The 230,686-nt window shown below is 71.0% G+C and carries 177 protein-coding genes, 2 tRNA genes and 5 pseudogenes (2 of these 184 only partly in view); 77 read left to right on the plus strand and 107 right to left on the minus strand.

Annotated elements, in window-relative coordinates; all coding sequences use genetic code 11:
- Positions 1-505 carry the final stretch of a trehalose-phosphatase gene (otsB, locus tag EDC02_RS19375; RefSeq protein WP_123603185.1) on the plus strand. 2,105 nt of this gene lie to the left of the window's left edge, so the window shows 505 of its 2,610 coding nt (coding positions 2,106-2,610); the start codon falls outside the window, past its left edge; the stop codon is at positions 503-505.
- Positions 506-550: 45 nt separating this feature from the next.
- Here the strand turns inward: otsB and cobA are convergent, their stop codons facing one another.
- The 3 genes and pseudogenes from cobA to cobC form a co-directional block, all read right to left on the minus strand.
- Positions 551-1,786, minus strand: coding sequence for a uroporphyrinogen-III C-methyltransferase (gene cobA / locus EDC02_RS19380; protein WP_123603186.1), 1,236 nt, complete (start codon positions 1,784-1,786; stop codon positions 551-553).
- A complete protein-coding gene (cobT, locus tag EDC02_RS19385; protein ID WP_123604952.1) occupies positions 1,783-2,832 on the minus strand; it encodes a nicotinate-nucleotide--dimethylbenzimidazole phosphoribosyltransferase in 1,050 nt (349 codons plus the stop codon). Before cobT ends, cobA begins: the two co-directional genes overlap by 4 nt.
- 71 nt (positions 2,833-2,903) lie before the next feature.
- Positions 2,904-3,995, minus strand: a pseudogene (gene cobC, locus EDC02_RS19390) (Rv2231c family pyridoxal phosphate-dependent protein CobC); the annotation flags it as partial.
- A gap of 182 nt (positions 3,996-4,177) precedes the next feature.
- Here cobC and EDC02_RS19395 point away from each other — a divergent pair.
- The gene (locus EDC02_RS19395; RefSeq protein WP_123604953.1) at positions 4,178-6,241 is read left to right on the plus strand and encodes a transglycosylase domain-containing protein; all 2,064 of its coding nucleotides are present in this window, start codon (positions 4,178-4,180) and stop codon (positions 6,239-6,241) included.
- Here the strand turns inward: EDC02_RS19395 and EDC02_RS19400 are convergent.
- The gene (locus tag EDC02_RS19400) at positions 6,221-7,801 is read right to left on the minus strand and encodes a cobyrinate a,c-diamide synthase (protein WP_123604954.1); all 1,581 of its coding nucleotides are present in this window, start codon (positions 7,799-7,801) and stop codon (positions 6,221-6,223) included. The two genes, EDC02_RS19395 and EDC02_RS19400, sit on opposite strands and share 21 nt — an antisense overlap.
- 129 nt (positions 7,802-7,930) lie before the next feature.
- On the opposite strand from EDC02_RS19400, the gene EDC02_RS19405 reads away from it, so the two are divergent.
- Positions 7,931-8,797 carry an SURF1 family protein gene (locus EDC02_RS19405; protein ID WP_123603188.1) on the plus strand — a complete coding sequence of 289 codons (867 nt, stop codon included), beginning with the start codon at positions 7,931-7,933 and terminating at the stop codon, positions 8,795-8,797.
- On the plus strand, positions 8,794-10,056 hold the full coding sequence (locus tag EDC02_RS19410) for an APC family permease (RefSeq protein WP_123603189.1): 1,263 nt from the start codon (positions 8,794-8,796) through the stop codon (positions 10,054-10,056). Before EDC02_RS19405 ends, EDC02_RS19410 begins: the two co-directional genes overlap by 4 nt.
- On the opposite strand, the gene EDC02_RS19415 is transcribed toward EDC02_RS19410, so the two are convergent.
- From EDC02_RS19415 to EDC02_RS19460, 11 genes are all read right to left on the minus strand, one after another.
- Positions 9,983-11,467 carry an MFS transporter gene (locus EDC02_RS19415; protein WP_158632232.1) on the minus strand — a complete coding sequence of 495 codons (1,485 nt, stop codon included), beginning with the start codon at positions 11,465-11,467 and terminating at the stop codon, positions 9,983-9,985. The two genes, EDC02_RS19410 and EDC02_RS19415, sit on opposite strands and share 74 nt — an antisense overlap.
- Entirely contained in the window at positions 11,464-12,609 is a 1,146-nt protein-coding gene (locus EDC02_RS19420) for an FAD-dependent monooxygenase (protein ID WP_370461470.1), read from the minus strand. Before EDC02_RS19420 ends, EDC02_RS19415 begins: the two co-directional genes overlap by 4 nt.
- The gene (locus tag EDC02_RS19425) at positions 12,606-14,021 is read right to left on the minus strand and encodes an FAD-binding oxidoreductase (protein WP_158632234.1); all 1,416 of its coding nucleotides are present in this window, start codon (positions 14,019-14,021) and stop codon (positions 12,606-12,608) included. The genes EDC02_RS19420 and EDC02_RS19425 overlap by 4 nt, the downstream gene beginning before the upstream one ends.
- A gap of 50 nt (positions 14,022-14,071) precedes the next feature.
- Entirely contained in the window at positions 14,072-14,212 is a 141-nt protein-coding gene (locus tag EDC02_RS40310) for a hypothetical protein (RefSeq protein WP_158632235.1), read from the minus strand.
- A gap of 84 nt (positions 14,213-14,296) precedes the next feature.
- Positions 14,297-15,793, minus strand: a complete 1,497-nt coding sequence (araA, locus tag EDC02_RS19430) for an L-arabinose isomerase (RefSeq protein ID WP_199757692.1) — start codon at positions 15,791-15,793, stop codon at positions 14,297-14,299.
- A 76-nt stretch (positions 15,794-15,869) separates the two neighbouring features.
- The gene (locus EDC02_RS19435) at positions 15,870-16,661 is read right to left on the minus strand and encodes an L-ribulose-5-phosphate 4-epimerase (protein WP_123603193.1); all 792 of its coding nucleotides are present in this window, start codon (positions 16,659-16,661) and stop codon (positions 15,870-15,872) included.
- Positions 16,661-18,343, minus strand: a complete 1,683-nt coding sequence (gene araB / locus EDC02_RS19440) for a ribulokinase (RefSeq protein ID WP_123603194.1) — start codon at positions 18,341-18,343, stop codon at positions 16,661-16,663. The genes EDC02_RS19435 and araB overlap by 1 nt, the downstream gene beginning before the upstream one ends.
- Positions 18,344-18,386: 43 nt before the next feature.
- Entirely contained in the window at positions 18,387-19,409 is a 1,023-nt protein-coding gene (yjfF, locus tag EDC02_RS19445; protein ID WP_123603195.1) for a galactofuranose ABC transporter, permease protein YjfF, read from the minus strand.
- Positions 19,406-20,551: an ABC transporter permease gene (locus EDC02_RS19450; RefSeq protein WP_123603196.1), complete on the minus strand. Its 1,146-nt coding sequence runs from the start codon at positions 20,549-20,551 to the stop codon at positions 19,406-19,408. Before EDC02_RS19450 ends, yjfF begins: the two co-directional genes overlap by 4 nt.
- Complete coding sequence (locus EDC02_RS19455; RefSeq protein ID WP_123603197.1) at positions 20,548-22,074, minus strand: sugar ABC transporter ATP-binding protein; 1,527 nt, start codon at positions 22,072-22,074, stop codon at positions 20,548-20,550. Before EDC02_RS19455 ends, EDC02_RS19450 begins: the two co-directional genes overlap by 4 nt.
- Before the next feature lie 87 nt (positions 22,075-22,161).
- Entirely contained in the window at positions 22,162-23,115 is a 954-nt protein-coding gene (locus tag EDC02_RS19460) for an ABC transporter substrate-binding protein (RefSeq protein WP_123603198.1), read from the minus strand.
- A 663-nt stretch (positions 23,116-23,778) separates the two neighbouring features.
- Between EDC02_RS19460 and EDC02_RS19465 the strand changes: the two genes are divergently transcribed.
- From EDC02_RS19465 to mmsB, 4 genes are all read left to right on the plus strand, one after another.
- Complete coding sequence (locus EDC02_RS19465) at positions 23,779-24,762, plus strand: LacI family DNA-binding transcriptional regulator (RefSeq protein WP_123604956.1); 984 nt, start codon at positions 23,779-23,781, stop codon at positions 24,760-24,762.
- A 383-nt stretch (positions 24,763-25,145) separates the two neighbouring features.
- Positions 25,146-26,267 (plus strand): multiple monosaccharide ABC transporter substrate-binding protein, encoded by a 1,122-nt coding sequence (gene chvE / locus EDC02_RS19470; RefSeq protein WP_123604957.1) that lies wholly within the window; start codon positions 25,146-25,148, stop codon positions 26,265-26,267.
- A gap of 10 nt (positions 26,268-26,277) precedes the next feature.
- Positions 26,278-27,828, plus strand: a complete 1,551-nt coding sequence (gene mmsA / locus EDC02_RS19475) for a multiple monosaccharide ABC transporter ATP-binding protein (RefSeq protein WP_123603199.1) — start codon at positions 26,278-26,280, stop codon at positions 27,826-27,828.
- A complete protein-coding gene (mmsB, locus tag EDC02_RS19480) occupies positions 27,825-29,006 on the plus strand; it encodes a multiple monosaccharide ABC transporter permease (protein ID WP_233606029.1) in 1,182 nt (393 codons plus the stop codon). Before mmsA ends, mmsB begins: the two co-directional genes overlap by 4 nt.
- Before the next feature lie 284 nt (positions 29,007-29,290).
- Here mmsB and EDC02_RS19485 read toward each other — a convergent pair whose 3' ends face one another.
- The gene (locus EDC02_RS19485; RefSeq protein WP_158632236.1) at positions 29,291-30,709 is read right to left on the minus strand and encodes a condensation domain-containing protein; all 1,419 of its coding nucleotides are present in this window, start codon (positions 30,707-30,709) and stop codon (positions 29,291-29,293) included.
- 183 nt (positions 30,710-30,892) lie between these two features.
- Here EDC02_RS19485 and EDC02_RS19490 point away from each other — a divergent pair, with 183 nt between their 5' ends.
- The 5 genes from EDC02_RS19490 to EDC02_RS19510 all read left to right on the plus strand — a co-directional run bounded on the left by EDC02_RS19490 (position 30,893) and on the right by EDC02_RS19510 (position 42,934).
- The gene (locus EDC02_RS19490) at positions 30,893-36,505 is read left to right on the plus strand and encodes a non-ribosomal peptide synthetase/MFS transporter (protein ID WP_233606030.1); all 5,613 of its coding nucleotides are present in this window, start codon (positions 30,893-30,895) and stop codon (positions 36,503-36,505) included.
- A complete protein-coding gene (locus EDC02_RS19495; protein ID WP_123603202.1) occupies positions 36,502-38,055 on the plus strand; it encodes a class I adenylate-forming enzyme family protein in 1,554 nt (517 codons plus the stop codon). Before EDC02_RS19490 ends, EDC02_RS19495 begins: the two co-directional genes overlap by 4 nt.
- 96 nt (positions 38,056-38,151) lie before the next feature.
- Positions 38,152-41,397 carry a non-ribosomal peptide synthetase gene (locus EDC02_RS19500; RefSeq protein WP_199757693.1) on the plus strand — a complete coding sequence of 1,082 codons (3,246 nt, stop codon included), beginning with the start codon at positions 38,152-38,154 and terminating at the stop codon, positions 41,395-41,397.
- A gap of 5 nt (positions 41,398-41,402) precedes the next feature.
- Positions 41,403-41,705, plus strand: coding sequence for an acyl carrier protein (locus EDC02_RS19505; protein ID WP_199757694.1), 303 nt, complete (start codon positions 41,403-41,405; stop codon positions 41,703-41,705).
- A gap of 26 nt (positions 41,706-41,731) precedes the next feature.
- On the plus strand, positions 41,732-42,934 hold the full coding sequence (locus EDC02_RS19510; protein WP_123603204.1) for a PP2C family protein-serine/threonine phosphatase: 1,203 nt from the start codon (positions 41,732-41,734) through the stop codon (positions 42,932-42,934).
- A 48-nt stretch (positions 42,935-42,982) separates the two neighbouring features.
- On the opposite strand, the gene EDC02_RS19515 is transcribed toward EDC02_RS19510, so the two are convergent.
- Both EDC02_RS19515 and EDC02_RS19520 read right to left on the minus strand, forming a co-directional pair.
- Positions 42,983-43,696, minus strand: a complete 714-nt coding sequence (locus tag EDC02_RS19515) for an iron transporter (protein ID WP_123603205.1) — start codon at positions 43,694-43,696, stop codon at positions 42,983-42,985.
- A 172-nt stretch (positions 43,697-43,868) separates the two neighbouring features.
- Positions 43,869-44,297: a hypothetical protein gene (locus tag EDC02_RS19520; RefSeq protein ID WP_148083521.1), complete on the minus strand. Its 429-nt coding sequence runs from the start codon at positions 44,295-44,297 to the stop codon at positions 43,869-43,871.
- 244 nt (positions 44,298-44,541) lie between these two features.
- Between EDC02_RS19520 and EDC02_RS19525 the strand changes: the two genes are divergently transcribed.
- A tRNA-Arg gene (locus tag EDC02_RS19525) sits at positions 44,542-44,614 on the plus strand.
- Between the two features lie 198 nt (positions 44,615-44,812).
- Here EDC02_RS19525 and EDC02_RS19530 read toward each other — a convergent pair.
- From EDC02_RS19530 to EDC02_RS19585, 12 genes and pseudogenes are all read right to left on the minus strand, one after another.
- Positions 44,813-46,198 carry a tyrosine-type recombinase/integrase gene (locus EDC02_RS19530; RefSeq protein ID WP_123603207.1) on the minus strand — a complete coding sequence of 462 codons (1,386 nt, stop codon included), beginning with the start codon at positions 46,196-46,198 and terminating at the stop codon, positions 44,813-44,815.
- A complete protein-coding gene (locus EDC02_RS19535; RefSeq protein ID WP_123603208.1) occupies positions 46,195-46,380 on the minus strand; it encodes an AlpA family transcriptional regulator in 186 nt (61 codons plus the stop codon). Before EDC02_RS19535 ends, EDC02_RS19530 begins: the two co-directional genes overlap by 4 nt.
- A 23-nt stretch (positions 46,381-46,403) precedes the next feature.
- Positions 46,404-47,153 (minus strand): replication initiator, encoded by a 750-nt coding sequence (locus EDC02_RS42810; RefSeq protein ID WP_370461553.1) that lies wholly within the window; start codon positions 47,151-47,153, stop codon positions 46,404-46,406.
- 17 nt (positions 47,154-47,170) lie between these two features.
- Positions 47,171-48,878 (minus strand): annotated as a pseudogene (locus EDC02_RS19545) (IS1182 family transposase).
- A 92-nt stretch (positions 48,879-48,970) separates the two neighbouring features.
- A pseudogene (locus tag EDC02_RS19550) lies at positions 48,971-49,978 on the minus strand (replication initiator); the annotation flags it as partial.
- Between the two features lie 80 nt (positions 49,979-50,058).
- Complete coding sequence (locus EDC02_RS19555; RefSeq protein WP_123603209.1) at positions 50,059-50,730, minus strand: DUF2637 domain-containing protein; 672 nt, start codon at positions 50,728-50,730, stop codon at positions 50,059-50,061.
- Complete coding sequence (locus tag EDC02_RS19560; RefSeq protein ID WP_123603020.1) at positions 50,727-52,187, minus strand: FtsK/SpoIIIE domain-containing protein; 1,461 nt, start codon at positions 52,185-52,187, stop codon at positions 50,727-50,729. The genes EDC02_RS19555 and EDC02_RS19560 overlap by 4 nt, the downstream gene beginning before the upstream one ends.
- Before the next feature lie 222 nt (positions 52,188-52,409).
- Positions 52,410-52,640 (minus strand): hypothetical protein, encoded by a 231-nt coding sequence (locus EDC02_RS19565; RefSeq protein ID WP_148083507.1) that lies wholly within the window; start codon positions 52,638-52,640, stop codon positions 52,410-52,412.
- Entirely contained in the window at positions 52,633-52,758 is a 126-nt protein-coding gene (locus EDC02_RS42395) for a hypothetical protein (protein ID WP_255500437.1), read from the minus strand. Before EDC02_RS42395 ends, EDC02_RS19565 begins: the two co-directional genes overlap by 8 nt.
- A gap of 100 nt (positions 52,759-52,858) precedes the next feature.
- Complete coding sequence (locus EDC02_RS19570; RefSeq protein ID WP_123603022.1) at positions 52,859-53,284, minus strand: hypothetical protein; 426 nt, start codon at positions 53,282-53,284, stop codon at positions 52,859-52,861.
- 126 nt (positions 53,285-53,410) lie between these two features.
- The gene (locus tag EDC02_RS19575) at positions 53,411-54,136 is read right to left on the minus strand and encodes a GntR family transcriptional regulator (protein ID WP_123603210.1); all 726 of its coding nucleotides are present in this window, start codon (positions 54,134-54,136) and stop codon (positions 53,411-53,413) included.
- 587 nt (positions 54,137-54,723) lie between these two features.
- On the minus strand, positions 54,724-55,020 hold the full coding sequence (locus EDC02_RS19585) for a hypothetical protein (RefSeq protein ID WP_123603212.1): 297 nt from the start codon (positions 55,018-55,020) through the stop codon (positions 54,724-54,726).
- A gap of 319 nt (positions 55,021-55,339) precedes the next feature.
- Between EDC02_RS19585 and EDC02_RS19590 the strand changes: the two genes are divergently transcribed.
- From EDC02_RS19590 to EDC02_RS19650, 14 genes are all read left to right on the plus strand, one after another.
- Positions 55,340-56,560 (plus strand): helix-turn-helix domain-containing protein, encoded by a 1,221-nt coding sequence (locus EDC02_RS19590; protein WP_123603213.1) that lies wholly within the window; start codon positions 55,340-55,342, stop codon positions 56,558-56,560.
- Positions 56,561-56,584: 24 nt separating this feature from the next.
- Positions 56,585-57,046, plus strand: a complete 462-nt coding sequence (locus EDC02_RS19595; protein WP_233606035.1) for an NUDIX hydrolase — start codon at positions 56,585-56,587, stop codon at positions 57,044-57,046.
- Between the two features lie 52 nt (positions 57,047-57,098).
- Positions 57,099-58,661 carry an ATP-dependent endonuclease gene (locus EDC02_RS19600; RefSeq protein WP_158632237.1) on the plus strand — a complete coding sequence of 521 codons (1,563 nt, stop codon included), beginning with the start codon at positions 57,099-57,101 and terminating at the stop codon, positions 58,659-58,661.
- 51 nt (positions 58,662-58,712) lie between these two features.
- Positions 58,713-59,702 carry an IS30 family transposase gene (locus EDC02_RS19605; protein ID WP_199757696.1) on the plus strand — a complete coding sequence of 330 codons (990 nt, stop codon included), beginning with the start codon at positions 58,713-58,715 and terminating at the stop codon, positions 59,700-59,702.
- A gap of 4 nt (positions 59,703-59,706) precedes the next feature.
- Complete coding sequence (locus tag EDC02_RS39620) at positions 59,707-60,303, plus strand: hypothetical protein (protein WP_148083522.1); 597 nt, start codon at positions 59,707-59,709, stop codon at positions 60,301-60,303.
- A gap of 123 nt (positions 60,304-60,426) precedes the next feature.
- Positions 60,427-61,587: a transposase gene (locus EDC02_RS19610; RefSeq protein ID WP_148083523.1), complete on the plus strand. Its 1,161-nt coding sequence runs from the start codon at positions 60,427-60,429 to the stop codon at positions 61,585-61,587.
- Positions 61,577-61,915: a transposase gene (locus tag EDC02_RS42400; RefSeq protein WP_158632008.1), complete on the plus strand. Its 339-nt coding sequence runs from the start codon at positions 61,577-61,579 to the stop codon at positions 61,913-61,915. The genes EDC02_RS19610 and EDC02_RS42400 overlap by 11 nt, the downstream gene beginning before the upstream one ends.
- Positions 61,916-62,012: 97 nt before the next feature.
- The gene (locus EDC02_RS19620; RefSeq protein WP_158632238.1) at positions 62,013-62,708 is read left to right on the plus strand and encodes an AvrD family protein; all 696 of its coding nucleotides are present in this window, start codon (positions 62,013-62,015) and stop codon (positions 62,706-62,708) included.
- A gap of 68 nt (positions 62,709-62,776) precedes the next feature.
- A complete protein-coding gene (locus tag EDC02_RS19625) occupies positions 62,777-63,493 on the plus strand; it encodes an AAA family ATPase (RefSeq protein ID WP_123603218.1) in 717 nt (238 codons plus the stop codon).
- Positions 63,494-63,570: 77 nt separating this feature from the next.
- Positions 63,571-64,020, plus strand: a complete 450-nt coding sequence (locus EDC02_RS19630) for an ester cyclase (RefSeq protein ID WP_123603219.1) — start codon at positions 63,571-63,573, stop codon at positions 64,018-64,020.
- Positions 64,021-64,084: 64 nt separating this feature from the next.
- Positions 64,085-64,990 carry a xanthine dehydrogenase family protein subunit M gene (locus EDC02_RS19635; protein ID WP_123603220.1) on the plus strand — a complete coding sequence of 302 codons (906 nt, stop codon included), beginning with the start codon at positions 64,085-64,087 and terminating at the stop codon, positions 64,988-64,990.
- Positions 64,987-65,475 (plus strand): (2Fe-2S)-binding protein, encoded by a 489-nt coding sequence (locus EDC02_RS19640; protein WP_123603221.1) that lies wholly within the window; start codon positions 64,987-64,989, stop codon positions 65,473-65,475. Before EDC02_RS19635 ends, EDC02_RS19640 begins: the two co-directional genes overlap by 4 nt.
- Before the next feature lie 3 nt (positions 65,476-65,478).
- Entirely contained in the window at positions 65,479-67,785 is a 2,307-nt protein-coding gene (locus tag EDC02_RS19645; RefSeq protein WP_123603222.1) for a xanthine dehydrogenase family protein molybdopterin-binding subunit, read from the plus strand.
- 14 nt (positions 67,786-67,799) lie between these two features.
- The gene (locus tag EDC02_RS19650; protein WP_123603223.1) at positions 67,800-68,969 is read left to right on the plus strand and encodes an XdhC family protein; all 1,170 of its coding nucleotides are present in this window, start codon (positions 67,800-67,802) and stop codon (positions 68,967-68,969) included.
- Here EDC02_RS19650 and EDC02_RS19655 read toward each other — a convergent pair.
- The gene (locus EDC02_RS19655) at positions 68,930-69,322 is read right to left on the minus strand and encodes an HAD family phosphatase (protein WP_123603224.1); all 393 of its coding nucleotides are present in this window, start codon (positions 69,320-69,322) and stop codon (positions 68,930-68,932) included. The two genes, EDC02_RS19650 and EDC02_RS19655, sit on opposite strands and share 40 nt — an antisense overlap.
- A gap of 38 nt (positions 69,323-69,360) precedes the next feature.
- Here EDC02_RS19655 and EDC02_RS19660 point away from each other — a divergent pair, with 38 nt between their 5' ends.
- A complete protein-coding gene (locus EDC02_RS19660; RefSeq protein WP_123601185.1) occupies positions 69,361-70,275 on the plus strand; it encodes an IS982 family transposase in 915 nt (304 codons plus the stop codon).
- On the opposite strand, the gene EDC02_RS42815 is transcribed toward EDC02_RS19660, so the two are convergent.
- Together EDC02_RS42815 and EDC02_RS19670 are read right to left on the minus strand one after the other, a co-directional pair.
- Positions 70,160-70,717, minus strand: coding sequence for a haloacid dehalogenase-like hydrolase (locus EDC02_RS42815; RefSeq protein WP_123603225.1), 558 nt, complete (start codon positions 70,715-70,717; stop codon positions 70,160-70,162). The genes EDC02_RS19660 and EDC02_RS42815 overlap by 116 nt on opposite strands.
- Positions 70,714-71,046, minus strand: coding sequence for a helix-turn-helix transcriptional regulator (locus EDC02_RS19670; RefSeq protein WP_233606038.1), 333 nt, complete (start codon positions 71,044-71,046; stop codon positions 70,714-70,716). Before EDC02_RS19670 ends, EDC02_RS42815 begins: the two co-directional genes overlap by 4 nt.
- A 168-nt stretch (positions 71,047-71,214) precedes the next feature.
- Here EDC02_RS19670 and EDC02_RS19675 point away from each other — a divergent pair, with 168 nt between their 5' ends.
- On the plus strand, positions 71,215-72,573 hold the full coding sequence (locus tag EDC02_RS19675; RefSeq protein WP_199757698.1) for an MFS transporter: 1,359 nt from the start codon (positions 71,215-71,217) through the stop codon (positions 72,571-72,573).
- Between the two features lie 159 nt (positions 72,574-72,732).
- Here EDC02_RS19675 and EDC02_RS19680 read toward each other — a convergent pair.
- The 3 genes and pseudogenes from EDC02_RS19680 to EDC02_RS42820 all read right to left on the minus strand — a co-directional run.
- A pseudogene (locus EDC02_RS19680) lies at positions 72,733-72,978 on the minus strand (carbohydrate-binding protein); the annotation flags it as partial.
- A gap of 404 nt (positions 72,979-73,382) precedes the next feature.
- On the minus strand, positions 73,383-73,529 hold the full coding sequence (locus EDC02_RS19685) for a hypothetical protein (RefSeq protein WP_233606040.1): 147 nt from the start codon (positions 73,527-73,529) through the stop codon (positions 73,383-73,385).
- Positions 73,530-73,607: 78 nt separating this feature from the next.
- Positions 73,608-73,796, minus strand: coding sequence for a DUF5615 family PIN-like protein (locus EDC02_RS42820; RefSeq protein ID WP_199757699.1), 189 nt, complete (start codon positions 73,794-73,796; stop codon positions 73,608-73,610).
- Positions 73,797-74,128: 332 nt separating this feature from the next.
- Between EDC02_RS42820 and EDC02_RS19695 the strand changes: the two genes are divergently transcribed.
- A complete protein-coding gene (locus tag EDC02_RS19695; protein ID WP_158632239.1) occupies positions 74,129-75,667 on the plus strand; it encodes a trypsin-like peptidase domain-containing protein in 1,539 nt (512 codons plus the stop codon).
- Here the strand turns inward: EDC02_RS19695 and EDC02_RS19700 are convergent, their stop codons facing one another.
- From EDC02_RS19700 to EDC02_RS19730, 8 genes are read right to left on the minus strand one after another with little or no spacing between them, the layout of a single operon-like run.
- The gene (locus tag EDC02_RS19700; RefSeq protein WP_123603228.1) at positions 75,668-76,909 is read right to left on the minus strand and encodes a DUF1501 domain-containing protein; all 1,242 of its coding nucleotides are present in this window, start codon (positions 76,907-76,909) and stop codon (positions 75,668-75,670) included.
- A gap of 1 nt (position 76,910) precedes the next feature.
- Positions 76,911-78,182, minus strand: coding sequence for a DUF1800 family protein (locus EDC02_RS19705; protein ID WP_123603229.1), 1,272 nt, complete (start codon positions 78,180-78,182; stop codon positions 76,911-76,913).
- Between the two features lie 41 nt (positions 78,183-78,223).
- The gene (locus EDC02_RS19710; protein ID WP_148083524.1) at positions 78,224-79,660 is read right to left on the minus strand and encodes a polysaccharide biosynthesis tyrosine autokinase; all 1,437 of its coding nucleotides are present in this window, start codon (positions 79,658-79,660) and stop codon (positions 78,224-78,226) included.
- A gap of 58 nt (positions 79,661-79,718) precedes the next feature.
- Entirely contained in the window at positions 79,719-81,104 is a 1,386-nt protein-coding gene (locus EDC02_RS19715) for an O-antigen ligase (protein ID WP_123603231.1), read from the minus strand.
- Entirely contained in the window at positions 81,104-82,288 is a 1,185-nt protein-coding gene (locus tag EDC02_RS19720) for a glycosyltransferase (protein WP_123603232.1), read from the minus strand. The genes EDC02_RS19715 and EDC02_RS19720 overlap by 1 nt, the downstream gene beginning before the upstream one ends.
- Before the next feature lies 1 nt (position 82,289).
- Positions 82,290-83,195, minus strand: a complete 906-nt coding sequence (locus tag EDC02_RS19725) for a glycosyltransferase family 2 protein (RefSeq protein ID WP_158632240.1) — start codon at positions 83,193-83,195, stop codon at positions 82,290-82,292.
- Entirely contained in the window at positions 83,188-84,438 is a 1,251-nt protein-coding gene (locus EDC02_RS40315; RefSeq protein WP_158632241.1) for a lipopolysaccharide biosynthesis protein, read from the minus strand. The genes EDC02_RS19725 and EDC02_RS40315 overlap by 8 nt, the downstream gene beginning before the upstream one ends.
- Positions 84,435-85,331, minus strand: a complete 897-nt coding sequence (locus EDC02_RS19730; RefSeq protein WP_158632242.1) for a glycosyltransferase — start codon at positions 85,329-85,331, stop codon at positions 84,435-84,437. The genes EDC02_RS40315 and EDC02_RS19730 overlap by 4 nt, the downstream gene beginning before the upstream one ends.
- Before the next feature lie 262 nt (positions 85,332-85,593).
- On the opposite strand from EDC02_RS19730, the gene EDC02_RS19735 reads away from it, so the two are divergent.
- Genes EDC02_RS19735 through EDC02_RS19745 form a run of 3 tightly spaced genes read left to right on the plus strand, consistent with a single transcriptional unit; the run spans position 85,594 to position 89,701 of the window.
- Positions 85,594-87,273, plus strand: coding sequence for a right-handed parallel beta-helix repeat-containing protein (locus tag EDC02_RS19735; protein WP_123603235.1), 1,680 nt, complete (start codon positions 85,594-85,596; stop codon positions 87,271-87,273).
- The gene (locus tag EDC02_RS19740) at positions 87,270-88,559 is read left to right on the plus strand and encodes a type VII secretion protein EccE (RefSeq protein ID WP_123603236.1); all 1,290 of its coding nucleotides are present in this window, start codon (positions 87,270-87,272) and stop codon (positions 88,557-88,559) included. The genes EDC02_RS19735 and EDC02_RS19740 overlap by 4 nt, the downstream gene beginning before the upstream one ends.
- The gene (locus tag EDC02_RS19745; protein WP_233606042.1) at positions 88,556-89,701 is read left to right on the plus strand and encodes a hypothetical protein; all 1,146 of its coding nucleotides are present in this window, start codon (positions 88,556-88,558) and stop codon (positions 89,699-89,701) included. Before EDC02_RS19740 ends, EDC02_RS19745 begins: the two co-directional genes overlap by 4 nt.
- 90 nt (positions 89,702-89,791) lie before the next feature.
- Here EDC02_RS19745 and eccCa read toward each other — a convergent pair whose 3' ends face one another.
- On the minus strand, positions 89,792-93,760 hold the full coding sequence (eccCa, locus tag EDC02_RS19750; RefSeq protein WP_123603237.1) for a type VII secretion protein EccCa: 3,969 nt from the start codon (positions 93,758-93,760) through the stop codon (positions 89,792-89,794).
- A 152-nt stretch (positions 93,761-93,912) separates the two neighbouring features.
- Between eccCa and eccD the strand changes: the two genes are divergently transcribed.
- Positions 93,913-95,319, plus strand: a complete 1,407-nt coding sequence (gene eccD, locus EDC02_RS19755; RefSeq protein WP_123604962.1) for a type VII secretion integral membrane protein EccD — start codon at positions 93,913-93,915, stop codon at positions 95,317-95,319.
- A 7-nt stretch (positions 95,320-95,326) separates the two neighbouring features.
- The gene (eccB, locus tag EDC02_RS19760) at positions 95,327-96,736 is read left to right on the plus strand and encodes a type VII secretion protein EccB (protein WP_123603238.1); all 1,410 of its coding nucleotides are present in this window, start codon (positions 95,327-95,329) and stop codon (positions 96,734-96,736) included.
- Between the two features lie 13 nt (positions 96,737-96,749).
- Here the strand turns inward: eccB and EDC02_RS19765 are convergent, their stop codons facing one another.
- Genes EDC02_RS19765 through EDC02_RS19780 form a run of 4 tightly spaced genes read right to left on the minus strand, consistent with a single transcriptional unit; the run spans position 96,750 to position 100,248 of the window.
- On the minus strand, positions 96,750-97,991 hold the full coding sequence (locus EDC02_RS19765) for a S8 family serine peptidase (protein ID WP_123603239.1): 1,242 nt from the start codon (positions 97,989-97,991) through the stop codon (positions 96,750-96,752).
- A 7-nt stretch (positions 97,992-97,998) separates the two neighbouring features.
- The gene (locus tag EDC02_RS19770) at positions 97,999-98,793 is read right to left on the minus strand and encodes an SseB family protein (protein ID WP_123603240.1); all 795 of its coding nucleotides are present in this window, start codon (positions 98,791-98,793) and stop codon (positions 97,999-98,001) included.
- Entirely contained in the window at positions 98,790-99,788 is a 999-nt protein-coding gene (locus tag EDC02_RS19775) for an SMI1/KNR4 family protein (protein ID WP_123604963.1), read from the minus strand. Before EDC02_RS19775 ends, EDC02_RS19770 begins: the two co-directional genes overlap by 4 nt.
- Positions 99,789-99,813: 25 nt before the next feature.
- Complete coding sequence (locus tag EDC02_RS19780; RefSeq protein ID WP_123603241.1) at positions 99,814-100,248, minus strand: hypothetical protein; 435 nt, start codon at positions 100,246-100,248, stop codon at positions 99,814-99,816.
- 121 nt (positions 100,249-100,369) lie between these two features.
- Here EDC02_RS19780 and EDC02_RS19785 point away from each other — a divergent pair, with 121 nt between their 5' ends.
- Positions 100,370-100,762: a hypothetical protein gene (locus EDC02_RS19785; protein WP_158632243.1), complete on the plus strand. Its 393-nt coding sequence runs from the start codon at positions 100,370-100,372 to the stop codon at positions 100,760-100,762.
- A gap of 34 nt (positions 100,763-100,796) precedes the next feature.
- Here the strand turns inward: EDC02_RS19785 and EDC02_RS19790 are convergent, their stop codons facing one another.
- From EDC02_RS19790 to EDC02_RS41710, 7 genes are all read right to left on the minus strand, one after another.
- The gene (locus EDC02_RS19790) at positions 100,797-101,465 is read right to left on the minus strand and encodes a hypothetical protein (RefSeq protein WP_123603243.1); all 669 of its coding nucleotides are present in this window, start codon (positions 101,463-101,465) and stop codon (positions 100,797-100,799) included.
- Positions 101,466-101,565: 100 nt separating this feature from the next.
- On the minus strand, positions 101,566-103,872 hold the full coding sequence (locus tag EDC02_RS19795; protein WP_123603244.1) for a WD40 repeat domain-containing protein: 2,307 nt from the start codon (positions 103,870-103,872) through the stop codon (positions 101,566-101,568).
- 63 nt (positions 103,873-103,935) lie between these two features.
- Entirely contained in the window at positions 103,936-113,673 is a 9,738-nt protein-coding gene (locus EDC02_RS42535) for a hypothetical protein (protein ID WP_123603245.1), read from the minus strand.
- A 60-nt stretch (positions 113,674-113,733) separates the two neighbouring features.
- Entirely contained in the window at positions 113,734-114,099 is a 366-nt protein-coding gene (locus EDC02_RS19805; RefSeq protein ID WP_123603246.1) for a hypothetical protein, read from the minus strand.
- Positions 114,092-114,496, minus strand: coding sequence for a YbaB/EbfC family nucleoid-associated protein (locus EDC02_RS19810; RefSeq protein ID WP_233606065.1), 405 nt, complete (start codon positions 114,494-114,496; stop codon positions 114,092-114,094). The genes EDC02_RS19805 and EDC02_RS19810 overlap by 8 nt, the downstream gene beginning before the upstream one ends.
- A 144-nt stretch (positions 114,497-114,640) precedes the next feature.
- Positions 114,641-114,931: a WXG100 family type VII secretion target gene (locus EDC02_RS19815; protein WP_123603248.1), complete on the minus strand. Its 291-nt coding sequence runs from the start codon at positions 114,929-114,931 to the stop codon at positions 114,641-114,643.
- Positions 114,932-114,976: 45 nt separating this feature from the next.
- Positions 114,977-115,336, minus strand: a complete 360-nt coding sequence (locus tag EDC02_RS41710; RefSeq protein WP_255500456.1) for a WXG100 family type VII secretion target — start codon at positions 115,334-115,336, stop codon at positions 114,977-114,979.
- A 286-nt stretch (positions 115,337-115,622) separates the two neighbouring features.
- On the opposite strand from EDC02_RS41710, the gene EDC02_RS19825 reads away from it, so the two are divergent.
- From EDC02_RS19825 to EDC02_RS19835, 3 genes are read left to right on the plus strand one after another with little or no spacing between them, the layout of a single operon-like run.
- On the plus strand, positions 115,623-116,660 hold the full coding sequence (locus tag EDC02_RS19825; RefSeq protein ID WP_199757921.1) for a hypothetical protein: 1,038 nt from the start codon (positions 115,623-115,625) through the stop codon (positions 116,658-116,660).
- 6 nt (positions 116,661-116,666) lie between these two features.
- Positions 116,667-118,580 (plus strand): hypothetical protein, encoded by a 1,914-nt coding sequence (locus tag EDC02_RS19830; RefSeq protein WP_123603251.1) that lies wholly within the window; start codon positions 116,667-116,669, stop codon positions 118,578-118,580.
- Between the two features lie 32 nt (positions 118,581-118,612).
- The gene (locus EDC02_RS19835; protein WP_123603252.1) at positions 118,613-119,155 is read left to right on the plus strand and encodes a hypothetical protein; all 543 of its coding nucleotides are present in this window, start codon (positions 118,613-118,615) and stop codon (positions 119,153-119,155) included.
- 63 nt (positions 119,156-119,218) lie between these two features.
- Here EDC02_RS19835 and EDC02_RS19840 read toward each other — a convergent pair whose 3' ends face one another.
- The 9 genes from EDC02_RS19840 to EDC02_RS19880 form a co-directional block, all read right to left on the minus strand.
- The gene (locus EDC02_RS19840; RefSeq protein ID WP_123603253.1) at positions 119,219-120,442 is read right to left on the minus strand and encodes an MFS transporter; all 1,224 of its coding nucleotides are present in this window, start codon (positions 120,440-120,442) and stop codon (positions 119,219-119,221) included.
- A 94-nt stretch (positions 120,443-120,536) separates the two neighbouring features.
- Positions 120,537-121,226 (minus strand): GntR family transcriptional regulator, encoded by a 690-nt coding sequence (locus tag EDC02_RS19845; protein WP_123603254.1) that lies wholly within the window; start codon positions 121,224-121,226, stop codon positions 120,537-120,539.
- Between the two features lie 116 nt (positions 121,227-121,342).
- On the minus strand, positions 121,343-122,674 hold the full coding sequence (locus tag EDC02_RS19850; RefSeq protein WP_123603255.1) for an MFS transporter: 1,332 nt from the start codon (positions 122,672-122,674) through the stop codon (positions 121,343-121,345).
- Positions 122,675-122,678: 4 nt separating this feature from the next.
- The gene (locus EDC02_RS19855; RefSeq protein WP_123603256.1) at positions 122,679-123,869 is read right to left on the minus strand and encodes a Xaa-Pro peptidase family protein; all 1,191 of its coding nucleotides are present in this window, start codon (positions 123,867-123,869) and stop codon (positions 122,679-122,681) included.
- A gap of 93 nt (positions 123,870-123,962) precedes the next feature.
- Positions 123,963-125,732 carry an iron ABC transporter permease gene (locus EDC02_RS19860; RefSeq protein WP_123603257.1) on the minus strand — a complete coding sequence of 590 codons (1,770 nt, stop codon included), beginning with the start codon at positions 125,730-125,732 and terminating at the stop codon, positions 123,963-123,965.
- Between the two features lie 5 nt (positions 125,733-125,737).
- Positions 125,738-126,859 carry an ABC transporter substrate-binding protein gene (locus tag EDC02_RS19865; RefSeq protein WP_123603258.1) on the minus strand — a complete coding sequence of 374 codons (1,122 nt, stop codon included), beginning with the start codon at positions 126,857-126,859 and terminating at the stop codon, positions 125,738-125,740.
- Entirely contained in the window at positions 126,856-127,587 is a 732-nt protein-coding gene (locus EDC02_RS19870; RefSeq protein ID WP_123603259.1) for a cysteine hydrolase family protein, read from the minus strand. Before EDC02_RS19870 ends, EDC02_RS19865 begins: the two co-directional genes overlap by 4 nt.
- A gap of 43 nt (positions 127,588-127,630) precedes the next feature.
- On the minus strand, positions 127,631-128,392 hold the full coding sequence (locus EDC02_RS19875) for an isochorismatase family cysteine hydrolase (protein ID WP_123603260.1): 762 nt from the start codon (positions 128,390-128,392) through the stop codon (positions 127,631-127,633).
- A gap of 49 nt (positions 128,393-128,441) precedes the next feature.
- Entirely contained in the window at positions 128,442-129,785 is a 1,344-nt protein-coding gene (locus EDC02_RS19880) for an ABC transporter ATP-binding protein (protein ID WP_148083526.1), read from the minus strand.
- 120 nt (positions 129,786-129,905) lie between these two features.
- Between EDC02_RS19880 and EDC02_RS19885 the strand changes: the two genes are divergently transcribed.
- Positions 129,906-130,736 (plus strand): siderophore-interacting protein, encoded by an 831-nt coding sequence (locus EDC02_RS19885; protein WP_123603262.1) that lies wholly within the window; start codon positions 129,906-129,908, stop codon positions 130,734-130,736.
- 61 nt (positions 130,737-130,797) lie between these two features.
- On the opposite strand, the pseudogene EDC02_RS19890 reads toward EDC02_RS19885, so the two are convergent.
- The 3 genes and pseudogenes from EDC02_RS19890 to EDC02_RS19905 all read right to left on the minus strand — a co-directional run.
- A pseudogene (locus tag EDC02_RS19890) lies at positions 130,798-131,201 on the minus strand (ATP-dependent DNA ligase); the annotation flags it as partial.
- Positions 131,202-132,031: 830 nt separating this feature from the next.
- On the minus strand, positions 132,032-132,391 hold the full coding sequence (locus EDC02_RS19900) for a hypothetical protein (RefSeq protein ID WP_123603265.1): 360 nt from the start codon (positions 132,389-132,391) through the stop codon (positions 132,032-132,034).
- Between the two features lie 79 nt (positions 132,392-132,470).
- Positions 132,471-133,172, minus strand: a complete 702-nt coding sequence (locus tag EDC02_RS19905) for a TetR/AcrR family transcriptional regulator (RefSeq protein ID WP_123603266.1) — start codon at positions 133,170-133,172, stop codon at positions 132,471-132,473.
- Positions 133,173-133,439: 267 nt separating this feature from the next.
- Here EDC02_RS19905 and EDC02_RS19910 point away from each other — a divergent pair, with 267 nt between their 5' ends.
- Positions 133,440-135,029 (plus strand): MFS transporter, encoded by a 1,590-nt coding sequence (locus EDC02_RS19910; protein ID WP_123603267.1) that lies wholly within the window; start codon positions 133,440-133,442, stop codon positions 135,027-135,029.
- Between the two features lie 147 nt (positions 135,030-135,176).
- A complete protein-coding gene (locus EDC02_RS19915; protein WP_123603268.1) occupies positions 135,177-136,202 on the plus strand; it encodes a ketoacyl-ACP synthase III family protein in 1,026 nt (341 codons plus the stop codon).
- Positions 136,203-136,298: 96 nt separating this feature from the next.
- On the opposite strand, the gene EDC02_RS19920 is transcribed toward EDC02_RS19915, so the two are convergent.
- From EDC02_RS19920 to EDC02_RS19935, 4 genes are all read right to left on the minus strand, one after another.
- A complete protein-coding gene (locus tag EDC02_RS19920) occupies positions 136,299-136,922 on the minus strand; it encodes a LuxR C-terminal-related transcriptional regulator (protein ID WP_123603269.1) in 624 nt (207 codons plus the stop codon).
- Positions 136,923-137,260: 338 nt separating this feature from the next.
- Positions 137,261-138,058 (minus strand): AfsR/SARP family transcriptional regulator, encoded by a 798-nt coding sequence (locus EDC02_RS19925; RefSeq protein ID WP_123603270.1) that lies wholly within the window; start codon positions 138,056-138,058, stop codon positions 137,261-137,263.
- An 84-nt stretch (positions 138,059-138,142) separates the two neighbouring features.
- On the minus strand, positions 138,143-138,937 hold the full coding sequence (locus EDC02_RS19930) for a thioesterase II family protein (protein WP_123603271.1): 795 nt from the start codon (positions 138,935-138,937) through the stop codon (positions 138,143-138,145).
- A complete protein-coding gene (locus tag EDC02_RS19935; RefSeq protein ID WP_123603272.1) occupies positions 138,934-141,396 on the minus strand; it encodes a type I polyketide synthase in 2,463 nt (820 codons plus the stop codon). The genes EDC02_RS19930 and EDC02_RS19935 overlap by 4 nt, the downstream gene beginning before the upstream one ends.
- Before the next feature lie 273 nt (positions 141,397-141,669).
- Between EDC02_RS19935 and sbnA the strand changes: the two genes are divergently transcribed.
- From sbnA to EDC02_RS20000, 13 genes are all read left to right on the plus strand, one after another.
- Positions 141,670-142,656, plus strand: a complete 987-nt coding sequence (gene sbnA / locus EDC02_RS19940) for a 2,3-diaminopropionate biosynthesis protein SbnA (RefSeq protein ID WP_199757881.1) — start codon at positions 141,670-141,672, stop codon at positions 142,654-142,656.
- A gap of 17 nt (positions 142,657-142,673) precedes the next feature.
- Positions 142,674-143,630, plus strand: coding sequence for a TauD/TfdA family dioxygenase (locus EDC02_RS19945; protein WP_123603273.1), 957 nt, complete (start codon positions 142,674-142,676; stop codon positions 143,628-143,630).
- A gap of 5 nt (positions 143,631-143,635) precedes the next feature.
- Positions 143,636-144,175, plus strand: a complete 540-nt coding sequence (locus EDC02_RS19950) for an N-acetyltransferase (protein ID WP_158632245.1) — start codon at positions 143,636-143,638, stop codon at positions 144,173-144,175.
- A gap of 2 nt (positions 144,176-144,177) precedes the next feature.
- Entirely contained in the window at positions 144,178-144,708 is a 531-nt protein-coding gene (locus EDC02_RS19955) for a nuclear transport factor 2 family protein (RefSeq protein WP_123603274.1), read from the plus strand.
- Positions 144,705-146,549, plus strand: coding sequence for a non-ribosomal peptide synthetase (locus tag EDC02_RS19960; RefSeq protein WP_123603275.1), 1,845 nt, complete (start codon positions 144,705-144,707; stop codon positions 146,547-146,549). The genes EDC02_RS19955 and EDC02_RS19960 overlap by 4 nt, the downstream gene beginning before the upstream one ends.
- The gene (locus tag EDC02_RS19965; RefSeq protein WP_123603276.1) at positions 146,546-146,758 is read left to right on the plus strand and encodes an MbtH family NRPS accessory protein; all 213 of its coding nucleotides are present in this window, start codon (positions 146,546-146,548) and stop codon (positions 146,756-146,758) included. Before EDC02_RS19960 ends, EDC02_RS19965 begins: the two co-directional genes overlap by 4 nt.
- A 98-nt stretch (positions 146,759-146,856) precedes the next feature.
- Entirely contained in the window at positions 146,857-147,882 is a 1,026-nt protein-coding gene (gene sbnB / locus EDC02_RS19970; RefSeq protein WP_123603277.1) for a 2,3-diaminopropionate biosynthesis protein SbnB, read from the plus strand.
- Positions 147,883-147,937: 55 nt separating this feature from the next.
- Positions 147,938-149,008 (plus strand): 3-oxoacyl-ACP synthase III family protein, encoded by a 1,071-nt coding sequence (locus EDC02_RS19975; RefSeq protein ID WP_123603278.1) that lies wholly within the window; start codon positions 147,938-147,940, stop codon positions 149,006-149,008.
- Positions 148,998-150,896 (plus strand): HAD family hydrolase, encoded by a 1,899-nt coding sequence (locus tag EDC02_RS19980; RefSeq protein ID WP_123603279.1) that lies wholly within the window; start codon positions 148,998-149,000, stop codon positions 150,894-150,896. The genes EDC02_RS19975 and EDC02_RS19980 overlap by 11 nt, the downstream gene beginning before the upstream one ends.
- Positions 150,886-151,155: an acyl carrier protein gene (locus tag EDC02_RS19985; RefSeq protein ID WP_123603280.1), complete on the plus strand. Its 270-nt coding sequence runs from the start codon at positions 150,886-150,888 to the stop codon at positions 151,153-151,155. Before EDC02_RS19980 ends, EDC02_RS19985 begins: the two co-directional genes overlap by 11 nt.
- A complete protein-coding gene (locus EDC02_RS19990) occupies positions 151,152-152,414 on the plus strand; it encodes an FAD-dependent monooxygenase (RefSeq protein ID WP_123603281.1) in 1,263 nt (420 codons plus the stop codon). Before EDC02_RS19985 ends, EDC02_RS19990 begins: the two co-directional genes overlap by 4 nt.
- A gap of 75 nt (positions 152,415-152,489) precedes the next feature.
- A complete protein-coding gene (locus EDC02_RS19995) occupies positions 152,490-158,879 on the plus strand; it encodes a type I polyketide synthase (protein ID WP_199757700.1) in 6,390 nt (2,129 codons plus the stop codon).
- 27 nt (positions 158,880-158,906) lie between these two features.
- Entirely contained in the window at positions 158,907-168,293 is a 9,387-nt protein-coding gene (locus EDC02_RS20000; protein ID WP_123603282.1) for a type I polyketide synthase, read from the plus strand.
- Positions 168,294-168,399: 106 nt separating this feature from the next.
- Here EDC02_RS20000 and EDC02_RS20005 read toward each other — a convergent pair whose 3' ends face one another.
- The gene (locus tag EDC02_RS20005; protein WP_123603283.1) at positions 168,400-169,323 is read right to left on the minus strand and encodes an alpha/beta fold hydrolase; all 924 of its coding nucleotides are present in this window, start codon (positions 169,321-169,323) and stop codon (positions 168,400-168,402) included.
- A 209-nt stretch (positions 169,324-169,532) separates the two neighbouring features.
- Here EDC02_RS20005 and EDC02_RS20010 point away from each other — a divergent pair, with 209 nt between their 5' ends.
- On the plus strand, positions 169,533-169,781 hold the full coding sequence (locus EDC02_RS20010) for a DUF5988 family protein (RefSeq protein ID WP_123604967.1): 249 nt from the start codon (positions 169,533-169,535) through the stop codon (positions 169,779-169,781).
- Between the two features lie 118 nt (positions 169,782-169,899).
- Here the strand turns inward: EDC02_RS20010 and EDC02_RS20015 are convergent, their stop codons facing one another.
- Positions 169,900-171,048 carry a sensor histidine kinase gene (locus tag EDC02_RS20015; RefSeq protein WP_158632246.1) on the minus strand — a complete coding sequence of 383 codons (1,149 nt, stop codon included), beginning with the start codon at positions 171,046-171,048 and terminating at the stop codon, positions 169,900-169,902.
- 179 nt (positions 171,049-171,227) lie between these two features.
- Entirely contained in the window at positions 171,228-172,403 is a 1,176-nt protein-coding gene (locus EDC02_RS20025) for an NAD(P)/FAD-dependent oxidoreductase (RefSeq protein WP_123603286.1), read from the minus strand.
- A 274-nt stretch (positions 172,404-172,677) separates the two neighbouring features.
- On the opposite strand from EDC02_RS20025, the gene EDC02_RS42825 reads away from it, so the two are divergent.
- Both EDC02_RS42825 and EDC02_RS20030 read left to right on the plus strand, forming a co-directional pair.
- On the plus strand, positions 172,678-172,824 hold the full coding sequence (locus tag EDC02_RS42825) for a hypothetical protein (RefSeq protein ID WP_370461471.1): 147 nt from the start codon (positions 172,678-172,680) through the stop codon (positions 172,822-172,824).
- A gap of 42 nt (positions 172,825-172,866) precedes the next feature.
- Positions 172,867-173,754, plus strand: coding sequence for a YihY/virulence factor BrkB family protein (locus tag EDC02_RS20030; RefSeq protein WP_370461472.1), 888 nt, complete (start codon positions 172,867-172,869; stop codon positions 173,752-173,754).
- Here EDC02_RS20030 and EDC02_RS20035 read toward each other — a convergent pair.
- From EDC02_RS20035 to EDC02_RS20045, 3 genes are all read right to left on the minus strand, one after another.
- A complete protein-coding gene (locus EDC02_RS20035) occupies positions 173,709-174,443 on the minus strand; it encodes a Clp protease N-terminal domain-containing protein (protein ID WP_123603287.1) in 735 nt (244 codons plus the stop codon). The genes EDC02_RS20030 and EDC02_RS20035 overlap by 46 nt on opposite strands.
- Before the next feature lie 53 nt (positions 174,444-174,496).
- The gene (locus EDC02_RS20040) at positions 174,497-174,916 is read right to left on the minus strand and encodes a roadblock/LC7 domain-containing protein (RefSeq protein WP_123603288.1); all 420 of its coding nucleotides are present in this window, start codon (positions 174,914-174,916) and stop codon (positions 174,497-174,499) included.
- Between the two features lie 119 nt (positions 174,917-175,035).
- Positions 175,036-175,407: a hypothetical protein gene (locus tag EDC02_RS20045; protein WP_123603289.1), complete on the minus strand. Its 372-nt coding sequence runs from the start codon at positions 175,405-175,407 to the stop codon at positions 175,036-175,038.
- 227 nt (positions 175,408-175,634) lie between these two features.
- Between EDC02_RS20045 and EDC02_RS20050 the strand changes: the two genes are divergently transcribed.
- A complete protein-coding gene (locus EDC02_RS20050; RefSeq protein ID WP_123603290.1) occupies positions 175,635-176,660 on the plus strand; it encodes a glutathione S-transferase family protein in 1,026 nt (341 codons plus the stop codon).
- A gap of 73 nt (positions 176,661-176,733) precedes the next feature.
- Complete coding sequence (locus EDC02_RS20055) at positions 176,734-177,018, plus strand: putative quinol monooxygenase (protein ID WP_123603291.1); 285 nt, start codon at positions 176,734-176,736, stop codon at positions 177,016-177,018.
- 51 nt (positions 177,019-177,069) lie between these two features.
- Here the strand turns inward: EDC02_RS20055 and EDC02_RS20060 are convergent, their stop codons facing one another.
- Entirely contained in the window at positions 177,070-177,294 is a 225-nt protein-coding gene (locus EDC02_RS20060) for a hypothetical protein (protein WP_123603292.1), read from the minus strand.
- 10 nt (positions 177,295-177,304) lie between these two features.
- A complete protein-coding gene (locus EDC02_RS20065) occupies positions 177,305-178,690 on the minus strand; it encodes a dipeptidase (protein WP_123603293.1) in 1,386 nt (461 codons plus the stop codon).
- Positions 178,691-178,781: 91 nt separating this feature from the next.
- Between EDC02_RS20065 and EDC02_RS41715 the strand changes: the two genes are divergently transcribed.
- Positions 178,782-180,260 carry a plasmid pRiA4b ORF-3 family protein gene (locus tag EDC02_RS41715; protein ID WP_123603294.1) on the plus strand — a complete coding sequence of 493 codons (1,479 nt, stop codon included), beginning with the start codon at positions 178,782-178,784 and terminating at the stop codon, positions 180,258-180,260.
- Positions 180,261-180,303: 43 nt separating this feature from the next.
- Here the strand turns inward: EDC02_RS41715 and EDC02_RS20075 are convergent, their stop codons facing one another.
- From EDC02_RS20075 to EDC02_RS20105, 6 genes are all read right to left on the minus strand, one after another.
- Positions 180,304-181,422, minus strand: coding sequence for a M48 family metallopeptidase (locus tag EDC02_RS20075; protein ID WP_123603295.1), 1,119 nt, complete (start codon positions 181,420-181,422; stop codon positions 180,304-180,306).
- Between the two features lie 29 nt (positions 181,423-181,451).
- Positions 181,452-182,189: a uridine kinase gene (locus EDC02_RS20080; RefSeq protein WP_123603296.1), complete on the minus strand. Its 738-nt coding sequence runs from the start codon at positions 182,187-182,189 to the stop codon at positions 181,452-181,454.
- On the minus strand, positions 182,186-183,811 hold the full coding sequence (locus tag EDC02_RS20085) for a cobyric acid synthase (RefSeq protein ID WP_123603297.1): 1,626 nt from the start codon (positions 183,809-183,811) through the stop codon (positions 182,186-182,188). The genes EDC02_RS20080 and EDC02_RS20085 overlap by 4 nt, the downstream gene beginning before the upstream one ends.
- Before the next feature lie 31 nt (positions 183,812-183,842).
- Complete coding sequence (locus tag EDC02_RS20090; RefSeq protein WP_123603298.1) at positions 183,843-184,871, minus strand: cobalamin biosynthesis protein; 1,029 nt, start codon at positions 184,869-184,871, stop codon at positions 183,843-183,845.
- Between the two features lie 136 nt (positions 184,872-185,007).
- Positions 185,008-185,892, minus strand: a complete 885-nt coding sequence (locus EDC02_RS20095; protein ID WP_123603299.1) for a single-stranded DNA-binding protein — start codon at positions 185,890-185,892, stop codon at positions 185,008-185,010.
- A gap of 245 nt (positions 185,893-186,137) precedes the next feature.
- Positions 186,138-186,575 carry an SRPBCC domain-containing protein gene (locus EDC02_RS20105; RefSeq protein ID WP_123603301.1) on the minus strand — a complete coding sequence of 146 codons (438 nt, stop codon included), beginning with the start codon at positions 186,573-186,575 and terminating at the stop codon, positions 186,138-186,140.
- 320 nt (positions 186,576-186,895) lie between these two features.
- Here EDC02_RS20105 and EDC02_RS20110 point away from each other — a divergent pair, with 320 nt between their 5' ends.
- Both EDC02_RS20110 and EDC02_RS20115 read left to right on the plus strand, forming a co-directional pair.
- Entirely contained in the window at positions 186,896-187,324 is a 429-nt protein-coding gene (locus tag EDC02_RS20110) for a nitroreductase/quinone reductase family protein (RefSeq protein WP_158632247.1), read from the plus strand.
- Positions 187,325-187,412: 88 nt separating this feature from the next.
- Positions 187,413-187,892: a helix-turn-helix domain-containing protein gene (locus EDC02_RS20115; protein WP_123603303.1), complete on the plus strand. Its 480-nt coding sequence runs from the start codon at positions 187,413-187,415 to the stop codon at positions 187,890-187,892.
- Positions 187,893-187,994: 102 nt separating this feature from the next.
- On the opposite strand, the gene EDC02_RS20120 is transcribed toward EDC02_RS20115, so the two are convergent.
- The 3 genes from EDC02_RS20120 to EDC02_RS20130 all read right to left on the minus strand — a co-directional run bounded on the left by EDC02_RS20120 (position 187,995) and on the right by EDC02_RS20130 (position 191,870).
- Complete coding sequence (locus EDC02_RS20120) at positions 187,995-189,179, minus strand: acyl-CoA dehydrogenase family protein (RefSeq protein ID WP_123603304.1); 1,185 nt, start codon at positions 189,177-189,179, stop codon at positions 187,995-187,997.
- Between the two features lie 280 nt (positions 189,180-189,459).
- Complete coding sequence (locus EDC02_RS20125) at positions 189,460-190,197, minus strand: SDR family NAD(P)-dependent oxidoreductase (protein WP_123603305.1); 738 nt, start codon at positions 190,195-190,197, stop codon at positions 189,460-189,462.
- Between the two features lie 44 nt (positions 190,198-190,241).
- Complete coding sequence (locus EDC02_RS20130; RefSeq protein WP_123603306.1) at positions 190,242-191,870, minus strand: FAD-binding oxidoreductase; 1,629 nt, start codon at positions 191,868-191,870, stop codon at positions 190,242-190,244.
- 585 nt (positions 191,871-192,455) lie between these two features.
- On the opposite strand from EDC02_RS20130, the gene EDC02_RS20135 reads away from it, so the two are divergent.
- Together EDC02_RS20135 and EDC02_RS20140 are read left to right on the plus strand one after the other, a co-directional pair.
- Positions 192,456-193,475: an alpha/beta fold hydrolase gene (locus tag EDC02_RS20135; RefSeq protein ID WP_123604968.1), complete on the plus strand. Its 1,020-nt coding sequence runs from the start codon at positions 192,456-192,458 to the stop codon at positions 193,473-193,475.
- Positions 193,476-193,828: 353 nt separating this feature from the next.
- Complete coding sequence (locus EDC02_RS20140; RefSeq protein ID WP_123604969.1) at positions 193,829-194,320, plus strand: SRPBCC domain-containing protein; 492 nt, start codon at positions 193,829-193,831, stop codon at positions 194,318-194,320.
- A gap of 103 nt (positions 194,321-194,423) precedes the next feature.
- On the opposite strand, the gene EDC02_RS20145 is transcribed toward EDC02_RS20140, so the two are convergent.
- Positions 194,424-194,834 carry a PPOX class F420-dependent oxidoreductase gene (locus tag EDC02_RS20145; protein WP_123603307.1) on the minus strand — a complete coding sequence of 137 codons (411 nt, stop codon included), beginning with the start codon at positions 194,832-194,834 and terminating at the stop codon, positions 194,424-194,426.
- Positions 194,835-194,950: 116 nt separating this feature from the next.
- Between EDC02_RS20145 and EDC02_RS20150 the strand changes: the two genes are divergently transcribed.
- From EDC02_RS20150 to EDC02_RS20160, 3 genes are all read left to right on the plus strand, one after another.
- Positions 194,951-195,976 (plus strand): alpha/beta hydrolase, encoded by a 1,026-nt coding sequence (locus EDC02_RS20150; protein WP_199757702.1) that lies wholly within the window; start codon positions 194,951-194,953, stop codon positions 195,974-195,976.
- 56 nt (positions 195,977-196,032) lie between these two features.
- Positions 196,033-196,108, plus strand: a tRNA-Arg gene (locus EDC02_RS20155).
- A gap of 385 nt (positions 196,109-196,493) precedes the next feature.
- Positions 196,494-196,817, plus strand: coding sequence for a YegP family protein (locus EDC02_RS20160; RefSeq protein WP_158632248.1), 324 nt, complete (start codon positions 196,494-196,496; stop codon positions 196,815-196,817).
- A gap of 69 nt (positions 196,818-196,886) precedes the next feature.
- Here EDC02_RS20160 and EDC02_RS20165 read toward each other — a convergent pair whose 3' ends face one another.
- Positions 196,887-199,226, minus strand: a complete 2,340-nt coding sequence (locus tag EDC02_RS20165) for an FtsX-like permease family protein (RefSeq protein ID WP_123603309.1) — start codon at positions 199,224-199,226, stop codon at positions 196,887-196,889.
- Between the two features lie 242 nt (positions 199,227-199,468).
- Here EDC02_RS20165 and EDC02_RS20170 point away from each other — a divergent pair, with 242 nt between their 5' ends.
- Positions 199,469-200,962 (plus strand): IS4 family transposase, encoded by a 1,494-nt coding sequence (locus EDC02_RS20170; protein WP_158632025.1) that lies wholly within the window; start codon positions 199,469-199,471, stop codon positions 200,960-200,962.
- Here the strand turns inward: EDC02_RS20170 and EDC02_RS20175 are convergent.
- The 6 genes from EDC02_RS20175 to EDC02_RS20200 all read right to left on the minus strand — a co-directional run bounded on the left by EDC02_RS20175 (position 200,930) and on the right by EDC02_RS20200 (position 204,999).
- Positions 200,930-201,121, minus strand: coding sequence for a hypothetical protein (locus EDC02_RS20175; RefSeq protein ID WP_123603310.1), 192 nt, complete (start codon positions 201,119-201,121; stop codon positions 200,930-200,932). The genes EDC02_RS20170 and EDC02_RS20175 overlap by 33 nt on opposite strands.
- Before the next feature lies 1 nt (position 201,122).
- Entirely contained in the window at positions 201,123-201,560 is a 438-nt protein-coding gene (locus tag EDC02_RS20180) for a hypothetical protein (protein WP_123603311.1), read from the minus strand.
- 174 nt (positions 201,561-201,734) lie between these two features.
- Positions 201,735-202,400 (minus strand): response regulator transcription factor, encoded by a 666-nt coding sequence (locus EDC02_RS20185; RefSeq protein ID WP_123603312.1) that lies wholly within the window; start codon positions 202,398-202,400, stop codon positions 201,735-201,737.
- Complete coding sequence (locus EDC02_RS20190; RefSeq protein ID WP_123603313.1) at positions 202,397-203,683, minus strand: sensor histidine kinase; 1,287 nt, start codon at positions 203,681-203,683, stop codon at positions 202,397-202,399. The genes EDC02_RS20185 and EDC02_RS20190 overlap by 4 nt, the downstream gene beginning before the upstream one ends.
- Positions 203,684-203,710: 27 nt before the next feature.
- Entirely contained in the window at positions 203,711-204,331 is a 621-nt protein-coding gene (locus EDC02_RS20195; RefSeq protein WP_233606069.1) for a SigE family RNA polymerase sigma factor, read from the minus strand.
- Positions 204,328-204,999: a permease-like cell division protein FtsX gene (locus EDC02_RS20200; protein ID WP_123603315.1), complete on the minus strand. Its 672-nt coding sequence runs from the start codon at positions 204,997-204,999 to the stop codon at positions 204,328-204,330. The genes EDC02_RS20195 and EDC02_RS20200 overlap by 4 nt, the downstream gene beginning before the upstream one ends.
- A gap of 137 nt (positions 205,000-205,136) precedes the next feature.
- Between EDC02_RS20200 and EDC02_RS20205 the strand changes: the two genes are divergently transcribed.
- Entirely contained in the window at positions 205,137-206,891 is a 1,755-nt protein-coding gene (locus EDC02_RS20205) for a sulfatase-like hydrolase/transferase (protein ID WP_123603316.1), read from the plus strand.
- A gap of 212 nt (positions 206,892-207,103) precedes the next feature.
- Complete coding sequence (locus tag EDC02_RS20210; protein WP_233606071.1) at positions 207,104-210,550, plus strand: M12 family metallo-peptidase; 3,447 nt, start codon at positions 207,104-207,106, stop codon at positions 210,548-210,550.
- Positions 210,551-210,627: 77 nt separating this feature from the next.
- Here EDC02_RS20210 and EDC02_RS20215 read toward each other — a convergent pair whose 3' ends face one another.
- Positions 210,628-212,280, minus strand: a complete 1,653-nt coding sequence (locus tag EDC02_RS20215; protein ID WP_123604971.1) for an SAM-dependent methyltransferase — start codon at positions 212,278-212,280, stop codon at positions 210,628-210,630.
- 100 nt (positions 212,281-212,380) lie between these two features.
- On the minus strand, positions 212,381-212,995 hold the full coding sequence (gene bluB / locus EDC02_RS20220) for a 5,6-dimethylbenzimidazole synthase (RefSeq protein WP_123604972.1): 615 nt from the start codon (positions 212,993-212,995) through the stop codon (positions 212,381-212,383).
- A gap of 78 nt (positions 212,996-213,073) precedes the next feature.
- Here bluB and EDC02_RS20225 point away from each other — a divergent pair, with 78 nt between their 5' ends.
- Entirely contained in the window at positions 213,074-213,622 is a 549-nt protein-coding gene (locus EDC02_RS20225; protein WP_123604973.1) for a GNAT family N-acetyltransferase, read from the plus strand.
- 4 nt (positions 213,623-213,626) lie between these two features.
- On the opposite strand, the gene EDC02_RS20230 is transcribed toward EDC02_RS20225, so the two are convergent.
- Positions 213,627-215,156 carry a class I SAM-dependent methyltransferase gene (locus tag EDC02_RS20230; protein ID WP_123603318.1) on the minus strand — a complete coding sequence of 510 codons (1,530 nt, stop codon included), beginning with the start codon at positions 215,154-215,156 and terminating at the stop codon, positions 213,627-213,629.
- A gap of 96 nt (positions 215,157-215,252) precedes the next feature.
- Here EDC02_RS20230 and EDC02_RS20235 point away from each other — a divergent pair, with 96 nt between their 5' ends.
- Both EDC02_RS20235 and EDC02_RS20240 read left to right on the plus strand, forming a co-directional pair.
- Positions 215,253-215,765 carry a DinB family protein gene (locus tag EDC02_RS20235; protein WP_123603319.1) on the plus strand — a complete coding sequence of 171 codons (513 nt, stop codon included), beginning with the start codon at positions 215,253-215,255 and terminating at the stop codon, positions 215,763-215,765.
- 115 nt (positions 215,766-215,880) lie between these two features.
- Entirely contained in the window at positions 215,881-216,534 is a 654-nt protein-coding gene (locus EDC02_RS20240; RefSeq protein ID WP_199757703.1) for a class I SAM-dependent methyltransferase, read from the plus strand.
- A 50-nt stretch (positions 216,535-216,584) separates the two neighbouring features.
- Here EDC02_RS20240 and EDC02_RS20245 read toward each other — a convergent pair whose 3' ends face one another.
- Positions 216,585-217,259 carry a TrkA family potassium uptake protein gene (locus EDC02_RS20245; RefSeq protein ID WP_199757704.1) on the minus strand — a complete coding sequence of 225 codons (675 nt, stop codon included), beginning with the start codon at positions 217,257-217,259 and terminating at the stop codon, positions 216,585-216,587.
- On the minus strand, positions 217,252-218,745 hold the full coding sequence (locus EDC02_RS20250) for a TrkH family potassium uptake protein (protein ID WP_233606073.1): 1,494 nt from the start codon (positions 218,743-218,745) through the stop codon (positions 217,252-217,254). The genes EDC02_RS20245 and EDC02_RS20250 overlap by 8 nt, the downstream gene beginning before the upstream one ends.
- Here EDC02_RS20250 and EDC02_RS20255 point away from each other — a divergent pair.
- Positions 218,744-219,559 carry a potassium channel family protein gene (locus tag EDC02_RS20255; protein WP_123603321.1) on the plus strand — a complete coding sequence of 272 codons (816 nt, stop codon included), beginning with the start codon at positions 218,744-218,746 and terminating at the stop codon, positions 219,557-219,559. The genes EDC02_RS20250 and EDC02_RS20255 overlap by 2 nt on opposite strands.
- Before the next feature lie 37 nt (positions 219,560-219,596).
- Here EDC02_RS20255 and EDC02_RS20260 read toward each other — a convergent pair whose 3' ends face one another.
- From EDC02_RS20260 to EDC02_RS20280, 5 genes are all read right to left on the minus strand, one after another.
- On the minus strand, positions 219,597-220,475 hold the full coding sequence (locus EDC02_RS20260; RefSeq protein WP_199757705.1) for an LLM class flavin-dependent oxidoreductase: 879 nt from the start codon (positions 220,473-220,475) through the stop codon (positions 219,597-219,599).
- Positions 220,476-220,558: 83 nt separating this feature from the next.
- On the minus strand, positions 220,559-222,628 hold the full coding sequence (locus tag EDC02_RS20265; protein ID WP_123603322.1) for a glycogen debranching N-terminal domain-containing protein: 2,070 nt from the start codon (positions 222,626-222,628) through the stop codon (positions 220,559-220,561).
- Complete coding sequence (locus tag EDC02_RS20270; RefSeq protein WP_158632249.1) at positions 222,625-223,059, minus strand: SCP2 sterol-binding domain-containing protein; 435 nt, start codon at positions 223,057-223,059, stop codon at positions 222,625-222,627. The genes EDC02_RS20265 and EDC02_RS20270 overlap by 4 nt, the downstream gene beginning before the upstream one ends.
- 96 nt (positions 223,060-223,155) lie before the next feature.
- Positions 223,156-223,818 carry a GNAT family N-acetyltransferase gene (locus tag EDC02_RS20275; RefSeq protein ID WP_123603324.1) on the minus strand — a complete coding sequence of 221 codons (663 nt, stop codon included), beginning with the start codon at positions 223,816-223,818 and terminating at the stop codon, positions 223,156-223,158.
- Between the two features lie 138 nt (positions 223,819-223,956).
- Complete coding sequence (locus tag EDC02_RS20280) at positions 223,957-229,023, minus strand: NAD-glutamate dehydrogenase (protein ID WP_123603325.1); 5,067 nt, start codon at positions 229,021-229,023, stop codon at positions 223,957-223,959.
- Positions 229,024-229,273: 250 nt separating this feature from the next.
- Here EDC02_RS20280 and EDC02_RS20285 point away from each other — a divergent pair, with 250 nt between their 5' ends.
- Positions 229,274-230,686: the 5' portion of a penicillin-binding transpeptidase domain-containing protein gene (locus EDC02_RS20285; protein ID WP_123603326.1), read on the plus strand. The gene runs 513 nt beyond the window's last position; only the first 1,413 of its 1,926 coding nucleotides appear in the window; the start codon lies at positions 229,274-229,276; the stop codon falls past the right edge of the window.

Raw genomic sequence — 230,686 nt, forward strand, 5'->3', positions numbered from 1 at the left:
CGGTGGCGGCGAACGGCCGGACTGGGTCGAGCTGCGCGACCGGATCGGCCGCAACGTGCTGGAACACGGCTGGCATGCCAAGGCCGGCGCGTACACCGTCGCCTACGGCGACGAGGAGATGGACGCCTCCTCGTTGTGGATCGGGCTGTCCGGGCTGCTGCCCGACGACGACCCGCGGTTCCTCGCCACGGTGCTCAAGGTGGAGGCGGACCTGCGCAGCGGCCCGGTGGTCTACCGCTACCGGTGGGACGACGGGTTGCCGGGCCGGGAGGGCGGGTTCCACATCTGCACCGCCTGGCTGATCGAGGCGTACCTGCGTACCGGGCGGCGTGGTGACGCCGAGGAGCTGTTCGAGCAGATGATCGACACCGCCGGCCCGACCGGCCTGCTGCCCGAGCAGTACGACCCGATGGCCGAGCGTGGGCTGGGCAACCATCCCCAGGCGTACAGCCATCTGGGGCTGATCCGGTGCGCCCTGCTGCTGGACGACATACTCAAGCTCTGAACCGGGGCTGGTCCGGCACGCCGCTCCCCCGGCGCGCCGGACCGCTCAGTCGGTCCGGTCCAGTGTGCCGACCACGTCGCCGACCACCACCACGGCCGGCGGCCGCAGCCCGGCGGCGGCGGCCTCGCCGGCCACCGCGCCCAGGGTCGACGTCAGCGCCCGCTGGGCACCGGTGGTCGCCTCCTGCACCACCGCCGCCGGGGTGTCCGCGCCACGGCCGTTGGCGAGCAGCGTCTCGGCGATCGCCGGCAGGTTCTTCAGCCCCATCAGCACCACCAGGGTGCCGCGCAGCCGGGCGAGCGCCGGCCAGTCCACGAGCGACAGTTGATGCCCCGGCGGCAGGTGGCCGGAGACCACGGTGAACTCGTGGGCCACCCCCCGGTGGGTGACCGGGATACCGGCGGCGGCCGGTGCCGCGACCGAACTGCTCACGCCGGGCACCACCGACACCGGTACGCCCGCCTCGACGCAGGCCAGCAACTCCTCGCCGCCCCGACCGAAGACGTACGGGTCACCGCCCTTGAGGCGGACCACGACGGACCCGGCCCGGGCCCGGTCCACCAGGATGCGGTTGATCTCCTCCTGGGCGGCAGCCGGCCCGTACGGGATCTTCGCGGCGTCGACCAGCTCGACCCGGGCGGGCAGTTCGTCAAGCAGCAGCCCGGGCACCAGCCGGTCGGCGACCACCACGTCGGCTTCGGCGAGCATGCGGCGGCCCTTAACGGTGATCAGTTCCGGGTCGCCGGGGCCGGCACCGACCAGGACCACCCGGCCGGTCGGGCCGGGGCCGGCGGTGGCCGGCGCCGTCCCGACGGTGCCGGCGACCGGGATGGTGCCGTCGGCCAGCCGCTGGTCGATCGCGTCCCGGACCCGGACCGCCCGCTGCGGGTCCCCGCCGCCGAGCACCGCCACGGTCACCGGGCCGTGCCGGGTCACCGCCGGGGTCCAGGCGGTCGCCTCGGTCCGGTCGTCGGCCCGTACGCAGAACACCCGCCGGGGCTCGGCGGCGGCGCTGACCTCGGCCGCCGCCGCCGGGTCGTCGACGGCGACCTGGACCAGCCAGGCCCCGTCGAGGTCGCCGGGCTGGAACCGCCGCTGCCGCCAGCCCAGCCGCCCGGCGGTGACCAGCCCGTGCAACGCCGGGGTCAGCTCGGGTGACACGACGAGCACGTCGGCTCCGGCATCCAGCAACGCCGGCACCCGCCGGGTGGCGACCGCGCCGCCGCCGACCACCAGCACCCGCCGGCCGTCCAGCCGCAGCCCCAGTGGGTAAAGGTTCACTTCTCGGAAACTCCCGCCGCGTCGAAGGTGGCCACCTCGTGCAGGACCCGGACCGCACTGACCACCATCGGCCAGGCGAGCAGGGCGCCGGTGCCCTCTCCCAGGCGCAGCTCCAGGTCGACCAGCGGGTGCAGGCCGAGCTGGCGCAGCCCAACGGTAGCCCCCGGCTCCACCGAACGGTGCCCGGCGACCATCGCGGCGGTGGCGTGTGGGGCCAGGGCCGCCGCGGCCAGGGCGGCGGCCACCGCGCTGACCCCGTCCAGGATCACCGGGATCCGCCGGGCGGCGGCGCCGAGCAGGAAGCCGCAGAGCGCGGCGTGTTCCAGCCCGCCGAGCGCGGCCAGCACACCGACCGGGTCGGCCGGGTCCGGCCGGTGCCGGCGCAGCGCCGCGTCCACCACCGACGTTTTCCGCTGGTACGTCTGCTCGTCGACCCCGGTGCCCCGACCGGTGACGTCGGCCGCCGCCGCACCGGTGAAGCCGGCGATCAGGGCCGCCGCCGCGGTGGTGTTGGCGATCCCCATGTCACCGGTGAGCAGGCTGGCGGCACCAGCGTCGTGCAGGTCGCCGGCGACCCGGATACCCACCTCGATGGCGGTACGGGCCTCGCCGACGGTCATCGCCGGGCCGCTGGACAGGTCGGCGGTGCCGGGGCGTACCCGGGCCGACACGAGCCCGTCGGCGGGCTCCAGCGGCGCGGCCACGCCCACGTCGACCACGGTGACGCTGGCCCCCATCTGCCGGGCGAAGGCGTTCACCACCGCGCCGCCGGCCAGGAAGTTCGCCACCATCTGCGCGGTGACCTCCTGCGGCCAGGGGGTGACCCGCTGCCGGTGCACCCCGTGGTCGGCGGCGAAGACGGCCACCGCGCCGGGCTCGGGCAGCGGTGGCGGGCAGGCAGCGGCGAGGCCGGCGAGCCGAACCGAGAGCTCCTCCAGCGCGCCGAGTGAGCCGGCCGGTTTGGTCAGCCGGGCATGCAGTGCCCGGGCCTGGGTCATCGCGTCGTCGTCCGGGGGTCGGATCAGCGCCAGGGTCGCCTCGATCAGCGAGCCGGTCGGGCCGTCGTGCACAGGTCCTCCACGGCCGTCGGGCACAGGTCCGTCAGGGCCGTCGGGCATCAGTCCTCCAGGGTGGTCGACAACACGGAGACGAAGGCGTCGGTGGTGGCAGTGTCCCGTACCGCGATCCGCAGCCAGTCGACACCCAGCCCGGGGAAGGTGTCACCGCGGCGTACCGCGTAACCCTGCGCACGCAACCGGTGCCGCACCCGCTGCGCACCCGCGACGTGGATCAGGACGAACGCGCTGGCCGGGGTGCCGGCCACGGTGACCCCGGGCAGTTCGGTGAGCCGTCGGACCAGGTGGGCGCGCTCGGCGGCGAGCGCGGCGGCGAACCGGCGTTCGGCGCCAACCGCACGGCGGCTGGCGCACACCTCGGCGGCGACCAGCGCCGGAGTGGCGACCGGCCACAGCGGCGCCGCGGTGGCGAGCCGGCGCAGCAGCGGCTCCGGGCCGAGCAGGTAGCCGATCCGCAACCCGGCCAGTCGCCAGGTCTTGGTCAGGCTGCGCACCACGACGAGTCCGGGCAGGTCGCGCCGGTCGGCCAGCGACTGCGGTTCGCCCGGTACGCCGGCGGCGCAGGTGGTGTCGGCGAACGCCTCGTCGACGACGACGACCCGGCCGGGTCGGGTGAGCGAGGCGACCGTCTCGGCGGGGTGCAGCACCGACGTCGGGTTGGTCGGGTTGCCGATGAGCACCAGGTCCGCGTCGGCCGGGACGAGGCCGGGGTCGAGGGTGAACCCGGTGTCGGCGGACAGCAGCACCCGGTCGACCCGGTGCCCGGCGTTGCGCAGGGCGGCCTCCGGCTCGGTGAACTGCGGGTGCACCACCACCGGACGGCGGGCGTCGCGCAGCGCCTGGGCGATCAGTACGAAGCCCTGGGCGGCGCCGGCGGTGAGCAGCACCTCGCTGGCGGGCCGCCGGTGCCGGGCGGCGACGGCCGTGACAGCGGCCCGCTGGTCGGGATAGCGGGCGAGATCGCGCAGGCTGGCCCGGACCGGTTCGGTCAGCCAGCGCGGCGGTTCGCCGACGCGGACGTTGACCGCCAGGTCGATCAGGCCGGGGGTGGCCTCGACGTCGCCGTGGTGCCCGAGATCGTACTCCTGCATGGGGGCGATCATGCCGGGCGGGCGAGATGAAATCGACGAAGGGTGACGCTTGTGACACGATTCGTCTTGTGGTTTTAATCCTTTTGGTCACTTTTTGTGGCTGTCCGGCTTAGCGTTGGGCCGTGAGAAAACGCACCCGCCACCCCGCTCGCCGTGGCCGCCTCGTCCAACTGCTCCGGGCCGGTCTGATCGCCGGTGTCGTGGTCGCCGCCGCCGCGTACCCGATGGCCGCCGTCGCCGGCCTCGGCATCATCGCCAGCACCAAGGCGATCGACCAGATCCCCAGCGAGCTACGCGACGCCCAGCCGGCCCAGACGTCGTACGTCTACGCCGCCGACGGCAAGACCCTGGTGACGATGTTCTACGAGGAACACCGCAAGTACGTGCCACTGACCGAGATGTCGCCGTTCATCCAGCAGGCCATCGTCGCCTCCGAGGACAACCGGTTCTACCAGCACTCCGGCGTCGACCCGAAGGGCGTCGCCCGGGCGTTCGTCGCCAACCAGCAGGCCGGCGGGGTGTCCCAGGGCGGCTCCACACTGACCATGCAGTACGTCCGGCTCGCCCTGCAGCAGACCGCGCAGAACCCGCTGGAGTTGCAGGCGGCCACGGCACAGACCCCCGGCCGCAAGATCCGGGAGATCCGGATCGCCATGGAGCTCGAAAAGCAGATGTCCAAACCGGAGATCCTGGAGCGGTACCTCAACGCCGCCTACTTCGGCCACCGGGCGTACGGCATCTACGCCGCCGCAGAGATCTTCTTCTCCAAGCATCCGAAGGCGCTGACCGCCAGCGAGGCCGCGCTGATCGCCGGACTGGTCAAGGCGCCGTCGGAGTACGACCCGGCGACGTCGGACCAGGCCGCGGCCACCGAGCGGCGCAACTACGTCATCGACCGAATGGCCGACCTGGGCTACCTCTCCCCGGTCGCGGCCGGGCAGGCCAAGGCCGAACCGATCCGGCTCAACCTGAGCACCCCGCCGAACGAGTGCGTGTCGGTGCCGCAGGAGCACAACGACTGGGGCTTCTTCTGCGACTACCTCAAGTCCTGGTGGATGAGCCAGAAGGCGTTCGGCGACAGCCCGTCGGAGCGGCTGGCCAACCTGCGCACCGGCGGGTACCGGATCGTCACCAGCCTCGACCCGGGCACCCAGAAGGTCGCTCAGGAACAGGTCACCTCCCGGGAGTCGATCGGCAGCCCGTTCGCGCACGGCCTGGTGGCGGTCGAACCCGGCACCGGACACGTCAAGGCGATGGCGGTCAACCGGGTCTACTCACTCGACCAGACCGACAACGGCCAGCACTCCAACCCCAACCTGCGGGAGAAGGTCAAAGGCAACTACCCGAACACGGTGACCCCGCTGCTCGGCGGCGGCGACCTGCCCGGATACCAGGCCGGCTCGACCTTCAAGATGTTCACCATGCTGGCCGCGCTGGACGCCGGGATGCCGTTGCGCTCCGGGTTCAACGCACCGCACCGGATCAACTCCATCTACGACGGCGGGGAGGGCACCAGCAGCTGCGGCGGACGCTGGTGCCCCAGCAACGCCGACGGATCGATGGCCGGCTTCCACTACATGTGGTCCGGCTTCGGCAAGTCGGTCAACACCTACTTCGTCTGGCTGTTGCAGCAGGTCGGCGCGGAGAAGGCGGTGCAGATGGCCGAGCGGCTCGGGCTGCGTTGGCGCACCGACGTCGACCGGCGCAACGCCTCACCGGAGCACGCCAGCAAATGGGGTGCGTTCACCCTCGGCGTCTCCGACGTGACCCCGCTGGAGATGGCGAACGCGTACGCCACCATCGCCGCCGACGGCAGCCACTGCGAGGACTCGCCGGTGCTGGCGGTGGAGAACCCGGACGGCGGCCCGGTCACCTACCGGGCGTTGACCGGGGTGGACGTCGAGGTGGCCACCCCGCGCTGCCGGGCGGCCTTCTCGCCGGACGTGGCCCGGGCCGCCACCGACGCCGCCCGCTGCCCGGTCGGTGACCGCCCGGCCACCGGCGGCTGCGGCGGCTGGGCCACCGCCGAAGGTGTCGCCAAGGCGGTCGGGCGACCGGTTGCCGGCAAGACCGGTACCACCGACAGCACCCGGTCCGCCTGGTTCACCGGCTACACCCCGGAACTCGCCGTGGCCAGCTTCATCGCCGACCCGGACAACCCGTTCAACGCGGTCGGCGACTGGCAGTCGCAGAAGCCGGTGGACTCGGCCGCCGGCACGTTGAAGAACGCTCTCAAGGACAAGCCGGTACGCCAGTTCACCCCGCCGTCAGCCGAGATCGTCGGCTGAGGCGACCAGCACCGGCTCGGTGTCCTCGTCGTCGCCGACCGACGCCGGCCGCGGCCCGGGCGGGTGCGGCGCGGACGCATGCGGCGCTGCCGGGTGCGGTGCAGGCGGATGCGGTGGCACCGGCGGATGCGGTGCGGGCTCCCCGGGCGGCGGGCCGGCCGGGGAGCCCGCACCGGGGCGGCCATCGGCGGCGGCGACCACCAGCCGCCGGGCGATCTCCGGTGCCCCCGCCCAGTGCAGCGTCAACTGGGAGGCGTGCACCCGACGCCAGACGAAGCCCTCCGGTACCCCGTTTCCCCAGGTCCACGCGGGGGTGTGGCCGGCACGCGGGGAAACCACCATCTGGTGCTGCTTGTAGCCGATCAGTCGACCGCCGAGCGGCGCGACGGGGGTGGCCGCCCGCGACGTCGCCTCCCGGTAGCCGACGATCATCCGGTCGGTGGTCGACGCCGCCGCGTCGAACACCTCACCCATCGGCCGCCCGTCACACTCCCGGACCAGCCAGAGCAGCCCGGTCCCCTCGGCCAGCACCGGCCGACCGGACCGGGCCAGGTCGGCCACCGCGAGGGTCAACGCCCGGTTCGCCGACAACTCCGGCAGGTAGGTCTCCGGCAGCCCGCCGGGCAGCACCAGCGCCGCCGTCGCCTCCGGCAACGACTCGTCCCGCAGCGGATCGACCGGCACCACCGCGGCACCGGCGGCGGTGAGTAGCTCGACCGTCTCCGCGTAGCCGTAGATCAGCTCCGCGGTGCCGGCGACCGCGATCACCGGACGCCGGGCCGGCGGCGGCGCCGACGGCACCCCGGCCGCCTCGGCCTCGGCGGCCAACGCGTCGCCGGCGGTCCACTCCGGCACCGGCAGCGGCGGCGCCGACCGGGCCATCGCCAACACCAGGTCCAGGTCGACGGCGGCGTCCACCGCCTCGCCGAGCCGGCGGATCAGCCGTACCGTGTCGATGCTGTGGTGGGCGACCGGCACCACCCCGGCCGGACGCGGAATCCCCGCCGGCAGTTCGCCCCGGTGCAGCGCGCCGAGCACCGGCACGCCGATCTCGTCCAACGCGGTACGGAGCACCTGTTCGTGCCGCGCCGAGCTGACCCGGTTGAGGATCACCCCGCCGAGCCAGAGCAGTTCGTCGTACGCTCGGAAGCCGTGTACCAGCGCGCCCACCGACTGGCCCATCGTCGCCGCGTCCACCACCAGCAGCACCGGCGCGCGCACGGCGGTGGCGACGGTGGCCGTGGACGGGCTGTCCGGTCGGCTGCCGAGACCGTCGAACAGCCCCATCGCCCCGGCGACCACGGCGATGTCGGCTCCGGCCGCGCCGTGCGCCAACAGCGGACCGATCCGCCCGGAGCCGACCAGCATCGGGTCCAGGTTGCGGCCCGGACGCCCGGCGGCGGCACCCAGGTACGCGGCGTCGGTGTGGTCCGGCCCGACCTTCAGCCCGGCGGTGCTCAGCCCTCGGTGCCGCAGCGCGGCCAGCAGGCCGATCGCCACCGACGACTTGCCGTGGCCGGACGCGGGGGCGCTCACCACCAGGCGGGGCAGGGACGGCATCTGCGACTCCTCTGTACGTACGGGTGGCGGGCGGTCCCGGGCCCGACGGACGCCCGGTGGGGTCGGCCGGACCGCCACCGGCGGCATCGGTGGAACAGCCGCAAGACGATACCCGGTAGTCTCCGCCATGTGTACCGGTTCCTGCTGACGCCCCGGTGGCTGGGCTACCTCGTGGTGGCCCTGGCCGCCGCAGCGGTGATGGTTCAGCTGGGAAACTGGCAGCTCGACCGCTACCACCAGCGCAGCGCGGTCAACGACCGGATCGACGCCGCCGGGCAGCAGACCCCGGTCGAGCTGACCCGGGCCGCCGGCCGCCCCGGTCCGGCACCCCGCCAGGCCGGCGACGCGCCGCCGGAGTCGGCCACCTGGACCAGGGTGACCGCCGTCGGGCGCTACGACAGCGACAACCACGTGCTGGTCCGCAGCCGTACGGTGAACAGCCGGGTCGGCTACGAGGTGCTCACCCCGCTGGTGCTGGCGGACGGCTCCGCGGTGCTGGTCGACCGGGGCTGGATCCCGCCGGACGACAGCGGGCTCGCCGTCGCGCCGCCGGTGCCGCCGGTACCGGCCGACGAGGTGACCGTGACCGGGCTGCTGCGCCAACCGGAGCCGATGTCCGGCTCGGTGACCCGCCAGGACGGCACGCTGCAGACCCGGCGGATAGCCACCCCGGTGCTCGCCGCCGAGTTGCCCTATCCGATCTACGGCGGCTACGTGCTGCTGCAGGAGCAGGACCCGCCGGCCGCCCCGGTCTTCGTCGCCGTACCGATCCGGCACGAGAACAGCTGGCAGAACGGCGGCTACGTGGCCCAGTGGTGGATCTTCGCGGCGATGACCCTGGTCGGCTTCGGCTGGCTGGCCCGGCGCGAGGCACACAACCGGCGGCGGCCGGCCGCCGGTGGCGGTGACCGGGCCGCAGACAGCGCCGGTGACCGGGCCGATGCCACCGGCGGCGGTGCGGGCCCGGTCGACCAGCGTCCGTCTGCCGTACGGTGAGCTCGACGGACCCGACGCCCGGTAGCCTGGCCCGCCGGCTCGGCACCGGCGACGCGGTGGTCGTCGGTCTCGGCGCGATGATCGGCGCCGGGGTGTTCGCGGCGTTCGCCCCGGCGGCGGCCGCCGCCGGCGGGTGGCTGCTCGCCGCCCTCGGTGTCGCCGCCGTGGTGGCCTACTGCAACGCGATGTCGTCGGCGCGGCTGGCCGCCCGCTACCCGGAGTCCGGCGGCACCTACGTGTACGGCCGGCAACGGCTCGGCGACTTCTGGGGCCACCTCGCCGGCTGGGGCTTCGTGGTCGGCAAGACCGCCTCGTGCGCGGCGATGGCGCTCACCGTCGGCAGCTACCTGGCACCGGAGTACGCCCGGCCGGTCGCGGTCGCGGCGGTGGTCGCGCTCACCGCGCTGAACCTGTTCGGCGTGCACCGGTCGGCGCTGGCCACCCGGATCATCGTCGGTTTCGTGCTGGTGGTGCTGGCGGCGGTGGTCGTGGCCGGGCTGGTCGGCGGCTCCGGGCCGGTCGTCGGCGCGGCGGGCGGCGGACCGGTCGATGGTTGGAGCGTGCTGCAGGGCGCCGGGCTGCTCTTCTTCGCCTTCGCCGGCTACGCCCGGATCGCCACCCTCGGCGAGGAGGTCCGCGACCCGCGGCGCACCATCCCGCGGGCGATCCCGATCGCGCTGGGCCTCACCCTGGCGGTGTACGCGCTGGTCGCGATCGCCGTGCTGCGGGCCCTGGGCCCGGCCGGGCTGGCCGACACGCCGGCGCCGCTGGCCGCCGCCGTGTCCCAGGCCGGTGCCGGCTGGTTGACCCCGGTGGTACGCATCGGCGCGGCCACGGCGGCGCTCGGCGCGCTGCTGGCGTTGATCCTCGGGGTGTCCCGGACCGTGTTCGCGATGTCCCGGGGCCGGCATCTGCCGGCCGGGCTGGACGCCGTACACCCGCGTCGGCAGGTGCCGCACCGGGCGGAGATCGCGGTCGGGGTCGCGGTGGTGGCCCTGGTCGGCGTCGCCGATCTGCGTGAGGCGATCGGCTTCTCGTCGTTCGGCGTACTGATCTACTACGCGGTGGCCAATGCCGCCGCGCTGACCTTGCGCCGCGACGAGGGCGCGCTGCCGAAGGCCGTGCCGGTCGTCGGGATCGGCGGCTGTCTGCTGCTGGCCGCCACCGTGCCCGGCACGGCGGTGCTCACCGGGCTGGCCGTGGTAGCTGTCGGCGTCGTCGTCTGGTGGGCCGGTCGCGGCGTTCGCGCCCGCCGCTGAGTCGAGACTCCCACCGGCCCACCAGCACGCTACCCACACAGGCGAGCGAGAACACGACGAACTCGTAGACCAACGTTCGGGAGAAGCCGGCGGTGTAGACGGTGCGGGTCATGTCGGCGCCGGCCGGCAACGATGACGGGACACCGGCGTAGAAGACCAGCCCGCCCAGGGTGAGCCCGACGGAGCCGGCCGCCTGCTGGACCGTGGCGAGCAGGCCCGACGCGGATCCGACCGCCGCCGGGGCGATGCCCGTTAGCAGTCGGTTGAAGGCAGCGGCGGTGAACACGCCGAAACAGAACCCGCCTACGACCATGGGCGCGCCGAGTTCCCACGGTCGCATCGCGTCTGCGCGGGTGGCGACGATCGCCGCCAGCGTCAGCATCGACAGGGCGAGCATGCCGGTCACCGTGGCGAGCGTCCGACGCCCCAACCGGTCCGCGACGCCGCTGGACCAGTGCGCACCGACCCCGGTCGCCACCGCGAACGGAAGCTGGCTGAGCCCGGCGACCAGGGCCGAGTGTCCGAACCCGATCTGCAGATAGGCCGACAGCAGGAAGAAGAACGGCGGGACTCCGGCGAAGAAGGCGGTGACGACGAGCAGACCGAGGCGGAACGGAGGATCGCGCAACAGCGAGAGCCGCAGCAGCGGGGTGCGGCCGGTACGTTCTCGGGCCCGCTGATGGAAGATGAGGACAGCGAGGACGGCGGGTGCGGCGAGGAGCATGAGTACGGTTGCGGCCGGCCAGCCGTGCTCGCGTCCCATGGCGAGCGGGTAGACCAGCAGCACCAGCCCGACCACCGACAGCACCATGCCCACCGGGTCCAGTGCCTCGACGGTGCCGCGTCGCGCCGCGGGCAGCAGCCGCAGGCCGCATAGCGCTACGACGCCGATGGGTAGGTTGATCGCGAAGACCAGCCGCCAGTCGAGACCCGGGACGTGCAGGCGGATGAGCAGCCCACCCAGCACCGGACCGCAGACCGTGGCCAGTCCGATCGTGGCACCGTAGGCGCCGAAGACGCGGGCGCGCCGCTCCGGTCCGACGGCGATCTGGATGATCGACAGGACCTGCGGCACCATCAGCCCCGCGCCCAGTCCCTGCGTCACGCGGGCGCCGATGAGCCAGGTGATGTCCGGTGCGAGGACGCACCACAACGACGAGAGGGTGAACACCGCCATCCCGAGTCCGTACAGACGGCGATAGCCGTATCGGTCACCGAGCCGCCCGGCGGCGATCAGGACGCAGGCGAACGCCAGCGTGTAGCCGGCGGCCACCAACTCCACGGCACCCGCCGAGGCCCGTAGGTCCTCCCGGATGGCCGGGGCGGCCACGTGCACGATCGAGACATCGAGGAACTGCACGAACGTGGCGCTCAGCAGCACCAGGGTGGAGACGGCCGGCCACCGGATCACAGTTCCCCTCCGTGTCGGCCCGCATGGTGCACCCGCTGGTACGCCTCCCGGTCGTGGTAGGAGCGAGCCAGGCGGTCGCCGTATGAGACCAGCTCCGCGTGGAGTGAGCGACGCGTCTCGTATCGCTCGCCCAGTGCGCGTGACAGGTTGCCGGAATCGTTTTCGGCAAGGATCCCGGCCAGAATCGTCGCGTCCTCCATGGTGTAGCTCATTCCCTGCCCGGTCATCGGATGGCAGGCGAACGCCCCGCCACCCATCAAGATCACGTTCCCTCGGTGATACTGCTCGCACGTGAACGCGGAGATAGGAGCCCGCAGAAACGCGCCGGCATCAATGAGCGGAAACACATCACGGCTGTCGGACACGAAGGATTCCAGGTGCGAAGTGAGATCGATATCGCGTGACTCAAAAACCGACGCATCCAGCTCGCGCGGCACGCCGACAAAAAGGCGGGCACTGTCGTACGTCAGCGGATAGAAGTACGCGAACCAGCCATCCGACGAGAAGTAGAGCCGGTTACGTTCGGCGACGCTGGAGGTAAGCTTCGTGGTCGCCATCCGCAGCACGTGGGGATAGGGCGCGAGGGCCTTCACCCGAGGGTCGACGAAGGCGTGCAACGGAGAGCGACCGGTCGAGTCGACAAATGTACGGGCGCGCAGCTTCGTTCCGTCGTCAAGCATGGCCTCGGTCACCGCCTCGTCCGTCGCGACGATGTCGACGACCCGACTGCCGAACCGAACATCCACGTTTGGCAGATCCTTGCAGCCCGACAGAATCGCGCCGACCGTCTCAACATATGGAACGATGACAAAATGCCCGGTCTCGGTGTGCTCGGTGAAATCGTACAAAAGGATCGGCGTGCCGTCGTGGTAGAAGTCGATGACACTCCGTTCGAGGGACCCCCGGCTCCGCAGGTCGGCCATCAGTCCGTGGTCGCGGATGAGGCGCAGCCCTCGTGGCTTGAGGAAGTCCGCGCCTCCCGTCCGCAGGCTCGGACTGGCCTCGACGACCACCACGCGCTGTCCTCGACGTCCCAGAAGCAGGCCCAGCAGCGCACCTCCGACCCCCGCTCCGACGACCAGGCAGTCGACGTCCACTATGTCCCCGCTCGAGCCGGCGCTGCCCACTGAAGCATCTCTCACTTGGAGCCCCTCCTGCCGTCTGCGCCATTGATGTAGCGTCCCGGTGCGATGACCCCCGCCGGATCGAATAGCCGCTTCAGGCCGTCGAGCGGACCGTCCAGATACCCGAACGCACGATCGGCGATCTCATCCGGCGCCTGATCGATGTTGGAGCGGTAGGGCGGAAACCCTGCGGCCAGGAACGCCTTGCGTGCCGCAGCACGCAAGGAATGGGCCCGATGCGTCGAATCGGGATCCCGCATGAATGGAATCTGCACGACCATGTTGGTGGAGTGGGGAGACGTCACATTGAACTCCAGCATGCCGGCCGTGCCGTGCCGTTCCGCCTCGGTCGAGAAAATGTCGATCGATCTGATCAGGATGTCATGATCGAGTGGCACGACCGGAAGGAACATCATCCATCCCACGGCGGCCCGGTCGGCCTGGTCACACGAGTTGACTCGGAGCCCTTGCCGCAGTGATCGGCAGTCCGGAATTCCCCGAGCGAACAACGTCCGCGCGTAGAGCGGATCGTCAGCGGGGGTGGTCGCCGTGTCCAGCGCCCGGTAAGACACCAACCCGTCGGCACCGGCGACGATGTCGCGTACTCCTTCTTCGGCGGCCTTGACGCCGGCCCGGGAGCCGAGCAGCGGCCCTTGAATCGTCAGGACTTCGGGATCGGCAGTCTCCGGAAGGGCTGGCGAGCCGCTTTCGGGTACGATGAACAACTCCTTCAGCCGAAAGAGCCCGGTGCCCGCAAACGCGGCACGGCCGATGCGGGTCAACGCATCGATGGCCGAGCCGAGCGCGGGGCGGGTGAACGTCGCGTTTATCAGCGTGATGGCCTCGGGGCGGGGTATCAGACCGACACCCATTGCGGTGACCACGCCGAGATTGGACTGGACGAAGGCCCGGGTCAGGTCCGGTCCGGCCACGGAGCCGGGCAGCCGACCGTGCCGGTCCAGGCCGCCCGTGGTCATCAACTCACCGGTGCCGAGGACCACCTCGAGACCGAGCAGGTCCTGCGAGCGGGCACGGATCGTGCCGTCACCGCGTTCCAGCGTGTTCCCCACGAAGCTGGCGTCGGCGCACCCGGCAGTCACGTTCAGCATCCAGGGGGTACCTTCGAGACGCTGCGCCAACTCCCGCTGTGACACGCCTGGTTCGATGACGGCGTAGCCCCTGTCCAGGTCGAGCGTCCGGATTCTGGTCATGTGGCGAAGATCGAGCACGGTGCAACCGTCGGTCACCGGAGTCCGGGAGCCCATACCCCAGTTCCGTCCGGTGCTGACCGGGTAGAGGGCTGTCCCGTGACGGTCCGCCGTGCGTACCGCGTCCTGGACGTCTGCGGTGCTGCCGGCGAAGAGGGTCCCACGAACGTGTCGGCGACGATGGTCGCCGAGGTCGGGATCTGCCAGCGCTTCTGTTTCCATGCCGACTCCACGGAGGTCCGACGGGCTGAGCAAGATCATCTGATCGAAGATCAACGAACGTCGTGTTGCCCGATGAGGTCACGCAAGTAAACAGTTTTCCGAAAAAAGGGGAAGTTCCGGCTGAAGAGATCGATGGCGCCCATGCCGGTCCAGGCATGGTTGCGGCGTAGCCGCACCGGTTGCTCGATCACGCTCGCAGCGATCGCTCAGCGGACCGTCGACCTGCCGGTCCCGCTGCCCGGGGCGCCAGCACCCGGGCAGCGGGACCGGCGGCGTCAGAAGCCGCGGGCCAGCCGGTGGTACGCCTGGCTCCAGCGCAGCTCGGCGGCGAACCGCCGGACCGTCGTGTCGGCGTCGATGACCGCCAGTTCGGTGCCGGTCATCTCGGCCAGATCGTGCAACTCGTCCACCCCGACGGACTGGGAGAGGACGGTGTGGTGCGGGCCGCCGGCGGTCAACCACGCCTCGGCCGACGTCGGCAGGTCCGGCTCGGGGCGCCACACCGCCCGGGCCACCGGCAACTTCGGCAGCGGCTGTGCCGGCGGCACGACCTCTATCTCGTTGGCCACCAGGCGGAACCGTTCGCCCAGGTCGACCATGCCGAGCACGACGGCCCGGCCGGGTGCGGCGTCAAAGACCAGCCGTACGGGGTCCTCCCGGCCGCCGATGCTCAGCGGATGGATCTCGCACGACGGGGTGTCGGCGGCGATGCTCGGGCAGACCTCCAGCATGTGCGCCCCGAGGATCCGCTCCTGCCCAAGGGTCAGGTCGTAGGTGTAGTCCTCCATGAACGACGTACCACCGGGGGTGCCGACGGACATGGCCTTGAGGGTGCGCACCAGTACGGCGGTCTTCCAGTCGCCCTCACCACCGAATCCGTAGCCGTCGGCCATCAGCCGCTGCACCGCCAGGCCGGGCAACTGCCGCAGCCCGCCGAGGTCCTCGAAGTTGGTGGTGAAGGCCCGGAAGCCACCCTCGGTGAGGAAGCCGCGCAGGCCCAGCTCGATGCGGGCGGCGTAGCGCAGCGAGTCGTGCCGGTCGCCGCCGGCCCGCAGCGCCGGGTCCACCCGGTACCGCTGCTCGTACTCGTCGACGAGGAGCTTGACGTCGGGGTCCGGCACCGCGTCGACCGCCTCGACCAGCTCGTTCACCCCGTACGTGTTGACCGAGACGCCGAACCGGACCTGCGCCTCCACCTTGTCACCTTCGGTGACCGCGACGTTGCGCATGTTGTCACCGAACCGGGCCAGCTTCAGTGACCGCAGCTCGGTGTGGCCGATCGCGGCCCGCGCCCAACCGGCTATCCGGCCGACCACCCGGGGGTCGCTGACGTGGCCGGCGACAGTCTTGCGGGCCACCCCGAGCCGGGTCTGCACGTAGCCGAACTCGCGGTCGCCGTGCGCGGCCTGGTTCAGGTTCATGAAGTCCATGTCGATCTCGGCCCACGGCAGCGTCACGTTCGCCTGGGTGTGCAGGTGCAGCAGCGGCTTGCGCAGCGCGTCCAGGCCGGAGATCCACATCTTCGCCGGGGAGAACGTGTGCATCCAGGCGACCACCCCGACCACGCCGGGTTCGGCATTGGCGGCGAGGCAGACCCGCAGGATCTCCTCCGGGCTGGTCAGCACCGGCTGCCAGACGATCTTGACCGGCAGCCCGTCGGCGTCGTCCAACCGCCGGGCGATCTCCTGGGACTGCTCAGCCACCTGCTGCAACGTCTCCGGACCGTACAGCCCCTGGCTGCCGGTCAGGAACCACACCTGCGCCGACCGCATCGATGCCTCCATCACCACGGATCCCCCCTGTGCCACACTTCTCGGTCCCATCTGGACAATCTTTGCCGGCTGCGGTTCATCGCTGGCCGTACACGTTCTGGTAACGCTCGTACAGCGCGTCGACCGCCGCCTGCGGCAGCGGCTCGACCGGACCGAGCTGGCGGGCCAGGTGGATGGTGCGGGCCACGTCCTCGCACATCACCGCCGCCTTCACCGCCGCCTTCGCGGTCGCGCCGATGGTGAACGGGCCGTGCTGGCGCATCAGCACCGCCGGTGACCGGTGTCCGGTGAGCGTCGCGACGATGCCCCGGCCGATCGCATCGGAGCCGATCAACGCGAACGGCCCGACCGGGATCTCGCCGCCGAACTCGTCGGCCATGGCGGTCACCGCGCACGGGATCGGTTCGCCGCGTGCCGACCAGGCGGTGGCGTACGGGCTGTGCGTGTGCACCACCCCGCCGACGGACGGCATGTGCCGGTATACGTACGCGTGCGCCTCGGTGTCGCTCGACGGCGCGTAGTCGCCCTCGACCAACGCGCCGTCGAGGTCGGTGACGACCATGTGTGCCGGGGTGAGTTCGTCGTAGCTGACCCCGGACGGCTTGATCACCAGCAGATCGGCGCCGGGCACCCGGGCCGAGACGTTGCCGCTGGTCCAGGTGACCAGCCCCCAGCGGGTCAGGTGCTCATGCAACCGGCACACCTCGGCACGCAGCCGGGTGACCTCGGCGGCCACGTCGGTGGCGGCCCCCTCGGTGGCGGGGCCGGCGGTCGTTGCGGGGCCGGCGGTCGTTGCGGGGCCGGCGGTCGTTGCGGGGCCGGCGGTCGTTGCGGGGCCGGCGGTCGTTGCGCGGGCGGTGGTGCTCATCAGGCGGAAACCTCCCGGTCGGAACGGGCGAGCGCGGCGTTGCGGATGTCCCGCAGCCGGTGCATCGCCTTGTCGGCACCGGTGCCGAAGTGGTCGTGCAGCAGCTGGTACTCGGCGTACAGCCGGTCGTAGCCGGCGGCTGAGTCGGGGTCGGGGCGGTAGACGGCGGTCTCCACCGCGCCCATCGCCCCGGCTGCGGTGACCACGTCCGGATACGCCCCGGCGGCGACCGCCGCGTGGATCGCCGAACCGAGCGCCGGTGCCTGGTCGGAACTGGCCACGCTGACCGGCCGGCGCAGCACGTCGGCGTAGATCTGCATGATCAGCTTGTTTCGTTTCAACCCGCCGGCGACGACGAACTCGGTCACCGGCAGCCCGGCCCGTTCGAACGTCTCCACGATGGTCCGGGTGCCGAACGCGGTCGCCTCGATCAGCGCACGGTAGATCTCGTCCGGCCGGGTGGCCAGGGTCAGCCCGACGATCAGCCCGGACAAATGATGGTCGACCAGGACCGACCGGTTGCCGCTGTGCCAGTCCAGCGCGACCAGCCCGTGCCCGCCGACCGGCTGCTCGGCGGCCTGCCGGGTGAGCAGGTCGTGCACGCTGAGTCCGAGGCGCGCGGCCTCGTCGTGCACCGCCGGCGGTACGCCGTTGTCGACCAGCCAGGCGAAGATGTCACCGACGCCGGACTGACCGGCCTCGTAGCCGTACGCCCCGGCGGTGATGCCGCCGTCGACGACGCCGCAGATGCCCGGGACCTCGACCAGGTCGGTGCCGTTCATCACGTGGCAGGTTGAGGTGCCCATCACGGCGAGCAGCTGCCCCGGCGCGACCGCGCCGGCCGCCGGCGGGGTGACGTGCGCGTCGACGTTGCCGACGGCCACCGCGATGCCGACCGGCAGCCCGGTCCAGCCGGCGGCCTCGGCGGTCAGCCCGCCGGCCCGGGCGCCCAGCGGCAGGATCGGGTGTTCCAGCCGGGTGGCCGCGAAGTCGGCGAAGTCGGGGTGCAGCGCGGCCAGGTACGCCGGGTCCGGGTACCGCCCGTCCTGGTGGATGCCCTTGTAGCCGGCGGTGCAGGCGTTACGGGTCTCGGCGCCGCACAGCTGCCAGACGATCCAGTCGGCGGCCTCGATCCACCGCTCGGTACGGGTGTAGACCTCCGGGTCCTCCTCCAGCACCTGCAACGCCTTGGCGAACTGCCACTCGGCGGAGATCTTGCCGCCGTACCGGCCGATCCACGGCTCGCCGCGCTGGTGGGCGAGGGCGTTGATCCGGTCTGCCTGTGGCTGCGCCGAGTGGTGCTTCCACAGCTTCGGCCAGGCGTGCGGGCGCTCGGCCAGCTCGGGCAGCTGGCACAGCGGGGTGCCGTCGGCCAGGGTCGGCAGCACGGTGCACGCGGTGAAGTCGGTGGCGATGCCGATCACCTGTGCCGGGTCCACGCCGGCGTCGGCGAGCGCCGCCGGCACGGCGCGGCGGAGCACGTCCCGGTAGTCCTCCGGGTCCTGCAGGGCCCAGTCCGGCGGCAGCGGTTTGCCGCTGGTGGGCAGGGCCCGGTCGATGACGGCGTTGCGGTACTCGTGCACCGCCGAGCCGGCTTCGGCGCCGTCGGCGACCCGGACCACGACCGCCCGCCCGGACAGGGTGCCGAAGTCGATGCCGATGGTGTACTGGTCGGTGTTCACCCGTTCTCCCTGTGGTGGATTCTGGCCTGGCCACTATGGTGAGTCATCCGCGCCGCCGGGTGACCAGGCGTTGCAGGATGATGAAGGCGAACAGCAGCACCCCGATGACGATCTTCGTCCACCAGGAACTCAGATCCGCCTGGAAGGCGATGATCGTCTGGATGAGACCGAGCACCCCGACGCCGAGGACGGTGCCGAGCAGGTACCCCGATCCGCCGGTCAGCAGCGTGCCGCCGATCACCACCGCAGCGATCGCGTCGAGTTCCATTCCCTGGGCGTGCAGGCTGTAGCCGGAGAGCATGTAGAAGCTGAGCAGCACGCCGCCGAGGGCCGCACAGAACCCGCTGATGGTGTAGACGGCGATCCGGGTCCGCCCGGCCGGCAGCCCCATCAGCAACGCCGACTGGGGGTTGCCGCCGATGGCGTACACGTTGCGGCCGAAGGGCGTGTACGCCAGCACGAAGGCGGCGATCAGTACGACGACGAGCGCGATGACCACGCTGATCGAGATGAAGTAGCCGTCGCCGAAGCGGATCCGGTGTTGCGCCGCCGCGGTCCAGAACGCGTCGGTGATCGGGATCGAGTCGCTGGTGATCAGGTGGCAGAGCCCACGGGCGAAGAACATCCCGGCCAGGGTCACGATGAACGGCTGGATGTCGAAGAAGTGGATGATCAGACCCATCAGCAGGCCGATCGTGGTGCCGATCAGCAGGACCAGCGGCAGCACCACACCGGCCGGCCAGCCCTCACGCAGCAGTACGGCTGCGCAGACGGTGGTCAGGGCGACCACCGCGCCGACCGACAGGTCGATGCCGCCGGTGAGGATCACGAAGGTCATCCCGACCGCGACGACCAGCAGGAAGGCGTTGTCGACGAAGACGTTCAGCAGGATCTGCGGCTGGGCGAACCCGGTGTAGTTGAGCGCGCCGAGGCCGTACATGGTGGCGAGCAGGGTGAGCGTGGCGAGCACCGGCAGATGCCGTTGCTGCGGCAGGTACCGCCGAGGACGGGCGGTCGGCGTCGGCGCGGTGGCCGTCGCCTGCCGGGGGTCGCTGACGTCGATCATGCCCGTACCTCCGCCTCTGCCGACACCGTCGGGCCGGCCTGCTGGGGCAGCCCGCCACCGGCGCCGTCCGGTCGCTTCCCGGGCGGCGAACCGGGCGGGGAGCCGGGTGGACGGGCGGGGCCGCCCCGGCGGGTGATCCCGGCCAGTCGGGCGCGGAACGCCGACGACTGGGCCAGGCACAGCACGATGACCACCACCGCCTTGAACAGCAGGTTCGCCTGGCTGGGGATGCCGATGGTGTAGATGGTGATGTCCAGCGCTTTGATGATCACCGCGCCGATGACGCTGCCGGCGAGGGAGAACCGGCCGCCGGTGAGCGCGGTACCGCCGATGACGACGGCGAGGATCGCGTCGAGCTCGATCAGGTTGCCGGCGTTGTTGCCGTCGGCGCTGGAGACGTTGGAGCTGAAGATAAGCCCGGCGATGCCGGCGCAGAGTCCGGCGAAGACGTACGCCAGGATGACGAGTTGCCGGGCGCGGATGCCGGCCAGTCGGCTGGCGGTCGGGTTGCCGCCGACCGACTCGACCAGCATGCCGAGCGCGCTGCGCCGGATCAGCAGCGCCGCGGCGGCGACCACCGCGACGACGATGAGCACCGACACCGGCAGGGTGAGCGCGTAGCCGGCTCCGATCACCTTGTACGGTGCCGAGTTGACGTTGATGATCTGCCCGTCGGTGATCAGCTGGGCCAGCCCTCGGCCGGCCACCATCAGGATCAGTGTGGCGATGATCGGCTGGATGCCGATCGCGGCGACCAGGGTGCCGTTCCAGAGGCCGAGCAGCACCGACAGCCCGAGCGCCAGGGCGACGGCGAACAGCACGCCGCCGACGCTGTTCTGGTCGGCCAGACCGCTGATGTGCAGGCAGGCGAGCGCACCGGAGATGGCCATCACCGAGCCGACGGACAGGTCGATGCCGCCGGTGGCGATGACCACGGTCATCCCGACGGCGACCAGGACCAGCGGGGTGCTGGCCCGCAGGATGTCGATCAACGACCCGTACAGGTGCCCGTCGCGAACCGTGATGGAGAAGAAGCTCGGGGTGAAGAACAGGTTGCTGACCAGCAGCACCACCAGGATCAGCACCGGCCAGAACAGCCGCTGCCGGACCAGGCCGGTCAGTCGTCGGTGCGTGTCGCTCATGCTGCCGCCTCCCCGGCGATGGTCCGCATGATCCGGTCCACGTCGACGCCCGCACCGTTGGCGAGCTGGTCGATCATCTGCCGGTCCCGCAGTACCGCGATCTTGTGGCTGAGCCGGAGGACCTCCTCCAGCTCGGCGCTGATGAACAGCACCGCCATGCCGCCGCCGGCCAGCTCGACCACCAGGCGCTGGATCTCCGCCTTGGCACCGACGTCGATCCCCCGGGTCGGTTCGTCGACGATGAGCAGCTTGGGCTCGGTGATCAGCCAGCGGGCCAGCAGCACCTTCTGCTGGTTGCCGCCGGACAGGTTGCGGATCGGCAGCTCCGGGTCGGCCGGGCGGATCTGCAGCGCGGCGATGTACTTGGCGACCAGCTCGTCCTGGCGGCGACGCGGGATCGGTCGGGCCCACCCCCGGGCGGCCTGCATGGCGAGGACCAGATTCTCCCGTACGGTCAGGTCCTCGACGACGCCCTCGGCCCGGCGGTTCTCCGAGCAGAACGCGATGCCGTTGGCCATCCCGGCGCGTGGGCCGCGCAGCGCGGTCGGCCGGCCGGCGATGCTCACCCTGCCCCGCTCGGCGCGGTCGGCGCCGAACAGCAGCCGGGCCGCCTCGGTACGTCCCGATCCGAGCAGCCCGGCGAAGCCGACCACCTCGCCGGCGTGGATGGTCAGGTCGAACGGGGCGATCGCCCCGGACCGGCCGAGTCCGGTCGCCTCCAGCACCGGCTGGCCGCCTTCCAGGGTGGCCAGGTCCGGCTTGGACTCACCGTCGAGCTGTTCCAGCACGCTGAGGTCCTTGCCGATCATCTTGGCCACCAGCTCCAGCTGGCTCAGCTGCGCGACCGGCCACTCACCGATCAACCGGCCGTTGCGCAGCACGGTCATCCGGTCGGCGATCTCGTAGACCTGGTCGAGAAAGTGCGAGACGAACAGGATCGCCACGCCGGACTCCTTGAGCTGGCGGATCACCGCGAACAGCTGTTCCACCTCGGAGGCGTCCAGGCTGGAGGTCGGCTCGTCGAGGATGAGCACCTTGGCCGAGATGTCCACCGCGCGGGCGATGGCGACCATCTGCTGTACGGCGAGCGAGTGGCTGGACAGCGGCGCCGTCACGTCGATGTCGAGGTGCAGCCGGTGCAGCAGCTCGGCCGAGCGCCGTCGCATCGTGGCCCATCTGATCGCGCCGAACCGACGGGGCTCCCGCCCGATGAAGATGTTCTCCGCCACCGACAGGTTGGGGCAGAGGTTCACCTCCTGGTAGACGGTGCTGACGCCGGCCTGCTGGGCCTGCAGCGGACCGGCGAACCGGACCTGCCGGCCAGCGAGCCGGATCTCGCCGCGGTCGATCCCGTAGACCCCGGTGAGAACCTTGATCAGGGTGGACTTGCCGGCACCGTTCTCGCCCATCAGGGCGTGCACCTCGCCGGGGAACATCCGGAAAGCGACGTCGTCGAGCGCGACGACGCCGGGGAAGGTCTTGCCGATCCCGGTCATCTCCAGGATCGGCGCCGCGTCGGTCATCCGTACCTCTCACTGCTGTCGCTGCGGCCGGCGCCTGCCCCCGTCGGCCCGCCCGGCGCGGTGGCCGGGCGGGCCGACGGCCCCGGCTCAGTACTCCCGGGTGGGCAGTGCTTCCTTGGCCTGCTCCTGGGTGAAGGTGGTCTCCTCGGTGACCACCCGCTTGGGCACCGACTCGCCGGCGTGCACCTGCTCGACCAGCTCCATCAGCTGTGGCCCGAGCAGCGGGCTGCACTCCGCGATGAAGTTGATCTTGCCGTCGGCGAGCGCCTGCATGCCGTCGCGGACCGCGTCGATCGTGATGATCGTGATGTCCTGGCCGGGCACCAGACCGGCGGCCTCGATCGCCTCGATCGCACCGAGACCCATGTCGTCGTTGTGCGCGAAGAGCACGTCGATGTCGTCGTGGGCCTGGAGGAAGGCCTCCATGACCTCCTTGCCCTTGGCCCGGGTGAACTCACCGGTCTGCGACGCGATGATCTCGAACTTCGGGTCGGCCGCGATCGCCTCACCGAAGCCCTGCTTGCGGTCGTTGGCCGGGGCCGAGCCGGTGGTGCCCTGCAGCTCGACGATCCGCACCGGTCCCGACTCGTCGGCGAACTCCTCGACCAGCCACTCCCCGGAGAGCCGACCCTCGAGGACGAAGTCGGAGCCGATGAAGGTCTCGTAGAGCGTCTCGTCCTGCGAGTCCACTGCCCGGTCGGTCAGGATCACCGGGATCTCGGCGTCCTGGGCCTCCTTGAGCACCGTGTCCCACCCGGACTCCACGACCGGGGAGAAGGCGATCACGTCGACCCGCTGGGCGATGAAGTTGCGGATCGCCTTGATCTGGTTCTCCTGCTTCTGCTGGGCGTCGGCGAACTTCAGCTCGATCCCGGCCTCGGCCGCGGACTCCTGGACCGACTTGGTGTTCGCGGTACGCCAGCCACTCTCGGCACCGACCTGGGAGAAGCCGAGGACGATCTGGTCGTCGCCCCCGCCACCCCCCTCCGCGCCCGAGTCACCACAGGCGGCGGTGGTCGCCACCATCATCGCCGCGATCATGACGGCGGAAAAACGTCTGAACACTGCCTACCTCCCGCTGAGGCTGATGTCGTCCGCCGGTTGGCCGGACGACCGGCGGTCGAAACGGTCCACGGATGCGGTGGACCGATTGTTAGCGTTAACTTTGTGGCCTGGTCAAACACCCGGCGTGCGCCGAGCTTCCGACCTGCCGACACCCTCCCCAGGTGGCCAGACTGGTCGGGATGCCATCGACGGCTGGGGCTCAACCGCCGCGTTTCAGGAGTGTTACCGTTCTCATCAAGCACGTCAAGGGGGTGGATCGCGGCCGTTACCGCTCTGTTGCGACAACTTTCCCTCGGCAGCGCCGAGTGGTGCTGGCCGATCAGATGAGCGATAACATCGACAACGGTCGCAGACAAGGATATCCGGTCCGGTGCCCGTAGTGGGCAACCGCTGCCGGATCGATGGAACCAGGTTCTCCCCTCGGCTCACCGCCGGCCGATGGCGGGTCGCGGCAGGTGACCGCTAACCTCGCTGTTGACGGAGCTGGCACGGGCACCGGAAGACAGCCCGGCCCACCCGGCCGGTCCAGCTCCGCGGCCCGGCAGCACGCCGGGTCTGAAGATCATCGGCAGTGCCGGCACGTCCCGGCCGGACTTGAGGTGGGCAGCGGTGAGCAGCAGAAGCGTCCGGGAACCGGCGATGACGGATGTGGCCAGGCTGGCCGGGGTGAGCCACCAGACGGTGTCCCGGGTGCTCAACGGTCACCCCAACGTGCGCGAACAGACCCGGCTGCGGGTCCGGGCCGCCATCGCCGAGCTGGGCTACCGGCCGAACCGCGCCGCCCGCGCCCTGGTCACCGGCAAGTCACAGGTGATCGGAGTGGTGGCACAGAACTCGACGCTCTACGGCCCGGCGTCCCTGCTCGCCGCGTTCGAGCAGGCCGCCGGGGCCGCCGGGTTCGCGGTCAACGTGGGCAGCGTCCGCAGCCTGGACCGGCAGTCCATCGCCGGCGTCGTCGACCGCCACCTCGACCAGCGGGTCGCCGGCCTGGTGGTGATCGCTCCGGTGGTCTCCGCCGGCGAGGCCGTGGAGCAGGTGCCGGCCGGGGTGCCGCTGGTCACCATCGACGGTGACCCGCAGCGCAACACCGCGCTGGTCACCGTCGATCAGGCGGCCGGGGCCCGGGCCGCCACCCGGTGCCTGCTGGACGCGGGTCACCCGACCGTCTGGCACGTCTCCGGTCCGGGCGACTGGTTCGACAGCGCCGGGCGGATCCACGGCTGGGAGCAGACCCTGCGGGACGCCGGTGCCGAGGTCCCGCCGCTGGTGCCGGCCGACTGGAGCGCGGCGTCCGGCTACCGGGCCGGACAGATGCTGGCCCGGATGCGCGACGTCACCGCCATCTTCGCCGCCAACGACCACCTCGCGCTGGGCATCCTGCGGGCACTGAGCGAGCGGGGTCGGCGGGTGCCGGACGAGGTCAGCATCGTCGGCTTCGACGACGTGCCGGAAGCCGCCTACTTCACCCCGCCACTGACCACCGTCCGGCCGGACTTCGACGCGGTGGCCAAGGCGAGTCTGGCGCTGCTGCTGCGACAGATCGAGTCGGGCGCGCGCAGCGACGAGCGGCACACCATCGAGCCCACCCTGGTGCACCGGCGCAGCGTCGCCGCACCCAGCTGAACCGGCCCCGGGCCTAGCTGGCGACACCCCAAGTCAAGCCGTTGAACTGCGGGAACGTGCTCCGACGGAGGAGTCGGGGTGGCTGCGGTTGAGTCGCCGACCAAGCCGGTCGGATGTTTCGCATCGGTTTCCCCAGGATCGCCTAGGGGCTCTTGACAGCGATCTTGTGAGCGATAACACTGCGACTCACATAGCCACCGATAGTTGCAGCAACCCGACAGTGTGACGGGGTCGCATGGCCAGCGGCCGTCCGCCGTGCCCGGGTCACCGCCCAGCGGCCCGGCACCTCATCGCCCGCGGCACCACAACCTCCCGCCTGCGGTGCCACAACCCGCAGCCCATCCCAGAAGAGGGAGACGTCCGTGCAACTGCGCACCAGCACCATGATTCGACGGCTGGCCACGATCGGCGCGGCCGCTGCCCTGGCGACCAGCCTGGCCGCCTGCGGTTCCAGCGAGAAGACCATCAACCAGGAGACCGGCGACGGCGACAACACGGGAGCCCTGGTCGGTGTCACCATGCCCACCCGGTCCTCCGAACGCTGGATCAGCGACGGCGACAACGTCCAGGCCGCGCTGGAGGAGCTCGGCTACAAGGTCGACCTGCAGTACGCGGAGAACGACATCCCGACCCAGGTCAACCAGATCGAGAACCAGATCACCCAGGGCGCCCGGCTGCTGATCGTCGCCTCGATCGACGGCAAGGCACTGACCACCCAGCTGCAGCAGGCAGCCGACCAGGGCATTCCGGTCATCTCCTACGACCGGCTGATCCTCGGCAGCCCCAACGTGGACTACTACGCCACCTTCGACAACTTCCAGGTCGGCGTACAGCAGGCGACGTCGCTGCTGGTCGGGCTCGGCGTGCTCAACGCGGACGGCTCCGCCGGCGAGGCCGACGGACCGTTCAACATCGAGCTGTTCGCCGGATCGCCGGACGACAACAACGCCACCTTCTTCTTCGACGGCGCGATGTCGGTGCTGCAGCCGCACATCGACTCGGGCAAGCTGGTGGTCCGCAGCGGCCAGACCGACTTCGACACCGTCGCGATCCTGCGCTGGGACCCGGCCACCGCGCAGCGGCGGATGGAGGACCTGCTCACCCGCACCTACCAGGGCGGCGTCACCGTAGACGGGGTGCTCTCGCCGTACGACGGGCTCTCCATCGGCATCCTGTCCGCGCTCAAGAGCAGCGGGTACGGCACCGCCGGTCAGCCCTACCCGGTGGTGACCGGGCAGGACGCCGAGGAGACCTCGGTCAAGTCCATCCTGGCCGACGAGCAGTACTCGACGATCTTCAAGGACACCCGCGAGTTGGCGCAGAAGACCGTCGAGATGGCGCACGCCATCCTCAGCGGCGACGAGCCGGAGGTCAACAACACCACCGACTACGACAACGGGGAGAAGGTCGTCCCGTCCTACCTGCTCGAACCGGTGATCATCGACAAGAGCAACTACGAGGTGCTGATCGACAGCGGCTACTACTCGGCCGAGCAGCTGGGCTGAGTCCACGACCATGACGACCGACGCCATTCTGCAGATGCGGGGCATCACCAAGACCTTCCCCGGCGTGCGTGCCCTGCACGACGTCAATCTGACCGTACGCCGGGGCGAGATCCACGCCATCTGCGGCGAGAACGGCGCCGGCAAGTCGACCCTGATGAAGGTGCTCTCCGGCGTCTACCCGCACGGGTCGTACGCCGGGGAGACCACCTTCGACGGCCGGCCGGCCCGGTTCGCCGGGATCCGGGACAGCGAGCACCGGGGCATCGTGATCATCCACCAGGAGTTGGCGCTCTGCCCGCAGCTGACCATCGCCGAGAACATCTTCCTCGGCAACGAACAGACCCGGCGCGGGCTCATCGACTGGAACCACACCAACCACCAGGCGGCCGAGCTGCTGCGCCGGGTCGGGTTGACGGAGAATCCGACCACCCTGGTCGCCGAGATCGGGGTGGGCAAGCAGCAGCTGGTCGAGATCGCCAAGGCGCTGTCCAAGCAGGTGCAGCTGCTGATCCTGGACGAGCCCACCGCCGCGCTCAACGACGAGGACTCCGCACACCTGCTCGACCTGCTCCGCGGGCTGCGGGACACCGGCATCACCTGCGTGATCATCTCGCACAAGCTGAACGAGATCCTCGCCGTCGCCGACACGATCAGCATCCTGCGCGACGGCGAGCTGATCGAGACGCTCGACGTGACGAACGACGACGTCACCGAGGACCGGCTGATCTCCGGCATGGTGGGCCGGTCGATGGAGCACCGGTTCCCGCCGCGCACCCCGAGGATCGGCGCCGAGGCGCTGCGGATCGAGGAGTGGACGGTGCGCTCCCCGGACGGCGACCGGGTGGTCGTCGCTGACGCCAACCTCACCCTGCACCGTGGGGAGGTCGTCGGGCTGGCCGGGCTGATGGGAGCCGGCCGCACCGAGCTCGCGATGAGCGTCTTCGGTCGGGCGTACGGCCGGGACATCAGCGGCCGGGTCTACAAGGACGGCCGGCAGATCCAGCTGCGCTCGGTCCGCGAGGCGATCGGCCACGGCATCGCGTACGCCACCGAGGACCGCAAGCGGTACGGGCTGAACCTGATCGAGGACATCCAGCGCAACGTGTCGGCGGCCGGGCTGACCCGGCTGGCCCGTCGCGGCTGGGTCGACGAGGGCGCCGAGCACCGGACGGCGCAGGAGTTCCGCCGAAGCATGAACATCAAGGCGCCGAGCGTGGCGAGCATCGTCGGCAAGCTCAGCGGCGGCAACCAGCAGAAGGTCGTGCTGTCCAAGTGGATCTTCACTGAGCCGGACGTGCTGATCCTGGACGAGCCGACCCGGGGCATCGACGTCGGCGCCAAGTACGAGATCTACTCGATCATCAACCAGATCGCCGACAACGGCACGGCGGTCCTGGTCATCTCCTCTGAACTGCCCGAGCTGATCGGGCTGTGCGACCGGATCTACACGTTGTCGGCCGGCCGGATCACCGGCGAGGTGCGGCGGGCCGACGCCACCCAGGAGCGACTCATGCAGCACATGGTGCAGGGACAGGAGCAGGGATCGGGGGCCGACCGGTGAGCGTCGCCCGGATCAACGTCCGCGAGAGCGGCATCTACATCGCGTTCGGGCTGATCGTCGTGCTGTTCACGGTGCTGACCGACGGGGCGCTGCTGCAGCCGCAGAACCTGTCCAACATCATCGTGCAGAACTCGTACGTGCTGATCCTGGCGATCGGCATGATCCTGGTCATCATCGCCGGGCACATCGACCTGTCGGTCGGCTCGGTGGTCGGCGCGACCGGGGCGATCGCCGCCGTACTGATGGTCGAGCACAATCTGCCCTGGCCGCTGGCCCTGCTGATCACCCTGATCGCCGGTGCCGCGATCGGCGCCTGGCAGGGCTTCTGGATCGCGTACTTCGGCATCCCGGCGTTCATCGTCACCCTCGCCGGGATGCTGCTGTTCCGGGCACTCACCCTGAGTGTGCTCGGCAACCAGGGCATCGGGCCGTTCCCGGATCCGGTGCGTACCCTCGCCAACGGCTTCACCGAGGGCTATCTGGGCAACATCGGGTTGGGCCCGCTCGGCGGCGCCGATCTGGTCAGCCTGCTGGTCGGTCTGGTCGCGGTCGGCGGAATCGCGGTCAGCCAATGGCGGGCCCGGGTCGCCCGGCTCGGCTACGACCAGGCGGTGGAGCCGATGCCGGTCTTCCTGTTCAAGATCGTCGGCGCCTCGGCGGCGGTGCTGTTCGTGATCGTGCAGCTGGCCCGGTTCAAGAACCTGCCGTGGGTGCTGGTGCTGCTGGCGGCCCTGGTGCTCGGCTACTCGCTGCTGACCAAACGGTCGGTGTTCGGTCGGCAGATCTACGCGGTCGGCGGCAACCTGCAGGCCGCGGTGCTGTCCGGGGTCAAGGTCAAGTCGGTCGTGTTCTGGATCTTCGTGAACATGGGGGTGCTCTCCGCGCTGGCCGGGATCATCTTCGCCGGCCGGCTCAACCTGGCCGGACCGACCGCCGGCAACACCTTCGAGCTGGACGCGATCGCCGCCGCGTTCATCGGCGGCGCGGCTGTGCAGGGCGGGGTCGGCAAGGTGGTCGGCGCGGTCACCGGCGGCCTGATCATGGGCGTGATCAACAACGGGATGTCGCTGATCGGCGCCCCCAGCGAGAACGTCATGCTGGTCAAGGGTGCGGTGCTGCTCGCCGCAGTCGCCTTCGACGTGTGGAGCAAGCGCCGCGCCGGCGTCGCCTCCCGCTGACCCCGCCGATCCACCCGTACCGCCTGGGCTGTCCACCGGGATGCGGCGCAGCTCACCATCGCCCGGCGCAGCGGGTCACCCGTAGCGGACACCGCTAACCTGCTGGGGCTCAGTGGCTCCGCCAGCGCCGGCCAACCCGGTGACGGTGGCCGATCCGGCCGCCTGCGGTGGCCACCCGTATCCGTAGGTAACCACGCCTACCGTGATCTGCCCTGCCCCCACACGACGGGGGCGGGGCAGATCTGTCCGCCGGCCCGTCCAGCGCCCCGGTGCCGTACGGCGGGTCAACCCCGCCCACCGGCGCGGCCGGGCTGCCAGGGCCACGGCACGTCCCGGTACGCGGCCTTGATGAGCAGCGCCTCCAGGTCACGCAGGTACGGCTCGATCGTCTCCGGCGCCAGGAACCGGGTGTCGACCGTGTAGGTGAGGCCGAGCGCCTCCGGCTCGTCCACCACGTGCAGCAGGCGGTGCCAGGAGGCGGCGTCCAGTCCGTCGGTCCGGGAGAAGCGACTGTCGTCGGCGGCCGCCCGCAACGGCTGCTCAGCGACCGGCGGCGCGTCGTCCACCAAGTCCCCGCCGGGCAGCCGGACGTCGTTGAAATAGTAGTGCGGCAGGAATGCGGTGGTGTAGTCGTAGCCGAGTTCCTCGAACGTCGTCCGCATCGCGACGGCGTCGTAGTAGGCGTGCAAATAGCCGTCTAGCGCGACCCGATAGATCCGTGGTAACAGCTCAAAGAATCCCGGCCGATCGGCGATGTCCAGCACGCAGAAGCCGATTTGACCGAGATTGGCGATCGCATTGACGTACTCGGGCCGGAAGCGGTTGTGCGACATGTTGAACAGTCCGCAGACCTGACGCCCGGTCGCCCCGGCGGACAGGGCGGTGGTGGCGGCGAGCAGCACCGTCGAGACGCTCACCCGGTGCCGGGCGGCGACCATCCGGGCGGCGGTGGCGGCGGCCGACGAGACCAGTGTGCCCCGGTGCAGCCGTGGGGTGGCCGGCGGCGCCGGCTCGTCGAGCGAGACGTCGGCGAGCCGCCGGTACTGCCGGAGCCAGTACGCCACGGTACGGCCCGAGCGCCGCTGGTCCGGCCCGTGCTGGCGGCGGGCCACGTCCACCGACTGCAGCCCGGCCGGGGTGCCCAGGTCACCACGGAGCAGGATCAGCCGCAGGTCCCGCAGCACCACCTCGGCGGCGTACGCGTCCACGGTCGAGTGGCTGAAGACCAGCACCAGCTGGCGTACCACGCCGTCCACCTGCACCACGGCGAAGCGCACCGGCCACTCCCGACCGTGGTCGAAGGCGACGTCACCCAGCCGGCGGGTAAGCTCGGCGGCCGCCGCGGCGCCGTCGCCGGTGCCCGCAACCACCAGGACCGGGACCTGCCCGGCCGCCGCGGTCTCCTGCCGCGACGTGCCGTCCGCCGTCGGGCATACCCGGGTACGCAGCCCGCCGTGCCGGCCGACCAACGTGCCGATCGCCCGCACCACGCTGGACAGGTCGGCCGGTGCCCGGCGCGGCACCGCCAGCACCCGGCGCAGGTTGAGGAACAGGTGCTGGGTCTTCGACAGGGTGGCGGCCCGCCACATGACCTGCTGCGCCCAGGTCATCGGGCCGGTCTCGGTCCGACCACCGTGGAATTCCACGTGGATCAACTCGTCCATGGCCCACTCGGCGGGCACGACGGCATCGGCGAATCGCATTCCCGACGGTACGACGGCACGACGTGCATCGAATCGATCGTTTGTCTGCACCACTGTGCACCAAAAGTTGATTCCGCTGTGCCGACGACGGGAGTCAGGCTGATGGTTCATGTAGACAAATCAAAGGCAATCTGGGTGACGAATCTCGACGTACCAGCGCAGGATGTCCCGATCCAATCACAAGTGATTCAGCACCGAAATGGGGAAAGTCCGGCACTGTCGTTCGGGCAGGAGCGGATCTGGTTCACCGAGCAGCTGACGCCGGGCACCGCCGGCTACGTCGTACACAGCACGGTACGGATGCGCGGCCCACTCGACGCCGACGTGCTGCGCGCCGCAGTGGACACCGTCGCGGCCCGCCACGACAGCCTGCGGATGCGGTTCACCGAGAACTCCGACGGCGAGCCGCGGGTCGAGGTGGTACCGCAGGCCACCGTACCGTTCACGGTGGTCGACGCCGACGACGAGACACACGCCCGGGAGCTGGTCGACGCCACCGTTCGGACCCCGTTCGACCTGGCCGTCGCACCGCTGCTGCGGGTGCTCCTGGTCCGGCTCGGCGACGACGACCAGGTGCTGCACGTCGGGATGCACCACATCGTCAGCGACGGCTGGTCGCTGAACCTGCTGCTGGCCGAGGTCGCCGCCCTCTACGGCGCGCTCACCGACGGTTTGCCGGTGCCGGCGGCGCCGGCCATCGACTACGCCGACTACGCCGCCTGGCAGCGGGCACGCGGCGACGGGCCCGTCGCCCAGCGCGAGCTCGCCTACTGGACCGGGGCGCTCGCCGGGGTGCCGCCGCTGGAGCTGCCGACCGACCGGCCCCGACCCGCCGTGCAGTCGTACGCCGGCGACGTGCACCGGTTCGGCTTCGACGCCGAGCTCACCGCCGCGCTGCGCCGGCTGGGCCGGGCCCACCGCAGCACCCTCTACATGACGCTGCTCGCCGGCTGGCAGGCGACGCTGTTCCGGTACAGCGGTCAGCGGGACTTCGCGGTCGGCTCGCCGGTCGCCGGCCGGGTGGTGCCGGAGGTGGAGAAGCTCGTCGGGCTGTTCGTCAACACGGTGGCGATCCGGGCCGACCTGTCCCGCGCCCCGGCCGAGGGTGCCGGCGGTGCCAGCGACGTCGAGGGTGCCGGCGGTGAGCCGAGCTTCGGCGAGGTGCTGCGCCGCACCCGGGGCCGGGTGCTGCGGGCGCTGAGCCACCAGGAGGTCCCGTTCGAACGTCTGGTCAAGGAGCTCAACGTCGCCCGCGACGTCAGCCGGCCACCGGTGTTCCAGGTGCTGTTCACCCTGCAGAACTACTCGCGGGCGCAGACCGGCTGGCCGCACGGGATCACCACCGGGGCGTTCGGCAGCGACGCGGCGGCGGCCCGGTTCGACCTGTCGCTCTACGTCAGCGAGACCGACGACGGGCTGCGGGCCATGCTGGTCTACAACACCGACCTGTTCGACGCCGCCACGGTGGCACGGCTCACCGGGCACTACCGGGCGCTGCTGCTCGCCGCAGTGGCCGACCCGGACCGGCCGGTGGTGGACCTGCCGCTGCTCGACGACTCGCAGCAGCGGCAGTTGGCCGAGTTCAGCACCGGCCCGGTGCCCGCCGCCGACCGGCCACGACCGGCCACCGTCGGCGCGGCCGCCCTCGGCGACCTGGTCACCCGGCATGCCACGGCCACCCCGCAGGCACCGGCCGTGGTCTGCGGCGACGACCTGATCAGCTACGCCGAACTGGACCGACGCGCCAACCAGCTGGCCCACCAGCTGCGGGAGCACGGCGTCGCGCCGGGCCACCTGGTCGGCGTCTGCCTGGACCAGTCGGTGCAGCTGGCGGTCGCGCTGCTCGCCGTGCTGCGGGCCGGCGGGGCCTACCTGCCGCTCGACCCCGAGCAGCCGCCCGCCCGGCTGCGGCTGATGCTCGCCGACGCCGCCCCGACGGTGGTGCTGACCAGCAGCGCGATCCGCGCCGAGCTGGGCGGCGACGCGGCCCCGCCGGCCCTTGCCGGGGCGACCTGCCTGGACCGGATCGCCGTAGCCGTCGCGCAGCGGCCGACCGGACCGCCGGCCGGTGCGGCGAGCGGCGACGACCTGGCCTACGTCATCTACACGTCCGGCTCGACCGGCGTACCCAAGGGCGTCGCGGTCGCCCACCGGCAGGTGCTGAACTATCTGGACGGGGTCGCCGAACGGTTCGACGTCGTGCCGGCCGGCCGGTACGCGCTGCTGCAGTCGCTGTCGTTCGACTTCAGCGTCACCGTGTTCTACCTGGCGCTGGCGACCGGCGGCTGCGTCCATCTGGTGCCGAGGCGGTGCACCGGCGAGGAGCTCGCCGACGCGCTGCACACCGGGCGGATCGACTACCTGAAGATGACGCCGTCGCATCTGCGGGCGCTGGCCGCCGAGGTGGACACCGCGCGGCTGCTGCCCCGGCGGGCGCTGATCCTCGGCGGCGAGGCGGCCGACCTGGACTGGGCGGCGGACCTGGCCGGACACGGCGTACCGGTGTTCAACCACTACGGGCCGACCGAGGCCACCGTCGGCGTGACCACGTACCGGGTGCCGGCCCACGAGCGGGGGCCGGGCAGCGTGCCGATCGGCCGCCCACTGCCGTACGCCCGGGTGCACGTGCTCGACGCCCGGCTGCGGCCGGTGCCGGTCGGCGTACCGGGTGAGGTGTACCTGGGCGGCGACCGGCTGGCCCGGGGCTACCTGAACCGGCCGGGGCTGACCGGGCAGCGGTTCGTCCCGGACCCGTTCGGTCCGCCCGGCTCCCGGCTGTACCGCACCGGTGACCTCGGCGTGTGGCGTGCCGACGGCGAGTTGCTCTTCCTGGGCCGCACCGACCACCAGGTCAAGATCCGCGGCTACCGGGTGGAGCTGGGCGAGGTGGAGGCGGCACTGCGCGAGATTCCCGGGGTACGGCAGGCCGCCGTACTGCTGCGCGACGACCGGTTGGTCGGCTACCTGGAACGCGCCCCGCAGGGCCCGGCACCGGAAACGGCACCCGGGCCGGCAGCCACGTCGGCATCCGAGCCGGAGCCGGCCGAGCTGCGCCGGCTGCTCGCCGACCGGCTGCCGGACCACATGATCCCCGGTCGGTACTGCTGGCTGGACCGGCTGCCGCTGCAGGAGCACGGCAAGATCGACCGCCGGGCGCTGCCGGATCCGGGCGAAGATCAACCCGCCCGGGAGTACGTCGAGCCGACCGGTCCGGTGCAGACGCTGATCGCCGCCGTCTGGCAGGCGGTGCTGCAGGTGCCCCGGGTCGGCACCGACGACGACTTCTTCGACCTGGGCGGACATTCGCTGCTGGCCACCCAGGTGGTCGCCCGGCTACGCCGGGAACTACCGGCGGTCCACGCCGGTGACGGCGCGCCCCCGGCGGTCAGCGTGATGGACCTGTTCCGGCACCGGACGGTACGCGAACTCGCCGCCCTGCTGACCGACGGTGACGCCGAGCGGGGTCGGCTGCTGCACGAGCTGACCGCACCGGCCTCCACCGCAGAGCGGGTCGCCACCCTGGTCTGCGTCCCGTACGGCGGCGGCAGCGCGGTCGTCTACCAGCCGCTCGCCGACGCGCTACCGGCCGGCTGGCGGCTGCTGTCGGTGGCGATGCCCGGGCACGACATCGGTCTGGCCGACGAACCGGCGCCGATCGACGAGGTCGCCGAGGGCGTGGTCGCGGAGATCCTGGACCGGGTCGACGGACCGCTGATCCTCTACGGCCACTGTGGGCCGGGCGGGGCGCTCGCCGTCGAGGTGGCCCGCCGGCTGGAGGCGGCCGGGCGGGAACTGACCGCGGTCTACCTCGGTGCGATCTTCCCGTTCGGCCGGCCGACCGGCGGGCTGCTCGGCCCGCTGCTGCGGCTGCGGCTGGTGGAACGGGTCCGCAGCGACCGGATCTACCGCACCTGGCTGCAGGCGCAGGGCACGTCGATCAGCTCCCTCGACCCGGACGAGGCGGCGTTCCTGATCCGGGCGATGCGCCACGACGCCCGAGTCTCCGAGGACTACTTCACCGCGCTGATGCGCGACCAGGTGACCCCGCTGCGCGCCCCGGTGGTCTCGGTGGTCGGGGAACGCGACCGGGGCACCGACTTCCATGAGGAACGTTTTCAGGAGTGGCACTTCCTGTCCGACCGCACCGCATTGGCGGTGATCGATGAGGCGGGGCACTACTTCCTCAAGTACCGGGCCGGCGAGTTGGCGGAGATCGTCACCGGCGTCCACCTCCGGCTCGCCGTACCGGTCGAATCCGACGTGCCACCCACCGACGGCGCGGGGGTGGACGATCCGGCGTGGCGGCTGCACGCGGTCTCCGACCGAGGCCCGACAGCCGACCCGCCGGGGGCCCGGTCCGGACCGTCGGCATCGGACCGGGCGGCGACCGGACCGGACCGGGCAGGCGGGCCACCGCCCAGCCTGCGCCGGTTCGGTCTGGTCGCGGCCGGCCAGATCATCACCACCACCGGCACCGCGCTGACCAACTTCGCCGTACCACTGTGGATCTACCTGGAGACCGGTTCGCTGGCCCGGTTCGCCCTGTTCTCCATCGTCAGTCTGCTTCCCGGACTGCTGATCGCACCGCTGGCCGGCGCGTTGATCGACCGGACGAGTCGCCGCCGGGTGCTGCTGGCGGCCAGCGTCGCCGCCGGCGGCGCCAAGGCGGTGATGGCCGGGCTGCTGATCGCCGACCGGGCCGAGATCTGGCACTTCTACCTGCTCGTCGGCTGGCTGTCGGTGGCGTTGGCGTTCCAACGGCTGTCGTTCGTGTCGGCGGTGCCGCAGCTGGTGCCGAAACGCTTCCTCGGCCACGCTAACGGCCTGACCCAGACCGCGGTCGGGTTGACCCAGTTCATGGTGCCGCTGCTGGCGGTCGCGCTGCTGGAGGCGGTCGGACTGCGCGGCATCATGATCATCGACGTGGTGGCGTACGTCTTCGCCGTCGCGGTGCTGATCGCCATCCGGTTCCCCCGCACGCTGGCGCTGCAGCGGCGGGAGAGCCTGGGGCAGGAGATCCTCGGAGGGTTGCGCTACTCGCTGCGCCGCCGGGAGTTCCGCGGCATGCTCGCCTTCTTCGCCGCCCTCAACCTGTTCCTGTTCCCGGTGCTGTTCCTGCTCCCCCCGCTGGTGCTGGGCTTCGCCGAGCTGGCCGAGGTCGCCCAGATCGCGCTGACCGGCGGGGTCGGCGCGGCCGTCGGCGGCCTGATCATGCTGGTCTGGGGCGGACCGCGCCGCTACCGGATGCGGGCCGTGCTGATCGGCACGCTGGGCATCGCGGTGACCTGCGCGGTGACCGGGCTACGCCCCAGCCTGCTGGTCATCGGTGCCGGAGCGTTCGGCATGTACTGCGCGCTCGGCCTGGTCAACGGCATCTACAACACGATCATCCAGATCAAGGTGCCGCCCCGGTTCCACGGTCGGGTGTTCGCGCTCAACCAGATGGTCGCCTGGTCGACGATGCCACTCGGCTGGGGGGTGATCGCCCCGCTGGCCACCAGCCTGATGGAGCCGCTGCTGATGCCGGACGGGGCGCTGGCCGGCACGGTCGGGCAGGTGATCGGGGTCGGTCCGGGCCGGGGCATCGCCCTGCTCTACATCGCCTTCGGCGTCTGCATCGCGCTGACCGCGATCGTCTCGATGCGCACCCGGGTGCTGTCCCGGTTCGACGACGAGGTGCCGGACGCCCCGCCGGACGACCTGGTCGGCATCGAGGCCCGGCAGGCCCGGGTGGCGGCGACCCCCGGCGGCGGACAGCGAGCCCAGCAACCGGTGTCCCCCGGCGGTGGCCGATGAGTCGGGCCACCGGTGTCCCCCGGCGGGCGGTCGCCGCGCCGGCCGCCCGGACCGTACCCGAGCTGCTCGACTGGCGCTGCGCCCTGCACCCCGACCGGGTCGCCATCGAGGTCCACGGCGTGGACCAGCTCACCTTTGCCAGCTGGCGGGCCGGGGCGCTGGCAGTGGCCGCCGCGCTGCGGCGGGCCGGTGTGGGCCCGGGTGACCGGGTCGCGCTGGTGTTCGCGGCGCGGGAGTGGACCGGGTACGCCGTGGCGTACTTCGGGGTGTTGCGGGCCGGCGCGGTCGCGGTGCCGCTGTCCGACCGCCTCGCCCCGGCCCAACTGGAGTATGCGGTACGGCACTGCGCCGCCCGGCTGGTCCTGCACGGACCGCTGACCGGCCCGGCCGGACCGCTGCCGGCCGTACCCACCGGGGTCGCGCCGTTGGCGGTGGCCGACCTGGTCGCCGACGATCTGGCCGCCGACGACACCGGCGCGCCCACTCCCCCGGCGCGGCCCGGTGACCTGGCCCAGATCCTCTATACCTCGGGCACCACGGGCCGGCCCAAGGGCGTCGGCGCCAGCCACGCCAACCTGGTGGCCGGGGCCCCGAACCACCCGCGCCGGCTGGCCCTGGCCCACTCGGAACGCTTCCTGCACGCCTTCCCGATCGGCACCAACGCCGGGCAGACCATGCTGTTCAACGCGTTGACCGCGAAGCCGGCAGCGCTGACCCTGCCCCGGTTCACCCCGGCTCGGTTCGCCCGCCTGGTGACCGCGCCCGGCACCGGCACCGTCTTCCTGGTCCCGTCGATGGCGATCGAACTGCTCGACTCCGGTGCCCTGCGGGGCCGGGACACCTCCGGCGTGATGCTGATCGGGTCGACGGCGGCGGCGCTCGCGCCGGCGGTGGCCACCCGGCTGGCCACGACGTTCCCGGCCGCGACGATCGTCAACTACTACTCGTCGACCGAGGCCGCCCCCGCCCAGACCGTGATGATCTTCGACCCGGCGCGGCGGGCCGCCGTGGGGCGTCCGGCCGACGGTCAGCTGATGATCGCCGACGAACAGGGCCGGCCGCTGCCGCCGGGCAGCGTCGGCGAGGTCTGGCTGCGCTGCCCGCACCCGCGCTCGTACTACCGCGACGGCCCGGCCACCGAGGCGACCTTCCGTCAGGGCTGGGTCCGGATGGGTGACCTCGGTCGGCTGGACGCCGACGGCTACCTGTACCTCGCCGACCGGCACCAGGACATGATCAAGTCCGGTGCCTTCAAGATCTCCTCGCTGGAGGTGGAGGCCGCGCTGCACGAGCATCCGGCCGTCGGCGAGGCGGCGGTGGTCGCCGTCCCGCACCCCGTGCTCGGGTCGGCGGTCGGGGTGGTGCTGGTGCCCCGCGCCGGGCATCCGCCGCACGAACTCACCCTGCCCACGGTGCGCGCCTTCCTGGCCGACCGGCTCGCCGACTACCAACTGCCGGCCCGGGTGCTGGTCGCCGAAACCCTGCCCCGCAACGAGGCCGGCAAGGTCCTCAAACGGACGCTGGCCGCGCTGTTCGACCCGCCCGACTGAGCGGTCCCGGTCCGGCTCCACCGGCTGGGCCCGCGACCCCTGTCCCCACCCGCACCGTCCGACATCGACAAACTTCAGCAGTACCAGGAGGATCCCGTGGGCACCGCCGAAGCGACGTACGCGCAGCACGCCGTCTGGTTCACCGAACAGGCCGGGGCGGCGGGTACGGCGTACCACATGGCTCTCGGAGTGTGGTTCGCCGCCGGCCTGGACCAGGCGGCGCTGGCCACCGCGTGCGCCGCCGTCGTCGACCGGCACCCGGTCCTGGCCGCCCGGGTCGACGACAGCGACGGCGTACCGCGACTCGCCCCGGCCGCCGACCGCCCGACGCTGCGGCGGCTGACGCCGCCCGCCGGTGGCGCGGACACCGACCGGCTACTCGCGGCGGAGATCGCCCGCCGCCACGACCTGCGTGCCGGTCCGCTGGCCAGGTTCAGCCTGATCCCCGCCGCCGACGGTGACCGGCACCTGCTGCTGATCACCGCCCACCACCTGGTCTTCGACGGTACGTCCAAGGACGTGCTGGTCCGGGACCTGGCGGCGGCGTACGGTGCCGCCCGCGCCGGTCGCCCGGCCGATCGCGCGGCACCGACCGGCGGGTACGCGGGACGGGCCGGCGCCGAACGGGACCGGGTCGCGGCCGAGTCGGCGGCGGCCGCAGAGCACTGGGCCACCCGCTGGTCCGGCCCGGGTGGGCTGGTGCTGCCCGGTCTCGCCCGGGTGCCGACCGGCGCCGAACCCGGCACCGCCGTACCGGTGGTCCTGGAACCGGGTCTGGTCGCCGGGCTCGACCAGGCCCGGCGCAAGCTCGGGGTCACCCGGTTCGAGCTGCTGCTGGCCGCGGTGCACGCGCTGCTGCACCGGTACGGCAACCAGCAGGTCCCGGTCGGCGTCGGGTTGTCGACCCGTACCGCCGACGACGCCGACGAGATCGGACTGTTCGTCAACGAACTGCCGGTGACCGTTCCGGTGCCCGACGACGCGGGTTTCCGCGACCTCGCGCACGCCGTCCGGGACGAGACGCGGGCGCTGAACCGGTTCCGGGCCGTCCCGCTGGCGCATGTGGCCACCGGGCTGCGGCCAGCACCCGCGCTCACCCCGGTGTCGATCGGCTACCGCCGCCGCGCGGCGGAACCTGTGTTCGACGCGGTGCCGACCACCGTCGACTGGGCGATGTTCAGCGGCGCGGCCCGCAACGCCCTGCACATCCAGGTCGTCGACGGGCCGGCTACGGACAGCGGCCAGGAACACCTGGAGATCAACCTGCAGTTCAGCCCGACGGCCGTACCCGCCGCCGCCGGCACCCGGATCGGCGACCACCTGCGGACCCTGCTGGCCGCCGTGGCCGCCGACCCGGAACAGCCGGTCGCCGACCTGCCGGTGCTGCCCACCGCCGAGTCCGAGCTGGTCCGCCGGGGCTGGAACGCCACGGGCCGCGACTACCCGGCCGACGCGACCGTGCCGCTGCTGTTCGCGGCGGCGGTACGGCGGGCACCGGACGCCGTCGCGGTCGTCGATGGTGGACGTACGTTGAGCTACGCCGAACTCGATGCGGCAAGCGCCCGGCTCGCCGGGCTGCTGCGGACCCGTGGCGTCGGGGCGGAATCGCTGGTCGCGGTGCTGCTGGACCGCTCCTGGCAGGCGGTCGTCGCGCTACTCGCCGTGCTGCGCAGTCGGGCCGCGTACGTGCCCGTCGACCCCAACTATCCGCCGGCCCGGCAGGCAATGATCCTCGACGACGCCGCGCCGACGCTGGTGCTGACCACCACCGGTACGGCGGCCGCCCTGCCCGCCGAGTCACCGGTGCTCGCCCTCGACCAGCTCGACCTGACCGCGCCTGACCCGACCGCGCCTGACCTGGCTGCTGCCGGCCTGGAGACGCCTGACCCGGGGACCGCTGACCTGCCCGGCCCAGACGAGCTGGCGTACGTGCTCTACACCTCGGGTTCCACCGGGCGGCCCAAGGGGGTGCGTGTCCCGCACGGTGCGCTGGCCAACCTGCTGCTCGGGATGCGGGACATGTTCGACAGTGGGCCGGCTGACCGGTGGCTCAACCTGACCTCGCCGTCGTTCGACATCTCGGGAGTCGAGGTCTACCTGCCGCTGACCACCGGTGGACAGGTGGTGGTGGCGTCCGGGGTGAGCGCGCTCGACGGTGCCGGGGTGCTGCGGCTGGTTCGCGAGACCGCAGTGACGCACGTGCAGGCGACCCCGTCGGGTTGGCGGGTGCTGCTGGAGGCCGGGCTCGACGACCCGGTGGTGGCGGTCACCGGCGGCGAGGCGCTGGCGGTCCCGCTGGCCCGCCAGTTGCGCTCGCGGGTGGCCCGGCTGGTCAACGGGTACGGCCCGACCGAGGCGACGATCTACGCGACGATGGCGGAGATCCCGCCGGAGCCGGACGAGGTCACCATCGGCGGGCCGGTGCCGAACACCACGGCGTACCTGCTGGACGGGCGGCGGCGGCCGGTGCCGGTCGGGGTGCCCGGCGAGCTGTACCTGGGCGGGCGGGGCATCGCCGACGGCTACCTGAACCGCCCCGAGCTGACCGCCGAGCGGTTCGTCCCCGACCCGTACGCTACCGATGCCGGCCGCCTGTACCGCACCGGCGACCTGTGTCGCTGGCTGCCCGACGGACGGTTGGAATTCCTCGGCCGGGCCGACGACCAGGTGAAGATCCGCGGCCACCGGGTGGAGCTGGGTGAGATCACCGGCCGGCTGCTGGAGCATCCGGCTCTCGCCGAGGCCGCCGTACTGCTGAACGGTACGGACCAGGCGTCGCCGCAGCTCGTCGCCTACCTGGTGCCTCGCGGTGCCGCGCCGACCGTCGCCGTGCTGCGCCGGCACCTGACCGAGACGCTGCCCACGGCGATGGTGCCCACCGACTGGGTGCTGCTCGACCGGCTACCGGTGAGCCCGAACGGAAAATTGGACCGGGCCGCGCTGCCGGACCGGGCCGCCCTGCCAGCACCGACGACCGGCGGTACGGACCCGACCGCCACGGCGGACCCGGTCGGCGCCCCAGACCCGGTCGGCGCCCCAGACCCGGTCGGCGCCCCAGACCCGGTCGGCGCCCCAGACCCGGTCCACGGACCGGACCCGGCTGTCGAGGCGGACCCGGTCGTCGAGGAGATCCGGTCGATCTGGCAGGACGTGTTGCAGATCGACGAGATCGGCATTGACGAGGACCTGTTCGACCTGGGCGGGCACTCGTTGACGATCACCCGGATCAGTAGCCGGATCCACCGTCGGCTCGGCGTCGAGGTGCCGTTGGACGCGTTCTTCGACACTCCGACGATCGCCGAGATCGCCGATCTGGTCCGCGAGGCCGGCGGCCGATGCTGAACAACGTGGAGACGAAGGAGGACTCGGTGGACACGACGACGCTGCGGCAGCGGGTGACGGAGCTGGTCGACGAGGCGACCGGCGGTACGGTGCCGGCCGACCAGCTGACCGGCGGCGGATCGTTGATCGCGCTGGGAGTCGACTCGCTGGGCCTGCTCCGACTGGTCGACGCCGTCGAGGCCGAGTTCGGCGTCGAGGTGGAGTTCGACGGCCCCGGCCAGCGGATGGACACGCTGGACGACCTGGTGGCCGCGATCGTCGACGCTCGCGACGAGGCGAAGCCGGACCGGGTCGCCACCGCCGGGTGAGCCGGCCGCTCGACTAGGCTGCGTTCGTGTCGGTCGAGGGTGGGAACGCGGACGAGCGCCTCAAACGCATCGAGGCGATCACCGACCCTGCCCTGTCCCGGCTGGGTTTCGACGCGCTGCTGGTCGAGTCACTGGCCCGCACCGGCGGGCTGCTCGGCGTAGACTCCGCCGCCGTCTGCCTGCTCGACGCACACTCCCAGCAGCTGGTCACCGCCGCGGCATGGGGCATCGAGGCCGGCCACGAACCGCCAGCCCGGCTGCCGCTGGGGCGCGGGTACGCCGGCAAGGTGCTGACCACCGGCGACACGGTCATGCTGACCGATCCTGACGACGAAACGCTGGCGCATCCGGCGTTGCAGGGACAGGGCATCCGGTCGCTGCTGGCGGTGCCGGTGACGATCGGCGGCTCGGTAGGCGGGGTGCTGCACGTGGCAACCCGACGACGCGGGCCGGCCTGCGACGACGAACAAATGCTGCGGCTGCTGGCCGACCGGATCGCCCTGGCCGACCAGGCCCGCGAACGCCAGGTCGACCGCGCCACCACCCTGGCGCTGCAGTACGACCTGCTGCCCACCGAACTACCGGCGGTCGCCGGGCTGGAGTTCGCCGCCCGGTACGTCGCCGGCCACGACGCCGGGGTCGGCGGCGACTGGTACGACGTACTGCCGCTGCCCGACGGGTGGGCCGGCGTGGCGATCGGCGACGTCACCGGACGCGGGCTGCACGCGGCCACCGTGATGGGCCGGCTGCGCAGCGCGCTGCGCGCGTACGCTCTGGAAACCACCGACCCGGCCGACGTGCTCGCCCGGCTGGACCGCAAGGTGCAGCACTTCGAGCCGGGCATGATGGCGACGGTGTGCTACGCGACGATCGACCCCGCCCGGACGGTCGTATCGCTGTCGACGGCCGGCCATCCGCCGCCGGTGACGATCGGCGGTGGCCACGCCGCACACAGCTTGCCGGTGCCGGCCGACCTTCCGCTCGGCACCCGCATCCACCGGCCACGCCGGGTGCACAGGTACGCCCTCCAGCCCGGCGCGCTGCTGTTCTTCTTCACCGACGGCCTGGTGGAGCGGTGGGGGCCGACCATCGACAACGGCCTGCGTCAGCTGTGCGACTCGTTGGTCGCCACCAGCGCCGAGACGGCCTGCGCCGAGACAATGGGCGCGCTGGTGGACGGCCGGCCGCTGGTCGACGACATCGCCATGTTGGCGCTCCGCCGCCGGTAGCCATAGTTGGCGCTCCGCCGCCGATAGCCGCAGTCGATGTCGCGGGTGCTACCAGCGGCCGATCGACGGCACCCCGGCGGCATCGTGCGGGGTACGGGCACCGGCGGCGTCCGAGGTACGGGACGCGGCGGCGGTGTCCGCCCAGTCGCGTGGGCCGGTGCCGTCCCCGCCGATCGTCGGGGCGTCGGCGCCACGGGGCTGCGCGTCCGGGCTGGTTTTACGCCCGTTTGCGAACATCACCTGGTCGAAGCGCACCTCGACCGGAGTCGCGTACCGCTTGCCGTTGACCGGGTCGTGCCGCATGAACTGCGGCGGTGCGATCCGGACCGTCACGTCGTACGGGCCGGGACCGGGCACCGAGGCGTTGCCGCCGTAGTGGTACAGAAACGGGTGCCAGAGGAACGGCAGGCCGGCGGTGGCGACCGTGTGACCGTCCCGGTTGACCGTGATCCGCACGTCCAGACCGGGGATGAAGCGGCCGTCGGCGGCGTCCGCGACCGCGACCTCCAGATGCACGTTTGCATCCGGGGCAGCTTCCCGCCAGACCAGCTGACCGCCGGAGAGCTCGTACATGCCCTCCGCCTCCTCGTTGACGAACGCCACGAGGTAATCGCCGGCCAGCTGGCTCAGCGCCCCGTCCTCCTCGGCCATGGCGCGCAGCGCACCCCCGTACGCCTGACCCTGCCGCCGGGCGACGGCAAGCTGCTCCTCGGTGGCCTCGTTGCTGGTCCGCATAGGCGGCTGCGCGGCTGGTGTCGTCATGGTGACCCTCCGGGTCGATCTGCTTGCGTCCCCTGGCTGGGGTCTACCCCGCAACGGCCGTGCTATTACTCACCCCACCGACAGATCGGTGACCCGGTGGGCGGCACCAGTGACCCGCCGGTCGGTGGGCTGGCGCACTGGAGTGTCTTGCCACTGTGCTGTCGCTGCCGAGTCAGCCGTTACCCGGCGGCAGGTCGTAGCCGGTCGCGACGCACTGCGCGTTGAGCGTGCCGTCCGAGACGGTCCAGTACAGGTGCGCCGTGCCGCGGCTGCCACTCGTACGGGTGAAGATCAGAACGTCGTCGTTGGTGGTCGCGGCGGTGCCGTTGTCGGAGATCACCACCGACCCGAGGGGCGCACCGCCGAACACCCCTACCAGGGAGATCGGGGTCAGGTCAGGATCGGCGGCGTGGTCGGTGACCGGGATGGTGACCGTCCCGCCGACCGTGGCTGGCAGGTTGAAGCCCACGCTGTTGCAGATTGGGCGACGGTTGGCTGTCGTGGATCCCGTGGCGCTGGCAGAGCTGGCTGCGGTGAGCGAGACGGCGGCCAGACCGACAACCGTCGCCGTTGCCACCCGAGCCGCGTAAGGCATTCTCACGTGTTCTCCTCTGGATCGGTCCGCACGGCGGAAGGGACAGCAGAATGCTACGGCCGTCGATATCCATCGGCCACCTACAGTGATGGGACGTCACCTTTCCGTAAGAACTTGACCCGGGTGCGGGCCGCGTCGCGACCGGGCCGGACAACCGGCCACGACGCGCGCCAACCAGGCAGGGCCGCCACCGCCCGGTCGCTCCCCGCAGACACCAGGCACACCTGTGGCCGGTAGACTCGGCGTTCGCGCCCTCGTAGCTCAGGGGATAGAGCAACGGTTTCCTAAACCGTGTGTCGCAGGTTCGAATCCTGCCGGGGGCACCCCAGAGATCAGCGAAAACGCCAGCTGACCAGCGCGTACGCAGATCCGTCGATGATCCACAACATGCAGCCGGATGCCACCGGAAGCCGCCGTTTGTCGCCAGCCACGGACTATTCACGGATTGATCTTGAAGGCGTTTCCCCAGGTCACACCCGGTGCCCGGAGCAAGATCCGGACTGGCGGCCGACACCGCGAGCCTACCCACCGAAGCCCTGCAACGCGTCGCCGATCCGCTGGTTGACCGTCGCCTCCTGGCCGTCGATGCACTTCGCGTACACCTTCAACAGCACGTCGACCGAATGCCCGGCCCGCTCAGCGACCTCTGTTGCCGGAGCACCGGCGTTGAGCCAGAGCGACACCGCCGCGTGCCGCAGGTCGTACGGCCGGCCCGCCAACGGCGACGCCGCCTGATGCGGAGTCAGCGCGAACGCCCGCGCCTCCTCCCACACCCGCGAGTACGTAGACGCCGCCACGACGTTGCCCCGCTCGCTGCGGAACAACCGGCCGTCGTCCGCCACGCCGTACCGGTCGATGTGCTCCCGCAGAATCGTCACCAGCTCCGGCGGGATCGGCACGCTGCGTGACTCGGCGTCGGCCCGATGCTTGAGCCCGCGCCGGTCGTGCGCCTCGCCGCTGTCGGTCCACCGCTTGCCGGACTGCGGCCGGTTGTCGACCAGCGTCAGCCGACCCCACCCCGTTGCCGGAAGGTGGCAGTCCTGTTCACGCAGGCCCAGCGCCTCACCCGGTCGCAACGCCGCAAGGTAGAGGCAGGCGAAGAACGCCACCAGGCGCTCACCTTTGCGGACCCGGCCCCGCCGCCCGACATACGTCAGCGCGGTCAGCAGCTCCGCCGCCTGACGCGGGTTGACCACCACGCGCCGGTCGACCGTCACCGCGACCTTCTTGCGGGTCGACCGCACCCGGAGCTTGTCGACCGGGTTGAAGTCGAGCAGTTCCAATTCCACGGCGTACTGCAGCACGTTGTAGAACACCGACCGCTTCCGCCGGGTTGTCGTCACCGCAGCCGCCCGCCCGTCGAGCGTCAACGCCAGGACGTCGAGCGCGGCCCGGACCGTCGCCGCCTGCCCCAGCTCGACGAGGGGCAGCGAAGCACGGCGCAGCCAACGCGCGGCAGGCGCCAACTCCGGCGGGACGTCGGATTGCCGAACAGCCGGCGGCAGCAGGTGATCCACCAGCAGGCGCCGCAGCTGCCCCGGCCCCGGCCGGCCCGACAGGTCCCGGACCAGGGCCGGAGTGACGGTGGCCAACGCGTCGACCAGGCTGGCCCGCGACTTGGCAGCCGCGCCGGGCCACTTCATGTCGACGTAGGACTGAACGAACTCAAGCCAGGTCTGCGCCTCCTTGGCCGCCATCATCGAATCAGGCAGGCCGGTCACCGAGTCGAACGCCTCGCCCCGGTTGATGGCCTGCATCAGGTCCGACCGGAAATTGTCGGCAAGGGCACGGGTGGCGAAGTTCCGCGACTTCTCCCGGCCGCCGACGATCCACCGGACGGTGTACGTCTTCTTCCTGCCGCCCTTGTTGACGCGGATGTCCCACACCCGCACAGCGCGGGACTTCACGCCGCCTCCCGGTGCCGTTCGAGCCAGGCACGCAGGTCACGCCGGCCGATGCGCAGCTCACCGTTCGGGAGCTTGATGCACTCCGGGGCGATGCCCAGCTCACGCCAGCGGTAGAAGGTCCGCCGAGAAACGCCGTTGAGTGCGCTGAGTACCTGAGGGACGGTCAACAGCTCGTCGTCCATTGGGGTGGTTTCCTCCGAGGGGTTCAGGCTGCGAGGGTCAGGGGTCGAGTCGTTGCCGGAACAGCGCCGGAGGCGCGTTGTCGGGCGTTGGTGAGGGTGGTGCGCCAGCGGATGCGTTCGGAGACGGCGCGCAGGATGCGGTGTTGCAGGGGTGGGACGTCGGGGTCGTCGGGTCGGGCGAGTTCGAACCGGTAGCGGTCCGGGTTGTCGACCTGCCCGTCCGCCTGCCCGCCCGGCTGCCCGCTGTCGTTGTCGTTGTCGTTGTCGTTGTCGGCGAGGTTCCCGGCGAGGATGGCGCGGACCCAGGCCCGGTTGTCGGCGCGGTGGTCGGCCAGGGTCTTGCCGGACCACTGCCGGGAGACCAGCACCCGCCGGCCGGTGAAGCCCAGCGTCGCCCGTTGGTGGACCTTGCCGGTGCAGCGGCCGGGGGTGAGGCCGGGTTTGGCCTTGTCGGGTTGGACGCCGTAGAGCAGCCAGTTGGCGCAGGTCGGCGAGCACGGCAGGACGGACAGTTCGGCGTGGAGTCGGTCGAAGTGCGCCCGTTGGGGGTCGGAGCGTGGTCGGGCCTGGTCGGTCAGGTCCTTGGTGACGTACTTCGTGACGTAGCGGATGGAGCGTTCCGCATCCTTGGTGCCCTGGTCGATGCCGCGTGCGTCGATCCGGCCCAGCCGGGCGACGTACGCGGGTGGGGTGCCGGGTTCCTCCAGTTCGTCGAGCGCTTCACCCCAGGTGGGTAGCGGCTGGCGGGTTTTGGGGTCGACGTAGACCCTGATGGCTTATTCGGTGTAGGTCAGGCGGCGAGGGTGAAGTCGAGGCGTTGGAGGTGTGTTGTCCGGGTGCGGTCGAGGGGGTGTCCGGTCCAGTAGCTGTCGAGGCGGATGATGTTGATCGCGGTGGCCGTGAGGGTGTGTTCGAGTCTGGTCTTGGGCAGGCCTCGGTAACGGGCGGTACGGATCCCGGTGACATGGGTGCTTTGGCGCATGGTGCCCTCGACTCCGGCGCGGACGGCGTAGCGGGCCTTCCACTCGGAGGTGTTCTGCTGGATGCGGGCAGCGGTGAGGGCTTCGTGTAGGTCACGGGGGTGGATGGTGATCTGGCGGCGGGTGCCTCGGGTGCATTCCTGGCGGGTGGGGCAGGGCTGGCAGACGCTCTTCGGCCAGGACACCACGATGGTGTCGGTGTCGCGTTGTCGGCAGGGTGACCAGCTTGTGCTGGTGTTGCCCTGGGGACAGACGCCGTGGCGGGTGTCGAAGTCGAAGGTGAACGCCGCTTTGTCGTAGCCTCGCCCGGCGCGGGCCTGCGCGGACGGGTCGATCAGCATCGGGGAGGTCAGGGTGATCCCGTGCCGGCGGGCGGCGGGCGGCGGTGATCTCGGCGGACGGGTATCCGGAGTCGACGAGGTGCTCGGCGGGAGTCAGTGCCTTGTCGGCCAGTCGCTGGTGGATGATGGCGGTCATGGCCGAGTCCGGGACGGTCGCGGTGGTGGTGGCCACGTTCGTGATCAGGTTCGGGTGTTCTCCGCGTCCGGTTTCCCGGCCGGTGGTGCCGGTCGGTGGGTCGCAGGTCTCGGTGAAGTGGACCTTGTAGCCGCCCCAGCCGGTGTCGCGTTTGACGCTGTATCGGGCGTCCGGGTCGTATGGGGAGATGAGGCGGTCTCTGCCGGGCGGGACACCGTCCCCGTCCGGGGCGTGTTCCCGCCGTCGCGCCTCCTGCCCGGCGCCGTCGGTGTCGCGGTAGAACTGCTGGATCCAGATCAGGCGTAACGTCTGTATCGCTGGGATCTGTGCCAGCCATTCCGGTGCGTCCGGGTGGTGCGCCGCGTCGAGCAGGTGGTAGCCGTCGATGCCGTAGCGGACCGTCAACTCGTCACGTCTGGTCTGGCTCTCGGGCAGGCGTAGGTTGTCGACGCGGGTGCCGTAGACGCCGGTCCAGGAATCGTCGATGACCGAGGTGAGCCAGTGCGGTGCCGCCGCGGCGAGGGCTTCCAACGCCGCCCGTAGTGTCTCTCCGGCCAGTTCGAGGCGGTTGAGGTCGCGGATCGCGCCGAGTACGTGGGTGGAATCGGTGCGTTGGCGGCCCCGGGCCTTGACCAGTCCGAGCCCGGCCAGGCGTCGCAGCAGGGCGTCCAGGGCCAGGCTGGTCAGGTCACCGGCGACCAGCCGGTCCCGGAACTCCGACAGGACGGTGGGGTCGAAACCCGGATCGTCGAGTTCCAGACCGAGGGCGTATTTCCAGGTGATTCGGTCCCGGACCGCGTCGGCGGCCTGACGGTCGGTCAGGTTCTCCGAGAACTGCAACACGCTGGCGGTCATCAACTGTGCCGGGGAGATCCCCGGCCGTCCCCGGAGCCCGAACGCCGCCGAGAACCGGGCGTCCTCGTACACCTGGCCGAGTTCGTCACGGATCCGCGTCGCCAGGTTCCCTTTCCGGAACGCCGCCCGCGCCATCCGCGCGGTCTGCTCCGGAACGTCTGGCCACGGCCTCGGTTGCATCGACATGACCACAACAACCCTACTGACCCACCGAAGGAGACGGGTACACGGCCGAATAAGCCATCAGGGTCGACGTACGCCTGTTGGTCGACGTCCCACAGCGGTGGTGTGTCGACGCGGTAGACGGGTTGGTCGTAGCGTGGCCACCACACCTGGTGGTAGGTGGCGGCGGCGATCTGCTTGAGCAGCTTGCGTGGCAGGGTGCCCCGGATGGCGAAGTGTGCGTGTGGGGCGAGTCGGCGTTGCAGCTCGACTGCTCCGGCGTACTGGACGTTCCAGCCCGCTGCCCGGCGCAGGTTCTGCCACCACCGATCGAGGACCCGTGCGAAGTGGATCGAGTCGAGAGCGGCGCGTCGGTAGTCGTAGCTGGCCGGGTCCACCGGGGTGCTGAGTACCGGGTCGTGTGGTTGGTGGCGTTGCCCGCATTCGCACGGCACGACGTAGCCGCCGCGCCGGAAGTGTGAGTGCACCGGGCCGTGGCTGTCGAGGGTGAGTGTGAGCAGCATCGACGGCCGATACGTTTTGCCCTGCCGGCCGGTGTAGGCGCGGCCGACCGTGCGCGGGTCGACGGGCAGCCGGGGCAGGTCGGGGGTGTCCTGGCGGCGGCGGGTCGACCGGCGACGTCGAGGCCGCTCGTCCCGCTCGGTCGGGGTGAGCTTGCCGCGTAGGTTCGATTCCGCCAACGCCTCATCAACCTCGACGATCGCCGCGTCCAGGTCCGCGACCTGCGCCGCCCGCGCATCCGGGTGCATCGGCTCGTAGGCCAGGGCGTGACGTTCGAATTCGAGGTGCGCCCGCAGCCGGACCAGCGACAGGACGTCCTCACCCGGCTTGTCCGGGCGGACGGCCGGTTCGTCGGCCAGGTGCCAGCCTTCCCGGATCTGCTGAATGCGTAGCCGTCGGCCGCGTTCCGCGCACGGCTTGCACTTCGCGGCCAGGGTCGCCCCGCAGGGCACTTCGACGACATCGGTACGGCCGGTCACGGTGTCGGTGCGGCGCAGCACCACCGGCCGCACGCACACCTGATGCTGCTCGGCCAGCTGCCGTAGCGCGTCTTTGGCCAGGGGTTGACGCATCCGGGCCGCCCGCGACCCCGGACGCGGCATTACCGACAGCGGCGATGACGCGTTGTCCGGGATCGGAGCGCCCACACCCGCCGCCGGCCGGGTCGCGGGCTCGGGGTGAGTCACTGGTCAGCCTCCACACCAGTCATCGCAGAGCCGTTACGGGTCGGGAACCCCGCCACCGGTACCGGCACCACACCCCGCCGCACACCGGCGGCAACCGGCCGGACTGGTTCGACCATCGGCACCTGGTCGACGCCCGCGACCTGGTCGACGGGCCGGGACAGCTGGTCGGGAACGACCGGGGCAGCGTGGTCGGTGTCGACCTGGTCGACGGCAGCAGCCGGCCGCTGGTTGCCCGGCTGGTCGACACCGGCCGGGGCGGGGGTGGCGGGTTTGGTGGACAGGACGAGCTTTGACAGGCCGAGGAACGCCAGCGCCGGCACCGCCGACAGCAGCCAGCCCGAGATACCCGGCTTGGCCACCGCGAGTTGTGCTGCCAGGGACAGGCAGACCGCGCAGACGAGCAGGAACATCGGATAGCCGACCGGCCCACCGGTACGACGCCGCCGCCGGATCGTCAGCAACGCAGCGAGGGGGATCAGTTCGCTGATCGCGGCGTTGGCCCAGCCGAACCACTCCCCCGTACCCGCCGGGGAGTTGTCCATCGTCCAGTCGTGGACGTGGGTGAACGACGCCGCCCCGGCCAGGCCACCGACGACGAGCAGGATCAGCACCAGGACGACGCCTTCCGCCCGCTCCGCGCGGGTCGGACCACCAGTCGACGGCGTCATGCGATCACCCCCGGCACGCCACCAGCGCCGTTGTCCGTGCCGTTGTCGGTGTCGGTGTCGTCGAGATGCCGGTACGCCTGGCCCAGGCCGCGAATGTCGTCGTCGGACAGGTAGGCGAACCGGACCCGGACGGGTTCCCGGACACCGTCGAGGACGACATAGCCGACCCCCGGCAGCGTCTCCGGAACCCGGTCACACACCGCACCCCGGTCACGGGCACCGTCGCCCAGGACCATGTCAGCCTGCTCCGGCTCGGTCATCCGCAACGCGATCCGGGTCGGGAACAAATCCCGGAACGGCAGCACGTCCTTACGCGGGTCCTGCAACGCCGCCACCACATGCACACCCACCGCCCGGCCCTGCGACAACAACAGACCCAGCGCCTCTTTGATGCGGTCGCGGACCTTGCGGTCAGTCAGATAGGCGGTCAACGCCGCCAACTCGTCGACCACCACCACGATCAACGGCTCATCCCGACTCGGCGTGTGCTGACGGGTCACCCCACGAAGCCGGTCCGCCCGCACCCGCATGCGTTTCACGGCCTCTTCCAGGACACCGGCCATGGTGTCCGGGTCCTGGTAGCAGAACCCGGCGAACAACGGCAGCCCCGCCGCCAACTCCATGCCGCCCTTCGGGTCGAACACCCACAGCTCCACCAACCCGGAACGGACGCCGCCGGCCAACGCGGAGATCAGCGACCAAATCACCGAGCCTTTGCCGGAGTTCGTAGCCCCCGCCACCAGCACATGCGACCCCGTCAGCCGCAGCCGATACGGCTCCCCGCCCTCCTGAACGCCCAGCGGCAGGCCGGCAAGATCAGGCACGGCCGGGACCGGCAGCGGCGCCACCACGCCGGCGAGCGGATCCCGGCGGGTGAACCGCACCGCCACCAGATCCGGCCGCACACACGCCGACGCCCGCGCTTCGCGCTGGTGGAAACCGTGCGCCAACCGGTCCGCGATACGCGCCCAGTCATCCGGCACCTGACCCGGCAGCATCCGCACCGTCACCGTGTCCCCGAACCGATCCGAGACGACCCGGACCAGACGCGGCACGTAGCGGACCCCGTCGAAGATGACTGCCAGTCCGCAGGTGGCGGTGACCGCGACCCAGCGACGCCGGTACACCCACAACCGACGCCACCGGGCCACGAACGGGTACCAGCCGAACCGCCACCACGACCCCGGATGCAGCCGCCACCACACCACACCCGCTGTGGCGAGGCCTGCGACGACGGCGGCCAGGACCAGCGGACCGTACTCCAGATGCACCCACGCCACAGCGACGGCCGGGCCGGAGATCCACCAGTAGCGGACCGCCAACACCGTCAGCCGGACCAGGCCACGGGCCAGCCACCACAGCAGGAGCAGCCAGCCCGGCAACCGCCACGACGGCAGCCGCACATTCATCGGCGCGACCGGGACCTTCTCCCCCGGAATGATGTTGATCAACGGCATGACGTCGTCACCGCCCCGACCAACGGACCGGACGACCCAGCGTCGCCATACAGGTCCGGCACGCCATATGCAGCGAATCGAACCGACGCGGACGCACCCACCGCCCACAACGCGGACACCGGATCTCATCCACCAACGCCGGCAGATCCCGCAGCCCCATCACCCGGCGGGCCACCGCCAGCCAGGACCACAACACACCAGCGAGCAGACGACGACGGAACCTCACGCCGACCACCCCCGCCGGATGCGGTTGGCCTGCTCACGGGCGATCTCCGCCAGATCCGACGCCTCACCGGCGACATCCGGCGACGACGACTCAGCCGCAGCCCGGTTGAACAGGTCCGCCTTGCGGTCGTACCAGGCGGCCCGCTCCTCGTCGGACGCCTGCCAGGTCGGCCGGCTGTTCAGCAGCTCCGCCAGCTCAGCGGCGAACGATCGCGTTCCGTCAGCCACGGTCGTCACCGCCCGCCGGCTGGTCGAGGAAGACGACGAGCGCGCAGGCGTCGCAATACCGCCGTGGCTCGCGGCGGTCCGGCCTGATCAGGGCAAGGTTCATTAGCATGGGCGTCACAGCCCTGCCCCCTTTCACGAGGGGTTGAAGGGATGGGAGCGCGGGACGGGCCGGGACTCTTGGCGGGGAATCGGCCCGCCCCGCGTGAGAGATGGAGCGGTCAGGCAGCGGCGGGAGCGTGGGCCGAGGCCGGCTGCATGCCGGTGGCCCGCAGGGAGTACGCCATCCGCGCCCGGCACTGACCCGAGGCCCGGCACCGGTGCGAATCCACGTACGGGGTCAGGGTCAGCCCGTCGAACTCCACCGCCGGCGGATACCCCGGCACCGTCGACGACGGCGGCACCGGACGCTGCCCGGCAACGATCTTCACCTTGACCTCAGTGGACCGACCGAACTTGCCCGCCTCAGCGTCCAGATCCAACACACGGACCACCCAGACCCGCTCACCGGTCTCCTTGTCCCGCGCCTGGTTGTCCGCCTCGCCACGCCGGTCGAAGTCGACCTGAGCATCGACACCGAGGAACAGCGCACCGGCGGGGAACACGTACTCGAACGGGACCGGGACCTTGATCGACGCAGGAACCACGACGTAAGCCTCCTAGCTGGACCAGATGTCCGCCTGACATCCGGTTGAGCTTACAAGTTACGTCAGCCTGTCAACACAAGCCAAGGTCGAAGTCTGATCATGCAGATGGTGAGAACGTTCGCCCAGTCAGGACAGCGGGTAGGTGTCCTCGATCTCGTGACGGCTACCGGGAAGCACCAGCACAGACGCCATGATCGGCTCACCCGACGCCCGATGCGCGGTGATGACGACGCTGAACACCGACTCGTCCGCCGACACGTCAAGGGCGTCCGCCTCGTCCGCGCTGACCCGCCGCGTGGTCATCCGCTCGGTGGCGTAGTCCGCGCGCAGTCCCTTGTGTCGGGTGATGTGCTCGATCAAGCTACCGGCGATCGGCTCCGGCTTGACGATCTCTGTGCCCACGGCGATGTCGACCGGTACGAACGTCGAAATCAGGTCCACCGGGCCGAACTGTGACACCGTCCGGCGGCGCCGCTCGTAGACGGGTGTTCCGTCCGGGATGTTCAACGCCGCAGCGACACGCGGCGACGCCAGCACCGGCCCGACATGCAGGATCTCTGTTTCGGCGCTCTCATCCAGCTCGACCGCGTCCCGTGCGTACTGCGGCGAGGTGCGACCCGACGGCGGTCGGCCACGAACGAAGCTGCCCTTGCCCTGCTGCGACTCGATCCAGCCGTCCTGCTTCAGGATGCCGAGAGCTTTGAGGACGGTAGGACGGGAAACCCCGAACTCCGAGCACAACTGGTTCTCTGACGGCAGCACCGCGCCCGGCGCGTACGAGCCATTCTCGATGCGCTCCCGCAGCGTGTTCAACACGCGCAGGTATTTCGGCGTCGGCACTTCGTACGCCATCGCGGGCCACCCCACCATCAAAGATCACATGTCAAGACAGGAGCCTAGAGGCACGCAGCATGACGGGACAAGTACAGTCAGCCGTTCGGCGTGCCCGGCCGGGACGACCCGCGCCACCAGCCGGACCAGGACCCCATTCGCTCGCCGATCAGTTCGGGGAACGTGGCACCCGGCCGCCGTCGAGGCAGCCGCCGGTAGCGGCCGAAGATTCGCAAGGCCGCCCGCCGCGCCGGACACGGACCTTCATGCCCGCATTCCAGACAGCGATCGTCGTTGACCGACGGAACGTGCAGATCGAGCAGAGCTTGCGCCGCCGCAAGCGCCTTCCGCGCGTCAGCAGACAGGTACGTTGTCACGACTGCCCGCCGTCAGCGGTGAACATCGACGCCCGTACGAGGACCAAGGCGTGATCCCCGGACCGGCCGTCGTGCATCATCTTGACGCCTTCCAACCAAATCCACTCGTGACCCTCCGGACGGTTGGTCACCAGCCGCACCCCGGTCACCCAGATCGAAACCGGGCCGTCAGTCGGCCGAAACCGGTCTCGTGCAGTCAACCGGACCACGTCTCCCAGTCGCACCCGAAGATCAAACGCCACGGTTCCTCCTCACGACGTTCGCCGGCCGCACCGACACCGGCCTCAGCCCAGCCACCTGGACGAACACCTCACGCCTGTCCAGGGCTTGACCGGCACCGTCCAACACATATCCGGTGACCCATGCCCAGCCGTGGTATGTCGGGCGCTCGGACACCGAGATCACCCGCAGCACCAGCGCACGATCTCCGCCGAACTGCACCGACGCCCGGCCATCGATCAGCAGGACCGTCCCCGGCTTGATCCCGTCCGCCGTCACGGCTGGACGGGCACCGAGGCGAGCGGGCATTCACGCGGCTGTCGTCGTCCCGTACAACCAGGCGCCAGCACTCGCCCCGGTGCCCAGCTCACGCGGCCGACCTCCCCGAGCCGGCGCAGTCCACACACGACCGACGCGCCAACGCGTGACCGCGACCCGCACCCCTGGCGACCGTCTGAAGGTCGGACCGTCGGGTGACGTACTTCCACCCGGAGCCGACGCAGGAGGGGCAGTTGCTCGCGTTGTGCTCGATCATGAATACAGGTTGTGGCACAACCGGCCCATCAACCCGGAAAATCGTTCCGGGGTACCACAGCCACAGCGCGGGAGGATCATCACCATGCGCGGGATGAACACTTCACTCACCATCGGCGAACGCGTGGCCTGGTACCGGCGACGCCGTGGCCTCTCCCAAGAGGTCCTGGCCGGACTTGTCGGCCGTACGGCCGACTGGCTTGGCAAGGTCGAGAACAACCGGATCGACCTCGACCGCCTGTCAGTGATCAAGGCCCTCGCTGACGTCCTTGACGTCGGACTCGGTGACCTCCTGGCCGAACCGACCCTGCTGGACTGGACAGGCGACAGCGGTACCAGCACCGTTCCCGCCCTACGGGCAGCGCTCACCGACTACCGCGCGGTCACCCAGCTCGTCGGGATCGGCAGCCGTGACGAGGCGCCCAACACGGCAGACCTCCGGACCGAGGTCGACGATCTGTGGAGCGCCTACCAGGGCTCCCGGTTCGGCTACGTCACCAGCGGCCTACCCGCGCTGATCAACAACGCACACGCGGCAGTCGACGAAAGCGACGGCGCCGACCAGGACCAAGCCCGCCAACTGCTCGGCCTCACCTACCAACTCGCCGCCACGCAACTCACCAAACTTGGAGAAGCCGACCTCGCGTGGATCGCCGCCGACCGCGGACTCACCGCCGTACGGCCCACCGGCGACCCCGTCATCATGGGTTCCCTGTTCCGCTCGGTGTCCCATGCACTGCACTCCACCGGCCGATACCGCGAAGCAGTCCGCCTCACCGAGGACGCAGCCGCCTACCTCGCCCCGCACGTTGGCACCACCGCAAGCCCGGCCCTGCTCTCCGTCTACGGCACGCTGCTTCTCGCCGGATCGATGGCCGCAGCCCGGTCCGATGACGCGAGCACCACCAGGACCTTCCTGACTGCCGCCGAGGAAGCCGCCGCCAGACTCGGAAACGACGCCAACCACCTCTGGACAGCCTTCGGCCCCACCAACGTCGCCATCCACCGGGTAGCCACCGCCGCTGAACTCGGAGACATCCAGGTAGCCGTTGACCTCGGACCACGCATCGACACCAGCGCACTACCAATGGAACGCCGGATACGCCACGCCCTGGAAGTCGCCCGCGCCCTCAGCTCCTGGAACCGCACCGACGAGGCGCAAGCCATCCTCCTCGATGCCGAGCAGATGGCACCCGAACAGGTCCGCCACCACTACCTCAGCCGGCAACTCGCCCTCACCTGGGTACGCCGGCAGCGCGGCAAGCCCTCGACCCAACTCGTCGGCCTCGCCCGACGGTTGAACGTGCTCGACTGACCCACCCCGTCTACCCTGCCAAGGGTGACCGAGCCAGAGACACCGCCCATGGCGACCCCACGCGTCGCCGCTGGCGCACTCTTCTTCGACGACGCCGGCCGTATCCTCCTCGTACGGCCCACCTACAAGAACCACTGGGACATCCCCGGCGGCTACGTCGAACCCGGCGAGTCACCCCGCGCCGCATGCGTGCGCGAGATACACGAGGAACTCGGCCTAGTGGTTGACGTGGGGCCACTCCTAGTCGTCGACTGGGCCCCAGCACCGACCGAAGGCGACAAAATCCTATTCGTATTTCACGGAAGCCGGAACTACAAGCTGAAGCCGGAGGACATACACTTTAACGATGGCGAAATTTCTGACCTATCCTGGGTTTCAGATGCAGACCTAGACTCACATGTCCCAGACCGACTCGCGAGACGAATACGAACCTCATTCAAGGCACACGCCGCCAACACTGCGATATACGCGGAGAACGGCGAGTAGGAAAGCCACATCAACCCCATCACAAACAAACAGAGAAGCCAAGAAGACGCAGATGCGATTCAGGTCAATAAAGATCCAGAACTTTCGAAGCATTGAGAATTTCGAGATTGACAAACTCGGAGACCTTGTAGTAATCGCAGGACCCAACGGCTGCGGGAAGTCTTCAGTCCTAGACGCAATTCGCCTACTCAAGTCATCATACGGTGGCTACAAACCGAACGAATGGAAGAGCTGGTTTCAAGAATTCAACCTCGACATCAATAAGCCATGGTTCGCAGACCGCCTCCTACGTGATAGATCCAAGCCGCTACACATTTCAGCCTCTATCGAGCTTGCCAAAGCGGAGATCGACTTCATCCGGGCGAATCTAGTTGATCTAATCGCAGAGAAACTCTGGCGGGAAAGCCCTGGTCACCATATATCGGCAGCAACCGGGCGCTCGCTACCACAGGACCTCCGAGAGCAGCCGCGGATCATTCGTAGAGCGGAATCTCTTGCCGCTGACATGATGAACCAACTCTCCAGGCAGTCTCACGAGTTGGCACTAGAGGTCTCACCCAAGGGAAGCCTTATCCCCCTAGAGTCGCCAATCTTAGAGCTCGCCTTCGGGACCTACCTGCCGGCAAGTCTAGGAATATTCGAGTTTCAAAGCGCCTCCCGGACCTACATACGCGAGAAACTAAACAACATCAGCCTTGATCTGCAATCAAATATTGATCGACAAAGAGATCAGACCCTTTACGATTCGCAAGCAAAATATCGGTCGATCAAAAGCCACCTCGTAACAGATTTCCTACACCGACTACTTTCGAAGGGTGGCGCGCAGGCAGACCGAAGCCCGAGTCTTAACGCCACCGTCACCGAGCTATTCCAGCAATTCTTCCCAAACAAGGTATACCTTGGCCCCGAGGTCGATCTCCATGGGTCGATTCAGTTTCCGGTACGACTTACCAACGGAGATTCGCACGATATCGACGAACTAAGTTCCGGCGAAAAAGAGATCGTGTACGGATACCTCCGACTGAAGTCGGCAGGACTAAAGAACTCCGTAATACTCGTCGATGAGCCGGAGCTCCACCTGAACCCCGCGCTTCTCCGCCATCTCCCCGACTTCTATCACAAACACCTAGGCGTCGCAGAGAATAACCAGATATGGCTTATCACACACTCAGACGTCATGCTCCGCCACTGCGCCGGGCATCCTAAGTACAGCGTCTTCTACATGTCAGATTCTTCACAGCCAAAGCCAACGCAAAATCAAGCAACGCCGGTGCTTCAAGATAGCGAGCTGGCAGAGGCGACGCGGGCGCTAGTCGGAGATCTTACAACTTATCGCCCCTACAGCAAGGTGGTAATTGTTGAGGGCGAGGGATTCGATACAGACGTCATATCGAGATTGTTCCCAGAGTTTGCACAGCAAGTGAACATCGGCGCCGCCGGAGACAAGAAGAAGGTAAGGGACCTAGCCTCGCACTTGCGGCGAGTCGCCCGGAGGCTTGGCCTTGGCGACCAGGTCTTCTCAATTTGCGACAAAGACTTCGACATAGGAATCAGCACCGGAGCCACCAAAGAGTACCACTGGGCGGAGTCAAACGGTCATGGCGACACCCGGTAAAATGATCTTGGGTGTCGAGTGATTGGGTGGTAGATGAGCGGGTCTTCTCCGTTGACGGTTGAGGAGCGAGAAACGATCTCGCGGGAGTTGATCCGGGGCGGTGATTCGACGTCAGCTCGGGCCATCGGAAGGCTGCTCGAGCGGCACCATTCGACGATCGCTCGGGAGATCGCGCGGAACGGCGGATCGTTGGATTACCGTGCGGTCGAGGCGCAGGCGCGTTGCGACGAGAATCGGCTACGGCCGAAGCCACGTAAGCTGGAATCTTCGCAGCGGTTGCATGACGCGGTCAACGACGGTTTCGCGGAGAAGTGGTCACCGCGGCAGATCGGCGAGAGGTTGCGTGTGGATCATCCTGATGACCCGGAGATGTGGGTGTCGCACGAGACCATCTACGAGTGCCTGTACCTCCAGGCGCGTGGGGAGCTGCGGACGCAGCTGAAGCTGGCTCTGCGGCGTGGTCGTACGCAGCGGGTGAACCGGTCGCGTCCTGCGGTGGCCAGGGGTTCTATCAAGGACATGGTGAACATCAGCGAGCGGCCGGTGGAGGCTGAGGACCGGGCCGTTCCCGGCTTCTGGGAGGGCGATCTGATTATCGGGAAGGGCAACAAGTCCCAGATCGCCACGCTGGTCGAGCGGACCACCCGTTTCGTCATGCTGGTGCGGATTCCGTTCGACCGTACCGCTGACCGGGTCGCTTTTCTGCTCGCGGCGAAGATGGAGACGTTGCCGGAGTTCATGCGTGGGAGTGTGACCTGGGATCAGGGGAAGGAGATGGCTCGGCACGCTGATTTCACGGTTCGCACGGGGATGCCGGTGTATTTCTGTGACCCGCACTCGCCGTGGCAGCGTGGGAGCAACGAGAACACGAATGGTCTGCTCCGGCAGTATTTCCCGAAGGGTACGGATCTTTCCTTGCACACTCAGGAGGATCTTGATAGAGTCGCCGCAGAGTTGAATGGCAGACCGCGTCAGACGTTGAACTGGCTGAAGCCGATCGAGGTTTTCAACGATCTGGTTAAGAATGCAGTGTCGCCATGATTACTTGACTCCGCCCTGGGACGTCTATCACATTGAAAACTACTTGCTTGAACCAAGGTATATCCCGGCCGCCCACCGAGCGCTACTCGGCACCCAGAGTAAGTACTCCAGCGAGGAGGAAGTGTTCGACGATCTTCTCAGGTGCGCCAAACAGAGCGTTGGAGTGATCACAGCAAAGAAGCTTCAAAGTCTCGTTAACAACCAAATCGTCGATCAGATCAATATTGGAACCGACCCGCAAGCAGAGAATCCAGTACCTGCCTTACTGAGGTCGATTGAAGCATCAAGGTATCGCCTGTCAAGTAAGCTCGACGTCATCGGCCAATCTGCTTACCTCGAGCAAACCAGGGACTCAATTAGAGAAGACCTACTATCCAAAATCCGGGAGGGGAGTTGGATTTCAGAGTTTCCGGGAAGGAGCATTCTAACTCTTTTCACAAGAGACCGCGTTCCCCGCATTGCATATGAAGGATTCCGAAATGTAATTATCGACAAGATGGCCGAATCTGGACACCGACCACGGGGGATACAAATTGTCATCGAGCGAATCCTTGAAGAACCATCGGATATCCCCGATGACATTCCTAGGAAGTGGGCGTGACAGGCTGGAAGGTAAACATTCACGTGGTTCTCGAAGCGTGATGGTCAGTGCGGGCTGAGTGACGGGGCTTGGCTGGTTCGGCGGGGCCCTGTCCGATGTGGTTTCATCTTGGGTGTGCCGGCGTTGGGTGATCTTTCTCGTGAAGAGCTGATCTCGCTCGCTCGGACGCAGGCGGAGCGGATCGCTGCTCAGGACGTTCGGATCGCGGAGTTGACGGCGGCGAACGAAGCTCTTGCGGCGCGGTTGGCACGGTTGGAGCATCTGCTGTCGCGGAACTCGTCGAACTCGTCGTCTCCGCCGTCGAAGGACGACGATCCGGGTCGAACGCCACCGGCGGTCAGGAAGAAGCGGGACACTCCGGCGGGTACGCGGGGTAAACAGCGGGGTGCGCCGGGGTCGAACCTGGCCTGGTCGGATGCCCCTGATCAGCGGCGGGACCGGTTCCCCGAAGGCGTGTGCGGGTGCGGAGCGCAGTTGACGCACGCGCGGGATCTGGGTGTGGTGGACCGGTATCAGCAGGTCGAGGTCCCGTTGATGACCGCGACGCTGACCCAGTACGACCAGCACGCGGTGCGGTGCGGGTGCGGGACGTTGCACACCGCGGCCCGCCCGCAAGGCGCGGGAGCCGGTCCGGTGGGGTACGGCCCGAACCCGCAGGCGTGGGCTGTCTATCTGATGGTCGTGCATTTCATTCCGGTGCAGCGGTGTGTGCGGATGCTCCAGTCGTTGACGGGGGCGACACCGTCGCCGGGGTTCGTGCACGGCATGCTGAGCCGGGCCGCCGCGTTGACCAGTGAGGTCGACAAACGGATCCGAACGCTGATCACCTTGGCGTACGCGGTGTGCTGTGACGAGACGCCGCTGCGGGTCGGGCCGAAGGAGCCGAAGCCGGGCCGCAAGAAAGCGGACAAGTACCTGCTCGTGGCCTGTACCCAGTGGTGGACTCACTACCAGGTCGGTGATCGGGACCTGGCCACGTTCACCGCGTTCGTGGTCAAGGACCTGACCGCCTCGGTGGTCGTGCACGACCGCTACCAGAACTACGACTCGGCCGGGTTGGGCACCCTGGTACACCAGTTGTGTTGTGCCCACCTCCTCCGTGATCTCGACGGTGCGGCCGAGGTGTACCCCGACGCGGTCTGGCCGAAGCGGATCTCCGACGCCCCGCGTGCTCTGATCCACGAGACGAACGTGGCCCGGGAACAGAACCGGCCCGGCATCGACCCGCAGGTCAAGGCCAAACTGCTGTACAACCTGCACCACGGTGTCCTGGTTGGCCTGTGACACCACCACCACCACCGGCAACCGTCCCGGTGAGCGTAAAGCCCGCCTGCTGCTGGAAGTCTTCCGGGACCGTCGCGCCGACGTGCTGCGCTTCGTCGACGACCTACAGGTTCCGCCGACCTCGAACCAGGCCGAACGGGACCTACGACCAGCGAAGATCCAGCAGAAGATCTCCGGGCGGCTCACCAGCGAGCAACGCACGAAAGACCGCTACAGAATTCTCGGCTATGTGTCCAGCGCGGCGAAGAACGGCCTCGACAAGATGCAGGTCCTCCGCGACGCCATCCTCGGACGGCCCTGGATGCCGGACCTACCCGTACCCACCTGACCCCGACCCACCCAGGTAAACATCAGCCGGCGGCCACCAGCCAACCGGCCATCACGCTATGCCACCGCACGGAACCCTACGCCCACCACCTGAATGTTTGCTCACCGCAGGCACCACTCCGCAGGAGGAGCTGATCGGGCTGACCGGCACCGCGGTGCCGCGTGCTACCCGGCCCGCCCCGGGCTCTCCCGATGCCCAGGTCTCGGTCTATGACTGCGCCGTGGGAGCGATGCGGGCCCGGGTGGAGATCGAACACCCGAGTGGACGCGTGCGCAGCGAGCAGGGCGCCACCTACCCCTCGCTCGGGGACATTCTCGGCGCACCGGCGCTCCGTTACTACGGTGACGGCTTCAAGCTGCGGCGCCAGTACGTCGAGGACGTCCTGCTCGACATGGCGCAACTGCGGTCGTCGGCGACGGTACGGCTCGACCCTGCGGGCAGCGAACTGGCCACGCAGGGCACCGACGGTCGGTACCAGCCGTCCGTGTCACTGGTCGACTGCTTCGTGGCGAACCTGCAGTTGGCCCAGGTGCTGATGTACGAGCTGGATGGGGTGACGCGGCGAGAGAGCAACACGCTGTGGATGCTCCGGACCGTACTCGAGGCCCCGCAGCCGATGCGTTCCCTCGCGGCACCACTGCCGACGGTCACCGCCATCACCGGCAAGCACCTGGTACCGCTGCGCGGAGGCCGGTGGCGCAACGTCGAGATTCGCGGCGGCTGCGGTGGCGTGGACCTGCGTGCCTCGTTTGCCCATGAACTTCCGCCCAGCGCGGCGGCGACCGCCCGCTGATCCCCCGATCCGTTGGCAACGGACATCGTCTCTCCCCCGCCCCCGGGCCCTAGCGACAAGGACATCAGATGAGGCTCGCAATCTCCGGCACCTACTCCTCGGGCAAGACCCGGACCGTGATGGCGCTGTCGCACTACACCGGTATCCCACGCACGCTCGCGCTGACGATTCGCGAAATCATGCCGCAGGCTGTCCCCGGAAAGCGGCTGGCGGAGGTCACGCCGGCTGAGTTCGTGCAGCTGATGATGCGCCGCCACGTCGGGCGGGCCGTCCACGAGGCTCTCCTCGGCGCCAGCTTCATTTCCGACGGCTCGTCCCTGCAGGAGTGGCTGTACGGCAAGGCCCGGGTCCTGCACGGCATGAACCCGAACGAGACGGCGGACGCTGATGACACCGCACCCGTCGTCGGCCGCCAGGAGATGGCCTTCTTCGAGCAGGTCGTCGACCAGTTCGGGCACGCGATGAAACAGCACGTCAAGGGCGCCTTCGACGCCTTCGTCCACCTGCGGCACGAGTTGCCCATCGCAGAGGACGGTCACCGGCCGATGAACGCACAATTCCGGGACACCATCGACCGGATGCTGCTGGCCACGCTCGACGAGCTACGGATCCCGTACCACGAGGTGAGCGGCCCGTTCGCCGACCGCCTCGACGCCATCGTGGACCTGTTTGGACTGCCCAGGGTACGGGCGATCGAAGAGTCCATCGCACTGGCCGACGCGGACTACGCGCAGATCGACAAGCGGCTGGAAACCGAGCGGAGCAAGGTGCCGGTCGCCGGGTGACGAGTGCCGCTGCGTCCGTACCCCGCGATCATCCCCAGACCGCATACGACGGTCCCCGACCGGAAAGGAAGAAGTCGATGCACATCCCCACTGGATCGTCGCCTCAGGCGCGCAAACAGCGCATCGCGCTGCTGTTCGAGGAGATCATCACCAACGGAAGGCTGGAGCTGGCCGACGAGATCTTCGCCGAGGATTTCTACTGGCCCCAGTTCGGCCTACGCGGCCCAGACGGAGTGCGTAGCTGGGTTGTCGCGTTCCGCACCGCGTTTCCCGACATCAGCGACATGGTCCAGGAACAGGTCGCCGAAGGCGACATCGTCGTCACCCGGGTCGAGTGCATCGGCACCCAGCTCGGTCCATTCCGTGGGCTGCCCCCCAGCGGCAAGCGCGCCACCTTCACGGCGGTCGGAATCGACCGATTCCGCAGCGACAAGGTGGTGGAGCGCTCGGCACACTTCGACATCGTCGACCTGATGCGCCAGCTCGGTCATCAAACGCTCGAGGTGCCCCCGGTCAACCGTCCCTGAGCCACATTCGGTGTGGTCGGCCCAGCCCGGGCCGACCACACCGATCCGCACGAGGAGGTGACATGTGAAGCCGGCACCGTTCGCGTACTACCGGCCCGACACCGTGCAGGAGGCGGTCGCCTGTCTATCGGCCCAGCCAGGCGACGCGCGCGTCCTGGCCGGTGGACAGAGTCTTCTTCCGCTGATGCACCAACGTTCCGCCCGGCAGGCGGCGTTGGTGGATCTGGGTGGGATAGCCGGCCTCTGCCATATCAGCATCGACACCGACGGACTCCGCATCGGCGCGATGGCCCGCCACGTCGACATCGAACGGGTACGGGATCCGCAGGTACGCGCGAATTTCGGGGTGCTACCCGAGTCCGCTGGCCTGATCGGGCACCTGCCCATCCGTACCCGGGGAACCTTCGGCGGGTCGCTCGCCCACGCCGACCCGCGAGCCGAGTGGTGTCTGCTCGCCGTCCTGCTCGATGCCGAGGTCGTCGTGCACGGCAGTGTCGGGGAACGCGTGCTCGACGCACCGACGTTCTTCACCGGTCCGCACCGCACCCGACTGGGTCCGGACGAGATCGTCGTGGCGGCCCGGTTCCGGCACCCCGCCCCGACCGCCGTGCTAACCGAGTTCGCGGTGCAACACGGCGCCTTCCCGGAGGTTGCCGTGGCGGCGGCGATCGGCCTCGGCGTGCAAGGACGCATCGCCGCCGCGCGGGTGGCCCTCGGCGGCGTCGCCGGCCGTCCGATCCGGGTGCCGGACGTCGAGGTGGCGCTGCTCGGGGAACTCCCCCGCGCCAAGCTGTTCGACCATGCCGGGCTGCTGGCGGCCGATGCCGTCGCTCCGCTCGTCGAAGGCGATCAGTCGTACCGCCTGGAACTGACCGCGGCACTGACGGCGAAGGCGGTCCGGGACTCCGTCTCGCGCACCGGCCGGCAGCCCGGCGACGCCAAGAGCGAAGAGGAAGGAGGGCGGTCATGACCGGTCCCGCCACAATCACCGTGCCGGTACGGTTCACCGCCAACGGCACCCGCCACGAGATCACCGTCGACCCGCGGCGCAGCCTCGCCGACGTGCTACGGCGTGAGTGCGGACTGACCGGCACGCAGGTCGGCTGCGAGATCGGCGTCTGTGGCACGTGCACGGTGCTCGTCGACGGCGACCCGGTGCGGGCCTGTCTGATGCTCGCGGTGCAGGCCGAGGGCACGACGGTGGAGACCGTCGAATCGCTGCAGCAGGATGGCAGGCTGAACGCCCTGCAGGAGGCGTTCCGGGACGCGCACGCCCTGCAATGCGGCTTCTGCACGCCGGGGTTCCTGATGCTCGGCACCGCGCTCCTGCGCGAGGACCCCGCGCCGAGCAGAGGCCGGATCCGGCAGTGCGTCGCGGCGAACCTGTGCCGTTGCACCGGTTACACCCCGATCATCGACGCCGTCGAGGCGGCGGCGCGCTCAGGACAGGAGTGAGCGGTGAACACGATCGGACAGTCGATCCGACGCCTTGAGGACGAGCGGCTACTGCGGGGACGCGGGCGCTTCCACGACGAAGTGGTCCGCCCCGGGCAACTCTGGCTGCGGGTGGTGCGCTCTCCGGTGGCCCACGCCCGCATCCGTGGTATCGACACCACCGCCGCCGCGAGCGGTCCAGGTGTGGTGGACGTGATCACCGCAGCCGCGCTGGGCGACATGCCCCCCATCCCGGTCCGGCAGCCCGCACCAGGCATCGACTTCACGCCGTACCTGCAGACGCCGCTCGCCCGGGCATTCGTCCGATACGTCGGCGATCCGGTGGCGGCGATTGTGGCGGAAGACCCCTATCTCGCCGAGGACGCCGCCGAGCGGGTGGTGCTCGACCTTGAGGAGCTGCCCGTCGCACTGGACGCGCGGAACGCGGCGGGCACCCGCCCGGAGTCCTGGCGCGGGGCGAGCGCCGAGGTCGGCGTCGTCGAGTTCGGCTACGGCGGCATCGACGCCGTCATGGCCACCGCGCCCCACGTCGTCTCGCTCGACCTGCGCATAGGCCGGCACACCGGTACTCCGCTAGAGCCGCGCGGTCTCGTGGCGGAATACGACGAACGCACTGGTCGGCTCACCGTCTGGGGCGCGGTGAAGGTGCCGCACTTCAACCGGCGGGTGATGGCCCGCATGCTCCGCTTCGCCGAGCACCGCATCCACATGGTGGAGGCGGACGCGGGCGGCAGCTTCGGCATCCGCGGCGAGTTCTACCCGGAGGATCTGCTCGTGCCGTTCCTCGCCTTACGCACCGGACGGCCGGTCAAGTGGAGCGAGGACCGTCGCGAACACCTCACGGCCGCGAACCACGCCCGTGAGCAGGAGCACCGCATCGAGTTGGCGTTCGACGCCGACTGCCGCCTGCTCGGCCTGCGTAACGAGGGCTGGCTTGACACCGGCGGCTACATCCGGACGCACGGCGCCGTCGTCGCCACACTGGCCGCAGGGATGATGGGAGGCCCGTACCGGCTGCCGGCCTTCCGCTCGCGGATCCACATCGTCACCACCAACAAGACCCCGGTCGGTACGTTCCGTGCGCCGGGCCGGTTCCAGAACAACTTCGTCCGGGAGCATGCCCTCGACGTCGCCGCGACGCGGCTCGGAATCGATCCGGTGGAACTCCGCCGCCGCAACCTGCTGGACGCGACCGAGCTTCCGCACCGGCGCCCGATGCGCATCTTCGGGGCGCCCATGCTCCTCGACGGCACCGACCACCTCGGCCACTTCGACAAATCGATGGTGGCGGTCGACTACGAGTCCTGGCGGAAGGAGGCGCGGCAGGCGCGCGCCGCGGGCCGGCTCGTGGGCACCGGCTGCGCGGTCATCCTGGAAAAGGCGGGTCTCGGCCACGACAGCGCGTTCGTGGATGTGGATGTCACGGGAGCGGTACGGGTCGCGATGGGCGGGTCAAACGTCGGCCAAGGCATCGAGACCGTGATGGCCCAGATCGTCGCCGAGGTATTCGACGTCGACCCGTCGACGGTGACGGTGGTGCTCTCCGACACCGATATCCTCCGCGACGGCGCCGGGACGTTCGGAAGCCGGTCGACCGTGGTCGGCGGCATGGCGGTCAGGATGGCGGCCGAGGAGGTGCTGCGCAAGGCCCGGCAGATCGCGGCCGACCTGCTCAAGGCGGAGCTGGACGAGTTGGTGGTGCGCGACGGCACGCTGGGGTCGACCCGCGATCCGCATGCGGGGGTGACACTCGCCGAGATCGCGATGGCCAGCCAGACGCCTCGGTACCTGCGTACCGGCGAGGAGCCCGGGCTCGTCGGCCGCGGCACCTACGTTGCCGACGGCATGACGTACCCGTACGGGGCACACTACGCACAGACAGAGGTCGATCCGGACACCGGCGCGGTCCGGGTACTGCGCTACGCCGTCACGTACGAGATCGGCCGCGCCGTCAACCCCGCCATGGTGCGTGGTCAACTGGCTGGCGGTGCGGCGCAGGGCATCGGGGGCGCCCTGTTCGAGGAGTTCCGCTACGACGAACGCGGTGTGCCGCAGGTGGTCAACTTCGACGCGTACCGGATGCCACGAGCGACCGATGTCCCGGAGGTCCAGGTCGAGCTCTTCGAGGATTCACCGGCCCCGGGTAACCTGCTCGGGCTGCGCGGCGCCGGCGAAGGTGGCACCGCCGGGCCGGGGGCGGCCATCGCCAACGCTGTACGGGACGCGCTGCAGATCGAGGGGGACCTGGCCGCCCTGCCGTTGCACCCGGCCCGCGTGAAGGCCCTGCTGCGGCGACGTGACACGGACTGACGGGGAGGATAGGCATGCGGAATCTGGTCGACGGTCTGCTCCGGTGGCAGGCCGCGGGTGAGGCGTTCGCGCTCGCCTCGGTGGTGGAGGTCCATGGGAGCGCGCCCCGGCGACCCGGTGCGGCACTGGCGGTACGTCGTGACGGCGTGGTGATTGGCAGCGTCTCCGGGGGGTGTGTGGAAAGCGAGGTGTACGAGCTGGCTCGCGCCGTGCTGTCCAGCGGGGAGGCGGCCACGGCACGCTTCGGTTACCGTGACGACGATGCGTTAGCGGTCGGGTTGACCTGCGGCGGCGAGATCGAGGTCTTCGTGCAGGCCGTGCCGGCGCAGCTGCGGACCCCGGTGGCGAGGGTGCTGCGGGCGGTCGGGTCCCAGCGCCCGGTGGCGCTGGTGCGCGTACTGACCGGGGAGGAAAGGCGATCCGGGGCGTCGATCGCCGTGTTTGCTGACGGCCACCACGGCAGTACCGGGGATGCTGGGCTGGACGCGGCGTTGGTCAGCGAGGCAAGAGCCAGGCTCGACACCGGCGTCACCGGCACGGTGTGGTGTGGCCGGCACGGCGAGCGCGACCGCGCCGAGGTTCGGGCGTTCGTCGAGGCGTACCCGCAGCAGCCGCGGCTGCTGCTGTTTGGTGCGACGGACTACGCGGCGGCGCTCGCCGAGGTCGGTCGGTTCCTGGGCTACCGGGTGACGGTATGTGATCCGCGGCCCGCGTTCGCCACTCCGCAGCGCTGCCCGGCGGCGGACGAGGTGGTGGTGCAGTGGCCACATCGCTACCTCACCTCGACCGTCACCGATGCGCGAACCGCGATGTGTCTGCTGACCCACGACCAGCGGTACGACGTGCCGCTGCTGGTGGAGGCACTGCGGCGGCCGTTGGGCTACGTCGGCGCGCTCGGTTCGCGCCGGACGCACGCCGAGCGAATCCACCGCCTGCGCGAGGCAGAGCTCACCGCATCGGAGTTGTCCCGACTGCGGTCTCCGATCGGCCTCGATCTGGGGGCCAGCACGCCCGAGGAGACGGCGGTCTCGATCGCCGCCGAACTGGTCGCGCTCAGGTACGGGGGCAGTTGTCTGCCGCTGTCCGGGACGGACACGCCGATCCACAAGAGTGTGGCCGCCGGTGTGGGAGAGGATTCGGCCAGCTATTCAGCGGACCGGGGGATGGCGGTGCCGATCGGCTGAGCGAGTGTTCGGCGACTCTCGTCTGGCCTGACATCGACCGCGGGCGCCGGTCCGGCGTCCGCAGGCAGTACCCGCCACCCCCGCCGGTTGGCGTGATCGAGCAGCACCGGGTCGGTGCCCACGACGACCGGGTGGCCGACCTGTAGCAGCATCTCCAGGTCACTCGCGTGGTCACCGTAGGCATAGCAGTCCGCCGCGACGAGGTCGAGCGAGGCGATCACGTGCACAACGGCAGCCGCCTTCGCCGCCCCGATCATCGGCTGCCGAACCTCGCCGGTGAGCCGGCCGTCGGGCCCGACTAGATGATCGATTCCAAGGGATACGGGGTAGCAAGCGGACGCGAGGGCATCCATGATCAACGTTGCCTAGGCAGCGAAACCATGGAGGCCACGTGCACGTCGATCTGGACACCCTCGCGACCGCACTGTACGTCAGGATCGACGACGAACTGAAGGCGTCCCCGCACCTCAACCGGTGGCGTCCAGCGGTCGGCATCACCGCCCGGATCACCGACGCCGAACTCATCACGGTGTCAGTGATGCAGGCACTACTCGGCTACCACAACGAGACCCGCTGGATCCGCTACGCCCGCAAATCCATCATCCACCTGTTCCCCCACCTGCCCAAACAGCCCGGCTACAACAAACGGCTGCGAGCGCTGACCACCCAACTGGCCCACTTCATCACGGTGCTCGCCACCGACACCGACCCGTGGCGGCACCCGATCCGGATCGCCGACTCCACACCCGTGCCCTGCGGCACATCCCGCGAGACGGTGCAGCGTTCCGACCTGGCCGGCTGGGCCGGCTACGGCTACTGCGCCTCCCACTCCCGGCTGTTCTGGGGACTACGCCTGCACCTGGTCACCACGGTCCACGGACTGCCGGTCGCGTTCGCCCTCACCAACGCCAAGACCGACGAACGTGAAGTCCTCATCGACCTGGTCACCCTGCAACCCGGCATGTTCCACCACCCCGACGGGGTGATCCTGGTCGTGGACAAGGGCTACCGCGACCGCGACACCGAAATCTGGCTCAACGACAACGATGTCACCGTCGTACGCCCCGCGTACCGCACCGAACCCGCACGACCCGGCCGGGGCCTGCTCCGCGCCGTCCGGCAGACCATCGAATCAGTCAACCAGACCTTCAAAAGCCAACTCGACCTCGAACAGCACGGCGGCCGGACCATCACCGGCGTCGCCGTCCGGGTCCTGCAACGCGTCCTCGCCCTGACCGCCGCGATCTGGCACAACTGGCACACCGGCCAACCGACCCTGCGCTCCCTGACCGCATTCGACCACTGACCCCTTGGAATCGATCATCTAGGGGTTCCGTGCACAGCGCCAGGTCGGCGTGCAGTTCCTCGGCGAGCGGCTGGACGCATATCGGGAACGAGCCGGAGACCAGGACGATCGCGGTTCGTTGTGAACGGTGGCGACGCAGCTCGCTCAGCGTCGCGGTGATGAACGCGTCGGGTCGCTGGCGGTACCTGGCGTACCAGTCAGCCCCGGCGGCCTGCAGGTCCGTGAGGGGAACCCCGTGGAAGTGCCGGTAGTACTCGCGGTTGGTGACCGTGCGATGCACCCCGCGCTGCACCATCTGCCGGATTCGGCTCACCATTCGCTCGTAGCCGGCGCCGTCGCCACACTTCGCTGTCCAGAAACGCAGGAAGTCGAACATGCTCTTGGCCGCGATCACCGTTTCGTCGATGTCGAAGAACGCGGCGTTGGATGGCCGCACGCTCATCGTTTGGCGGGGGTCGGGGCAGCGGACACCGCGTCGAGCAACCCGGGAAAACGCGCGTCGAGGTCGTCGCGGCGCAGCGACACGAAACGGCGTGTCCCCTCGACCCGTGTCGTGGTGAGGCCAGCCTCGCGAAGCACCCGCAGGTGATGCGAGAGGGTCGACCTGCCCACGGTGATATCGGAACCCTTGAGGACTTCGCCGCACGGCACCCATGATCGGGCGTTGGCGATCGCCTGGACGTATGCCAGCCGGACAGGGTCGGCGAGGGCGCTCAGCACCGTGACGAGATCTAGTTGCTCGGTCTCTGGTCCGGTAATCGCCTCGATCACCACACCATGCTAGCGCCACCCTTGCTGTTGCACGATGGACATCGTATTGTTCGTCACATGTCGAATATACCGACGGACGTCAAACAAGGTGAGCGCAGCGGACCGGCGGCGGAGCCGCCGGCTCCCGATCCGCGCCGGTGGCTTATGCTTCCGGTCCTCCTGGCCGCCATGTTCATGGCCCAGTTCGACCTCTACGTCGTCAATGTCGCGGCGCCCTCACTGCGTGCCAGCCTGAACGCGGGTCCTGCGGCGTTGGAACTCATCGTCGGCGGATACGCCTTCATGTACGCCACCGGTCTGATCACCGGCGGCAGACTCGGAGACCTCTACGGACACCGAAAAGTGTTCCTGTCGGGTACGTTCCTCTTCACCATCGCCTCGCTGCTGTGCGGCCTCGCGGACACCTCCGGCCAGCTGGTCGGGTATCGACTTCTGCAGGGACTGACCGCGGCCGTGATGGTGCCGCAGGTGCTTGCGGCGATCAGTGCCGTGTTTCCCCCGCAGGAGCGTCCGCGCGCTCTGGCCTGGTTCGGCGTCGTCATGGGTGTCGGAGCCGTGGCCGGGCAGGTGCTCGGTGGTGCCATGCTCGCCGCCGGCCTATTCGGCCTCGGTTGGCGGATCATCTTCCTGGTGAATGTCCCCATCGGACTCGCCGTGATCGTCGGCGCAGCGCTCCTGCTGCCGAGGACTTCGTCACCGAACCGTCCGAAGCTGGATCCGCTCGGCACCATCCTGGTGTCCGGGAGCCTGGCGCTTGCCCTCGTCCCGCTGGTGCTGGGACGGACGGAGGGGTGGCCAACTTGGGCCTGGATCAGTCTGGCCCTCTCTGTGCCCACGATGATCGCCGCGTTGCTGTGGGAGCGGGCACTGGCGAGCCGCGGCGGGCAACCGCTGCTGGAGTTGGCCCTGTTCCGCGACCGGGTGTTCAACTACGGCCTCGCGGTGAACATCGGCGCGTTCGCCTCCTTCCACAGCTTCATGTTCACCCTGACGCTCGTGCTCCAGGGTGGGTTCGCGCTCACCCCGCTCCAGGCGGGCCTCATGTTCTGCCCGCTTGGCATCGCGTTCTCGGTGGCCTCCATCCTCGCGCCGCGCATCATCGCCCAGCACGGAGCTCGCGTGATCACCACCGGTACCGCCGTCGCCGCCGTCGGACTGTTCCTCATGTTGACCACGCTGTGGATGTCCACCGAAACGACAAACCCGCTGCTGCTGATCGTGCCGATGACGATCATCGGCTTCGGCAACGGGTTGGCCGTACCAGCCCTGATCGGCGCCGTGCTGAGCGGGGTCCGCTCCCGGCAGGCTGGCGCCGGTGCCGGCGTCCTCACCACGTCGCAGCAGTTCGCCAGCGCGATCGGCATCGCCGTGTTCGGCGGAGTCTTCTTCGCCGCGCTCGGCAGCGGCATCGACCTGCTCGCCTACACGTCGGCCTTCCAATGGGAGGTCGTGCTCTCCCTGGGCCTCGCCGCGCTTGCGGCGATCGTGAGCTTGCGGCTGCCCCGTCCGTCACCGCCGGCACGGTGACATTCGGTCACCAGATGGGAACATCAAGTGCCCCGGCTGGCGAGCCGGGGCACTCGCGTCGGATCAGCCGAACGCGGCCAACCCGGGCCGCCCCCACATCGTTGACCATGACATTCCGACAATTTTGTGGCTTTTGCCACCGCAAACGCCATGATCAACTCAGCGATCGGCGGCGTCAGGTACGGAAGTGAACCAGTTGACGTCGACGAACTCGTTCGGCTGGCCGCTGGTGAAGGTCAGATAGGCAGTCTGCACGCCGGTGACCGCCCACACATTGCCGGACACCGATCGCCAGCTCTGCCAGCCGCCCATGTTGGCGATGGCGAAACTGCCGATCGACGCGCTGGTCGGACCGCCCATGCGTACCTCCACCAGGCCGCTCACCCCGCCGACCGTGTCGGAGGCACCCACGCCTGGTCCAGCCGCTGAGCCGTCGTCGGATCCGCCTCGGGGAACCTGCCGTCTACATCGGAGCTTGTCGTTGTCGACAGCAACGGCCTGCTTGGGAGAGAGCTGCTCCGGCGGCAGGCTGTACCGGCAGACGATCTTCACCGGCGCACGTTTTCCAGGTCAGGTATTGACGCGGATGCTCTGGGCCCCCGCCGGGGGCACCCCAGAGATCAGCCAAAACGCCCACTGAACAGTGCGTACGCAAATCCGTCGATGATCCACAACATGCAGCCGGATGCCACCGGAAGCCGCCGTCGGTCGCCAGCCACAGACTATGCACGGATTGATCTTGAAAGCGTTTCCCCAGGTCACGCCCGATGCCAGGAGCAAGATCCGGACTGGCGGCCGGCACCACGAGCCTACCCACCGAAGCCCTGCAACCCGTCGCCGATCCGCTGGTTGACCGTCGCCTCCTGGCCACCGATGCACTTCGCGTACACCTTCAACAGCACGTCGACGAACGCCTGGCCCGATCCGCGATCGACCAGCAGCGGCGAGAAGGTCACTTGCTGGGCAGGATGGGCAACGGTCGGACTCGCAGCCAGTCCTCACCAACCACCACGACCGCTCCGCTGGCCAGGTCGTCAGCGATCGCGTCGAGGTTCGCCACCAGGATCGCGACGATCTGCGGAGATCAGGACCCGCTGTTCCTGGCGTGACCGCTCCAGTACGACCTCATCCGGCGCCGCAGCCAAGCCGTAGTCCCCTCGCCCGTGAGAGCGCAGACCTGTCGCCACCGTTGGCGACAGGTTGTTGTCGACCAGGAACCTCATGCCGCGTGATGCAACGGGAGTTCCCGATTCCGGACAGCCTCGGCTGCGAAGCGCAGTGCCTCCCAGACGTCATCAACGGCCAGGTCCGGCAACTCCGAAACGATCTCGTCTGGCCCGCGCCGATCCGCCTAGACACAGCGCAAGAGGGCAGGTGCTCGCGTTGTGATCGATCACGAGTACACATTGTGACCTAGTCGGCCCATCAGCCCGAGAATCGTTCCGGGGTACCACAGCCGCAGTGTCGGAGGCTCATCACCATGCGCGGGATGTGTCGCGACCGGTGCGTAGGGTGGAAGACGCTACCAGCACCAGCCCAACCTGTGAGTCCAAAAATGACTGTTAGGCGAGTTTCATCCCGTACGCTCGGCGCGGGCGCGTCGTGGCTGACCGGCGTTGTCGCGTACGCGGCGGCGGTCGCCATGGCGCTGGCGGCCCTTGTAACGCCAACTTCGGCGACCGCAGCTCCGCCGTACACGCTGGATGAGCGCGCCCTGGCGATCGCCTCGCCGTCACTGGTCTACGTCGAGGTGGTCTACACCGGATACCTGCGCGACAAGCAGTCCAGCGCACCACTGCGCGCGTCGCCGATCACCTTCACCCGGCGGTGCAGCGGCTTCGTCGTCGGCGCCGGCGGTGAGGTGATCACCAACGGGCTCTGCGTACGGCCGGCGAAGGACACCGCGGCGCAGAACGCCCTCTACTCGCTCGGACGCATCCTCGTCGCGGAGAAGACTCTCGAGGCCGACGCACTCGACCGCTACGTCGCCGACAACCTCCACCAGAGCATCTTCACCGGTCTCGAGGCCGCAGACGAGCCGGACCATCAGGTGTACGGGCAGTTCGGCGTGGCACCCACGGGCGGTCTGACGGAGAGTCCGGCGATCCCCGGTGAGGTGGTCGAAGTGTTGGACGCCGGCGCCGGCAACATCGCCCTGGTCAAGCTGGAACAGCAGAACCTGCCCGCGGTCGAGCTGGCCTCGTCGGGCACCCTCGACCCGGGGGCTTCGCTGGTCGTGGTCGGCTACGCCACCGACGAGGTCGATCCCCGCACGGCGACGTACTCGCTGCGCTCCAAGCCGGTGAAGGTCATCGGTACGGGCGCCCGCGGCTCCGCGTCGCTGTACCGGATCAACGAGGACGTCGGCATCCACTCGCTTGGCGGGATGGCTATCGACACGAACGGTCACGTCGTCGGTGTGCTCGACAACGACCTGGAACTGCCCGACCGGGCGAACCGTGCGCTGGTGCCGATGACGACCGTCACCGCGCTGCTCACCGAGGCGGGCGTCGACAACGCGTTGGGCGAGACCGACCAGCTGTTCCGCAGCGGGCTCGACGCCTACTTCGCCGGTGACTACGAGACCGCCATCAGCCAGCTCGGCACCGTCGTAGAGAACTCGCCGGTGAACTCGGTCGCCCAGACGTACCGGCAGAACGCCACCGAGCTGCAGAAGATCGAAGACAGCTTCTCCGGCGGAGCCGGCTGGCTGATCTGGGCCAGCGGCGCGGCCGGTGGCGCGCTGGTGATCGGGCTGATCGTGCTCGTGGTGCTGCTTCTGCAGCGCCGCGCCCGCCGCCGGGCCGCGTCGGCCGAGCTGGTGTCCCCGGCCGCGACGTACCCGTTCTCGCCGGTGTCCGGGTACCCGGGCCAGCCCACGCCCGGGTACCCATCGGCACCCGCCTATCCGACACAACAACCAGCGCAGGAATACCCGCCCGCGCCCATCTACCAGCCGCCAGCGCCCGTCTACCAGCCGCCCGGACCCACCTACCAGGCGCCCGCCGCGCGACAGGGAGCAGCGCCCGACGACGAGACGTGGCCCGACGACGAGACTCTGCCCGACGAAATCGGCCCCGACCGCCGCCACTAGCTACGGCGCGAGCAGGGACAGCGGCTTCGGCTGGTACCCCTCCAGGTAGCGGGCCGGATCGGCGTGCAGTACGGAGGTGAGTAGCGTGCCGAAGACGTCCCGAAAGTCGGTGGTCGCCTTCAGGTCGCCGTCGTCGAGGTCGGTGAGGCTGGGCTGTTCGCCATGGAAGCCCCCGGCTACCCGGGAGCCGAGTACGAAGACCGGCCCGGCGGTGCCGTGGTCGGTGCCATCGGAGGCATTGGCGCGCACCCGGCGGCCGAACTCACTGTAGACAACGACCGTGACGTTGCGCCCGGCCGGACTCGTCGCCAGCCGGTCCATGAACATGGTCAGCGCCCCGTCGACCTCCTTGAGCAGCCGCTCCTGCGCGGGCCGCTCGTCGGCGTGCGTGTCGAAGCCGCCCAGGCTGACCGAGTAGACCTGGGTGGGCACACCTGCCTCGATGCACCGTCGCACGAGCGCGAGTTGGGTGGCCAGTGACGTCTCACCGCCCGTGCCGGTGGCTGGGAGGTGGCCGGCCGCACCGGCCTCGAACGGCTGATCGGACTCCCGTACCCGTCGGATCAGACCGTCGACCCGCAGGAAGTCGTGCAGCGCGGTCGCCGCCCGCGCCTGCAGAACGTCCTCGCCCCGCTGTTCGCGTCCGAGCGCGCGGACCATCTCCGCGCTGATCCCGGAGGGCAGTTGGGGTGCGCCGAGCGTGACACTCGCTCCCGCCCGCGTCTCGCCGGCCAGCAGTGGCGGAAGCACCGGCTCGAAGCTGACGGCCGCTTCCGGCGATGCCTGGATCCCGTCGAGCCAGCGCCCCACCCAGCCGGTCCGGATCGGCGTGTCGGGCGACGCTGTCTGCCAGATGTCCATCGACCGGAAGTGGCTGCGGTCCGGCCGGGGGTATCCGACGCCGAGGACGACTGCCAGCCGCTTGTCGTCCCAGAGCCGCTTCAGCCCGCCCAGCGCGGGGTTGAGGCCGAGCGCGCTGTCGAGGTGCAGCACCTCCTCGGGGGCGTAGGCCAGCTCCGGCCGGGCGGAGTGGTAGGCCGGGTCGGCGTACGGGATGACGGTGTTCAGCCCATCGTTGCCCCCGTACAGCGTCACGATCACCAGCGTGTCGGCCGGTCCGGGCTCGCCGTCCTTGTCGCCCTTGGCGAGCAGCTCAGCGATGCCCAGGCCGGCTGCGGCGAGCGCACCGCCGCCGACCGCGCCGGAGGCCAGCAGGAACGTGCGTCGGGTCAACGGATCCATGCTAGTTCACCAGGTATTCCGGGCTGACCAGGCCGAGCGTGATCAGCTCTCTCGGTGTCGTCGCCTGTTTCAAAGCCGCGTACGTACGGTTGGTCCAGGTCGGAACCACGAGTACGTCGGCCAACCGCTCCACCGTGATCCACGGGCCGCCGGCCAACTCGGCGAGTACGCCGGCGAGGGCCAGCCTTACCTGGGCTGCCGAGGAGGTCAGCCAGGCGGTCCCGCTCGGCCAGCCGGCCACACTCGGCGGCGCGAACGGCACCTGCCCGAGACCTTTGAGCCCAGTGACGACAGCGTGGAAGGCCTCGCCGGAGAGTCGCGCCGGGCGGATGTCGAGCTGCCGCATCGCCCCGACCAGCCACTCCATCGGCTGCTTCACCATCCGGTAGCGCCCCGAGCGGAACTGCTCGTCTTCGACCATTGCGCGCAGCATCGAGATGCCCACCGGGAACGCCGCGACCATCTTCCCCCGGGTGGACTCCGGGATCGGCTCGGTGGCGGACGCGTACCGGGACCACAGCCGGTCCGCGATGAACCGGGGGCAGGCCGGCCGGGCGGCGAGGTGGTCCACCAGCGAAAGCGCGTCGAACTTGGCGGTGGCACCGAGAATGGTCTTGGGACCGGCGTCGTGGTCCTCGGGCACGAAGATCGCCGTCGCCGGCACGCTGAGGTCGGTCTTCCATCCGGTCAGGGCTTGGCCGGCCGCTTTGACGTCACGTTCGCTGTATTGCCCGATACCGAGCATGAACAGTTCCATCAGCTCTCGGGCGAGGTTCTCGTTGGGGGCCCGCCTGGTGTTCGTGTGCCCGTCGAGCCAGTAGACCAGCGCCGGGTCGGTGACCAGTTTGCGGGCCATTGTGGTAAACGTCGGCGAGCTTCGCATCTTCTGGTGTTGCGCGAGCATGAACTGCGGACTTCCGACCTTCCGTATCGAGGTCGCCCAGTGCCCGTGCCAGAAGAACAGCAGTTTCTCGGTGGCCTGGTGGTCGGCGACGGTCAGCCGGTCGAGCCACCACCGGATGATCGTGTCGGTCTGCTGGCGGCGGAGCGCCTCCGCGGTGGCGCGCCGCTCGGCGCCCGGGTCGGGCAGATCGTCGAACGCGTCGGGGCCAAGCTCCGGCATCGGCGCCGCCGCAGCGCCCCGGTCCCGCTCTCCAGGATCCATCAGGCGTGCCACGGTGGCCGCGTATCCGGCCTTCGACGCGGCAGCCAACTCGGACGCGGTCGGGCCGAACCCCGCACGTCGCAGGAGCAGCGCGACGCTATCGCTCATGTGGACCAACGTACGCGACTGTGCCGGCGACCGGGTAGCGCCTAGCGTCCGCGCCGCGTCGCAGCCCCGCGCCGTGTCGCCACCAGGCCCAACAGGCTGACAGGTAAGGCACGCAGCACGTCGGCGGCGGCGGCCAGCCGATCAGCGCGGGTGAAGCCGACCCGGGCCACCAGCATCGTCGCGTCGGTCACGCTGGCCAGCTGCAGCGTCTCCGCATCGGACAGTAGCGACGGCGCGTCGACCACAACGAACCGGCCGCCGAGCCGCAACGACTCCAGCGCCGGGGCCAGCGCGTCCGAGGCCAGCAGTTGCTCGCTCGGCCCAGGCTCGGCCGGACCGGCCGGCAGGACGTACAGCGGCAGGTCCGGGTGCCGGTGCGTGGCCTGCTCGGCCGCGACCTCGCCGCGCAGCACGCTGGTCAGGCCGACCGTGTTCGGCACGTCGAAGAGCCGGTGTACGCCGGGGTCGCGTACGTCCGCGTCGATCAGCACGACCGTCTCGCCGGCCCGGGCGAACGCGATGGCGAGGTTCGCCGCAGTAGCGGTTTTTCCCTCCCCCGGCACCGAGCCGGTGACCGTGAGGCTGGCGAACCGGCGCCCGGCCGCGCGCAGCCGCAGGTTGGCCCGGATCTGTCGGAACGTCTCGACGCGCGGCTCCGGGTCGTCGCCGCTCGCCAGCGGCAACCTCCCCCCGCCGGCCGCGACGGCACCGAGCAGGACGGTGCCCGCGACCTCGGCCGCGTGGTTCTCGTCGCGTACGGTGCGGTCGCGCGCGTAGCCGACCACCGCGACGAGGACTCCGATCGCAAGGCCCCCGGCAGCGCCGAGCCCGGTGTCGGCCGCGATCTGTGGCGTGGCCGGGGCCGAGGGCGTCGTCGCCGGCCGGGTCACCGAGACCTTGACCGGTGACTCGTCGATGCCGGTCGGCTTCTCCAGGCGCGCGACGTATGCGGGAAACTCCGCCGCGATCGCGTTGGCGATGTCGCGGGCGCGTACCGGATCCGGGTCACGGACCTCGACGGTGAGCACCGCCGTGCCGGCCGCGCCGGTCACCGTGACCCGCTCCGTCAACTCCGAAGGCTGGTACGGCAGCCCGAGTCGCCGTACGACGGCTTCGGCCACCTCGGGGCTGTTGCCCACCTCGGCATACGAGCGCACTCGCTGCAGGATGTAGTTGCCGCCCTCGTTGAGTTGGCCGATGTCGCGGGTGGTGAAGTTCGGCGCGAAGAACAGTTGGGCGTCCGCCCGGTACACGGGTTCCTGCTGGGCGGACGCGAGACCCGCGCCCGCGCCGCCGAGCAGCACCAGCGCCAGCACCAGCCACCGCTGCGACCACACCGCCAGCAGATGACGTCCGAGCGTGAGCTGCCGCCACTGCTGGTGCCACTGCTGCTGTACGGATGGCGCGCCGTCGCCCGGCCCGTCGGAGGCGGGCCGGCTGAGCAGCCGAGCCGGGACGAACCGTTCGGAAAGCTTCACGCTGAACCTCACACCCCGCCGGAATAGCGGCGCTATGTTAGCAGCAGGTCCGCTCCGCTCATCGTCGCAAGGCCGTCAGCGCCGGGTCGGGGAGCCTACAGTCGACGGGTCGCAGCGACTCGGCGGCGCCGATGCCGACGGCGAGGAGCAGCGCCCCTGCGGCGGCCGGCCACAGGTAGAAATCGAAGAACCAGATCTGTACGGCGAACCCGACGATGAGCATCCGTGCCGTCAGCGACCTGAGCTTGACCAGCACGACCGCCAGGATGGACACGAACACCAGCAGCGCGACCACACCGAAGTCGTACCAGAGGGTGAGGTAACTGTTGTCGAACGCCTGTGCCTGTCCGTCGGAGATGCCGATCTGCTGGAAGAACCGCACGTGCGCCTCCGGGCCCAGGCCGAACAGCGCACTGCCGGCACCGTCCATGATGCCGGACCACGCCTCTTCCGTACGGCGGTAGCGCGCCGTCGCCGAACTCGACCCGCTGACGTTGGTGAGGCGGGCCCGGACGAGGTCCGTCAGGTCCCGCACCGGCTTGGGACCGACGGCCACCAGCACGGTGCCGGCGGCGGCGAACGCCGCGACCAGACCGACGCCGCGGCGGGTGAGCTTGCGCGGCTGGGCCAGGTACCAGATGCCGAGCGCGCAGGCCGTACCGATCCACGCGCTGCGTGACCCGGACAGCAGCAGGCCCACCGCGCCCGCGGCGAACGGCACCTGCCAGAGCCGGCCGCGCAGGCCGACGGCCGCGCACATCGCCAGCATGCCGTACGTGCCGTAGACGATCGGATGTCCCATGGTGCCGGCCGACCTGCCGGCTCCCGCCTGTGCCGTGAACGCGTTGCTGATGGCCAACTGGTCGAGAATCGGCCAGGTGCCGGACATCCGCTGGTAGACGGCCAGCAGCGTGATGGGTACGGCGACCCAGGCGAACGCCCGCGCCAGGCGGATCACCGGCGCACCGGCCCGCGCCTCGGCCACGACATGCCAGCCGACCAGCGCGTAGCAGGCCAGCGGCGCGACAGCGATCACAATGTCCTTCGGGCCGGTCCACCACACCAGGCCGGTGAGCACGCAGACCGCCGGGACCGCGAATCCCAGCATCCCGATGGACGGCAGCGGCGCGTACGGCTGGAAGCGCTGGATCCGGCCGAGAGCGGCGATCGCCGTCGCCGCCAGCAGCACTATCCATACCGGATCGACCGGGTATCCGGGATCCGCGGTGACCGGGACGAGCAACAGGACCGCGAACAGCGTGTAGTTAAGCCGATCCGGGGTCCACAACCCCCAGGCGAGCAGGCCGAGCACGGCCACGGCGGCGAGCGCGAACGGCTGCCAGGTCGCCACCACCCCGACCGCGACGGCAGCCGCCCCTGCGACGACCGCCACGGACGGGTCCGCCGGCCGGGACGCGCCGCGCAGCGTGGGCAGGTGCGGCATCAGCTGACCGCGCCCAGCTCTTCGAGGTACGCGACGAAGCGTCCGGCCGGGGACGGCTCGGTGGCGAGCTCCCGCCCGCGCCGTACCGCCTCGGCCGTGAGCTGCCCGAACGCCTCCCGGTCGGCGGCCAGATCCAGCAACGCCCGGGCGAGCGCACCGGCGTCGGAATCCACCAGCAGTCCGCCACCACCGGCGAGGATCTCTGTCGTGGCGCCGGCCCGGTAACCGATCACCGGCGTGCCGGAGCGGAGCGACTCAAACGTCACCCGGCCGTAGGCCTCGTTGCGCGACAGCATCAGCGTCACGTCGGCCCGCGCGTACAACGCGGCCGGGTCGTCCGTCCACGCGACGGTTTCGAGCTGCGCCTCGACGCCGTACCGGCGGGCCAGGTCGGCGAGGCCCCGCCGCGCTTCGCCGTCGCCGACCCCGGCCAGCGTGAGGGTGAACGCGCGGCCCCGGCGCGCGCAGATCGCCAGCGCCTCCACCGCGTCCTGCTGGCCCTTCTCGGCGCTGTGTCGGCCCAGCAGCACCAGCCGCTCCAGTGCGGCCGGACGGTCCGCACCCGTGTCGGAGGCACCGGCCGGTTCGGAGACGCTGTCCGGCTCGGATGGACCGCTCGCGTCCGGCCCGGATTCGACCGGTGGCGGGATCACGCGCAGCTTCGCCCGCGCCGTCGGCACGGCGCTCGTCACCTGACCGGCGACGTACGCGGAAACCGCCACGACGCCGTCCGAGAGGCGCGCGATGAGCTGGGCGATCGCGGCCCGGGGCAGCACAGACCGCAGGCTCGGGTTGCTGAGCAGGCTCTCCCGCACCACCCAGACGTGCCTCAGCCGGGCCATCCGCGCGGCGATCGCCCCGGCTGGAACAACCGCCGAGTTGGTGACCACGACGTCCGGCCGCGTTCGTTCCAGCAGCCGCCGGTATCGGGGAACCGACGCGAGCGCTTGAAGCAGCCGGACCGCGCCGACCGCGGGTCCGTACCGCCGGCCCATCCACAGCCGGGTCGGCAGCACCACCACCTCGGCGCCGGTTGCGGCGAGTTGCGCGCGCAGCGGGCCGTCCCCCGGTAGCGTGACGGTGACCTGGTACCCGCGTGCCCGCACCGTCTCGCCGACCAGGGCGAGCAACGAACGCTCCGCGCCCATGAGTTCGGCGGAGTGGCTGACGAACAGGGCGTGCACGTTAGAACCTCTCCGTCGGGCCGTGCACGCCACGCAGCCCGTCCCAGTAGCCGGCGAGGACGGCGAGCGCCCGGCGCCGGTCGTTGCGGCCGCCGACGACGAGGCGGAGCACCGACCCGGCCAGGTTCTTGTAGTGGACCGGCTCCCCGATCAGGATCCGCCGCAGCGGCCGGGGGTAGTGCTTGCGTACGTAGAGGATCTCGTTGCGGTGATGGTAGTACTGCGCGCGAGGGCTCGACCCGGCCAGACTGCCGCCCCGCCGGTGCCACACCTGCGAGGCGCACACCAGGCCGATCCGGCCACCCGCCGCGGCGATCCGCCGTACCAGGTCGAACTCCTCCTTGTAGTGGAAGAACCTCTCGTCGAACAGGCCCACCTGGACGGCCCACGGGACGCCGAGGAGGATGGCCGCGCCGGTCACCACGTCCACATCGTGCGCACCGGCCTCGCACCCGGCGCAGCGCAACGGCCGTACCCGGCCGCCCGGCAGCGTCGCGGCGACGACGTACGGCTCCGGTCCGGGGTCGTCGGGTCGCGCGGACGTCGTCTGAACCGAGGTGGACACCGCGAACCGGTCCGCATGCGCCAACAGCGCCGACAGCGTGTCCGGCCGGGGTACGCAGTCCGCGTTCAGCAGCCAGACGAAGGCCGCGCCGCGGTCGTGCGCGAGCCTGATGCCGGCGTTCATCCCGCCGGCGTAGCCGAGGTTGGTGTCGAGCCGCACCAGCGTCACCGCGTCACCCAGCGCGCGCAGCTTGGCGATGGAGTCGTCGGTGGAGCCGTTGTCGACGACGACCACCTCCGGCACGGCGCTGCCGGCGACGACCGCCCGGACGCAGCGGATCGTGTCGTCCGCGCAGTTCCAGTTGAGCACCACCGCGACGACGCGGGTTCCGTCGCTATCCACGCCCGTCCCCCGCCACCCGACGACCGGCCCCGGACCGGACGGCGAGGCCCAACACCGTGCTGTGCGCGGTGAACAGAGCCACCGACAGCGCGGCGACGCCCCACGCCCCGTACGGCGCGGCGACGAGAGGATAGCCGACCACCGCGGCCAGCGCGGTGCCGAGCGCGATCACGGCGGTGGTGCGCTCGCCGCCGAGGTTGACCAGGCGCGCGCTGAGGACCTTGCCGACCGACACCGCGACGCTGCGCGGCACCAGCAGCGCACCGAGCAGCACCGCCGCCGCGTATCCGCTGGTCAGGACCCCGATGCCGGCCAGCCCGACGAGCACCAGCACGCCCATGCCGGCCGCCAGGTAGACGGCCCGGCGCAGCATCCTACGTAGCCGATCGGCCGAGCCTTCCTCGTGGTCGCGCAGCGTCCGCTGTGCTGCGACGACCGCGCCGGCCTGGGAGAACTCGATCGCCGCTACCGCCAGGGAGTAGATCGCCAGTGCGTCCGCGCCCTGATAGCGGGCCAGCGCGAGTTGGTCGAAGCGGTACGTGAAGATCTGCGCCACCGCGCCGGTGTGGGTCAGGCCCAGCCGGGCGAGGCGTTCGGGTTCCGCCGAGGCGCGCCGCGCCATCGCGCCCAACGGTGCCCCGTGCGCCGCCCACATCGCGACGGCCATCACCGCCTGGCAGCCCAGCCAGGCCAGCAGCCAGACCGTCGCGTCGTCGACCGAGGCGATGATGAGCACGAGGTAGAGCACGGGCGCGGTGGCGGCGAACAGCGCGCGCTGGCGGTAGACGGCGACGAACCGCCCGAGGGTCAGGCCCGCCGCCGCGGGCATGGTGCCGGCCGCGACGCACGCCGCTCCAGTCGCCGCGAGTGCCGGTGACGCCGCCTCCGCGTACCAGGCGAAGATCCAGCCCAGCGTGGCCGACAGCGGCACCGTGGCGACGTAGACGGCGAGGCTGCGCCGCCCGGACCGTTCCCGGAGCCAGTCGCTGCCCTGAGCGAGCATGAACGTCTCCAGTGACAGCCCGCCGACCGCGACGCCGACGGTCGCGCTCGTCGTCGTCGCGACCAGCAGGCCGCGCTCTGCCGGCGGCAGCGCGACGCTGAGCAGGATGGCGAACCCGGACATGGCCAGCGCGGCTACGTACATCGCCGTCGCGCTGCCGACCGCGCGCCGGATCGCGTACGCCGCCGGCCTGGGCCGGCCCGGACTGGACCGGCCCGGCCCCAGCTCTTGGCGCGTCATGCCCGCAGCCCGGCGACGGTGCCCCGGATGACGGCGGTCGCCGCGTCGGGGCGGCGGGCGAGCAGCGCCTTCGCGGCGTAGCCGAGCCGGGCCGCGGCGGCGAACGGCACCCGGTGCCGGTAGTGCTTGCGGAAGAAGACCATGCAGCTGCGGCTGGCGTGGAAGTACGTCGTGGTCGACTTGACCGCCATGTCCGCCGTCGCTCCGGTCGCTACGCCGCCGACGTGCTCGACGGCCAGGTCGGGGACCACTGTGGTCGGGATACCCAACCGGGCCGCACGTAGCGCGATGTCGGCCTCCTCGTAGAACAGGAAGAAGTCCTCGGAGAACCCGCCCAGATCCTGCCACGCGCGGCGGGTGACGAGCAGCGAGTGGCCGGCCGCGTAGACCAGTTTGCTCGGCCCTGCCACGCCGCCGGCGGGCGGTCGTCCGCTCTGACCGGTCCACAGGTCGACCATGCCGAGGTCCGGTCCGCCGCCCGGTCCGCCGTCTGGTGCGACGCTGGCCGTCGCGCCGATCGCGCGGTCGCCGGCGCGCAGCACGTCGAGGGCCGAGGCGAGCACGCCGCCCACGATCCGAGTGTCCGGGTTGAGCACCCAGATGACGTCGGCGCCCTCGGCCAGCAGCCAGCTGGCGGCGAGGTTGTTGCCGGCGGCGTACCCGACGTTGCCGTGCCCGGCGATCACCCGGACCGCCACGCCGGCCTGCTCGGCGTACCCGGCGATCTCGGACAGTTCGACGGCCTGGTCGCTGTTGTCGACGATCGCGATCGCGACGCGCGGGCCGGCGACGCGCGGACCGGTGGCCCGCCCGGCCACGATGGAACGAATGAGGTCGGCGGTGTCGCCCGCACTGCGGTAGTTGACGATCGAGATGCCGAGCAGACCGCTCACCGTGCCCCCACCGCACCATCGCCCGCCACACGCCCAGGACACGAGTACGAAACAGCCTCCCGATCGGCCTGTCAAGTTGTCTCGGAACCGACTCCTTCCTGGACCGGGTCGACCAACTCAACTGGATCATGCCGGCTCCGCCGAACCCGACTCACTAATTTGGAGCAATCGCATCTTGTCGGGCACGGCTGGCGTCTCCGGGGTGATGGACGCGGGCAGTCACTCGCTACGATTCTCAACCAAGGGGTACGGGGAGGAATCCATGGCGCGCGTACTTGTCGTCTCGACGCAGCGTTCGGGGGCCTACCCGAGCATCCGCGATGCTCTGGAGGTCGCGCCCGACGGTGCGACCATCTCCATCGAGGCGGGCGTCTACGCCGAGACGGTCCGCGTCAGTGGCCAGCGGCTGAGCCTGGTCGCGGCCGGTGAGGCCGGCTCCGTGACGATCGACGCGAGCGACGGCGCCGGACCGGCGGTCGGCTGCGACGGCGCCGACGTGACCCTGCAGGGACTGGTCCTCAGGTCAGGGCACTATCCCGGCGTGGCGGCGCGCGGCGGCCACCTCACCATCGAGAAGTGCGAGGTGGCCGCGCAGTACGCGGCCGGTGTCAGCGTCACCGACGGCGCGGTGCTCACAGCCACCGATGTGAAGATCACCGCAGGTCAATCCGGCTTCGTCATCGAAGACGCGGGCGGCGTGATCGACAAGTGCGAGGTCCGCGACATTGCCGAGGACGGGATCATCGTACGGCTTGGCGCGGATCCGGCGATCCGGAATTCGACAGTCAGCGCGTGCGGATACCGGGGCATCTACATTTACCAGGCCGGCCGGCCCACGATCGAGCGGTGTGACATCTCGTCGACCGGCGACGCCGGCATCTCGGTGGCGCACCAGAGCTCGCCGACCATCACCGGTAGCTGGGTGCACGACACTCGCGGCGTGGGCATCATGATCGGTCGCGGTTGCGGTGGCCTGGTCGAGGGCACCCGGGTGGAGGGCACGGCCGCGCCGGGCATCCAGCTCGACGAGGGCGCCACCGCGACCGTACGCAAGGCCGACGAGGGCGGGCACCAGCCCCGGGTCGGCGTCAGCGCGATCGAGGGCGCGACCCAGCAGGACACCGAGCGGGTCGACAAGCTACTCGCCGAACTCGACTCGATGATCGGCCTGGCCGGCGTCAAGAGCGAGGTCCGCGCGCTCATCGACGAGATCCAGGTCAACGAGTGGCGCCGCAACGCCGGCCTCGCGGTCGGCGGGACAAGCAACCACCTGGTGTTCACCGGTGCCCCGGGCACCGGCAAGACCACCGTCGCGCGCCTCTACGGCCAGCTCCTCAAGGCTCTGGGCGTACTACCCAACGGCCAGTTCCGCGAGGTGGCCCGGCGCGACCTGGTCGGCCAGTACATCGGACACACCGCGGAGAAGACCACGAAGGTCTTCGAGGAGGCGTTCGGCGGTGTGCTCTTCATCGATGAGGCGTACACCCTGTCCCGCGCTGGTGGCGCCAGCGCCGACTTCGGCCAGGAGGCCATCGACACGCTGGTGAAGCTGATGGAGGACCACCGCGACGAGGTGGCCGTCATCGTCGCCGGCTACACCGACGAGATGGTCGACTTCCTCGACGCCAACGCCGGTCTGGCATCCCGGTTCGCCAAGACGCTGGAGTTCGAGAACTATGCGCCTGACGAACTGGTGCTGATCGTCAACCGGATCGCCCGTAACGACGACTACCTGCTCGAACCCGGGCTCGACGACGCGCTCCTGGAATGGTTCGGCCAGATCGAGCGTGATCGCAACTTCGGCAACGCGCGCGAGGCGCGCAAGCTGCTGGAGGGCATGCGCAAGGCCCAGTCCGGCCGCCTGCGGGCGCTGGGCCGGATGCCATCGCGCGACGACCTGCGCACCCTGGTGCTCGATGATCTGTTGGCCGCCACCCGATGACGGCGACGCCGCAGTCGGGGCCGGCCCGGGCAGGCGCCGATCCGGTCCGGGCCGGGGCGCGGGTCAGCGCCGAGACGCCCGGCGCCTCCGGCCCCGCGATCCTGCTGCCTCGCCGGCGCCCCGGCTACCTGGGCCCCGTACACGTGATGCAGTTGCTGCTGGTCGAGGCGGTCATCGTTGCCGTCCTCGTCGCGCTCGACCGGGGCGTGGCGCTGACCACGGGTGCCAGCGCCGCAGGCCTGCTGCTGCTCGCGGCTGCGCTGGGCCGGCACCAGGGCCGGTGGTGGCTGGAACGGCGCGCGATGACCCGGCAGTACCGGCGGCGCCGGCAGGGCATGTCCGGCACCCCGCAAGCCGACGATCCCCGGGTGGCCGCCCTGCACCGGCTCGCCCCCGGGCTGGTGGTGGAGAACGTCGCGGTGGCCGATGGTGCCCAGGTCGGCGTCGCCCGTGACGACGCCGGCTGGTACGCCGTGGCCGCAGTGACGCCGAGCACGCCGATGCGCGGGGTGGTCGGCGGCCTCCCCCTCGAGGAGTTGGCCGAGGCGCTGTCCGAGGCCGACCAGCCGGGCGCGGTGCTCCAGGTGGTCACCCAGACGGTGCCCGCACCCAGCATCGACATGCACCCGTCCGCCCCAGCCGGACAGTCGTACCACCAGTTGCTGGCCCGGTTCGGCGGTGTGCCGCTGCCCGCGGACCGGGCGACCTGGGTCGCGGTACGGCTCGACGCACGGACGCTGGCCGAAGCCGCAGCAATCGGCGACGCCGATCTCGACGCGGCACCGGCGGTGGTAGCGGCGCTGGTCCGGCGGGTCACCAAGTCGCTGCGCCGGGTCGGTGTCCCGTACCGCCTGCTCGACGCCGACGGCCTACTCACCGCGCTGGTGCGCTCCTGCGACCTGGAGCCGGCGGCGCCCGCCACCCGGCCGGAGGCGGCGCTACCCCGCGAGGAGTGGTGCGACTGGCACTCGTCGCGGCTGGCCCACCGCTCGTTCTGGATCCGCGACTGGCCGCCGGTCGGGCAGGTATCCGGCCTGCTGGACCTGGTGTCGACCGTGCCGGCCGCGATGACGAACGTGGCGTTGATCATGGCGCCGGACAGCAGCCAGAAGATGTTCGACCTGCGCGGTCTGGTTCGCGTGTCGGCGCCCGCCGCCGACCTCGACCAGCTCTGCCAGGCCGTTGCCCAAGGCGTCGAGCAGGCCGGGGCCGACCTCTTTCCGCTGGACGGCGAGCAGGGACCCGCCGTCTACGCGTCGGCCCCGACGGGAGGTGGCGCACGGTGACCAGGCCGCAGGACGAGGGGAACAAGTCCAGGCCGCAGGACACGGAGAACCAGCCCAGGCCGCACGGCGCGGCGAACAAGCAGCAGTCGCGAGCACCACAGCACCCGCCGGCGGTCCCGGGCCAGCCGGCCCCGGGCTATCCGGCCGCCATCCAGGCCCCGGCGGGTGCGCCACCGGCCCAGCAGCCGGCGTTGCCCGCACAGCACGCCGGACAGCCGCCCGCACGGCAGGCCCAAGCACCACCGCCCGCACAGCAGGCCAGGCCAGCGCAGGCCCAGGCACCGACGGCCGAGTCCGCTGCTGTCGCCCGCCCCGCCACGCAGGCCGCGGTGGCGGCCGCTGCCCCCGCTGCCGCGCAGCCGCTCGCCGCGCCGCAGGCTGGAGACCAAGGCCCACCGGGGAAGGAGTACGACGGCGGCCGGCCGCCCGGCCCCAACGGCAACGGCCACGGCGGCGTCTCGGGGCGGCTGGCGCGGCTACGCATCGGCTGGCACATGGTGTCCCGCCCGGCGCTCGCCCAGATGCGTATCTCCGCGCCGGGCACCGGGCTGATCCTGGGCTCCGACCGGCAGCAGAAACCCGTGGCCGTGCGGATGTTCCGGCCGGAGTCCACTCGCGTCACGCTCGTCGGTGGGGCCTGGGCCGGGCAACTGGTCGCCTTCCGGGCACTCGCCCTCGGTGCACGGGTGGCCCTGGTGGCCGCCGATCCGCAGGCCTGGCACGGCTTCGGCGAGCGGGCTACGGGTCGCAGCGACCGCCTGACGGTGCTCGGCGCCGAGCAGCCGCTGGCGCTGGCCGCGACCCCGCAGCAACCGGTGCTGGTGGTTTACGACCTTGGCGTGGTCGGTGCCGCGACGCCCCAGCCGCTCGGGCCGTGGCAGACGCAGCTCACCATCCTGCGCCACCTCGACCAGCCGGGTGTACCGGCGGTCCAGGACTGCAACCTGGCGATCCTGCAGCGGCTGGCCAGCGCGGAGGCGGCGCAGGCCGGCGGGGCACTGAAGCTGCCGCCGAACAGCACCCAGTTTCTGCAGGTGATGGCCGAGGACATGGTCGCGTTGGTCGGTGACGGCGCGCTGCGCTACATCTCGCTGGCACAGACCGATGTCGAGCATCAGTACCTGGGTGCCCCCCGCCGCTGACCGCCCCGTCACGGAGTCCCACTCCGTCCCCGCGAGATTCCGTCGATGTCGGCTGGCCGACGGACCTGCCCTGAGGGCTGTCCGGGGCGGTCAGTGGGCCGGTGGGGTCCAGGCGAGCTGGACGAGGCGGGCGCCCTGGCGGCGGGTGAACAGCCAGGCCCGGCCGGGCGGCAGGAACTGCGGCTTGATGGTGCCGAACAGTGCGCCCTCCTCGCGCGGGCCGGACATCATGATGCCAGGCGAGGCCAGCTCCCGGATCCGGCTGATCACCGGGTCGAACATGGCCCGGCTGGCCCCGCCGATCCGCCGGGTCAGCACCAGGTGCAGCCCGATGTCGCGGGCCTGGGGCAGGAACTCCAGCAGCGGGGTGAGCGGGTTCGTCATCCCGCCGGAGAGCAGGTCGTAGTCGTCGATCAGCAGGAAGAGCTCCGGCCCGGACCACCAGCTCCGGTCGCGGAGCTGCTCGGGCTTGACCTCCGGGCCGGGCAGCCGCTCCCGCATCACAGTGGTCACCTGGTTCACCAGGTCGGTGGTGCTCTGCTGCGACGTGCCGTACCCGATCAGGTGTGGCGTGTCGACGCAGCCGAGCAGGGTGCGCCGGTAGTCGACGAAGATGAGGCGGGCCTGGCTGGGTTCGTAGCTGGTGGTGACCATCTTGGCCAGGCTGCGCAGAAACGAGCTCTTGCCGCTTTCGATGTCGCCGAACAGCAGCGCGTGCGGCTCGGCGCCGAAGTCGAGGAGGACCGGCTGCAGGTCGGACTCGGCGATACCGATCGGCAGCTTCCCGCCCTGCGGCGCGGGCAGCGCGGCGTACGGCAGCTCGGCGGGCAGCAGCCGCACCGCGGGCGCCGGCGGGTTGGTCCAGTACGTCTGGGCGAGCTTGACGAACTCGGCCACCGCGTCGGAAAGGTCGTCGACGCTCTGCTCGGCGTCGATGCGGGGCAGCCCGGCCAGAAAGTGGAAACCGTCCGGGGTGAGGCCGCGGCCGGGCGTCTGCTCGGGCACGTTGACCGCGGCCCGCCGGTTGATCACCGAGTCGCTCGGCTCGCCCAGGCGCAGCTCGATCTTCGTACCGAACATGTCGCGGACCACCGCCCGCACGTCCATCCACCGGTTGGTCGCGGCCAGCAGATGGATGCCGTAGCCGAGGCCCCGGTTGGCCAGCTCGTTCACCAACGGTTCGAGGTCTTCGAACTCGCTGCGCAGCGCCGACCAGCCGTCGATGACCAGGAACACGTCGCCGAACGGATCCTCGGTGAACCGCCCCTGCCGCTTGGCTCGACGGTAGGCGGCGATGCCCTCCACACCGTGCGCGGCGAACAGGCCCTCGCGGGCCTGCATGAGCCCGTGCATCTCGGCGATCGTGCGGCGTACCTTGTCGACATCGCGCCGGGCGGCGACGCCACCCGTGTGCGGCAGGCCGGCCATGGCGGTCAGGCCGCCGCCACCGAAGTCGAGGCAGTAGAACTGCACCTCGCGCGGGGTGTGCTGCAGTGCCAGACTGCCGATCAGCGTACGCAGGAAGTTGCTCTTGCCGCTCTGCGGCCCGCCGACCACCACCATGTTGCCGCCGCTGCCGGACAGGTCCAACCACATCGGCTCGCGCAACTGCTCGAACGGCTTGTCGATGATGCCGACCAGGCCGTGCAGCGCGCGCCGCGGGTCGAGGTCCGGTGTACTCAGTCCGCGCTCCGGCGACTGCACGATCGGCGCCATCAGCTGGCCCAGGGTCGGCGGTTCGGCCAGCGGCGGCAGCCACACCTGGTGCGCCGGCGGGCCCTGCCCCTGCATCCGGTCGACCAGCACGTCGAGCAGAGTTTCGCCGACCGCCGCCGCCTCCTCCGCCAGCTCGGTCTCCTCCGCGACGGGCTTGTCGTCACGCGGCGGCGCCACGTAGTACGTGGGGAACTCCCGCACCGGGTCGATGGCACGGCCGCCCACGCTGGCGCCGGAGCCGTCCTGGCGCACCACCCCGGAGACGTACGCGGCCTTGAAGCGGATCATCCCCTCGGTGCCGGTGCGCAGGTAACCGTGACCCGGTGCCCGCGGCAGCTCGTACGCGTCGGGCACGCCGAGCACCGCCCGGCTGTCCATGGAGGAGAACGTACGCAGGCCGATGCGGTACGACAGGTGCGTCTCCAGCCCGCGCAGCCGGCCCTCCTCCAGGCGCTGCGAGGCGAGCAGCAGGTGTACGCCGAGCGACCGGCCCACCCGGCCAATCTGCACGAACATGTCGATGAAGTCGGGGCGCGCGGTCAGCAACTCGGAGAACTCGTCGACGATCAGCAGCAGACTCGGCAGCGGGGCGAGCGGCACCCCGGCCGCCCGGGCACGCTCGTAGTCGCGCTGCGAGGCGTAGTTGCCGGCCCGGCGCAGCAGCTCCTGCCGGCGCATCAGCTCGCCCTGGATCGCGCCCAGCATCCGGTCTACGAGGGACAGCTCGTCGGCGAGGTTGGTGATGACGGCGCTGGTGTGCGGCAGCCGGTCGAGCGTGGTGAACGTCGCGCCGCCCTTGAAGTCGACGAGCACGAAGTTGAGGATCTCGGAGCTGTGGGTCACGGCCAGTGCCAGCACCAGCGTACGGAGCAGCTCGCTCTTGCCCGACCCGGTGGCGCCGACCAGCAGGCCGTGTGGGCCCATGCCGTCCTGCGCGGACTCCTTGAGGTCGATCTCGATCGGCCGCCCGTCCGGCCCCACGCCGAGCGGCACCCGCAGCCGGTCGCGGTTGGGTCGGCTGGCCCAGGCGTGGCCGAGGTCGAAGTCGTACGGCGAGCCGAGGCCGAGCAGCTCGGCGAGTCCGAGGTCGAACGTCACCCCGGCGGACTGGTCGGCGTACGACGCGGCCGACAGCCGCAGCGGCGCCAGCTCCCGGGCCAGCACCTCGGCCTGCGCGACGTCGATGCGGTCGGCGGTGCCGACCTGGATCACCCCGTCCATCGTGGTGCCCGAGATGGTGCCGTCGTCGGCGACGTCGAGCACGACCGAGGTGTCGTCGAGCAGCCGCGGCGGCGGGTTGGACAGGTCGAGGATGGTCACGCCGGCGACGCCGCCGTCGGTCATCAGATGGTCGGAGCCGGTGGTGGAGCCGCCGTCGATGACCACCACCACGTGCGGCCCGGGAATCGAGTTCGCCGTGGCCGGTTCGAAGCGCGGACGGTTCGCCAGCACGTCGTCGAGCATCGCCTCCAGCGCGTTGACAGCGGGCGCGAAGAGCCGTACCGGCCCGACTGCGTCGAGCTTCGCCGGGTGCTGTGCGTGCGGCAGCCACTTGGCCCACTCCCAGTTGGGCCGCTGCATGTCCGGCACGCACAGGCCGATCAGCAGGTCGTCCGGGGAGTGGAAGGCGGACATCTGGGCGAGCAGCGCGCGCGTCAGGTCACGCACCGTGCGCTCGGAGCCGCGCAGATAGACGTGGGAGAAGTCGCGCAGCGCGATGGCCACCGGCAGGTCGGGAACCACCGAGTACGTCGCCACGAACTTGCGCAACGCCATCGCGCACAGCGGCTCCAGCTCGTCGACCGGGCGGGTCTGTGGCGGTATCAGCGGCGTGGCGACCTCCAGTGCCCCGATGCCGATGCGTACGACGCTGAAGTCCGCGTCGGCGCGACGCCGCTCCCAGAGCCGTCCGCCGGTGACCGTCGACCACAGCGCGTCGGGCTCGGGGTGCCGGTAGTGGATGGCCTCCCGCTGCTGCTTGATGGTGGCGCGGATCTGCGCGCGCTGCTGTGCCAGACGGCGCATGTACTGCCTGCGGGCCTCGATCATCTCCTTCTTGCCCGGGCCCGTCTGATTCAGCATCATCATCCCCATCATCCCGAGAATGGAGATGCCGAACATGCCACCGGCCACATAGGTAAGCGGGCCACCGCCGCCGCGCTGACCGGCCATCATCAGTCCCATGGCCGCGCCGCCGGCCGCCATCGGCAGAATCATGAGCATGCGGGTCCACGCCTTACCGGCGGGTGGGGGAATTTCGGGCGGCGGATCCAACACGACCTCGCCGGTGGGCAGCGGCGGCGCGGGCCGACGCGGCGGCCGCTTCACGATCACCGATGTCACCCGATCGACCTCCGCCGCGCCGGCTCGTTCCCTTTGTGTGCAGGGCAATCCTATAGACCGGATCCACCGTGAAGAATGGATCGGTCGGGTGGCGACGACATGCTAGTTTGGCGCTCGACGAGCGGCGGCGGGCTCCGGCGGAGGTGACCAGCGTGACTGCCCCGGGAGGCCTCAGCCTGGCGAGAGTGACGGTGGCGGCACCGAAGCGGCGCATGGACGTCGCGTTGCCCGACAACATGCTCGTCGGGGAGTTGCTGCCGCACCTGCTGCGGCACGCCGGCGATGATCTCGGCGAGGCCGGTGAGCGGCACGGTGGCTGGGTGCTGCGCCGCGCCACCGGCGGCGTGCTCGAAGCCACCCGCAACCTCTCCGTGCAGGGCGTACGCGACGGCGAGCTGCTGCATCTGGCTCCGCGCCGGGAAGACTGGCCCGAGCTCGCGTACGACGACGTGGTCGAGGTGATCGCGAGCGGCGCGCGGCGGGCCGGACGTTCCTGGGGAGGCTCCGCGACCCGCCGGTGCGGCCTCGCGGTCGCCGCCGCGGTGCTGAGCTTCGGTCTGCTGACCCTCGTGCTGTCCGGACCGCCGTGGCCGCTGCCGGCGGGCGTGGCGCTGGGGATGGCGGCGGTCCTCGCGATACTCGGCCTGCTGTTGTCCCGGGCCTTCTCCGACGCGACCGCCGGCGCCGCGGTGGCCGCGGCCGGCCTGCCGTACGCGTTCGTGGGCGGCGCGCTGCTCGCAGCGCCCAGCGACCTCGGTCTGCTCCGACTGGGTGCGCCGAGCCTTCTGCTCGGTTCGGCGGCGCTGCTGGTGTTCAGTGTCATCGGCTACACGGGGGTAGCCGCCGTGCAGCGGCTCTTCATGGCCGGGCTGGCGATCAGCGTCGCCGGCCTGCTCGCCGCGGTGCTGTGCCTGGCCGGGATGTCGCCGTCCGGCTCAGCCGCTGTCACGCTCACGACGGGCATCGGTCTGCTCCCCGGCTACCCGCTGTTCGCCAGTTGGCTCGGCCGGCTACCGGTGCCCGAGCTCCCGGACCGCCCCGAGGAGATCCTCGAAGACCGCCCGGTACCCAAGCGGTCCGACGTCTTCGCCGCCGTCGCGCGGGCGACTGAACTACTCTCCGGAATGCTGCTGGCCGCCGCCGTCACCGGGGTCTGCGCCACCCTGTTTCTGACTACTGTGGATGGGAGCGTACCGGCCCAGCTCCTCGGCTTCGCGGCCGCTGCGGCGTTGCTGCTGCGTGCCCGCCTGTTCGCCCTTCCGCAGCAGCGGGTGCCGCTGCTGGTCAGCGGCGTGGTCGGAATGGCACTGCTGGCCTTCGGCAACACACTGGACGCCGACCCCGGCGGTCGGCTGCTGATCCTGCTCCTGATCGTGCTCGCCGCCGCAGCGGTGCTCGCCGCCGGTCTGGTCTACAGCCGGCGCAGCCCGTCGCCCTACCTGGGTCGTGCCGCCGACATCGTCGACGTGCTCGCCATCATGGCGCTGATCCCGCTGGCCTGCGCGGTCGCCGGCCTGTTCGGCGCGATTCAAGGGCTGTTCTCGTCGATCGGCGGGTGACCCGGACATGGCCACGCGACGCGACCAGCTCCACTCGTACCAGTTCCTCACCCAGCGGGTCATCTCCGCCTTCGTGATGCGCGAGACCGACCCGCAGCAGTCCCCGCTCCGCCGCGGTATCGGCGCGATCTTCGGCGGCCTGATGATCGCCGTCCTGGTAGCCGCCGGGTTCGGCATCTACGGCATCATCACCAAGGTCGGCAGCGACAGGTGGCGGGCCGACGGCGCGGTCGTAATCGAAAAGGAGACCGGCGCCAGCTTCATCTACCTGCAGGGCAAGCTGCACCCGACGCTCAACTACGCGTCGGCGGTGCTGGCCTCCGGCCGCCCCGACGCGCCCGTGTTCCGGGTGGCGAGCAACTCGCTGACCAGCGCGCCCCGTGGCGTCACGATCGGTATTCCGGGCGCGCCCAACTCGCTGGCACCGGCCAGTAGGCAGGTTGGTCTGCCTTGGACTGTCTGCTCGGCACCCAGCGGGGCCGACACCGGCCGGACCGTCGAGGCGGTCTCCCTGGTCGTGTCCCGGGCACCGGTCGGCGGGCGGTCGCTGGCCGAGGAGGGCGTCCTGGTCCGCGACTCCCGGCAGGACGCGACCTACCTCGTCTGGCACGGCCGCCGGTTCCTGATCCGCGACGCCCGCAACGTCGTGCCCGCCCTCTTCGGAGCGGTCAACGCCGCACCGGTCGGCGCGGCGTGGCTCAACGCGCTACCCGCCGGCAACGCCATCGAACGGGTCGCGTTCAGCGGGCACAACCAGCCGTCCAGCGAGGTGGACGGCTGGACGATCGGCGACGTGCTGGTCACGCAGACCGGCTCGGGGCCGCAGTACTACCTCGTCCTCGACGACGGGCTCGCTCCGATCACCGAACTGCAGCAGAACATCCTGCGCGCCGAGTTCACCGTGGAGCCGATCGAGATACCTGTGTCCCAGGCCACGTCGGCACCGGTCAGCAGCCAGGTGCGGCCAGCGACCGGAGACAGCGCGCCGCCCGCGACGCCGCCCGCGCTGATCCGACCGGCCACCGGCGACGCGCTGTGCGCGGTCACCAGCGACGCGCGCGCCGTACCGACGATCACCTCTGTCGGCGGTACGGTGGTCGGCCTCGACGAGGCGGTACCGACCGGCTCGGTCACCCGCGACGGCGTGATCCTCGCCGACTATGTGCTGGTGCCGCCGGGCCAGGTCGCCGTCGTCCGGGTGCTCGGCGCGCCGACCGCCGATGCCGGCCCGTACTACGTCGTCACCGACCTCGGCATCAAGTTTCCGGTGCCCAACGCGACCGTCCTCGGGCAGCTCGGCTACCCGGCGGCCCAGGCGACCGACGTGCCGACCACGCTGGTCTCGCGGATACCCACCGGACCGACGCTCGACCCGGTCGCGGCCACCCGCCCCGCCTCGGCGGCCCCCGCCGACTGACACCGAGGGGTGCTCAGTCGAAGAGCATGACGGGCGGGCCGGGTTCTTCGGATTCGTCCCGCCGCGTCGGCGCGGGAGCCACCGCCGAGCGCCAGAACCGCCGCCGGCCCCGCGGCAGTGCGACCGACAGCACCAGTACGGTCAGCACCGCGGCGACCGCCAGCCCGGTGCCCACCAGAGCGAGGTCGCGGCTGCGCGCCCAGGCGGGTGACCCCCCGCTGGACGGCTTGCCGAGCGCGGGCAACGGCTGCGCTTCACCGCCGTCGGCCAGGCTGTCGTGCACCGCCGAGTACGGGTTGACGATGCCGTGGCCGTACCCGGACCCGCCGGGTGCCGGGATGGTAGTGCTCAGCAACTGCCGGGCGGCCTGCTCGGCGGTCAGGTCGGAGCGCCGGGCGCGCAGCAGTGCCGCCGCGCCGGCCGCGAAGCCGCAGGCCACCCCCGTCCCGTCGACCACCGCTCGGCCGCGTGTCCGTTGCAGCGTGACCACGCCGACGCCCGGCGCCACCAGGTCGACGTAGTCGCCACGCTGCGACCTGGGCCAGACCTCGCCGCTCTGCTGGATCGCGCCGACGCCGATCACGCCGTCGTAGTCGGCTGGGTACGGGGTCGGGTTCTCGCCGTCGCCGAGGTCACCGGCGGCGGCCAGGACCAGCACGTCGCTGGAGACCGCCCGGTCCACCGCCGCGCGCAGGGCCGGCGAGTCGCGGTACGTGATGGTCGACACGGCTATCACGTCGGCGCCGCCGTCAATGGCCGCATTGATGCCCTGCGCGAGCGCCTGCGGATCGGCGCCCTCGCCGGAGAGCCGGTCGGCCACCACCCGGATCGGCAGGATCCGGGCGGTGGGTGCCACGCCGGTGAGTCCGCCCGGGCGCTCCTGCTGGGCGCCGATCACGCCGGCGACCTGCGTGCCCGTACCGAGGCAGTCGCCGTCCGCGGACCCGCCGCCGGCCACCGCGTCGAATCCGGATTCGACGCGGCCGGCCAACTGCGGGTGGCCGGCGTCGACTCCGGAGTCGAGCACCGCGACGGTCACCCCACCGCCCCTGGTCAACGGGAAGATCCGCTCCGGCCCGAGCATCCGCTGCGGCCAGGGCACCGGGTCGATGGCCTCGCCGGGATCGGCGCAGATGGGCGCGGCCAGCGCCGAAACCGGCGCGACGACACCGGCCAGCGCCGAAACCGGCGCGACCTGGCCCGCCGCGACCACCCCGGCCGCCGCGACCGCGACGGCGCGGGCCAGCCGCCTCATGAGGCCTTCACCGCTCGTCCTCCTCCGCGTCTTCAGGTGCGCCGAGCAGCAGGAGCATCTGTACGTGCTCACTCGGCACCGTCAACTCCTGCGCGGTACGCGGGTCGACCGCCAGATTGTGCCCCTCCGGCCACAGAGACAGCACGAACGGAAACGCCACGGTCACGGCGGGCACCGGCTCAGGGTACGCCTCGGCGAACGTCTCCTCGGACGTGAAGACCTCGATGAACGGTGCCTCCTCGGTGCCGACCGGCCGCCAGGGGAAGCCGTCCGCCAGGATCTGGTTGGGGTCCGGCACCTCGTCCAGGGTCGGCAGCAGCACCACCGTGTCGAGCAGGTCCTGAATGTAACCGTCGGGGTCGATGTCACCCTCCGCCGGCGCCTGTTCGGCCTCGGCCACCATTTCTGACACGGTCGGGACGACGATGTCGCCGAGCGCGGCCGCCTGCACCGACTCGATCGGCAGGTACATGTCGATCGGCGAGCCGATGTTGACGGCCAGCCGCCACTGCGGGTTGGGCCACTTGCGCCGCAGCTCGGCGCAGTTCGTCACCGCGTACCCGTCGGCGGCACCCCCCACCTGCGCCGCCATGCCCTCGATCGACGTGAACACCGGCAGGAACGTCTGCTCGAACAGTTGCATGGTCATCAGTCGCTGCGGCCCGCCCTGGTCGGTGGTGCGCTGCGGCAGGTAGAGGTCGCTGAACGCCAGGATGCGGAAGAACTCCTGGCGGTCGCCGACCAGCAGGGCGCGGACCATCGCCCGCTCGGTCTCGTTCGCGGGCTCCCACGACGGTGTCACGGCAGGACCTCCGGCGCGCGTCTGGCGGCGGGCAGGTCGGCACCCATCCGCTCGTCCCACACCGGCGACGCGTGACCACCGGCCGCGTCGCGCTCGGCGATCGCCCGCAGCGACGAGGGCACCTCGCGCAGCGCGCGCCAGAAGGCGGCGAAACCATCGGCGCACCGGTGCATCAGCCGGTCCGCCACATCAGCCGCGCCGTACGCGTCCGTGTCGCGGGGATCGTCGTCGTCCCAGTACCAGACGGAGCCCTCGTCGCCGCCGCGCACCCGCACCGCGATCAGGCCGCCCTGCACATACCCGACCGCGAGGAATTCGGCGGTGAGCCGGTCGCCGAACCACGCGTTGGCGTAGACCAGGTCCTGCAGCCAGTCCTGCCGGGCGACGCCGAAGAACGGTTGGTCGACCACGAACCCGAAGCGCGGGTGGACGGCCGGCCACGCCGGTCGGCCGCCGTTGGTGCGGACCAGGAAGTCACGGTACGCGGGCGGCAGCGCGTACCCCAGGCGCTCCTCCACCTTGCCCACCGCCTCGGGCGACAGGCGCGCGGCGAAGTGGATCGGCGGCGGCGGTCCGTCCGCGACGGGCAGGCCGCGCCGGCTGCGGTCGGCGGCCCCGGTGCTGACCCCGCCGAGGTGCCGGGCGGCGCCGTGCAACTCGATCGGCACCAGCGCGAGTCGCCGCGTGCCGGCCAGGTGTGCCCAGGTCCAGCCCACCGGTGTGCCGGTGCCCGCCGCCCATAGTTGGTCACCGGTACGGGTCATCGTCTCGTTGGCGGTCAGCACGTCCAGCACGCGCGCCTCGTCCATGCCGAAGTCGGACGGGGTCGGCGGTAGCTCGACCAGGGCCCGGGCGTACGGCGTCCAGTCCGGGAAGCCGTGCGGCCCGAACGCCACGCCGCGCCGGTACCGGATCCGCAGCATCGGCGAACCGGCGTGAACCACCCGGAACGCGTGCCGCGCGCCCGGTATGGGCGGCCGCGCCGGCTGGGTCATCTCGGACACCTCCCCGGGTTCGAGCCTACTGAGTGCGCGCTCGGCCGGTGGCCCGGGCCTTCGCGCGGCGGTGCCACACCAGCGCGCCGATCACGACTGCCGTCCAGCCGGCGACCAGTGCCCACACCGCAGGCGCGGGCAGGAAGCCGACGGCACCGAGGGGCAGCAGCAGCGCGCCGGCGACGAACGTGTGCCGGCCAACGTTCTCCACCGGGATGTCGGCGAACGCGTGCCGCTCGGTCCAGATCCAGCCACCGCCGGGCCCCCGGCGCCGGTTCAGTGCCAGCCCGAGCAGGGAGATGACCGCGCCACCGGCGAGCAGGCCGACCGCCAGGCCGCCGAGCGGAACACCACTATGGTCGATGCCGTCGTCACCCTGCACGGCCAGGTCGTACAGCAGCCGCACCGCCGCGTACGGCCCGCCACACACGGACAGCACCCACAGCGGTACGATGATCACACCCCAACCGGTCCACCCCGCATTGACGTACACCCCAGCCAGAATAGGTGGCCGGCCCGTGACCCGGGTGGGATGGCATAGGCTCCGAGGAATGCGATGCCTCGCCTTCCCGGCCGCCGTGGTGACCGCCTTCGTGCTGGCGGTCTCGGGCTGCGGTGGACCGGATCCGGTGTCCTACCAGGTCCGCTACGACCTCAACATGGTGGGCGACCGAGCATTTGCCGACATATCTGCCTATTACACCCAGGACACGGGGTTCGAAACGGGCGTCACGGAGTTCGCCGCGTCCTGGACACACGAGGTCACCGTGCGCCATCCGGACGTCGAGTGGGTCCGCCTCATCGGCTCCTTCCGCTTCGACACCGACGTGCCGGGCACCCACACGAACCCGTTGCTGTCGAAGATCCGCTGCCAGATCCACATCGACGGCAAGCTTCTCGTGGAACGCACCGGTCAGAACCCGTCCTGTGCGGTCCGGCTGACCGAGACCGGCCCGACACCCGGCGTGGGCTGACGCCCGGCGCGCTGGCCAGCGGGGACACGGCCGGCTAGGACGGCGGCAGGGTGAGCCGCTGCGCTACCGGCTCGCGCGCCCAGAAGGCCGGCTGGCCCGCCGACGCGGTCACCGTCCATTGGTAGATGTCGATGGCCGCGCCGAACTCGACCAGGTAGTAGTTGTGCGAGAGGAAGTCGATCCGGGTGACCCCGCCCTCCTCGCTCACTCGCGGCGGAAACACCAGGGACGGATCAACCGACGGATTCTTGCGGAGGAACTCCTCGACGTTCGCGATCAGCCAGCCGGGCCGGAAGCCGGCGGTGGCCGCGAAGGAGAAGACCACCGGGTCGTCGATCCGCTGGCCCGAGTACAGCTCGGCCAGCAGTTCGGCGTACGCCAGCGGGTCGAGACCCGCGCCGAGTCCCCGGCCGAGCTCCCGGATGGCCGCCGCGTCGTTGAGAAAGAGGGTGCCGCCGTCGCGGGAGAAGACGAAACCGTACGTGGCGACGAAGTTCTCCAGCGAGCTGTCCCGGGCCACCCGGACGGCGCTGTCGACCCACGCCGCGGCGCCGATCCGCCAGCCTGCGGGCTCCGCCTCATACAGGCCCTGGGTGGTGGACAGCACCGTCACCCGCTCCGGCTCGGCGAACCGCTTCGCCATGTCCTCGCCGGGCTGGAACACGTGCCGTCGCAGCGCCTCGACAACGCGGTCTGCCTGCATCCGCTGCGTTCCCCCTCGTGCGATTCCGGCGCGGCCCCGCCTATTCTCACACGCTGAGCGACGGTACGGACGTGCTGACAGCCGCGACCCCACGCGCGACTCAGATAATGTCCACTACGGCCAATCCGGATCGGCCAGCGACATAGAACCGGTCAGGCGCCGAGAACAGCGCCGCCATCGGCCGCTGCGCCAGCCTCGTCTCGCGGGCCAGAAGGCCGTCCGGCAGCCGCCACACCCGCACCGCGTCATCGTCGGTCGCCACGGCGAGGAAGCTGGTGCCGTCGGTCGCGCCGAAGGCCAGCGCGGTCACGGTGCCGTCGTTGCCGGGCAGCACGTGCAGCTCCGCGCCGGTAGCCGCCTCCCAGATCCGTACCGTGCCGTCCTGGCCGCCCGACGCGATCACGGGGCGGTGCTCCAGCGTGCCGAAAGCGAGACAGTACACCGGCGCCGGGTGCCCGTGGCCGCCGTGCAGCGGCTCTCCGGTGGCCGCGTCCCAGGTGCGTACCACCCGGTCCCGGCCGGCCGAGACGACCACCATCCGGTCGCCGACCCGCCCGGCCGTCACGGCCGTCACCGCGGCCAGGTGACCGAGCATCCGCCGCAGCGGCGCCCCGGTGACCGCATCCCAGATCCGCACCGTGCCGTCCGCGCTGCCGGACACCACCACGTCGCGGTCGCCGATCGCCGCGAAGCCCAGCGCCATTACGGAACCGGTGTGCGGTGTCGGCACGGACAGCACCTCGCCGCTGCCCACGTCGTCGACGCGTACCGTGCCGGTCGCGTCGCCGGTCACCAGTACCGGGGCGCCACCGGACAGCCCGAACGCGACAGACGCGACCCGCCCGTCGGCCGGGCGGTGGGTCCGGACCGGCGAGCCACTCGCCGCGTCCCACAGGCGCATGCCACCATCGGGGTAGCCGGTGGCCAGCAGCGTACGGTCGCCGGACCGCCCGGCGGCCAGGGCGGTCACCGCGCCACCCAGCGCGTCAGCGGTCAACTCCAGCACCAGCCGGCCGCCGGCCACGTCCCAGCCACGCACCGGCCCGTCCGCACAGGACGTGACGATCATGGACCGGTCGCCGGTCTGTACGGCCGCGATCCCGCTGGGCCAGTCGCCGCCGCACGGCCAGGCGCCCAGCGCGTCACCGGAGGTGACATCCCACAGGCGCAGCATCCCGTCCAGGGCGCAGGAGGCCACGACGGGCCGCCCGGCCACCTCGCCGAACACCACGCCGGTCACCCCAGCGGTTTGGCCCACGCCGCTCGCACCTGCGGCCTCGCCGACAAGAGAATGCACCTGCTTGCCCGTGGCCAGATCCCAGACCCGTACGACGCCGTCGGCGCCGCCCGATGCCAGCAGCCCTTTCCGCCCGCTGCCCATCATCGATACCGCGTTCACCCAGCCTTGGTGGCCGCTGAGCGTGTGCAGGTTGGAGCCGTCCGCGACGTTCCATACGTACACGACGCCCTCGTCGCCGCCTGCGGCGACCAGGTCGAGATCCGCGACCCGGGCGAAGCACACGTCGTTGAGGCTCCCGGTCCATCCGGAGATCGCCCCGCGCTCCTCGATGACCCCACCGGCCATCCGCCACGACCAGACCCGGCCGTCGCTGCCAGCCGCGAAGATCCAGCCGTCGCCGCCCACCACCGGGGCCGTCACCGCGCGCACCGCACCCTCGGGGCCGCCCCGGGCGTGCAGTTCTGCGCCGGTGTTGACGTCCCAGACCTTGACTATCTGGTCGTCACCGCCGGTGGCCAGCAGTTCCCGCGCACCGGCCGCCCCCAGGGCGAGCGCCCGGATCGGCGCGGAGGACCGGGTGGACGCGCCGCGCGGCTCCCCGTCCGGTACGGAGAACAGGCGGAACGAGTTCTCCGGCGTTGTGACCGCGTATGCCGGCGCGCCGCCCACCATGCCGAAGGAGGCCGCACCGGCCGCCGCCCCCGCCTCGGCCGGCTCCGCAACGATCCAGTGGGCCACCGGCGGAAGCTCGTCCCGCGTGGCGCGTACCGCACCGCCGCTGAGCTGGTGCACCAGCGAATCGAGGATCCGCAGCGCCCCGGCCAGCCCGGCGCCGGACGCCGCAGCGCGGGCCAGCACCAGCTCGCCGGCCAGATCCGCACCGACCACCTCGATCTGGTGGCTGGTACCGCCGGGTGGGATCGGCGGCACCTCGACGACCGGGAAGGAGGACCGGCGCAGTTCGTCGAGCAGCCGCGGCCACACCACCGGGTCCAGCCGCGCCGTCCACCGCCGGACCCGGGCGACGTCGTGGTGGTCGAGCCGCGCGCCGCCGTCGGCGGTCACCGTCAGCTCGACCCGCCCGTGCCGGTTGGCCGGCGAAAACTCGTTCCCGAACCGGTAGTGGACCCGCGGGGCCATCCGGCCGTCGACCTCCGGTTGCGACACGTGGAGTACCTCCTGCTCTCGCCCGCCCCGGCCGGAGCAGGCGCGACGTTGCGAGCGTACGGCCTACCGGTCCTGGGGTCCGGCGGGCGGCTGGCCGGTCGTGCCCGGCGGCGTGTCCCAGGGCTCGATGACGCGCTGCGCGTTGCGGGCGTTCACCACGTGCTCGATCGCCTCGCGCAGCTTGGCGATCTCGTCCGGCGTCAGCCGCAGCATCCGCAGGTCCGAACTGGCCCGGCTGCTGAGGTCGGGCACGTCGAGAAGGTCCTGCAGGACCCGCACCACTGCCTGGCCGCGCTCCGCCGGTGAGGCGTCGTACGCCTCCCGTAGCCGGGCCGCCAGCTGGTCGGGCAGCGGCCCGTCGGCGTGGAACCCGCCCTCCCGGTACGCCCCGGCGACGTCCCGGCTGTGCGGATCGAGAACGCCGGCGAGGGCGTGTCCGAGCGCCGACCACCGGTGCGCCGCCGCCGCCATGTCGGACGGCTCGGCGTGCAGCCACTGGTACGCCTGGCCGGCGTAGTAGTGGCTGGCGTCCCACTCGGCCGCGTCCCACGCCCGCCATCCGTCCTCCTGCGCCGACCACGACCGGCCCATCCGTTCCGACCAGCGCTGCAGCTCGCCGCGCTCCACGAGCTGGATCACCCGGTCCGCGGTGGCCGAAATGGTAGCCGGGTAGTAGACGGCCACCGGCGGCGTCAACCGGTCGGCCGGATCGGGCAGGCCGGGTCCGAACTCGACCCGCCGGATCGTGTTCAGCGGCGGGGGCAGCCGCTCGCCGGCCGGGTGGAACTCCATGATCGGCCGCCGCGACTCGAAGAACAGTGGGCTGCCGTCCTCGCTGCGGGCCTGCACGCTGTGCCCGTACGACCACTCGTCCCAGTAGAGCTGCCAGCGCACGCCTTTGTCGCCCACGTGCTCCAGACCCTGGAAGTAGACGGTGGGTACGCCCATCGTGATGGCCGTTTCCAGCGCCCCGCTCTCCATGCCGATCTGGACGATGTCGCGCTCGAGGTTGAGGTAGTGCAGGAACAGGGTCTGCTCGCCGTGGCCCAGGCGCCCGTCCGGGCGCTCCCAGAAGTGCTGCAGGGTCTGCAGGTCCACGCCGGTCAGGACGCCCTCCGCCGCGAACTGCGCGCGCAGTTGCGGTCGGCCCTCGAACAGATCGTCGCCGATCAGCATGATCTGCCGGTCCGGGTCCGAGGCCCGGATCGTCTCGATCGTCTGGCGCAGTAGTTCGGGCTTGGTGTCCATGAACGCGCCCATCGGTACGTGGGTACGGCGCACCCACAGCAGCGCGTACTTCTTCGGCGTCCCTGGCGTCTCGTGCCGGGCGTAGATCTCCTGGGCGACCTGCCGCGCCCGTGCCTCGCGCTGCGCGCCGCGCTCGCCGTCCCCGCGCATGGCGTCGGCCATCGCCTGCCGGGCCTGTACGGGCGACTCACGTACCTTCGGCAGCGCCACCAGGTGGGCCCGCCGGAACTTGCTGTTCGCGTAGTGCACCTCGCGCGGCTGGTCGTCGTAGCTCAGCCGCACCCGGTGCGGATCGATACTGTATTCGCGGATCAGCCGGTCGCGCATGGCGAGCGCGTTCTTCAGCGGCCGTACCTGCATGTCGATCAGGTGGTTGGCAAGTGCCACCGGGTCGAAGTCGTCCAGCGGCAGGCCGCGCACCGAACGCCACAGCACGGCCCGGTCGACCAGGTCGCGGGTCAGGCCCTGCGGTACGTCGCCGAGGTTGGCCAGGAACGCGTCGGACACGTCGTCACGGAACTCGGTGAAGTGCTGGTGCGGCTCGTACGCGACCTCGATGGTCGCCTCCGGGCGCAGCATCATTGCCGACGCGTGGATGAACAGTTCGCCGCTCTGCCACTCGTAGAACCGCAGGTTCATCATGTCGAGGTTGCCCTCGACGCGTGCCGGCTGGTAACCGAACCGGGCAAGCAACTCGTCCTGAATGAACCTCATCTTCTCCGGCACGGACAGGTCGGTGCGGACCCTGACCTGGTTCACCAGTTCATCCAACCGCCCGGCGTGCAGTTCGTCCCACCGGCGCATCGTCTGCGGCTCGGCGAAGTCCCGCGACGGTACGAGCCGCCCGGTGGCCCCGACCTCGCTGACCCGGGGCGGCTCGGCGAGCGGCCGGCCGTCGTCGCCGAACCGCAGCCCGCCGTCGTCGCCGAGCCGGAACTGGTCGACGGTGCGCCAGTCCGGCATCGGGTGACCGGCCTCGGCCGCCCGTGTCAGCACGTCCGTCGCCACGCGCGCCGCCGCTGGGCCGGGGGCATCGCCGAGCAGCTCGCCGGCCGCGCGCCGCAGCGCCGCGGCCGGGGACTCCCCGGCCAGCCGTACGCCGCCGGTGGCCTCGAACCACTGTGCCAGCCGGGCCAGGCCGTCGACCTGCCGCACCGTGGCCCCCTCGCCGCCCAGCACGTCCTGGGCGTGCCGCACCATCGCCTCCGCATCGGGCAACGGGCCGCCGACCCGCGCGCCGAACATGTCGGCGAAGGCGCGCAGCCGGCCCAGGTCCCGCGCCGAGAAGGAGAAGTCGGGCGCCGCCTGATAGATCCGGCTGGCCGCGCCCACCAACGCGTCGGTGTAGCGCAGGTGATCACCGGTCATGCGGTCCACCGACACGCGGTCGCCGAACAGTGCATGCATGCGGTCCAGCCGGCGGGCGTGGTCGAGCAGGGCGTGGCCGTCCGGGTGGAAGGTCTCCAGCAGTCGCTGTACGTGCGACGGTAGGCGCAGGGCGTCCACGGGCAGCGGGTCGGCGTCCCGGTGTCGCGGCCTCTCCACACCGCCGCGCCCGTCCACACCGCCGCGCCCGTCCGCCCCGTCGCGCGCGGCGGGTCCGTCAGCGCCGCGGGCCAGGTCCAGGCCGGGGAGCATCTCGCCCAGTTGAGCCAGGTGGCGGTCACGCAGCCCGGCGAGCGCGGGCACGGCCTGACCGGCGTGGTCCCGGACCAGCCCACCATCGGCCCAGAACAGCCGGGCATGCCCCATCACGCTGGCGTCCAGCCGGGCGCTCTGCGCGGTCAACGTCCGGCGGCCCTCGGCACCGGGCTGCACATACTCGTCGGCCAGCCCGAGGTGGTGGCCCACCTCATGGGCGAAGACCACCGGGTCCATCTCGGCGTGCCAGGACATCTGGTTGATCGAGTCGCCTGGGTCGTTGCCTCGGCCCGGGTGCAGGGTCACCACGTCGGTGATGCGCGCATGCGGGTCGAACTCCACCCGCTCCAACTCCACCCGCAGGTGGAACTGCGAGCCGTCGGGCAGCCGGTGCTGGTGGTTGAAGTACAGGTCGGTGCCGTCGAGCAGGTTCGACCGCGCGCGGTCGAGCGCTTCCGGCGTCAGTGCGGGATCGGCCTGGTACCGGATTCGCAGCGTCATCTCCGTCACCGCCCGCGGGTGGCCGTTGGCGTCCGCGACCGCTACCCGTCGCACCTGCGCCTCGGCAGCCGCGTTGAACGGCGAGTCCGGGCGGGCCACCGCCACCGGCGGGCTGGAGTCTCGCAACCCGGCCCATTGGCCGGACAGCAGCGCCTCAGTACGTGAGACGGTGTACGCGTGGTCGCCGCGCAGGTCGGCAAGCAGCTGCGCGCCGTGGCCGGGCAGCAGCGGTGTCCGCGAGTCCGGGTGCAGGTCGGCGGCGCGCACCGGCGCCGAATAGCCCGGGGCGTCGTCGATCCGGTCGCTGAGGGGCGGCACGTCCGGATGCGGCACGTCGTCTTCCTCGGGTCCTCTACCGCGCTCCTCCATGAGCGTGTCCGGATCCCGGACGCCGGGCTCCGCTGCATTGGCGCGCTCCCCCGCCGGCGCCTCGTCGCGCAGCGGCGGGGCGACGGTCTCGCCCTGCCGCTGCCCGATGGCATGCAGGTCGATGCCGTACTGTTCGGCCATCCGCGCGGTGACCGGACCATACAGTGTGCCGTGCTGCCGCTCACCCGGCAGCGGGTGGTTGGCCTCGAGAATGGCCAGGCGTGCGCGGTTGACGCTGTTCTCGATGGTGAGCTCGGGGTGCCGGCCCACCACGTCCGGCCCGACGAGCCTCCTGCCCTCCTCGGAGAGGTACCTGCTGCGGACGAAATCCTCGATCTGCTGCGGGGTCCAGTCGGCGAGCTCGCGCAGGCCGTCCGCCTTCGGCACCCGGGCGTCGGACGAATGCTCGGCCGGGCGGAAGCCGGCCAGACCCTCCACGAAGTGCCGCTGCACCGCGAACGCCCCGAACTCGGCCTCGAACCGCAGGTGGGCGCGGACCAGGTCGCGGACGGCCGGCGGGTAGCCGGACTCGGCCATGGCGGCGATCACCAGTGCGGCGTTGGGTTGCAGCGAGTGCATGCTCTCGTGCACCAGGGTGGCGGCGAAGGCGCTGATCGGCCGCGGCTCGCCGCTGGACCTCGGATCGATGAACGTAGCGCCGATGCGGGTGTCGTAGCCACCGCGCGCCGGTCCCTCGACCCAGCGCATCAGCTCCGGCGTGACCGCCTCGGGCGGGACCAGGGCGCGCACCGAGTCGGGATCCTTGGGCACCACCCGGTCGAGCGTCTGGAGCGCGTGCGCGGCGAACTCCGGTCCGAGAATCTCTTCGATCTTGGCGACGGCGATGGCCTGGTCGATGACGTGGAACCGGTGGGTCGACGGGTCGATGCCGATCGCCCGGTTCGCCATCTCGACCGAATTGAGCGGGTCGATGCCGTCGACGTCGCGCCAGCCGGGGTCGGCGTGCTCGCCGTCGCGGGTGAAGTCGCGCCAGTTGCGGTACTGGTCGGCGTAGTCGTTGACCGACCGGCTCAGATCTCGCACGCTCTGCACCAACTCGCCGAGATCGCCGGTGGCCCGGGCCCGGGCGGCGGCCGCGTCCAGCGCGTCGGCCCGGGCGACGATGGCATCCAGGTCGCGGATCCGCGCCTGGACCGCGTGCTCGGGGTACCTGGCGAGGAGGTTCTCCTTTGCCCTGGCCGCCAACTCGTAGACCTGCTGCGGCAGGTCGGCACCGGTGCGGGTGACGTGCGGCGGGAAGTTTTCGCTGGGTGCCAGCTCCGGCATGATGTGAGCCGGCGTGCCGTCATGACCGGCCCGGGCCGCCGCGCCGCCCACAGCCGAGGACGTGTCGATCCCGGTGCGGTCCGCTCCGGAGCCGGCCACCATCTGCGCGGCCTCCTGCTCCAACCGGGCGAGCGTCGCCGTGACCTCCACTGCGGATCGGGGCGCGAACGACCCGTCGTCGGCGCGGTCGGCCAGATGGTCCGCGATCGCGCGGACAACCGGCTCGGGCTGGTTTCGGTCGGTGAGAGCATCGCGGATCGACTCCGGCGTCCACGGCGGGTGCGGGCGCGGGTCGGCGGGCACGGCGTCCCGGAACGTCACCTGGCCCGCGTCGAGGACCGGCACGTCCGGGTTGCCCTCCTCCAGCACCGCGAGCGGCACCTCGTCGGTCCGTGGGGCAGGCGCCGGGCCGTCCGCGCGAGGCGCGTCTAGCAGCGGCACGGCCGGAAGCAGGTCGCGCAGTTCCTCGTGCAGGGCACGCCAGGCGTTGTCGATTTCCTGGTGGACGAAGTCGGTGCGCGTGACACCGTCCGGGGGCGCGTGCGCGGGCAGGATCACACCGGCGGCGTCGGCCTGCCGCCAGGCACCGTGCACGAACTCCATCGTCGGGCGCAGCACCGTGGGATGGCCGGGTGGCAGCGACGAGTTGACCTGGAGTACGACGCGGGCCTCCAGTCCGTCCGGGTAGTGCACGGTCAGCGTGCCCGACTCCGGATCCCACGTGGCCCGGTACGGCTGGTCCGCCGCGTCCACGTCGCGCCCGTCGAGCAGGCCGGTGACGTGCTGGTCGATCACGGCGGCCACCGCGTCGGGCACCTCGGCGACCCGGGTCGCGGGCACCGGCTCGACCGGCACCAGCCGGTACGGGACCCGCTCGCCCGCTACGCCGCGTACGAGCCCTTCGCCGGCCACCTGTTCTGCGCCTGGTGATAGCGCAGAATCTTCACGAACACCGCCGAGAACTGGTGGTTCCGGTCCCCGTCCAGTGGCCTCCCCTGTTCCGACGCCTTCTCGATCACCAACCGGCGGTCCATCTTCTCCGGGATCCCGAAAATGTATTCGACCTCCCGACTGTCTTCCCTGGTCTTCTGAAAATCGAGCAGAATCGCCAACTAAATTCTCCCGTCCCCACGAAATGTCCAAGTCTTCGCCGGTGCGGTCAGGAATGACCCGTGACCAGTCGTACCGTTCGTTAGCATACGCATGCGCCTCCGGGTACGTCGCATCCGGATGCGCTCTCATGTAGCCAGACTCCGCCAGTTCGTGCTCGAGAAGTGTGAGATCGGCATCCAGGTGCCGGCCTTCACGAAGGCGGATCCAGGCCTCGGCGATGCTCGGGTCCGCGTCAAATCTCTGCCGGACGTATCCACCCGAATCGTAATCGTGCACGAGGTGTTCATTCACCATCAGGTGTTGTTTGATCTGCGCAATCTCGTCCGGGGTGAATCCAACCCGGCCGCTTGGCCGTTCAGTATCGGCCAGATTCGCAGCGATGTCGCGAACATCATTGTCATCAGCCCGGAACCGGTCATACGCCTGATCCGCCCAGTGCCATGCCTCAACGTCGTCGCGCGGGCGGACGGAGGCGCCGGTGGAGACGTCCTGATTGTCAGCCGGGTCGGCTCGGTCTCCTGACTCGTCCCCACGCGAATAGCCCTCGTGGTCCCGTCCCGGGACGGACTCGTCGCCACCCCGACCCGGCGCATCCGGATCGTGCAGCGGCGGGACGTCGCCATCGAGACGCGTCCCCGCGTCGCTCTTCCCCATGAACGGGCCGCCGCCATCGACACGTGGCGGCACTGCCGGGCTGCGGCCTTCGAGCCCTCTCTCCACCCGAAGCGCATCCGCCTCGCGCGCCAGCTCCGGTATGTCCGGGAAATGCTCCCGAGCCCAACGGGCATCCTTGTTGTACCGCCCTCCGGTAGCCGACCTGTGTCGCTGACGCCATTCGTCGACCCCACGCGCGTGCTCGGCCAGGACCTCGGGATCGACTCCACGCCTCGCCAGCCTGATGAATTCCTGCAGCCGGACGTGGTACTCGACGATGACGTCCTTCTTGCCGCTCAACTGGTTGGGAGCCAGCGGAAACTTCTTTTGCACTCCATCGGGACGCTCTCGGACCGCCTCTGACGCCGGTGGGCCATCCGGAAAACGGTTGCGATCAATCATCTGGTAGACGTGACCGCGCTCGTGGTCAGCGTCGAGGAACCGGATGCCGCCTGGCAGCCGAACCTCTTGGTCGCGCCTCAGCAGCGTTCGTCCACTCTGGTCGTATACGTCCCTGACGACGACGCGCGGGCCATCGTCAGCGCCTTCGATGACCCGGAAGCCAAGGTCCTCCAACTCTTGCTTCATCGCAGGAAAGTCGGGATGGTCCTCCATCCGGACCGTGCCCTGCCTGATCGTCTCCGGCGTCGGGGCGCGGCCGGGCTCAGCCCCGGCGCTGGCCAGCCTCTCGCCTTGCGTCTCGCCGTCGCCGCGCGTCGCCAGGTCTGGGGCGCGCGGCGGAGACTCGCCCTGAGCAACTGGGCTCTCGGCCCGTGGGGGTGGGGTCTCAGCGCGGAGCGGCGGTACCTCTGCGCCGGGCACACGGTCTGCGCTCGGCGCGCGGTCGGGGCCCGGCGCGCGATCAGGGCCCGGCCGGTCCGCGGGCGGGATGCTCTCACGCTGCCGCGCATCCGGTTCAGGCACCCGGGCGGCGCCGTCGTCGCCGGAGCGCCCGGCATCGCGAACGGGGGCCGCGTCGGCAGCCGCCCGCGCCGCCATCGGAACTGCCTCGTCGCCGCGCCGGTCCGCCGCCCGCACCCCCTCGCCGCCGGACGGTGCCCGGTCACCGGGCCGGACCGAGTCGCCGTCGGCCGGCACCCGACCGCCAACCCGATCACCCGGCGGCGGCGCGTCGCCACCGACCCGTACCGGCTCGACCGGCACCGGCGTCCGCTCGATCGTGCCCGGCCCCGCGCCCCCCTCGTCGCGGACCTGATCGGGCGCGCGCGGTGACGAACCGCTGCTGGGAGCGGGTGTGGCGGGCTGGCGCTGGCCCGGACCCGCACCGCCGTCCCCGCCTCGCGTGGGCAGCGCCTCGCTGCGCGTCAACGCGTCTACGACGGGCAGCGCTGGCGCCACGACGTCGCGTGACGCCTCGGCTTCCGGCGCGCGCGGTGCGGACTCGCCGTCGCGCCGGAGGCCGATCCCGTCGCCGTCCGGCAGGCTCCCGACGCCGTCACCGAGCCCTGGAGCGAAGCCCTCACCGCTCCGCGCGCCAGCGAGACCGCCGGGCAGACCACCGGGTGCCCGGCTTCCGACAGCCAGTGAATCGGGCATGGTGTGGATGTCGGCGCCGCCGATCCGCGAAGGCGCGTTGACGCGTACCATCTCCAGGTTGTTCTGGGCTCCGAAGATGGCACCGGCCATGCCGCCTTTCACGGCCTCGTGCCCGACCTTCGCCCAGTCGTCGGGATCCGTCCAGTCAAAGCCCCCTTCGCTGGCCATCACGGTGCCTAAGCCGACCACGCCGCCGGCGGCGGCGCCGCCGAGGATATGGCCACCGAGCCCGCCCCACATGCCGAGGCCGAAGGCCGCGCCCTGCGCCGCCGTGACCGCTGTCTGGGTCATGTCGATGCCGCTGCGGTTGCCGTCGAGCACCTGCAGGCCCTGGCCGAGCAGGTCGCCGCCGCCGAGGAAGCCGGCGCCGAAGGCCACCCGGACGCCGAGGTACTTGGCCAACTCTCTACGGAAGGCAACCTCAGTGACTTCGGTCGCCGCCCGGGCGAGTCCCTGCTGGACGGCGCGCTCCATCATCCGGTTGCCGGCGTAGCGAGCCGCCGAGTTGGCCGCCGTCCGGCCCGCCGCCTGCGCTGCGGTCCGCGCGCCCCAGCTGACAAGAATTTGCTGCTGCAGTTCGCGGGCCACCTGTGAACGCGCGGCGTTGGCCGCGGCCCGGCTGCCCAGACCGCGGCCTAGTTGGTTACGCAGCGCCGTGCGGGCGGCACGGTTCATCGCCTGACCGGCCAGCCGGTCGGCGACGGTACGCGCGACGACGTTGCGCGGGGTGAGCCGGGTGAAGGTGTTCCTGGCGACGGTGCCAAGGCCCCGGCCGGCGGTGGTGGCAGCCCGGGGCGCGGCCCGTACCACGGCAGGCAGCACCCGGGGTGCCGCCCGCACGCCGGCTGGCAGTGCCCGGGTCGCGAACTGACCCAGCCCTTTGAGGGCGGTGCGGAACGTGATGCCGGTGATCGCCTGAACGATTTTGCGGACGGCTGCCCACATCGCGGTCCGGCACGCCGCGAGGGCGGGCGGCACCCCACCCAGTGATGCGCCGGCGCTGGGGATCAGGGCGGCGATGATGATGTAGAGCGAGACGGCCAGCATGATCAGGTTGATCACGGCCATGAACTTCATCATCTCGACCTGGAGCGCGAGGCCCTGCACGCCCTGCTGCATCGAGGAGACGCTGTCGGCGGTCGTCCGCAACGCCTCCAGGTAGCTCATCCACTGCTGGGCGAACTGCATGGCCGCGGCGTCGCCGCTCCACGACTCGATGATGCTGTCGGCGGCGGGCCGCACCTCCTCGTACGCCTCGGCGAGTCCCTGCGCCACCTCACCCCAGGCCTCGGCCAGGTCGTAGAGGCGCGCCCCGTCCGACAGCGGGATAGGCCCGAAGATGATCTCACCGACGGTGCTGTGGATCCCCGGAATCCACTCCTCGATCTCCCAGAACCAGTCCAGGATGTCGGAGAGGACGTGGTCGCTCACCCGCCACCTTCCCTGCTCACCGCCGTCGGCGGGCCCGGCGTGGTCGACTGTGGCGCCGGATCAGGTGCCCGTCTGCCTGATGTCCGTGGCGTTGTCATCGTCGGTGCCGGCGTAGCTCCACATGGCGGTGGAGACCTTCTCCCCCAGGTCCTGCAGCGCCTGGCCGAGCCCGATGGCGCTCTGTTTGATCGCCTGATTGGCGGGGATCGTCTCGCCGTCGCCGTTGTCGACGGCCTGGTGGTAGTTGACCAGGAACGGCTCGGTGAACTGGTCGGGCGGCAAGCACTCCTCGTGGTTCTCCAACTCGGTGACTCGCTCGGTTGCGCCCTGCATGTCGTCTCTGAGGGTGCCGCCCCGATCGCTGAGCCGGTTGGCGATGCCGACGATGTCGCCGATGCTCGTCTTGATCTCGACGAAGCTACCCATCGTCCTCGTCCTCCTTCAGCCGTACATCAGCGTCGTGGCTGCGTACGAGCTTGGTGATGTCGAGGCCATCGGCGAGCCGGCCCGAACGCAGGTCACTCGGCAGGGTTTCGTCGATGATCTCGGCACTCTGCCGCGTCGCGTCCTCGACAGCGAGCCGCACGGTCTGCACGATCGCGGCAGACAGCGCCTTGGAGTTGGGCTTACGGAAGACACGCGGATCGATGTCGAGTTCGAGCAGGTGCCCACGCGGGCCGACCACAGCCTTGATCATGCGGTCGTCGGACCAGGCGGTGCCCGTGACTTTCAGCATCTTCTTGTGCAGATCGGGCAACTCGGCAGTGGCACGCTTCAAATCGCCGATGATGCCGCTCAATGAGTTCCAGTCAGGACGCTCCACCGCAGCAACCTCCCCCGACAGCCACGACAGCGGTACCCGAAAGGGTAGCGGGTACTGGCACTACTCGCCGCAGCCGTCATCCCGGCGATCACCCCGGACGCCCGGGTGCGCCGCCGGGATGTCAGCTCGCGCGCACTTCCTCGTTTAGAAGCCGGCCGAGAGCTGGTTGTCGACCTGCTGCATGCGCTCAGCCGAAGCACCCACCGTCGTGCCGAGGCGCATGAGCGCCTCCTTGATCTCGTCCGCACCCTGGTTCCACTTGATGCGGGCCTCGTCGCACGCCTGCCCAGCGGCGCCCGACCAGTCGTTTGCGAAGAGCTGGGTGAAGGACTGGTACAGCTCGCCCAGCATGCGGTCCATATTGCCCTGGTACGTGCCGATGACGGTCGCCACGTCGGCGATCTGGCCGAAGTTGTAGGTAATGGGTTGACCCATGGATCTGTCGCCTCTCGACTCTCTCGACGGGTGGGATGACGACGGTCAGCCGCGCAGCGCGTTGATGACGGTACTGTTACCGGTCGCCTCAGCGGCGGCACGGATCTCGTTCGCGGCATCCTCGTCGTTCACGCCATACTGCGACGAGGCATTGCTGATCTTGCCGGAGAGCTCGTCCAGCGCGTTGAGGATCGTCGTGAGACCCGAGTTGAGGTCAGCCGACACTCCCTGCAGCGCGTTGTTGGCGGCACCGCTCATGCCGCCGCCACTGAGCGACTGGATCCGGTCGAGCAACTGCGCCATGCCGGTGGCCAGCGTCTCCCCGGTGTCCTGGCACCGCTGCGCCATCGCGTTGAGCTGCTCCTGCGTGGCGTATACCTGGCCAACGCCTGGAGTACCTGTCAAGGTGCGTTCACCCCGTTTCTCTGTCCCGCCCCCCGCTACCGGAGAGCCTCCCCACAGGACACACGAGACCCATGGCCCTGTCTCCGTAACCGAGGGTAGCGTCTCCTGTCCACTCAGGCCAGGCCAAAGGCTGGGTAATTGCCCGTTATGTAGGCCATTACCACGTCTCGCGCCGACGTGCGCCAACCGGTATCCCCACGTGCCGCGCCCGGCTACGCTCGGTTCGGGGACAACACTGGGGGAGTGTGGTGGACCGCGCGTCTGCCGGAACCGACAGGGAGGGCTTGTGCCGGACGATGACCTGCCGTACGAGGGCTGGGGGAACCCGTACGAGAACGCGACGGGCGAGAACCTGAGGTTCGACTGGAGCGACGGCCAGGCCGACATCGACGTTGACCTCGACGGCATGGCCGAGTACGCGCAGCACGTGGTCGACATTCAGAAACTCCTCCTGGACAACATGGGCAGCCTCTCGCTGCTCGCCTCGCTGCCGGGCAAGGCGTGGGAGGGCGCCGTCCTGCCCGAGGGCGCCTACACCATGACGAGGATGCTCAACAACTACAACGAGCTGCAGGTCTACCTTGGCCACCTGTCCACGGCGCTGATGAACGTCGGGTCAGCCGCGCAGACCGTCGTCGACTCCTACGGCGGCACCGACGGCTGGTCCGCCACTGACCTCAACGCGATCGAATTCGCATTCGGTGTCCCGGGTGCCGAGCGGCCGTCCGGCCTGCCCCCGATGATCGAGGGCACGACGTATTGGGACGCCTACTTCGACAGCCTGGACAACGGCGACACCGCCGCACCGCCGGCCGCGAGCCCGTTGTGGACGGATGCCGGCCAGCGCACGAACCCGGACGGCAGCATTACCCGGATGGCTACCGGCCCCAACGGCCAGCGGATGGAGATCCGGACGTACAACGTTCCGGACAGCTCGCAGACGGTCACCACGACGACGATCTACGCGGCGAACGGCACCCAGCTCAGCTCCAGCAGCACGACCACGTCGACGTACCTGGACGGCAACACTGTCGTGAAGCGGACCACGAACCCGGACGGCAGCACCACCGAGGAGCGCACCACGTACGACAGCGGGGACGTGTACTCCCACAGCACGGTCAACCAGGACGCCGAGGGCATCACCACGAGTTCGACCGAGACGGTGACCAACCCCGACGGCTCGCAGACCACGACCAGGGAGGACGCCGAAGGCGAGGAAAGCCACGTCGTCACGATCGGCGAGCAGACCGAGGGTGGCAGTGGCACACCCGACGACCCGGCGATCGAGGCGATCGACCGCATCCAGAGCGGCGAGGGATGGTAGGCGGCCATGGCTGAATACTGGGGCGCGCAGGCGTACTACTTCTCCGGTCCGAACGGCGAAGGCACGCACTACGTGAGGCCCGAGCCGACAGAGGTCGACTTCACCATGCCGGCGAGCGAGGACAATCAGGAGATTATCGACGTCATCCGCCAGCAAATCATGGGCCAGCACCCAGAGGATATCGCCGCGTTGGCCGATCAATGGATGAACGCGTACAGCCTGATGTCCCGCGTCAAAGAGTTGCTCCTCGAGCAGAGCAACCTGCTCTACCAGGAGAGGTGGACGAACGGCGAGGCGCGCGACGCGTTCATGAAGCGGGGCCCGGGTGAGACCCTCGCCTATCTCGACGAGTGGATGGACAGCGCGCTGAACAACGTCACGGCGCTGCGCTCGCTCGTCCACATCGCACGTGAGTCCCGCGAAGAGATGGAAGATCTCTGGCAGGAGTACGAGGGCGCGATCAGGGAAGCGGCGCAGCTCGACTGGGGCACGCGTTTCGAGGTGGCGTGGCAGGTCTGGCGCTGGGACGTGGATGCCGCGCGCAGGGAAGAGAAAATCGAGGACGTCAACAACAAGAAGAAGGAGTACAACCAGAGGGCGCAGGCGCTCGCCTGGAAGTACGCCGAGCAGTACTGGGACGTGCAGAACAAGATCGGCGGCGGTCACGGCCCGCTGTTCACCCCCATGGACGCGGTGATGAACCCGCCGCATCCGCCGTTCCCCTCGCTCCCCGGCGGCCCGCCCCCGGTCGCGCCACCGGCGATCGCGCCGCCCGCGGTCCCGCTGGCCACCCCACCGCCCGCGGTGCCGGGCACCACCCCGGCCGCTCCCCCTGCGCCTCCGCTGAGGCAGAGGATCCTGAACCTCACGCAGAACCCGCCCGCGCCGCCCGCGGGCCTGGGCACGCGGATCCAACCCACGCCAAGCGCCGTACCCGATCCTGGCCTGCCACCCGGCGTGCCGGGCGGCCTCCCGGCGATGAACCCCGCCACCGTGCCCGGCTTCGTTCCTCCACCGGTGCCCGGCACCAACCAGGGCCTGCCCACGCCACCCGCGACGAGCCCCAGGACCGTACCGAGCGCGCTCAACAAGCCGCTGAGGCAGCCGTCCCTCCCGCCGTCCCCGGGCACGGGCGGGCTCAAAAAGGGCGTCCTGCAAGGAAAGACCGGCGCACCGGGCCTGCCGCCGGGGATGACCCAGCCACCCGGTCGTACGGTCGGCCGCAAGCCGCCGGGCGCGGGTACCGGCCAGGAGGACCGCACAGTGGTCCCCGGCCCGACTGAGACCGAGGACGCGTTCTCCCGGCCACCGGGCAGCAATGCGCCGCCGGTGCTGAACAATCAGCGCCCCAACCAGCGCCGGCCCGGCAGCCGGGAGGAGCTGATGCCACCGGCCAGGGCCGGGGGCCCGCAGGAGCCTGGTACGCCGCTGCACCCCGGAGCCACCCCACCGGTACTCAACCGCCCCGGCACCACCCCGCCGCAGCAAAGGCCGACCGGGCCTGGACGGCCGGAGCGGGGAAGATCCGGTGCCACCCGGTCGCAGCAGCCGCCGCCCGGCTCGGAGTGGCTGGGCGTGCGGACCGCGCGCGACGACGCCGGCCCGCCGGTCCTCGGCGCCCCCACCCCGCCGGCTCGCGGCGCGGGCATGTCCCGGCTCGAAGAGGTGCCCACCCAGTTGCGTGGGCGAAACACGGAGGCGGCGGCGCGCCAGGCGCCCGGCGCGGTGTCGCCAGAACTGGCGGCGCGGCGTGCCGTGTCCCAAACCGGTGTCCCGGGCGCTGGCGCGGCCGAAGACGGCCAGCAGATTGTCACCGACGAGGAGGCGTTCAGCGTCGAGACGCCCGGCGGCGGCGTGGTCAAGCAGCAGCAGAACACCGGCTACCGCGCCGAACCGCCCACCGTCCTGGGCGGCAACTAGGCTGAGTTGGTCACCGGAGATGGGAATCGGCCATGAAGATAAAGCCGAGCGCGAACTTCTACGTCCGGGTGCGTCGGCGCGAATGGGAGGAAGAGCCGCCGGCGTCTCCGGTATACAACGGCATGTTCACGGTCACCCTCAACTTCACGGTGCCCGTGGCATTCGTACCCGAGATCGCATCGGCTCCGCCGTGGACCGACGCGTCGCTCCCGCCGGACCTGGTCGAGCCGGCCACGGCCGAGCAGGCCCGGCTGATCGAGGCGCTGACCGCTGACTATGTGGTGACGCCCAACGGCGCGTTGGCCGGCACCGAGGAGCCCTTTCTGCGCCCAACGGACGACGGCGGACCTGACCTGCCCACCGTGGTCTTCTATGTCACCGGGGCGGAGTTCGCCCGCTACGCCGACGACCTCGATCAGCTCAGCGAGGTCGCCGGCGATCTGCACTCCTTCGCCCGAATAGCCGACCTGCGCGAGCACGAGGTCATCGCATTCATCGAGCGCCGGATCGTCCCGTCCCCGATGCTGCTGCCGATCCATTTGCAGACCCTCTACCCGTCGGACGGCCGGTCCTGAAGATCGAGCCGAGCGCGTACGCGCTCGCGGTAACCGGTCGGTTCCGAAAGACCCCGGCCTCGGTCAAGCCTTGGCGGTGAAGATGTTGCGGGAGGCGGCCAGCCCGAGCAGGGTCGCGCCGAAGACGACCACGCCGACTGTGCTGACGCCGCCGACGGCCACCAGCGCGCCGACGGCGATCGGACCGGTGGTCTGACCGACGCTGCGGGAGAGGGCGTCAGTGGCGGCGGCGGTCGCCCGCAGCTCCGGGTTCCAGTTGACACTGATCGCCATGGACAGCGGCATGAGCGCGCCCAGGCAGGTGCCGAGCAGGACCAGGGTCAGCGCGACAGCCGCCACGTCCAGCCCGGCGAACGCGACCGCCGCGTACGCGGCCGCTGCGAGCGGGATGACCAGGTAGAGCCGGGTGAACAACTGTTCACGGCTGATCCGTTTCAGCGACATCCGGTTGATGAAGCTGCCGGTGAAGACCCCGCAGGGGATGAGGATCGACACGCCGATCCGTTCCAGTGTGCTCAGGTCGGGGAGCCGGTCGAGGAGCACGCTGATGCCGAAGTGGCTGCCCTGCATGATCAGGCCGATGCCGATGCTGGACAGGATCAGCCAGCGGCGGCGCCGTTCGCCCAGCATCCGTCGGATCGCCTGCAGGGTCAGCTGGATACGTTGTCCGAACGGGACGTCGGCCGGATGGCTGGCGGGCGGGCGTTCCCGGCCCAGTCTGGCGACGAGTACGACGGTCAGCAGGACGGTCGCGTAGCCGGCGCCGACCGCGAACACGATGACCGGCTGGCGCAGCGACGCGGCGAGCGCGCCCAGCGCGAGCGCCGAGGCGGCGCCCATGCTGACGAACGTCTGCAGCATCGAGTAGCCCCGGTCGCGGGCCTTCGGGTCGCCCTGGGTCAGGTCGGCCACCAGCGCCTGACCGCAGAGCGCCACGGCGCCGCTGGCGAAGCCGGTGAGCAGCCGTCCGACGGTGAGTACGGCGTAGCTCTGGTATAGGCACAGCAGGATCGACACGACGGCGTTGACCAGCATCCCGGGCAGCAGGATCCGGCGGACCGGGACAAGGTCGAGCAGCGGCCCGGTGAGCACACCGGCGGCCGCCGTGGCCACGCTGTGCGCGCCGATGGTGATGCCGATCTGGGCCGGACTCAGGTCGAGACTGCGGCCCAGGCCGACCGAGATCGGGATGTACGCCAGCTGGGTGAGCGGGTTGAAGAACACCAGCAGCGGGGGTACGGCGGCGGCCAACGGGGTCCGGGCCGGGCGGCGGTCACCGCCGCTCACGGCCGGCCTCCGCCGAGGTACGGCCGGGCCGGCCGGGGCATCCGCACCAGCCGTGGCGTCCGCGCGAGCAGGGGCCGCCGGGACGGCCGGGGCGTCAGTCGGTCGGTTGGCGCTCCAGCAGGGCCGCCATCTCGTCGAAGGCAGGAGACGAGTGGGTACGGAAGATTGCCTCTGCCGCGTCGAGGTCCCGGTCGCGGCAGGCTTTCAGGAAGCGCCGGTGCTCGTCGAGCCCGTCGAGTCGCCGCTCCTTGGACCGGGTGAACGCCACCGAGAGCATGCCGGGGGTGGCCGACCGCAGCGACAGCAGCATCTGGGTGAGACGTGGCGACCGTGCCGCGTTGTACAGGAAGACGTGGAACGTCCGGTTCAGCTCGACGTACTTGCCGAGGTCCGGGTCGCGTTCCATCTCCTCCTGCATCCGTTCGGCCTCGGCGAGCTCCGCCTCGGTGATCCGTTCGGCGCACAGTCGGGCCGCCAGCGCTTCGAGGGTTTCCCGCAGTTGCCGGATGTCGCGCAGCTCGTCCGCGTCGATGGCGGTGACCGTGGCCACCTTCCGGGCGTGCACCTTGATCAGGCCCTCGGCGGCCAGGTCGCGCATCGCCTCGCGTACCGGTGTGGGGCTGACCCCCAGCAGCTGCGCGATCTCGGTCTGGACGATCCGTGACCCGGCCTTGAGCGTTCCGTCGACGATCGCCGAGCGCATCCAGTCCCGGACGCGTTCGTGGACGGTCCCGGAGATACCGGCGAAGGACGTCGCCTCGTGGATGTCGGACACCACTGCCATGCCCTCGATTCTCCTCACCCCGCGGTACACCCCCCGGCGTACCGTCCGATGGCTCGATTCTACAGAGTCGAGTCGTCAGACAATCGCGGTTGCGGGGTCTGGTGCGTTGCGCCACGTCAGGTCCCGTCCTCTCGGCGTTCGGCACCGGCTGCGGCACTCGCATCGGCGACGGTCTCGGCATCGGCGAGCGTCCACCGGCGCAGCGCGGTCAGCCGCCAGCCGAGGATGCCCATCACCGCCGCACAGGCCAGCCCGCCGGAGACCATCGCGAACGCCGGACTGCTGAAACTCGCCGTCGCCCCGGCCCGCGCGTCGCCCAGCAGCGGCCCCCCGGTGACCACCCCGATGTGCACGGCGGATAGCCGCCCCCGGAGGTGGTCCGGGACGCTGAGCTGCAGCACCGTCTGGCGGAACACCGCCGAGACCACGTCGGCGGCACCGGCCACCATCAGCAGGGCGATGGTCAGCGGCAGCCAGTGCGACAGCCCGAAACCGGCGATCGCCAGGCCCCAGACGATGATCGAGATGATCACGGCACGTCCGTGGCGGGTCACCGACCCCACCCAGCCGGAGGTGAGGGCCCCGATGAGTGCGCCGGCGCCCGGGGCCGCGTGCAGCAGGCCGACGGTCACCGCGTCGCCGCCGAGCTGGCCGAGAGCGATCGCCGGGAACAACGCACGGGGCATGCCGAAGAACATCGCGTTCACGTCGGCGAGGAAGCACCCCATCACCGCCGGCTTGCTCCGCAGGTAGGTGAGGCCCTCGATCACCGACTTGAGCCCCGGCTTGGTCACCTGGTGAGCGGGCGGCATCGGCCGCATCCGGGTGAGCACCGTGATGGACACCAGGAACGTGACGACGTTCAGCGCGTACGTGGTCGACAGGCCGAGCGCCGCGATGACCACGCCGGCGACGGCCGGGCCGACGATCGCGCCCACCTGGGTGAGCGTCTGGTTCAACGCGAACGCGGACGGGAGGATCTGCCGACGGACCAGGCCGGCGACCGCCGCGCTGCGCGCCGGGCTCTCCAGCGCCGAGAGTCCGGCCGTGACCGCCACCAGCACGAAGATGGCCCAGATCGGCGGGCTGTCGAGCAGCGCGAGCAGCGCCAGGCCGCCGACGACGACGGCGAGCAGGCCCTCGGTGACCACCAGCAGCTTGCGTCGGTCGACGGCGTCCGCCACCGAGCCGCCGAACAGTGAGCAGACCATCAGCGGGATGAGCTGCGCCAGGCTCGCCAGGCCGACCATCAACGTCGAGTCGGTCAGCACGTAGACCTGGTACGGCACGGCGACCCTGGTCATCTGGGTACCCAGGATGGCGACGGCGTGGCCGGTCCAGAGCCGCCGGAAGTCCGGTGACTCGCGCAGCGGGGTGACGTCGATGACCAGGCGTCGACGGACGGCCCCGCTGCGCTGCGTGCGTCCCTGGTTGTCGGTGGCGGTCACGCGGTCAGCCGCACCGGAAGAACTCGCGCGGCACCGAGTGCAGCGACTCGAGACCGGACGCGGTGACGGCGAACATCTCGCCGTACTGGACGCCGGCGAGGCCGTCGGGTGTCACCACGTTCGGTTGCACCACCAGGCACATGCCTTCCCGGTACACGAAGCCCTCCGGTTCACCGCGGTAGGTCTGGCGGGTGCGGACGATGGCCGGCAGCTGTGCGCAGCCGTGCACCAGGTCGTCGTAGATGGTGTAGCCGTGTCGCTGGGCGACCTCCGCCGCGTCGAGAATGTCGGACACCGTCGCGCCCGGCTTGATCACCGAGCTGACGGCGTCGAACACCTCGAGCGCGACGTCGTGCAGCCGGGCGTAGAGCGGGGTCGGGTCCGCGCCGATGGTGTAGCTGCGCAGCACCTGGGCGGAGTAGCCGGCGTAGTTGGTGCTGAGCTCCGCGACGAGCGCGTCACCGACCTGGAGCCGGCGGTCGGACTGGTGCTGGCACGGTACGCCGCCACGCGGGTCGGCCATCTGGGTGGCCACCATGAAGTGGATGCCGTTGATCCCGCCGTCGGCCAGGTAACTGTCCTCGATGATCCGGGCCAGCTCGTACTCGGTCACGCCGGGCCGGGCCTGCTCGGCGATCGCCATCGCCGACGCGTCGCACATCCGCGCCGAGACGGTCAGCCGCTGCATCTCCTCGGCGCTCTTGATCTGACGCTGATCGGCCAGCTGCCCGCCGAACTCCACCCACTCGACCCAGGGGAAGGCCGCGGTGAGCCGGGCGTACTCGCGCCAGGTGACGGTCCCGGCCAGGCCGACGCGGCCGGTCGAGACGCCGCGTTCCCGCAGGCATTCGATGAGGGTGGGGGTGGTGTCGACCGAGCCGGTCGGGGCCGAGCCGCCGAAGCGTACGTCCGGGAACCGGGACATCCGCCGGGCCAGCGGCAGATGGTTCGACAACTGGATCAGCATCGTCGGGTCGCCGTGCCGGGGGAACAGGACCCAGGCCTCCCGCGTCGACCACCAGTCGCTGAGGTACAGCACGTTCGGGTCACGCCCGCCCCGGCCGCAGACCACGACGAGTCGCAGGTCGAGGGCGTCCATCCGGGCGCGGATCTCGGCGTCGCGCCGGTCGAACTCGGCGGCGGAGAAGCGGGGATAGTCACGGTCGGTCAGTGGCAGCGCGGCGGTGGTGGTCATAGGTCCTCACTGGAGAGATGCGAAGGGTGGGTGCCGGCCGGCGGGATGGACGCCGGCCGGCAAGGGTGTTGGGCCCGGGGCCCGAGGGCGGCCTCAGAGGCCGCCCTCGAGTCCCATCCGGGCGTTGAGGCGGTTGTAGCCGACCAGCCCCACCAGCAGTACGGCGAAGGTGACGATGCCGAACGCCGCCACGGTGGAGAACTGTCCGTCGCCGGCCATGTCGAACATGACGACCGCGGCGGTACGGGTCTGCGGACCCGCCAGGTAGAGAGTGGTCTGCAGCTCACGGAAGCTCATCACCATCGTGATGAGCGCGCCGGCGAGCAGTGCCGGCGACAGCAGCGGTACGACGATCGTCCAGATCGCCCGCGCGAAGCTCGCCCCGGCCACCTGCGCGGCCTCCTCCAGCTCCGAACTGATCTGCAGCATGCGGGCGCTGACCAGGCGTGACACCACCGCGATGATGATCGTGATGTACGCGATCACCAGCGCCCAGTGCGTCGAGTAGATCGGCAGCGGCGTGATCAGGAAGATCCACAGGAAGCTGACGCCGACGATGACGTTCGGCAGCGCCATCGGTACCGACGTCAACAGGTAGAGCAGCCGGCCGCCGGGAACCCGCCGGGCGGAGAACCACGCCGCCAGGGTGGACAGGGTCAGCACCCCGACGCTCGCCAGCACGCCGACCAGCAGGCTGTTCACGAACCCCTGCATGATGTTGGGCGTCTGCAGGGCGGCCACGTACGACTCCAGTGACAGCGATGTCACGGCCTCCCAGCTGAACTGCCGGAAGAACGGGTTGAGCGACATCCACAGGAGCATGAACAGCGGCAGCAGGATCACCAGGGTCAGCACGGCGAAGGTGAGGATGGTCACCGGCACCCGCCACCGGCCCAGGTCCATCCGTACCGAGGAGAAGTTCTTGCCGCTGATCACGGCGTACCGCTCCCCCGCCTGGTTGAACCGGTCGTACCACCAGATCATCACCACGGCCCCGAGGAGCATGAAGACCGCGTAGGTGGAGACGAGACCGACGTTGCTCGGCGGCGTACTGGTCCGCAGGTAGATCTCCGAGGCGTAGGTGAAGATCTTCTCGTTGACCCCGAGGAACCACGGGATCTCGAACGCCTCCCAGGCCCGCATCAGGGCCATGATCGCCACGGCGGCGATGCCGGGCGCCGCCAGCGGGAGCGAGATGTCCCGTACCGCGCGCAGCTTCGAGGCTCCCGAGACCTCGGCGGCCTCCTCCAGCGAGGAGTTCATCGAGGAGAAGACGGTGACCACGAACAGGTAGACCATCGGCACCATGGTCAGGCCGTTGACCAGGATCAGACCCTGCATCGAGTAGACGTTGAACAGGGTGCCGTCGGTGCCGGTGAGGTTGCGCCAGGCCACGTTGATCGCGCCGATCTTCGGGCTGGCCAGGAACGTCCAGGCGACCGGGACGAGGATCCCCGGCACCGCCATCTGGACGATGGTGAGCACTCCGACGAGGTTGCGGAACGGTGCGTTCGTACGGGCGACGATCCAGGCCAGGAACGTGCCCAGCGCCAGCGCGACCAGCGTGGATCCGCCGGCGAACTGCACCGTGGTCCAGGTGACGTTGAGCAGCCGGCCGGAGGCGAACGCGTCGCGGAAGTTCTCCAACGTGAAGCTGAGGGAGAAGAAGTCCGCGTCGGTGGGTCGGGCGTCCTTGAAACTGGTGAACAGCAGGATGGCGATCGGCAGCGCCACCTGTGCCAGCAGAATGATCAGGACCAGGCCGTAGACCACGCTGCGGGGGGTGAAGACCCCCCGCAGCGCGGGGAAGCGGGTAACCCGACCGGTGGTGAGCCGGGCCCAGCTGTCCACGAGGGTGGTCATGTCGATCAGCCCGTCACAAAGATCGACTGGTGCTGCTCGACGCGGGTGTCGTAGTCACCGAAGTTGTCGGTGGTCTCGAAGAACAGCTCACTGTCCAGGATGCCCTCGGCCGACGAGGGGATCGGCGCCCCTTCCTTGATCGGCACCTTGACGACGACCTCACCGACCTTGTTCTGCCACTCGTCGCTCATCAGCCACTCCATGTACAGCCGGGTGGTGGCCGGGTGCGGCGCGTTCTTCAGCGGGAAGTACATGTCCGGCTGGGCGATGGTCACCGGCGTGGTGACGATCTCGATCGGTGCCCCGTCGGCGATCAGATCCCGGACCGTGCGGGTCGCGCTCTGCGGGAACGCGACGTCGAACTCGCCCGCCGACAGCTTCTCCAGACCGTCGGCGCCGGCGTAGACGACCGGCTCGTTGGCGGCGATCGCCTCCATCAGCGCCAGGCCGTCCTGCTCGCCCATTTCGGCCAGCACCCCGGCGAACCAGTCGAGCTGGTCGATGTTGACGCCGAACCGACCCTTCCACTTCGGATCGGTGAGGTCCTCGTAAGTCTTGGGTGCCTCGGCCGCGCTGACCTGGTTGGTGTTGTAGGTGATGTGGAACGTGAAGAAGTCGGCCACCGAACAGCCGCAGTCCGCATAGGCGCGGTCCGCCGGCAGGTCGGCCTCACCACGCGGGTCGTACTCCAGGCAGAGCCCTTCGTCGCGGCACAGCGTGTTGTCCTCCAGCGGACCGCCCTGCAGCACGTCCGCGCTGGGGCGCCCGGCCGCGTTCTCGGTGATGACGCGCTCGATCAGCTCGAGCGTGCCGCCGGAGGTGTACTCCAGCTCCACCCACGGGTACTTCTCGATGAACAGGTTGATCTGGTTCTCCGCAGCGGCGGCGGGAGCGCTGAAGTAGTAGCTGATTACGCCACCCTCCGCTTTCGACGCCTCCTCCAACGCCGTCAGGTACTCGGCGTACTCCTCGTCGGTCATGTCGACCGTCGAGGCCACCGCGAGCTCCTCCGGCAGCGCCGTCGTCGCGGCGTCGGCGTCGTCACCGCCGCCGCAGGCGGCCAGCGCGAACGCCGCCGCCGTCAGCGGAGCCGTGACCTTCAGCATGGTCGTTCTGTGCTGTCTCATGCCGGCACCTCCGTCGCGGCGGCGGGGGCGGGGGCGGAGTCGAGCTTGCTGGCCAGCTCCGCCAGCGACAGCACCCAGCCCTGGCAGCGTCCGAGCTGCTGCAGGCCGAGCTCCTGCAGGTCCTCGCCGAACCAGGTGGCGACGCACTCCGCGACGGTGACCACCTTGTACGCCTTGCAGCTCGCGTCGTACGCGGTCGACTGGATGTCCGCGTTGGTGTTCGCGCCGGCGAGGATCAGCGTGTCGACGCCGAGCGCCTTGGTGAGCCACTCCAGATCGGTCTGGTAGAAGGCGCTCAACGACTTCTTGGTCTTGATGATGTAGTCGCTGTCGGCGACCGAGACCGCGAAGTCCGGCTTGAACGTGCCGTCCTGCACGTCGACCGACTCGTCGGGCACCGGGCCGTACGGGCTCATCGACTCGCCGATCGCGGCCCAGGCCCGGCCGACCCGGGTGTTGGCCTGCGCCTGTGTCTCGACCGGCCGCAGCGCCGACAGGACGTGGATCACGGCGGTGCCGCTGGCCCGTGCCAGGGTGAGAAGTTCCTCGGTGTTGGCGAGCAGTTCGTCGCGTACGCCGGGCGGGAACGGCGCGGTGGGCGTGAGCCGACGCTGGGTCATCTCCACCGTCACGACCGCAGAGCGGGCCGGGACGATCGGAACGGCGTCGTTGATGACCTGAAGGAATTCCTTACGGTCGTACACGTCGACCGTGGGTCCGGTGAGCATATGTCTTCCCCTCGATTGGTGTGACGATCAGTCGGCGGGCAGGTCAGATGCCCGCCATCGCGGTGTCCGCGGCGGCGGCCTTGGCGGCGGTGAGCCGCTCGACGGCCTCAGCCGAGGACATCGCGAGCCCGATGGTGCGGGGGTAGTTCTGCAGCGCGAACTCGTGCAGGTCCTTGCCGTGCGTGGAGCCCACCGCATCGGTGACGATGATCGGCGTCCACATCCGGTTGTAGGCGTCGAACGAGAAGTTGGAGACGCAGTTGTTGGTGTTGATGCCGACGACGAAGAACGTGTCGACGCCGAGGCAGCGGATCAGATGCTCCACGTCGGTCGACAGGAAGCTGCTGGTCATCTGCCGCTTGGTGTTGATGATGTAGTCGCCCGGCTTGGGGCCGAGGACCGGCATGACGTCCCACTCGAAGTAGCCCTCGGGGGCGTCCGGGTGGTATCCGGGCCGGGGTGCCTGGCCGTACGGCGTACCGTGCCGGCCGGTGCTCTGCACGATCGCGGTGCGCGGCTGCATGCCCCGCTCGACGAGCCGTTGGTAGACCATGACGTGGATGACCGGCAGTCCGAGTTCGCGGCCGGCGTCCAGGAAGGCGGCGGCGTTCGGCAGGATTCGCTCGGCCACGTTCTGCGGGAACGACGACCAGTCCTTGTCGATCTGCCGTACGTGCATGTCGATCTGCACGACGGCGGTTTTCGCGAAGTCGATCTCCAGGGCGTCGTTCAGCTTGCTGAGCGTCGCGCTGCGGTCGATGATCTCGACGGCGTGACTTTTCGGGTGCACCTGGTTGTATGTCATGTCGTTCTCCTTGAGTCGCTGGGTCGTCGCACTGGTCTTGGTCGTCTTGTCACTGCGTGTCGTGGCCCGCCGGCGAGCGGTCCGGGTGCAGCACCACGTGGTGCGGCTCGATCCGCACGTGCACCCGGCTGCCCAGTGCCGCGCCCGCGCCGCCGGTCACCCGGGCGGTGACGAGGTGGCCGGACTCCAGTTCGACGACCAGTTCGGCGAACGGGCCGAGGAAGGATGCCGAGCGCACCGACCCGGCGATCGCCGGGACCGGGGTGTCCGAGGCTGCCTCCCGCAGTTGCAGGTGCTCCGGACGGACAGTGAGCACGACGGATTCGGAGACCCGTACGGTGTCGTGCGGGTGTCGCGCCACGTGGAGCTGGCCGATACCGGTCTGTACCAGCCAGTGGTCGTCGTCGGCGTCGACGACGGTGCCCGGCAGCGTCTCGCTTTCGCCGACGAAGTTCGCCGCGAACACATCGGCGGGGCGCGAGTACACCCGGGTCGGCGCGCCCTGGTCCTTGATCTCACCGCTCTCCAGCACCAGAATCCGGTCCGAGACCGCCATCGCCTCTTCCTGGTCGTGGGTGACGTAGAGGACGGTGATGCCGAGCCGCTGCTGCAGGTCGCGAATCTCCTGGCGAACTTCCTTACGCAGCTTTGCGTCGAGGTTCGACAGTGGTTCGTCGAAGAGGATGAGTTCGGAACGGGACACCAGTGCACGCGCCACCGCGACGCGCTGCTGCTGTCCACCGCTGAGCTTGGTTGCCGGGCGCTGCGCCGCGTGGTCGAGCCCCAGCATCTCCAGTACCTCGGTGGTCCGGGCAATGATCTCGGCCTTGCGCAGCTTGCGCCGCCGCAGCGGGTAGGCCACGTTGTCGAAGACCGACATGTGCGGCCAGATCGCGTACGACTGGAACACCATGCCGATCTGGCGCTGGGCCGGGGTGAGCCGGATCCGACGGTTGGATGAGTAGACGGGCCGCCCGCCGATGGCGATCTCGCCGGACGTCGGTGTTTCCAGTCCGGCGACCGAGCGCAGGATGGTGGTCTTGCCGCAGCCGCTCGGGCCGAGCAGCGTGACGAACTCGCCTCTGGCGATGTCGAAGCTGATCCCCCGTACGGCGTGAACATCGCCGTCGGCGGTGCGATATTGCTTGTGGAGATCGACGATCGACACCATGGGCGCAGGTTGAGGGGCACTCGGCGCCAGCACCTCGTTGTGGGTGCCAGCCGCCTCGACGAGGGCCGCACTCTGCGTAGCGGTCATCTCACTCCCTTCTCTATAGACTAGAGACGAGATTAGGTAGACCTTGTTACGACGATGTCGCCCTGGGTGTTGCGGTGCGGTTAGCAAGCCATGACGGAGCCGATACACGACGAGGTCGCCCGGGGTCGCACGCACCGGTGAAACGGCGCCACCGCACCCGGCCGCGCTCGCCGCACCAGCCTCCGTCGCCACGCAGTCCGCTGCGAAGTAGGCTCGCCTAACCTAAGAAGGAGCGGCGAAGCGGAGGAACCCGGGATGGCGACGGCACAGCGGCAGGCACCGAATCAGCACGTACTCACGGTCGAGTCCACCGAGTGGCTGACGCCGCACCTGGTACGGGTGGTCCTCGCCGGGCCGTCGCTGGCCGGATTCAACTGCGACGGCCACACCGACGCGTACGTGAAACTGCTGTTCGTCGACCCGACACTCGGGCTGGAGCCGCCCTACGACCTCGCCGCCCTGCGAACCACCCTGCCGGCCGGGCAACGGCCGGTGACCCGTACCTACACGGTCCGCTGGCTCGACCGGGCCACCCGGCGGCTGGCGATCGACTTCGTGACCCACGGCGACGCCGGGGTGGCGGCGGTGTGGGCGGCCAAGGCCACGCCGGGCGACCGGCTGGTGCTGTCGGGCCCCGGCGGCGCGTACGTGCCCGACCCGGCGGTCGGCTGGCACGTGTTCGCCGGGGACCTGTCCGCGTTGCCAGCGATCGCCGCGTCCCTGCGGGCACTGCCGGAGCACGCGCGCGGCGTCGCGCACCTCGAGATCACCGATCCGGCCGACATCATCGACCTCGAACACCCCGCCCAGGTGACGGTGAACTGGCTGGTCAACACCGACGACGGCGACACGGTGTTCCTCGCCCGCGCGATGGAGGACTGGCCCTGGCCGCCCGCCGCGGACTCCCCCGGCGCCGTTCAGGTCTTCGCGCACGGCGAGCGTGAGTCGATCAAGGCCGTCCGCAAGGTGCTTCAGGCACGGGGCATCCCCCGCGCGGCGATCTCGATATCCGGCTACTGGGCCCGCGGCCGCACCGAGGACGTGTTCCAGGCCGAGAAGCGCGAGCCGGTCGGCCGGATCGACTGACCGTCGTACCCGGCCAGGGTCAGCCCGGCCCGCCGTCGGGCTCCCGGGCCTCGCGCCTACGGCGTTCGGCGCGGGCCGCGATCGCCCGGGTCGCTGCGGCGACGGCGTCGTGGCCGGCGGCGCCCGCCAACGGCACGAACACGTGTGCGCCCTTGGCACCGCTGGTCTTCACCGCCCCGCCATGCCGCATGCGGTCAGCACCTCGCGGACCAGCAGGGCCGCCTGCGCCGCCGACCGGAACGCGCCGCCCGGCGGCGGGTCGAGGTCGAGGATCAGATGCGTCGGGTACGCCCGTTCGCCGGCCGTCGTCAACGTCGGATGGAACTCGACCGCCCGCTGGTTGGCGAACCAGAGCAGGGTCCGCCGGTCGTTGCACAGTCCGTAGGTCAGCATCCGCCGGGAACGGTCCGCCCACACCTCGGTGGTCGCGATCCAGTCCGGCGCGTACCCGGGCAGGTTCTTCTGCTTGACATATCCCCCTGCTGAAGCAGGGAGATTCAACCCTCACGGGTCGAGTTTTCTGCTTCGCCGACCACAGCCGACCCGAATCAACGGCAAGGGACGGAATACCGCCCATCGGTCTTACACAGTCTCCACAGACGTCACTTCCCACCAGCCCGGCGGTAGGCCCGACCGGCTTGGTCGTCACCGGAAGGACAACGTCACGTTAGCACACCTGTCCGTACGCCGGTGTCCCGGTGCGCGGGTACTGGACGTCGATCCGCCCCGGCGGCGAATCGACTTTCCCTGTCCTGCTCCACAGGAGTCCGTTTCCTCCCCGGCCGGAAGGCCGGAGTATCCACGGAAGGCATCTGATGACGTAGACGGAGATCTGCCCGGACACCGGGTCGTACGCGCCGGCCAGGTGGACCCAGACGTCCTCGGTCGGCGGTGCCTGCAGGACCCGGCCGCACAGGCCGACACCGGCGTCCCGGTAGTCTGCGCCGCCCGCATGGTGAAGCACCAGCCGCCGGCACCTCCGTTGACGTCCGCCCGGTACTGCAGTTCGAACCGGCTGGCGGTCGCGCCGTCCTGGCTGAGGATGGTCTGCCCGGCTCCGGCGGCCAGATCGCTGGCCCGGACCCGTGCCCGCCCCGCCCGCCGTGGCCGGCGCGGCTCCGGCCGGGCCGGTGGACACGGCGGGCGACGCGGTCCCGGCCAGCAGGACAGCCAGCGTCGCCGAGATGGCCTACGAAGGATGGGCGCGGCTTCCATCGACGGTCAACTAAATCGATGGAAGCCGTTGCAGACATGTGCAACCGTGCTCCGGAGACCGGCTCCGGACGCGGCGGGCGTCACCGCATCAGCTGGAGTACCAGGACGACCACGCCGAGGGAGAAGAACAGCGGGAAGTCGGGTGGCAGGATGCCGCCGAGGTTTCGGTAGAAGCGCAGGATCAGCATCATGCCGAAGAAGGCCACTGTGTAGCCGGCGGCGACGGCACCGATCTCCGGCCGCCAGATGCCGATCACCAGGCCGGCGGCGGCCAGGGTGTCGAGGACCGCGATCAGCAGGGTCAACGCCCGGCTGGGGCGGAACCCGAAGTGGTTCTGCAACGGCTGGATGCCTGCCTCCATGCCGATGTACATGGCGAGGCCGTGCAGGACGAACTCCATGATGAGCACGGCTGAGCAGATGATGACGATGATCCGCACGGACAGTCTCCAGTTGTTCGGGCGTGGTTTGCCGCGGTGTTCCGAGGTGTGTCGCGGTGTTCCGGCGTGGTGTGGCGGGTCAGGTCGGCAGTCCGGCCAGCTCGGCCAGGCGGGTCAGGGCCTGGTCGAACAGGGCTGCCCGGTCGTCGATGATGTTGTTGAAATGGCCGAACAGCTCCAGGTTGAGCATCCCGAACAGCCCGCTCCACGCGGCCAGCGCGGCGGTCACGGCCTCGTCGGGCACGGCCGGCAGCACGGCCGACCGCACCCGTTCGAGATCACCGCCGAGCGACTCGGGCGTGGTTTGCGCGGTCGGCGGGGTACGCAGCACTCCGGCTCGGTGCGCGTCGCTGATGATCCGGCCGAGCACCACCTTGTCCCGCATCGCCGCCTGCAGTGTGGTCTCCGGGGCGTGGTAGCCGCGTACCGGTGACCCGTAGAGGAGTGCGTACTCGTGCGGGTGCTCGATCGCCCAGCTGCGCAGCGCCTGCCCGACCGACCGCCACCGGCCCGCGAAGTCGTCGGCCGCCGCCGCCTCGTCGGCCTGCTCGACGGCGGTGCCGACGGAGTTGTAGCCGTCGGTGACCAGCGCGGTCAGCAGGTCGTCACGGCTCGGGAAGTAGCGGTAGACCGCTGAGGAGACCATGCCGAGGTCTCGGGCGATCGCCCGCAGGGAGAGGTTCTCGGCTCCCCGGTCGGCGAGCTGCGCCTTGGCGATCTCGACGATCTCGTCGGTCAGTTCCTTGCGGACGCGTTCCCGCAGCGCGCGTGCGGAAGCCAAGGCCTCTCCTCCTTCGAGCGGTCCCGTCGGTCCCGGCACCGGGCACCGCCGCACCGATCGTGCAGGTCAGTACCGCCGAAGCTTACCCGACCGGGTACCACGAATTAGAGCACGGGTCGTACTCACGAGCAATAGTCTTGACAGAGAGCACCGCTCCTGTCAGCCTCGTATCGAACCTCACCACCCTCGCAGGTCGGCGTCAACCGCCGGTCCTGCCAGCTCTGCGGCACAGCCATCCCCGAATCCATCTCAGGTCGAGAGGAAGCCATGACAAGCCAGGAACAGAAGGCCGCTGCGCCGGTCGGAGCGTCCGGCGGGCCCGTCCCCGACAGCCGGCGCTGGCTGGTGCTGGTCGTCGTCTCGGTCGGGCAGCTGATGATCGCGCTCGACACCACCGTGGCCAGCGTGATGGGCCCGGAGCTGCAGCGCGACCTCGGGTTGTCCCCGATCGGGCTGCAGTGGGTCTTCAACAACTACATCATCTTGTTCGGCGGTCTGCTGCTGCTCGGTGGCCGACTCAACGACGTGATCGGTCGGCGCCGGATGTTCCTCGGCAGCCTCGCCCTGTTCACCGCAGGGTCGCTGCTCGCCGCGATGGCGCAGACCGACGACCAGATCCTGATCGCCCGGGCCATCCAGGGTCTGGCCGCCGCCGGCCTCTCCCCCGCCTGCCTGAGCATCCTGGTCGTCTCCTTCCGGGACCCGGCCGAGCGGGCCAAGGCGTTCGGCGTCTGGGGCGCGGTCATCGGCGTCGGTGCCGGGCTGGGCACCCTGCTCGGTGGTGCCATCGTCGACGTCAACTGGCGGCTGGCGTTCTACATCAACGTCCCGATCGCGGTGGTGCTCACCATCGGCGCGCTGTGGCTGATCCGTGGTGGCGCGCCGACCGGCCCACGTCCCAGGGCCGACATCCTCGGTGGACTCACCGGCACCCTGGGACTCGGTACGTTGGTCTTCGGCATCGTCAGCGTCACCGACCACGGCTGGACCGACATCCGTACCCTGGCGGCGTTCCTGGTCGCGGCCGTCATGTTGCCGGCGTTCATCGCCATCGAGCACCGGGCGGAGGCACCGCTGCTGCCGCTGCGGTTGTTCAAACTGCGCGGCGTGGTCGCCGGCAGCCTGGGTGAGTTCTTCACCGCGGGTCTGATGATCCCGTGCTTCATGCTGCTGCCGATCTACATGCAGACGATCCTCGGCTACTCGCCGCTGGAGACCGGGCTCGCGTACCTGCCGACGACCCTCGCGATGATGATCGTGGCCGGTCCGCTGTCCAAGGCGATCCCGAAGATCGGCGCGCAGATCCCGTACGTCGTCGGCACCGTGCTGCTGGCCGTCATGCTGGTCCTGCTGATGCGCACCCCGACCAGCGGGTCCTACTGGACGATCATGCTGCCGATCACCACGCTGCTCGGCGTCGGCCTGGTCCTCTGCCTGATCCCGACCCCGACGGTCGGGACCTCGATGGCCACCGAGGACGACGCCGGCACCACGTCGGCCGTGCTGAACGTCGCCACCCAGGTGGGCGGGGCGCTGGCCCTGGCCATCTCCGCGTCCGTGCTGCAGGGCCGGCTCACCGACCTCGCCGAGCAGGGCCAGGTCGGGCCGGAGGCGCTCAACGAGGCGCTGCACCTCGGCATCGCCACCCTGTTCGTCTGGGTCGGGCTGAGCCTGTTGACCGGTCTGATCGGCTTCCGCGGTCTGCCGGCCGCACCGCCGCCGGCCGCCGGCAGCTCCCCCGACGGGTCTGCCGCCGACGGTGCCGACGCGCCGGCCGATACCGGCGACGGCGCCGGCACGACGGGCCCGGCCGGCGGCAGCGACGCCAAGCCGGTCGCGGCACCCGCCGCGTCCTGAGCCGGTCGGACGGGGTCGGGCACCGCCTCGGTGCCCGGCCCCCGTCCGGCATACCGGCACGAGGGCCCGTCCGGCAGACCGGCTCAAGGTCCGGTCGAGTGGCAACCGGTTTGCTGTCGGTGGACCGATTTCGCCGAAGGAGGCACCGTGCGTTGGGACAACATCTATCTGGCCGGCACCGGGCTGTACCTGCCGGAGCAGCAGTACACCGCGGAGCAGGCGGTCGCCGACGGCGTCTATGACGCCTCGGCCGCGGAGACCAACGGCATCCGGGCGGTACGGGTGGCCAACGACGACGAGGCCGGCGTGGTGATGGCCGCCGCAGCCGGGCGGCAGGCCATGTCCCGCTCCGGTCACGACCCGCAGGACATCGACCTGGTGCTGCACGGGTACGTGTCGCACCAGGGCCGGGAGATGTGGAGCCCGGCCCACTACGTCCAGCAGGAGACGGTCGGGGGCGGGCCCTCGGTCACCATCGAGATGCGACAGGGCTGCAACGGACTGCTCGCCGCGCTGGAGCTCGGCGCGTCCCACCTGGCCGCCCGGCCGGACACCACCGCCGCACTGCTGACCGCCGGGGACGCGTTCCGGCTGCCGTACATCGACCGGTGGAAGAGCGACGACCAGACGATTTTCGGCGACGCGGGCAGCGCCCTGGTGCTGTCCAAGCGGCAGGGCTTCGCCCGGCTGCTGGCGACGGCGAGTACCACCGAGCCGAGCCTGGAGCCGCTGTACCGGGGCGGTGGGCCGTGGACCTGGGCGCCGTTCGACACCGGCAAGCCGGTCGACCTGACCGCGCGCAAGGACGAGTGGCTGATGCGCTACGAGGACGCCTACGACGACGCCCTCGAGTTGGTCAACCAGAAGCTGACCAGTGTGCTCGACCAGGCAGTGACCGAGGCGGGGACCAGCGTCACCGAAGCCGACTGGTTCGTGCACGCCAACCTGATCCAGCCGATCGTCGAGTGGGGCTTCCACAAGTCACTCGGCCTCGACCCGGCCCGGACGACCTACGAGTGGGGGCGCGACCTCGGACACATGGGCAACAGCGACCAGATCGGCGGGATCAACCACCTGGTCGAGACCAACCAGCCGAAGTCCGGCGACAAGCTGATCACCGTGGGCGCCGGCATCGGATTCATGTGGACGGTGGCGGTGCTGGAGTTCGTCTGATCCGCGCCCGGTCGGGGCCCAGTCCCGGGCCCGGGCCCGGTCCGCGGGTACCGGACCGGACTGGGGCCGCCGACCCACGTCGGGACGCCGGCCGGATCAGAGAATCCAGCCGGCGTCCCGGGCGATCCGTACCGCGTCGACCCGGGTACGGGCATCGAGTTTGGTGGCGATAGAAGTCAGATGGTTACGGACGGTCCCGGCCGAGAGATAGAGCATCGCGGCGATCTCCTTCGCCGAGTGCCCGTTCGCCGTCAGCTTGAGGATCTCGATCTCCCGGGGCGAGAGCGGGCTCGTGGACCGCTCGTTCAACGCGGCGAGGGCGATCTGCGAGTCGACCACCCGTCGGCCGGCGGCGACCTCGCGTACCGCTTCGGCGAGACTGGCGGGTGGGGCGTGCTTGAGCATCAGACCGGTCACCCCTGCTTCCAGGCTGCGCCGCAGCATCCCCGGTCGGTCGATGCCGGTGAGGATCAGCGTTCGGCAGCTCGGAAGCTGGTCGTGCACCAGCATCGCCGCCGAGAGGCCGTCGATCCCGGGCAGGTTGACGTCGATGATCGCCACGTCCGGACGGTGGGTCAGCGCGGCCGGCAGGATCGCGTCGCCCCGCTCGACCTGGGCGACAACCTGGATGTCCGGTTGCAGTTCGAGCAGGGCGACCAGCGCCCCACGGACCATGTGGACGTCCTCAGCCAGTAGGACCCGCAACGGGCACGTCTGCATGACTCGTTTCCCGCCTCCTGCACGACCTCTGCGTCACGGTCGACGACGCACCGTGCTGATGCCGTGATCAGCCACGCGGGCGGGGCCACCATTTCCGGCACGCCGATTTCAGGCTCCACCGAAAAGGGCTGAAGACCTCATCCGCGCTTCCCTCCCAAAACCGACATCAGGCCCGCGTTCCGACATCAGGTCCGCGTTATTGACCCGATCCGCCGACTCGGCTACCGGCCACAGGATACCCCCTGCCTTCAACCATTGCCGGGAACGGAAGCGGGTAAGGTCGGAATATACCGAATTTACCCGGACCCATGTGTCACTCGGGGTCGTGGCTCTGCCGGCTACGCCGCGCCGACCAGGTCACGCCCCGCCAGCGGAACGCCTCCGCTGAGGATCACCTGCTGCAGTTCGTGCAGCCGACGCGCCGGCTCGACACCCAGCTCGGCGACGAGCAGCGTACGGATCCGGCGGAACTCCCCGAGCGCCGTACCGACGTCACCGGACAGGTAGAGCGCCGTCATGTAGTGGGCGGCGAAGCTCTCGTTGAGCGGATGTTGGGCGGTGAGGGCACGCAGCTCCCCCAGCACCTCCAGGTGCCGGCCCAGCCGCAGGTCGGCCTCGATCCGCCGGTCCAGAGCGGCGAGCCGCAGGTCGCCGAGGGACAGCGCGTGCATGGCCAGCTGCGGTCCGAACTGGATGTCCGACAGCATCGGCGCCCGCCACAGCGCGAGGGCGTCGCCGAGCCGGCTGCTCGCGGCGTGGTAGTCACGCCGCTCGAAGGCCGCACTGCCGGCCCGGCCCAACCGTTGGAACTCCTGCACGTCGGTGATGCCGCCGGACATTCGCAGCGAATAGCCGCCACGTTCGGTCACCAGAACGCCACGGGAATCGCCCGACGGGTCGCCGGCCGTCGCCCGGCTGATCTGCCGCCGGAGCTGGTGGATGTAGGTATGCAGGGTGGTCGTGGCGCTGTGTGGCGGGTTGTTCTCCCAGAGTTCCTCAAAGATCGCGGATTTGGTGACCAGCCGGTCGCCGTTCAGGGCCAGCAATGCCAGAATCTGGCACGGTTTGGCCGCAGACGGCACGATCGACGTCTGGTCAATTGTCGCCTGCAATGGTCCGAGCAGGTTGATTCGCATGACTCGTTCCCCGATTCGCCATCAGACTTGGCAACTCATTGAAAACAGTCTGCGTCGGATCGGGGCACGGATCCAGTGACACCATCACCTGCCGACCGTGAAGAACTCATGCCGTTGCTCGGCCGTGCCCCGCACGGCCGTCACCTCGGTACGGATCTCCCGGGCGAGGTGCGGGTACGCCGCGCCGTGGAAGTAGAAGTGCCCACCCGGGAAGAAGCACTGACGCAGCTGGTGCGCGGTCTCCACCTGCCAGGCCGGCAGGCAGTCCAGCGGTGCCCAGGAGTCGGTCAACCCGCTGAACACGGTCAGCGGGCAGGGCAGCGGCGGGCGGTCCGGCTCGGGCCGGTACGAGTCGACCGCCTGCAGATCGGCACGCGCGACCCGCAGAAACTGCTCCCGCATCTCCGGCAGCTCGAGCAGCCGGTGCGGCGTGCCACCGAGGCCCAGCAGGACCTCCAGCAGCTCGGCGTCCGCCAGGTCGCCGAGCCGACCGAGACCGGGCACCAGCGGGGTCGGCGTCGTCGGGGCCGCCCGCCCGGACACCCCCACCCACAGCGGTGCCGCGCCGAGCGTCGACAACCGGCGCCCGACCTCGACCGCGACGACCGCACCCATGCTGTGCCCGAACAGCACGTACGGCTGATCGGCGTGTGGTGACACCGCTCGGGTCGCCTCGTCGACGACGGCGGTCATCGCCCGCAGCGGCGGTTCGGCGTACCGTCGGCCGCGCCCCGGCAGGTCCAGCAGCAGCACCTCCCAGTCCGGCGGCAGTTCCCTGGCCAACGGGTGGTAGCCGGCGGCGGATCCACCGGCGTGGTGGAAGGCGATGAAGCGCAAGGTGGCGTCACCGGCCGGGCGGGGCCGGACGAACCGGCTCATCCCCGTACCGCCGCGCTGGCGACGTCCCGGGCCAGGCCGGCGAGCAGCGCCGCCAGTGGCTCGTCCACGGCGAGCTCGGCGGTGGACCCGTCGAGCTGGTAGCACTCCTGCACCCGGCTGAGGAACAGCATCGCGGTGAACGAGTCGCCGCCCAGCTCGGCGAAGGTCAGCCGCAGGTCCAACTCGCCGGTCGCCTTCAGCACCTCGGCCAACTCCGCACGCAGGAAGCTCTCCACCGCGGCCTGATCGGCCGCATCCGGGGCCAGCCCGGCGGCGTCCGCAGCCGGCCCGGCGGCGTCCTGGGGCAGCGAGCTGACTTCGTCCGGCGGTGCGGCGGCCCCAGTGGCGCGCGCGGATGGCGACGGTGCCACCGGCTCCGGCACCCAGCAGCGGCGTCGCTGGAACGGATAGGTCGGCAGGTCCCCGACGAACCGGGCGTCCGGTGCCCGCAGCCGGTCCATCCGCAGGTCGGCACCGGCCCGGAACAACGCCGCCAGCGCATCGAGGAACACGGCGGTCGCCCGGTCCGGATCGGCCGGCACCAGCGCCACCCGCTGGTCGCCGAGGTCAAGCAGAGCAGGGTGGACATGGCCGGCCCCGGGGCCGGCAGCGTCCGCGTCCGGATCCCGGACGACCATCGGTACGCCGAGCAGGTCCAGCGCCCCGGTCAGCCAACCGGCCGGGTCGAGCTCCGGTGCCCGGTCCTCGTCGGTCAGCAGCGGCAGCTCCGAGGCGATCGCCGCGACCCCCTTGACCAACGCGTCCGAGGCCGCGGGGTGCAGCACCAGGGCCGGGCCGGACAGCGGACCGGCCGGCTCCGGCGCGGCGTCGACAGCCAGACTGACCTTGCGGGCGAGGTCACGCGCCGACGTCCCGGTCACCGCCAGCCGGTACGCCAGTGGCGCCCGCCCGGCGCGCAGCGTGTGGCAGACCGAGGACAGCCCGGCCGGATCGCTGCGAAAGAGGTAGGTGCCGACCGAGGCGGCGAGCGCCTGCAGCGCCTGCGGGCTGCGGGCGGACAGCACCAGCAGCTCCGGTCGACCCGGCTGGGCGGTCGGGTCCGACGGCCGGGCCGGGTCCGGTGCCTGGACGATCACGTGCGCGTTGGTGCCGCTCAGCCCGAACGCGCTGATCCCGGCGATCCGCCCGGCGCCGGACCAGTCGGCCGCCCGGCGCGGTATCTCGATCCGGCCGTCCGCCCACGACACGAGCGGGTTCAGCGGCCCGTCGGCCTCCGGCACGTCGGCCACGATCCGCCCGTGACGCAGCATCAGCACCAGTTTGATCAGCCCGGCCAGGCCGGCGGCCGCCTCCAGGTGACCCAGCCGGGCCTTGACGCTGCTCACCAGCAGCCGGGGCTGGGCGTCGGACCGCGGCCGGCCGTACACCGCGTCGAGCGCGGCGACCTCGATCGGGTCGCCCAACGCGGTGCCGGTGCCGTGCGCCTCGACGTAGCTCACCTCGGCCGGATCGGCCCCGGCGTCACGCAGCGCGGCCCGGATCACCTCCTGCTGGGCCGGACCGTTCGGCACGGTCAGGCCGGACGAGGCGCCGTCGTGGTTGACCGCGCTGCCACGCACCACCGCCAGCACCGGCCGGCCCTCGGCGACCGCGTCGGCCAACCGCATCAGCACCACCGTGGCGACCCCCTCGCCGCGACCGTAGCCGTCGGCGGCGGCGGTGAACGGCTTGGACCTGCCGTCCGGGGCGAGCGCCCGGCTCTGGCACAGCGACACCATCAACCTCGGCGAGAAGATCAAATTCGCCCCGCCGACCAGCGCGTACCGGCACTCTCCCGACCGTAGGCTGCGGGCCGCGGAGTGCAGCGCCACCAGCGACGACGAGCACGCGGTGTCGAGGGTGACCGCCGGGCCGCGCAGTCCCAGCGCGTAGCTGATCCGGCCGGCGGCGAAGCAGTGCCCGCCGCCGGTGCCGAAGTACGGGTCGAGCCGGTCCGGGTCGGTGGCGGTGAACCGTTCGCCGTACTCGGCGGCCATCAGTCCGACGAAGACGCCGGCGTCCAGCCGGTCCGCCCGGCGGACCGCGACGCCGGCCCGTTCCAGCGCCTCCCACGAGGTCTCCAGCAGCAGACGCTGCTGCGGGTCCAGTGACTCGGCCTCCCGCTGGGAAATGCCGAAGAAGTCCGGGTCGAACCCGGCCACGTCGGTCAGGAAGCCCGCCCGGTCCACGTAGGAGTGGCCGGGGCGGCCCACCTCGGGGTGGTGCACCGAGCGCAGGCCCGGCCGGTCGGCCGGGATGTCCCGCAGCCCGGACGCCGGGCCGGTGAGCAACTCCCAGTACTGCTCGGGGGTGGTCACGCCGCCGGGGAAGCGCAGCGCCGTCCCGACGACGGCCAGGGGCGCCGCGCGCTCGGCTTCCAGCTCGCGGATCCTCGCCCGCAGCCGGTGCGACAGTCGCAGTTGCTCTTCGACAAGCGTACGCAGGTCTGTTGTCTCCACGTCGATCCTCGATGTCCGTTGGCCGGGGATGGTGATCGAAGCTGGCCGAACGTAACCGGCGGCGCTTGAGTGGACCTTGGGACCGCCGGCCAGACCACCCGCCTGCGAGGGCGTCAAGGTTCACTCAAGCATCCCCGGCAAGACTCGTTGCCGTTCACGCCTGAACCGCAATGCGTACGCGGTCCGAGGCGACCGGTCGGCACGAATGGCGCGACCAGAGGGGGCGACGTGACCCAACGCACCGAGCAAGGGGTTCAACGCAGCGTGCAAGGGATTCTCGGATGTATCGGGGATACGCCGCTGGTCGAGCTGAACGGCCTGCTGCGGGACATTCCGGCGCGGGTGTTCGCGAAACTGGAGCTGGCGAATCCGGGTGGCAGCATCAAGGACCGCACCGCACTGAACATGCTGCTCCACAAGATTCACGCGGCGGAGCTGGTGCCGAACCGTTCGGTGGTCATCGAATCCAGCTCCGGCAACCTGGCGATCGGCATCGCCCAGGTCTGCCGCTACTTCGGGCTGCGCTTCATCTGCGTGGTCGACGCCAAGACGACCGCGCAGAACATCGCCATCCTCCGGGCGTTCCAGGCCGAGATCGAGATCATCGACCGGCCCGACCCGGCCACCGGCGAGTACCTGCCGGAACGCATCCGCCGGGTCCGCGAGCTGCTGACCGAGCATCCGGAAGGCTACTGGCCGAACCAGTACGCCAACCCGCTCAACCCGGCCGCGCACCACCGGACGATGCAGGAGATCATCGCCGCCCTGCCGGCCCCGCCGGACTTCATCTTCTGCGCCACCAGCACCTGCGGCACGTTGACCGGGGTTCTCGACTACGTCCGGGAGCAGGCACTGGCCACCCGGGTGGTCGCGGTCGACGCGGTCGGCAGCGCGATCTTCGGTGACGAGAGCCGGCACCGGCTGATCCCGGGCCACGGCGCGTCGGCCCGACCGCCGCTGCTGGCCGCCACCGGGACGTACCCGGTGGTGCACGTCTCCGACCTCGACTGCGTCGTCGGCTGTCGGCGGCTGATGGCCCGGGAGGCGATTCTCGCCGGCGGTTCCTCCGGCGGGGTCATCTCGGCGTTGGAACGGTTCCGCGACCGCATTCCGGCCGGCGCGACCTGCGTTCTCGTCTTTCCCGACCGCGGGGAGCGATACCTCAACACCATCTATTCCGACCAGTGGGTTCAACAGAACTTCGGCGACGTGTCACACCTGTGGAAAGAGTCCGGGATCGCCGCCGCCGGCCGGCACTGATCAGCGAAGGGGAAACCATGTTGGTAACCGCACTGCCGGGGCAGAGCCTCCCCGCAGTCATCGAACCGGACAACGACCTGTCGATTCTCGACGTCATCAAGGAGAACCGGGCGGAGATCCGTTCGCTCATCACCCGTACCGGGGCGGCGATGTTCCGCGGTTTCGAGGTGGGTGGCGTCGACGGGTTGCACGACGTGGTCCGGGCGCTGTCCGGCGCTCCGCTGGACTACACCGAGCGCACGTCACCACGCAGCAGCCTCTCCGGCAACGTCTTCACCTCGACCGACTACCCGCCGACCGAGGAGATCTTCCTGCACAACGAGTGCTCCTACCAGGCGCAGTGGCCGATGAAGGTGTTCTTCTACTGCCTGCAGCCGGCCGAGACCCAGGGCGCCACCCCGTTCGCCGATGTCCGTGAGGTCTACCGCCACATCGACCCGGCGGTGGCCGAGGAGTTCATCCGGCGCAAGTGGATGTACGTGCGCAACTTCAGTGAGATGGGCGGCAGCTGGCAGTACTTCTACGACACCGATGACCGGTCGCAGGTCGAGCGGTACTGCGGCAGCCAGGGCATCGACGTCGAGTGGGTCGGCACCGACGGGCTGCGTACCCGGGCGGTCCGCGAGCCCGTGCACCCGCACCCGGTGACCGGCGAACCGGTCTGGTTCAACCACGCCACGTTCTTCCACATCAGCAGCCTGCCGCAGATCTACCAGGAGGAGATGCTGGAGATGTACGGCGAGGAGAACCTGCCGACGAACAGCTACTACGGCGACGGCGCGCGGATCCCCGACGACGTGATGAAGCACCTGCAGAAGGCGTACCGCGCAGCGCTGACCCGGTTCGACTGGCAGGCCGACGACCTGGTGGTGATCGACAACATGCTCACCGCGCACGGTCGGGAGCCGTTCACCGGCGGCCGCCGCATCGCCATCGCGATGGCGGAGGCCTCCGACGCGCCGGTCGAGCCGTAGCCGCCGTGGCACCCCCCACGACGGACGTCCCGACCGACTTCGGGGACCGGCCGGCGACCAGCTTCGAGGTCCGGCCGGCCACCGTCGACGAACTCGACACGCTGGTCGAGATCGAGCAGGGGCCGGAGACGACCCGGTACCTCGGCATCACCGGCCGGGCCTACCACGAGCGGGCCTACGCCGATCCGGACCAGGAGCAGGTGGTCGCCGAGGCCGCCGCCTCGGTGGTGGGCTTCGTCGTGCTGGCCGGGCTGCGCCGGTCGGACCGCGTCGTCGAACTGCGCCGCATCGTGGTGTCGCACCGGCACCGGGGCGCGGGGCACGGGCGGAGGCTGTTCCGCGCCGCGGTGGCCCGCGCCTACCAGGTCCACGGCGCGCGCCAGGTCTGGCTGGACGTCAAGCCGGACAACACCAGGGGCCGGACGCTGTACGCGTCCGAGGGATTCGTGCCGGACGGGACGATCCCCGACCCGATGTGCCCCGACGGGGTGCTGCTGCTGATGCGGCACACCCCGCAACCGCCGACCACACCGAGACAGGAGTAACGATGCGAGAGAAGCTCGCGGTTGTCGATCCGCAGGCGGCGCCGCTGGCCGGTGCGGCCGCCCCGCAGACCGCGTTCACCGCCGGCCAGGCCGGTGACGCGGGATGCGACCGCTGTGTCGCCGAGTTGACCGTCGCCGGCGAGGAGTTCGACCGGGCGTTCGCCGAGCGGGACTACGACAAGTTCATCTCGTTCTTCATCAACGAGAACGCCACCGGGCTCGGCGCCGACGGGACCGTCGGGATGAACCGGGACGCGTGGGGGCGCATCCTGCGCGAGTACTTCGACGAGCCGACCTGGACGCTGCACGTCACGCCGATCAAGTCGGTGGTGCAGAACTGCGTCAGCGGCCAGATCCTCGAGGTGGTCCGCTTCGACTCGGCCGACACCACGATCACCTTCGTACACGTCACCTGCTGGCTGCGCGACCACGACCGGTGGCGGGTGGTGCTGCAGACCGAGGCCGGTCCGCTGCAGGACACCGAGGCGCTGCTGGCGCAGGTCGCCGCGCAGCAGGAGGCGGCCATCCGATGACCCAGACAGTTGAAGCGCCCACCGCGCCACCCGCCGACCGGCGCGGCCGGCCGGAATGGCACGGGTCGGCGATCGCCGCGTTCCAGGAGGTGGCCGCCGCCCACCCGGACCGGGACGCGGTGATCGCGACCGACGGCCGGCTCAGTTACGCGCAACTCGACGACCGCAGCGACCGACTCGCCGGCATCCTGGCCGGCCGGGGCGCCGGCCCGGAACGCGCCGTCGGGGTACTGCTGCCCCGGTCGGTCGACCTGCTGGTGGCGATCCTCGGCATCCTGAAGGCCGGCGCCGTCTACATTCCGTTCGACCCGGAGCAGCCGGCGCAGCGGCTGGCTCGCATCGCCCGGGACGCGGACCTGGTCACCACGATCACCCACGCCGACCTGATCGGGTCGGTGCCGGACACCGGCGTCGGCGACCCGGTGGTCCTCGACCGGATCGACTGGGACGCGCATCCGCGTACCGCGCCGGTGCCGCTGCACCCGGACAACCTGGCGTACGTCATCTTCACCTCGGGTTCGACCGGCCGGCCCAAGGGAGTGGAGATCTCGCACCGGGCGCTGGTCAGCTTCCTCAACGGCATGGAGCAGGGCGGCTTCTTCGGCCCACCCGGTGCCCGGTTGGCCTGGAACGCCTCGGTGGCCTTCGACGCGTCGGTGCAGGAATGGGTCCGGGTGTTGCGGGGCGACACGGTCGGGGTGCTCACCGACGACATGCGCCGCGACGCGGAGGAGTTCGCGGAGTTCATGGTCGAGCACCGGCTCACCGAGGCCGACATGACGCCGTCGCACGCCCAGATACTGATCGAGGAACTGGCCACGGTGGCCGCCAAGGACCAGTTCCTCCGGCTGTTCATCGCCGGTGAGGCGGTGCCGCCGCCGCTGTGGGCCACCCTGGAGCAGTTGATCTCCGACGGGGTGCTGGCGGCGGCTAACCTGTACGGGCCGACCGAGGCCGCGGTGAATGTGGCCGGCACCCCGATCGTGCCGGGCGAGGCGCCGCACATCGGCCGTCCGCTGGCCGGGGTGCAGGCCCGGATCGTCGACGCGACGCTGTCGCCGGTGCCCGACGGCACCCCCGGTGAGCTGTGCGTCGCCGGTCCGTACCTGGCCCGCGGCTATTCGGGACGGCCGGGCCTGACCGCGGCGAAGTTCGTCCCGGATCCGCTCTCCGACGACGGTGCCCGGATGTACCGCACCGGTGACCGGGTGGTCCGCCAGCCGGACGGCACGCTGCGCTACATCGGTCGCACCGACGACCAGATCAAGATCCGGGGACACCGGGTGGAGCTGGGTGAGATCGAGGCGGTGATCGCCGACCATCCGGGGGTCGCCCGCGCGGTGGTGCTGTACCACCCGGAGGTGGACAGCGGCCAGCTGTCCGCCGTGGTCCGGCTGCGCCCGGACGCCGACCTGGCGGCGGTACGCGAACACGCCGCCAGCCAGCTGCCGTCCTGGATGCGCCCGGGCAACTACACGGTGGTCGACGCGATCCCGTTGACCGTCGGCGGCAAGGCCGACCGGGGCGCACTGATCAACCGCCTGACGTCCGGTTCGGACGGACCAGGACCCGACAACGACGAGGAGCCTCCGATGCCAGTTGACGCCGCCGAGACGGTACGCACCGTCTGGTGCGAGATTCTGAAGATCGACACGATCAGCGACACCGATGACTTCTTCGACATCGGCGGTCACTCGCTGAGCGCGATGCAGGTCGCCAGCCGGCTGCGGGCCGAGCTGGGTGGCGTCAAGGTGCCCACCCAGCTGCTGTTCCGCAATCCGACCTTCGCCGGTTTCACCGAGGCGGTCAACGAACGGCTCAACCAGGTGGCACCGGCATGAGTGGCGAACCCGTCGAGCGGTGGGCCGTGCTGGTCAACCACGAGGAGCAGTACGGGCTCTTCCCGGCCGGCCGGCCGGCACCCGGCGGGTGGCGACCGGCCGGGTTCGAGGGCACCGAGGACGAGTGCACGGCACACGTCGACGAAACCTGGACCGACCTGCGCCCGGCCGGTCTGCGCCGGGCGATGGCGGCGCACTCGACCGACTGACCGGACCCGACGACCGGCCGGGTGCCCGACCCGGCCGGTCGTACGCCGACGACCGCCGCCCCGACGCGGCGGTCCCGAACGACGGAGCACACCACCCCATGGCAGAGATTCCGCCCTTCGCCGTCATCTCCGGCGCCCAGGTGCACGACACGATCAGTGGACGTGAGCCGGAGGTCACCGAGCTGATCGAGTCGGCGTACCGGCTGCACGGGGCCGGGGAAACCACCAACCCGGACTCGTACTTCCTGCGGTTCCCGGACCGCCCGAACAGCCGGATCATCGCGCTGCCGGCCTCGGTACGGGGCAAGGTCGAGGTGCACGGCATGAAGTGGATCTCCAGCTTCCCGGACAACGTCGCTGGCGGGATTCCCCGGGCCTCGGCCGTGCTGGTTCTCAACGACTACGAGACCGGGTACCCGATCGCCTGCCTGGAGTCGTCGATCATCAGCGCGACCCGGACCGCCGCGTCCGCCGCGTCGGCCGCGCTGCGGCTGTCCGCCGCCCGCGGCGGGGTGCCACGCCGGATCGGCTTCGTCGGCACCGGCCTGATCGCCCGCTACATCCACACCTACCTGGTCGGCAACGGGTGCGAGTTCGACAGCGTCGGGCTGTACGACCTGTCCGCCGAGCACGCCGGCGGGTTCCGCGACCATCTGGTCCGCGGCGGGCACGACGACGTCCGGCTGTACGGCAGCGCCGAAGAGCTGGTCCGGTCGTACCCGTTGATCGTCTTCGCCACCGTCGCCGGCCGGCCCCACCTGTCCGACCCGCGGCTGCTCGCCCACCATCCGCTGGTGCTGCACGTCTCGCTGCGTGACCTGTCCCCGGAGCTGATCCTCGCCTCGACGAACGTGGTCGACGACGTCGAGCACTGCATGAAGGCGGACACCTCGGTGCACCTGACCGAGCAGCGGGTGGGGCACCGCCGGTTCGTCGCCGGCACCTTGGACGACGTGCTGACCGGGCGGATCGACGTACCCACCGACCAGCCGGTGATCTTCTCCCCGTTCGGGCTCGGAGTGCTGGACCTGGTGCTCGCCAAGCACGTCTACGACAGCATCGCGGCGGCCGGCGGACTGCACACCGTGCCCGGCTTCTTCCACGACGTCAGCCGGTACGGCTGACCCACCGGCAATCCCGATTCCCCGTACCCGCACGAACCGACGTAAGGACGCAGCCGTGCGACTGGTATCCCTCAGTGAGGTACTTCCCGGCGAGCCGGTCACCAACGCGGACATGGCCGCCCGGTTCGGCCTGCACGAACGGTGGCTGGACGCGATGACCGGCAACCGCACCCGCTACTTCTGCCGTCCGGACGGCCCGCCCGGGGTGCCCCGGTCCACCAGCGACCTGGCCACCGCCGCCGGCGAGCAGGCCCTGCTGCGGTCCGGCCTGGACCCGGCCAGCCTCGACTTCGTCATCCTGACCACCGCGTCGCCCGACCACCTGATGCCGGCCACCGTCAACCTGGTCGCCGACCGGCTCGGACTCAACGACATTCCGACCTTCCAGCTCACCTCGGGATGCGCCGGCGCCCTGCAGGGGCTCTACACGGCACGTGCCCTGCTCGCCGCCGGGGAGCTGCGGCGCGGCCTGGTCATCGGGGCCGACACCTGCCGCAACCTGTGGCCGTCGGACGGCGCGATCGCCCAGCTGCGGCCGGCCGAGATGGTGAGCTTCGCGCTGTTCGGCGACGGGGCCGGGGCGGCGGTGGTGGACGCCGGCACCGACGGGCCGGGACTGGTCGTCGAGCACCTGTTCACCCGTACCGTCGGCAAGGGCCGGTCACCGGCGCAGATCGTCCGCTGGTACGGCGCGGAGGGCGCGCCGACGGTCTCCGGACCGCGCGGCGAACCGACCCGCGAAGCAATGTCCGAAGAGGACTACAAGGCGATCGAGCAGCACGTGCCGGAGGCCGCCCGGGCGATCCTCGACGAGCTGGTCGCGGTCACCGGCTGGCCCGCCGACGACGTCGAACACCTGCTGATCCCCCAGCTCAACGGGGTGATGACCGAGAAGATCCGACGCTACCTCGGGGTCCGACCCGAGCAGGCGGTCAGCTGCGTCGCCGACACCGGCAACAACGGCAACGCGCTGCCGTTCATCCAACTCAACCGGGCGATGCGGCGGATCGCGGCGGGCACCGGCGTCGGCGGGCGGCTGCTGGTCACCACCGTCGAGTCGTCCAAGTGGGTGCTGACCGGCATGGCGCTGCGGCACCGGCCCGAGGAGGCCGACGATGTCCGTTGACAGTGTCTCCGCGCCGACGTCGGCCGGCCCGCCGCTGGCCCAACTGCGGGCGCTGATCCGGGCCGGGTCGGCCGGCGACGTCCGACGGCTACGGCCGATCCTGGACCGGCTCACCGACCCGCTCGACCTGGAGGCCGCCGGGTCGCTGCTGCGCGGCCGCCGGGCCGCCGACCAGCTGCGCGCCGAGCTTGCCCCGACCCGGATCGCGCTGCTCGGCAGCGCCACGCTCGACCCACTTCCGGCGCTGCTCACCGCGGCCGGCGTGCGGCACGCGATGCTGCCCGAGATCCGCACCGCCGGCTTCGACCAGTGGCGGCTGGAGATCGCCGCCGGCGCGCCGGACCTCGCCGAGCTGCGGCCCCGGATCGTCGCCCTGCTCCTCGACGACTCCGCCGTACTGTCCGGGCTGGCCGACCCGGTCGACGTCGACGAGATCGCCGCCCGGTGCGCCGCGTTCCCGGCCGAGCTGGCATCCTGGCTCACCGCCTGCCGGCAGGTGCTCGGCGGGCTGGCCGTGCTCGGCACCGTACCGCTGCATCCGCTGCGCCGGCACCGGCTGATCAGCTACGCGGCCCGGGCCCGGCTCGACGCGGTCTGGTCGCGGATGAACGCCGCGATCGCCGACCTCGCCGCCGACCATCCGGCGACGGTCGTCCTGTCCACGGCGGACCTGGCCGACCGGGCCGGGAGCACGTTCGCCGACGATCGGATGCGGCACGTCGCCGGCCACGCGTACTCCCCCGGCTATCTGTCGGCCTTCGCCCACGAGCTGGTCCGGGTCGCCGCCGCCGACCTGGGCCGGGCCGCCAAGTGCCTGGTGCTCGACCTCGACGAGACGCTGTGGAGCGGGGTGGTCGGTGACATCGGCCCGGACGCCGTCACGGTGGGTGGCGGCTACCCCGGGTCGGCGCACACCGAACTGCAGGAGCTGGCCCGGGACCTGGCGGCGCAGGGCGTACTGCTCGCCGTCGCCTCCAAGAACGACCACGACGTCGCGGTAGCGGCGCTGGCCCGGCACCCGGAGATGGCGCTCCGGCCGGACGCCTTCGTGGCTACCCGGATCAACTGGGAGCCGAAGCCGGACAACCTGCGGGCGATCGCCGAGGAGCTCAACATCGGCCTCGACGCGCTGGTGTTCGTCGACGACAACCCGGCCGAGCGGGACCTGATGCACCGGCTCGCCCCGCAGGTCGGCACCGTCGACCTGCCGGCCGAGCCGGCCGGGTACGCCCGCCGCCTCGCCACCCGGGGCGACTTCACCGTGCTCAGCCTCACCGACGAGGACCGGCAGCGGGTCGCGATGTACCAGGCCAGCGCCCGCCGCCGGGAACTGGTCCGGGACGCCGGCAGCCTGGACGACTACCTGGCCGGGCTGGAGTCCCGGCTCACCGTGCAGCCGCTGGACCGGCACAACGCGGGCCGGATCGCCCAACTGTTCGGCAAGACCAACCAGTTCAACCTCACCGGGATCCGGTACGGCACCGCCGAACTGGGCGACGGGGTCTTCTACGGTGCCCGGTTGACCGACCGGTTCGGGGACAACGGGCTGATCGCGGCGCTGGCCCTGAGCCGACGCACCGACGGTGCCTGGAGCATCGACAACGTCGTCCTCAGCTGCCGGGTCTTCTCCCGGGACGTGGAAGGAGCGATCGTCGGCCTGGTGCTGCGCAGCGCGCTCGCCCGAGGGGCGCCGGCCGTGCATGGCAGCTTCCGCCGCACCGAGCGCAACGCCCGGTTCGCCGACTTCTACCCACGACTCGGCTTCCACCCCGTCGGCCCCGCCAGCCCTGCCGGCGCCGCCGAGTTCCGCCACGACCTGCGCGACCTCGTCGAGCTGCCCGGCTGGATCGAGATCACCAACAACGAGGAGCCCTTCGATGTCCGCTGACCGGCCTGACTCCGGCGTCGATCTGATCGCCGACATCCTCGCGGACCTGCTGGACCTGGAGTCCGAGCAGGTCACCGCCGACACCCCGCTGACCGCGATCGACGGCTGGGACTCCGTGAACGCCCTGCGGGTACTGGTCTACCTGGAGCGCAGCAGCGGCGCGTCGGTGGACTACGAACGGTTCACCGCCGCCACCACCGTCGCCGACCTGGCGGCGCTGGTCGCACCGGTCCCGGCGAACGAGGGGCCGGTCCGGTGAGCGACCAGACGGTGCAGACCGACGTCCTGATCGTCGGCGGCGGACCGGCCGGCGCGCTGCTGGGTCACCTGTTGGCCCGGCGCGGGATCGACGTGCTGGTGGCCGAACGGCAGACCAGCCTGGAGCGCGAGTTCCGCGGCGAGACGATCGCCGCCCCGTCGGTGGTGACCCTGCGCCGGCTGGGCTTCGGCCCGGCGCTGGACGGCCACGGCTACCTGCCGACCGAGGGCGTCACCATGCGGATGGAGGGGCGGCGGGTGATGCACGTCGACTACCGCCGCTTCGGCGTCGGCGAGGTGCCGATCGACATCCCGCAGCCCGCCCTGATCAAGATCTTCATCGACGCCGGGCAGCGGCATCGCGGGTTCGACTACCAGTTCGGGACCACCTTCACCCGGCTGATCGAGCAGGACGGCGCGATCCGCGGTGCCTGGCTGCGCCGCCGCGACGGCTCGTCGGTCGAAGTCCGGGCCCGGCTCGTGGTGGGCGCCGACGGACGGTTCTCCAAGGTACGGCACGCCGCCGGGCTCACCGCCGACGTACAGCAGATGGCCCGCGACTTCCTGCAGTTCCGGCTACCCCGGCCGCCGCAGTGGGGGCAGCAGGCCGAACTGGTGATCAACCGGGACCGGCACCTGGTGGTGCTGCCCACCTTCCCCGACTCGCTGCGGATCGGCACCAACCTGCCGAAACGCAGCCTCGGCGCGCTGCGCAAGGCCGGCTTCGACGCGTTCCGCTCGGTGGTGGCCGCCCTCGACCCCCGGCTCGCCCCACTCGTCCAGCAACACCTGCGGACCTGGGACGACACCTCGTTCCTGGAGATCTTCACCGCCGAGGTGCCGCAGTGGAGCCGGGACGGGCTGATCCTGGTCGGCGACGCCTCGCACACCTGCACACCGATCCTCGGCCAGGGCGTGAACGTGGCCATCCAGGACGCGGTCTGCCTGACCCCGGTGATCGCCGCCGCGCTGGCAGCGGACCGTGCCCCGGTCGTCACCTCCGCCGACACCGCCGAATTCGTCACGCAACGGCAGCGGCACAAGGCCTTCGTCACCCGGTTCCAACGAATCCAGGAGTCCGCCCTGGCGCAGGGCGGCACCGTCGGGGTGCTGCTGCGTCGGGCCCGCTACCGGACCCTCGACGTACTGCCGCTGAAGTACCGGATCTTCGGCAGCGTGCTCAACGCGCCGCACCAGATCGACCCGGCTGATCTCGCCGAGGACGTCCGGACCGGACCCGCGGTGGGCACCGGCGACTGACTCAGCCCGGCCCACGCCCGTACCCCACCAGACCCGACCTGCTCCCGCACCCCTGTCTCCCGAGGCGGTCTCGCTATGTTCGACAACGACGGTACCGATCCGACCCAGCTCATCGCGGTCGTCGGCATGGCCGGCCGGTTTCCCCAGGCACCGGACGTGGACAGCTTCTGGCGGCTGCTCCGCGACCGGGGCGACGCGATCGCCCCGGTGCCCGGTGACCGGTGGGACGCCAGCGCCCAGCTCGACCCGGAACGGCACGTCCAGGACGTCGCCGGATTCGTCGACGACGTCGACCTGTTCGACCCCGGCTTCTTCGGGATCTCCCCCCGGGAGGCCGAGGACATCGACCCGCAGCAGCGGCTGATGCTGGAAACCGTCTGGCGGACGCTGGAGGACGCCGGTCAGCCGGCGGCCGGACTGCGCGGCTCCCGTACCGGCGTCTACGTCGGAGCCTCCTGGCACGACTACGAGATCCTGCGCAAGGAACGCGGCCTGGGGGCCACCACGCACAGCGCGGTCGGCAACGCCCTGGACGTGATCGCCGCCCGGGTCTCGTACTTCCTGCGGCTGACCGGGCCGTCACTGGTCGTCGAGACCGGGTGCTCGTCGTCGCTGGTGGCGTTGCACCTGGCCGGTCAGGCGTTGCGCGCCGGCGAGACCGACGCGGCGCTGGTCGGCGGGGTAAACCTGATCCTCGCCCCGGACGTGTCGATCGGGCTGACCGCCTTCGGCGGGCTCTCCCCCGAAGGTCGGTGCAAGGCGTTCGCGGCCACCGCCGACGGGTTCGTCCGGGCCGAGTGCGTCGCGGCGCTGATGCTGAAGCGGCTCGACCGGGCGATCGCCGACGGCGACCGGATCCGCGGCGTCATCGTGCGCACCGTGGTGAACAACGACGGCGGCGGGGAGAGCCTGGTCACCCCGAACCCGGCCGGCCAGGAAGATCTGCTGCGCCGGGCGTACCAGGGGCTGGACGGCGTGGTCGACCGGCTGCGCTACGTCGAGGCGCACGGCACCGGCACCGGCCGGGGCGACCCGATCGAGGCCGGCGCCATCGGCCGGGTCCTCGGCCGGGCCGGCGCCCGCGCCCGCGCCGGTGACGGCGGTCAGGTGGGTGCGCCGTTGGCCCTCGGCTCGGTGAAGACCAACATCGGGCACGCCGAGGCGGCCGCCGGGCTCGCCGGCCTGGTCAAGGTGCTGCTCGCCCTCGAACACCGGGTGGTGCCGCCCAGCCTGCACTCCGCCGAGCTCAACCCCGCCATCGACTTCACCGGCCTCAACCTGCGGCTGGTCCGCGAGCCGCTGCCGCTGCCGGTCGACGAGGCGGTCTGCCTCGGCGTCAACTCGTTCGGCTGGGGAGGCACGAACGCCCACGTCGTGGTCGCCGACCCGCCGGCCGGCACCAACCGCCGCCCGGAGCCGGCCACCGCCGCGACCGGACCGGGTGTGCCGGCCGTCCTGCCGGTCTCCGCGCACACCAACCAGGCCCTGAACCAGCGCCTGCGTGACCTGCGTGACCGGCTCGCCGCCGGGGCCGAGCCGCAGCGACTCGCCGGCGCGCTGGCACACCGCCGCGACCACTTCCCGCTGCGTACCGCCGTGGTCGCGGCCGACGCCGAAGCGGCCGTGACGCTGATCGACGCCCATCTGGACGACCCACAGGCCGACCTCGCCGGGATCACCGCCGGCCGGGCCGACGCCAGCGGCCGGACCGCGTTCGTCTTCCCCGGGCAGGGTGCCCAGTGGGCGGCCATGGGACAACGGCTCTACGCCGAGGTGCCGACCTTCGCGAAGGTCATCGACCGGTGCGCCGACGCGCTGCGGCCGTACGTCGACTGGGACCTCACCCAGGTGGTCTCCGGCGCCGCCGGGGACGGCTGGCTGTCCCGGGTGGACATGCTGCAGCCGACCCTGTGGGCCACCTCGGTCGGGCTGGCCGAGCTGTGGCGGGCCAACGGTGTCGTGCCGGACGTGGTCGTCGGGCACAGTCAGGGCGAGGTCGCCGCCGCCACCGTCGCCGGCATCCTCAGCTACTCCGACGCCGCGATGGTGGTGGCCCGACGCAGCGCACTGGCCCTGCGTACCTCCGGCAACGGCCGGATGCTCGCCGTCTCGCTGGACCGGGACGCGGCGCTCGACGCCCTCGCCGGCTTCGAGGAACTGGTCTCTTTGGCGGTGCACAACGGCCCCAGCTCGTGCGTCCTGTCCGGCGAGACCGAGGCGGTGCTCACCCTCAAGGAACTGCTCGACGCCGACGAGGTCTTCTGCCGGCTGGTCGACGTCGACTACGCCTCGCACAGCCCGCAGATGGACGCGCTCACCGACGACCTGCTCGCCGCGCTGCACGAGCTGCGGCCCGGTCAGGGCGAGGTCGAGCTGATGTCCACGGTCCGGGTCGCCCCGCTGGCCGGACCGGAAATGGACGCCCGCTACTGGGTGGACAACCTGCGCCAGCCGGTGCAGTTCCACGACACGATGGGCCGGCTGTTCGACGACGGCGTCACCCACGTCGTGGAGATCAGCCCGCACCCGGTGCTGGTGCCGGCGCTGGAGCAGCTCGCGGCGGCCCGGCCGCAGCCGCCACGGGTGCTGTCCACGCTGCGCCGCGACCAGGGCACCCCGGCCGACCTGGCTGCCGCGTTCGGCCGCGGCTACGTCGCCGGACTGGCCCCGTTCGCCGGGCTGCCCGACGGGTTCGGCGTCGACCTGCCCGGCTACCCGTGGCAGCGGTCGACGCACTGGCCGCCGGCCGCCCGGCGGCGCTCCCGTACCGCCGGCACCGAGATCACCCTGGTGCCGTCCCCGTCGGAGACCGACCTGTGGCAGGCGGAACTGGAACTCGGCGCCGACGACCAGCCCTGGCTCGACGACCACCGGGTACACGACGCGGTCGTGGTACCCGGCGCCGCGATGATCGTGCTCGGTCTGGGCATCGGCCGGGCCCGTACCGGCCGACTGCCGGCCACCCTGCACCGGACCACCTTCCACAGCGATCTGACGCTGGCCGACGGACCGGCCCGGCTCGGCATGCTGTGGCGCGACGACGTGACCGAGGGCGGTTCGTTCGTGCTGCAGTCGCTCGGCTCCGACGGCAGCGGCTGGTTCCGGCACGCCACCGCCCAGATCCGGCACACGACCGGGGCGGCGGACCCGGTGGAGTTCCCCGGGCAGCGGCTCACCGACCCGGCGACCGAGGTCGACCCGGAGACCTTCTACGCCGGCTGCCACCAGCGCGGGCTGCGCTACGGTCCGGCCTTCCAGGGAATCCGGCGGCTGCGCCACGGCACCGACTGGGCGCTCGCCGAGCTGGCGCTGCCTGACCGGTGCCGAGCCGGCGCGGCGGCGTACCCGCTGCACCCGGCGCTGCTGGACGCGGCGCTGCAGGCGAGCCTGGCGCTGCACGCCGGCCCGGCGACCGTGGTACCGACCGGGGTGGACCGGGTCGATGTGCTCGGCGAACTCGCCGAGCCGACCGTGCAGGCCTGGTCGTACGTGTCCCGTCGCGACGACGGCCGGTACGACGTGCACCTCTACGACGCCGACCGGACCCCGCTGCTCAGCCTGCGCGGGCTGACCTTGCAGGAGTTGGACGTGTCCGGGCCGGCCGATCCCGACGCCGGTCTGCTGCACCAGTTGCGGTTCCTGCCGCGACCGGTGCAGCAGCCGGGTACGCCCGCCGGCCGCTGGCTGGTCATCGGCTCCGGTGACACCACCGACACCGACACCGTCGGCGGCGGCGACACCGCCGACCTTGCCGCCAACATCGCTGGCGAGCTGCGCCGGGTCGGCGCCGACGCGGACGTGCCGGCCGCCGACGGCGATGTCGACGCGGTACGCGACGGCGACCTGACCGGCCTCGTCTACCTGGCACCGGCCGCCCCGGCCGGCCTGGACCGTCAGCGGCAGGCCCTCGCCGGGCTGGCGGACCTGGTCCGGGCCTGCCTGGGCCGCCCGGCACCACCCCGGCTGGTGCTGGTCACCGTGGACGCCCAGACCGCGACGGCGGCCGACCGACCGGACCCGGGCTCCGCCCTGTTCTGGGGTTTCGCCCGGGTGCTGCGCCGGGAGCACCCGGAGCTCGTCGCGACCGTCGTCGATCTGACCGGGACCGCCGACGCCGCCGGTTCCGCCGGCACTCAGTCGACCGACCCCGCCGCCGCGCTGGTCGCCGAGCTCGGTGCGGCCGACGGCGACGACCAGGTGGCGCTGCGCCCCGACGGCCGGTATGTCGGCCGCATCCTGGCCACCGGCCGGGCCGACCTGGACCGGGTCGCCGACGGTACGCGGCCGCGCTGGCGTACCCCGCGTCAGCCGTTCCGGCTCATCCCGGCCCGCGCCGGCGGCTGGGACGGCCTGGAGTTCCGCCCACTACGCCGCCGACGCCCCGGCCCCGGTGAGGTCGAGGTCGAGGTCACCGCGGCGGCGCTGAACTTCATCGACGTGATGAAGGCCGTCGGCACCTACCCAGACCCGGTCGGGGCCGGGCTGCTCGGCGGCGAATGTGCCGGCCGGGTCACCGCGCTGGGTGCCGGGGTCACCGGCCTCACCGTCGGGGACCGGGTGGTCGCCTGCGTCTTCGGTGCCCTGGCCTCGCACGTCACCGTCAGCACCGGCCGGGTCCGGCCGATCCCGCCGGAGCTGTCCGACGAGGACGCGGCGGCGCTGCCACTGGTCGGGGTGACCGCCTGGTACGGGCTCGCCGAGCTGGGTCGGACCGGCCCCGGCGACACCGTCCTGGTGCACTCGGCCGCCGGCGGGCTGGGGCTGGCCGCGATTGCCGTCGCCCGGCACCTCGGTGCCGAGGTGATCGCCACCGCCGGCACCGAGAGCAAACGGGAACACCTGCGCCGGCTCGGCATCCGGCACGTGTTCGACTCCCGTGACCTGTCCTGGGCCGAGCAGGTGCTGGCGGCGACCGGCGGGCGCGGCTGCGACGTGATCCTCAACTCGCTGACCGGGGCGGCGATCACCCGTGGCCTGGACGTGCTGGCCGAGGACGGTCGGTTCATCGAGGTCGGCAAGAAGGACATCTACGCCGACCGCACCATCTCGTTGAGCGCGTTCCGCAAGGGAATCTCACTCGCCTCGGTCGACGTGGCCGGTTTGATGCAACGCCGACCGGCCCGGTTCACCGAACAGTTCGGGCAGGTGTGGGAGCTGGTCCGCACCGGCCAGCTCGGCCGGCTTCCGGTGATCGACTACCCGTTCGGCCAGGCCACCGAGGCGCTACGGGAAATGTCGCAGGGGCGGCACATCGGCAAGTTCGTGCTCAGCCGGCCGGACAGCGTGGTGTCGGTGGCGCCCGAGCCGCTGCCCGGCGGCCGGTTCCGCGACGACGGCACCTACCTGATCACCGGTGGCCTCGGTGCGCTGGGGCTGTCCCTGGCGGAGTTCGCCGCCGCCGCCGGCGGCGGGGCGATCGCGCTGCTCGGCCGCTCCGCACCGGACGCCGACGCCGCCGCGCGCATCGACGCGGTCCGGCACGGCGGCGTCCAGGTACGCACCTACCAGGTCGACGTCGCCGACCGGGCCGCGCTGGCCGACGTGCTCACCCGGGTACGCACCGACCTGCCGCCGCTACGCGGGGTGGTACACGCGGCCGGCGTGCTGGACGACGCCACCATCGCCACGCTGCACACCGGACAGCTCGACCGGGTGCTCGCCCCCAAGGTCGACGGAGCCCGACACCTGGACGCCCTCACCGGCGCCGATCCGCTGGACCTGTTCGTCCTGTTCAGTTCGGCCGCAGCGCTGGTCGGCAACGCCGGGCAGGCGGCGTACGCGGCCGCGAACGCGTACCTCGACGGGCTCGCCGAGGACCGGCGCCGACGCGGGCTCGCCGGGCTGTCGGTGCAGTGGGGGCCGTTCGCCGGGGTCGGGCTCGCCGCCCGGGACGGCAACCGGGGTGACCGGCTGGCGGAACGCGGCATGGGCAGCTTCCCCGCCGAGCAGGCCTGGCCGGCGTTGACCCGGCTGCTCGCCACCGACGCCACGGTCGTCGGCTACCTGCCGCTCAACCTGCGGCAGTGGTTCGACGCCTACCCCGACACCGCCGCGCTGCCCAGCTGGCAGGAGCTGCGCGCGGGCCGGGCGGCGGCAGCGGCCGGCGGTGACGCCGGACAGTTCCTCGACCAGCTGCGCAACACCCCGGCCGACGACCGGGCCCCGCTGGTCGAGGCCAAGGTACGGGAGCTCACCGGCCGGGTGCTGCGGATCGACCCGACGGTGATCGACCGGGACACCCCGTTCAAGGCGCTCGGCCTGGACTCGCTGATGAGTCTGGAACTGCGCAACCGGCTGGAGGCGGCCTTCGACCTGAAGCTGTCGCCGACCCTGCTGTGGACGTACGGCACATCGGGCGCGCTGACCGGCATGCTCTGCGACCGGTTGCCCACCGGCGACGACGAGCGGCCGGTGTCCGCCCCCGACGCCGTGCCCGCACCCGACGCCGTACCCGCCACCGAGTAGCGACCTGCGACCTGCGGAGGAACCGCTGTGACGACCACACCGAACGGCACGACGCCGTCCGCGCCGACGCCGCTGTCGCGCGCCCTCGACACGATCCGCAAGCTGCGGGCGCAGCTGGAGGCCAGTGGCGACAACCAGCCGATCGCGGTGATCGGTGTCGGGCTGCGCCTGCCCGGCGGGATCGACACCCTCGACGGGTTCTGGCAGGCCCTGGCGCAACGCCGGGACCTGATCGGGCCGCTGCCGGCCGCCCGGCGGGCCCCGTTCGAACGGGAGTGGGCACAGCTGCCGCAGCTCGGCGGGTTCCTCGACGAGGTCCTCGACTTCGACGCGGCGTTCTTCGGGATCAGCCCACGGGAGGCCAGGGCCCTGGATCCGCAGCACCGGCTGCTGCTGGAGGTCTGCCACGAGGCGCTGGAGCATTCGGCCCGGCCGGCGGAGCAGCTACGTGACACCCGTACCGGCTTCTTCGTCGGCATCACCCACCAGGACTACCGGGACTGGGAGCCGCACGGCGCCGACGCCTACTGGGCAACCGGAAACGGGCACTGCTTCGCGGCCGGGCGGGTGGCGTACGCGCTCGGGCTGACCGGCCCGGCGGTCGCCGTCGACACCGCCTGCTCGTCGTCGCTGGTCGCGATCCACCAGGCCAGTTCGGCGCTGCGGCGCGGCGAGTGCGAGGTGGCGCTGGCCGGCGGAGTCAACCTGATCATGTCCCCCCGCTCCACCCGGCTGCTCGGGCCGCAGATGGGTGCACTCTCCCCGGACGGGCGGTGCAAGGCGTTCGACGCCCGGGCGAACGGGTTCATCCGGGGCGAGGGCTGCGCCGTGCTGGTGCTCAAGCGGCTGGACGCCGCCCGGCGCGACGGTGACGTGGTGCACGCCGTCCTGAACGGATCCGCGGTCAACCAGGACGGGCGGTCGTCCGGGTTCACCGCGCCGAACGTGCTGGCCCAGTCCGCGCTGATCGGGGCGGCGCTGGCCGACGCCCGGCTCACCCCGGCCGACATCGGGCTGATCGAGACCCACGGCACCGGCACCGCGCTGGGCGACCCGATCGAGATGGAGGCGGTCGCGACGTCGCTGGGCCGGCCCACCGAGGCCGACGACCCGTTGTACGTCGGCGCCGCCAAGACCAACGTCGGCCACCTGGAAGCGGCCGCCGGCGTGGTCGGTGTGGTGAAGGCGATCCTGTCGCTGCGGTACGACGCCGTACCGCCGCTGGTGCACTTCTCCACCCTGAACCCCCGGATCGACCTGGCCGGCACCCGGGTAAGGATGCCCACCGGGCTGCTGCCCTGGACGGGCCGGCCGGGCCGCCTCCGGCACGCCGGCGTCAGCTCGTTCGGGATGAGTGGCACCAACGCGCACGTCATCGTCGGCGAACCGGAGCCGGCCGAGGCACCGGCCGGCCCCGCCGGCTCCGCGCCAGGCCGCCAGCCAGTCGCGGGTGACGCCGTGCCGGTCACCGGATTCGAGATCTCCGCCGGCAGCCGGCCGGCGCTGCGGGAACTGGCCGACCGGTACGGCCGGCGGCTGGCCGATCTGCGGCCGGAGCAGTACGCCGCGTTCGCGTACACCGCCACCGCTGGCCGGACCCGGCACGCCGTCCGCGCCCGGGTCACCGCCGCCGACCCGGCGGCGGCCGCCGCCGCGCTGTCCGCGCTTGCCGACGGCAGCGACGCCCCGACGGTGCAGGTCCACGAGGGGGACCTGCCGACGGCGCTGCCCGACCTGCCGCGCCAGGTGGTGGAGCTGCCGCACTACCCGTGGCAGCGGCAGCGGTACGCCCCACCGGTCGAGTCCGGACCCGCGTCGTCCGACGTGGCGTCGCCGACGGCACCCCTGTACGAACTGGGCTGGCAGCCGATCGCCGGCCGGGACCCGGACGGCTCCACGCTGGTGCTCGCCGGTGACGACGGCGAGCTGTTGACCGCGCTGGCCGAGGTGGCCCGGACGGACGGCTGGCCGACGGTCGTTCTCGGCCCGGCCGGGCTGCCGGCCGCGACCGGTCCGCTGCCGGCCGACGGCCAGCAGTGGCAGGCGTTCTGGCAGCGGCGTGACCCGGCTGAGAAGGTGCTGGTGCTGCTCGCCATGGCCGCCGAAGCGCTCCCCGCCGAGCTGCCGGCCACCGAGCCGGCCACCGAACTCGCCGCTACCGGCGACGGTGGACTGGCCGGTGCCGGCGCGGCGCTGTGCGTGGCGGTGACCACCGCCGTACGGGCGCTGCCCGGCGGTGCGCCCGACCGACGGGTGGTGGTGCTGACCCGGGGTGCCCGACGGACCGGTGCCGACGATCCGGTCCGGGCCAGCACCCACGGCCTGCTGCACGGGCTGGCCCCGGTGCTCGGCCTGGAGCTGCCGGCCTGGGGCGGCCTGGTCGACCTGCCGGTCGACACTGGGCCGACGGACCTGCTGGCGGCGCTACGGGCACTGCCCGGCGACGGCGAGGAGGACCTGCTCGCCGTCCGCCGGGGCACGGCGGCGACGGCCCGACTGCGTCCGGTGCCCGCCGACTACGCCCCGCAGCTGCCGGTCGACCCCGACGGCAGTTACCTGGTCACCGGTGGGCTCGGCGGCGTCGGCCGCTGCCTGGTTCGCGACCTGGTACGCCGGGGCGCCCGACGGCTGCTGTTGACCGGCCGCCGGGCCGCCGACGACATCGCGCCGGCCGCTGCCGAACTGCTCGCCGAGCTGGCCGACGCCGGCGTCGAGGTGCGCTACCGTACGGCGGACTGCGACGATCCGGCGGCGCTGACCCGGGCGCTCGCCGACGACCTGCCCCGGCTGCGCGGCGTCGTACACGCCGCCGGGCATCTCACCCGTACGCCGCTGGCGCACGCCGACCGGGCCGCCTTCGAGCAGACCCTGCGCGGCAAGTTCACCGGCGCCTGGTGGCTGCATCTGCTGCTGCGGGACCACCCGCTGGACTTCTTCCTGACGGTCTCGTCGGTCTCGGCGCACTGGGGAGCCGACGGTTACGGCGGTTACGCCGCCGCCAACGGTGGGATCGACATGATCGCCAACCACCGGGTATCCGCCGGCCTGGCCGCGACCAGCGTCGCCTTCGGACCGTGGACGGTCGACGGCATGGTGGACGCGACCGATCTGGCCGAACTGGCCCGCGGCGGTGTCGACCCGGTCACCGCGCAGACCGGGGCCGCCAGCCTGACCGCCCGTACGGCCGGGTCGGACGCGGTGCTGGTCTGCTGCCCGGTCCGGTGGGACCGGTTCGCCGCGGTGATGTCGGCCCGTCGGCCCCGGGCCCTGTACCAGGATCTGGTCACCGGACCCGCCGCTGGCGGCGCCCCCTACCCCCCGGCCGGGCCGGCGTCGGGACCCGCCGACCCGGCCGGGGCCCACGCCGCCGACCCGCCGGCCGGTACCGGGGTGGCGGGACGCGAGCGTCTGCTGGCCGTGCCGGAGCTGGCCCGGCCAGCGGCGCTGCGCGACCAGGTCGGTACGGTCGTCGCCCGGATCCTCGGCTACCCGGACGGCGAGCAGGTCCGCCAGGATCAGGGATTCTTCGATCTCGGCCTCGACTCGATGATGGCGGTCGATCTGGTCGATGCCCTGGCCGGCGAGTACGGCGTACCGCTTCAGGTGGCTGACGTCTTCGACCACCCGACGGTCTCCGATCTGGCCGCACTGATGCTGGGTCGGGTCGACGACAGCGCCACCCCGCCGGCCGGCGGGCAACGGCAGCGTCCGGCGGTACGGTCGGCCGAGCCGGGTACCCCGGAGCCGACCCGGCCACCGGCCCCGGCCCCCACGCCGCAGCCGGCCGACGCCGCGGCCGGGGAGCCGATCGCGATCATCGGGATGGCCGGCCGGTTCCCGGGTGCCGACTCCATCGACGAGTTCTGGCAACTGCTGGTCGACGGCCGCGACGGAGTGGGCGCGGTGCCGCCGCGCCGATGGAACGGTGCTGCGCTGCACGACAGCGACCCGATGAGCACCGGCACGATCACCACCGACCAGGGCGGCTTCCTCAGCGATGTCGACCGGTTCGACGCCGGGTTCTTCGGGATCCCCGCCCGGGAGGCGCAGAGCCTGGACCCGCAGCACCGACTGCTGCTCGAATGTGCCTGGCACGCGCTGGAGGACGCCGATGTCGACCCCGCCGGCCTGGCCGGCGGCCGGACCGGCGTGTACATCGGCATCTCCAACTCCGACTACGCCCGGCTGCTGCAACGTGGCGGGCTCGGCCAGCTGGACGCGTACTTCGGCACCGGCACCTCGCTCAACGCGGCCGCCGGCCGGATCGCGTACCTGCTCGGTCTGCACGGGCCGGCGATCGCGGTGGACACCGCCTGCTCCTCGGCCCTGGTCGCGCTGCATCTGGCGATCCGGTCGCTGCGCAGCGGTGAGACCGACACGGCGCTGGTCGGCGGGGTGAACGTGATCGCCTCACCGGAGGCGTCGGTCGCGGTCAGCCGGGCCCACATGCTCTCCCCCACCGGCCGGTGCAAGACGTTCGCCGCCGACGCGGACGGCTTCGTCCGTTCCGAGGCCGCCGCGGTGGTGCTGCTCAAACCGCTGTCGGCCGCGCTGCGCGACGGCGACCGGGTGCTGGCCGTGGTACGCGGCAGCGCGGTCAACTCCGACGGAGCGTCGTCCGGCCTGACCGCGCCGAACGGGACCGCGCAGCAGGCGGTGCTGCGCGCCGCGCTCGCCGACGCCGGGGCGTCCGGCCCGCAGGTGTCCTACCTGGAGGCGCACGGCACCGGCACCGCGCTGGGCGACCCGGTCGAGGTCCGGGCCGCCTGGCAGGTGCTCGGTGACGGCCGGGCACCCGGTGAGCCGCTGCACCTCGGGTCGGTAAAGAGCAACGTCGGCCACTGCGAGTCGGCGTCCGGCATCGTGTCGGTGGTCAAGACCGTCCTGGCGTTGCGGCACGGCCGGCTGCCGGCCAACCTGCACTGTGCCGAGCTGAACCCGCAGATCGGCTGGGCGGAGATGAACGTCCGGGTGCTGGACGAGCCGGTACGGTGGCGCTCCGGCGGCCGATCCCGCCTCGCCGGGGTGTCCAGCTTCGGTTTCTCCGGTACCAACGCGCACGTCGTACTCGCCGAGGCACCGCCGCAGGAGCCGGCCGGCGACGAGCCCGGCGGCCCGTGGCTGCTGCCGCTGTCCGCGCCGGACGAGGCCGGGCTGGACCGGTCGGTGACGGCCTGGGATGAGGTACTCGCCGGCAGCACGGACGCGGACCTGCCGGCGTTGGTCGGCAGCGCCGGTGCGGGCCGGGTCCACCTGCCGGTCCGTCGGGCCGCGCTCGGTTCGTCCGTCGAGGAGCTGCGCCGCGCACTGGCCCGGACGGCAACGCCCGCAGGAGCCGACCAGCCAGCAACGCCCGCGGGGGCCGACCGGGCGACAGCGCCCAGGGCAGCGGGCCGACCGCCCCGGGTGGCTTTCCTCTTTTCCGGCCAGGGCAGTCAGTACTTCGGGATGGGTGCCGAACTGCACCGGACCGAACCGGTGTTCCGGGAGACGTTCGACGCCTGCGACGAGATCCTGGCTCCGCGACTGGGCAGCTCGCTGACCGAGCTGATGTGGCACGGCACGCGGCCGGAGCTGCTCGACCAGACCTGGGCTACCCAGCCGGCGCTGGTCGCGCTGGAGCTGTCCCTCGCCGCCCTCTGGGCGAGCTGGGGGGTCCACGCGTCGGCGGTGATCGGCCACAGCGTCGGGGAGATCGCGGCCGCGATCCACGCCGGCGTGCTCGACCTCGCCGACGGCCTGGCACTGGTGGCCCGGCGGGCGCGGCTGATGCAGGACACCCAGCCGGGCGCGATGCTGGCCGTCGCCGCCGAGCCGGACCAGGTCGCCGAGTGGCTGGACGGCACCACGTTGGACGTGGCCGCGATCAACGGACCCCGCGCGGTCGTGGTGGCCGGGCTCGCCGAGGAGATCGCCGACTTCGCCGCCGACCGCCGGACGAAAGGGGTCCGCTGCCAGCAGTTGGTGGTGTCGCACGCGTTCCACAGCCGGCTGATGGAGCCGATGCTCCCCGACTTCGGGCAGACCCTGGCGTCGCTGCCGAGCCGCCCGCCGGCGCTGCCGATCGTGGCGAACCTGACCGGGCGGCTCGCCGGGCCGGACACCTACCTCGGCGACTACTGGTGCCGACACGTACGTCAGCCGGTCCGCTTCCATGACGGCATCGGCCAGCTGCGCCAGCTGGGCGTCGACGTCTTCCTGGAGATCGGGCCGGGACGTACGCTGGCCGGCCTGGTCACCGCAGGAGGGTCGGCACCGGACGGCGGGGTGGTGGCCTCGCTGCGGCGGGGCGCCGCCGACCGGGCCACGCTACTGGACGCGGTACGCAGCCTCTACCTCGCCGGAGGGCCGGTCCGGTGGGCGGCGGTGCAGCCGCGGCGACCACGACCGGCCGGGCAGCGGGCCGCACGGTACCCGTTCGCCGACACCCGGTACTGGACACCGCTGGCTGACCAGCCGCCGTCATCGTCAGCTACGGCTACGGTGGACGAGCCGCCGACGGGACAGCCGCCGGCAGCGGCGACCGGGCAGCAGACCCAGTCGCACGTCGGGCGGGAACTGCGTTCACCGGCGCTGCGTGGTCGGGTCTTCGAGTTCACCCGCAGCGCCGCGTTCCCCGCCTACCTGACCGATCACCGGCTCTACGGCACGGTGGTCACGCCGGCCGCGTCACATCTGGCCACCCTGGTCCAGGCGTTGGCACCGGACGGCAGCCCGGTGACGCTGACCGATCTGGTCTGCCCCCGGGCGCTGGTGATCACCGAGCAGGAACGGTACGACGTCCAACTGACCGTCGACCGGGCCGGTGGCCGGCTCGCGGTGAGCAGTCTGGTCGACGCCGACCGGGACCTCTGGCAGGAGCACCTGGCGGCCCGGCTACGGCCGACAGCAACGACGACAGGCCCCGCAGCACCGGATCCTGCGGTGGCGGAGCTGCCGGCACCGGACCCAGCTGCCGACCGGGCGGCCTTCATCGCCTCGGCACAGCGGCACGTCACCGGCGCACAGTTCTACGCGTACTTCCGCGACCTCGGCTACACCCTCGGTCCGTCGTTCCGGTGGATCGCTGACATCTGGCTGGGCTGGGACGAGGCGTTGGTCCGCTACGTTCAGCCGCCGCTGCCCGACGATCCGGCGGACTACCAGCTGTACCCGGGACTGATCGACTCCTGTTTTCAGAGCATCGCCGGTTTCCTCGTCGACGAGGTCGCCGAGGAGGCTCCCGCACTGGCCATCCCGTTCGCCGCGGCCCGACTGGAGTTTCCGGCCCGGGACCGGATCGACGGGGAGCTGTGGGGGCGGGTCCGGGTCCGCGACGCCGAGCCGCTGGCCCGTGGCCGCAGCCGGGTCACCGCCGCCGATCTGCGGCTGGCCAGGCCAGACGGGACGACGCTGCTCGCGGTCGACGACTTCCGGGTCCGGCACGCGCCCCGGGAGCTGCTGCGCCGGAGCCTGCGCGACGACCGGGCCGGCCTCTACACGGTGCGGTGGCAGCCGGCCGACGACGATGGCCGAGGCCCGGACGCCGACCCGGCGGGTGCCGGTAGGCGCGACACGACCGCACCGACGGGTGCGGCTCTGTCCGGCGGGTCCCGGTCGGTGCTGCTGGTCGGCCCGGCGACCGACTTCACCGAGGCGCTGGCGGCTGAACTGCGCGACCTCGGACACGCGGTGGACGTCGACCGGTCCGGGTCCGCGTCCGGGGCGGACCTCGTAGTGGACCTCAGATTCCTGGCCGTGGACCCGACCGGCACGGACCCGACCGGCGACCACCCGACCGGCGACGCCGCCGGGCCGGTGCCCGCTGCGGTGCTGGCGCTCGGCGAGTCGCTCCGGGGCCGGTCGACGTCGACGCCGTACGTGGTGGTCTGCCCGGCCGACGACGCCGCCGCACCCGACCGGGAGGCGCTCTGGGGGATGCTGGCCGCGGTCGAAGCGGAGGAGTCGCAGCGGCGGCTGCTGCGGATCGACCTGGTCGAGCCGGCCCCGGCGGCCGCGGCCCGGCTGGGCCGGCAGCTCGACGCGGTGCTGGCCAGCGGCGTCACCGAGCCCCGGCTGCGGCTGCACGCCGACGGGGTCGAGGTGCCCCGGCTGGTCGCCGTCGAACCCGGTCCGGTGTCGAGCTGGCCGGACGGTGTCCTGATCACTGGCGGTCTGGGCGCGCTGGGGTTGAGCGTCGCGCGGATCCTGGCCGACGGTGGCACCCGGACGATCACCCTGGTCGGCCGGTCGGCTCCGGGTGCCGACGCCCGAGCCGCCGTCGACGAGCTGGTCGCCCGGGGGGTACGGGTCGAGGTCGTCGCCGCGGACATCGCCGATCCGGCCGGCTGTGCCACGGCCGTCGCCGCAGCGGGCCGGCTCGGTCCGCTGCGGGCCGTCCTGCACCTGGCCGGCACGACCGACGACGGCGCCTTCGCGACGCTTCCTCAGCCGGCGTACGAGAAGGTCTTCGCCGGCAAGGTGGGCGGTGCCCGGAACCTGGCCGACGCGGTACGCGGCCTCGACCTGACCGCCTTCGTGCTCTTCTCCTCGGTGTCGAGTGTGTTCGGGTCCGCCGGTCAGGTGAACTACGCGGCCGCCAACGGCTACCTGGACGGGCTGGCGACCGCGCTACGCGCCGACGGCGTACCGGCCGTCAGTGTCAACTGGGGTCCCTGGGAACCGGCGGGCGGCAGCGGGCTGGCCGCGACCGAGGCGGTCCGCCGGGCCGCCGGGCAACTGGGCGTGCGTGCCCTCACCGACGCGGAGGCGGCCCCGCTGCTGGCCGCCGCGCTCGGCGCGCGGCGCACCCGGCTGGTAGCGGTCGCCGTGGACCTGGCCCGGTACGCCGGGCGGGCCGCCGGGCATCCCCGGACTGCGCTGGTCCGCGAGCTGGTCGCCGACGTCTCCGGTACGGTCCACGACCGGTCGGCGGGCGGCCCGCCCATGGACCGACCGGTGGAGGCCGGCCGGCCAGCGGGTTGGCTGCGCGGCCTGCTCCTCGGGCTGGCCGGCCCGGACCGGCAGGACCGGCTGCGTTCGGCGATCGCGGAGCTGGTGGGTGAGACGATCGGCGACACCGGACGAATCGACGACAACCGGGGCTTCGCCGAGCTGGGCCTCGACTCGATCATGGCGATCGACCTGCGGGCCCGGCTGTCACACGCGCTCGACGTCGAGTTGCCGGCAACCGCCGCGCTGGACCACCCGACGGTACGGGCGATGACTGCCTTCGTGGACAGCCTGCTCCCGGCAGCGGACCAGCCCGGTGGCGCACCGGAGCCAGCGGAGCCGGCAGAACCCGCGCGGCCGAGGTCAGCGGAGCCGGCAGAACCCGCGTGGCCGGCGTCGGCGGTGGACACCGCCGATCTGGCCTCGCTCTCCCTCGACGACCTGATCGAGGCGGCCCGGGCCGATCTCGCCGCCGGGCCCTGACGACCACGCCGGTGGTGTGGTGCCACGTCGTGGCACCACACCACCGGCGGCGACGGTCACGGCCGGCGGCCGGGCGTTCGCTGGCGGCCGGCCCGGTCAGGCCGGGTCAGGCCGGGACCAGCTGGCAGATGTGGTCGATCACGTCGCTCCACAGATCGCGGGGCAGGATGCCGTGCCCGAGCCCTGGATAGGTGACGAGCCGGGCGCCGGGAATCGCCGCTGCCGTCGCCTCGCCGCCGGGCAGCCGCCAGATCCGGTCCGCCTCGCCGTGCACCACCAACGCCGGGATGCGCAGCTTCGCCAGGCCGGCCCGCCGGTCCCGGGAAGCCATCAGAGCTGCTTCGTGCCGTAGTCGCCCGGCCTGGTCGTAGCCGCGGTCGAAGGCCCGCCGGCCCATTTCGCGCAGCCAGTCCACGTCCATGTCGTGGCCGGGCGAACCGATCAGCTCGTACAGGTCCACCATCAGTTGACCAGCGTCGTCGCGGTCGGCGACCGGCCGGTCCTGCATCCGCTGCAGCTTCATCGCGGTCCGCATCGAAAGCCGGCCGATCCGGGGCGTCGCGGTCGCGGCGATCGACGTGAGGCTGAGCAGCCGGTCCGGATGGTCGATCGCCAACTGCTGGGCGACCATCGCGCCCAGGGAGATGCCCACCACGTGCGCCCGGGGCCAGCCGAGCGCGTCGAGCACGGCGAGCGCGTCGCCCGCCATGTCCTCGATGCGGTACGTCGCGGCACCCGGTCGAAGCATCATCCGCAGGATGGTCGGTCGCCCGTCGGCGTGCAGATGGGTGGAGGCGCCGACGTCGCGGTGGTCGAATCTGGCCACGGCGAAGCCCCGCCCGGTCAGCGCCGAGCAGAAGTCGTCATGCCACATGATCATTTGCATGCCGAGGCCCATGATGAGCAGCAACGGTTCACCCTGCGGGTCACCGAGACGCTGGTACGCGATCTCGATCTCCTCGGGACGCGTCGCGCTCACCCGCGACGTCGCCGTACCCGTCACCTGGGCAGGTCCTGGTCCAATCGTCATGCGTCGAGCGTGCTGCGCCGCCCTTGAGCACCGGTTGATCCGGCCGCCGCCAGCCGGTGCCACCGGTGCCGGCGCTGCTGCCACGCTGCTCAAGGGCCTCTTTAGCGCCGATAGTTAGCGTCACAGCAACAGCCACCGAACACCGCAGCCGGGTCGGCCGCCAGGTGGCGATCGGCCGGCAGGTGACCCGCAGAAACCCGGAGGTGCCGATGTCCGACCACCCCAACCCGGTCCACCCGGCCGGAGTGGACCCCGCGATGGTGACGGCCGTCCTGCACGGCGGTCCGGCGAGTCTCACCGCCGAGCAGCGCCGCCGGCTGGTGACTCCCGAACAGCGGAAGATCAAGATTCCGTGGCTCGGCGGCTACGAGCACTTCGAGCGCGATCTCGTTACCGGCGTCGACCACGGAGCGGCCGTGGTCTTCCAGTGGACGGCCCGCACCCGGGTAGCCGAGTAACCACCAGGTCCGGCCACCACCAGGTCCGGCCACCACCAGGTCCGGCCACCATCAGGTCCGGCCACCATCAGGTCCGGCCGACGAGAGCACCCACCGCCTCCGGCCGAGGCGAAGCCGGTCAGCCCTTGACCATCGGCGCCACGGTCTGCGGCAACTCGGCACGCAGCACGAACCAGCCGTCGCGGGGACCGACGCACAGGTCCCCGCCGACGAGCTCCACCCGCTCGGCCAGGCCGGTCAGCCCGGTACCGGACGGTGGCGCGCCGGTCAGCCCCGCGCCCACCCCGTCGTCGTGCACCTCCAGGATGAACCGTCCCTCGCGGCGGGTCACCGCGATCGCACAGCGGCGCGCGCGGGCGTGCCGGACGATGTTCGTGGCGGCCTCCCGGATCAGCCAGGCCGCGCACTCCTCGATCGGCTCCGGCAGGTCGTCGAGGGTGCCGCGGACGCTGACCACGACACCCGACGCCTGCAGCAGCGCCTCGGCCGACTGCGCCTCCACCGCCAGGGAGACCTTCCGGTAGCCGGAGACCGCCGCCCGCACCTCGGCCAGCGCGTCCCGCGCCACCTCGGCCACCTCGGCCATCTCGGTCACCGCCCGGTCCGGCGCCGAGTCCACCATCCGGGCGGCGAGATCGGCCTTGAGGGTCACCGCGGACAGCCGTTGGCCGAGAATGTCGTGCAGGTCGCGGGCGATCCGTAGACGTTCCCGGGCCACCGCCAACTGGGTCAGCTCGGCCCGCGCCTGCAACAACTGCATCGAGGTGTCGATCTGGTTGTAGATCGCCACCTGCACGCCGCTGGTGATGGCGATGAGCAGGATCAGGATCACCACCGAGTCGGCGCTGACCCGCAGCAGGCCCACCGCAATGGCCACGAAGACCACGGTGTGGCCGACCACCAGCGCCGGCCACCACCGCAACGGACAGTTGATCAGCAGCATCACCAGGCTGAAGAAGGCCAGCCCGGACAGCCAGTCGTAGCGCAGCTGCGGCACCATCGCCAGGCCACAGATCAACGTCACAGCGACCGTCACCGGCGCACGGTTGGTGTGCAGCTGCGGAGTGTTGCGGATGACCACCCGTGCGTAGCCGAGCACGAACAGCGCAAGTCCTACATAGAGTGCCTGGTTGCGGTCGTGCACGACGCTCAACGGAAAGGCGAGAAACGCCAGGCAGGACAGGGCGAACAGGCGTACCTGGATGCCACGTCGGCGGAGCCAGAATTCCCGTCCAGGAGAGACCTTCGCCTCCGCAGCGGCGCTCATGCCGGCCATTCAACCACGTGACGTCCAGAGGATCCGCCAGCTGATCGTCCAGCGTCGATCGGGACCGAACGGTTCGATCGACGTCGAACGGGCGGCGGCCCGGGTCGGCCGTTGCGGCCACCCGACGGTGGTCAGTCGGACGGTGATCCGACCACCGATGCCGGTCGGACCGACGCTGGTCAGACGCGGACCTGGCGGTGCCACTCCACGTCGTACGCCAGCAGCCAGGAGGATGCGCCACCCCAGAAGTACCGGCGGTAGAGCGGCGCGAGAGCGACGTCGAGCCAGCCGCGGCCGGGCAGGTTACGGAACCGGCCGTACCGCGTACCGGCGCGCAGCGCCCGCTCCGTCCGGGACCGACGCATCGACTCGTACGCGGTCAGCGCCATCGGCACGTCGTCGATGTCGCGCAGACAGCGGCCGAGCACCACGGCGTCCTCCAGGGCGAGCCCGGCACCGAGCCCGTACCCGACGGGGTGGGCAGCGTCACCGAGCACCACCATCCGGCCCCGCCGCCAGTGCGCCAGCCGCTGCGGCAGGTAGAGCGGCGCGGGCCGGCCCAGCGTCGCGCACTGCGCGATCAGGGCGGCGCACGGAGTGTCGCCCTGCCCGTACTGCGCGGACAGCCGGCTCCGCCAGCCCTGCTCGCTGATGCCGGCCAGCTCCGCCGGGTCGAGGTCGCCGGTGGGCACCAGCGCGTTCCACCAGACGGTGCCGTCCGGCTTGGCGGTGTACTGGAAGCAGCCCTGCCGGCTGACCACCAGATGCAACGTCCCGGCCGCGATGCCCGGCAGCCGGGTCACCCCGTCGATCGCGCAGTGTCCGCCGTACTCGGGCGGTGGCGCCGCGTTGCTGATCACCCTGCGCACCCGCGAATGCGTCCCGTCGGCACCGACGAGCACGTCGCACTCCACCCGGGCCCCGTCGATGAACTGCGCAGTCACCCCACCGGTGCTGCTGGTGGCACCGGCCAGCCAGCGGCCGGTGTGGACCTCTGCTCCGGCCCGGACCGCTTCGTCGCGCAGTACGGACACCAGGTCGCCACGCATGATCGACAGATTCATCGGCCGGTTGGCCAGGCGACCGGCCCGAGACAGTCGGCCCAGCAGCCGGCCTTCGCCGTTCCACAGGCACAGCCGGTTCACCACGATCCCGCGTGCCTGTATCTGCTCCAGACAGCCGACCGAATGCAGCGCCCCGAGCGCGTTGGCGGTCAGGTTGAGAAAGCCCCCGGTCGTCCCGGCCGGATCGAGGTACGCCTCGTAGACGGAGGTTCCGACGCCGGAACGGGCCAACGCGACCGCGGTCAGCGATCCGGCGAGCCCGGCACCGACAATCGTGGCACGAAGTGTCATCGGATTCCTTCCGTCGTGAATGTCACGCACCGAGAAGTGTGCCGCCAGGTACTGCAGCGCCCCTTGAGATGCGGCCGGCGAGGGCCGGCCGCCGTCAGCCGGCTGCCGCCGTTCATCGTCGCATCCTGCCCGGGGTGCGTGTCCGACCCGATTTGGCAATCCAGGGCGTGCCCTGAACTCGATCGGCCCGTCCGGTGCCGGTAGGCGACCCGAGGATTGACCGGGACGGCGGTTGGGCAGGATCCTCGTACCGTACCGATCGGAGGTCGCCACGATGTCGACAGCGGGCACCACAGGGACCCAGCCGGACCGGGACGGGCCGGCGACCGAGCGCCGTGACCCGGACGATCCCGGCCGGCCGCCGGTGGCACCCGACGAAGGGCCGGCCGGTGCGGCCCGGCTGTCGGCTGCGTCGCTGTGAGCAGCCGCTCGGCGTACGGTCCGCGAGGTCACCGCCGACGCGGTGCCCGACCTGGCGGCCGGGCTCACCTACTACGGCGTACTGTCGATCTTTCCTGGTCTGTTGGTGCTGGTGTCGGTGCTCGGGCTGCTCGGCGGCGGTGCCACCGATGACGTCCAGGGTGTGATCGGCGGTCTCGCGCCCGGCGAGATCGGCGGCTTCCTCGACCAGTCGATCGCCCAGGTCCGGGAAAATTCCGATACGGCCGGCCTGGTGGCCATCGTCGGTCTGCTCGCCGCCTTCTGGTCGGCGTCCAGCTACATCGGGGCCTTCATGCGGGCCGCGAACGCCATCTACGACGTGCCGGAGGGTCGCCCGATCTGGAAGACGTTGCCGATCCGGCTGGGCGTCACCGCGGTCATCGGGCTGATGCTGATCGCCAGCGCGCTGATCGTGGTCTTCACCGGGGAGTTGGCCGCCCGGACCGGGGAACTGCTCGGTGTCGGGCCGGAGGCGGTCGCCACCTGGGACGTCGCCAAGTGGCCGGTGCTGGTGGTCCTGGTCAGCCTGATGTTCTCGATCCTGTACTGGGCCACGCCGAACGCCCGGCAGGGCGGGTTCCGGTGGGTGAGCCCGGGCAGCGTCCTGGCGGTGCTGCTCTGGCTGCTGGTCTCCGCCGGATTCGCGTTCTACGTCGCCAACTTCGGGTCGTACAACGAGACCTACGGTGCCATCGCCAGCGTGATCGTCTTCCTCGTCTGGTTGTGGCTGACCAACATCGCGATCCTGCTCGGCGGCGAGTTGGACGCCGAACTGGAGCGTGGCCGGGCGATCGCGGCCGGTCATCCGGACGACCGCGAGCCGTACCTGCAGTTGCGGGACACCCGCAAGTTGCCCGCCAACCGTCAGGCCGCCGGCAGGTCCTCCCGGGAGGCCGCAGCACGGACGTAGGTCTCGACGTCGGGTTTGGTGACGCCCAGATCGGCCAGCGGGCCGGCCCCGGCGGCGTACTCCAGCAGGGCGAGCAGGATGTGGGCCGTCCCGACCATCCGGTCGTCGAACCGTAGCGCCTCGCGGAAGGTCAGCTCCAGCACCTTGCGCACCTGGGCGTCGAACGGGACGAGCTCCGGCACATGGTCGACCGCTGGCGGCAGGGCCGTCGCCGCCACCTGACGAATCCGGTCCAGGTCGCCTACCCGGTCGGCCAGAACCCGGGCGGCGAGGCTGTCCAGGTCGGCCAGCAGGGCCAGGACGAGATGGCCGGTGGTGATCTCGTCGTTGCCGGCGCGGCGGGCCTCGTGCTGGGCGGCGACCACCACGTTGCGGGCCTGCGGAGTGAACCGGCTGAACCCCTGCTGCGGGTCGAGGTCGTTGGGTTCCTCCGGGGTCTTCGGCACGAACCGCTTCTGCGCGGCCTGTTTGCTGACCCCGATGCTGCGCCCGATGTCGGTCCAGGACGCGCCGGACCGGCGGGCCTGATCGACGAAGTGGCCGATCAGGTGATCGGCGAGCTCGCCGAGGTGGTCGCCGACAACGACGGCGTTGCTGAGCTGGGCGAGTCGATCGTCACTGGCTCGTTTGATCCCGGCGATCAGGTCGTCGAGGCGAACCGGATTGCCGAGCGGCAGGTATTCGGACATGCGTCAACCTTAGGTTGACGCATGTGCTACGTCAACCTAGGGTTGACGTTTTCTCAGAGCCGTACCTGGTTGGCCAAGTGCTCGTCGAGCATGGTGGTCAACCGGCCGGCCACCCCGCGCGCCTCGATGTGCAGCCGGGCGACGTTCAGCCCGTCGGCGCCGAGCACCGCGAGCAACGCCTTGTCGTTGATCGCGTACACCGAGAAATAGCCCTTGTGGCTGCGGACGGTGGACTCCCGGAACGGGCCCTGCCGCAGCGCGAGGCCGGTCTGCCGGCCGAGTCCGAAGGTCGCCGCCGCGAGCGCCGCCAGGTCGTGCGGCTCGGTGCCGTCGGTCAGATCGTGCAGCAGCAACAACCCGTCGACACCGGCGATCACCGAGCCGATCACGCCGGTGACGCCGTTCTTCAGCGAGGCCAGTTCAGCGGACGCCAGATCCGGAGGTGACGGAACGCTGCCGTTGGTTCCAGACATGACTGATCTCCGTTCGACGGTACGGTGCGGGCGTAGTGGTCCCACCCGGGCAGCGCACTCGCCGGGAAGGGCGACCGGGCACCTCCCCGGCGAGCAGACGAAACTCCTACTGACCCCGGTCAGAGCTCGAGCGAGGCCTCGATCTGTCGCAGCTGGTGCCGGGCCAGGGCCAGGTTCGACCGGGAACGGCTCAGCGCCAGGTAGAAGAACAGGCCCTGACCGGACCGGGAGGAGACCGGGCGGATGAGGTGGTACTGGGTGTCCAGCGTGATAAGAATGTCCTCGATACCGTCAGCGATCTTCAGCATCTCCAGGGTGCGCATCTTGGCTCGGACCACGTCCGTGTTCCCTGCTGCGGCCACCGCGAGATCCAACTCAGCAGAGCCACCGGCGGTGCCGAGTGTCATACCGCTCGAGTAGTCGACCAGCGCGGCACCGACGGCACCCTCGATGCCCATCGCGTCCTTGAGTGCCGTGTCGAGTGAAGCCATGCCCTGCCTCCGGGGTGATTTCAGGTGGGTCAACGCCCACCGGAGAGTTGCACGACGATGAGCCAGGGTGCACTCCGCCGGGCGATAACTGGCTGAGCAGACTACCAACCCCCGTCCGACGTCCACCGAAGTCACCGGCATGACCGATACCGCACAGTGAGCTGTCGCTGTTGACCCGACTGCGTACGGACCAGGTGCGGCGCGCGTCGAATGGGTACGGTGCAGACATGGCGAAGACGGCAGACGGCAGCTACGTCAACCCCGGCGGCGAGTTCACCCGCGACCAGCGGTACATCGCGACCCGGATCACCGCCGACGGTCGCGACGGATACCCGGTAGAACCGGATCGATACCGATTGGTGGTCAGCCGGGCGTGCCCGTGGGCAAACCGGGCAATCATCGTCCGCCGGCTGCTCGGTCTGGAACAGGCTCTGTCGATGGGCGTGGCCGGGCCCACCCACGACAAGCGCAGCTGGACCTTTGACCTCGACCCGGACGGACGGGACCCGGTGCTCGGTGTCGAACGGCTGCAGGACGCCTACTTCGCCCGGTTCCCCGGCTACGAGCGCGGCATCACCGTGCCGGCGTTCGTCGACGTGCCGACCGGGCAGGTGGTGACCAACGACTACGCCGAGATGACCCTCGACCTGTCCACCGAATGGACCGCTTACCACCGCAGCGGCGCGCCACAGCTCTACCCCGAGCCGCTGCGGGCCGAGATCGACGAGGTCAACTCCGTGGTCTTCGCCGACGTGAACAACGGGGTCTACCGCTGCGGGTTCGCCGGCAGCCAGCAGGCCTACGAAGCGGCGTACCGACGGTTGTTCGACCGGCTCGACTGGCTCTCCACGCGGCTGGAGAACCAGCGTTACCTGGTCGGCGACACCATCACCGAAGCCGACGTACGGCTGTTCACCACGCTGGTGCGCTTCGACCCCGTCTACCACGGACACTTCAAGTGCAACCGGCAGAAGCTGACCGAGATGCCGGTGCTCTGGGCGTACGCCCGGGACCTGTTCCAGACGCCGGGATTCGGGGACACCATCGACTTCGATCACATCAAGCGGCACTACTACGAGGTCCACCGGGACATCAACCCGACCGGGGTGGTACCGGCCGGCCCGGACCTGACCAACTGGCTGACCCCGCACGGACGAGACAGGCTCGGCGGGCGCCCGTTCGGCACCGGCAGCCCGCCGGGGCCGCCACCGGCCGCCGAGCGCGTGCCAGCCGACCACACCCCGCTGAGCTGAGACCGAACCCCACTGATCCGAGACCGAGCTGGCCGAGGACCGAGCTGGCCAGCGACCGACGCAAGGAGCGGCATTGATCATCATCGCCGGCGCACTGTACGTAGAGCCCGCCGGCCGGCAGGCGTACCTGGCTGAATGTCAACCGGTGATGCAGGCGGCCCGCGCCGCTACCGGCTGCCTCGACTTCAGCCTCAGCGCCGACCTGGTCGAGCCGGACCGGATCAACGTCTACGAACGGTGGGAGTCCGAGGCAGACCTGCTCCGTTTCCGGGACTCGGGGCCGTCGGCGGAGCAGCCGGCGGCGATCCGCGACGCCCGGGTAGAGCGCTTCGAGGTGTCGTCCCTCGGCTCGCCGTGACGCTCTCCGTCGGTCGGCCGTGACACTCTCACGGCCGACCGACGGACCAGGTCACGACCGACTTGAGACGCCGGCCGTGGCCGGCTCCTCGACCCGCAGGCCATGGGCACGCACCTCGTCGGCCACCCGGGCCAACGCGGAATCAATGGCGCAGAGGGCGACCGAGACCTCGCCGAGCTGGGCGCGCAGCGACTCCTCGGACCAGGCGGAGACGCTGACGCCCCGCAGAGCACTGACCGCGGCGTCGAGCCGCGCAATCACCTCGTTCGTACTCATGTTCGAAAGACTAGCGTACCGCCGGAAGCCCGCGCAGCTGAATCGCCGGATCCGCCACCGCCGCGAGCAGGAGCGCCTCGGCCAGGCAGACCCGGGCGAACTCGCCCAGGTGCAGGCTCTCGTTCGGCCCGTGCGCGGCGGTGTGCGGGTCCTCCACTCCGGTCACCAGGATCGCCGCGTCCGGGAACATCTCCTGGAACGTGGCGATGAACGGAATCGAACCGCCGACGCCGACGTCCACCGGCGCCACGCCGTCCCACGCCGCCGCGAACGCCGCGCGGGCCGCGTCGAAGTACGGACCAGTCGCGTCGATGACACAGGCGTCGCCGGTACTTTCCAGGCTCACCTCGACCCGTGCCCCCCACGGGGCCTTTGCCCGCAGGTGCTCGGTCAGCGCCGCGTACCCCGCCGATGGTTCGTCTCCCGGGGCCAACCGCAGACTCAGCTTGGCCCGCGCCGCCGGCACCAGGGCGTTCGGGGCGCCGTCGGTGGCCGGAGCGTCGATGCCGAGCACGGCCAGCGCCGGTTTGGTCCACAGCCGGTCGGTCAACGCTGCGGTACCGGTGAACCGCACCCCCTCGACCATGCCGGCCTCGGCCCGCAACCGCTGCTCCGGCAGGTCCACGGCGGCGCCGGTCCGGCCGACCAGGCCCGGCACCGCCACATCGCCGGCCTCGTCGTGCAGGGTGGCCAGCAGCCGGCAGAGCGCGGTCAGCGCGTCCGGCACCGGACCACCGAACATGCCACTGTGCACCGCCTGATCGAGGGTACGCACCTCGACGAAACAGTTGACCAGGCCACGCAGTGACGTGGTCAACGCCGGTACGCCGATCTCCCAGTTCGCCGAGTCGGCGATCACGATCACGTCGGCGGCGAGCTCGTCGCGGTGGGCGTCCAGCAGCCGGGACAGCGACTCGCTGCCGTACTCCTCCTCACCCTCGACGAAGAGCACCACGCCGACCGGTAACGCGTCGCCGAACGCCCGCAGCGCGGCGACGTGCGCCATGACTCCGGCCTTGTCGTCGGCGGCGCCCCGCCCGTACAGCCGGCCGTCCCGCTCGACCGGCTCGAACGGGTCACTGGACCACAGCGCCGGATCGCCGACCGGCTGCACGTCGTGGTGCGCGTACAGCAGCACCGTCGGAGCGCCGGGCGGCGCCGGCCGGCGGCCGAGCACCGCCGGCTGCCCGCCGGCCCGGACCACCTGCACGTCCAGTCCGCAGCCCCGGGCCAGCTCGGCGACCGCCGCGGCGGACCGCTCCACCTGGCTGTGGTCGAACCCGTCGAAGGCGATACCGGGGATGCGGATCAGCCGCTCCAGGTCGGCGCGGACCCCGGGCAGTTCCCGGGCGATGGCGGACCGCAGGTCGGCGGCGGTGGGGATGGCAGTCGTCATCCGACGATGGTAGGGGCCGTCCGTTGCTCATCCGGCGACACGCCGGGGGCCTCGCCTCGCGCCGCCGCGACCGGACGGGCACACTGGCGCGATGGACGGCACCGACAACCCCGAACCGTGCGACTGCCCCGGCTGCAGTGCGGAGACCGGCGACGTCATCGGCACCCTGCTGAGCGGCGCCGCCGCCCTGGTCGACGACGACGATCCGATCGCCGCCGAACTCACCGGGGCGATGTTCGTCGCGATGGTCGGCGACGAACCCGACCCCGACGGCGTCCGCCCGCTCCGCGACGGGCTCATCCCGCAGCTCGCCGACCGAGGCGGCCCCGAGGCGGTGGCGCTGCTGACCGCGATCGCCGCAGTCTCCCCACCGCCCGCCGCCGAGGTGGCCAGAACCGCGGCGACGACCCTCGCCGGGGCCGGCGTACCGATGCCGAAGTGGGCCGACGAGGTCGCCGCCGAGGTGACGGTGGACGACTGCTGGCGGATCGACAGCCCCGACGGGACCGACTCGGTCTTCACCGTCGCCTTCCGGCGAGCCGGCCGTACGCACGCCATGATGGTGATCGTCGACCACGCCGACTGCGCGGCCGCCCAGGACATCCTGCTGCTGGACGGCGACCAACTGCCGGCGGCCCTGGACGAACTGACCCGGGATCCGGGCACCACCCGCACCCGGCTCGACCCGGCCGACCTGCGGTGGCACGTCGAGCAGGCGTTGGACGCCCGCAGCGTGCACGACGAGGCCGACGCCGAACTCGACGACGAACCGGAGCCCGACGACGACGAGGGGCCGCCGTACCCGGTGCTGGCCACCCTGCTGGACGCCCGGCTGGCCACCATGCCGGAGTCGGACCGGCCGCCGGCCCCGCACCACGACGCCGGCCCCGACGACCTGGCGCACCTGCTCCCCGGCCTGCCCGACGGCGGCGGGTTCCCCGCGCAGCGCCGTCCCGGGTCGGTCCGGCCGGCACCGACGCGCAAGCTGCCGGCCAAACGGAAGAAGTCACAGGGACCGGCGCCGGTCTACCGGGTCGACGTGGTGCTGGCCGACAGCGAGCCGCCGGTCCGGCGGCAACTGGAGGTCGTGGGTGACACTCCGCTGGAAGACCTGCACCACGTGATCCAGTCGGCGTTCGACTGGGACGACAGCCACCTGCACCTGTTCGAGACGCCGTACGGCGACTTCGCACCGCCCGGCGACCGGACCGGGCACCAGTCGGAGCGCAAGGTCACCCTGGAGCAGGTCGCCCCGGCCGTCGGCGACACGATCACCTACCGGTACGACTTCGGCGACGACTGGACCCACAAGATCACCGTCGTCGCGGTCGCCGACCGCGACCCGACGGCGATCTACCCCCGGTGTACGGGAGGCGAGCGGGCCGCCCCACCGGAGGACTGCGGCGGCGTCTGGGGATACGCCCACCTGCTCGACGTACTGGCCGACCCGTCCCATCCGGAGTACGCGGACCGACGCGACTGGCTCGGACTCGACGACGGGCAGACACCACTGGACCCGGGGCGGTTCGATCCCGACGTGATCGAGCGGCGGCTGGCCGCGCTGCGCTGACCGGCGGCAGGTCGGCCCCGCCGGCCACCGGGCCGGCCTGAAGTCAGCTCCGCCGGCCACCGGGCCGGCCGGTGGAGCTGGCCGCGCCCATCCAGGACCGGGCACGGCCGGCGGCGCCGCTGGCCCACTCGCCGACGTCGGCCGCGCCGGAACCCAGCCGACGCAGCAGGCCGACCAACGGATCCTGGCTGCGGCCGAACTCCTCGCGGTACGCCTGCGCGGCGGCCTTGATCTCCTCGGTCACCGAAGCGGTCGGGTCATCGGCGCGGCGCGGGTAGTCACCGGCCAGCACCTGCGCGTACCCACCGGAGTCGATCCACTGCCGCAGTGCCGCGGCCCGCGCCACCGGCACCGGGTGGGTGCTCCAGGCGGTCATCCGGAACTTGTGCAGGCTGTCCCGCAGGTCACCGCCGCCGTCGTACTCGGCGGCCTGCTCCAGGAACGCGGCGGTGTCGATCTGGCTGAGGTCGCCGCCGCCGGCCAGCTTCATCAGCAGCCGCTGCGCCGCCGCCGGGTCCTGACCGGCGAGCAGCCCGGCACGGTCGCCGGACAGCTCCGCCTTGCGCCACCACTCCAGCATCGCGGCGATGATCGCCCGCAGCGCGATCGCGCCGACCGGCAACCAGCTCAGGTTCGCCGCCCAGCGGGTCAGGATGGTGAGAATTGTCTGGTAGACGGCGTGGCCGCTGCGGACGTGCCCCAGCTCGTGACCGAGCAGCGTCCGCAGCTCGGCGTCGTCGAGCTGCTGCACGCAGGCGGTGTTGACCACGATGAACGGTTTGTCCAAGCCGATGGCCTGGGCGCCGAGCACCGGGGACTGGGTCACGAACAGCTCCGGCAGCTCCGGCACGTCCAGCGCGGTCGCCGCCTCGGCGAGCAACCGGTGCACCCGGGGGTACTGGCGGTGGTCGACCCGGATCGCCGACGCCAGGTAGCTGAGCCGGAAGGCCCGCTCGTTCCACATCCCGAAGAACATCCGGACCACGTCGTCGAAGCCACGTAGCTCACGGAGCGCGGTCAGCGCGCCCCGGTCGGCCGGGTGCTCCCAGGCACGGGAGCTGATCCCGGTCAACGTGATCCGCCGCCGGTCCGGGGTGGTGGCGTCCGGCGTGCCGCCGCTGGCCGCAGCCGTGGGCGTGGTGCCGTCGTCGTCTGCGGTCATGGCGCGCTCCCCGGGATCGGTGGACTGGCCTACCCGGCCGATGGTGCCCCACCGGCGCTACCGGCGTCTACGTCCGGCCAGTCCCGGATCCACCCGTACGCCAGCTGGCCGGACGGGAGCTGGCCGGACGGGAGCTCGGCAGCGCCGTCGACGAGCAGGTCGACCGAACCGGGCGTACCGTCGGCGGTGAAGAACCGCTCCTCGGCCCGCCGCCAGCGGTCGAGCGTCGGCTGTATCGCGGTCCCGTCGCGGGTGAGCGACCGGGCCAGGCGCACCGGTTCGGGTGCGGTGACGTAGACCGACAGCGTCGCGGCCGGCCGGACCGCCGCGCGGGCCGCGCTCACCCCTTCGATCACGAGTACGGCGGGCGGTTCGATCACGGTCCAGCCGTCGCCGAACCGCCCGGCGGCCCAGTCGTATCGTCGGTAGCGGGCCGGCCGGCCGGTCCGCAGCGGGTCGAGCACCCAGGCGCTGAGCCGGGGCCAGAAGGTGAACTGGTCACCCCAGCCGTCCAGCAGATCATCTGTGCGTACGACGGCGACGGCCGGTCCGGCGACGGCGCTAGCCGGCTCCGGGGCTGGCTTCGGGGCTGGCCCCGGGCCCGTCGCCGCGACCGTCGCGCAGGCGGTGGCCAGGCAGTCGGCGAAGGTGGACTTGCCGGCGCCGCTCGGACCGTCGACGACGACGAGCCGGACCCGGCCGAGGCAGGCCGAGGCGGCGTACACCCGCCGGGCCAGACTTTCGAAGGTCGAGACCCCCCGCGTCACCGGGAAGCCTCGGGTAACCGGGGAGCTCCGGGTGGGATGAACGGTAGTCCGGGCGGCGGCCCGGACTCGATCAGCCGCCACAACGCGGCGGTGTCCAGGTGCTCCTCGACCAGGTCGCCGAGCAGGTCCAGTCCGCGTTGGCGCAGCGCCGCGAAGCTGGTGTCCGGCGCGACGGTGAAGCCGTGCCGGCCGGCCCGCCGGGCCACGTCGGAGAGGTAGCGGCGACGGAACTCGTCGGACTCGAAGGCACCGTGCCAGTGGGTGCCGCACATCGAACCCAGCCGCACGCCCTCGGTGCCGCCCGCCGTGCCAGGGCCAGCTCCGGCGCCGATGCCCACCTCGGTGCTGGTGCCGGTGAACAGCGGCGAGGTCGACCCGGCGGACCGGGAGACGTACCCATGGTGAATTTCGTAGCCGCGCACCGGCACGTCACTGTAGGCCCGCCCCGCGCTGCGGGTGACGGTCTTACGCTCGGCGAAGGTGATCTCGACGGGCAGCAGGCCGAGCCCCGGCACGCTGCCCCGGCGGCTCTCCACCTCGTCGTTGATCACCCGGCTGAGCATCTGGAAACCACCGCAGATGCCGAGCAGCGGGCGGCCGGAGACGGCGTGCGCGGTCACCGTCGCGGCCAGCCCGGTCTCCCGCAACCAGCCGAGGTCGTCCACGGTCGACCTGGTGCCGGGCAGGACGACCAGGTCGGCGGCGGCGACCTCGGTCGGATCGACGGTGAGCCGGACCTGCACGCCGGGCTCGGCGGCGAGCGCTTCGAGATCGGTGGCGTTGGAGATCCGGGGCAGTCGGACCGCCGCGACCCGCAGGACCTCGCGGCCGCGCGGCGCCGTGGGCCGGCCAATCGTTCCGCCGTACGCCAACGAGTCCTCGCCGTCCAGCCAGAGATCGGGCTGCCAGGGCAGCACCCCATAGGTGGGCCGGCCGGTCACCTGGCGCAGCATGTCGATCCCGGGTCGCAGCAGCTCCCGGTCGCCACGGAACTTGTTGATCACGAACCCGGCGATGTGCGCCTGGTCCTCGGCGCTGAGCAGGGCGACGGTGCCGAACATGGCGGCGAAGACGCCGCCCCGGTCGATGTCACCGACGACGATCGCCGGCAGCCCGGCACGCCGGGCCAGCCCGAGGTTGACGAAGTCGCCTGCCCGCAGGTTGATCTCGGTGGGGCTGCCGGCGCCTTCGCAGATCACCACGTCGTACTCGCCACGCAGCTCGGCGAGGGTGGTGTGCACGGTGTCGGCGAGGCGGGAGCGCATCGCGCGGTAGTTGGTCGCGGTGACGGTGTCGACCGCCTCCCCCAGCAGCACGACCTGGCTGGACCGGTCACTGCCCGGTTTGAGCAGGACCGGGTTGAACCGCACCTGCGGCTCCAGTCCGCAGGCGGCTGCCTGCACCGCCTGGGCCCGGCCGATCTCGCCGCCCCGGCCGTCCGACCCGACGACCACCGCCGAGTTGTTGGACATGTTCTGTGCCTTGAACGGCGCGACCCGCACCCCACGCCGGTTCAGCCATCGACAGATCCCGGCGGCGAGCAGGCTCTTACCCGCGTCGGAGGTGGTCCCGGCGACCAGTAGGCCACCACCACCACCGGCGGGGCCAGCACTCCCCGGCACCCCGGACTCCCCTCCGCTCCTGGTCCTGCCGCTACCGGCGGCGGATGGTCCGCACGACGGCCCGGACCATCCGTACGGTCAGCTGTGCGGCGGCCATCTGCACGACCGGTGCCGCGACCACGGACGCGACGGCAGCGGTGTCGCCGACCCGCCGGGACAGGGTGGCTGCCCGGCGGATCTGCCGAGGCGAGGGACGCGGACCATCCCCGAGATACGGACGCACCTCGGAGCGCCCGAAGTAGACGTTGCGCCCACCGAGCCGGACCCCGAGCGCCCCGGCGAACGCCGCCTCGCACTGACCAGCGTTGGGGCTCGGATGGTCGGCGCGGTCCCGGCGCCACACCCGCCAGGCCCGTGCCCGGTCGCCCTTGACCGTCGGCGACCACCACACGGCGGCCAGCCCGGTGAGCCGCGACGGCACGAAGTTCAGCACGTCGTCGAGTCGCGCCGCGGCCGTGCCGAACCGTTCGTAGCGCGACGACCGGTGCCCGACCATGGCGTCCAACGTGTTCGCCGCCCGGTAGCCGACCAGGCCGGGCAGACCGGCGACGGCACCCCAGAACAGCGGCGCGACCACGGCGTCCGAGGTGTTCTCGGCGACTGACTCGACGGTCGCCCGGGCCAGCTCCGGCGCGTCGAGCGCGGCCGGGTCCCGGCCGCAGAGATGGTTGAGCCGGCGTCGGGCCGCTGGTACGTCGGCCCGGCGCAGCGCCCGCGCCATCATGTCCGCCTCGGTCCGCAGCGTACGGCCGCCGAGCACCGCCCAGGTGGTGCCGGCGACGAGAGCCGCCCGGGCGACCGGATGCCGCCGGGTCAGCACCGACGCCGTCACGGCGGCGACCACCGGCCCCCCGACGGCCACGGCCGTGTAGGCGATGCCGGCCCGACGGGTCGGCCGGTACAGCCGGCGCTCGGCGGCACCGGCCAACCGGCCGTACCCGGCGACCGGATGCCAGCGGCGGGGGTCGCCGAACAGGTTGTCCAGGGCGTAGCCGGCGACCAGACCGCCGGCCGTGGCGGCGGCGGCCGACGCGTTGACCTTGCCAGCGCTGGTAGCCACTCCGGCAGCCTACGTGGAGCCGGTGGCGGGTGACGGGTCGGCTGACGGTCACCTGTCACCGGTCGGTCGACCGTCGGCGCGGTGGTACGGCAGGCTGGCCCGTACCACCGCGCTCGTCGGCTTGAGCCGGCCAGGGTCAGACCGGCACCGCCGTCCGGCTCCGCGACCGCCGGGCCCGGCTGGACGAAGCCGGCCGCTCGTCGGCCGGCAGCGGATCGCCGGTCGGGTCGTCGGCCCGCAGCGGATCGCCGGTCGGGTCGTCGGGGGCCCGGTCGCCGCCGGGCGACCGCGACGACGGCGGGTCCACCAGCATGTCCGATGGCTCGTCGCGACGACCGGCGTCGTCGCCGGTCGTCGTGATGCCGGCTCCGGTGTCCTCGGGCGAAGCGGCGGCCGCGTCGGCCTGGGCTGAGGCGGCACCGGCTGCCTCGGCGGCGAGCACGTCCACGGCCAGGGTTATCGGCCGGCCAACCGGGCGGTTCGGTTCCCCTTCGACCGGCGACGGCACCGACGGTTCCAGGAACATCGGGTCGTCGTCACCGTCGAACAGCTCGTTGCGGGTCGCCGGCACTTCGTCGGCCGGTACCTCGGCGGTGGCTTCGCCCTGCACCCGCCGCTCCGGGTCGTCCCCGTCGACCTCGCTGGTCGCCAACGTCGGCCGGTTGCGGGTGAACCGACCCCGTCCTCGGGCCAGGTCGTGCCCGACCGCCACCGCCTCCATCTCGTACTGCAGGCGGTTGTTGCCTTCGCCGTCGACCCAGTCGCGGGTATAGAGCCGGCCGACCACGACGACCGGGTCGCCGAGCATGACCGAGGAGCAGACCCCTTCGGCCAGCTTGCGCCAGCAGTTCACCCGGACCCGCAGGCTGTTGCCGTCGACCCAGCGGTTGCTCTCCCGGTCGAGCCGGCGCGCCGTCGAGGCCACTTTGAAGTTGGCGACCAGCGTGTTGGTCTGGGTGGTACGCCGCCACTCCGGCGTGGTCAGCACGTTGCCGACAATCGTTACGTACGTATCGAACATCGCATCTCCGCAGGGGCTCGTCGGGTTGATCTGATCGAGTCGACTCGACGCTCAGCCTCGATGGACGGCACCCCTGCCGGCCAGCCGCGGTCCGGCGACGCTGTGGACAGAACCCCGGCTGTGGACAACCGCCCCGACACCGAGTTGATCTGCTATGACGCGACACGGAACCGGCGGGTGGGCCGCTGCTCGGCGGCCCACCCGCCGGATGGAGGTCGGATGGTGTCCGGTGGTGACCGGTAGGCTCAGCTACCGACCTCGGACCGGCTCTTGGCGATGAACTTGGGAAGGCTGTCCTTGACGTAGTATCCCCAGGCGTCGCTGCAGCCGTCGTAGCACTCGAACTGCGGCACGAGCCCCTCGTGGGTGAACGTGACCTCCGTCTTGCCGTCCTTCTCTGCGATGTCGAAGACGACCCGGGTGTCCTTCCACTCCGTCCGGTCCGTCACGAAGGTGATGTCGGCCTCGGTGACGAGCCAGACGACCTTCTTTCCGGGCACGAACTCGGTGACCTTCTGCTTCGAGTAGTGCAGCGCCCCGTGTCGGTAGGTGAACTCGGCGCCGAGACTGTCCGCCGTTCCCTCGATCTCCCCGTCCCACCACCCGCGTACGTCGTTGATGGCGTGGAAGACGTCCTCGGGGTTCTGGTGCACGCTGAAGGACGTCGTGTAGCTCTCGCTCATGTCTTCCTCCTGATTGGGATGTTGCGGTGGACGCAGGCGCCCCGGATGCGAACACGACACTGCGTCGGGCGGGCCACTGGTCCTCGCCGCCCGGCGAGACTCACGCCTTCTTCTCGCCAGCGTACGGCGCACCAGACGATCCCCGGGGATCCTGCTCTACATTGGGCAAAATCGGAGAACTGCGGGACCGGTCGCCGATCCGGTGACGTTCGCGGTGCCCTTGCCGCCGCACCGGATCGGTACCGTGGAAACCCGGAGCGGCTGCCAACGCCGGCAGTACGGCCCCTCCGCCCACGAGTTGGAGTGAACCCATGCCACTGATGCCCAGGGACGAGGCCATCGACTTCAACCGAAGGGTCATCGAGGAGTTCCGGTCGAACGCGGGCCGGGTCGGCGGAATCCTGGCCGACTCGCTCGTCATCCTGGTGCACCACGTCGGCATCCGGACCGGGATCGCCCGGACCACGCCGCTGATCTGCTTTCCGTTCGACGACCAGCGCCGCTACGCCGTCATCGGATCCAACGGTGACTCTCCGGTCCACCCGGCCTGGTGCGCGAACCTGGCCGCCATGGCTAGCACGACCGTCGAACTGGGCGAGGAAACCTTCGCGGTGACCGTCGAGCCACTCGACGATGACACCCGCAGCCGGCTGTGGTCGGAGCTGTTCGGCGAGACGACCGGCCCGGACGAGTTCGCGGCCAGGACCGGACGGCGGCTGCCGATGTTCCTGCTGACCCGCACGACCTGACGGCGCAACTCCGGTCAGCGGGGCGGCCACCTGGCCAGTTCAGCACATCTGCTTGCACCACGCAAGCCGACATGCCAGACTTTGACTTGTGTTGGGACGCCTGTACGCCAACGAGGTCTGCTCTGCTGCGCGGACACTCGAGGTCGTCGGCGAGCGTTGGAGCCTGCTCATCATCCGCAACGCGATGTTCTTCGGGATGACCCGGTTCACGGACTTCCAGCGGGACCTGGGTGTGGCCACGAACATCCTGGCCAAACGGTTGAGCGAGTTCGTCGAGGCGGGCGTCTTCGAGACCCGGCCGGGTGCCGGTGGCGCCCACGTCGAATATGTGCTCACCGAGAAAGGTCGCCAGCTGCAACCGGTCATCATCGCGCTCACCGAGTGGGGTGACCGCTGGGCCAATCCGGAGGGGCGGCCGGTCACCTTCGAGCACGAAGGCTGTGGCGGCCACGTCAGTCTGCAGGTCGGATGTGCGGGTTGCGGCGGTTCTCCGGCGCCGAGCGACGTATCGGCGCGCGCCGACTCCCGGTTCATCGCGCTGCGCGAGCAGCGCAGGCAGCGACGCTGAACCCGGCGCAACCTCGACCGTGCTCCTGGTTCGACCTCGCTGCTGCACACAAATGAACGCGTGGCCGGACCCATGGGTCCGGCCACGCGAACGAGGCACCGTCTACAGGAACATCGTGTTGGGCTCCAGGCCGCACAGGACACGGCCGTAGGTTTCCAGGTTCGTGTTCGGGTGCATGATGCCGTGCAGATTGATCGTCTGGACGTCCCGCTCGATCCGCTGGATCGGCACCTCGGAGTACACCGACGAACCGCCGCTGGCGTTGTTCAGGATGTCCACGGCCTCCTTCGCCCGGGCGCAGACGGCACCGGCGTCCATCCGTGCCGCGGCGCGGTCCTCCAGGGTCCACGGCTCGCCGCTGAGGGCCTTCTCATCGAGTCGGCGCACCGCCCGGTGCAGGTGGAACTCCGCTTCGTCGATCTTGACTCGCGCCTCGGCGACCTGCAGGTGGGTCAGCGTCGCGTCGATCTGCTTCTCGTAGTTGGTGTAGGTGATCCGCCGGCTCGGCAGCCGCTCCATGAAAGCGTCCCAGGCGGCCCGCGCCATGCCGAGCGCCGGCGCGGCCGCCACGGCGACCGCGAACTGCAGGAACGGCACCCGCCACGCCTGATAGTCGGCGTTGATCTTCGACGCGTGCTGGTTGTGCATCATGACCGGCACCATGTTCAGCACCCGGTTCTCGGGCACGAACAGGTCCTGGGCGATGGTCGTGACACTGCCGGTGCCGCGCAGGCCGACCGTGTGCCAGTCGTCGACAATCGTCAGGTCCGAGACCGGAACGACCGCCATACCCGGCACCATGTTGCCGTCACCGAGGTCGATCATGATGGAGTGCGTGTCCCACTGCGCCTGCGGGGCACCGGTGTTGAAGTGCCACCGACCGTTCAGGATGTAGCCACCCTCGGTCTTCACGGCGACCCCGTTCGGGCCGACCGAGCCGCAGAACCGGTCCTCCGGGTTCGCGAAGATTTCGTCCTGCGCCTCGTCGGGCAGCAGGCCGGCCAGCCAGGCACCGATCGTCATGGTGCTGATGGTCCAACCGGTGGAGCCGTCGCCGTGGCCCAGCTCGGCGACCACGTCCACCACCGTACGCGCGTCCGGCACGGTGCCGCCGTAGCGCGCCGGGAACCGCAACCGGAGCAGCCCGGCGTCCTTCAGCGCGTCGAGCACCTCCGAGTGCAGGGCGCGGTTCTCCTCCTGCCACGCGGCATGCTTCTGGATCAGCGGGACCAGGTCCCTGGCCCGCTGTACGAGTTCGGGCTGTGGCGCGGACTCGATTACCGTCATCTTTACTCCTCCAGACGAAGGCAGAAATTGGTGCCTGGCGCAGCTACTGCGGCAGGATGGCGGGGGGACGTCCCGTCGTCACAAACTCTGGCATGAGGCCCCGACGGTCCACATCTCTCACGTTGCTCAGGAACGAACTGCATACTGAGCCGCCGGCCGAGTTCCAGTCCAACAGAACATTCGTGGGCTGAACGCAGAAGGGCAGTGGACGCCATTTCGACGGCGTCCACTGCCCATCACTGACCCGCCTCGGGCGGTACCGCCCGTCGTGGCCTGTCGCTCAGGCGGACTGAGCTGCGGCGATCTGCGCCGCCATCTGTGCGTACTGGCGCTCCAGGTTCTTCCCCCCGCCCGAACGCCAGCTGTCGGCCAGCGGCTCGGCCATGGCATCGGGGAAGATCTCCTCCTCGCCCTTTTCCAGCCCGTCGTAGACGTTCTTGGCCACGTGCTCGGGCGCTGCCTTGGCCATCACGTCGAAGCCCTTGGTCATGTCGGTGTCGACGAGCCCGGTCATGACGGCGTGCACGCCGACGCCCTTACCCGCCAGCAGACCGCGAAGCGACTGCGACAGGTTGAACGCCGCCGCCTTGGCTGCCGAGTACGACGAGACCAACGGGAACGGCGCGAAAGCGTTCACCGAAATGTTGTTGATGATCGCACCCTGGGACCGGATCAGCGCCGGAAGGAACGCCTGAATGGTGTCGTACACCCCGAAGAAGTTCACCGCGAACATCTTCTCGAGCACCGCGCGATCGCTCAGGTCGTCGAACGTGACCTCGCCGGCGTTGTTCACCAGCACGTCGAGTTCGCCGACGGTCTTCGCGGCCTGTGCGATCTGCCCCGCGTCGGTCACGTCCAGCGTCACCGCGGTGACCCGCCCGTCCGGGTGGTCGAACGGCTGACGCGCCCCGGCGTACACCCGCTTCGCGCCCCGGTGGAGCGCCTCCTCGAGCAGCGCCCGGCCGATGCCGCGGTTGGCGCCGGTCACCAGGACCGTCTTACCGGTGATCGTGTGCATTCCGTACTCCCTTTCGTATGGACGTGCTTCTGACACCCGTCCGATCAGGACGGGAGCTCGACCGACTGGCGGTGGTTGAAGAAGTTCCGCGGGTCGTAGGCCTTCTTCACCGCCTGCAGCCGCCGGTAGTTCTCCTTGTAGTAGAGGTCGTGCCAGGCGAAGGCCGACCCGTTCCAGGCCGGATCGCTCAGGTCGGCGTCCGGATAGTTGACGTAGCAGCCGTCGGTCTGGTCGTTCGGTACGGGTACGCCACCGGTGTCCGCGAAGGTGTCCCGGTAGGTCTCCCGGGCCCACGCGATGTTCGCCGCATCGTCCGCCGGATTGGCCCACTGCGCCTGCCAGAGCAGCTTGTAGGCGGCCTCCCGGTGGGGAATCGCCGTCGCGGCGTTGGGGACTGCCGCAGTCCTGCCGCCGTACGGGCTGATGACGATGTTCAGATTCGGATTGTTGATGTCCGACCTAGTCATCGCCCGGTAGATCGCGGCGGCCTGAGCCGTGGTGAAGGTGTTTTTCATGAACGCGGACTTGTACTCACCGCGTAGCGTCGGGTCGTTGTTCAGCGTGTTGGTGGTACCGGTGAGCTTGCAGAACTGCAGCCATGGCATGGTGCTCTGCGCGGCGAACACGGCCGGCGTCACACCGTTCTGCAGGTGGGCCAGGTAGCTGTCCAGCATCTGTTGCGCGTTCGGCACGGCGGAATCAACGAAGGCGTACATGTGAATTTCGCCGTTGGACCGGTGGAACGACTGGATCAGACTCGTTACCTCGCGGGTGGGGCTGTCCGGGGAGATGTTCGCGACATGCCAGCTGGCGTAGTTCTGGAGCAGGCGGATGTAGTCGGCCTCGGTCATGGTGCTCCAGCTCCACAGAGCGAAGCTGGACAGCACCTTGGACGGTGGTTTCGGCAGGAGCTGCGACGGGGCTCGGCCGTGGGCCCCCGGTGAGCGGAAGAAGTAGCGGGTGACGACGCCGAAGTTCCCACCGCCGCCACCGGTGTGGGCCCACCACAGATCGCGGTGCGGGTCCCGCCTGTCCCGGGTGGCGATGATCGTGTTCACCCTGCCGGCGGCGTTGACCGTGACCACCTCGACGGCGTACAGGTGATCGACGATCAGTCCGTTGCGGCGGACGAGCCAGCCCCAGCCACCGCCGGCGACGTGGCCGCCCATCCCGACGGAGTAGCAGACGCCACCAGGTAGCGTGACGCCCCAGGTCTGGTAAAGCTTCTCGTAGACGTCGAGCAGAATGGCGCCGGCCTCCACCGCGACAGCTTTCATCCTCGCGTCGTAGTAGATCCGGTTCATGTTCGTCATGTCGATGATCGTTTCGACTTCGCTGTTGTAGACAAAGTCTTCGAAACCGTGACCGCCGCCTCGGACGGTCAGCTTGGTTCCGCGACGCACCGCGCGTCGGACGATCGGGGCAACCTGGTTCGGGGAATCCACCACGTACACCGAATCGGGCGTCGCAGTCCACCGGTTGTTCAAGCCCATCACGAGGTCGGGGTATTGGGGATCAGCCGGGGTGACGGGCGCTACCAGCGCAATCGACTCCCCATTTCCGTGCGCGTGTGCCGTGCCGGGCAATGCGGCGCCGGCCAGGGCGACGCCTCCGGCCCCTGCCGCACCGGCAAGGAACGTACGCCGTTCAAACTTCCGCTCTTCGTCAGTCATGGCAATCCCGTCCTCTCGGAATCAGAGACAGTGAGAGCGGACGACACCAATGTTCGCCGGCCACGTCCGCACATCGGTCGCCAGGCTATGAGCCGGCGGTGCCCGCTTGCTTCCTTGAAATTGCCCTCTCCCGGCGACCACTTCTTTCGCCGCCACTCGTTGCGGTTGTTTGAAATTCCGGCAGGCAGGATCGCGATTAGACCACCGACGGTGGCGGAGTCGGTTACCAACAGGGCAATACCGAAGTGGCCGAGGAACATGAAAGATTGGCAGAGTCGAGCGCGCGTCCCGGTTCCGGGCGGCGACCCCAACCCACCGTCCGACGTGGGTGAGCAGTGGTCAGGTGACCGTCCCTCGGGGCGGGACCGGCGTCACACCGGCGCTGCTGCGTCACGCCACGGTCTGCGCCCGCAGCGGGCTGGAGGCGACTGCGAAGAGACAGCAATCGAGAAGAATACATTTTTCGCTAATCGTCATAGCTTGGACGCAACCCGCCACATGCGGTCGACGAGAGGAAGAGGTAGAGCCATGTCGTCACGGTTGGTCGATGCTCGGGTCAGGGGATCGCGGTTGACACTCAAACGGATGATCGTCGGAGGGATCACCGCCCTGGCGGTCACCATCGGTAGCGTCGGGGTCGCGGTGGCTCATGGCGAGAACGGCGCCACAGACGCCACCGCAGCGCGAGGTGGGCACGCCCAGCGCGAGCCGGTCGTCGGTCGCGCGATCTTCGACCGGACCTTCCGCCACGGTCTGGTCCACACCGACGGCGGCAAGGTGCACTATGTCAAGGGCGGTTCCGGGCCGGCTCTCGTGCTGCTGCACGGCTGGCCCGAGACCTGGTGGGGTTGGCATCTGGTGATGCCCGAGCTGGCCAAGACGCACACCGTGATCGCGTTCGACCTGCCCGGCCTCGGCTACTCCGCGATCCCGCGGGACGGCTACGACCAGAAGACCACGGCCGCACGTCTGCACCAGGCGGTGAACCGGCTCGGGTACCGCGAGGTGAAGGTCATGGGGCACGACATGGGCGTGCTGGTCGGCTATGCCTGGGCCCGGGACTATCCCCGGGAGGTGACCCGCCTGGCGGTGCTCGACTCGCCGCTGCTGGGCTTCGGCCTGGAGGACGCGTACCCGCTCAGCTTCCACTTCAAGCTCAACATGGCGCCGTCGCCGGTTCCGGAGAAGATCGTGGACAACAGCGACGTCGCCACCTACCTGAACTACGTCTTCGAGTTCGCGGCGGTCCCCGACGCGATCGACCGCGACAGCCACATCCGCGCCTACCTGCACCCGGCCCGGCGCAGCGCCGGCTACAACTACTACCGGGCGTGGCCGGAGAACGCGGAGGACACCAAGGCCCACGCCGAGTCCAAGCGCCTGACCGAGCCGGTGCTCGCGATGGGTGCCGAGTTCGTCTTCGGGCTCGGTGTCGCGGCGTCGTTCGAGCAGGTGGCCGAGGACGTTCGTGGGGTCGTGGCCCCCGGCGCCGGCCACTGGATTCAGGAGGAGACCCCGGAGTTCCTGATCGACTGCGCCAACCTCTTCTTCGGGCCTGAGGGCGTGCCCGCGCCCACCGAGTCGCTCTCGAGCTGCGTCGCCTGACCTGCCTCGCGGGCACGGTCCACCGGTACCCGGTGGACCGTGCCCGCGTTGTGACCAGCGACTTCAGCGGCGCAGGTGAGCCGAGAACATCGATGGATACCACTGTCGGAAAGTGCGTATTGCCAGCATGTGAACCTTGCTTGACGGCACGCCGACACGCCCCACACGTGACTTGCGTGACACAAGTACACGCATTAGCCTAGTTCAGTGGGTGCGCGACACAAGCCGGTCATCCGGAAAGGATGCCGACGTTCCGACAGCTCCGCCCGATGCGGAGCATTGCCGACTTCCGCGACGCACGGTCGCGGGACGTCGCCAACCCCTTTTCCGCATATCACGAATGCGAGGAATTCATGACCGGGCCGAGTTACACCACCGAGTTCTCCGTGGACCAGTCCCCGAAGGACGCATACGAGGCCATCACCAATCCGCAGGGGTGGTGGTCGGCCGAGATCGAGGGCAGCGCCGCGAAGGCCGGCGACGAGTTCCGGTACCACTACGAGGACCTGCACCGCTGCACGATCCGGGTGACCGAGTCGGTCCCCGGCGAGAAGGTCACCTGGCACGTGGTGGACAACTACTTCTCGTTCGTCAAGGACAGCTCCGAGTGGGTCGACACGACGATGACCTTCGACATCTCGGAGGAGGGTGGCAAGACCAAGGTCGTCTTCACCCACCACGGCCTGGTGCCCGAGTTCGAGTGCTACAACGCCTGCCAGGAGGGGTGGGGCAACTACATCAACGGCAGCCTCAAGGACCTGATCGGCAAGGGCCAGGGCGCCCCCAACGCCACGGGCCAGGCGCAGACCACCGCTGAGGTGGAGCTCGGATCGGCCAGCCGCTGATCCACCGTGGGGCCCCGGTCAACCCGACCGGGGCCCCACGTGCCGGCCGTCCAGGCTGTCACCCTGGTACGTCCGAGCCGTCACCCGGTACACGTGCGAGCCGTCACCCGTGCACGTCCGGGCCGGCGTGCGTGATGGCCACCCGGACAACCACCCGCCGGTCGCGTTGCATCGCGGCCCGGTAGTCGTCCCAGTCGGAATGCTCCCCGGAGACCCGCCGGTAGTAGTCGACCAGCACGTCGAGTGCTTCGGGCAGCCGTACCACCTCCGCATGCCCGTCGATCTGCACCCAGTCGCCGAAGAACCGGTCCGCGGTCACGCAGAACGTGACCCGTGGGTCGCGCAGCAGGTTGCGGACCTTGACCGCACCTTCCCTGGTGCTGACCAGCACTCGGCCGGCGTCGTCGACCGCGACCAGCACCGGACTGGTCTGCGGCCGGCCGTCCGGATGCCGGGTCACCATCACCGCCCGATGATTCGCCCGCAGGAACGCCGTCGCCTGTTCGGCCTTCATCTCGCACCTCCTCGCGCCACGCACCGCCGCTCGGCCGCTGGCCGTGCCGCCTTTGATTGTGCGACGCGCAGCGCGGTGCTACCCGGAGGTAACCGTCCGGCGGTACGGTCAAGGTCGTGCAGCCTGACATCCTCGGACTCCCGTACGAGCAGCAGGTCATCGAGCTGGACCCAGACGACGAGGGTCCGGTCGTCGCGACCCTGGTCCGCCGCCGGGCGGACCGCCCGGCCGGGCGGGCGGTGCTCTACCTGCACGGCTTCGTCGACTACTTCTTCCAGACCCATCTGGCCGACCACTTCGTCCGTGGCGGCTGGGACTTCTACGCCCTCGACCTGCGCAAGTACGGCCGGAGCCTGCTGCCGCACCAGACCCCGAACTTCTGCCGCGACCTCAGCGACTACTTCCCGGAGCTGGACGCCGCCGCCCGGATCATCCGCGAGCAGGACGGCAACGAGACGATGCTGGTCAACGGCCACTCCACCGGTGGGCTGATCGCCGCGATCTGGGCCGACGCGCGGGCCAGCCAGGGCATCGCACCGGACGGGTTGTTCCTGAACAGCCCGTTCTTCGACCTCAACGCACCGTGGCTGCTCCGCCGGCCGGTCGCAGCGGCCATCTGCCGTCTCACCGGCCGCTCGCCCTACCGCGTCGTCCCGGTCGGGCTCTCCCGGGTGTACGGGCGGAGCGTGCACGCCTCCCAGAACGGAGAATGGGACTACGACCTGGAGTGGAAGCCGCTCACCGGGTTTCCGGTGCGGGCCGGTTGGCTGACCGCGATCCGCCGCGCCCAACGGCGGCTGCGTGCCGGACTGCACATCACCGCGCCGGTCCTGCTGGCCTGTTCCTCCCGGTCCTACCGCAGCCACAGCTGGCACGATTCGGCTACCCTGGCCGACGCGGTACTCGACGTCGAGCACATGGCCCGGTGGGCCCCCCGGCTCGGCCGGCACGTCACCGTGGTCCGCATCGACGGCGGCCTGCACGACCTGACCCTGTCCCACCAGCCGGCCCGCGACGAGCTGTTCAGCGAGCTGGACCGCTGGCTGCGCGGCTACTTCACCACCGAGCCGCTAGGCCCGGACCCTGGTCAACCGGTGGAGGCGCAACGCCCGGTCGACCGAGGGTTACCGGAAACCGACTGACTCGTCACGGCAACCTGCGACCACTACTATGTGCACGCCAGGACGAAGATCAGCAAGCGCCCGTAGCTCAGCGGATAGAGCAGGGGACTTCTAATCCCAAGGTCGTAGGTTCGAACCCTACCGGGCGCACCATCATCGCCCCAGGTCAGAGGACCTGCGGTCGCTGGCCATCCACAGCCATAGGACGCGTTGACGCGCAGCCAACCAAGGTGACCTAGGGTTGTCGAGTGCCAGCGTTCTGGATCGGCTACATCGAGGTACCGCCGAGTATCGAGTCAAAGATCCGCTCCCGGCGTGGTGTCACCGGCGATCAGGTCCGAGCCGCGTGCCAGTGGCCAGCGGTCCCACTTCGCGTTGGATGGCACGACCATCCCGATCATGGCCGTAGGCTCCTGGTAGTCGCACACGATGAGCAGGGACGGCTGCTGCGGGTGATTCTGCAGCCGGTGGACGTCAAGGATGGCACTTGGCGGCTGCGGACTGTGCTGGTGGGCGGATGAGGGGGATGATGGTAAGCATGCAGCAGGATGAGCTGGCCGAGTTCGACGTGACCGAGGATGTATTCGACGCCATGCTGGCCGATAGCGAGCCCGTCCGGGTGACGGGTCCGTTTGATCAGCTCCGGCAGGTTCGCTTCGAGTTGGTCAGCGGGAGACTCCGTACCTATCGCTGGCGGCTGGTCGGTACGAACGGTGAAATCCTGGCCACCAGTGCTGCGAGCTACCGCAGTTCCGACGACGCGCGCCGTGCACTGGAGGCTCTCACGGTCGCGGTGCAGCAGGCCCCGATCGTCGACCTCGACGAGGCTGACGACCCAGCTACCCGGCGCAAGGCCGGCTGAGCCATTGCGGTACGGGGTGACGCCGCCCAGCATCGACGTACCGCAGCGCCCACTCACCGTCGGTACCGTTCAGTCCGGGACGCCGATGGCGGCGACCGGGCTGACCCGGGCGGCCCGGCGGGCCGGCGCCAACCCGGCCATCGCGGTGATCGCCGCCAACGCCGCGACGATCACCAGCAGCTGTCCGGCCGGCAGCACCGGCGGCATGCCCAGCCGCAACGCCTCGATCGACCACCAGGCCAGTGGTACGCCGAGCGCCAGCCCCAGCACCGCGCCGACCACCCCGTACAGGCCGGATTCCACCAGGATCATCGCCCGCAGCCGGGGCCGGCTCAGTCCGAGCGCCCGCAGCAGTCCGACTTCCTGGGTGCGTTCCAGCACCGACAGCGCAGTGGTGGTGCCGACCCCGACGACCGCGATCAGCACGGTCATCGCCAGCAGCCCCACTGCGATCAGGAACAGCGACGTCACCTCGGCGTCGGTCGCCTCGCGGTAGTCGGACAGCACGGCCACGTCGGCACCGACGGCGACCCCGAGCTGCCGTACGGCGGCCACTGTCGCGTCGCGGGTGCCGGCGCCGCCGGCGAAGTCGGCGAAGTCGGCGAAGTCGGCGAAGTCGGCGAAGTCGGCGAAGTCGGCGAAGTCGGCGAGCAGCCCGGTCTGCGTGCCGCCGAGCCGGTCCAGGTCGCCCGATGCCAGCACCACATCGGACTGTAGTGGTGCTTCACCGCCGAGCACCGCCGCGACGGTCAGGTTCAGCTGCCCGGCCTCGCCCCGTACCGCGATCGGGTCGCCAGCCTGGGCGGCCAGGTCCCGGGCGACCGCCTCGCCGAGCACGACCCGGCCCGGCCCGAGGTCGGTCAACGCGCCGTCGGTGGTGACCAGCGTCGTCAGCCGGGGCAGGGCGGCGAGGTCGACGGCGATGGCGGCGTACGACCGGTCGCCGGTGGTGACCTGGGCCTGCTGGAACGGGGTGACGTGGCGGACCGCGTCGAGCGACCGGAGCTGCTCGACCACGGCCGGGGTGATCGGCTGGTCGTGGGCGAACAGTGCCAGGTCGGCAGGGGCGCGGGCGGCCAGTTTCTGGTCGGTGAAGGCCCGCAGGCTGGCAGTGCCGACGGTGGCGCCGCCGACGAGTGCCACGCCGAGCGCGACCACCACTGACACGGCGGCGGCCCGGCGCGGCACCCCGCCGACGGTGCTGACGGCGAGGGCACCGACCGGCCGGAGCCACCGCAGCGGCCAGCCGACGACGGCCAGCACCGGCCGGACCAGCAGCGGGCCGAGCGCGACGAGCGCACCGAAGGCGAAGGTGCCGATTCCGACGATGGCCAGCAGCGTGCCGGCGGAGTCGCTGGCGGAATCAGCGGAGTCGGCGGTAGCCAGGTCGGTGATGGTCACCCCGACGACACCGGCCGACGCGGCGGCGAGCAGCAGACCGACCAGGAGGCGGCCGGCGGTAACGCCCGGTTCGGCGGTCACCGTCGCGGCGCTGCGCAGCGCCTGCAGCGGTGGCACGTTCGCGGCGGCGAGCGCCGGCACCAGGCCCGCCCCGGCGGTGAGCGCCGCCGCGCCGACGACGACGGCCAGCAGTACGCCGTACGGCAGCCTGGGGGCGGACAACTGCTGGCCGGCAGCGGCGGCGAGCGCCGGTGCGGCGAGGCTGGCAGCGACCGCGAGCAGCACCCCGACGGTGCCGGCGAGCAGGCCGACCACCGCCCCTTCGACGGTCAACGCGACGACGAGTTGCCGGCGGTGCGCGCCGATGGTGCGCAGCAGCGCCAGCTGGCGCATCCGCTGGGCGAAGACGATGCGGAACGTCGACGAGGCGACCAGTACGGCGGCGATCACGGTGACCGCAAGGAACATCGCGGCGAGCGCGAAGATCTGGTCGAACCGGGCGACGGCGTCCTGCGCCTCGGCCAGCCGCTTCGCGTCGCCGGGAACCACGCTCGGGTACGTGTGCGGGTCGACCCGGTCCAGGTGGCGCATCAGTTCGTCGGTGAGCCCGTCGAGGTCGGCCCCGGGTGCGGCGACGATGTCGATCCGCGACCAGTCGACCGGGGTCGCGACCACCGTCGCCAGGATGGTGTCCGGCGCGTACGCCTGCTCCACGCTGGTGTCCGGGCCGTCAACGACACCGGTGACGGTGGCGGTGACCGGTGCGGCGGTCGGGTCGCCCCCGTACAGCCGCAGGGTGCTGCCCGGTCCGACGCCGAGCCGGTCGGCGGCGCGCTGGTTGACTGCGATCTCCCCCGCCGCGGCCGGGTAACGCCCGGCGCGCAGCACGACCCGCGACAGCGCACCGGAGCCGGGGTCGGCGGCCAGGGTGATCGACGTGCCTGCGGCCGGGTCGCCGACAGCGAGCGTCAGGTCGGCCCGGCCGGCGACCTGGGTGACGCCGGGCATGGCGGCGATCGCGGCGCGTTGGGCCTCGGCGATCGGCTGCCCGCTGGCGGTGACGACCAGGCTGGTCCCGGTGGGGGTATCGCTGTACGTGTCCAGGGTGGTGCGGGCACTGACCTAAACTTTGGTCGTTTTGTGGGTAATAGCGCCGGTTTCGGGGTGGGTGTGGGTCGGGTGCGGGACGTGAAGAAGCTCCTGGTAGGACATGGATTGACTAGATCAACATGTTCCAACCAGGAGCTTCGGTGTCGAATTCTGCCATGCTGTCCGCCAGCGCGGTGCGACAGGCCGCCGATCAGCGGGAGACGCTGCGGGCAGCGGTGATCGCCGGGCCCGCCGGTGTCGGGACCCTCGACGAGCAGGTGACCGGCCGGTTGTGGCCACTCCTGGCCGATGCCGCACTGATCGAACGGGCGCGGGCCACGGTCGGGCACGTCGACGCCCGGCGGCGGGTGCTGACCGGAGCGGTCACGGTGATGATCGTGCTCGGGCTGTGCCTGTTCCGGCGGGAGAGCACATCGGTGGTGACCGCACGGGTGACCTCACGGCTCCCCCGGACCCGGGTGGAGGGCGCACCGACCGCCGCGGCGGTGTCGAAAGCCCGGGGCAGACTCCCCGCAGCGGTGCACCAGCGGGTGTTCACCGACGCCGCCCGGTCCACACCGACGTTCGGGCCCGAGTCGTACGCGTTCGGTCTGCTGGTCACCGCGATCGACGGCACCGTGTTCGACCTGGCCGACACGACACGGACACGGGCCGGGTTCACCACCCCGACCGGCGGCCGGTTCCCCCAGGCCCGGATGGTCGCCCTGGTCGCCTGCGGCACCCGCTGGATCCTCGCCGCCCGCATCGCCTCCTCCGGGACCAGCGAACAGGCCCTCGCCGACGACCTGATCGGCGAACTCCAACCCGGCACCATCAACCTCGCCGACCGGGGCTTCTTCTCCATGGACCGCTGGACGCGGGCGGCCGCCACCGGGGCGCACCTGCTGTGGCGGGTCAAGAACGGCGCCCGGAGCCTGCCCGCCCGACTGGTCGAGGTCCTCCCCGACGGCTCCGCGCTCGTGCAACTCGCCGAGTCCGACGCGATGCTGTCCCGCCGCCGCACCACCCGCGCCGACCGCACCCTGCCCCGACTCCGTCCGACACTCGCCCGTCTGGTCGAGTTCACCGTCACCACCCGCGACCGCGCCGGCCGCACCACCCACAGCCGCTACCGCGTCCTGACCACCCTGCTCGACCACCACCGTCACCCCGCCACCACACTCGCCGCGCTCTACGCCGAACGATGGCAGATCGAACTCACCTACGGACGACTGAAGACCACCCTGCGGGGACCCCGCACCCGACCACGCGGACACACCCCCGAACTCGCCTACCAGGAACTCTGGGCGCTACTGACCGTCTACAACGCCCTCGTCCGACTCGCCGTGACCACCGCCGTCGACCTGAACATCGACCCCGACGCGGTCAGCTTCGCCACCGTCCTCGCCCTGACCCGCGCACACCTCGCAAGCCAGGACCCCGCACCCTGCGTCAACTGCGGACACGACGACCCCGACCCCACCACCACCCTGCTCACCGCGATCGCCGCCCAACCCCACAACCGACACACCCGCACCCGCACCGGCCCCCGCACCAAACGACAACGACGAACACAACGCACCCGCGACGTCACCTACGAGATAACCATCACCCAGACCGACCTACCCAAAGCCAGCAAAACGGCCAAAGTTTAGGTCAGTGGTGGTGCGGGCGATCATCTGGTAGGCGAGCACCGCGCCGGCCACCACGAACGCCGCGACCAGCACCGACAGGCCGGTGAGTAGCAGCCGGCCGGGTCGGGTCAGCAGGCCGCGCAGCTGGGTACGCAGCACGCTGGTGTTGACGGCACCCATCTCAGAAAGCCAGCTCGGGGATGGTCAGCTCAACCCCGCTGCCGGCGCAGTGGCCTTCGGCGTTGCGGCGCATCTCGGTGACCTCCGCCGGGGTGGGCCGTTCCCCTTCACCGGTGGCCTTGACCCGCGACCAGTAGATGAACCGGCCGACCTCGGTGCTGATGCCCTCGTTGACGAATTCGGCGTACCGGATTCGGCGCAGGCCCTGTTCCCATTCCTCGGCCTCGGCGGGGTCGGTCGGTGCGGTGATGGCCCGGTCGAACAGCTGCTGGGCCAGCTCGCAGTCGGCCGTCGAGGCCGGGGTCGGGCCGAACCGCAGCTGCCACAGATAGTTGCCGCCGAACGCGACGGCGGCCAGCACGACGAGGGTCACCGCGCCGAGAACGATCAGGCGCAGCGCGGTGGTGCGGCGGGAGCTGGTGTCGAAGGAGGTGGACATCGGGTGCCTTCCGGACGATCGTGGTCGTTCTTGCAGGGACCATCGTCGGCCGGCGGGGGTGCCGCACGCGTCGGCGCACGATCGGATCTGCGGGCCGGGCGGGTACGACCGTGGTCGTACGTCCGATCCGATGCCGGTCGCAACGCCCCCGGTCAGGAAGCGGGGACGGACCGGTCAGGGCCCGGGTCGGACCAGACCGATCCGGTACGCGAAGACGACGGCCTGGACCCGGTCCCGCAGGTCGAGCTTGGTGAGGATCCGCCCGAGATGGGTCTTGACGGTCGCTTCTGCGACGTACAGCTGGGCGGCGATCTCAGTGTTGGACAGGCCGGCGGCGACCAGGGCCAGCACCTCGCGTTCCCGGGCGGTCAGCACGGCGAGCCGGTCGTCGGCGACCGGGTCCGGGGTGAGTTGTCGGGCGAAGCGGTCCAGCAGCCGGCGGGTGACCCGGGGCGCGACGACCGACTCGCCGCTGGCCACCACCCGGATCGCGGCCAGCAGTTCGACCGGTCGGACGTTCTTGAGCAGGAAGCCACTGGCCCCGGCCTGCAACGCGGCGAAAGCGTCCTCGTCGGTGTCGAACGTCGTCAACGCCAGCACCTTCGCCGCGTCGGGCCGGTCCTGGGCGCAGAGCCGCCGGGTGGCTTCGATGCCGTCCATCACCGGCATCCGGATGTCCATCACGACCACGTCGGCGTCGGTGCTGGCCAGTGCGGCGAGCGCGGCGGCGCCGTCGGCGGCCTCGCCGACGACGACCATGTCCGGTTGGGCGGCGAGCACCATCGCGAATCCGGCGCGGACCAGTTCCTGGTCGTCGACGAGAAAGACCCTGATGGTCACGACGTCACCTCCGTCGGCACCGTCCCGGCCCGCGCCGGGGAGCTGATCGGCAGTACGGCGGCCACCTGCCAGCCGCCGTCGGGGCGCGGTCCGGCGGTGAACTCGCCGCCGTGCACGGCCGCCCGTTCCCGCATCCCGAGCAGCCCGTTGCCGCTGGATGCCGATCCGACAGGCGGCTGGGCGGCGGCTGTCCCGCAGCCGTCGTCGATGACTGTCAGCTCGGCGGTGTCCGCCCCGATCCGCACGGTCACTGTGACGGCGGTGCCGGGTCCGGAGTGTCGCAGAGTGTTGGTCAGCGATTCCTGCACCACCCGGAACATGGTCAGCTCCTCGGCGGGCGACAACCGGGCCGGGTCGCCGTCGATGCGCAGCTCGACGGCGAGACCGGCTCCCCTGGTCCGCTCGACCAGGGAACTGAGCTGGGCGATTCCGGCCCGGCGCCGGTCGGTGTCGGCGGGCCCGGCCGCCTCAGGCTCCGGGGCGTCCGGCGACGCATCGGCCCGGCGCAGGACGGCGACGATCCGGCGCATGTCCTCCAGCGCGTCACGGCCGGTGTCGCCGATGGTGACCATGGCCTTGCGGGCCTGCTCGGCGTCCAGGTCGATCATGTAGCTGGCGCCATCCGCCTGCACGGTCATCACCGCCAGGCTGTGTGCGACGACGTCGTGCAGTTCGCGGGCGATCGCCGCACGTTCGTCGGCGGCGGCCAGCCGGGCAAGCTGGTCGCGTTCCCGCTCGGCGGCCGCCGCCCGCTCCGCCGCGACCGCCGTCTGCTCCTTGCGGGTCCGCAAGGTGTACGCGGTCAGCCAGATCGCCACGCAGCCGAGGGCCAGCACGCCGTACTCGCTGAAGTCGGCAGGGCCAACCGGGTGGTAGTCGTCGGCGAGCAACTCGACATCGACGGCCGCCACCACCGCGACTCCGACCAGCACCAACCCGCCGGCCAGCCAGCCGTACACCGGTGGGCCGGCGTGGGTCACCACCGCGACCATCGCGATCAGCACCGCGATGTCGTAGAACGCCGGCACGCCCGGGGCGGCGAACAGTTGCAGCCCACCGAGCACGGTCACGGCCAGCATCACGGTCACCGGACGGCGGCGGCGCCACACCAGCGCAGCCGCCATGCCGAAGCCGATCGCCAGGTCCGCCAGCGAGGCACGGTACTGCCAGGCGACGGTGGCCACCGCCGTCGCGACGACCAGGTCGAGCAACGTCCACCGGTACGGCGACGCCGGCCGGTACGGCGACGTCGGCCGGTACGGCGACGTCGACACGGGCGGCATGCCACCCAGCCTAGGTCGCCGCCCGGATCAGCTGATCGGGAAGTCCTCGCCGAGGACGGTTCGCAGCCGCTGCAACGCCCGCATGCTGCACATCTTCACCGCCGAGGTGGTGATGCCGAGGATCTCGGCGACGGTCTGCACGCTCTGGTCCTCCCAGTACCGCAGCACCAGCACCGCCCGGTCGCGCACCGGAAACTCCGCCAGTGCCTGCAGCAACGCCACCTGCAGCTCGGTCGAGCCGCCAGCGGCCGGCCGGGCCGCCGGCTCGGGCGGTTCGGCGAGCACCACCTCGGTGCGGCTGCGCCGCGTCATCGCGTCGGAGACCGCGTTGATCAGGACCCGACGGCTGTACGCGTCCAGGTTCGCCGTGGGCCAGATCCGGTTCCACGAGGCGTACATCCGGGTGAAGGTGATCTGGGTGAGGTCCTGCGCGAGATGCCAGTCCCGGCACATCAGGTACGCGACGCGACGCAGCCGGGGGGCCGCGTCGACGACGAACGCGGTGAACGCCTCGTCCCCGGCCACCCGTTGCTGTCGGCGGGCGGCTGACCAGCGGGCCAGCGGGCCGCCGACGCGCTCAGACCTCGTCGGCGCCGGCTCCGCTGGTAGATCCGCAGCGACCGGCGCTGCGACCCGAACGCCACTCACTCGTCCACCTGCTTGTCCGTGCCGTACAGGCAGAACCAGCCGGTGACCGTCTCGACGCCGGGCATCGCCTGTAGTCCGCCGCTGACCTGCTGGTACGCCGATGGGTCCGGCAAGGTGATCCGGAAGGACTCTGGCAACTGGTCTGGGGTCACCTTCTCCATCAGGTCGGGATGATCGAGCAGAACGGCAGGATCGTCCCGGTACCGCCGCATGAACCGCTGGTAGGCGTCCTGCCGGCTCTCAAACACCACCGACCCAACCTGCGGATCGGACCGCAGCGCCGCGTCGACAGCGCGCCGCTGCTCGGCAGTCACGTCAACGCTCAGGTAGACGGCGGCGTCGGTCGCCATGTCAGCCGTGGTGGGACGCACCAGTTCGCAGCCGGGTGCGGCCGACGGCATCGCCACCTGCGCCGGCACCGGGGCCGGTGCGTCCCGGACGGGTGCTGCCAGGCCGGCCGCGACGGCGGCGAGGACGGTCACGGCGACGGCGGTACCGCCGATGGTGAGGCGTCGGCGTCGACGTAGTCGGCTCCCGCCGGCCATGGCCGCTCGGGCCAGGTCGTCCGGTGGCACCGGTGGTGCCGGTTCGTTGTCGAGCGCCCGGTCGAAGTACGTCCGCAACTGTTCCATGCAGAAGTAGACCGGTTGACGCGGCGGACCGGTCACGGCCGGGAGATGGTGATCTGGAGATCGATCCGGTCCGGCGGGTCGTGCGTATTTGTGGGTGTCCGGTGGTACGGATATCGTGCTGAGTCCGGTCCGGCAGGGCGCGCCGCCTGGCCGACTACCAGGAAGGCCTGAACTTGTCCTCCGCCACGAACTCCGCCCCGGCCACCGCTGACGACGTGACGGACCAGGACGCCACAGCAGAGACTGCTGACCAGACGGCAGCGGCGGAGGACGGAACGGCACCGCCGACCGACGGTTGGCGACGTCGGGTACGGCGTACCGCCCGATGGTCGGCCGACGCGCTGGCGGTCGTCGGCGTGCTGGCCGCGATGACTCTGCCGTACCAGCTGGATCTGGTGGTCCCGGTCGCGTTCGCCCGCATTCCAGTCGAGGCGCTCGTCGCCGCCGCGCTGCTGCTGGTGCTGCCGGGCCGGGTCCGCACCCCGGTGGCTGCCGCGCTCGGCGCGCTGCTCGGCGTACTGATCACGCTGAAGGTCGCCGACATCGGTTTCTTCTCGGTGCTGGACCGGCCGTTCGACCCGGTCCTGGACTGGGGTCTGCTGGCCGACGGGTACCGGTTCGTCGACGCCTCCTACGGCCGGGCCGCAGCGGTCGGCGCGGCGGTCGGCACCGTCGTGCTCACGATCGGGGTGCTGACGCTGATGGTCGCCGCGACGCTGCGGCTGGCCCGGCTGTTGGCCACGCACCGGCGGATCGGCGGCGGTACGGTCGGCGCGCTGACCGCCGGCTGGCTGGTGTTCGCCCTGCTCGGCACGCAGGTGGTGGTCTACCAGGACGAGTGGCGCACGATCGGGCTGCCGGTCGCCGACCGGGCGACCGCCCGGCTGGCCTACGACCACACCATGCAGATCGGCGCGAGCCTGCAGGACCGGCAGGAGTTCGCCGAGCTGGCGGCGGTCGACGCGTTCCGGGACGTGCCCGACGACGAACTGCTGACCGCGCTGCGCGGCAAGGACGTGCTGCTGGCGTTCGTGGAGAGCTACGGCCGGGACGCGGTCGCCCACCCCGACTTCAGCCCGCTGATCGGCGACCTGCTCGACGACGGTACGCAGCGGCTGGCAGCGCAGGGTTACCAGTCGCGCAGTGCGTTCCTCACCTCGTCGACGGTCGGGGGCAGCAGTTGGCTGGCGCACGCCAGCACCCTGTCCGGGCTGTGGGTGGACAACCAGCAGCGCTACCGCAGCCTGGTGACCAGTGACCGGCTGACGCTGACCCGGGCGTTCGGTCGCGCCGGCTGGCGGGTCGCCGGCTTCTTCCCCGGCAACTCGCGGGCCTGGCCGGAGGGGGCGTTCTTCGGCTACGACCAGGTCTACGACTCGCGCAACATGGGGTACGCGGGCGACAGGTTCAACTTCGCCTCCATCCCTGACCAGTACGTACTGTCGGCGTTCGACCGGTTCGAGCGGCGGGACAACGACCAGCCGGTGATGGCCGAGGTGGCGTTGCTGTCCAGCCACGCGCCGTGGACCCCGCTGCCGCAGCTGGTCAACTGGAACACGGTCCGCGACGGCTCGGTCTTCGACCGGGAGGCGATGGCCGCCGGCCAGGACAACCGGTCTGCGGAGGACGGGTTACGCAGCGACTACCCGAAGGCGGTGGCGTACTCGTTGAGCACGATCATCTCCTTTATCGAGTCGCAGGGCGACGACGACCTGGTGGTGGTCTTCCTCGGCGACCACCAGCCGGCGCCGGTGGTGACCGGTCCGGCGGCCAGCCACGACGTGCCGGTCACCATCGTCACCAGTGACCAGGCGGTCCTCGACCGGGTCGCCGGCTGGGACTGGCAGGAGGGGCTGCGCCCCGGTCCGCAGGCCCCGGTGTGGCAGATGGATTCGTTCCGGGACCGGTTCCTGGTCGCCTTCGGGTAGGCCGGCTCCGCTCATCACGGGCAGGCTCCGCTCGTCACGTGAGCCGAGCTCGCGGACCGGCCATCATGCACCGTCTCAGCCGTACGGCTGATGGCTGTACCCGCTGCTCGGGGCCTAGCGTCGACTCTCGACCCTTGAGAGCCACGGCCCTTCGGCCAGGACACCCCTGGCCGTTCGGGTCGTGGTTCGTCACGGACTCCCGAGGAGACATTTTGAGGAAGCCCTCGACGAGGCGCCACTCGTCGCCGAACAGTCGTCCGCAGCCACCGCCCGGGACCGGCCGGTCCGGCAACCGCCGACTGGTCGCCCTGCTCGTCGCCGTCGTCGCGGCGGCGCTGCTGCCGGCCGTCGGCCCGACCACGGCCGCCAGCGCCGCGCCGCAGGAAGGTACGCCGATCGCCGGCACCCCGTGGGCCGTGCTCGACGACGTACCGACGGCCAGCCGGTCCGGTCGCGCGCCGGACATCCAGGCGCACCGGTTCGCGGCGTACACCCTGGACCGGGAAGTGATCGCCGCCCAGCTGGACCGGGCTCCGGACGAGTCGGACCGGGCCGCCGCGACGGCACCGCTGGTGCTGGCCGTGCCGGACCCGGACGGCGCGGTGCAACGGTTCGCGGTGGTCGACTCTCCGGTGATGCAGGACGGGCTCGCCGCCCGGCACCCGGACATCCGGACGTACGCCGGCACCGGTGTCGACGACCCGACGGCGACCATCCGGGCCGACCTGACCCCGCTCGGCTTCCACGCCTCGGTCCGCTCGTCGGCCGGGTCCTGGTACGTCGATCCGTACCACCGTGACCAGACCGTCTACGCCAGCTACCACGCCGGTGACCTGGTCAACCGGCACGGCCCGCTGACCGAGCGGGGCGACGTCGACGCCGGCGCCGAGCAGATCGGCGCGGAGATCGACCAGGCGCAGGCCGACGACCCGGCCGGGTCGCTGGTCAAGCTGCGCACCTACCGGCTGGCGTTCCTCACCGACCCGTCGTACGCCGACTACTTCGGCGCGGCGAACGTGACCGCTGCCAAGGTGACGCTGGTCAACCGGGTCACCCAGATCTACGAGGACGAGACCGCGATCCGGCTCGTGCTGATCAGCGACACCGACAAGACCAACCTGAACACCGTCGCGGCGGCCACCGGACCGGACGGGCCGTGCGGGTCCGCGCCGTGCTTCTCCGAGGCGCAGCTGACCGGCTGTTCCGGCGCGACGCTCAACCGCAACCGGATCGTGCTGGGCCAACTGGTCGGGGCGAGCAGCTACGACGTCGGGCACATCGGCTTCGGTCTGCCCGGCGGTGGGGTCGCCGGGCTGGGGGTGGCCGGCGGCGACGGCAAGGCGCGCGGCTGTACCGGCCTGCCGAACCCGATCGGCGACTTCTACGCCGTCGACTACGTGGCGCACGAGATCGGCCACCAGTTCGCCGGTAACCACACCTTCAACGGCACCCAGTGGAACTGTTCCGGCGGCAACCGCAGCGCCACCAACTCGTACGAGCCGGGCAGTGGTTCGTCGATCATGGCGTATGCGGGCATCTGCCAGCAGGACAACCTGCAGCCGCACACCGACCCGTACTGGTCGCAGCGCAGCTACCACGAGATCACCACGTTCGTGAACTCGACCCGGCCGGCGATCAACGAGGTGCAGACGGTGTCGCTGCGCGGTTTCGACACCGACGGCGACGCGTTCACGATCGCCTACGACGGGCAGTCGTCGGCGCCGATCGTCCGCGGGGTCAACTACACCACCGCCGGCATCGAGGCGGCGATCGAGGCGCTCACCGGCTGGCCGGCCGGCGCGACGGTCAGCGTCGCGGCGTTCGGCGGCGTCGGTGCGCTCACCGACGCCGGTTTCCAGGTGACGTTCGACGGCGGCGCGGTGGCCCGGACCAACGTACTGCCGCTCGGGTTGGCCGACCTCGACGGTGCCGCCGGTTTCGTCGGCGAGACCGCCAAGGGCGGTCCGGTCGACAACGGCGGCTGGCGGGTCGCCGAGACCACCAACCACGCGCCGGTGGTGACCGTGCCGGACCAGTTCACCGTCCCGGTGCGGACCCCGTTCGCGTTGACCGGCAGCGCCACCGACGCCGACGGTGACGCCCTGACCTATCTGTGGGAGCAGAACGACCGCGGTGGCATCGCCGGAGTCAGCAACGCCGGTACCGCGTTGACCGACAACGTCAAGACCAACGGCCCGCTGTTCCGGGTGTTCGGCACGGCGGCGCTGGTCGGCCCGGACGACACCGAGCAGTACTACTCCCCCGGGTTGAACGTGGTCGACGACGACCCGACCCGGGTCTTCCCGGACATGGCGCAGATCCTGGCCGGCAACACCAACGCGGTGACCGGGGCCTGCCCGGCCGCGCCGGCACCGCCGGCCAGCGGCAGCGCGTCGAACCTGCCGCAGGCGCTGGTCGACTGCTACTCGGAGTTCCTGCCGACCGCCGACTGGGTGGGCTACGACAACGACCGGACCATGCATTTCAAGCTGACCGCCCGCGATGGTCGGATCGGCGGCGGCGGGGTCGGCAGTGCCGAGACGACGCTGGTGCTGGCCCCGCAGGCGGGCCCGTTCCTGGTCACCTCGCAGTCGGAGCCGTCGTTCTACCTGGGCGACTCCCGGCAGGAGATCACCTGGGACGTGGCCGGCACCGACGCGGCGCCGGTGAACGCGGCGCAGGTGCGGATCTCGCTGTCGACCGACGGGGCGAAGACGTTCCCGTACGTGTTGGCCGAGGCGGTGCCGAACGACGGTCGCGCCGTGGTGCGGATGCCGAACATAGACACCACCACCGGTCGGATCAGGATCGAGGCGGTCGGCAACGTCTTCTTTGACGTCAACGATGCCGACATCCGCATCGACCGGGTGCGGCCGGCGCGGTACTCCATCTACGACGGGGACACCCTGGTGCACCCGGCACCCGGTGCCGACGAGGCAGCGGTCCTGCTGCGGACCATCGTGGCCGTAGACGAGGGCGACGTACGCGGCACCCGGGTCTCCTTCACCTCCGGTGACACCGCACTGTGCCACGCCGAGGTACGGTCGGCGGTGCACGACAGCGACAGCGACACCATCATCGGGTCGGCCAGCTGCGAGGCCACCCTGCCGATCGGCGAACATGTGGTGACCAATACCCTGAGCGGGCGGTACACCGGGTCCAGCAGCTCGACGATGACCGTCGCCCCGACCACCGGTTGGAGCGTCGACGGGGTCGGCTACCTGCGTAGCCCGCAGACCGACGGTGTCTACCCGCTCGACCCGGACCACCGGCTCGAGTTCGACTTCGACGGGCGGTTCGGCAACGGTGGAAACCTGGCCGGCAAGGTGCTGGTGGGCTACCGCAGCGGGGACAAGCGGTACAAGTTCCAGGGCTCGACGCTGGAGGCATTGGGCTTCTGGTCGACGGCCGGGATACCGCAAGCGTATCTGCGCTACCAGGTCACCCTGTACGACCTGTCCACCCCGCAGCAGCCGGTACCGGTCGCGACCGACCTCACCCTGCAGATGGAGGTGTCCGATGCGGGGTACGGCCGCCAGGACTCCATCGCGATCACCATCTGGGACGGTGACCTGCTGATGTTCTCGTCGTGGTGGACCGGCCACGGCTCCAACCGGCGCGAGCCGACCGGGGCCCCCGGCAACATCGTCATCGGCTGACCGTCGGTCGGTCCCGGTGGGGGCGTCGGGCATGGTGCCCGACGCCCCCACCGGTTTCTGGTCGGACCCGGCCGGCGTCAGCGGTGGCGGACAGCGTGCAGCACCGCGTCGTGGACGGTCACCCGGTTGCCGTCCGGGTCGGTCGCCGACCGGGGCACCGTCTCGGCCCGTACGCTGGCCCACTCCTGCGGGTACAGCACCGCCGCCACCTGCTCGGCGGTGAACAGCAGGTCCCGCATCCGGGGCCGGCGCAGCCCCGGCACGTCCAGGTCGGACGGGTGGTGGCCGACGATCAGCAGGGTGCCGCCGGGGCGTACCGCCGCCGCGAGCCGGCGGTGCAGCATCGCCCGGTCCGGGTCCGGCAGGTGCATGAACTGGGCGGTGACCAGGTCGAACCGGGCCGTACCCGGATCCCAGGTCCGAAGGTCGGCCGGCTGCCAGGTGAGCCGTTTCGCCACGTCGTCGCCGGCCGTCGCCGCCTGCTCGGCACCGCGCCGCAGCGCCACCGCCGAGACGTCGACGGCGGTCACCGACCAGCCCTGGCCGGCCAGCCAGATCGCGTCGGCACCCTCCCCGGCACCGACGTCGCAGGCGGTGCCCGCCGGCAGCCTGTCAACGACGGCGACCAGTTGCGGGTTCGGGTTGCCGCTCCACACCCGGTCGACGGAGCCGTAGCGTTCGTCCCAGAACACCTGGCTGATCATGGCGGCCACATCCGCCGGCCCGTGGTGCACCGGCAGGCCGGAGTCGTCCTCGCCGGCGGCGGCGGCCCGGTGCCGGCGTACCGCGTCGGCGGTGTCCTCCTCGGCCAGGTCGCCGTTGACCGCCGCAGCCGCCATCGTGCCGGCCGCAGCCGCCGCCATCACCTGGGCGAACGGGTTGGTCAGGTTGCCGGCGGCCCAGACTCCCGGCACCGGGGTACGCCCGGTCGGATCCGCCTCGACCTGTTCGGCCATCCCGCTCGGATGCCTGGTCACCGGCACACCCAGCTTGGTCAGCAGCCGGTCGTCGACCCGCAGCCGGGAGGCGACGGTCACCGCCGACCGGGGCACCACGGTCCCGTCGGCCAGCCGCACCCCGGTGAGCCGGTCGTCGGTCACCTCCAGCCCGACGACCTCGCCCGGCACCACCCGGACACCACGGGCCGCCAACTGCTCGGACTGCTCGTCGGTGAGGTCGACACCGGTGTGGGTGAACAGCACCAGGTCCGAGGTCCACTGCCGGAACAGCTGCACCTGGTGCAGCGCCATCTCGCCGGTGCCGAGCACGCCGACCGGCTGGTCCCGGATCTCCCATCCGTGGCAGTACGGGCAGTGCAGCACGTCGTGTCCCCAGCGGTCCCGCAGTCCGGGGATGTCGGGCAGTTCGTCGACCACGCCGGTGGCGAACAGCAGCCGCCGGGCGGCCACCGTACGGCCGTCGGCCAGCCGGACCTCGAATCCGCCGTCGACCCGCTCGACCGCCTCCGCCCGGCCGGGCAGCACCACGCCGCCGTACCGTTCGACCTCCTGCCGGCCGGCGGCGACCAGCCCGGCCGGGCTGATGCCGTCGCGGCTGAGGAAGCCGTGCACGCCGGCCGAGGGCGCGTTGCGGGGTTCACCCGCGTCGATCACGATCACCGCCCGCCGGGCCCGGGCCAGGGTCAGCGCCGCGCTCAACCCGGCGGCGCCGCCGCCGATCACCGCCACGGCGACCCGGTACGTGGGTCCCCCCACCTTGCTGTCAGCCATCCTGACCACCTCCGGCACCCACGATCCGCCGACGCCAGCGTAGCGGCAAACTTCCTTGCCGTTTTGGCAAACGCCGGTGGTCAGCAGGCTCCGAGGAGCTTCACCACCGGTCGTGGTGCAGGGCGTCGGTCACCGGTCGGCGCCGCCGCCAGCCGTGCCGCTCCAGGTCGGGCTCGTCGGCCAGCCGGCTGACCGGCCCGACGCAGAGCCAGGCCACCGGTCGGATGCCGGCCGGGATGGCGAGCAGGTCCCGCAGGAACGGCTCCCGGTAGAAGGAGACCCAGCCGACCCCGAGACCTTCCGCGGTGGCCGCCAGCCAGAGGTTCTGAATGGCCAGGCAGACCGAGTAGAGACCGGCGTCGGCGATGGCGTGCCGGCCGAGCACCGCCGGGCTGCCCCGCTGCGGGTCGTAGGTCACCACGATCGACAGGGTGGCCTCCCGTACCCCGTCGATCTTGATGTGCGCGAACCGGGCCGCGGCGACCGGGGCGAGGGTCTGCGCGAACGTCCGCCGTTCCTGCTGCACATGGGCGTGGAAGGCGTCCCGCGTCGCCGGATCGCGGACCAGCACGAAGTCCCACGGCTGGGTGAGGCCGACACTCGGCGCGGCGTGCGCGGCGGTCAGCACCCGGTGCAGCACCTCGTCCGGCACCGGCGCGCCGGTGAACTCGGCCCGCACGTCGCGGCGCCGATGGATGACGTCGTACAGGTCTATGGGCATCGCGTCCCATTGTCCCGCGCCGCGCCGGGAATCCGGTTGCCGGCCGGGGCCCGGCCTGATCGGATGGCGGCCATGCTGGTCAGACGGGAACGAGCCGGCGACGTCGCGGCGGTCCGGGCGGTGGTGGCGGCAGCCTTCACCCGGCCTGCGGAGCCCGACGACCGGCCGGAGACCGTGACCGAGACGCCGATCGAGGTCCGGCTGCTCGACGAGCTCCGCGCCGACCCGGGGTGGATCCCGGCGCTGTCGCTGGTCGCCGTCGACGGCCAGATCGACGCGGGCGAGGTCGTCGGGCACGTGGTCTGCACCCGGGGTCAACTCGACGGCCGGCCGGTGCTGGGCCTCGGCCCACTGGCGGTACGCCCGGACCGGCAACGCGCCGGCGTCGGCTCGGCGCTGATGCACGCGGTGCTCGCCGCCGCCGAAGCCCGCGACGAGACACTCGTCGCGCTGCTCGGCGAACCAGCGTACTACCGCCGGTTCGGGCTGCGGCCAGCCAGCGAGTTCGGCATCGTCGCGCCCGATCCGCAGTGGGGAGCCTACTTCCAGGCCCGTCCGCTGGGCGGCGCCGCGCCGACGCCGGGCCGGTTCCGCTACGCCGAACCGTTCGAGCGGCTCTGACCGCTCAGGTGTTCACTGGTCGGCGGGCCACCAGCAGGACGTGGGTGACCGGCCAGTCCATCGGACGACCATCCAGGGTGGACAGGGACGCGACCGGGGCGAGCCGGTGGTCGACGATCCAGTCGTTGCGCCACGCGCCGCTCGCCGGGTCGATCTCGAACCCGACGTCGGCCAGCAACGCCTTCCAGTCGGCGTACTCCAGTCCGCAGAACTGCTCGCGGGTCTCCGACAGCCAGTTGTCCGGGTAGTCCTTGCGGGTGAGGAAGTCCATCGCCGCGCCGAGCGTCGTCTCGACGACCTCCGGTGCCCCGTCGACCGGCCGATGATCGAACGGGAAGGCGAAGTCGACGGCGAACTGGTCCAGCCGGGCCCGGGTGGACAACCCGCGCAGGTACGCGGCGACTTCAGCCGGCGGGGCGGCGGCGAGGTCGGTCCGGGGTTGCGCCGGGTTCGCACCGTCGGCCGTCGACAGTCGCAGCCGCACCGGGCGGTCGGCACCGTCCGGGCCGCAGACATCGCTGTTGATCCACACCCCGCCGGGCACCGTGTGGTCGTAGATGGCCTGCACGAATCGGCGTACGGAGGCCATCCGCTCGCCGTACGACCAGATCTCGTGGGTCAACGCGAAGGTCAACGTGCTGTCCACCGAGCGGGGCGCGAAGACCGCCCCGCCCAGCACGTTGCGCTGGTAGAAGTAGACGTTCGGGTTGCTGAACGTCCCCTGGGCCTTCTTGTGCACGCACTCCTCGAACAGGTGCCGGGCCACCTCGACACCGATCAGGTCGCTCTCCCGCAGCGCCGGTTCCCGGTCGGCCAGCTCCAGTACCGCGCCGGCACCGCAGCCGATGTCGACGATCCGGCCGGGCCGCACGTACCGGCGTACCGCGTCCCACTTTCGCCGGGCGGCCTCCGCGAACGCCTCGGCGTAGCTGCGGTAGTCGCGGGTCGCGGTGAGCCCGCCCTCCGCACCGACCACCGGGTCGTCGACCACCGACCGGACGTGGCCTTCCAGCCCGTACCGGTCGAAGACGTCGACGCTCGCCGGGTGGGCCAGATCCCGCCAACTGTCGTCGCCGGCGGCCAGCCGCAGCAGCACGTCCCACGGGCGCGGCGGCGGGTCGACGTCGGCCTCCACCCCGGCCACCGGGAAGCCCAGCCGCCGGTACATCGCCGCCACCTCCGGGGTGGAGCAGGCCAGCACGGTGTCCGCCGGGGTCAGCTCCAGCCCGGTCACCGCCGCCACGGTCTTCACCGTCACCTCGGCGAACCGGTCGGTGGCCGCGACGTCGAAGACCGGCGCCACCACCGAGCGCAGCCCGGTCAGGACGCTGAACCGCTCGATCGCGGCCTCCCGCCGGTGGTACGGCACCGGGTTGCGCCGGGTGTTGCCGTGGTTGGCCGACGTCACCGCCCAGACGACGGTGCACGGCCCGTCGGACGCCGCTGCCTCGCCGGCGGCCAGCCGGCTCAGATAGTCGGCCTGGAACCGGGTGAGAACGTGGTGCCGACCGGGAAAGAGCAGGTAGCGGGCCATGGCACGTTGATAGCCTACGGCCGCCGTGACCGGCCGGGCAGGGTCGCCACGGCCCAGGACCGGGGACGTCGACGCCCCAGGGAGGAGACAGGCACGGTGAACGCGAGCGCCCTGCTGGTGGAGACCTTCGACCGGCTGCCCGAGCTGGTCCACGCGGCGGTCGACGGGCTGAGCCCGGAGCAGCTGCGCTGGTCACCGGCGTCGGGCACGAACCCGATCGGCTGGCTGGTCTGGCACCTGACCCGGGTCCAGGACGACCATCTGGCCGAGGTGATCGGCGAGCCGCAGGTCTGGGTCGGCGACGGCTGGGCGCGCCGGTTCGGCCTGACCGCCGATCCGGCGGACACCGGGTACGGGCACAGCGCCGGGCAGGTGGCGGCGGTGGCGCCGGAGAACGCCGCCGCGCTGGTCGACTACTACACGGCGGTCGCCGACCGGACCCGGCGATTTCTGGTCGGCCTGACCGACGCCGACCTGGACCGGATCGTCGACGAGCGGTGGGACCCGCCGGTCACCCTCGGCGCGCGGCTGGTCAGCGTGGCCAACGACGACCTGCAGCACGTCGGTCAGGCCGGGTGGCTCCGAGGGCTGCTGAGCGCGACCGGCTGACCGCGACCGGCTACCCTTTTGACACGGTGTGCCGCAATAGGCATGCTGTGTCTCCGGCCCGGGGCATGCTCTGTCGCCCCGGCTCGCCGGAGCACCCGTGCAGAGGAGTCCCCTCATGTCCGTGCCAGTGTCGGAGAGCGCCACCACGCCGCAGCCCGCGCCGGTTCCGGCTGCCCGGCGCGGCGGCGACGCCGGGGCGTTCCTCCGCGAGTTCCTCCGGTCGCCCACCCGGATCGGTGCGGTCGCCCCCAGCTCACAGCGGTTGGCCGAGGCGATCACCGCGCCGATTCCGGAACGCGGCGACCCGGTCGTCGTCGAGCTCGGGCCCGGCACCGGCGCCTTCACCGGGGTGATCCAGCGGCGGCTCGGCGGCCGGGGTCGGCACCTGGCGATCGAGCTCAGCCCGGCCCTCGCCGACCTGCTGGCCGGCCGGCACCCGCAGGTCGAGGTGATCGTCGGCAACGCCGCCGACTGCCGGGCCCTGGTGGCCGGGCGGGGCCTGGCCACCGCCGATGTGGTGGTCAGCGGGCTGCCGTGGGTCTCCTTCCCCCATGATCTGCAGCTGTCCGCCCTCGGCGCGGTGTGCGACGTGCTGGGACCGGACGGGGCGTTCACCACGTTCGCGTACGTGCTGACCGCGCAGACCCCGCCGGCCCGTCGGTTCCGGCAACTGCTGCGGGACCGGTTCGAGGAAGTGGTGATGGGGCGTACGGTGCTCGGCAACCTGCCGCCGGCCTTCGTCTACCACGCCCGCCGGCCGCGCCGCTGACCCTCTTCCCGGCCGCGCCGCTGACCGCTGAACCACTCGCCCGTTGGGCGTCAGCCGGACTCGGCGAACCGCTCCACGTCGTCGATCCTGCCCAGCACCAGGACGATGTCGCCGTACATCAGCACGGTGTCCGGGGTGGCGTAGGTGAACCTGGCGTCCGGGCCCCGTGCCTCGCTCTTCACCGCCACCACCGTCACCCCGTACCGGGACCGGACCCGCGACTCGCGCAACGGCACGCTGACCGCGTCCTGCGGCGGAGTCGTCTTGACCATCGCGAAGTCCCGGTCGACCTCCACGTAGTCCAACAGCCGCCCGGTCAGCAGATGGGCGACCCGCTCGCCCATGTCGTGCTCCGGCAGGATCACGTGATGGGCGCCGACCCGTTCCAGGATCCGGCCGTGCTGCCGGCTGATCGCCTTCGCCCAGATGTCCGCCACGCCGAGCTCGGCGAGCAGCGAGGTGGCCAGGATGCTGGCCTGGATGTCGGTGCCGATGCCGACCACCGCCCGGTGGAACTCGTTCACCCCGAGCTGGCGCAGCGCCTCGACGTCGGTGGCGTCGGCGGTGGCCAGGTGCGGCAACTGCCCGCTGTAGCCCTGGGTGGTCCGGGCATCGCCGTCGATACCGAGCACCTCGGTGCCCCGGTTGTTCAGTTCGACGGCGAGCGCCCCGCCGAATCGGCCGAGCCCGATCACCACCACCGGTTCGTTGCGTGAGTCAGCCAACGATGATCCTCTCCTCCGGAAGTTCGTAGCGCCGGCCCCGTTCCCGCAGCGCGAGTGCCGACGCCACGGTCAACGGCCCGATCCGGCCCATGAACATCAACACGATCAGCAGGACGTCGGCCGCTGGTGGCAGGCCGGCGGTGATGCCGGTGGACAGCCCGACGGTGCCGAACGCCGAGACGACCTCGAACAGCACCTGGTCGAGCGGGTACCGGGTCATGGCGAGCAGGGTGAAGGTGGCCACCGCCACCGCGCCGAGGGACAGCAGCAGCACCGCGAGCGCCTGCCGCTGGTTGCCCTCCGGCACCCGACGGGAGCCGACGTTGACCCGGGTCTCGCCGCGCATCTCGGCCCACAGCACGAAGGCCAGCAGGCCGACCGTGGTCACCTTGACCCCGCCGGCGGTGCCGGCGCTGCCGCCGCCGATGAACATCAGGATGTCGCTGAGCAGCAGGCTCTCCGGCCGCATGGCGGCGATGTCCACGCTGTTGAACCCGGCGGTACGGGTCATCACCGAGGCGAAGAAGCCGGCCAGCACCTTGTGCACGCCGTCGAGTGGGCCGAACGTCGCCGGGTTGCGCAGCTCGACCAGGGTGAAAACGATGGTGCCGAGGGTCAGCAGGCTGGCCGTCAGCACCACGGTGATCCGGGTCAGCACCGACCAGAGCCGGGGACGGTGCCAGCACCGGAGCAGTTCGAAGACCACCGGGAAGCCGAGTCCACCGACGACAACCGCCAAGGCGACGGTGGTGGTGATCCAGGGATCGGCGACGAAACGCATCAGGCTGTCGGCGTACAGGGCGAAGCCGGCGTTGTTGAACGCCGAAACCGCGTGGAACACCCCGTGGTACGCGGCCCGACCCCACGGGTAGTCGTAGCCGACCGCGAACCGTACGGTCAGCACCACCGCGACCACGAACTCACTGGCCAGGCTGAACAGCACGATGTTGCGTACCACCCGGCGGACGTCGCGCAGGCTCAGCGTCTTGGTCTCCGCCTGGGCGAGGAACCGGGCCCGCAGGCCGAGCCGGCGGGACAGCAGTACGGTGAACAGCGTCGCCAGGGTCATGATGCCCAGTCCGCCGATCTGGATCAGGCCCATGATCACCAGCTGGCCGAACGCCGACCAGTGACCGGCCGTGTCGACCACCACCAGCCCGGTCACGCAGACCGCGGAGGTCGCGGTGAACAGGGCGTCGATCAGCGGCGGCGAGGCACCGGACCGGCTCGCCGCCGGCAGCATGAGCAGCGCCGTACCGAGCGCGATGGCGGCAGCGAACCCGCCGGCGATCACCTGGGCCGGGTGCTGGAACCGGTCGGCGCCGCGCCGCCACATCGGTACCCGCCACCGGCGGCGCCGGCCGGCCGGCGCGGACCGCCGACCGCCGGGCCGGATGCCGAGCCAGCGCTCGGACCGACGGTCGGCCGAGGTCGCGGCGGGGCCGGTGGCGGGCCCGTTGCCGCCATCAGGCAGCCTGTCGGGCATGTCTCTCCAGGATCCGGGGCCCGGCCCCCACCGCGAGGACCGAACCGCCAGGTGGGAGCGCCAGACAGCGGCCGGGTTGACCGTACTCGCCGTGGCGTTCCTCGTCGTCTATGCCGCGCCCATTCTCTACCCGCAGATGCCCGCGCGGTGGCGTGCCGTGTGTGTCGCTGCCAACATCGTGATCTGGGCACTCTTCTGGATCGACTACCTCGTCCGGCTGCGGCTGGCCGGCGACCGGTGGCGGTTCGTCCGCGCCAACCTGTTCGACCTGATCGTGCTGCTGCTGCCTATTCTCCGGCCGCTGCGGATGCTCCGGCTGGTCACCGCGGTGCTCCTGCTGACCCGGCGCACCGAGGTCTGGGCGCGTGGCCGGCTGGCGCTCTACGTCGGCTCCACCACGGTGCTGCTGGTGATCGTCTCCGCGCTGGCGGTGCTGGACGCCGAACGCAGCCACCCGGACGGTGCGATCAACACCTATCCGGACGCGCTGTGGTGGTCGGTGGTCACCATCACCACCGTCGGCTACGGCGACTACTACCCGATCACCAGCACCGGCCGGTTCGTCGCGTTGGCGCTGATGATCGGCGGTATCGGCCTGATCGGTTTCGTCACCGGATCGCTGGCCAGCTGGATCGTGGAACGCATCTCCGCAGCGGGCGAGGCCGACGCCGCGAAGTCGCCGGCGACCCGCGCCGACGTCGTCGCGCTCACCGAGGAACTCGCCGCGCTGCGGGCCGAGGTGGCCGGGTTGCGGGCCGACCGCCGGTCCGGCACCGTGCTGCCCGACCCACGGCCGGCCGACCGGGCCGGTTGACGCCTCGTCGGCGGGCGGCGGCAGTCGGCGGGCAGAGTCAGGCCCGCACCTGCGGCAGTACGTCGGTCGCCACCTCGGCCAGCACCCGCTCGTCGCCGGCGTACCAACTGCTCCGGCGCGGCCAGTGGGTGATCACGTCGGTGAAGCCGAGCGCGGCGGCCCGACCGACCGCGTCGGCGAAGACGTCGGCGCTGGTCAGCGAGAAGACCGGTGCCGAGTCCAGCGACAGGTACCGGCGCAGGCTGCCGGAGTCCCGCCCGGCCCGGTCCAACGCCGCGTCGCACCGCTGCGCCAACTGGGCCACCGAGGCCCACCAGGCGGCCAGGTCGTCGAAGACGGTGCCGGTGGTCACCCAGCCGGCCCCGTACCGTGCGACCAGGTCCAACGACCGGGGTCCGTTTGCGGCCAGGACGAACGGCACCCGGGGCCGCTGCCGGCAGCCGGGCGTGCTGCGGGCATCCACCGCCTGGAAGTACCGGCCCTGCCAGGTCACCCGGTCGGTGCGCAGCAGCAGGTCGAGCAGCTCGACGAACTCGGCGTACCGGTCGACCCGGGCGCGCGGCGGCAACGGCCCGGCGCCGAGCACCGTGGCGTCGAACCCGAGCCCGCCCGCGCCGACCCCGAGCAGCAGCCGGCCGGCGGAGATGTCGTCCAACGCGGTGACCTCGCGGGCGAAGTGCACCGGGTGCCGGAAGTTCGGCGAGGCGACCAGGGTGCCGAGCGGGATCCGGGAGGTGACCGACGCGGCGGCGGCCAGCGTCGGGACCGCGTCGAACCACGGCCCGTCGACCAGGTCCCGCCACCCCAGATGATCGTAGGTCCAGGCGTGGTCGAAGCCCCACTCCTCGGCCTGGCGCCAGCGGCGCGACGTCACCGACCACGGCTCGTCCGGCAAAATCACGATCCCTACCCGCACGGTCGACACCCTACGCCCGGATGCCGTCAGACCAGACGCCCCGGTCAGGCCCGGCTGGCCGGTCAGGCCGCCGGGTGTGCCGGTCAGGCCGGCTGGCGTTCCCTGCGGTGGATGTCCATCCGGCCGCGACCGAACGCGTCGATGCGGCCCCACCTGCCAGGAATGTCCAACAGTTCGATCCGGCCCATGCTGATCGGCAACGCCGGATCGATGACCAGGTGCTCGCCCTGCGGTTCCAGGCCGAGCAGGGTCCGCAGCAGCAGCAGCGTGGCCCCGGTCGACCAGGCCTGCGGGCTGCAGGAGGTCGGATACTCCACCGGATACTTGGTCAACGCCCGGTCGTAGCCGCCGAACGCCTCCGGCAACCGGCCGTTGAAGTACTGCGCGGCGTTGATGATCCCGTCGGCGATCCGGGCCGACTCCTCGACGAAGCCGTACCGGCGCAGCCCCCAGGCGATGAACGAGTTGTCGAACGGCCAGACCGTGCCGACGTGGTAGCCGATCGGGTTGAACCGGCCCTCCCCCTCCGCGAGGGTCCGCACCCCCCAGCCGGAGAACAGCCGGGGACTGAGTAGATGCCTGGCGACGCTCTTCGCCCTGTCGTCGTTGACGATGCCGCTCCACAGCAGATGTCCGGTGTTCGACGACAGCGCGTCGACCTGACCGCCCTCCGGGTCCAGCGCGAGCGCGAAGTACCCCCCGTCCTCCACCCAGTAGTCCCGGTTGAAGCGGGCCTTCAGATCGGCCGCCTCCCGCTCCAACTGGTCGGCGTACCCCGGGTCGTGCCAGATCTCGCGGGCCAGCCGGGCAGCGCGTCGCTTCGCGTCGTACGCGTACCCCTGCAGTTCGCAGGTCGCCCGGGGAAAGCCGGGCAGCCGGCCGTTCCGGTAGCAGATCGCGTCCCAGGAGTCCTTCCAGCACTGGTTCTCCAGGCCGGTTTCCGCGTTGCGCCGCTCGTACCACAGGTAGCCGTTGTTGAGCAGGTCACCGTAGGTGTCGATCCAGCGCAGCGCCTGCCGGGTCTCGGTCTCCAAAGTCCGGACCAGCTCGACGTCCCCGCTCCACCGCTCGTACTCGTCGAGCAGCACGACGAACAGCGGGGTCGAGTCGGCCGCGCCGAAGTACGGGGTGTGCGGCTGTTCCTCGAAGGCCGACGACTCGCCGTACCGGATCTCGTGCAGGATCTTGCCCGGTTCCTCGTCCCGGAAGTCATCGAGTTTGCTGCCCTGCAGCGCGCCGAGCAGCCGCAACGTCGCCGCTGCCAGCTCCGGCGCGAACGGCAGTGCCTGCAGGCTGGTGAAGATGCTGTCCCGACCGAACATCGTGGCGAACCAGGGCACACCGGCAGCCGGCACCGACTGCCCGGCCAGCGACAGCGGGGTGTAGCGCAGCGCGGCCAGGTCCACCAGACTCCGCCGGTACGTCGACGCGAGCGGCTCGCATTCGCAGGCCAGCCGGGGTGCCCGGGCGATCCACTCGTCCAGTTCCCGGCGCATCTCCGGCTTGGCCCGGTCGAAGTGCTGGCCGAGCAGACCCTCCCGCAGGTCCCGCCCGTCCGGACCGATCGCGGTGGTCTTCACCTTGATGTGGGTGATCCACTTACCGTGCGGCTCGATGACGATGGTGAAGCTGAGCCCGTGCTCGTCGATCTCCGCCGGCTCGCTGCTGGAGATGATCGTCTCCCGGTGGAAGCTCTCCCGCTGGTAGCCGAGCCGCAGGCAGTCCCGGTCGACGTGGGCGTAGTGCTTGCCGACCTTGTGCCGGACGTCCTTGATCTCGAACAGGTCGGCGAAGTCGCTGCCCGCCTCCAGCCGGACGTTCAGCTCCATCGGCTCCTGGGCGTGGTTGAGGATGGTGATCTCCTCGTCGAAGCTCCCGCCCACCCAGCGTTGCCGGATCACCGACATCTCGGCGTCGACGTAGTGGGTCGGCTCGCCGGGAACCAGGAAGAACCGCGCCTCGAAGTACTGCAGGTCGTCGACCGACAGCGAGGACAGCCGCTCACCGTCGATGGTCAGCTGCCACTTCGACAGGAACCGGGTGTCGAACGAGAAGAGCCCGGTGGGCGCCGCCGGGGAGGCGTCGATGTCGCCCTGACTGTCGCTGACCACGAAGGTGTTGCCGTCCAGGATGCTGACCATGCCCTCGGTCATTGCTCAGTCCTCTCCCGCCGGGCGAACGCGCGTGGGTCGTGGGATCCGGGCGGGCCGGGCATCATCCGCTCGATCAGGATCAGCAGACGAAGGTCGCCGAGCACCATGATCTGTCCCCGGAGCATCGCCGCCATCGGATTGATCTCGCCCCGGGCCAGCCCTTCGAAGACCTCCTGATCGGTACGCAGCACGCTCTCCGCGTCGCGCTGCTCGCGCACCAGGCTGGCCCGGCCGTCGTCGAAGCTGACGAACCAGTAGTCCACCTGTTCGTCGTGTGCCAGGTCGAACCGCACCGTCCCGGAGATCTGCCGCAGCAGCGACGCGTTCTCCTTCCGGCCGAGGCGCTCGAAGAACTCCCGCGTCGCCGGCATCGGCTCCCGCGTCGAGACGGCCCGTGTGGTCTGCGCCCGCTGCGTCGTCTGCGGCATCATCCGCTCCCTCCACCCACTGGCAGGGTCGCGGCCGATCGGGTGGTACGGCATCGCCCGTACCGGGTGAAGCCGGCCCGGGTGAAGCCGGCCCGGGAATCAGTCGGCGGAGATGCCGTACGCGGTCCAGCCCCGGTCGCGGAACCCGGCGGCCGAGGCCACCTTCGCCGACGAGGCGTTGCCCACCGCGTGCAGGTAGGTGGGGACGGCGCCGCCGTCGAGTACCCGACGGGCGGCCTGGGCGACCAGCCGGCGGGCCAGACCACGACCGCGCGCCGCCGGTACGGTGCCGACCGCGATCTCCTGGCCGTGCGCGTCGTGCCGCTTCAGCCCGACCCCGGCCAGGAACGTCCCGTCGGCATCCCGGGCGACCAGCACCGGGTTGGTGAACTGCCGCAGCCAGGGCGGCAACGACTCGTCAGCGGAGTCGATCCAGTCCCCGGCGTCGGGCAGCGGTGCCGGCGCCAGACAGTACCGGAACACGGTGCGCTGCGCCCGCCAGCCGGGACGGCCGACCGCGGTGGGCAACTTGGCCAGCAGATCGGTCAGCGGCAGGTCGGTCAACGCGCGTACCGCCTCGACCTTGTCCGGAGGCACGGACAGCACCGCGCCGCCGGGCGCCCCGACGCCGACCACCGGGTGGGGTCGGCCGTCCCAACCCGGTCGGACCCGCCGCTCCGAGCCGACCACCTGCAACGCCCGCCCGGCCGGCCACTGGCCCAACCAGCTGACCAGATGGTGGTAGAGACGCTTGTCCAGCATCCTGCCTGCCTCCTGCCGTACGGGACGGCCCGCGCGCCCGCCCTGATGGAGAAGCCGTTCACCCGCCCGGAAACGCCGCTGTCCGGAAACGCCGCTGTCTACCCTGCCGAAAGTATGCAGCTTTTCCGGCCGATGTGATCAGTTGGCCGAAGATGTGCGAACCAGTGTCCGGATCTGGCGCAGCAGCACCGACAATGCGGCGAGGTCGGCCGGTGAATGGGCGAAGTCCTCCATCGCCCGCCGTACCCGGGCCACCGCGCTGGCGTTGTCCTGCTCCCACTGTTCGGCCCGGTCCTGCACCGCCAGCGCGGCCGGGGTGGAGGTGAGCACCTCGACGGTGAGCGCCGCCAGCGCGGCGTACAGGTCGTAGCGCAGCGCGGTGCGGGCCAGCGTCTGCCACCGGTCCCCCCGGGGCAGCAGCGAGATCTTGCTCAGCAGCCAGTCGACCCGGAACCGTTCGGAGAGCATGAAGTACACCGAGGCGACCTCGGTGACGTCACAGCCGGTGTCGGCGGCGGTCTCCACCACGTCGAGCAGCCCGAAGCTGTACATGATCCGGGTGGCCCGGTCGGCGAGATCCGGCGGCAGGCCGCGACCGGTCATGGTGTCGACGTGGGCCCGCAGCGACTCCCGCTCGTCGCCCCGGAAGTAGCCGCCCAGCTCCGGCAGCAGCCGCGACACCCCGTCGCGCAGCCGGGCGGTCTCCCCCGGCACGTCCAGCGGGGACTTGCGGTTGGTGACCAGCCAGCGGACCGCCCGGTCCAGCAGCCGCCGGCTCTCCAGGTAGACCGAGACCTGCGCCGCGGTGCCGACCACGTTGTCCAGCGCGTCGATGTCGGCCCACAGGTTGTCGAGCCCGAACACGTCACGGACCACCACGTAGGCCCGCAGGACGTCGGCGGCCGACGCCCCGGTCTCCTCCATCGTCCGGTAGACGAAGGACATGCCGCCCCGGTTGACCGCCTCGTTGACCAGGCTGGTCACCACGATTTCCCGGCGCAGTCGGTGGTCGGTCATCCGGGCGGCGTACCGCTCGCGCAGCGGGGTCGGGAAGTAGTCGGCCAGCACCCGGTCGGTCCACGCCTCGTCGGGCAGCCCGTCGGTTAGCACCTGCCCCTCGATGGAGATCTTGGTGTAGGCGAGCAGCACCGCGAACTCGGGCAGGGTCAGCCCGTCCGCGCCGGCGCGGATCCGCTCGGCCAGATCCTCATCGGACGGCAGCGCCTCCAACTCCCGGTCGAGCTGCCCGGACTGTTCCAGATCGGTGATCATCCGCCGGTGCACCGGCAGCAGTGGACGCGCCTGGGCGCAGGCGTTGGCCAGGGCCCGCGCCTGGTCGTAGTTGTCCCGCAGCACCAGCGCGGCGACCTCGTCGGTCATCTCGGCGAGCAGGGCGTCACGCTGCGGCACGGTCAGCTCCCCGTCGGCGACCGCGCCGCCCAGCAGGATCTTGATGTTGACCTCGTGGTCGGAGCAGTCCACGCCGGCCGAGTTGTCGATGAAGTCGGTGTAGATCCGCCCGCCGGCGGCCGCGTACTCGATCCGGCCCCGCTGGGTGAGCCCCAGGTTGCCGCCCTCGCCGACCACCTTCGCCCGCACCGACCGGCCGTCGACCCGGATCGCGTCGTTGGCCTTGTCGCCGGCGTCGGCGTGCGACTCGCCGGAGGCCTTGACGTAGGTGCCGATGCCGCCGTTGAACAGCAGGTCCACCGGGGCGCGCAGGATCGCCCGGATCAGCTCCGGCGGGGAGAGCAGGTCGACCCCGTCGTCGAGGCCGAGCGCCGCGCGGACCTGCCGGCTGACCGGCACCGACTTGGCGGTACGCGGGTACACGCCACCGCCGGCCGAAATCAGCCCGGTGTCGTAGTCGGCCCACGACGACCGGGGCAGGTCGAACAACCGCCGCCGCCCGGCGTACGAGGTGGCCGGGTCCGGGTCCGGGTCGAGGAAGATGTGCCGGTGGTCGAAGGCGGCGACCAGCCGGGTGTGTTCGGACAGCAGCATGCCGTTGCCGAACACGTCACCGGACATGTCGCCGATGCCGACCACCGTGAAGTCCTGCCGCTGGACGTCCACCCCCAGGTCACGGAAGTGCCGCTTGACCGACTCCCAGGCGCCCCGCGCGGTGATGCCCATCTTTTTGTGGTCGTAGCCGGCCGAGCCGCCGGAGGCGAACGCGTCGCCCATCCAGAAACCCCGGGAGATCGAGATCGCGTTGGCCACGTCGGAGAAGGTCGCGGTGCCCTTGTCGGCGGCGACCACCAGGTACGGGTCGTCGCCGTCGTGGCGGACCACCCGCTGCGGCGGCACGATCCGCCCGGTGACGATGTTGTCGGTGACGTCCAGCAGACCGGAGATGAACTGCTGGTAGCAGGCCACCCCCTCGGCCTGGGCCGCCTCCCGGTCCGGTGGCTCGGCCGCCGCCCGACCGCGCGCCGTACCGCCGGGCTGTTTGACCACGAAGCCGCCCTTGGCGCCGACCGGCACGATCACCGCGTTCTTCACCATCTGCGCCTTGACCAGGCCGAGCACCTCGGTGCGGAAGTCCTCCCGCCGGTCCGACCAGCGCAGCCCGCCCCGGGCGACCTCACCGAAGCGCAGGTGCACGCCCTCGAACCGGGGCGAGTAGACGAAGATCTCGTACGCCGGCCGGGGTGCCGGCAGGTCCGGGACGGCCTGCGGGTCGAGTTTGATCGCCACGTACGGGACCGGGCGGCCGTCGGAGCCCCGCTGGTAGAAGTTGGTCCGCAGGGTGGCCAGGATCAGCGTCAGGTAGCTGCGCAGGATCCGGTCCTGGTCGAGGCTGTCCACCTCGTCGAACTGGCGGCCGATCACGGCGACCAGCTCCTGACCGCGCCGGCGGCGGCGCTCGTCGTCGACGTCGGGCCCCGGCGCGAACCGGGTCTCGAAGAGTTGGATCAGCAGCGCGGCGATCGTCGGGTAGGCGACGAAGGTGGACTCCATGTACTCCTGGGAGAAGACCGCGCCGGCCTGGCGCAGGTACTTCGCGTACGCCCGCAGCACCACCACCTGCCGCCAGGTCAGCCCGGCGCGCAGCACCAGCTCGTTGAGGCCGTCGATCTCCGCCTCACCGCGCCAGGCCGCCGAGAACGCGTTCTCCACGTGCGGCCGGACCTCGGCCATCGCCCGGGCGCCGACCGGCAGCCGCAGCCCGAAGTCGTACAGGTAGATCCGCTGGTCGGCCCGGTCGATCTCGTACGGCCGTTCGTCGATCACCTGCACGCCGAGCGAGTGCAGCACCGGCAGCACATCGGACAGCACCATCGGTTCGCCGTACCGGTAGACCTTGAACCGCACGTCCCGCTCGTCGACCCCGGTGCCGCCGGGTGGCCGGAACAGGTGCATCTCCAGCTGGCCGGGCTCCTCCAGCAGCTCCAGCTTGGCCAGGTCCTGCACCGCCTCGTACGCGGTGTGCTCCTCCTTGTACCCCTCCGGGTAGGCGTCGGCGTACCGCCGGTGCAGCGACTTGGCCGACTCGTCGCCCAGCTTGCGTTCCAGCACCAGCCGGAAGTCGTCCTCCCACAGCCGGGTGGCCTCGGCGAGCAGTTCGGCGAGCCGGTCCGGGTCCAGCTCGGCGGGCGGCGACGCCGGGTCGGTACGCACGATGAAGTGCACCCGGGCCAGCATCGACTCGGTGACCCGGGTGGTGTAGTCGACGCCGACGCCGTTGAGCTCGCGCAGCAGGATCTGCTGCATCCGCAGCCGGTTGTGCGTGGTGAACCGGTCCCGGGGCAGGTAGATCAGGCAGGACAGGAACCGCCCGTACCCGTCGGAGCGCAGGAACAGCCGCAGCTGCCGGCGGCCGGCCATCCGCAGCACCCCGAGTACGGCGTGGTAGAGGTCGTCGGTGCGGATCTGGAACAGCTCGTCGCGCGGGTAGGTCTCCAGGATCTGCAGCAGGTCCTTGCCGGAGTGGCTGCGCGGGCTGAGACCGGAGCGCTCCAGCACTTCGGCGACCTTGCGCCGGACCACCGGCAACTCCTGCACGCTGGTCCGGTACGCGGCGGTGGAGAACAGCCCGAGGAACCGGCGCTCGCCGACCACCGCCCCGGCCGGGTCGAAGACCTTGACGCCGACGTAGTCGAGGTAGGCGGCCCGGTGCACGGTGGCCCGCGAGTTGGCCTTGGTGATGATCAGCAGCCGCTGCTCCAGCGCCTTCGCCGCCGCCTGCGGGGTCATCGAGGTGAGCGGGCGCGGCCTGGTCTGGTCCTGGCGCAGGATGCCGAGCCCGGAACCGAGCACCGCGACCAGCGCCTTGTCCCCGTCTCCGCTGTCGACCAGCCGGTACTCCCGGTAGCCGAGGAAGGTGAAGTGGTCGTCGGCCAGCCAGCGCAGCAGTTCGACCGAGTCGGTGAGGTCCTTCTCCGGCACCGGCGGCGCGGCGGGTGACCCAGGCTCGGCCCGGTCGAGTTCGTCGGCCAGGGCCAGGGCGCGCTGGCGCATCCGGGGCCAGTCCTCCACCGCTTCCCGGACGTCGGTGAGGACCCGCTGCAGGTCGCGGTGCAGCCGGTCCAGGTCGCCGGCGATCCGGATCGGGTCGATCTCGATCCGGATCCAGCTCTCCACCAGGTCGCCGTCGATCGCATCGTCCGGCTCGACGTCGGCGGCCACCTCGGTGAGCTGGCCGAGTGGTTCGCGGCGGACCACCACCAGCGGGTGGACCAGCAGGTGGACGTCGAAGTGCCGCTCGGTGAGCAGCGCGGTCACCGAGTCGACCAGGAACGGCATGTCGTCGGTGACGATCTCGACGATCGTGTACGGCCGGCCGTCGCCGGGCGGGGTGAGCCGCAGCTTCAACTCGCCGGGCAGCCGGTGCCCGGCGAGCTCCCGATGCGCCCGGGCGGCGTCGAGCATCTCCTGCGGGCGGCAGCCGACCAGCTCCTCGTCGGCGGCGAACCGCCAGAACCGGTCCACCAGGGAGGCGGCGTCGTGGTCGGTGTCGGCCAGCGACACCGCCTGGGCGATCAGCCGCTCGGCGCTGGGCATCGGCTCGTCGTAGCCGGTGTCGTCGGTGTCGTCGACCACGGCGGCCAGCGCCGACTCCGGCGGCGCGAACGTCTGAAGGTCGAACACCTCGTCCGGATCCGGCTCGGACTGGCGGTGCGGCCCGGCGCTCTGCCGGCGACGCTGCCCGTCACCGCCCGAGGCCTGGCGTTTCGACTTCGTGACCGGACGGCGGTTCATTGGCGCAGACTCCCCTCGGCCCCACCACGCTGTGGGGTCAACCTCGGCCAAGCCTATTCCTCCCGGATCGTCGTTCCGACGGCACACCGGCACCCCGTCGTCGGCTTGGCGACACCGTCTGACCACGTCGGGTGATATGCCCTGGACGAAACGGGACAGCGGTTCATCCGGTACCCGGGGGGACAGCGGTCCATGCGCGCACGTACTACCGTTTCCGGTGTCCGCCATGCGTCCGGAAGGGGGCCGCCGCATGCGCCGCAAGGCGACCGTCGCGACCACACTGCTACTCGCCGTCACCGCGCTGACCAGCTGTTCCTCCGACGACGGGCCGGACGCCACGGTCGCCGCCTTCATCGACGGCTGGCACTCCGGTGACCTCACCGACATCGGTTTCATCACCCCGGCCGGCGAACGAGTACCCGCCACCGACGTCACCGAGGAGCTGACCGCCCTCTCCGGCGATCTGAAGGACACGCCGCCGACGCTGCGCCCGGACGGCGACGCCGAGGTGACCGAGGACATCGCGACCGCCACCATCGCCGTCGAATGGACGCTCCCTGGCGACGTACGGTGGAGCTACCCGACGTCTGTCCGGCTACGCCGGGGCGCCGACGACGCCTGGCAGATCATCTGGGAGCCGGCGATCGTCCACGAACGGCTCGGCAGCGGCGACCAGTTGGCGCTGAACCGGCTCGCCCCGCCACGCGGCGCCATCCTCGACGGGGCCGGGCAGCCGATCGTCGCGCCGCGCGCCGTGGTGGTCGTCGGCGTTCAGCCCAGCGAGGTCGACGACCCGGCCGCCCTGGCTGACCAGCTCGACGCCGCGTTCCGGGCGATCCGACCGGCGATCAGCCCGCCGGTCGACGTCTCCGGGCTGGCGGACCGGCTCGACGAGGCGAAGCCGGACGCCTTCGTCGAGGTGGTCACCCTGCGCGAGGAGGCGTACGAGCAGATCCGGGACCGGATCTATGAGCTGCCCGGCACCATGTTCCGCCGGCAGGAGTGGGACCTGGCGCCGACCCGGGAGTTCGCCCGCGCGCTGCTCGGCACCGTCGACCCGGTGCAGCGGCAGGACATGGAGGCGCACCCCGGCCGGTACGAGGTCGGCGATCTGGTCGGCCACGGCGGCCTGCAGGGCGGGTACGAGGAGCGGCTGCGCGGCGTACCCGGGTATTCGGTGCAGATCGTCGGCACCGCCCCGGACGGCAGCGTCTCCGGCGACGAGGTGGTGTTCCGTGCCGATGCCCAGCCGGGCGAGCCGGTGCGGACCACGCTGGACACGGCCGTGCAGACCGCCGCCGACGCCGCGCTGGCCGACGAGGAGCAGCGCGCCGCGCTGGTGGCGGTGCGGGTCAGCGACGGCGCGCTGGTCGCCGTCGCCAACGGCCCCGACGGTGGTACGGAGAACCTGGCGTTGACCGCGCAGGTCCCACCCGGCTCCACGTTCAAGATGGTCAGCGCGCTCGGCCTGCTCGAAGCCGGCGCGGTCGACCCGGACGCGCCGGTCGATTGTCCGAAGACGGCCACCGTCGACGGGCGTTCGTTCACCAACTCCGACGGCTTCGAGCTGGGCCGGGTGCCGTTCCGGACCGCCTTCGCCGAGTCGTGCAACACCACCTTCGTCGAACTGGCCCCGCAGCTGGAGGCGGACGGGCTGGCCGAG

This window comes from Micromonospora sp. Llam0 (genome assembly GCF_003751085.1).
GTDB lineage: Bacteria > Actinomycetota > Actinomycetes > Mycobacteriales > Micromonosporaceae > Micromonospora_E.

Bases quoted from the DNA above. Each gene is read 5' to 3' on its own strand.
- EDC02_RS19945 (WP_123603273.1), top strand. From the start codon at position 142,674: ATGTTGGTAACCGCACTGCCGGGGCAGAGCCTCCCCGCAGTCATCGAA.
- EDC02_RS19395 (WP_123604953.1), top strand. From the start codon at position 4,178: ATGGCCGCCGTCGCCGGCCTCGGCATCATCGCCAGCACCAAGGCGATC.
- EDC02_RS19775 (WP_123604963.1), bottom strand. From the start codon at position 99,788: ATGACCCAGCCGGCGCGGCCGCCCATACCGGGCGCGCGGCACGCGTTC.
- EDC02_RS19640 (WP_123603221.1), top strand. From the start codon at position 64,987: ATGACCGGTCCCGCCACAATCACCGTGCCGGTACGGTTCACCGCCAAC.
- EDC02_RS19985 (WP_123603280.1), top strand. From the start codon at position 150,886: ATGTCCGCTGACCGGCCTGACTCCGGCGTCGATCTGATCGCCGACATC.
- EDC02_RS20075 (WP_123603295.1), bottom strand. From the start codon at position 181,422: ATGACCGCAGACGACGACGGCACCACGCCCACGGCTGCGGCCAGCGGC.
- EDC02_RS20275 (WP_123603324.1), bottom strand. From the start codon at position 223,818: ATGCTGGACAAGCGTCTCTACCACCATCTGGTCAGCTGGTTGGGCCAG.
- EDC02_RS19435 (WP_123603193.1), bottom strand. From the start codon at position 16,661: ATGAGCACCACCGCCCGCGCAACGACCGCCGGCCCCGCAACGACCGCC.
- EDC02_RS20145 (WP_123603307.1), bottom strand. From the start codon at position 194,834: ATGAAGGCCGAACAGGCGACGGCGTTCCTGCGGGCGAATCATCGGGCG.
- EDC02_RS19740 (WP_123603236.1), top strand. From the start codon at position 87,270: ATGACGGCGACGCCGCAGTCGGGGCCGGCCCGGGCAGGCGCCGATCCG.
- EDC02_RS19400 (WP_123604954.1), bottom strand. From the start codon at position 7,801: ATGCCGTCCCTGCCCCGCCTGGTGGTGAGCGCCCCCGCGTCCGGCCAC.
- EDC02_RS19765 (WP_123603239.1), bottom strand. From the start codon at position 97,991: ATGAGGCGGCTGGCCCGCGCCGTCGCGGTCGCGGCGGCCGGGGTGGTC.
- EDC02_RS19535 (WP_123603208.1), bottom strand. From the start codon at position 46,380: ATGGACGACGAGCTGTTGACCGTCCCTCAGGTACTCAGCGCACTCAAC.
- EDC02_RS19790 (WP_123603243.1), bottom strand. From the start codon at position 101,465: ATGCAGGCAGACCGCGTTGTCGAGGCGCTGCGACGGCACGTGTTCCAG.
- sbnB (WP_123603277.1), top strand. From the start codon at position 146,857: ATGGCAGAGATTCCGCCCTTCGCCGTCATCTCCGGCGCCCAGGTGCAC.
- EDC02_RS19995 (WP_199757700.1), top strand. From the start codon at position 152,490: ATGTTCGACAACGACGGTACCGATCCGACCCAGCTCATCGCGGTCGTC.
- EDC02_RS19575 (WP_123603210.1), bottom strand. From the start codon at position 54,136: ATGGCGTACGAAGTGCCGACGCCGAAATACCTGCGCGTGTTGAACACG.
- EDC02_RS19700 (WP_123603228.1), bottom strand. From the start codon at position 76,909: ATGGATCCGTTGACCCGACGCACGTTCCTGCTGGCCTCCGGCGCGGTC.
- EDC02_RS19560 (WP_123603020.1), bottom strand. From the start codon at position 52,187: ATGCCGTTGATCAACATCATTCCGGGGGAGAAGGTCCCGGTCGCGCCG.
- EDC02_RS20105 (WP_123603301.1), bottom strand. From the start codon at position 186,575: ATGAGCGAGAGCTACACGACGTCCTTCAGCGTGCACCAGAACCCCGAG.
- EDC02_RS20095 (WP_123603299.1), bottom strand. From the start codon at position 185,892: ATGTTCGATACGTACGTAACGATTGTCGGCAACGTGCTGACCACGCCG.
- EDC02_RS19870 (WP_123603259.1), bottom strand. From the start codon at position 127,587: ATGCTCACCGGACCCACGGTCGACGTGTACGACCGTAAGGAATTCCTT.
- EDC02_RS19930 (WP_123603271.1), bottom strand. From the start codon at position 138,937: ATGAGCCGGTTCGTCCGGCCCCGCCCGGCCGGTGACGCCACCTTGCGC.
- EDC02_RS20110 (WP_158632247.1), top strand. From the start codon at position 186,896: ATGCCCAGGGACGAGGCCATCGACTTCAACCGAAGGGTCATCGAGGAG.
- EDC02_RS19885 (WP_123603262.1), top strand. From the start codon at position 129,906: ATGGCGACGGCACAGCGGCAGGCACCGAATCAGCACGTACTCACGGTC.
- EDC02_RS19625 (WP_123603218.1), top strand. From the start codon at position 62,777: ATGAGGCTCGCAATCTCCGGCACCTACTCCTCGGGCAAGACCCGGACC.
- EDC02_RS42815 (WP_123603225.1), bottom strand. From the start codon at position 70,717: ATGAGCGTGCGGCCATCCAACGCCGCGTTCTTCGACATCGACGAAACG.
- EDC02_RS19585 (WP_123603212.1), bottom strand. From the start codon at position 55,020: ATGCCCGCTCGCCTCGGTGCCCGTCCAGCCGTGACGGCGGACGGGATC.
- EDC02_RS20135 (WP_123604968.1), top strand. From the start codon at position 192,456: ATGATCGTCGGAGGGATCACCGCCCTGGCGGTCACCATCGGTAGCGTC.
- EDC02_RS19980 (WP_123603279.1), top strand. From the start codon at position 148,998: ATGTCCGTTGACAGTGTCTCCGCGCCGACGTCGGCCGGCCCGCCGCTG.
- EDC02_RS20180 (WP_123603311.1), bottom strand. From the start codon at position 201,560: ATGTCCACCTCCTTCGACACCAGCTCCCGCCGCACCACCGCGCTGCGC.
- EDC02_RS20040 (WP_123603288.1), bottom strand. From the start codon at position 174,916: ATGTCTGGAACCAACGGCAGCGTTCCGTCACCTCCGGATCTGGCGTCC.
- EDC02_RS20060 (WP_123603292.1), bottom strand. From the start codon at position 177,294: ATGAGTACGAACGAGGTGATTGCGCGGCTCGACGCCGCGGTCAGTGCT.
- EDC02_RS19425 (WP_158632234.1), bottom strand. From the start codon at position 14,021: ATGGAAACAGAAGCGCTGGCAGATCCCGACCTCGGCGACCATCGTCGC.
- EDC02_RS20190 (WP_123603313.1), bottom strand. From the start codon at position 203,683: ATGCCGCCCGTGTCGACGTCGCCGTACCGGCCGACGTCGCCGTACCGG.
- EDC02_RS20240 (WP_199757703.1), top strand. From the start codon at position 215,881: ATGTCCGTGCCAGTGTCGGAGAGCGCCACCACGCCGCAGCCCGCGCCG.
- EDC02_RS19955 (WP_123603274.1), top strand. From the start codon at position 144,178: ATGCGAGAGAAGCTCGCGGTTGTCGATCCGCAGGCGGCGCCGCTGGCC.
- EDC02_RS19590 (WP_123603213.1), top strand. From the start codon at position 55,340: ATGAACACTTCACTCACCATCGGCGAACGCGTGGCCTGGTACCGGCGA.
- EDC02_RS19450 (WP_123603196.1), bottom strand. From the start codon at position 20,551: ATGAGCGACACGCACCGACGACTGACCGGCCTGGTCCGGCAGCGGCTG.
- EDC02_RS19465 (WP_123604956.1), top strand. From the start codon at position 23,779: ATGACGGATGTGGCCAGGCTGGCCGGGGTGAGCCACCAGACGGTGTCC.
- EDC02_RS42820 (WP_199757699.1), bottom strand. From the start codon at position 73,796: ATGAGGTTCCTGGTCGACAACAACCTGTCGCCAACGGTGGCGACAGGT.
- EDC02_RS19455 (WP_123603197.1), bottom strand. From the start codon at position 22,074: ATGACCGACGCGGCGCCGATCCTGGAGATGACCGGGATCGGCAAGACC.
- EDC02_RS41715 (WP_123603294.1), top strand. From the start codon at position 178,782: ATGGACGGCACCGACAACCCCGAACCGTGCGACTGCCCCGGCTGCAGT.
- EDC02_RS19695 (WP_158632239.1), top strand. From the start codon at position 74,129: ATGACTGTTAGGCGAGTTTCATCCCGTACGCTCGGCGCGGGCGCGTCG.
- EDC02_RS19675 (WP_199757698.1), top strand. From the start codon at position 71,215: ATGTTCATGGCCCAGTTCGACCTCTACGTCGTCAATGTCGCGGCGCCC.
- EDC02_RS19735 (WP_123603235.1), top strand. From the start codon at position 85,594: ATGGCGCGCGTACTTGTCGTCTCGACGCAGCGTTCGGGGGCCTACCCG.
- EDC02_RS19845 (WP_123603254.1), bottom strand. From the start codon at position 121,226: ATGGCAGTGGTGTCCGACATCCACGAGGCGACGTCCTTCGCCGGTATC.
- EDC02_RS20280 (WP_123603325.1), bottom strand. From the start codon at position 229,023: ATGAACCGCCGTCCGGTCACGAAGTCGAAACGCCAGGCCTCGGGCGGT.
- EDC02_RS19855 (WP_123603256.1), bottom strand. From the start codon at position 123,869: ATGACCACCACCGCCGCGCTGCCACTGACCGACCGTGACTATCCCCGC.
- EDC02_RS19630 (WP_123603219.1), top strand. From the start codon at position 63,571: ATGCACATCCCCACTGGATCGTCGCCTCAGGCGCGCAAACAGCGCATC.
- chvE (WP_123604957.1), top strand. From the start codon at position 25,146: ATGATTCGACGGCTGGCCACGATCGGCGCGGCCGCTGCCCTGGCGACC.
- EDC02_RS19495 (WP_123603202.1), top strand. From the start codon at position 36,502: ATGAGTCGGGCCACCGGTGTCCCCCGGCGGGCGGTCGCCGCGCCGGCC.
- EDC02_RS20025 (WP_123603286.1), bottom strand. From the start codon at position 172,403: ATGACACTTCGTGCCACGATTGTCGGTGCCGGGCTCGCCGGATCGCTG.
- EDC02_RS19830 (WP_123603251.1), top strand. From the start codon at position 116,667: ATGGCTGAATACTGGGGCGCGCAGGCGTACTACTTCTCCGGTCCGAAC.
- EDC02_RS19860 (WP_123603257.1), bottom strand. From the start codon at position 125,732: ATGACCACCCTCGTGGACAGCTGGGCCCGGCTCACCACCGGTCGGGTT.
- EDC02_RS19650 (WP_123603223.1), top strand. From the start codon at position 67,800: ATGCGGAATCTGGTCGACGGTCTGCTCCGGTGGCAGGCCGCGGGTGAG.
- EDC02_RS20065 (WP_123603293.1), bottom strand. From the start codon at position 178,690: ATGACGACTGCCATCCCCACCGCCGCCGACCTGCGGTCCGCCATCGCC.
- mmsA (WP_123603199.1), top strand. From the start codon at position 26,278: ATGACGACCGACGCCATTCTGCAGATGCGGGGCATCACCAAGACCTTC.
- EDC02_RS42825 (WP_370461471.1), top strand. From the start codon at position 172,678: ATGTCGACAGCGGGCACCACAGGGACCCAGCCGGACCGGGACGGGCCG.
- araA (WP_199757692.1), bottom strand. From the start codon at position 15,793: ATGCGGTCGGCGCAGGTGTGGTTCCTGACCGGCAGCCAGGGGCTGTAC.
- EDC02_RS20255 (WP_123603321.1), top strand. From the start codon at position 218,744: ATGTCTCTCCAGGATCCGGGGCCCGGCCCCCACCGCGAGGACCGAACC.
- EDC02_RS20010 (WP_123604967.1), top strand. From the start codon at position 169,533: ATGTCCGACCACCCCAACCCGGTCCACCCGGCCGGAGTGGACCCCGCG.
- EDC02_RS19715 (WP_123603231.1), bottom strand. From the start codon at position 81,104: ATGCCGCACCTGCCCACGCTGCGCGGCGCGTCCCGGCCGGCGGACCCG.
- EDC02_RS19485 (WP_158632236.1), bottom strand. From the start codon at position 30,709: ATGCGATTCGCCGATGCCGTCGTGCCCGCCGAGTGGGCCATGGACGAG.
- EDC02_RS20005 (WP_123603283.1), bottom strand. From the start codon at position 169,323: ATGACGATTGGACCAGGACCTGCCCAGGTGACGGGTACGGCGACGTCG.
- yjfF (WP_123603195.1), bottom strand. From the start codon at position 19,409: ATGATCGACGTCAGCGACCCCCGGCAGGCGACGGCCACCGCGCCGACG.
- EDC02_RS20125 (WP_123603305.1), bottom strand. From the start codon at position 190,197: ATGCACACGATCACCGGTAAGACGGTCCTGGTGACCGGCGCCAACCGC.
- EDC02_RS20050 (WP_123603290.1), top strand. From the start codon at position 175,635: ATGGCGAAGACGGCAGACGGCAGCTACGTCAACCCCGGCGGCGAGTTC.
- EDC02_RS19655 (WP_123603224.1), bottom strand. From the start codon at position 69,322: ATGGATGCCCTCGCGTCCGCTTGCTACCCCGTATCCCTTGGAATCGAT.
- EDC02_RS19805 (WP_123603246.1), bottom strand. From the start codon at position 114,099: ATGGGTAGCTTCGTCGAGATCAAGACGAGCATCGGCGACATCGTCGGC.
- EDC02_RS20225 (WP_123604973.1), top strand. From the start codon at position 213,074: ATGCTGGTCAGACGGGAACGAGCCGGCGACGTCGCGGCGGTCCGGGCG.
- EDC02_RS20015 (WP_158632246.1), bottom strand. From the start codon at position 171,048: ATGAGCGCCGCTGCGGAGGCGAAGGTCTCTCCTGGACGGGAATTCTGG.
- EDC02_RS19460 (WP_123603198.1), bottom strand. From the start codon at position 23,115: ATGATCGCGGCGATGATGGTGGCGACCACCGCCGCCTGTGGTGACTCG.
- eccB (WP_123603238.1), top strand. From the start codon at position 95,327: ATGGCCACGCGACGCGACCAGCTCCACTCGTACCAGTTCCTCACCCAG.
- EDC02_RS40315 (WP_158632241.1), bottom strand. From the start codon at position 84,438: ATGACGCGCCAAGAGCTGGGGCCGGGCCGGTCCAGTCCGGGCCGGCCC.
- EDC02_RS20250 (WP_233606073.1), bottom strand. From the start codon at position 218,745: ATGCCCGACAGGCTGCCTGATGGCGGCAACGGGCCCGCCACCGGCCCC.
- EDC02_RS19815 (WP_123603248.1), bottom strand. From the start codon at position 114,931: ATGGGTCAACCCATTACCTACAACTTCGGCCAGATCGCCGACGTGGCG.
- EDC02_RS20165 (WP_123603309.1), bottom strand. From the start codon at position 199,226: ATGCCCGGCGTCACCCAGGTCGCCGGCCGGGCCGACCTGACGCTCGCT.
- EDC02_RS19875 (WP_123603260.1), bottom strand. From the start codon at position 128,392: ATGACATACAACCAGGTGCACCCGAAAAGTCACGCCGTCGAGATCATC.
- EDC02_RS19600 (WP_158632237.1), top strand. From the start codon at position 57,099: ATGCGATTCAGGTCAATAAAGATCCAGAACTTTCGAAGCATTGAGAAT.
- EDC02_RS19705 (WP_123603229.1), bottom strand. From the start codon at position 78,182: ATGAGCGATAGCGTCGCGCTGCTCCTGCGACGTGCGGGGTTCGGCCCG.
- EDC02_RS19910 (WP_123603267.1), top strand. From the start codon at position 133,440: ATGACAAGCCAGGAACAGAAGGCCGCTGCGCCGGTCGGAGCGTCCGGC.
- EDC02_RS19835 (WP_123603252.1), top strand. From the start codon at position 118,613: ATGAAGATAAAGCCGAGCGCGAACTTCTACGTCCGGGTGCGTCGGCGC.
- EDC02_RS20270 (WP_158632249.1), bottom strand. From the start codon at position 223,059: ATGATGCCGCAGACGACGCAGCGGGCGCAGACCACACGGGCCGTCTCG.
- EDC02_RS20215 (WP_123604971.1), bottom strand. From the start codon at position 212,280: ATGGCTGACAGCAAGGTGGGGGGACCCACGTACCGGGTCGCCGTGGCG.
- EDC02_RS20045 (WP_123603289.1), bottom strand. From the start codon at position 175,407: ATGGCTTCACTCGACACGGCACTCAAGGACGCGATGGGCATCGAGGGT.
- EDC02_RS19865 (WP_123603258.1), bottom strand. From the start codon at position 126,859: ATGAGACAGCACAGAACGACCATGCTGAAGGTCACGGCTCCGCTGACG.
- EDC02_RS19965 (WP_123603276.1), top strand. From the start codon at position 146,546: ATGAGTGGCGAACCCGTCGAGCGGTGGGCCGTGCTGGTCAACCACGAG.
- EDC02_RS20230 (WP_123603318.1), bottom strand. From the start codon at position 215,156: ATGGCCCGCTACCTGCTCTTTCCCGGTCGGCACCACGTTCTCACCCGG.
- EDC02_RS20120 (WP_123603304.1), bottom strand. From the start codon at position 189,179: ATGACGGTAATCGAGTCCGCGCCACAGCCCGAACTCGTACAGCGGGCC.
- EDC02_RS19925 (WP_123603270.1), bottom strand. From the start codon at position 138,058: ATGCGAATCAACCTGCTCGGACCATTGCAGGCGACAATTGACCAGACG.
- EDC02_RS20265 (WP_123603322.1), bottom strand. From the start codon at position 222,628: ATGACCGAGGGCATGGTCAGCATCCTGGACGGCAACACCTTCGTGGTC.
- EDC02_RS20160 (WP_158632248.1), top strand. From the start codon at position 196,494: ATGCAGCAGGATGAGCTGGCCGAGTTCGACGTGACCGAGGATGTATTC.
- EDC02_RS20175 (WP_123603310.1), bottom strand. From the start codon at position 201,121: ATGGGTGCCGTCAACACCAGCGTGCTGCGTACCCAGCTGCGCGGCCTG.
- EDC02_RS19960 (WP_123603275.1), top strand. From the start codon at position 144,705: ATGACCCAGACAGTTGAAGCGCCCACCGCGCCACCCGCCGACCGGCGC.
- EDC02_RS19920 (WP_123603269.1), bottom strand. From the start codon at position 136,922: ATGCAGACGTGCCCGTTGCGGGTCCTACTGGCTGAGGACGTCCACATG.
- EDC02_RS20130 (WP_123603306.1), bottom strand. From the start codon at position 191,870: ATGACTGACGAAGAGCGGAAGTTTGAACGGCGTACGTTCCTTGCCGGT.
- EDC02_RS19515 (WP_123603205.1), bottom strand. From the start codon at position 43,696: ATGACGACACCAGCCGCGCAGCCGCCTATGCGGACCAGCAACGAGGCC.
- EDC02_RS20035 (WP_123603287.1), bottom strand. From the start codon at position 174,443: ATGTCCGAATACCTGCCGCTCGGCAATCCGGTTCGCCTCGACGACCTG.
- EDC02_RS20140 (WP_123604969.1), top strand. From the start codon at position 193,829: ATGACCGGGCCGAGTTACACCACCGAGTTCTCCGTGGACCAGTCCCCG.
- EDC02_RS19555 (WP_123603209.1), bottom strand. From the start codon at position 50,730: ATGACGCCGTCGACTGGTGGTCCGACCCGCGCGGAGCGGGCGGAAGGC.